This is a genomic window from Metabacillus rhizolycopersici (assembly GCF_020075705.1).
This window is the reverse complement of sequence record NZ_JAIQUM010000002.1, coordinates 1-174,683: the sequence shown is the minus strand read 5'-3', so window position 1 is coordinate 174,683 and position 174,683 is coordinate 1. Positions and strand designations below refer to the sequence as shown.

Here is a 174,683-nt window from a genome sequence, read left to right as displayed (position 1 = left end):
CCTCGAGATGAGATTTCCCATAGCGTAAGCTAGTAAGATCCCTGAAAGATGATCAGGTTGATAGGTCAGAGGTGGAAGCGCGGTGACGTGTGGAGCTGACTGATACTAATCGATCGAGGACTTAACCTAATAGAAAAGCGGAAGAAGCTTAGCTTTTATCTGTAGGGAATTGGAGCACTCGAGAAGAAGTCGTTCTTTGACTTCGCAGGAGAGTGTCAAATTACCGTAAGATTTGGCTTCTGTAGCTGGACAGAGTAAAAAGCGTAAACTTCAGTGAATTGAATTGTGAATCGTTATCTAGTTTTGAAGGAATATAAAAGCTTTTATAAAAAAAGCTTGAAATATTTTCGTGATATAGTATAATAATCTATGTCGCAAATGTCTGGTGGCGATGGCGAAGAGGTCACACCCGTTCCCATGCCGAACACGGAAGTTAAGCTCTTCAGCGCCGATGGTAGTTGGGGGTTTCCCCCTGTGAGAGTAGGACGTCGCCAGGCTGTTATATTGTTCCGCAGTAGCTCAGTGGTAGAGCTATCGGCTGTTAACCGATCGGTCGTAGGTTCGAGTCCTACCTGCGGAGCCATTTTGGAGAGCTGTCCGAGTGGCCGAAGGAGCACGATTGGAAATCGTGTAGGCGGTGAAAACTGTCTCAAGGGTTCAAATCCCTTGCTCTCCGCCACTATTTATATTTTTAAAATGGCCCGTTGGTCAAGCGGTTAAGACACCGCCCTTTCACGGCGGTAACACGGGTTCGAATCCCGTACGGGTCACCATATATTCGGAGGATTAGCTCAGCTGGGAGAGCATCTGCCTTACAAGCAGAGGGTCGGCGGTTCGATCCCGTCATCCTCCACCATGAAATTTACATGAATTATTATTATCGCGGGGTGGAGCAGTTCGGTAGCTCGTCGGGCTCATAACCCGAAGGTCGCAGGTTCAAATCCTGTCCCCGCAACCAAAAAATGGTCCGGTAGTTCAGTTGGTTAGAATGCCTGCCTGTCACGCAGGAGGTCGCGGGTTCGAGTCCCGTCCGGACCGCCATTCTTATTACGATAAGTCTATTATTTACTTATCTCAAGGAAAAGGGTTTCAATAAACGAGAAGATCAAGGAAGCGATTGAGTGAACACCGGAGCGTATGTCAATACGTGAGGATGTGAACGAAAGAGCTGACGCAGAGATTCGAAGTTTAGTGGAAGCCGTAAACTAAATGGCTCAGTAGCTCAGTTGGTAGAGCAATGGACTGAAAATCCATGTGTCGGCGGTTCGATTCCGTCCTGAGCCACCTTTTATTATGGAAAATAATTATATTAATAAATACGCCGGTGTAGCTCAATTGGTAGAGCAACTGACTTGTAATCAGTAGGTTGGGGGTTCAAGTCCTCTCGCCGGCACTGTTTCACATATATGGAGGGGTAGCGAAGTGGCTAAACGCGGCGGACTGTAAATCCGCTCCTTCGGGTTCGGCAGTTCGAATCTGCCCCCCTCCACCATTTTAATAGGGGCATAGTTTAACGGTAGAATAGAGGTCTCCAAAACCTTTGATGTGGGTTCGATTCCTACTGCCCCTGCCAATTTAATGAATAATGGCGATTGTGGCGAAGTGGTTAACGCACCTGATTGTGGTTCAGGCATTCGTGGGTTCGATTCCCATCAGTCGCCCCATTTATTTTTCAAAAAAATTAATGGGCTATAGCCAAGCGGTAAGGCATCGCACTTTGACTGCGACATGCGTTGGTTCAAATCCAGCTAGCCCAGCCATATTTTATATCACATTTCCGTCTATCTTGCATAGGCTAGAGTATATAAGTTAGACGCGGAAGTAGTTCAGTGGTAGAACACCACCTTGCCAAGGTGGGGGTCGCGGGTTCGAATCCCGTCTTCCGCTCCAATTTAATGAATGGCGGCATAGCCAAGTGGTAAGGCAGAGGTCTGCAAAACCTTTATCACCGGTTCAAATCCGGTTGCCGCCTCCAATTAATTTTACACCCTTGCCGGGGTGGCGGAACTGGCAGACGCACAGGACTTAAAATCCTGCGGTAGGTGACTACCGTACCGGTTCGATTCCGGTCCTCGGCACCATTTTACTTATTTATTAGTGTGAGGGAATTGACAGATATATATGCTTTAAAAGAGTATAGAACGACTAAATTCACTAACACTAAACTTTATAGTTTTGCCTGAGTGGTGGAATGGCAGACACGGTGGACTCAAAATCCACTGCCTTTGCGGGCGTGCCGGTTCAAGTCCGGCCTCAGGTATCAAGCATAAGAGACTTCGTATTTAATTATACGAAGTCTTTTTCTATTTTCTGAAAAACTCCAGATTTACTACGAATAATGGTTGAAGATCATGTACGATGAGTTCAAAAAGGTGAATGTCATAAAGAGAGGATGAACTAAAAATAAAACAACGTTATTTGCTTCGGCTTTTATTAATCTATATGGGAGTTATAGGCACATTAGATTTAAATTCTGATTCACTTGCTGTGTCAATAAGAATTCTTTCAACATCTATATTTTCAGATGTTGAAAGAATTGATTTAAGCCGTATGTAAAGGAGTTGTGATAATAACTACGAAATTGTCATAGATATAAATTATGGGCATGGTTTACTAAAAATTAATGTTTTGATCAATTTTATAATACATATAAAACTAACAAAGGTGGAGGTTTCATGGCAAACCAATTTGTTGCGAGGTCCTTAGATGAAATTCAGTTTTGGTCAAGGATTATGAAAGAGCATGCATTATTCCTAAGTTTAGGCTTTACACATGATCAGAAACAATTGATTGAGGAAGCACAGCAGTTTATAACCGTTTTTGAGAGAATAGAGGAACAATTGAGTAAGTTTACAGTTAATTCTGACCCTCAACAAATCCAATCGTTTAATAATCAAGTTTATCAAGCAGCTGCATCCATTTGGAGTTATAAAAGGAAAGTATTAGGATTAACTCTACGTTGCGAAATTCGATCAAATAATTACCCTTTGTTGGTTGATCATATTAGCAGAGAAGCAGCTTACTTCGCTAATCGATTAAAAGAACTTAATGAAGGGAAATTAACACCCCTTCCCGAAGCTATTATTGGAGAAAATGTTTTCTTCCTTAAAATCATGGCAGATCATGCAAAGTTTATTGGGCACCTTTTGGATCCATCGGAACGTAAATTAGTAGAACAGGCTAGAGAGTTTAGTCATGACTTTGACCAGCTTGTATTCCAGGCAATCGACCTAGACTCAATGCGACCGCAGTCTGAAACTCGGCCTTTACTAGACCAATTTTTAGATCAAAATAAAGTTTCCGTTGTTTCGTTAAGGGACTTTAAGAAAACAGCTAGAGAGTTAATAGAAGCATGCCGTATTAAGAGCAATATTCATCCTCTTCTAGCTGATCATACATTTAGAGAAGCAGAAAGATTTATTGAAATCATAGATTTGTTTGAAGCAAAGCTAAAAAATAATTAATAAAGTCTGTAGTATCAACATCATGTTTGTGAGGAGTGTCGGTTCGCCCTCGAATACTAGTATCGAAAAGGGAGGAACTAAATAAAAAATCAAGGGAACTTACAATTTGTGAGTCCCTTTTTTTATGTAAAATATAAAAATTTAAAATGTAAAACACTTCGAGCTCAATAGATAGATTATTAATGTAAAATCGTGTACTCTGTAAAAGGATGTGTTGCAACGATATTTATATTGACAGAATCCTATATGTAATAAGGGTTACTGTATGAAAATATTACCTTGTTGGGATCATATTCTGAGACTGATATAGAAAAGAAATGAGGAATAGGTAGAATGGAAACACCAGGCTATAAGAAGTCTACAATTGTAGGACTTCTACTTGCAGGAGCTTTTATTGCTATATTGAATCAAACACTTATGATTACAGCCATACCGCCGATTATGAAGGAAATGAATGTTACGGCGAACAGTGCACAGTGGCTAACGACTGTTTTTATGCTTGTGAATGGGATTATGATTCCTATCAGTGCCTTTTTATTGGAGCGCTTTTCAACGAGGCAGCTCTTTATATCTGCGATGAGTATTTTTGCCTTCGGAACTTTAGTCGCGGGTTTTGCTCCTAACTTTGAAATGCTATTACTCGGTAGAGTGATCCAATCAAGTGGAGCTGGAGTTATGCTTCCTCTCATGCAAACAGTATTTTTGATGATTTTTCCTGTTAATAAGCGCGGTGCAGCAATGGGATTAGTTGGTCTAGTTATGTCCTTTGCGCCAGCGATTGGTCCAGCCTTATCAGGATGGGTAACCTCTCATTATTCTTGGAGGCTCTTATTTTTTATCATTTTGCCAATTGCCCTTATTGATATCGTGATTGCATTTTTTGCGATGAAAAATGTGACAGAGGTAACTAAACCGAAAGTCGATGTCCTGTCGATTATTTTATCTTCAACTGGATTTGGAGGATTACTTTATGGATTTACTAGCGCTGGCAATTCCGGCTGGTTAGCCTTAAGTACGCTCATCTGGCTCGGAGTAGGAGCGCTAGCACTTGTGTTGTTTATTACAAGGCAATTGCGCTTGGAACATCCAATGCTTGAGTTCAGAGTATTTAAGAATTCGGTTTTTCCATTAACCGTGATCATTGGAATGATTACCTTTATGGGGTTAATCGGATCGGAAACAATCATTCCTCTATTTATGCAAAATATGAGGGAATTTACAGCGTTTGAAGCAGGTTTGGCTCTATTACCTGGAGCGCTTATTACTGGCTTGATGTCACCTATTACAGGAAGGATTTTCGATAAAGTCGGTGCAAGGTGGTTAGCGTTAATTGGCCTATCTATTATAACAGTGTCTTCGTTAGCGTTATCAAATCTGGGCCCCTCTACATCCTTTACCTTCATCACAATTATGTATGGGATTCGGATGTTTGGTCTTTCGATGGTGATGATGCCAGTTGCGACGGCAGGGTTAAACAAGCTACCAAAACGATTGATTGCTCATGGAGCAGCCATGGACAATACGATGAAAATGATCGCAGCTTCGGTTGGTACTGCTATTCTTGTCACTGTGATGACTACTTCAGCAGAAACCGCCCAACAACGGCCTGAAATCGCCAATCCGGATATGTATGGGGCTAATGTTGCTTTTATTGTAATCACGATTCTTTCGTTAGTAGGCGTAATTATTTCCTTTTTCATTAAAAATAAAAAGTCGCCGGAAGATGAATTGAAGGAAAAACGGGTTGGAAATGTAAGTGTTGATGAATAGTAAATGACTATGATTGACTTAAATATATGGATATTCATTTTTTAAGAGTTTTGACACTGTTTTTAAAGTACTGAATTATCAAGGTATTGAAAGGTGTCATAACTTAGCGTCAAAAATAAAACTATAATGGGTGATATTAATAGAAGTTTTGTACTTTTCAACAAATGGTCCATTTCATGGGAAAAGTCTTTCTAGCCAACAACTAGGTAAAAACTGTTGCTGAAGCAACCACAAAAGTAGCATCTCATTTTTAAAAAACAATGTGGTGAAATATTCTTATTAACAATCGTCATGACTACGTCCTATGCGGAACGATAAGCATATCGAGAGTGTCTTTTTAGGCTTGTAGAACAAAGTGCCTTGCTATACGCAATACGTCCGTTCATGTTCTAAGAGAACGTACACTAGTGTTTCAGTAGAAACTCTTTCCATGTAGAAGATAAGGATACTGTTAAGAAGTGTACTATTATCCTAGAACCTCATTGCTTTAGCTATGGGAGTTATCAGCATCGTTTTAAAAAAAGAAATAGAAAAATTAAGCCCAAAGATTTTATTGTTCTATGTATTTTTTATTAAAGAAGAGTAACTAAAAAGGACTGGAGATTCCAGTCCTTTTTATATTTATCTAAACATATGATATTGTTACCTAAGTTTAATAGGGAATTCAATTAATCAAAAGAGCCATAAATACCATTAATTATAAGTAATCTCACTAATTCCCGCCTCTAATAGTTGAATAAAGTCTTCTGGATTGAGGTTTGCTCCTTCTACAAGAGCACTATCAATATCAGGGTTCAGCCATGAATTCCGCTATATTTTCAGGTTTGACGCTTCCACCATATTGAATACGTACAGAAGCTGCTGCCTCTTTTGACAATTGTGAAGCAATTACAGAGAATATGAGCACACACTAGATTGGCCTTTTTTGCAGAAGAAGACTTTCCTGTTCCAATAGCCCAAATAGGTTCATAGGCAATAACGGTTTGTTTCGCTTGCTCTTCAGACAGACTATTTAGCGCTTGTTTAATTTGATTATCAACAATGTTATAAGTTTGTTCGTGTTCGCGCTGCTCTAATGTTTCCCCGCAACAAATAATTGGAATTAAATTGTATTCAAACGCGGCACTGACTTTTTTATTGACGCTTTCATCTGTTTCGTTAAACATTTGACTGAATATGCATTCAATCAAAATAAAAAACTCCTTAATCTCCCTTTATTTACAAGTTCATAAAAGAGATTAGTTATATATGTTATAAATGATGAACTAGGATGGTTGTATACGTAAGAAGCGGTAGAACAGTTCTATAAGGACATACAAAATCTGCTGACAAGCAGAAATGTTCTTACTACTTGATCTATTGACAGTAACTAAGAATAATATTATGATAGATCCATAGTTAATCAAGATATAATCAAAATGTAATCAAAATGACATTATTATGATTAGCAGATTAGTACAATACTAAGTATAGGGGGAGTTAAAATGCCATTAATCAGATTCGACCTTATTGAAGGAAGAGATGAAAAGACTTTACGAAATTTATTAGATGCTGCACATCGAGCGGTTGTTCAAGCGTTTGGTGTTCCTGAGAGAGATCGTTATCAAATAGTTACCCAGCATCCTGCACATGAATTAATAATAGAAGATACTGGATTAGGGTTTGAGCGTAGCAAAAATGTTGTCATCATCAGTGTAACGAGTACTCAACGAAGTGATCAACAAAAGAAAGACTTCTACAGATTACTAGTAAAAGAGTTAGGAGAAAGCTGCGGGATCGAACCAAATGATATTATGGTTTCCATCGTAACAAATGGGGCCTCTGACTGGAGTTTTGGTTTTGGTGAAGCTCAATTTTTACTAGGAAAATTATGATATCAGAAATCTATTTTCTAGGAGTAAACTAGCTTTACTGACTTGTGATTAAGTTGGAATGTAATAGAAAGCCGACTTCAGTAAAGGAGGTTAGATTAATGAGATGAAAATGAGGGATGTTGCTAAATTAGCGAATGTGTCCCCAGCGACCGTATCCAGAGTTATTCGGCACCCTAATCTCGTGAGTAAGGAAACGCGTGAAAAAGTTTTAGTTGTGATTAAAGAATTAAATTATCAACCCCATATGATTGCTAGTCAGTTCAGAACACGGAAAACGAAAACCATACTCGTCGTCATTCCTGATATTCGAGATCCCTTTTTTTCGCAAGTCCTAAGAGGGATTGAATATACGGCATCATATTACGGGTATAAAGTTCTTCTCGGAGACACGGGGAATAATCTCGATAAGGAGCGGCAATTTATCGATTTCTTATTTCAGAAACAAGTGGATGGCATTATTCTACTTACTGCTCGATTAGACATTTCCAACTTGCAGCAAATTTCTGCGCAATTTCCGATGGTGCTCGCCTGCGAATATTTGGACGGGTTAGAGGTGCCAACGGTATCGATTGACAATGTCAGCAGTGCTAGGAAAATGACCGAACATCTCATACAACTTGGTCATATTAGAATTGCCCATATTACAGGCCCGATGGATGTGGTTCTAAGTCGGGACCGGTTACGTGGCTTTCAACAGGCCATGATGATTCATGAATTAACGATACCCCCTGCTTATATCCAAGAAGGAAATTATGGATTAAAGTCCGGTTATAACCAAATGATTAAATTACTAGCTTTAGAAGAGCTACCAACGGCTGTTTTTACGTTTAATGATGAAATGGCGATGGGTGCCATTAAGGCGATTAAGGATTATGGCATGAAAGTACCTGATGATATCGCAGTGGTTGGATTTGATAACCTGGAGATCTCCGCTGTTTTTGAACCAGGCATCACCACAATTCAACAACCAAAGTATGAAATCGGGGAACAAGCTATGGATCTACTAATCAAATTAATCAATGGTGTACTGTTGAGTAAGAAAAAGTTTGTTCTTCAGGATGAACTGATTGTAAGAGAATCATGTGGGGGTAAGGTTACTTGTGTTACATACAAATGAAATCGTTTTCAATAGTTTTTCAATGATATCACCGAATTTTATACAATTTACATTTTTTGAATAAATATTTTTTGAAAAGTGGTTGACTGAAAGCGTTTTTAGTATTAAGATGTAATCAAAGATAACCAAAAGTTAATCAAAATATGATAAAGAATTCAAGTTCCGATCAAAATGAAGGTTTGAATCTAATAGGTTATCAGAATGATAGTATACCGAAAACGATTTCAATCGATTTTTATCAAAACATTATGATGGAATACCAATAAGGAGGAAGAAATCTGATGGCAGAAACATTAGTAGGCGTAAGAAAAATTAAAAACTACATAAATGGTGAATGGGTAGAAAGTAAAACAACACAATATGAAGATGTGTACAACCCTGCAACGAAAGAAGTAATTGCTCAAGTTCCAATTTCAACAAAAGAAGATCTTGATTATGCAGTAGAAGTAGCAGCAAAAGCATTTGAAGATTGGAAACAAGTTCCTGTTCAAAAACGCGCAAGAATTTTATTCAAATTTCAGCAATTATTACAAAAAAATAGCAGTGAGTTAGCTCGTATTATAACAATTGAAAATGGTAAAAACCTTCCTGAAGCATTAGGTGAAGTTGGTCGAGGTATTGAGAATGTTGAATTTGCTGCAGGTGCACCTACTTTAATGATGGGGGATTCATTATCAACTATCGCGAAAGATGTAGAAGTGACAAATTATCGTTATCCAATCGGGGTTATTGGAGGAATTACACCATTTAACTTCCCGATGATGGTACCTTGCTGGATGTTCCCGATGGCTATTGCAGTAGGTAATACATTTGTTCTTAAGCCATCTGAAAGAACACCTCTATTAGCTGAAAAATTAGCCCAACTATTAGAGGAAGCTGGTTTACCTGCAGGTGTGTTTAACGTAGTACATGGTGCACATGACGTTGTTAATGGGATCTTAGATCACCCAGCAGTAAAAGCCATTTCCTTCGTTGGATCACAACCAGTTGGTGAATATGTCTACAAACGTGGAAGTGAAAACTTAAAACGTGTTCAAGCATTAACAGGGGCTAAAAACCATTCAATCGTATTAAATGATGCCGACCTAGAACTTGCTACAACGAATGTAATTGCTTCAGCATTCGGATCTGCGGGTGAACGTTGTATGGCATGTTCGGTTGTAGCAGTTGAAGAAGGAATTGCAGATGAGTTTTTAGAATCATTAATTGCTAAGGCAAAGGACTTGAAAATTGGTAACGGACTTGAAGAAGGTGTATTTTTAGGTCCTGTGATTCGAGAACAAAACCAACAGCGTATTTTAGGCTACATTCAAAAAGGAATTGAAGAAGGCGCTAAATTAGTATGTGATGGTCGTGAAACGGCACCAGAAGATGGATACTTTGTTGGACCAACTATTTTTGATGAAGTAACAACTGATATGGTCATTTGGAAAGATGAAATTTTTGCTCCAGTATTATCAATCATTCGTGTTAAAAACTTAAAAGAGGCCGTTGAAACAACTAATAAATCAGAATTTGCAAATGGTGCATGCATCTATACACCGAATGCTTCTTCTATCCGTTACTTCCGCGAGAATATCGATGCAGGTATGTTAGGAGTTAACTTAGGTGTTCCAGCACCAATGGCATTCTTCCCATTCTCTGGATGGAAATCTTCATTCTACGGTACATTACCTGCTAACGGTAAAGATGGAGTTGAATTCTATACTCGTAAAAAAGTAGTTACAGCTAACTATAAAGCACCAACTTTTGAATAAGATTGTAAATTTCTGCTATTATCCTACGGGTTTAGTAGGATAATAGCGATTCTCATACTAAACTGATTTTTAATAATAGGAGGAGATTACACGGTGAGTAAATTACTCTGTAAACCAAATACAACTGAAATATCATCAGGCGTCACGCTCGTTCACGACGTAACTTCTGAAAATTCACCGTTGGAATATGTTGGATTTAAAGTAGTTGATTTAACTCCTGGTGCTACATATACAGAAGAACTAGGAAAGGTAGAATGCTGCATTGTTGCCTTAACTGGTAAAATCACGGTTTCAGATCAAGAAGTAACATTTGAAAACATTGGTACAAGAGAAAGTGTGTTTGAAAAGATACCAACAGACAGTGTGTATGTATCCAATGAGCGGAAATTTGTAGTAGAGGCAGTAAGTCAAGCGCGTGTCGCACTTTGTTACTCTCAATCGTATCAACAATTACCTACCAAATTAATCAAAGCAGAAGATAACGGCATCGAAAATCGCGGTAAATATAGCAACAAACGTCTCGTACACAACATTTTACCGGATTCTGATCCATCTGCAAATAGTTTACTAGTAGTTGAAGTGTTTACAGAAAGCGGAAACTGGTCTAGTTATCCTCCACATAAACATGATCAAGATAACTTACCACATGAATCATTCTTAGAAGAATCGTATTACCATGAAATGAACCCAAGACAAGGCTTTGTATTCCAACGTGTGTACACAGATGATCGTTCCATTGATGAAACGATGACAGTTGAAAATGGAGATGTTGTGTTAGTACCTGCAGGATATCACCCAGTAGCTGTTCCAGACGGATATGAATCTTATTACTTAAATGTCATGGCTGGACCAACACGTATTTGGAAATTCCACAATGAACCTGCTCATGAATGGATTTTAGAGCGTAAATAACAAAAGTGAAGCTCGACCATTCTTTAAGTTAAAACATACTATTTTCTTTGATTATTAAACAATAAGGAGTGTTTTCCATGAAACTGGAATTTGATACAGACAGAGAACTTGATATCATTGCGATCGGTAGAGCATGTATCGACTTAAATGCAGTCGAATACAACCGCCCGATGGAAGAAACGATGACATTTAAAAAATATGTGGGTGGATCTCCAGCGAATATTGCAATTGGAACTTCTAAATTAGGCTTAAAAGCAGGATTCATTGGAAAATTAGCGGATGACCAACACGGCCGTTTTATTGAACAATACATGACAGGTGTTGGTGTGGATACATCACATATGGTAGTGGACAAAGAAGGGCACAAAACAGGCTTAACTTTTACAGAAATCAAAAGCCCTGAAGAATGCAGCATTTTAATGTACCGTGATGAAGTAGCGGATCTTTACTTAGACGCATCTGAAGTAAGTGAAGAGTATATTAAAAAAGCTAAAATTCTTCTTGTATCAGGCACAGCATTAGCAAAAAGCCCATCTCGTGAAGCGGTATTAAAAGCTGTTCAATTAGCGAAGAAAAATGATGTTCAAGTATTCTTTGAATTAGATTATCGCGGATATACTTGGGCTTCACCTGAAGAAACTTCTATTTATTATACACTAGTTGCTCAAAATGCAGATGTTGTCATTGGAACTCGTGATGAATTTGATGTGATGGAAAATATCGAAAACGGAAATAATGACGAAACCGTAAACGCATTGTTCCAGCATTCTCCAAAATTAATCGTCATTAAGCATGGTGTTGAAGGATCTTACGCATATGCGAAATCTGGCGACGTATTCCGTGGCAACGCATACTTAACGAAGGTATTAAAAACATTTGGTGCCGGCGACTCTTATGCATCTGCTTTCCTTTATGCATTATTAAATGGTAAAGATATTGAAACAGCACTAAAATATGGCAGTGCTTCTGCCGCGATCGTTGTTAGCAAACACAGCTCTTCTGAAGCGATGCCAACTGTAAAAGAAATTGAACAGTTGATTGCAGAAAGAGAAGCCGTTACAAATCAGTAAGAGGTGAATTTTCATGGGGAAAATTAGATTAACGACAGCACAAGCATTAATTAAATTTTTAAATCAACAATATATCCATGTAGATGGAGAGGAATTCCCATTTGTTGAAGGAATCTTCAATGTCTTCGGTCATGGGAATGTCTTAGGAATCGGGCAGGCGCTTGAACAATATTCAGGTCATTTAAAAGTTATTCAAGGTAAAAATGAGCAAGGGATGGCACATGCCGCAATTGCTTACAGCAAGCAAATGCTACGTCAAAAAATCTATGCTGTGACCACTTCGGTTGGACCTGGTTCAGCCAATCTGGCAGCGGCTGCAGGAACAGCGTTAGCGAATAACATTCCGGTATTATTATTGCCAGGTGATACATTTGCAACAAGACAGCCTGATCCTGTTTTACAACAAGTAGAACAGGAGCATAGCTTAGCTGTGACAACAAATGATGCGTTAAAGCCGGTATCTCGTTACTGGGATCGTATTACACGACCTGAACAATTAATGTCCAGCTTAATTCGTGCATTCGAAGTATTAACAAACCCAGCCATTGCCGGTCCTGCAACAATTTGTATTGCACAGGATGTAGAAGGAGAAGCTTACGATTATGATGAAAAATTCTTTGAAAAGAGAGTTCATTATTTAGATCGTAAAGCACCAGTAGAGCGTGAACTAAAAGGGGCAGCAGAGATCATTCGCAACAGCAAAAAACCAATGATTCTTGTTGGAGGCGGAGCGAAATATTCACAAGCGTATGATATTTTAGTTCAACTATCTGAAAAGCATAATATTCCATTAGTTGAAACGCAAGCAGGAAAAGCAACGGTTGAAAGTACATTTAAAAACAATTTAGGCGGTATGGGAATCACAGGTACATTAGCAGCCAATAAAGCAGCCCGTCAAGCGGACCTAGTTATTGGAATTGGTACAAGGTATACAGATTTTGCGACGTCTTCCAAAACAGCGTTTAATTTTGAACAAACAAAGTTTTTAAATATTAACGTAAGTCGTTTCCAAGCTTACAAGCTGGATGCATTCCAAGTGGTAGCCGATGCGAAAACAACATTAGAGCAATTAGCACCATTATTAGAGGGCTATGAAACGGAGTTCGGCACAACGATTTCTGAGTTAAAAGCAGAATGGAATGCTGAAAGAGACCGCTTAAGCAAAGTGGAATTCTCACGTGAAGGGTTCGATCCTGAAGTTAAAAACCACTTCACACAAGAAATATTAAATGAATATGCTGACGAATTAAATACAGAATTGGCGCAAACAACAGCCTTAATTGCTGTGAATGATACGATTGCTCCAGACAGCACAATCATTACTGCAGCAGGCTCTCTTCCAGGAGATGTTCAACGTATTTGGAATCCAACGGTGCAAAATACGTACAATGTTGAGTACGGCTATTCTTGCATGGGCTATGAAGTATCAGGTGCATTAGGTGTTAAATTAGCTAACCCTGACAAGGAAGTATACTCTCTTGTTGGAGATGGTAGTTTCTTAATGCTTCACTCTGAACTGATTACAGCGATTCAATATGGCCAAAAAATCAATATTGTTCTATTCGATAACTCTGGTTTTGGTTGTATCAATAACTTGCAAATGGATCACGGTAGTGGCAGCTACTTCTGTGAATTTAGAACACATGACAATAAGATTTTAAATATTGATTATGCAAAAGTTGCGGAAGGCTATGGTGCGAAGACATACCGCGTAAATACCATCGAGCAATTGAAAGAAGCTTTAGAGGATGCGAAGAAACAAGATGTTTCTACTTTAATTGATATTAAAGTACTGCCAAAAACAATGACAGACGGCTATGACAGCTGGTGGAATGTCGGTGTAGCGGAAGTATCTAATAAAGAAAGCATTCAAAAAGCGCATGAATTTAGAATGCAAAAATTAGAAAGTGCAAAACAATATTAAGTTTTAAAAATGATTCCTGGCAGGAAACATCTCTTGTTTTCCTGCCAGATTTAAGCAGATTATTCATAGTTAACGACCAATTTAAAAAAAGGGGGGGATATGGTCATGTTAACAACGTCATCGAAGTTAGTTACGATGAAAGAAATGTTGGTCAGAGCGAAAGAGGAAAAGTATGCTGTTGGTCAATTTAATATTAACAGCTTCCAATGGGCGGAAGCGATTTTAGAAGCGGCGCAAGAAGAAAACTCACCTGTTATTGTGGCTTCATCTGATCGTCTTGTTGACTATTTAGGGGGCTTTAAATTAATTTCAACTGTCATTAACCGCCTTGTTGAAGACAAAAACATCACTGTGCCTGTTGCGCTTCACTTAGATCACGGGAGTAGCGTAGAAAGATGTATAGAGGCAATTGATGCTGGATATACATCTGTTATGATTGACGGTTCACACCATCCAATTGATGAAAATATTGAGATGACAAAAGAAGTCGTGAATTATGCAAAGCTTCACGGTGTTTCTGTTGAGGCAGAGGTAGGTACTGTTGGAGGTAATGAAGACGGCTTGATCGGTGGAATTCAATACGCAGATCCAAGTGAGTGTGTTCGAATCGTTAAGGAAGCTGACATTGATGCGTTAGCGGCGGCTCTTGGCTCTGTTCATGGTCCATACCAAGGTGAGCCAAAATTAGGTTTCGATGAGATGAAAGAAATCTCCGAGTTAACAGACGTTCCATTGGTATTGCATGGTGGTTCAGGTATCCCATTATACCAACTTCATAAAGCGATTGATCTCGGCCATGCAAAAATAAACGTGAATACAGAATGCTTGCAGGCATGGGCAGCAGCTGTACGTAATACGTTAGAAAACGATAGGGACGTTTATGATGCTCGTACCATCCTTACTCCTGGTAAGGAAGCTGTAAAAGAAACTGTTAAAGCGAAAATACGTGAATTTAAATCGAATAATAAAGTGTAACAATATGAGGATGTCAGCAGTTTTGAGGGCATCCTCTCTCTATTTTGTCTTATAGCGTACGAGGAGGTTATTTTCATGAAATATACGACATTGAAAAAAACGGATATTAAGATTTCGAAAATGGGCTTAGGTACGAATGCGGTAGGCGGTCATAACTTATATGAAGGTTTAAACGAAGAAGACGGCAAGAACTTTGTTCGTGCAGCAATTGAAGAAGGTATTAACTTCATTGATACGGCAAATATATATGGAAAAGGCCGTTCAGAGGAATTAGTGGGGGAAGTATTACGCGAAGTGCCTCGTGATCAAATCATTCTTGCCACAAAAGGGGCTAATCAGTGGTTCTCGGATGGTTCTGTTGTGTTAAACAATGAGCCAGCTTTTTTACGTCAATCACTTGAAGACAGTTTGAAAAGACTGCAAACCGATTATATTGATTTGTACTATATTCATAATCCTGATGGTAAAACACCGATTGGCGATGCCGTTACGGAATTAGCTAAAATGAAGGAAGAAGGAAAAATCCGTTCAATTGGAATTTCCAACATGACCATCGATCAAGTGAAGGAAGCGAACGCGCATGGTGATATTAATGCATTGCAGTTAGAGTATAGTATGCTAAACCGTTCTGTTGAAAAAGAGTTGCTTCCATATTGTGTAGAAAATCAAATTTCCTTTATTCCATTTGGTCCGCTTGCTTTCGGTTTATTGGGCGGTAAATATACTCAAGATTTTACGTTAGCAGCGAACGACTGGCGGAATTCTGTGCCTCTATTTGCAGAGGGGGAATTTGAGAAAAATCTTGCGAAGGTAGAAAAATTAGAGGCCTTTGCTTCTTCTAAACAAACGAGTATCAGCCATTTAGCCCTTGCTTGGTTATTAGCGCGAGATGGTGTGGATGCCGTGATTCCAGGCGGAAAACATCCTGGACAAATTCGTGACACAGTTAGAGCCGTCGATGTGGAGCTAGGTGGACAAGACTTAGACGCGATCAAAGGAATTTTAGGCTAAGAAAAGCTGATGTCAAGCCGCTTGATCTACGGGATTAAGCGGCTTCTACTCAGTGAACGACCCCTCCTTACTTCGTTGAAGAAGGGGCTTCCTGATTCAATGACCATTGCTATCAGAATGATCTAACAAGTCTTACATGGTCTCCACAGGCGTAAATTCGGGCACGACCTTGCCCTACAAAGATTAGCGCGTTGGCTAGTTCTTTGATGGCTTGAAGATTTTACACGACAGAGCGTTCTTCCTGTCGAAACCTCATATCTTCAGTCTTCAAAGAGCATGTTTGACTTCAGTATAGCACAAGTGTTCTGGAAAATAAACATTTTGGCTAACACCAACCGACATTCATCCCCTCCCTACTCATTGGGCTACGCCCTTCACATTCCTTGAGGAAGAGGACTTCTGTCGGAATACGTTAAAATATCGAGAAACAGCATTCAATTGGGAATATCGTTTGAAATGGATGTGATTACTTGGAAAGAAAACAGTCATCGAAATATTTATTTATCCTGGTCTCTTTTTTATTATGGTTTCCGCATTTTATTTATGTCCCTATTTTATCGCCCTATATGGAATCAATCGGCGGGCGCTATACCTTCATTGGGATTGTGTTAAGTAGTTATGGGCTGGTACAGCTTTTATGTCGACTGCCGATTGGGATTTTTTCTGATCTAATGAAGTTTAGGAAGCCATTTATTATTTTTGGGATGTTTGCTAGTTTCCTTAGCTGTATGATTTATCTCATGACAGATCATTTATGGATGATCCTGTTAGCTCGTTCTTTAGCGGGTATTGCAGCTTCTTCTTGGGTGGCTTTTAGTGTCTTGTATCCGACCTATTACAATGATAAGGAAGTTCATAAGGCGATGGGGAGCATTTCCTTCGTCGTCGTGCTTGCGCAGTTTTTAGGAATGAGTTTTAGCGGTTATATCGTTGATGAGTGGGGCTGGAAGGCGCCTTTTGTGATCGGGGTTGTGTTTAGTCTCATCGGTTTGATACTTTCATTTTTTATTACAGAGCGTAAAGATGCAATTGCGAAGGAGCCGCTAAAGGTAAAGGACTTAGTAGTTGTTATTAAAGAACCTTCGTTATTGAAAATTTCCTTATTATCCATATTGGCTCATAGTATTATTTTTTCAACGATGTTTGGCTTTACATCGAACTATGCGTTGGAAATTGGATTCAGTCCTAGCCAATTAACATGGATCGTATTTGCGTTTATGATTCCACACGCCATTGCAACGCTTTTCATGGGGAGTGTTCTAGTGCCTCGATTAGGAGAATGGAGGTCCTTGAAGCTAGCCTTCCTTTTTTCTTCTCTTTCGACGATTTTGATTCCGTTTGTTGGGTCGAAAAGTATGTTTTTAGTCGTCCAAGGGTTGAATGGATTTTTTCTTGGGCTCATTTTTCCGTTATTATTAGGACTCTCAATTGAAAAAATTGCAAAAGATAAAAGAGCAACTGCAATGGGTGCCTATCAAGCACTATATGCCATTGGCATCTTTGTCGGTCCATTTTTTACGGGAATCTTTAATTCTTCTTTTGGTATTCAGGCCGGATTCTACTTTGTTGGGTTCCTAGGATTAGTGGCGACTCTATTGGTTGTAGTTTGGAGTCGGAGTAAAGAAAAACGATATTCTTCAAAGGAAGCTCTTTGGAAGAAGGAACAGAATCGTAAAATGCATGGATAATGCTATGGTAAATTAAAAAACCTATTCTCTTATTTTACCCTTTGAGAATAGGTTTTTTGATTCATAATGAATACGTTCAAACTTCAATTTAAATCATCCTAACGTAGGTTCATTTCATAGATTTTAGCTTATTTTTTGAATGATGAAAGACGGGTAGATCCATAGTTATCCATAGATTTATCAAATTCTACTAGCATTTTCGTCAATAATTTCGTCATTTTTTTCATTTGTGATTTCTCCTTTTTTAATCGAATGATTATTTTACAAGTGTTAAAATGCGTTTTGATCCATAGATTTCCATGGATTGATCAAAATCAACTAACAGATTTGAAAAGAATGCCATAGCTTTTTTCATTTGATTGACCTCCTTGTTATGTTTGATAAACTTATTATAAAGTATTGGTTATATTTTGACGATATTGATGAAAACGGCAACAAAGACTATGTAAGCGGATAACATATAACATTCTCTTCTATTACCTCGTTATTTCTTTTATTTTCGCTATTATTTTACTTTTCATTTGTAGGAGCTTTTTAGAGAGTAAAGTTAACCGTTCGACTATATATTGAGTTATTTTTGTTATTATCTGGGTACTTTTTGATATTTTTTTTGTAAGAATGATAAAAAAATATTGACTGTAAGCGTTATTAATATTATTATTGATTTACAAGTAATCAAAAGTTAATCAAAAAATAATGAACTGTTGATTATTGTGTGTAACCATTTTTAATTATGTTTGCTATAAAAGGAGGGACAAACTCAGCGTATTACCAGATAAAGTTACAAATATATTTCTTTTTTACATAATGAATCTACACCATAGAAAAAATGGGTTTCTCCTTTTTATCCACCTCTATTGAAAGCGTTCCCATATTAGAAAGAGAAGATTTGTTATGGGAGGCCGAGGAATTCCTTGGAGAATTGTTCCGAATGTCTGGCTAAAAGATGACATTCCAGAGATTGGTGGCGGGTGTATCGATTTTACCGAAGTATATGAGGATTTATCCCACCTTAACGGGCAGTAAAACTCCCACTGATGGAAGTCTCACTTTATGTAAATCGAATTATTCTGGTTGGATTGTTGTTGAAGCAGAACAAGACCAATATGTTGCACATCCTCTACTATGCTTTAATGATGAAAAACGATATTGATGAAAATTTATTTAGCAAGAATCTAGCTTTCATTCATTCTTAAAATTAATCCCTAGGGAGGGGAACGTATGAGTAATCAAGGAGTAGCAAAGCGAAGAAGTCCGAAGAGCTTTTTACAATTAATCATGATTTCTGCGACATTCGGGGGACTTTTATTTGGTTATGACACTGGTGTTTTAAATGGTGCGTTACCGTTTATGTCTGCAGAGGATCAGCTTAATTTAACACCCGTAACAGAAGGTTTAGTGACAAGTTCATTACTAATTGGAGCAGCGATTGGAGCATTCTTTGGAGGAAGATTAGCAGATAAATATGGTCGTCGTAAAACGATTTTAAATCTAGCTTTATTGTTTCTCCTTGCAGCTATAGGTACAGCATTAGCTCCGAATGTAACCGTCATGGTTATTTTCCGTTTATTCTTAGGTTTAGCAGTTGGTGGTGCTTCATCAATGGTACCCCCCTTCTTAGCTGAAATGGCTCCAGCAGAGAAAAGGGGTCGAATGGTTACCCAGAACGAACTTATGATTGTTGGTGGTCAATTTTTAGCGTATGTGTTTAATGCAATTCTTGGTGTAACAATGGCTGATACGGGTCATGTTTGGCGTTACATGTTAATCATTTGTGCGATTCCAGCGATTGCGTTATTTATCGGTATGTTAGTGGTTCCGGAAAGTCCACGTTGGTTAGCTGCAAAAGGAAGACAAGCTGAAGCGTTAGAAGTACTTAAGAGAATTCGTGATCCAAAAAGAGCAGAAAGTGAATTTAAGGAAATTCAAGAGGCAGTAAAAAAAGATGTAAATGCAGAAAAAAGTTCCTTGAAAGACTTTGCTGCACCTTGGCTAAAACGTATCCTATTAATTGGAATTGGGGTTGCGGTTGTTAACCAAATTACAGGTGTAAACTCCATCATGTATTATGGTACTCAAATTCTTGTAGAATCAGGATTTGGCACTCAAGCAGCTTTAGTTGCTAATATTGCAAACGGTGCCATTTCAGTCATTGCTTGTTGTGTCGGTATTTATTTTGTTGGAAAAGTGAATCGTCGTCCAATGTTGATTGTTGGTTTAGTTGGAACGACAACATCGCTCTTACTGATTGCCATCTTTTCAAATGTACTGGCAGGGACTGACGCATTACCATATGTAGTACTTTCCTTAACCGTTACTTTCCTTGCCTTCATGCAAGGATCTGTTGGACCAGTTACTTGGTTAGTTATCGCAGAACTCTTCCCACAAAAAGTTAGAGGAATTGGTGCGGGTATCAGTGTATTCTTCTTATGGATTGTCAATGCTATTATTGGTTTCTCGTTCCCGATATTACTAGGAACAATCGGATTATCAGCTACATTCTTTGTATTCGTTGGTCTTGGAGTTGCAGGTATTTGGTTCGTATACAAATGCATGCCTGAAACAAACGGAAAATCACTGGAAGAATTGGAAGTAGAATTCCGTGCAAAATACGATTCAGTTGAAGTGGCTTCTGAAGTTAAAAATGCTCAATAAGAGTCAGAATAGAATAGAATGAAATAGGAGAGATCTGAGGTCCAGGAGGACACAGGTCTCTTTTTTTGTATAATAAAGGTAATCTAAGCATCTGGTGGGAGCTTGGAACAGTTAGTTTTATTTCGTAAAAAACTGTAAAAAATTATATCAAATCAAGAGGATTAGGTTTTATATGATCTGTTCTATGCTTTCAAGCCTAAGTGAGTGTAGTCTTTTGAAAAGAAGATAGCACGATGAACTACGTTGTCAGGGAGCGGTAAAGTCGTACCCTTGGATGTTTTTCCAGTTTGAGGCTCTATGAGTGCCGAGTAAGACCGTTTCCTACCTCTTGGAAACCAACAACGAACGCACATATCCCGTCTGATGACTTTGGCAAGGAGAATAATACCCTTTAGGGGAGGTTGACCAGAAATGGTTTCGTATTGCTTTGTGCTAGATGTTTGAGGGAAAAATCTTTCTCCTACAAATGAAAATAAAGGATGGTATCTCATCCGAAAGAGAAAAGCGAAATTAATTCATAAGTTCCCAATGGTTATTCAGCTTTTTAAAGAAGTGCCAGAAGGAAAAATCGATCAAACACTAATCCATTTTAATATAGATGATGGTTCGAAATATACAGGTGTGGCGCTTGTTCAAGAAGGGGAAACGAAAAACAAACCCTTATTTAAAGGAACCATCGAGCATCGTACGGATGTAAAAGAGAAAATGGATGTAAGAAGAGGGTATAGACAATATAAACGTTCTCATAAAAAATATCGCCCAGCACGTTTTTCGAACCGTTCTTCTTCTAAAAGAAAAGGAAGAATCGCTCCTAGTATCAAACAGAAAAAAGAGGCCACGCTTCGAGTAGTGAATCAATTGAAAAAATGGATTCGAGTCGATTCCATCCATTTGGAAAATGTTTTAATCGATATTCGAAAATTAGAAAAAGGGAGTCAGCCTTATCGCTTTGAATATCAACAATCCAATCGTTTAGATGAAAACCTAAGAAAAGCCACTTTAATGCGGGATACTTTTACTTGTCAAGATTGTGGGAAAAGGGATGGAAGACTCGAAGCTCATCATATTATTCCTAGAAGAGTAAAGGGTTCAGACTCCATTCACAACTTAATCACCTTATGCCCTTCCTGCCATGAACAAGTAACGGGGGAAGAAATGACACACGTTGAAAGGTTCTTACGTAAGATTGATGGGAAAGTGATCTATTTTCAAGACGCTATGCATGTCATGCAAGGGAAAACCTATTTACAAGAGGAATTACAGAAATTAGCACCTGTTACTCTTACTTCAGGAGGAGATACGGCGAATAGACGAATCGATTGGTGCATTGAAAAATCACATTCCAATGATGCGATTGTCCTTTCTCAGTTAAAGGTTTCACCCGAACAATGCCAACTAAAAGATTGGTTGATAAAACCAATGAGAAGACGTTCAAAGAAGAAAGTAGAAGACGTGCAAGGTTTTCACCATAGAGATTTTGTTCGCTATACGAAAAGAAATGGAGAAACTTATGAAGGGTACATTACCGCCCTTTATCCGCAAAAGAAACAATGTAATCTCACAACAACAGAAGGAAAGGTATTGAAACGTTATGGTGTCAATAGAATGAAAGTACTTTGGCGTTTTACCCATATCTATTTCTTTGAAAATAAACGGAAAAGGGAGGTGAATCCTGGTTTCAATCAATGTGAAATATAAAACAAATAGTTTATATTTTTATACGAAATAGTACTGTTTGGTATAGTTGATTTTAACCGGGGATAATAAATGACCCAGTATTTTCTCAAAAAAGACTTTCAATTTAGCTTTGAAAATGGTAAGTTTCCTAAACTTCTATATGTATGTGATGTTGATCAGACATATACCCAGCTACCGCGGATCATGCATAGCCATAGGGATATTATGGAAATTGTATATATCAAAGAGGGCAGCGGTTATCATGTAATTGGTGATAAAAAGTATAAGACGAAGAAAGGGGACGTTTTAATCTATAACAGCAGCGTGATTCATGATGAAACAGCCAATCCCAATACGTCAATGAGTGTTTATTGCTGTGGGATGACTAATTTAAAGCTAAAAGGATTACCAGAGAACCATTTGGTGGCTGATGATGTCTCCTATGTTCTACATAGTGGTGAGAAAGCGAATGAGATCGAAGTGTTGTTGAATTTAATGTGCTCCCATATCAAGGAAGATAAACTAGGCGCTGAGGAAATTAGTACTTATTTACTTTGTGCGCTGATTTCGCTTATTCTGCAAATTCCACAGGAAAATACAGGATTATCTACATCAGAAAAATCACTCCTAGCTGATCGGATCAAACACTATATCGATGAACATTATCAAGAAGATATTACGTTGGATACGATTGCACAATCTCTGAATATCAGCTCTTTCTATATCGTGCATACATTTAAAGAAAACACTGGTTTTTCGCCGATTCAATACATTATCCGACGTCGTATTGGTGAGGCGCAGTCCTTGTTGATTAATACCGACTACAGTGTAACGCAAATCGCCGGGATGGTTGGTTATGATAATATCAGTTACTTCACAACACTTTTTTCAAAAACAGTTGGAATGACACCGAAAAAGTATCGGCAGTTTTGGACAAAAATGGCAAAGTGACACTTACTATGTTGCTTTGCCTTTTAATATGGTTTTGCAAAAGATGATGGTTGCCTGTTGCATGAATCGGCAGAATCTTTGAACGGATTTCTGAAAAAACCACATTCTTAAGGAATACGCAGAGAGCTTTAGTAACAATTTGCATGAGTGAAAATATGCCATAGACTCCAGGTTCATTGTCTTCTAAATGAAGAAATAACAAGATAGTGAAAGTTTTGATTTTTTTATGAATGAAAACCATGGGTTTCTATTCTTATAAAAAACAATAATCTGAAAGCGTTTTAGAGACAGTGGATTTATACTAAGTATATAGGATTTGGAGGTGCAAACAATGAGTATTAAAATATCAGGTGCTCCATGTTGCTGGGGCGTAGACGATCCAAAGAATCCGTACCTGCCGCCGTGGGAACGGGTATTAAGTGAAGCATCACAAGCGGGATATAAAGGAATTGAATTAGGACCATATGGTTATATTCCGATGGATATAGAGAAGGTACAGGCCGAGCTTGAGAAAAATGATTTAACGATTATTGCAGGAACGATTTTTGATGATTTGTTATCGGAATCGAATTTAGATAATTTATTAAAACAAGTTGATGATATTTGTTCTTTAGTTACAAAGCTTCCGCAAACTCCTCAGGAAGAAGGGCAGAAGTTCCCAACCCCTTATTTAGTGATTATGGATTGGGGACATGATGAGAGAGATTATTATGCGGGACACCCGGAAAAAGCCGTTCGATTGGGTGAAGAGGATTGGAATACGATGATGAATCATATTCGCTTATTGTCTGAACGAGCTAAGCAATATGGTGTACGTCCAGTGATTCATCCTCATGCAGGCGGTTATATTGAGTTTGAAGATGAAATTAAAAAATTAGTAGAAGATATTCCATATGAAGTAGCAGGGCTATGCTTGGACACAGGACATTTATATTATTCGAAAATGGATCCAATTGAATGGCTGCGTAACTACGCTAATCGCGTGGATTATATTCATTTCAAAGATATTGATTTGGACGTCTATCATCAAGTAATGAATGAACGCATTCGTTTCTTTGATGCATGCGCCAAAAATGTGATGTGCCCAATTGGTCAAGGTGTAATCGATTACGTTCAAATCCGTCAATTATTAGATGAAATCAATTACCATGGCTATATCACGATTGAGCAAGAACGTGATCCGCGTAATTCTGATACAAGCTTACGCGATGTAAAGCAAAGTGTTGATTATTTAAAGAGTGTTGGATATTAATAGATAACATGAACAAAAGCGCAAGCGTCTTGATCAGCCTCAGGCATAGCATAAGACGCTTTTGAATAGAAGGTGTACTTTGCCTTCAATTCAAAAGTGGCTTAGACCCAAGAGGGGCTAGGCGCTGGAGCTGGATACCATGCGCTTATCCAGAGTCCAAGAAATTTGTACTTTCTTATCTTTAAAAAAGTGAGGAGAATTTGAAATGATTTATGGAGAAAAAAATGTAGAGCAACCGATTCGTTGGGGAATGGTAGGTGGAGGACGCGGAGCACAAATCGGTTATATTCACCGTTCCGCAGCACTGCGTGATAACAATTTTCAATTAATAGCTGGAGCATTTGATATTGATCCAGAACGCGGCAGAGACTTTGGGAAGAACTTACATGTAGATCCTGAGCGCTGCTACCCTGACTACAAAACAATGTTTGAAGAAGAAGCAAAACGTGAAGATGGAATTCAAGCGGTGTCTGTTGCCACACCAAACCGTACACACTATGAAATTACAAAAGCAGCTTTAGAGGCTGGTCTTCATGTAGTATGTGAAAAGCCGCTATGTTTTACAACAGAGGAAGCGGAAGAATTAGTGGCTCTTGCAGAAGAAAAAAACCGTGTCGTTGGGATCACGTACGGTTATGCAGGACATCAAATGATTGAACAAGCTCGTCAAATGATTGCAAATGGAGATCTAGGTGAAATCCGTATGGTGAAAATGCAATTTGCACATGGATTCCATTCAGCTCCAGTAGAAAACGCAAATGCAAGTACAAAGTGGCGTGTTGATCCAAAAGTAGCTGGACCAAGCTATGTATTAGGTGATTTAGGTACACATCCACTTTATTTATCTGAAGTGATGCTGCCTGAGTTAAAGATTAAACGATTAATGTGTTCTCGTCAAAGTTTTGTTGCAAGCCGTGCTCCGCTAGAAGATAATGCTTTTACGATTATGGAATATGAGAACGGTGTAATGGGAACAGTGTGGTCTTCTTGTGTGAATGCTGGTTCGATGCATGGACAGACAATTCGTGTCATCGGTTCAAAGGCTAGTATTGAATGGTGGGATGAACACCCTAACCAATTAAGATATGAAGTTCAAGATCAGCCAGCACAAATTTTAGATCGCGGCATGGGATACTTATATCAGGAAGCATTGGCAGATGACCGTATCGGTGGTGGCCATCCTGAAGGATTATTTGAAAGTTGGTCTAATCTTTATACGCGTTTTGCGATTGCGATGGAAAAAGCAGATCGTGGTGAAAAGGTATTTGATATGTGGTATCCAGACGTAAAAGCAGGTCTAGAAGGTGTTCGCTGGGTAGAAAACTGCGTACGTTCTGCAGATAATGGTGCCGTTTGGGTTGATTATAAATAATAATGGAAATAAGGTCTTAGGAGTTCATCCTCCGAAGGCCTATTTTGTGTTAAAAAAAGATTGACTTTGGTAACTTGTGAGATTATTATGATAATAGATAACCAAAAGATAACCAAGAATTGATAACTAATAAATCAATTAACTGGTTGTTTGCAACTTATTTATTTTACGATTGAAAGCGCTTAAAACTATTACATAAACTGGAGGCTGAACCATATGAATCACATTCGCGTTGGTATTGTTGGATTAGGACGACTAGGTAAAATACATGCGACCAATATTGCTAGAAATATACCAGGAGCAACACTGCAGGCAGCATGCAGTATCGTAGAAGCAGAATTAGAGTTTGCTAGAAATGAATTAGGTGTAGAAGAAACTTATCAAACATTCGAGGAAATGGTCGATAGTCCAAATGTTGATGCGGTATGTATTGTGTCGCCGTCAGGTTTCCATCCCGAGCAAATACAATTAGCGATGGAAAAAGGATTACATGTATTTTGTGAAAAGCCAATCGGCTTAGAAATAGAAGATATTGAAAAAACAATCGAAGTGATCGATAATCATCCTGATCAAGTGTTTCAACTAGGCTTTATGAGACGATATGATGAGTCATATCAATATGCAAAAAAATTGGTGGATGATGGTGAATTAGGTGAGCTAACGGTTATTCGTTGCTATGGCATTGACCCAAGTTCAGGCTTAGAAAGCTTTGTTAAATTTGCTGGAGCCAGCAACAGTGGCGGTTTGTTCGCTGACATGTCCATCCATGATATCGATTTAGTGAGATGGTTTTCAAAGAAAGAAGTAAGTCGTGTCTGGGCTATGGGGAAAAATGCGGCATACCCTGAATTAGATCAAGTCAATGAACTCGAAACAGGTGCAGCGATGATGCAATTAGAAGATCAGACGATGGCCATTTTGGTTGCCGGCCGTAATGCTGCCCATGGCTATCACGTTGAAACAGAATTGATCGGAACAAAAGGTATGATACGCATCGCAGCGGTCCCAGAGAAGAATTTAGTATCTGTTTTTAATGAGAATGGTGCGGTAAGACCAACATCACAAAATTTCCCTGAACGTTTTCAACAGGCCTTCCAAAATGAGATGAAGGAGTTTATTTCTTGTATTCGTGAAAAACGTCAACCAGAAGTAAGTGCTTATGATGGGCTTCAAAGTACAATCGTGGCAAAAGCTTGTCAACAATCTGTTGATACAAAAGGGTTAATCGAGATCGAGTCGGCCAAAATTTTTAGCTAAAAGAGTCCTTGCTTTATTTCGTCGTCAAAAGCTTCGGATTAGGAGTGTGCTTTTTTTCAAAGTCAATCTTTGTATCTAACAGGCTATTGTGGACTGTTAGACGAGCATTTCCATAAGAATCCATTGATTCATCAAAATCTTTCATCAGCTTTTTAAGTTTCGATAGGAATGTTTTCATTTTACGGTTCTCCTTACATGATTCTACCGCTTATTATCGTACATGGGCTTCTCTGCTTGCAACTGTCGTGAAAACGGAGCCATTTGTCAAGAAACCGGAAACATTTGTGATGAAAGCGAACAGCAATGAACCTTTTTGCTATTTTTCATGCTCTTTCTCGATTTATCTCGCATTAACGGGCAGTAAGACCCCCACTCTCTAAAGAATCCATTTAGGGAGTGGGAGCCTATTAATAGATATGGTTTATAAATCCCGGAAACACATGACGGCATTTCATTAAAAACAAGTTTTTCTGAACTTCCCGGGCGTCATACCAGTAGATTTAGAGAATGCATTAATAAAGTGCCCGGTGCTATAAAATCCACACTCTATACTAATTTGCTCGATGGAGAGCTGACTATCCACTAATAAATTTTTGGCTTGAATCAACCGGTAATTTAATAGGTATTGATGTGGACTCGTGCCGACATGTTTTTTGAACAAACGACTAAAGTGATAAGTGCTTAAATTAGAAATATGACTAAGCTTTTCCACCGTAATTTTGGAAGAAAAGTTTTTTTGGATATATGATAGTGCTGCTTCAATTTCTGGTGTTTTTTTGGCTATGGCCGAATCCCTGTATTCAAAGGAAGGACTATTGCTTTCAAGTATATTCCCTAGTAGTTCATAAATTTTTAAAGATATTTTAAAATCTACCTTTTGTTGGGATTCTATAAGGGACAAGACATCAGGAATCGTATTTTGTTGAGCAGGGATGGAATAGACACTCCCTTTGCTATTGTAAATTTCGGTATAAAGTTCTTGAATATGCTTCCCGTTAAAATGAAAGAATTGGAAGACTGTTTCTTCTGTTGCATAATAGTTATTTTCTTTCTTGCAATCTAATAGAACGATCTCGTCTTTTGAAGCCGTAAAAGATTGATTTTGATAATGGAAGTGCAGTGATCCCTTTTTAATCAGAAAAAAGATAAAGGAATTCATGTAATCACGCCTAATGCTATAGGGGGCATTTACTACATACTCGCCGCCCCAAAGGACGTAATAAAAGACTTCTTTTGCTAATTGGGTTGGTTCATAAAAATATAAACCATTTTTTGAAATAATACCTGGTTCTACCTTTGGAATATAGTAATTCATTAGGATGTCCATCTCTTTCTATTTCAGTCAATACCTTGATTTTATCACATGATAAGAAAGTATAAAATTTTTTACTTAGTTTTCGTGTCCAGCGCAAGCGTCCTAGCCCCTGGAGGTCATAAGCCACTTTTGAATTGAAGACAAAGTACGCTTTCTATTCAAAAGCGTCTTATGCTATGCCTGATGCTGAACAAGGCGCTTGCGCTTTTCTTTGATTTTTAATTTATTCATCATTAGTAATTTTTGAAAAATAGCATTTACTTGTAATTTTAGAGCACGTTTTTATAACGAAGAATAGGAATCAATCGATTAAAATGAGAGCGTATCCAAAAAAGTAGCGCTTACCTAATATCATGCGGAGGTACAGAAAATGACAGCTATGTTAAAAAATATTCAGATTGGTATTGCCCCTATTGGTTGGAGAAATGATGATATTCCAGAAATAGGGAAGGAAAACACATATAAACAAATCTTAAGTGATGCCGCTTTAGCTGGTTATGAAGGAACAGAAGTAGGCGGCTGCTATCCAACAGATCCTAAAGAATTGAACAACGAAGTGAACCTTCGAAATTTAAGGATTATAGGTCAATGGTTCAGTGGGTATATTGTGCGCGATGGAATCGAGCAAGCCAAACTAGACTTTACGAAACATTGTGAATTCCTGAAATCTGTTCAGGCAGATGTGGCCGTGTATTCTGAGCAATCTTATAGTATCCAGGGAACTGATCAATGTGTTTATACAGATAAACCATATTTGACAGATGAAGAATGGGAGCTTTTTGGAACGGGTTTAAATGAATTAGGTGAAGTAGCAAATAGCTTTGGGATTAAGCTTGTTTACCACCATCATATGGGAACTGTCGTGCAAACAAAGGAAGAAGTGGATCGTTTAATGGAAATAACTAATCCAACGAAGGTTCATCTATTATATGATACAGGGCATATTTTTGTATCTGACAATGACTATCTTTCCTTATTAAAAGCACATATAGACCGTATTGCACATGTCCATTTTAAAGATGTTCGTCCTGATAAATTAAAAGAAGCTAAAGCAGAACATAAATCATTTTTAGGCTCTTTCTTACATGGAATGTTTACTGTTCCTGGAGATGGATGCATCGACTATAAAGAGATTTACAATCTACTAATCCAACATGACTATACAGGCTGGATTGTTGTCGAGGCTGAACAAGATCCTGCTATAGCTAATCCTCTAGAATATGCGCAAATGGGTAGAAAGTATATTGATCGTTTGATTGATTCAGTCAAATTATCTGTTTAAGAATTCATGTTAAAAATGGAGGAATAACGAGTGAAATTAGCATTTAATGAAGGAACAACATGGGAAAGTGCTTCTCTACAGCAAAATTTAGAGTACTGTGAAAAACATGGCTATGATTATATTGAAATTCGCACGATTGATCAATTAAAGGATTATTTAAAGGAATATACATTAGATGATTTAAAAGAGTATTTTGATACACATCAGATTAAACCGCTTTCTTTAAACGCATTATGTTTTTTTAATAATCGTACAAAAGAGGATGAAGAAAAAGTTATTGAAGAGTTTAAAGAGTACCTCGAGATTTGTAAAAAACTTGATTGTGAATACATTTGTGTCGTCCCTTCTAATATAGATGTAACAGAAAAAGGAAAGACCTTAACCGAAGAAATTAATGCAAGTTGTATTCGCGTGTTATCTCATTTATCTGATTTAGCTAAGCCTTATGGGGTTAAAATTGCTTTGGAATTTATCGGAATTCAAGAGAATACCGTCAATACATTCTCACAAGCATACAACATTGTGAAAGAGGTTAATAGAGATAATGTCGGGCTTGTCTATGATACTTTCCAATTCACAGGAATGGGATCTAGATTTGAAGATGTAACAGACGAAACAGCTGAGAAAATCTTTATTTTCCATATCAATGATGTCGATGGTTATCCAGTTGGACAAATGCGTGATACGGATCGAGTATGGCCTGGTCATGGCGTGATTGATTTGGAAGCTCATTTAAAAAGATTAAAAGAATTAAAGTATGATTTTGTTGCATCTGTTGAGTTATTCCGACCTGAATATTATCAAATGGATCCAGAAGAAGTGATTAAAAAGGCAAAAGAAACGACGTTGGAAGTATTAGAAAAGTATTATAAATAAAACAAAATAGTAAAAATTATAGGAGGAATATGTTATGACATTACGTTTTGGAGTAGTAGGAACAGGAGCTATTGGGAGAGAGCATATCAATCGTATTACTAATAAATTATCTGGCGGTAAAATTGTCGCTGTAACGGACGTTAATCATGAATCTGCGACACAAACTGTTGAAGCATATCAATTAGATGCAGTTGTTTATCCAGATGATAAGGCGTTAATCGCAGATCCAAATGTAGATGCTGTTCTCGTCACAAGCTGGGGCCCTGCCCATGAAGAAACAGTGGTGGCTGCTGTGGAAGCAGGAAAATATGTATTTTGCGAAAAACCATTAGCGACAACGGGAGAAGGTTGTTTGCGTATTGTCGAAGCAGAAATGAAACAAGGGAAAAAATTAGTACAAGTTGGTTTCATGCGCCGCTATGACACTGGCTATGTTCAATTGAAACAAGCCATTGACAATCATGTGATTGGCCAGCCATTAATGATCCACGCGGCACACCGTAATCCGCAAGTGGGTGAAAATTATACAACGGATATGGCTGTCGTAGATACATTGGTTCACGAAATTGATGTACTTCACTGGTTAGTTGGAGATGATTACAAATCAGTTCAAGTGGTTTTCCCAAGAAAGACCCAATTTGCACACGATAAACTTCATGATCCACAATTGTTTATCATTGAAACTCAGAGTGGGATTGTCATTGATGTAGAAGTATTTGTTAATTGTAAATATGGATATGACATTCAATGTGAAGTGATTGGAGAAGAGGGCATTGCCAAACTACCTGAATTTCCGAGCATTGTTTTACGGAAGGACGAAAAATTAAGCGCTGGAATCTTAAACGATTGGAAATACCGTTTCATGGATGCTTACAACATTGAAATTCAAGATTTCATTGATTCTGTTACGAAGAAGGGTGAGCCACAAGGACCAACTTCATGGGATGGATATATTGCAGCGGTGACTTCTGATGCATGCGTGAAAGCCCAACAAACAGGTGAAAAAGAGTTGATCGAACTACAAGAAAGACCAGATTTTTATAGTGAAAAGAAAACTCAAACAGTTTAATAAGGAGTAGTTTTAGCGGTCAAGTATGATAGGTTTTGCGATCATACTTGACTGTTCTATTTGTAGCTTTAAGAGAGTGTTAAGGATAGAGAGAAGAATTTGGAAGTAAAACAAGTAGTTTAAAGAAAAAACGATTTTTATTTTTAGAAAAGTAGAAATATATTGACTGTAAGCGTTTTTAATATTATGATTTAATCATAAATATTATCAAAAGTTAATCAAAACATAATAACTTTTGGTGAAACAGGCTTTAAAAAGTAGGGAGACATTTGGTTTTTAAATAAGAAAGGGGAAATATACTGTGCGTTTAGCTTATGATCCGTCACATTATCGTGATAATACTAATTTAAAAGATACTATTGATACTGTTGCTCGATTAGGATATGAATGGGTTGAATTATCACCACGTAAAGATTTTATTTGGTTTTATGAATATCCAAAAGTTGATAAGCAACTAATCAAAGATTTAAAAAGATACTGCTCTGATGCAGGAGTTAAAATTTCTTCTGTTCTTCCTGTTCAACAATGGTCTTCACCAGATGAAGAAGAACGCCAAGCTGCCGTTAAAAACTGGAAGAGATGCATTGAAATTACATCTGAACTAGGTGTAGATTTAATGAACACTGAATTTAGTGGAGATATTAGTCGTCCATTAGAAAGTGAAGCAGCTTTTGTAAAATCAATGGATGAGTTAATGCCGATTTTCGAAAAAGAAGGCATTAAACTAAATATCCAATCTCATCCAAATGACTTTATTGAGTTAAACATTGAAGCGATTCGTATGATTCGTGCGCTTGATAAAGATTGGATTAAGCTTGTATATTCTGTACCACATGCATTCTTTTATGATGATGGTATTGGTGATGTTGCCAAACATATTGATGAAGCAGGAGATTTACTTGCACATGTTCTAATCGCAGATACACTGAATCATAAAGCAGCATTTGGATTACGTTACATCATTAATCCTCCTACTGCGAAAGTAACGATCCACCAGCACTTAAATCCGGGTGAAGGCGAAATTAATTTCGATGCTTTATATAGTAAATTACGAGAAATCAATTTTGATGGCATTGTAACAAACGCTGTTTTCGCTTATCCAGATAAACCTGAATGGTCAAATGATTTAACATTGAAATCAATTAGAGAAGGCTTACGTCTTTAATATAGTATGAAACTGATGGATCTGTCATAGGTGGAAATCAGGTTATGTACAAAGAGGAGAGAAACGATTTGGTTTCTCTCCTCTTTTATTTTATGGGACTGAATAGATACAGAGTAGATTTTTCGAAGTAGTGCAAAATTAAACAACTTCAAGAGGAAAGATAGAACAAAAGATGTCCTTAAATTATAAAAACAGGTCCAAATAATGTAAATACGAATGATAGAGTAAGTCCTATAATTATACATGTAAATAACAAATCCAAAAGAAGCTAATAGCAATTAGGTAAGCGGATACACCTTAGGCATTTCAGTACATGTACGTGCTATTTTAAAAAGAATGAAAATGATTGATGGATTGTTAAGAATTAAAGCTGTTCTTTATTTTACAAGCTGCTATATGTTTACATGTCCTGAAATTATATGATTCTAGTCCTTTTTTTAGAAAAGAATTCAGGAACTGTAGCGAAAGCTGAATGTAATAGAAAGAAATAAAACAAACATTGGAATTTGTTATTTAAATAAAATGAAACAGATTAGTTAAGGGAGGATTTACAAATGTTAAATGGAGAAAAAAAGATTGCAAGACCTTTTCGATGGGCTATGGTTGGAGGAGGAAGAACTGCTGGGGTTGGTTATAAACACCGTACTGGTGCCTTAAGAGATAACACAGCTTTTCAATTAGTAGCTGGAGCATTTGATATAGATCCTGTTAGAGGGGAAGATTTTGGTGTCAATGTTGGTGTGGACGAAAGTCGTTGCTATCCTGATTATAAAACGATGTTTACAGAAGAAGTGAAAAGAGAGGATGGTATTGAAGCTGTGTCCATCGCAACACCTAATGGCACACACTATGAAATTACAAAGGCAGCTCTCGAAGCAGGTCTGCATGTAGTTTGTGAAAAGCCTCTATTTTTCACTGTTGCCGAAGCTCAGGAAATTAAAGAGTTGGCAGAGGAAAAAGGAAAAATTGTAGGAGTCACTTATGGTTTCTCTGGTAATCAAATGATGCTTCAAATGCGTGCGATGGTCGAGCAAGGAAAAATCGGAGATATTCGCATAGTAGAATTGCAATATACTCATGGTTTCAACGCAACAGATAAAGCAGATGCAATAAGTGAAGCACAAAAGTGGCGGGTTGACCCTAAAATTGCAGGACCAAGCTTTGTTTTAGGAGATCTTTCTACTCATACTTATTATATGTCTCAATTGATTATGCCGAATATGAAGATCAGCAAGCTTTTATGTGACCGCCAAAGTATTGTAGGAAGCCGTGCTCCACTAGAAGATAACGCCTTTGTTCTTATGCATTATGAAAATGGAGCAGTTGGTAGACTTTGGACTTCATCGGTTGATGCTGGTTGTATGGATGGCCATCGTATTCGTATTGTTGGATCTAAAGCAAGCTTAGAGTGGTGGGATAGTAAGCCAAATGAATTACGATATGAAGTTCAAGGCGAACCTGCCCAAACGTTAATTCGTGCTATGCCTTATTTAGATGAAAGCTGCCTTGCAGACGAACGGTTAGGTGCCCTTCACCAAGAAGGATTATCTGATGCGTGGGCTAACATCTACCTAAAATTTGCGGTTGCGATGGATGCGAAAAATCGTGGCGATGAAGAAACATTGAAAAACCTTGTCTATCCTGACATTAACGCTGGATTAGAAGGTATTCGTTGGATTGAAAATTGCGTTCGTTCTGCCGATGCTGGAGCTGCTTGGGTAGAATTTGAATAAAAACAACGGAAAATAAGAAAAGCGCAAGCGCCTTGTTCAGCCTCAGGCATAGCACAAGACGAGCCTCACGGAAAGGTGTTCTTTACCTTTCTGGGAGGATTGGCTTGTGACCTCGAGGGGCTAGGACGCTTGCGCTAGACACCAAACTACGTACAAAAAACTTATACTTTCTTATCTTTTAAAAATAGAGGGGAAACCTCCCCTCTGGACATACTTTTATAAATGGAGGAAATGAAACATGAAATTATCGTATGTAACCGACAGCTTAGGCCATTTACCCTTTGAAGAAATGTTAGATTATGTTGCTGAAATGGGTATTGATACGATCGAAATGACAACGGGAGGGTGGTCACCAGCCCCGCATTTATGTTTAGACGAACTTTTAGAAAGTGAAGCATCAAGAACGGAATTTGTACAAGCATTAGAAAAACGGAATATTAAGCTTTGTGCCTTGAATTGTTCTGGAAACCCATTGGATCCGGGCGAAATTGGTAAAGAACATCGTGAAGTAACGGAAAAAACGATGGAATTAGCTGGATTACTAGGTGTTAAAAAAATCATCATGATGAGTGGATTACCTGCTGGAAGCCCAGAGGATAAAATTCCAAACTGGATTACCTACACAGTAAGCTGGCCACCAGTTTTAAAAGACATTTTAGACTATCAATGGAATGAAGTAGCGATTCCTTATTGGAAGGAATTAGTGAGAAAGGCTGAATCATGTGGAGTTGAAAAAATTGCACTTGAAAACTTCAGCTCTCAATTAGTTTGGAATCCTGAAACTTTATTTAAATTGAGAAATGCAGTCGGACCAATGGTTGGATTGAACTTAGACCCAAGTCATTTAATCTGGATGGGGGCTGATCCAATCGTTGCTGCAAGAGAGCTTGGAGCTGCTATTCACCACGTCCACGGAAAAGATGTACGATTAGAAAGACATTTGTCAGCTGTAAATGGTGTTTTGGAAACAAAAGAAGTAACAGATGTTGCAAATCGTGCTTGGAATTATGTGGCAGTCGGATGCGGGCAAGATTTACAATGGTGGAAAGAGTTTTTCTCTGTTGTCAGAATGACTGGATATAACGATGAGGTTAGCCTTGAAATGGAAGACTTGACAATGTCAGTCGAAGCGGGAATTCGAACATCAATCGAATCGTTAAAAGCGACTCTTAGCTTTTAAGCTGGATTTATTATTCTCTTCTTCGTTAAAATTTTAATAGAAAAGAAAGTTTTGGTCAGATCTATTTCATTTCTACGATATAATGAATCTATCCCGCATTAACGGGCAGTAAACCTCCCACCTCAAGATGACAAGTTTAAACGAGCAAATCTAGGTGGGGGATAACTGTACGTAAAAGCTAAGATAAGTCTCGCTTTATAAGTCTAGAATTGATCATCAAAGAAGGTGTTCTTATGAATGTAAATAAGTATTTATCAGCTAAAGTTTCTTTAAATAAGTACATTGATCGGATTGTAGTAAATGGAGCGATTTTTCATATTCATTATTGGGGCGTTATGCCGTACCACTATGACACTCTCCTACATAAACATTCCTTTTTTGAAATATGTTATGTAGTTGAAGGGAAAGGTAGCTATATAGATGATGATTATACTTATCCGCTTCAGCAGAACACCTTATTTTTATCGAAGCCAGATGTCCTGCATCAAATTAAAAGTGAAGAAGGCTTATTTCTTATATATGTGGCCTTTGAATTAGTAGAGTCTGAATCAAGTGAAGAGTGGATGCAGAGGATGGAGGAAGCCAAACATTGTTCTAAAGTGATTTCTGAAGAAAAAGAGGAGAAAGAAATCTTGTTATTGTGGGATTTCCTGTTAACTCAAGCAACAAAGCATGAACAAGCTTTTTCTGCGGAGATCATCAAGAACTTATCTTCCTCCCTTATCCTTTCGTTACTAAGAGCTTTTGTCTCTTTTTCAATGAACGACAAAGACAAAGTTCATCATGAAGCCTCTTCTACTCTTTATCATCAAGCAACTCTTTATATTAAAGATAATCTTTCAAATTCTTTAAAATTGACCGAAGTAGCAAAGTATTTGCATATATCAGGACGTCATTTATCAAGGATTTTTGTAGCAGAAGCGGGAATCAGTTATTCTGAATTTGTTCAAAATGAAAGAATGCAAAAAGCGGCTACTCTTCTTAAAACAACCGATATGCCGATTAAAGATATTGCGGAAGAAACGGGATTTACAACGGTTAATTATTTTACCCAGGTATTTACTTCGAAGTTTAGAAGTTCACCGGGAAAATTTCGATCTCTTTATTCGAATGTTAAGACGAATACATATAATAATGAATTTCTTTCCTCTACTTAATCTTTACTGTAAAGTAGAGTTTTTTTAGGTTCACGTAGATGCTTTCCCATGCATAGAAAAAGACCCAAAAACCAGAATAGGGTTTTTGGGTCTTTTTTGAATTTAATGAAAATACTCGGTTTATCCTATCCCACCTTAACGAGCAGTAAAACTCCCACTTCAAGATTCAAGAGAAGCAAAGAAGATAAGTGGGAGAGGAAGAAAACCCCCGCTGATGGAAGTCTCACTGTATAAAAATTATACATCTTCTGCAAGAACCAATTTAATGTCATTCGCTTCAATATATTCCTTGTAAGTTTGGCTTGGCATTTGATCGGTTATAAGATAGTCGATATTATCCAGCGTACAGTATGTCATTAATCCATATTTATCGAATTTGTTATGATCAATTAATAAATAGGATTCAATACTTCGGTTGACAACAGCAGTTTTCAGTTCGCTTTCTAAAGGAGATGCATTTGTCACACCATTTGTTAACGAAACACCTGTTGAAGCCATAAAGGCTTTTTTGATGTTATAAGCATTTAAAAAGTCGATATATTTTATACTGCCAAATGAATTCGTTTTACGTTCGAGGAGCCCGCCTGTTGAAATAACGCTTAGATTTTCGAACGGTAGAGCACGTAGAATAAAGTCGAGATTATTCGTTAAAACGGTTACATTTTTTCCCTTTAAGTATTCTATCAGTTCAATGGTGGTCGTTCCTGAGTCAATAAAAATAATGTCGCCGTCATTAATAAACTGTGCAGCCGCTTTGGCAATGATTTTCTTCTCTTTTTGATGACGAACTTGGCGGTCTTGGAAAGGTTCTAATTTAGCCGTTTGATCTTCATCTTTTACCGCTACTCCTCCATAGACCTTTTTGAACTCGTCTCTCTCAACAAGTTCTTGAACATCCCGGCGAATCGTGTTTTTAGATACTTTAAATACTTCCATTAATTCATCCAAAGAAACCGATTTATGTTCTTTTATATATTCCTCGATCTTATTGATTCGTTTATCCTTAATCATTTCTTTCACCACCCCTGTAAATGATATCTACACTCTATTTTTGATTTGAATATATATACTTATATATTACCAACAATTCATCAAAATTTCATTATAATTTTACCTTAACCACAGTATAAACGACTGAAAAATGTCAAGAGCCTATAGCAGGTGAGATTTCCGTCGAGTAAGAAATAACCACTCACTTATAGCGAGTCTAGAAGGGGATGGGTAACTATTGCCTTTAAGGATAGACAGTTAGGTGACAGGCTATAAACCAATAGGCTGAAGGGGTTGAACTCTAAATCACCCTTGAAAGGGCTGATGCGTTTCTCTGCGCAGAACGGGGGAGCACCATCATTTCGGAGATTTACAACGAATAAATATTTGTGTCAAAAAGTACACTTTTACGAACGGGTATTTAATTTATAAAATCCATCAATTTTAACGTTCGTAAAACTTTATTTAAACCGATATTTTACATTGTATACATGAAAATGATGTGAGAACCATTTATATTCCAATAGTTTCCACATCGAAGTTAAGATAACCGTATATTTACAAAGTTAAGGAAATAATTTTACTTTTATTAACCTTTACAATGTAAGCGTTATCATTTATAATAATAATGGGTTGGATGGCATGTGTGGCTGTCACAGTATTTGGCGTAGGTGGGGCCGATACGATAAATTTTTTAGTTATCTTTAGTGTAGACGATAGGCTTCTTGAGATAATAAAAGTTTGTGAGTGATTTGACTGGAAATATGCATGAATAAATTTTGATTTCTTATAAAAATATATCAATAGTTTACTATTTTTATTGAGTTAGATAAAAAATAAGGAGGAGATTTCCTTATGGAAAGGTTTGTACTTCATGCACCAGAACAACCAGAATTGAAAATTCTTCATTCTATATATGCTAAAATGGCATTGGACAAAGCGCTTCGTGATTTCCGAACTGAACAAATTCTTAAGGAAATTGACAGAGCTTTACAGTACAGAAATAAGGAGAAATTTCTACAATTAACGGGAGAATTAAAGAGTATTCTTGAGTAATCCCAAGGAACATGAGTATTTGATGAAATAGCACATGAGGCTCCAGTAACAAAAGAGCAATTCAGATTGTGAATACAATCTGAATTGCTCTTTTGTTACTTTGTTGGGATGACAAACTTCTTAGTTTATTCCTTTTTTCATAGATGCTTCAGTGCATGATATTCGGTAACAGAAATCGCAATCGGTTTCAATGAAATGAACATAGTAAAGTTTCATTAATTACATTCAACAATCACGTTTGGAAACCCCTACATTTATAGTCTTGAAATCGGATCTCGTGTTGACCAAACAACTAGTTAGGGGGTGTAGATAAAATGAATGTAAAAAACCTTGATAAATGAATGAACAGAGTATATACTAATAAAATAAACATTCGACTTGATTCGACACTATATTTGTAAATGTTAAAAATAATGTTGATTAATGATGAGAAAATTGTTATAATTTAAAACATATTCTTTGCGGGTGTAGTTTAGTGGTAAAACCTCAGCCTTCCAAGCTGATGATGAGGGTTCGATTCCCTTCACCCGCTCCATACATAATTACCGTGTACAACGCAGTGTTTCGTTTCTTAGATAAACGAAGTATTGCGTTTTTTAATGTTTAAGAATTTATAAGTTTTGGCTTCGAGAATTGTCCAGCGCAAGCGCCTAGCCCCTCGGGGTCATAAGGCGCGTATAAATTGAAGGTAAAATAGGCGCCTTCAATTTATACGCGTCTTATGCCTGCCTTTTGGTCTAGTCACTTTTGGGGTGAGGGCGAAGAGCAGCTTTGATTCATGTTTAGGAAATTATAAAATTTTTGTACTGTGGATAAGTGCACGACATACAGCTCCAGCGCCTAGCCCCTCGAGGTCATAAGCCAATCAGGAATTGAAGGTAAAAAACACCTTCTATTCCTGATTGGCTTATGCTATGCCTGAGGCTGATCAAGGCGCTTGCGCTTTTGTTCATGCATGTCCGATGCTGAGGAATGTACTTAGCATTTACTTAAATTACAGTGTAATCAGCATCGCCACCGTGTATTTGTGTGAACATTTTTGATAATGCTTGTACTAACTGCATAGATTTGTCAATGCTAAGAGAAGGTTGTAAATAAATAAGATGTAGTGCTTCGGTTGTATTCGTTGTTACTGCTGTTCTCTTAGAATCAACATAAGGACTTCCAAATGGGCCTTTTTGATCACATGAGTGTAACTTATTTGTTAAAGAAATCTCGCGCTCATTAATCGCAATATATGAGTCTTGGTCTGTTCCTAGTTTTATTGAAATCGATCCATCTAAATGGTTAACATCATAAATACCTAAAGGAGTTTGATATTGAAGGGATAAAAAATTATTCATATCAACTGCAGAGTTGACAGTAGGAAGAAATTGTTGTTTTTGCACGCGACGATATAATGCTTCATTAGATGGGCGATAACGATTTGGGTCGGTGCCAACCGTTTTAAAGAGTTTTCTCCACTCATTTATAGCAGGAATATCAGTGATCTTTTTATCTTCATAGTCAAAGTAAAGGGATTCTTGAAATAATCGTAATCGTCCTTTTAGCATTTGAGGAGAATCAGATACTTGAATATCACGATAATGAACAACACCGATTTTAAACTCTGGTATTAATTGTTTTAATTCTTCATGTATTTGAATTTCCATATTTTTAACCTCCACATGGTAGTGCTGTTATTTTACCATATTGAGAGGGATGCATTGTGAGATCAGCTTACCAGGTAGACGGAGGGAGGGAAATGAAATGAACATTGTACAATTTAAAAAAGAAGTTATTGAGTATAGTAAAGAAATTGGTATAGACAAGATTGGATTTACAAGTGCAAATATGTTTGAGGAGTTAAAACAACGACTTATTACTCAACAGGAACTTGGTTACCAATCCGGTTTTGAAGAACCAGACATTGAAAAGAGGGTTACACCAGTAAAGCTCTTGCCGCAAGCAAGCTCCATTATTTCCATCGCACTTGCGTATCCTTCTAAGATGAAAAATGCTCCGAAAAGTACACGGGAAGATAGACGAGGTATTTTTTGTCGAGCATCCTGGGGCCAGGATTATCACACCGTCTTGCGCGATCGCTTAAGTAAATTAGAGGCATTTTTGAGAGAAAAGGTGCCTGATATTCAGGTTAAATCAATGGTTGATACAGGTGAGCTTTCAGATCGAGCTGTTGCAGAGCGTGCAGGAATTGGTTGGAGCGGAAAAAACTGTTCGATTATTACACCTGAGTTCGGTTCATATATTTATTTGGGAGAAATGATTACGAATTTTCCCTTTCCGCCTGATACACCGATGGAGGACCAGTGTGGAAGCTGTACAAAATGTTTAGATATTTGTCCAACAGGAGCGTTGGTTCAAGGTGGTCAGCTTGATTCGTCAAAATGTATTGCTTTTTTAACACAAACAAAGGGCTTTTTACCTGATGAATATCGAACGAAAATTGGTAACCGTATTTATGGATGTGATACATGCCAAACTATATGTCCAGTAAATAAGGGAAAGGACTTTCATTTTCATACAGAAATGGAACCAGACCCAGAAATCGCAAAGCCAAAGCTAAAACCACTGCTTACAATTAGTAACCGCGAATTTAAAGAAAAATTCGGCCAAATTTCTGGTTCTTGGCGAGGGAAAAAGCCATTGCAGCGTAATGCTATTTTAGCGCTAGCTCACTTTAAAGACACGACTGCAATACCAGACTTAATTGAGCTGATGCATCATGATCCAAGACCGGTTATTCGTGGGACCGCTGCTTGGGCAATTGGGAAAATTGGTGGAATTGAAGTAGCGGAAGAGTTGCATAAGGCTTACAAACAAGAACAGGATGAAGAAGTGAAAGAAGAGATTAACAAAGGATTAGCCTTTTTAGAAATAACATAACAAACTTGAATGAATTCCTACAGAAAGCGCGGATAATCTATCGAATTTAAGAAATAATCTATCAACTTTATCGGAAAATCTATCATTCGACAATAATCGCAAAATCACAAGTATAATGACACTAGCTAACATCTGACATGTAGCAAACCATACTAAAAAAGCTCATTTCACTTAGCTGTGTTCAAAGTGAAATGAGCTTTTTAAATTGCAACTACTTCGTTTCTTTTAACAAGTCTCTGATTTCTTTTAAAAGTTCTTCCTTATTGTCAACCTGAGGAGCTACTGCAGCTTCCTTCTTTTTGAAGCGATTAAAGAATCGCACAACGAAAAAGATGGAGATGGCAATGATGAGAAAGTCAACAATCGTTTGCACAAATACACCATATTTGATTACAGCATCCCCTACTGTAATAGCAAGCTTACTAAAGCTTATTCCTCCCATTAGTAACCCAACGAGTGGCATGATGATATCTTCAACAAGGGAAGTAACAATTTTACCGAAAGCAGCACCAATGATTACAGCGACAGCTAAGTCTAAAACATTGCCCTTTAATGCAAATTTTTTAAATTCTTGAAACATGTCGTTCACCTCTTAGAAATTTGAATGTGTGTCCTTCAATAGTATAATGATAAAAATTCATCAGGACAATAAGACTGATGGTCCAGACTTTTTCGTTATTAGGAAGCAAGTAAAGTGTAAAAAATTCGAGCTCAAGAGGTGGCCTAAATTTTAACGACATTTCTACCTGTCGCCTACATACCATGTAGTAGATAGGATGGTGATGAAAAGGGTGAAACGATTATTATCAGAGTTACATGAAGAAAGGCTTCAACTGCTCATTAATAAAAAGGTAGTAAAGCATGAACGAGATGATCATGTTTTACAAGCAATTGAACGTAAACTCATGTCGAGCGAAAATAGAAAAACTGAAGTTGTTAAAGGAAGTGTCCAAGTAAAAATTACGAACGTGGAGAAACTTTCTCATGATCTGCAGGATGCATTATATCTATGTCATTATAAATGGTTAAATAAACAGCAGGATTCTTTTTATCTTGAAGAGAGAGTGGAGCAGCACAAAGCTCGTTTTTATCGTAATGAGCTTGTCGAGGACGTTCTTATAGAACAGAAAGAAAGTGAAGGTCATCCAGTTCTTCAAAATAGTGAACCTCGCAACAAGGATTCTTTTAGCTACGATCGATTTGCGGCAGTTCAATATGCTGAACGGTGGTGGAATAGTCACAATTCTGCTTATCAAAATTTTGAAGTGAATTGCACTAATTTTATCTCCCAATGCCTTCATGCAGGTGGTGCTTCAATGCGAGGGTATCCAAATCGTTCCTCAGGCTGGTGGATGCAGCAAAAAAATTGGAGTTATAGCTGGTCTGTAGCTAATGCGATGAAAAGCTTTTTAACCAATTCAACTGTTGGTCTACAGGCGGAAATTGTTAATTCTCCAGAGCAACTCATGCCAGGGGATGTCATTTGCTACGATTTTCAGGGAGATGGTCGTTATGATCATACAACCTTTGTAGTTGCGAAGGATCAGGAGAATATGCCACTTGTAAATGCGCAAACTTATAATAGTCGCATGCGTTATTGGGCATATGAGGATTCAACAGCATATACACCAAACATTAAGTACACTTTTTTTCACATTGTTGATGAAACAAGTTCTAAATAACAATGGTATACTATTTTGTAGTACAATGGGTGTGCAAAAGATTTACACATATTGCGTTTTGGTGTCTAGCACAAGCACCTAGCCTATCAGGTCATAAGCCATGTATGAATGAAAAAGGAAAAGAATTCCTTCTATCCATCCGTCTTATTCGTCTGAGGCTGAACAAGGTGCTTGTGCTTTTCTTAAAAAGTAGATGAGGTGAAAATATTGGCTTTACACGTAGTATTATATCAACCAGAGATTCCTGCTAATACAGGGAATATTGCACGTTCATGTGCAGCTACTAACACAACTCTCCATTTAATCAGGCCATTAGGATTTTCAACAGATGATAAAATGTTAAAACGCGCTGGTTTAGATTATTGGGAATATGTTAATGTCGTTTATCATGATTCGTTAGACGAATTATTCGAAAAATATTCAGAAGCGGATTTTTTCTACTTAACAAAATATGGTAAGCAGCCACATACAACGTTTGATTACAGCGAGACAGGAAAAGATTATTTCTTTGTGTTTGGACGCGAAACAACAGGTCTTCCAAAGGATTTGATCGAGGCTAATCTAGAAAAATGTTTACGACTCCCAATGACTGAGAATGTACGCTCGTTAAATCTGTCTAATACAGCTGCTATTTTAATATATGAAGCATTGAGACAACAAAACTATCCTGGATTATTATAAAAGCAGAAGAGCTGCTCAGAAAATGTGGCTTATCACTTGAATGGTTAGGTCTAGAGTTAGGACATGAACAAAATATCGGTAAACAGATACTTTCCTACATTAAATAGTAGTAATCTCCCAACTCTAAATTTAAATGAATTAAAGAAGAGAAAGTGAAGGATAACTTTCCTACAAAAGGAAAGCCTCGCTTTCATTCCTTAAATGAAAGAAATCCCCATGGACATTAATTTGTACATGGGGATTTCTTTTTAAAAGATAAGAAAGTATAAAATTTTTTGACTTAGTTTTCGTGTCCAGTCCCTCTTGGGTCTACAGACGCTCAGGAATTGAAGGCGAAGAACATCTTCTATTCCTGAGCGTCTTATTTGTGCGAGACTGAACAAGGCGCTTGCGCTTCTCTTAGGATGGAAACTATTATGGCAATGTGTTTGTGTCAGAGATCCGAGGTACGGTGCATGCACGGATAATCAGCGGCCGGGCGTCGAATGATTGAAAGAGAAGCTAATTTTAATCATTCGTGAATATCTCGTTAAGTAAAGCGCTTCCGTTTTTAAGATTATTTTTTTGCGCCTGGCTTGCTATCATATCCTGAAGTGAAAATCGCTACTAAGAATGCTAAACTCACGCCAATGATTAATAAAAAGTTCATCGTTGCACCTCCCGAAATAGTCACTAATTCAAGTATAGAAAAATGAAGGGCATATGTATAGCTTTCCCTTACAAAGCTAGTTTCATTATAACGCAATCGAGATGTGATGTGAATGTGTAACGGTTTTTTAGTTAAATAATTCCTTAAAAATGGTAGATATTGTGGTTTGAACAAAAACTTACGAGAATGTTAAAGGACATCCTTGCATAAAGTGTATTAATCTAATCTTCACGAGATCTTAATACTTTTCTCGATAGTATTAGAAAAATGTAGGCTTTGCCATTTGAAACGTGGCGACAATCAACGTTTTTCTAACAAGTACGACCAAAGATGAAGGAGGTCCTTATGGATATCTTAAAGAAAATTGAAAAGTTTAGAGAAGATGAGCAGCGCTTAAAGTGGGAAGGAACCTTCGTAGAGTATTTAGATATAGTCAAGGAAAAGCCTTGGGTTGCACAATCAGCTCATTCCAGGGTTTACAATATGATCAAAGATGGTGGTATTGAAGAAGTAGATGGAAAGCGAACGTATAAGTTCTTTGATCACCAGCTTTATGGGTTAGAAAATGCGCTTGAACGATTGGTCGAGGAGTATTTCCATCCTGCTGCAAAAAGATTGGATGTTAGAAAGCGGATTTTATTATTAATGGGTCCAGTCAGCGGTGGGAAATCCACATTAGTTACAATGCTGAAAAGGGGTTTAGAGTCTTACTCATTAACGGATAGAGGAGCAGTTTATGCAATCAAAGGGTGCCCGATGCATGAGGACCCTCTCCATCTTATTCCACATCACCTAAGAGAAGACTTTTATGATGAATATGGAATTCGGATCGAAGGAAATCTTTCACCCCTAAATGTCATGAGACTAGAAGAAGAATACGGCGGCCGAATTGAAGATGTTAGAGTTGAGAGAGTATTTTTATCAGAGGATAAACGGACGGGGATTGGTACATTTAGTCCGTCGGATCCTAAGTCACAGGATATTGCTGACTTAACTGGAAGCATCGACTTTTCAACAATAGCTGAATATGGATCAGAGTCAGATCCTCGTGCGTACCGCTTTGACGGCGAATTAAACAAAGCAAACCGTGGGATGATGGAGTTCCAAGAGATGCTAAAATGTGATGAGAAATTTTTATGGCATTTGCTTTCTTTAACCCAAGAAGGTAATTTCAAGGCAGGTCGTTTTGCGCTAATCTCGGCAGATGAATTAATCGTCGCACATACAAATGAAACGGAATATCGTTCATTTATTTCAAATAAAAAGAATGAGGCCCTTCACTCACGGATCATTGTGATGCCTGTGCCGTATAATTTAAAAGTAACAGAGGAAGAGCGAATTTATGAAAAAATGATTAACGAAAGTGATGTGGCAGATGTTCATATTGCGCCGCACACTTTAAAGGTAGCCGCGATGTTTACGATCTTAACTCGCATGAAAGAACCGAAGCGGGGAGATATTGATCTTGTGAAGAAAATGAGATTGTATGATGGTGAAAGCGTTGAAGGCTTTAACTCAGTCGATGTTGTAGAGCTTCAAAAAGAATATAATGATGAAGGTATGAGCGGTATAGATCCACGTTACGTCATTAACCGTATCTCATCAACGATTATTCGTAAGGAAGTTCCTTCGATTAATGCACTTGATGTATTACGAGCGCTTAAAGAAGGACTTGATCAACATGCATCAATTTCAAATGAAGATCGTGAGAAATACTTAAACTTTATTTCCGTTGCACGTCAACTTTATGATGAAATGGCGAAAAAGGAAGTTCAAAAAGCGTTTGTTTACTCTTATGAGGAATCTGCTAAAACGTTGATGGATAATTACCTTGATAATGTTGAAGCATACTGCAATAAAAATAAGATCCGTGATCCATTAACAGGGGAAGAAATGAACCCGGATGAAAAATTAATGCGTTCAATTGAAGAGCAAATTGGTATTTCTGAAAATGCAAAAAAGGCATTCCGTGAAGAAATACTTATTCGAATCTCTGCTTATGCACGCAAAGGAAAACGATTTGATTATAATTCACACGAGCGTTTACGTGAAGCAATCCAGAAAAAACTTTTTGCTGACTTAAAAGATGTCGTTAAAATTACAACATCCTCTAAGACCCCAGATGAACAACAGCTTAAGAAAATCAATGAAGTTGTAGCTCGACTAATCGACGAGCATGGCTACAATTCAACATCTGCAAATGATTTACTACGTTATGTAGGGAGTTTATTAAATAGATAAAAGTAGTGATCATTGGCTGACAATTAATTGATTGTCAGCTTTGTTTATTTATGAATGATAGTCGGTTTGTTCAAAATAATGGTGGTTAAGGAGTAGGGGAATCGTGTCAACCAAAGGTATAAACTTGTCAAAAAAAGAGAGCTATTACTATCGTTTAAAAGGCTTGTCTTATTTTTCAAAATTCCACTTTTATTTTCAATATTTTTAGTCAATAAATTAAAGCTATCGCATAGGATAGAGTAATCCACAAAATTAGGAGAAAGAATAGGCTCTAAAATGTTCCATCCACGTTAATGTATGCTAAATATCCATGATTTGTGACACATTTTAATTAAAATAAATATTGGAGGGGGAATTGTTTATATGTCAGGTCAAGAAGAACAAAATTTTGTTATTTCACAAGAAGATTGGACCCTCCATCGAAAAGGCCACGATGATCAAATGCGCCATCAAGAAAAAGTACAAGAAGCCATTCGCAACAACCTTCCAGATCTAATTACCGAAGAAAGCATCGTAATGTCTAATGGGAAGGACGTTGTGAAAATCCCCATTCGTTCATTGGACGAATATAAAATTCGTTATAACTATGATAAGAATAAGCATGTTGGCCAAGGAGATGGAGAAAGTAAGGTTGGTGATGTAGTGGCGCGGGACGGTTCACCGGCAGATGCACAGGGTCCTGGGAAAGGTCAGGGGGCAGGAGACCAAGCAGGGGAAGATTATTATGAAGCGGAAGTATCTATTTTAGAGCTTGAAGCTGCACTGTTTAAAGAATTAGAGCTTCCAAATCTAAAGCAAAAGGAACGCGACAACATTGTAATTGAAGATATTGAATTTAATGATATTAGACGTACAGGATTAATGGGGAACATCGATAAAAAGCGGACAATGTTAGCTGCATACAAACGTAATGCGATGGCGGGAAAATCCAACTTTCATCCAATATTTCCTGAAGATTTAAAATATAAAACATGGAATGAAGTTGTTAAGCCTGAATCAAAAGCTGTTGTTATCGCTATGATGGACACGAGTGGCTCGATGGGGCTTTGGGAAAAATATATGGCACGTAGCTTTTTCTTTTGGATGACGAGATTTCTTCGCACGAAATACGAGAAGGTTGATATTGAATTTATTGCACACCACACAGAAGCGAAAATTGTGACAGAGGAGGATTTCTTTTCCAAGGGCGAAAGTGGTGGTACAATCTGTTCATCGGCCTATCGAAAGGCACTTGAAGTCATCGAAGAAAAATATAATCCATCACGATTTAACATCTATCCATTCCATTTTTCAGACGGCGATAATTTAACATCAGACAATGCAAGATGCGTTAAACTTGTTGGTGAACTTATGAAAGTCTCTAATATTTTTGGTTATGGTGAAGTGAACCAGTACAATCGTCATTCTACATTAATGTCTGCCTATAAAAATATAAATGATGAGAATTTCCGTCACTATATCCTCAAGCAAAAAGCAGATGTTTTCCAAGCGATGAAAAGTTTCTTTAAAAAGGATGAAGAGGATAAATTATATGCATAAAAATCTCTCACTCTTTGCTTAAGTGCAATGGGAAAGTTCTCTAACATAAAAAAGGCATGATCACTTCATTATGAAGTGGTTATGCCTTTTTTCTTACATTATCAGAATTTATAAGTTTAGGCTTCGAGAATTGTCCAGCGCAAGTGTCCTAGCCCCTCTTGGGTCTAAGCCTGAGGCTGACCAAGGTGCTTGCGCTTTTACTTACATTTCCGGAATACGTCTAATTTAGTAAAACAGCAATATCTTCCTAACAAAGAGTTTTATTTTTGGGCATAATAATAAAACTAAGTATGTTAATTAAACGAATTTCGTAAAGTACATAACTCCGGAGGTTGGTGTTATTGGTAACAGAATTATTAATACTTGTGGTACTTCTCATAGTGAATGCTTTCTTTGCAGCATCTGAGATTGCATTAATTTCTCTAAATGATAACAAAGTAAAACTAATGGCAGATAGCGGAGATAAAAAGGCAAAAATGTTAAATAGTTTATTATCAGAACCTAGTCGATTTTTGGCTACGATCCAAATTGGTATTACATTGGCAGGATTTTTAGCAAGTGCGTTTGCAGCAGAAAACTTTGCTAGTAGGTTAACTGTTATGTTGTCCGCAAGGAATCTTCCTATATCAGAGGAGTTATTAGGTACAATTTCAGTTATAGTAATTACATTGATTTTATCTTATTTTACGTTGGTTTTTGGTGAGCTTGTACCAAAGCGGCTTGCATTACAAAAGGCAGAGGAGATTTCAATGTTTGCTGTTGCTCCGCTTACATTTTTATCGAAAATATCAGCCCCGTTTGTTAAATTATTGACATTATCAATGAACTTTATCGTTCGTCTATTCGGGGTAGATCCGAACGCTGAGGATGAAAATGTAACAGAAGAAGAAATTAGAATGATGGTTGATGTTGGGAAAGAAAGAGGGACAATCCAAGAACGAGAAAAAGTAATGATTAATAATATTTTTGAATTTGATAATAAAACAGTATCCGATATCATGACGCATCGGACAAATATTGTTGCAATCCCTTATAACTATGGCTTAAAAGAGACAGTTCATTTAGTAAACGCCGAAAAATATACGAGATTTCCTGTATACAAAGGGAATATTGATCACATCTTAGGAGTCCTCCATGTAAAGGATTTAATCCAGTTTGTTGAAAATTGTGATGAAGCAGCTTTTCATATGAAAGAATTGATTCGAGAACCACACTTTGTTCTTGAGTCAAAACCAATAGATGAATTGCTAAAAGAAATGCAAATGGGGAATATCCATATGACTATAGCGATTGATGAATACGGAGGAACAGATGGGGTTGTAACAATTGAAGATGTTATTGAAGAAATTGTAGGGAATATTTTTGATGAATATGATGATCCTGGTATGGATGAAGAAGAGATAATAGAATTGAATAATAATGAGTATTTAATTCCTGGCACAACAAATCTTTATGTCGTTGAAGAGCTCTTATCTATTGATTTACAAACGGAGGAATTTGATACATTGAGTGGATTTGTGATCGGACAGCTAGGTTATATTCCAAATGAAGATGAAAAACCTGAGGTTCAGTTTGAAAATATACGATTTAAAGTCGAAAAAATGGATGATAAGCGAATTTTGCAATTAAGAGTAATCGTATTAGAAGACATAGAAGTAATAGAATAAATTCGTTTTCTTTGATGATGAAAACAAAGAAGAAAGGTAACCAACTTCTTGCTTAAATAGGAGTTGGTTTTTTCATTTAGAATATCAGAATTTATAAGTTTAGGCTTCGAGAACTGTCCAGCTCCAGCGCCTAGCCCCTCTAAGGTCTAGCCACGCATGAATTGAAGGCAAAGTACGCCCCTTCTATTCATGCGCGTCTTATGCCTGCCTTAGGCTGAACAAGGCGCTTGCGCTTTTCTTAATTGTAGGCATATATAACATCCTTTTGAACTATATAAAGGGAGAGGAAGCAACTGCCCTTAGAATTGCTGCGATGAATTCTATATGATGTGATAAAGTGTGAAAACGACGTAACAAACAAAGAAAAGACTTGATAGATCTTCAGAAAGACGGAATAAGTCCATGAACCGACGTGGCAGAATTGCAGAAAAGGTAATGAAACATAAAAAACGCGATGAAGCCCTCATGAAACGATATAATGAATCAAAAACAAAGTGATAATGGATAACTAATTATTATAAAAGTTTAAAGGTTGTGATTTTCCAGAAAAAGGATTACCATTTTTTATAGAATAAATAAGAATGTGAGGACAATTTATGAATATCGAACAGAAACAAAACGTTAAACAGCAAAGAAAGGCGTTTATTGCACTAATTCTAGGTACACTTGCCGCTTTTGGACCTTTATCAATCGATATGTATTTACCATCCTTCCCCATTTTAGCGGCAGAGTTTAGTACGTCAGCATCAATGGTACAGTTGAGCCTTACCTTTTTTCTATTAGGTGCTTGCTTAGGCCAACTCGTTACAGGACCATTAAGTGACGTACTTGGGCGGAGGAAGCCGTTGTTATATGGAATGATCTTATATGTGTTTACTTCTATTATTATTTCATTTACTCAAACAATGGAAATGTTTATTTTTCTTAGATTTATCCAAGGGTTAGCTGGGGCTGCTGGCATGGTTATTTCGCGAGCAGTTGTGCGTGATCTTTATTCAGGTTCAGAAATGACGAAGTTTTTTTCACTATTAGCGCTTGTAAATGGGATGGCGCCGATCTTAGCACCGATAGTAGGAGCACAGTTATTGAAATGGTTTCCATGGCAATCAATCTTTTTTGGGTTGGCAATTATAGGAATCATTGCATTTCTACTGGTATTTTTTGGATTGAGTGAAACCTTACATCAAAGGGATCGCTCTACAGGTGGCTTAACAAATACAATTAAAACGTTTGGTCAGCTCGTAACGAATCACCAATTTATGGGGTATGTTCTTTCAAATGGATTTATTTTTGCAACGATGTTTGCCTATATCTCTGGATCTTCGTTTGTCATTCAACATGTATATGGTGCATCAACAGATACATATAGTATGATTTTTGCTATGAATGGAATTGGGATTATGATTGCAAGTCAGTTAACAGGTAGACTTGCAGGACGAATAAATGAAAAAACCTTATTATTTGCGGGAATCTTAATGTCTTTAATTGGGGGATCAACTTTATTACTATTAATTTACTTAAATGTAAAACTTGCTTTTATTATTCCACCTTTATTTTTAACTGTTTCAAGTGTGGGGATAGTAGGTACGACGAGTAATTCTCTTGCGTTACAAAATAATAGGAACGTCGCAGGAAGTGCTTCAGCATTATTAGGCGTAACGAATTTTATAGTAGGTGCAATTGCTGCTCCAATTGTAGGAATTGCAGGAGAAGATACTGCTGTTCCAATGGGGATTGTTATGGTAGTCTCAAGTATAGGTGCAATTCTTTCTTATAAGATTTTAGTTAGAAAAGTGACTATAATAGAACACAATTAACAAAATTGGTGATATCTAATAAAGAACTAAATTGATTTTTAAAAATTGGAGTTTTCGTTTATCTAAATGGCTTATCAGGAGAGGGAATATGAAAGAATTAACATTTACATCATTTGACCAATTTCAACAATTTATTGAGCATAAAGCTATGGAAAAGGCAGTAATGAAACAATTAAAAGATGAAGAGCTAGCCACATTTAAAAGGGAATTTAAGGATGGAGCAATTAAAATGTGGAAGGAAAATAATTGTGATAATTGGATCGTTAAGCATGGGTATGTGATAATAAATGTTTGGAAGGATGGGATAGACAGGAGGAAATTGACCAGAGGAAGGCCTAAGAAGCTAGATTCTGAAAAGTATAATCACTCTATTCATGTAAGACTTGACGAAGATTCATATGGCCGACTTAAGAATTACTGTATAGAAAAAAACATCGATATCTCTGAAGCGATTAGACAATTAATAAAAAAACTTTGAGTAGCATGAAAAACGTAAATAGGTAAAATGAAACGCTTAATATATTAACCGGTTCCGTTTAGCGGAGCAAATAATTCAAATAACAGTACATTTAGAGGATGAAATCATAAGGGTTTCATCCTTTAATTTTCATTACTATTTCAAGGGGTTTATCCTATGAATACTTACCTTATCAATCTGATTTTAATAAGAAAAAGTGAGCTGAAATGTGAATGCAATCTATTAAAATGTAATTTCTAAAAAAGACCTTTTCACAAACTATTTTTTGTGTTACATTAAATAATGAAGTTGATAATCAATATCAATAAAATGGAGTTTACTAGTTATTAATTAACTATAAACAAGCCTATTTTTTTTGTTTTTTACTGATAATGATTATCACAATTGTTTCGTAACCATTTCTGAGGGATGGTAGCAGAGATATAACAAAAGTTTATCTATTTATTGCACTAATTATTTATCTTGCTGCTCGGGGGAGTATTTATGGTAGTGTACGATATCAGTGACCGCGTAATGATCTTCCCTTATAAAGCCGTTGTTAGTGTTATAGATGCTGGAAATGTGATTGATAGTAGGAGAGAAGGGCATATGTCTCCAAAACTTGCTTCATCCCTTTTCAAAAGTGATACATATGTCATTGGAAAAACATCTAATATTTTAGATTGTTATTAGTTTTTTTGTTTTATACAATTGAATTCGCACTCGGGATGATAACGCTTTTAATGATCATACTGAGAATAAACACATTATGAGGATTACAAATGAGACTATGGATGTTAATGATTTTAGCTGTAGTCCTGTCGTGTGTATCGCTCTTTATAGGTGCGATTGATATCAAGATAAGTGACTTGTTCAATTTGGACTCGGACAAGTCACAACTTTTCTTAATCAGTCGAGTGCCTCGTTTAATAGCGATTATATTGGCAGGAGCAGGAATGAGTATTGCGGGCTTAATTATGCAGTCTTTAAGTCGAAATAAATTTGTATCGCCAACGACTGCTGGTACATTAGACGCTGCAAAACTAGGAATTTTAATTTCAATGTTATTTTTCACGAGTGCAACGTATACGCAGCAAATTATTTTTAGCTTCGCATTTGCGTTAGTAGGAACATTTATTTTTATGCAAATTCTAGATCGTATTAAATTTAAAGATGTCATTTTCGTTCCGTTAATCGGGATTATGTACGGAAATATTTTGTCATCTATTACGACGTTTTTCGCATATGAAGCAGATCTTATTCAGAATATTTCTTCTTGGTTAATGGGGAGTTTTACATTAATTATTGCTGGTCGCTATGAGCTGCTATATGTAAGTATTCCAGCGGTCATTTTAGCATATCTTTATGCGAATAAATTTACAGTCGCAGGTATGGGGGAAGATTTTGCGAAAAACTTAGGCTTAAGTTATAAGCTTGTGTTAAATATAGGTCTTATCCTTGTTGCAATTATTGCTACAACTGTCGTACTAACTGTCGGAGTTATTCCGTTTTTAGGTTTAATTGTACCTAATATTGTCTCTCTTTATATAGGTGATAATTTACGCAAAACAATTCCACATACAGCAGTATTAGGAATTGTCTTCCTGTTAATCTGTGACATTATTGGGCGTATTGTTATTCACCCTTATGAGATTCCCGTTAACGTAACTGTGGCAGTAATCGGTAGTGTGATCTTCTTAATTATGTTATTTAGGGGGAGAGCATATGCGAAAAAATAGTACGAAGTTGATTTTTTTAGCTGTATTAGCCATTATTTGTATTTTGCTTTATGCATTTTATGATATAAAAGGCGGTTTTGATTACGCCTTTCCAAAACGTATGATTCGTGTTGAGGCAATGGTTATAACAGCGATTGCGATTGCGTATTCGACAGTCGTGTTCCAGACAATTACACATAATCGTATTTTAACACCTTCTGTTATGGGCCTTGACTCTATGTACCAAGTAGTACAAACGTTAATTTACTTCTTTGCAGGATCAATGTCGATTTGGGTATTAAATAAATATTTAAATTTCGGTGCAGTGATTATCGCAATGGTATTATTTGCGATAATCTTATATCGTTTCTTATTCCGAGCAGATAAGCATCCTATTTATTTACTCCTTTTAATCGGGATGATTTTAGGAACGCTTTTAGGAAGCCTTGTGACATTTTTACAAGTACTGATTGATCCAGTGGAATATTTAAGTCTGCAATCTCGGTTATTCGCGAGCTTTACAACCGTAAAGGCTGACCTATTATATATTGCAATGGGGATTTTATTCATTGCATTTATTTATGGTTATCGCATGATGGATAAGCTAGATGTTATGTCACTTGGTCGTGAAAATGCGATTAATCTTGGTGTTAACTATGACCGTATTCTAATGAATAGTTTAATTTTATCGTCGGTTTTAATTGCGACATCAACAGCTTTAGTTGGTCCGATTACGTTCTTTGGCTTAATCGTGGCTAATCTTTCATATCAATACTTAGCTACCTATAAGCATTCTGTTTTAATTTTAGGTGCAAGTTTAATGGGGATTATTGCATTAGTCGGTGGTCAGTTCCTTGTTGAACACATCTTTGAATTACGTACAACGCTAAGTGTTATTATTAACTTTGTCGGTGGTATTTATTTCATTTACTTATTACTAAAGGAAAGTAGGGCAGCAGGATGATTGAAATCAAGGGGTTAACGAAGCGATTTGGTAAAAAGCCTGTTGTAGAAGACGTATCTGTAACAATCGAGCCGGGGACGATTACGTCGTTTATCGGGCCGAATGGTGCTGGTAAATCTACACTTCTTTCTATGGTGAGTCGATTATTAGCTGCAGATACAGGGGAAGTATTACTTGATAAAAATCATGTGGAAAAATGGAAGTCAGCTGAGTTTGCGCAGCGTGTTTCGATTTTGAAGCAAGCAAATTACATTAATGTTCGATTAACGGTACGTGAGCTTGTTGCATTTGGTCGCTATCCGTATTCGAAAGGACGTCTTACAGCAGAAGATCAAAAATTTGTTGATCAAGCGATTGAATATATGAACTTAACAGAGATGCAAGATAAGTATTTAGATGAATTATCGGGCGGTCAAAGACAACGAGCGTTTATTGCGATGGTTATTGCGCAAGATACGGACTATGTATTACTTGATGAGCCTTTAAATAACTTAGATATGAAGCACTCTGTTCAAATCATGAAGATTTTGCGTAAGCTTGTAGATGAGCTTGGTAAAACAGTTGTCATTGTCTTACACGATATTAACTTTGCATCTGTTTATTCAGATCGTATCGTGGCGTTGAAAAACGGTAAACTTGTGAAAGACGGGCCAACGCATGAGATTATTAATTCAGATGCACTGCGCGACATTTACGATATGGATATTCCAATTCAAGAACAAAATGGATGTCGCATTTGTGTGTACTTTAATTCACATACGTAAGCCATTTGAATAGTCAAAAGGAATAGACGAGAAAACAGTTTTACAGCATAACTGTTTTCTCGAGGTGTTGTTTTAAAAGTAAGGTTTTTAATGTTATTAATTGCTTTGAAAATTTTCTGAATATTTTTCCAGAAACGTATTGACAGCAATGATTAATAACTTTACAATGAAAAAAGTCGTAAATGATAATGATTATCATAATCATTTAAATAAAAATTCGTAAAAGGGGAGTAATACATATGAAAAAATGGAGTTTAGTTAGTGTACTAATAGCTATGTTTTTAGTACTTGCTGCTTGTGGTTCTAACGGAGATTCTTCAAAAGAAGAACCAAAAGAAGAGACTACAACTGGAGATCAAACTGCAAAAACTGATGAAGCAGCAGAGGAAAAGGGTCCTGTTTATCCAATGACTGTATCTTCAACAATTGCTTCAACTGAAAGTGAAGAAGCAGGTACAATTAGTTTTGAAGATGTTACATTTGAAACAATGCCAGAAAAAATCGTAGTATTTGACTACGGTATGTTAGATACATTAGATGCACTTGGTGTTGAAGGAATCGTAGGGCTTCCTAAAGATACTGCTTTACCAGCTCACCTTGAAAAATATGCAAGTGATGAGTACACAAGCGTTGGTTCTTTAAAAGAGCCATTACTTGAAGATATTGCAGAACTTAATCCAGACGTAATCTTTATCTCTGGTCGCCAAGCTCCATTCTATGAAGAATTAAAAGAAATTGCTCCTGTAGTATTCGTTGGAACTAAAGAAGACGATTATTGGAACACATTCTTAGCTTCTGTAGATACCGCAGCTAAAATGTTCGGTAAAGAAGCTGAAGCTAAAGAAGAACTTGCTAAATTTGATTCAGCTTTAGAAGAAATCAAGGCTTTAGCTGGTAACTATGAAACTTCTTTAGTTACAATGTACAATGAAGGAAACTTATCTGGTTTCGCAACAAAATCTCGTTTCGGTTATATTTATGAAACATATGGTTTCAAGCCAGTAACAGATGATATTGAAGCTTCTTCTCACGGATCTAACTTTGGTTTCGAAGCACTTTTAGAGTTTGATCCACAAGTATTATTTGTAATCGACCGTACAGCAGCAACTACTGGTGCCGAATCTAACATTGAAGCTGATATGGAAAATGATATTGTTAAACAAACAACAGCTTACAAAAATAATCAGATCGTATACTTAGATGGTCCGCTTTGGTACATAGGCGGTGGCGGGTTACAATCTGAGCTTGCAAAAATCGATGAAATCTTAGCTGAATTAGGTAAATAATTTCTGTAAGGGGCTGTCCAGAACGTCAGTGAAAACTGACTCTCTGGCATTCCTGTTTTTGTTTTCATTTTATTCCATTCTTACTGTCCGTAAAGGTCTAATAAGTGCGAACGAACCATCAGTGGGGGATGATGGTAAAAGAAGTAGAAGCAGGATTGAAATAATATGTAATAAAATGATAAAGGAAACTCTCTAGATAGGCAGTGGATACCATAAAAGGTCCACTGCTTTTCTTTTTTTGTATGAATATTCCATAATGACAAATAATAATTCAAACATCTTATTATTTGTAAAGGGGAAAAAATATGCTTAAGTATAATAAACAATCTAAAACCCTTGATCGAATCGAAACTTTCACTCTCCCAACTACGGACGAAATTATTTGGTTTCATATTGAAAATAAATCGTTTAAAAAATCGTTTGATACAATCATCGAACAGTTAACTATTCATCCATTAGCTCAAAGGTTTATGGAGGAATTTAATGATCTTCCTAAGGTAAATGTCTACAAAAATGAGGCTGTAATCTCTTTATTTTCAATAGAAGAGAACTTTCAACCAGTAAAATTAAATATCCTTGTCGGTACAAACTTCATCATTACACGTGAACAAGATAGTAACCTTCACTTACTTTCTGAAATCATAAAACACTTTGAAGAAAATCCTGAGGATATGTCTCATACTGGTTATGTTTTGTATCAAATTATTCATAAAGTTTCGATCGAGTTTCTTCATGCTGTCGATGAAATTGCTGACGAAATTCAAGCTTTAGAAAAAAGTGTTTTTAAAGATCCATTTGAAAATAAGATTGGAAAAGATGTATACCGCTGGAAAGCAAGATTACATGATTTAAGGCAAATTATCGAACCTCAAGAACAAGTGATTAAATCAATTGGTCAATCCGAATTTCCATATATAAACGAAGATTCAGGATTCTATTTTCAGGACTTACAGCATAATTATTCACGTATCGTTAATGCCTTTGACACCTTTATTGAAAACATGACAAGCATATTTAATTTGCAAATTTCTTTAAAGTCAGATCATACAAACACGATTATGAAAACATTAACCCTTGTAAGCGTCATTTTTATTCCTATGACTTTTATAGCAGGCTTGTACGGTATGAATTTTGAGTATATGCCTGAATTGAAATGGGATTATGGCTATTTATATGTTCTTATCGTTATCTTTGGATTAGGTTGTGGGATTGCCTTGTATTTTAGAAAAAAAGGGTGGTGGGGAAAAAAGGGTAAATCTGCGCAATCTAAATAACGTATTTCTATAATAAATGACAATTGATCACTTAACTTAACGTTTGTTTAATAGTATAGAGAGCTATTTTGGGCACTAATATTTTTTTCATAAATAAAAATAGCCCAATCAATATTCGTGTTTATTGGGCTATCTGATACTATATTATTTATCCTCTAAGGATTTCGCTTTAAGAAAATGGCGATAATCCTTAGTTTTTTTAATCGTTTAGGAAACAATAAAATTCTTGTACTGTGGATAAGCGCACGACATCCAGCAGCGCTTTTGTTATTTCACTGTTTGTTCAATTGCAGTTTGAGCTAATTTAGAAATCGTCATATCGTCCATTGGTGGATTATGAAGACCTGCTCTTACATCGCGGTAATATCTTTGCAAAGGATTTGATAATTGAAGACTTTTTGCGCCAACTAATCTCATTGCTTTATCGACAATTGCTATACTTGAATTTGTTACAATATGCTTCGCTGCTCCAAGTTCATTCGTAATATGGTGACGACGTGACTCATCATCGTAAGCTTCCGCAACACTATAAAGGAAATGTCTTGCTTTCATTAATTCTAAGTCGATTTGACCGATTAAACTTTGGACATTTGGTAATTGACTGATCGGCCCATTTAAACTATTTGGGGCATGTTCCGTCGCAAATTTCACGGCATAATCGCGAGCTGCTTGTGCAATCCCTAAATAGCAAGCAGGAATATGGAGAATCCAGCCGTTCACATTATTGCCTCTTGGACCTTGATTGAACTCAACAAAGTTTTCTTCCGCTACTTCAACATTGTCTAGCACTAAATCATGGCTTTCTGTGCCTCTCATGGCAATAACGTCCCAAGTTTCTTTAATTGATAAGCCTCTAGTCTCTCTCTCTATTAAGAAGAAACCAATCCCCTCTTTTTCTTCGACCCATGCAGATACTAGGAAATGAGTTAATGCTGGAGACATCGTTGTAAAGGTTTTTTGACCAGAAATAACCCATTTCCCATCTCTTTTTACCGCATTCGTTCCAGGACGACCACCACGGGTAGGACTACCAGTTTGTGCTTCGGTTACTGCTCTGTTCACTAACGCACCGTTCATTATTTCTTTAGCAAATGAATTAAGCTTGTCCTCTTCCCAAAGCTTATTCTCGTACAATTCACCAACAACACCTTGATGCCAACCGATAGCCAACCCTGTGGCACCATCAAAACTAGCAATCGTTTCTTGGAAAAGGATCATGTCTGTCACACTAATCCCCTCACCACCGTATTCTTGCGGTAATATCAGTTTCGTGTATCCCATATCAACGAGTGTTTTAACATTCTCTTTTGGAAACGTAGATTGTTCATCGACTTTCTGTGAATGACGTTTAAAAGTCTCTTCATGTTTTAACAGCTCCTTTAGCCATTCTTTCTGGGTATTGGATCTAACAAATAGTTTTTTTGACAATATCCACACGTCCTTAATAAATTCTGTTAAAAAGAATGATTACTATTAAAATAATTGATTTAATCGTATTTAGATGAAATAAGTACATCAAACTATTAATGCTACTTATTATTATATAGAATTTACAGATAATTATAAAACTTAAGATCCAGATGTTAATGAATGATTATTATTCTAGTAAGAAAGAATATGGCATTTATCATTGTTATTGCACTTGGTGTAGCTTTAATAGGCACAGGTTCATATTCATTAGATACATTATTCTTTTAAGGGTATGCCAACCTTTACAATGATTTAACAAATATTTAAGTAATTCTGGATACTCTGTTAATATTGGTGAATTTTTCTATGATATAATGTACCTATTAACTCAGGAAAGAGTGGAAACTAGATGAAGAAACTATCCTATTTGTTGATTGTTGTTGGTCTTTGTATCGTCGGTTATGCTGGTTGGCAAATAGTTGACACAAAGATGCAAACTTCGACTTCTTTAGTTGAAGCTAAGGAGATAGTCGAATCGCCTCCTAATAAAGAAATATATAAAGAAGAGGATGGAACATATAAACCACCAATTGGAGAAGCTGTTGGTATTTTACAAATTCCAAAGCTGAATGCTGATTTACCTATAGTTGAAGGAACTGACCCTGACGATCTTGAAAAGGGTGTAGGACACTACAAAGGTAGCTATTATCCAACTGAAAATGGTCAAATTGTTTTGTCTGGTCATAGGGATACTGTGTTCCGTAGGGCGGGAGAACTTGAAATTGGAGATTCCCTTGAAATTGCTCTTCCATACGGCAACTTTGAATATGAGATTACTGAAACGAAAATTGTGGAGCCTGATGATTTAAGTATTATTACTTTGCAAAATGAAAAAGAAGAGCTAATTCTTACAACTTGTTATCCATTTAGCTATGTTGGGAACGCTCCTCAACGTTATATTATTTATGCAAAAGTGAAGAATGTTTAGACGTTACGACTAAATGAAAGCAGCCTAAATCCAGATAATAAGGATTTAGGCTTTTTTGTCTTAATGTTTAAGAAATTGGTTAATATATGAAAGGCTTGTTGAAATAGAAAATTGCCATAATGATTAACAATACACGGTTGAAAGGAATGGACTAAAATAATAAGAATCTCTTACTAATTTTTTGGCAATAAAGAAAGCATATCTGTTGGAAAATCCGCCTCAACTTCAATTTTTTCCGCTGTAAATGGATGAATGAGAGCAACTTTCAAAGCATGAAGGGCTTGTCTGCCTATGAATCCTTTCTTCCCACCATAAAGCACATCTCCAATAATGGGGTGGCCAATTGAGCTTAAATGAACGCGGATTTGATGTGTTCTTCCAGTGTCTAGTTGAAGAGAAACAATGGAAATATGATTAGTTGCTACATACTGTTCTACTTGATAATGGGTAATTGCCCTTTGTCCCTGTGGAGAGACTCTTCTCCGTGTTGCGTGGTGGCGATCTCTTCCAATTGGTTGATCAATTTTTCCTTTTGGGTGAGGAAGTTTCCCTTCAATAATGGCGATATACGTACGTTTTATTTTTCTTAGTTCAAGAGCATGATTTAGCAGTGAGTGGGCTAAATCATGTTTAGCAAAAATGATTGCCCCAGACGTATCCTTATCAAGACGGTGAATATGGCGGACTCTGATTTGTAATCCGTTCGATTGATAATAGTAGGCAATTCCATTTGCTAATGTTCCTTTTTGATGTGCTTCATTTGGGTGTGTGTCAATTCCTGCCCTTTTATTGACAATTAATAAATGATCATCTTCATATAAGACGTCAATCGTTTGATACTCAGGGAGTACTCCATAATCCTCGTCACCAAATATATGTAAAAATAACCGATCACCAGTTTGAAGTTGATGATTGACGTCTGCTTTACTATTATTTCTTTTTATCGCTGAAGAAGAATTCCATTTTTGGATAAGTGATTTAGAAGCACCTAGTTCTTTTGATAGAACATGAAACACTGTGTTTTGAGCCCATTCTTTAGGAATCTTGATTTCCAGCCATTCGCCGAATCGTTGCATGATGATCACCAATCCTTTTATGTTCATACTATTATTTTTTAGAGATAAAAAAGTATAAATTTTTTGACTTAGTTTTTGTGTCCAGCGCCTAGCCCCTCTTGGGTCTAAGCCACTCAGGAATTGAAGGCAAAGAACACCATCTATTCCTCTGAGCGTCTTATTTGCCCGAGGCTGAACAAGGCGCTTGCGCTTTTCTTAGAGAGCTGACAGTAAACGCTACTGAAAAAAGTATACAGAACAAAGATTGGATGTTCAATCTAGTTCCGGAAACACTTACCTCTCCAATGTCGAAATAGACTGTGGTATGCTAACAAGAGTTAAAGAGAAAGAAGAAAAGGACGATAAAAAAAGGGTGATATAATTGAAGATTGTTGTTGCGTCAACGGAAGAACAAGAACGTCATATAGAAGAACTTGTAGAACAAATTTATAAGGAAGTCCTACCAAGGTTTTTTCCAGACCATAAGATTGTGGAGTGGAAAAAACAAAGGGTGCTACAACCAAAGGCTACAGATCAAATGTATAATGGGACATTAAAGGATGCGTTTCAAATTATTTCTAGCCTTCAAACATTAATTGCTTTGTTAGACCATATCGATGGTTGCAAACATGAACAAGAATATCAAGAAATGTTTGAGCGTAATAGTCAGAATTTAAACGAATATGGATACTTTTTCCCGTTGGCCTTTTCGCAATTTAAAGAAGCAGAGAGCCAAGTAGGGGAATTTAGTCAGTTTATTAAGCCGGCAAATAGTTGGATTATTTAAATCAAAAAAAGCGGTTCTGATACATAATGTATCAGAACCGCTTTTTTCTTACTGCTTAGGAAATTATAAAATTCTTGTACTGTGGATAAGCGCACGACATCCAGCTCCTAGCCCTCTTGGGTCTAAGCCGATCAGGAATTGACGGTAAAAAACACCTTCTATTCCTGATCGGCTTATTTGCCCGAGGCTGCTGAACAAGGCGCTTGCGCTTTTGTTCCTTACTCAGCTTTCCACTCAGTCAATAACGAACGGAAATTTTCTTCTGAATTTGATCCTACTACTCGAGCAACTTCTACTCCATCTTTGTAATGGATCAGAGTTGGAGTAGACGTAATTCCGTATTGATTCCAAGCTTCCTCATATTCTAACAAGTTAAATTGATTAATATCAACACCAACTTCATCAGCAACAGGCATTAGAATCGGTGTTGTTGCTTGACAGTGTACACAAGTTGGGCTAAAGAAATAAACAATAGTATCTTCTTTGTTGTCTAATTTTGCTTCTAGTTGATCAGGAAGAATGATATTCTGATAATTTGGATCATCTAATTGATCGATTGTTGCTTTATCAAGGTCATTTTTACCGTAAACATTGCCTTCTGCAGCTTGATTTTTTTGATAAGTTGTTACAAACGCTAATCCACCGAATAAAACAACGATGATTACACCAAAAATAAGGATTTTCTTCATCTTATTTACCTGCCTTTTTTAAAATAAGTAAGCTTGTTACGAAAATGATGGTAAAGGCGATTAGAGCTAAGAAAGGAATTGTGATAAATCCAAACCAGTTTATGTATTGTCCAGTACAAGGAACAATTCCGCACGAAATTGAATGATCACCTAAAAAGTCAATTTTTTGGATGCTGTAATGGTAAATTGAAATACATCCACCTATACCTGAAAGAATAAGTGAATAAAGTGCGATTGAAGCATCTTTTTTAATTGCACCAATACCTAGGATGATGACTAAAGGATACATAAAGATTCGTTGATACCAGCAAAGTTCACAAGGTATATAATCTAAAATTTCTGAGAAATAGAGACTTCCTAATGTTGCTATAAATGAAGCGATCCATCCAATTGATAATAAATTTTCAATTTTCTTTTCATTAGTATTCGACATGACATCCCCCCTAAAATTAAATATATCCGAATAAATTATAATCGTTTTAGATTAGACTGTAAAATAGTATGATTGTGGGTAAAGTGTAAAAAAAATTATCATGTAAAAAGAAAATATGAAATGTGATAAATTGTAAAATTTTTGTTTAATTATTAATTTTTCCTTGTTATTTCTTATTTATCCTTGATAAAATCTTCTACTAGTAAAGTTCAATTAGTTGTCCATACTATGCTTCGAAAGGAGTGAAGTATCTTGAACACAATTCGAGATTGTATGACAACAAATATTGCAACTGTCTCTCCTAATCAAACGGTTAAGGAAGCGGCAGCAATAATGAATCAACAAAATGTTGGCTCAATTCCAGTTGTCGATAGTGGTCAGCTTAAAGGTATCATTACAGACCGTGACATCACTACTCGAACAACTGCTGAAGGTCGTGATGGTAACACACCTATTTCGCAGGTAATGTCGACAAACCTTGTATCGGGTCATACATCAATGTCCGCATCAGAAGCAGCAAAGGTAATGGCACAACATCAGATTCGTCGATTACCGATTGTTGAAAACAATCAACTTGTCGGTATTGTGGCATTAGGCGATTTAGCAACAGACCAAATGTCAAACGAAGCAGCAGGAGAAGCGTTAACGAATATTTCAGAGCAGCATAAAACAACGTAAGCATGAGTAAAGGGATCTGGCTGAAGTCAGGTCTCTTTTGGCTTCATAAATTACGTGTTTATCAGTAAAGAATTTGGCAAAGTGGTTCAATTCTCAAGCGAGATGGTTCAATCAAGAGCAAAAGTGGTTCAATCCTCAAAACAAATGGTTCAATAGCTCTCTATAAATCAGACATGAATTCTCAATGTGGTCTACTGTTAGGTGAAATAGAAATCTAAACTTTGTATAATAGTGAAAAGGGGATTATTTTAGTAATAAAAGCAATGATTGAATTTATTTACACATCTGTTGATTAGATACTAAGTGGACTGTGTTACGGTACTAACTTTTGTTACTAAGAATTTAGATTTTGACGAAGTGGATTACAGCCTAGAAGCAATGGCACCTATGAAAATTAAGGAGTTAATTTTAGTTTTTAACTAAATAGTAATGGGAAGTATAAGGAAAATATAATTTTCTAAGGAGAACCATTATGTCTGAGAAACTAGATTTATCTAAATTTGAGAAAAAATTGATTATTCGTAATATTGAAGAGAAAGACATTGACGAGCTATTAAAGCTGCAATTGAAGTGCTTTCCAGGGATGACACCATGGAAGCGTGAACATTTAGAAAGTCATCTTGAACTGTTTCAAGAGGGTCAGTTTTGTGCAGAGTTTGAGGGGAAAATCATTGGTTCTTGCTCAAGTCTGATTATTAACTTTGAAGAATACGATGATCGGCATACGTGGGACGATATTACGGAAAATGGTTATATTACAAACCATGATCCAGATGGTTACAATTTGTATGGAATAGAAGTTATGGTTCATCCAAAATACCGTCGAATGAAAATCGGTCATCGATTATATCAAGCAAGGAAAAATTTAGCTAGAAGGTTAAATTTAAAAAGCATCATTATAGGTGGAAGAATTCCTAACTATTATAAACATGCCAATGAATTAACGCCAAGAGAATATGTGCAGCAAGTGACATTACATAAAATTTATGATCCGGTTCTTTCTTTTCAACTGTTAAATGGGTTTACTTTAATGAGAATAAATCCTAATTATTTATCAGACGATTTAGCATCCTTTCAATATGCGACACTGATGGAATGGAATAATGTTGATTATCAGCCAAATACAAAGCGATATTATAAAACATCGAATCCAGTTCGTATATGTGTTGTGCAATATATGATGAAACAAATTAACTCATTTGAGGAATTTGCGAAACAAGTTGAGTATTATACAGACGTTGCATCAGATGCAGGATCTGATTTTGCTGTATTCCCTGAAATTTTCACCACCCAACTCATGTCCTTCCTAGATGAAAGATCACCGAGTAAAGCTATCCAAAGATTAACGGAATTTACAGAGGAATATATTGAACTTTTTACTAAGTTGGCAGTACGTTATAATGTGAACATTATTGGAGGATCTCATGTCGTTGAGGAAGAGGGAAGGATTTATAATATTGCCTACTTATTCCGCCGTGATGGAACAATTGAAAAGCAGTACAAATTGCATATTACTCCAAATGAAAGAAAGTGGTGGGGGATTAGTCGTGGCGATCAAGTAAGAGTGTTTGATACAGATTGCGGTAAAATTGCTATTCAAATTTGCTATGATATTGAATTTCCTGAACTGGCGAGAATTGTGACAGATAGAGGGGCTAAGATCATCTTCACACCGTTCTGTACAGAGGATCGCCAAGGTTATTTAAGAGTCCGTTACTGTGCACAAGCGCGTGCAGTTGAAAATCAAATATATACGGTTATTGCCGGAACAGTCGGTAATCTTCCTCAAACAGAGAATATGGATATCCAATATGCTCAATCTGCCATTTTTGCGCCGTCTGATTTCGAATTTGCTAGAGACGGAATCGTGGGTGAATGTAATCCGAATATTGAAATGGTGATTATCGGTGATGTAGATTTAGAAATTTTAAGACGTCAACGTCAATCAGGAACCGTTAACCAATTAAAGGATCGCAGAAAAGATATCTATACAATCAACTATAAAAAGAATGGTCAATGATCAATAGAGCTGACTCATGAGAAATTACTAGTGAGTCGGCTTTTTTTCATGTTCAATACTTGGCACAATGATGGTTAGCCACGTTTTTGCGGAAAAAAGAGGGAAATGTAAGTGAGATGGAAATATGCCCCTCAGCGGTTGAAATAGTATCGTCGATTGTTGTCGAAGGAATTCTATTTTAATAAAATAAAAACATAATTTTATTTAACTGTCCCACCATACTCACAACACATAACACTGTTTTAAAATAACATATAAAAACTAACGATAATAAATCACCATTATTTCCGCGGAAATTGTAGAATTTCAATTCATGTAAATAGTCCTAGAATATGTTAAAATAGGAATGTTATTTCAAAAAAATACAATGAAAAAACAAATCCAGGAGGTCAAGATGAGCTGGGAAAAAAGCTATCAACGTTGGAAAAATAAGCAAGATTTAGATCAAGAATTACAACAATTATTAGTTAACATTGAAGGAAATGAGAAAGCACTAGAAGATTGCTTTTACAAGGATTTAGAATTTGGTACAGGTGGAATGCGTGGCGAAATTGGACCAGGTACAAATCGTATGAACACTTATACTGTTCGTAAAGCATCTGAAGGCTTAGCATCATACATAGATTCATTCGGTGAAGAAGCGAAAAAACGTGGTGTAGCCATTGCGTATGATTCTCGTCATAAGTCACCTGAATTTGCAATGGAAGCTGCAAAAACACTTGCTTCACATGGAATTCAAACATACGTTTTTGAAGAGTTACGTCCGACACCCGAGCTTTCATTTGCAGTACGTTTCTTGAATGCATTTTCAGGCATTGTGATTACAGCTAGTCATAACCCTCCGGAGTATAATGGATACAAAGTATATGGTGAAGATGGTGGACAATTGCCACCAGCTGCAGCTGACACAGTGATTTCTTATGTGAATCAAGTGGAAGATGAACTGTTAGTAGAGGTAAAAGATGAAGCAGAGTTGAAAGAGCAAGGGCTTATCAAGATGATTGGTGAAGAAATTGACCAAGCATACACAGAAAAACTTACAACAATTTCTGTTAACCCTACACTTTCAAAAGAAGTTGATGTAAAAGTTGTTTTCACACCTTTACATGGGACGGCAAACAAACCTGTACGTCTGGGCCTACAAGCATTAGGTTATGAAAATGTAACAGTTGTGAAGGAGCAGGAACTACCAGATCCAAATTTCTCTACTGTTAAATCTCCTAACCCCGAAGAGCATGATGCATTTACATTGGCGATTCGTGATGGGGTAGAAAACGATGCAGACTTACTTATTGGTACAGATCCAGATGCTGACCGCCTTGGTATAGCAGTGAAGAATAACGAAGGTCAATATGTGGTGCTAACAGGTAACCAAACAGGTGCACTTCTTCTTCATTATTTGCTTTCAGAGAAAAAAGCAAACGGAACATTACCTAGCAATGGTGTCGTGTTAAAAACAATTGTGACGTCTGAAATTGGACGTGATATTGCGAAATCATTTGGCTTAGATACAATCGATACTTTGACAGGATTTAAATTTATCGGTGAAAAAATTAACGAGTACGAGCGAACTGGTCAATATGAATTCCAGTTTGGTTATGAAGAAAGCTACGGCTACTTAATCGGTGATTTTGCACGTGATAAAGATGCGGTTCAAGCAGCATTATTAGCTGTTGAAGTTGCTGCTTTTTATAAAAAGAAAGGTCTAACCTTGTATCAAGGTCTACTTGAAATCTTTAAAGAGTACGGCTTTTACAAGGAAGGCTTGCAATCACTTACGTTAAAGGGAAAAGAAGGAGCAGAGCAAATCCAAAGCATTCTTCAATCCTTTAGAACAAATCCTCCTACAGAAATAGCTGGTAAGCAGATCGTAACAATTGAGGATTATAAAACAAGTGAACGTCAAGATGTACAAGCTAGTACGACGGAAAAAATTGATTTGCCAGGTTCTAACGTCTTAAAATATATCCTTGAAGATAACTCATGGTTCTGTGTTCGACCATCTGGAACAGAGCCAAAAGCTAAGTTTTACTTTGGCGTGAAAAGTGAAACTCTTGAGCAAAGTGAGCTACAATTAGCTGCTTTAGAAGCAGGTGTGATGGAAAAGGTAAATGAATTGATTGCTGAATTAAGTAAATAACATGAAAAAGCGGACAATAGCTGTTGTCCGCTTTTTTTAAGTGTATCCCTATAAATCCGCCTTATTGTATATTTTTACAGACGCTTGATATGAAATCGTGGTGATTATTATCGCTACTAAAGCTAGAATTCCTGCAATCATCCATTGATTTTGACTAAGTGTTGCTAAAAAATCGTTAACGGAAGGAAATCTTGGATTCTCTGCTAAATTGAGGATGATTTGGAAAGCCATCAAAACACTGACTAATATAGCTCCTGTTAGAAATAATGCACTTGTATATCCTATTGCATATATAAGTGGATAAAAGATAGAAAGCAATATATACATGATGGATAGTGAAATTACATATTCTTCAAGATAAATCATTCGAGATGGAAATGGTGCAAATAGGTGGAATAATAAAACATAAAATGTGACAAAGACAGCAGAAATACCGTACCAAATAAGTCCTGTAAAATATTTTGCCAGAACAACCTGTCTCCTTGTAACAGGTAGGCTATTAATAAAAATTGCTTGCCTTTCTTCCGTTGTTTTCGTGTTGAAATTTGAAGAAAAAACCAGTGAAAATGCCAAAAATGTCATTAATAAAACGTGCTTAAAGGGCATTCCATCTGTGAAAAAATTTGTTAGTGGAATAAACCAGATTAAACAACTTAGATAAACTATTTTTTGTTGCGTTAATAAATCTTTCTTAATAAGAGCTTGCATGTTCTCTCCCCCTAACGGTTAAGTACATAATGTCTTCTAAAGATGGTTTTTCGAAGATAAGGTTATCATGTGATACCAAATCTTTACGTTGAAGTAAACCTTCAAACCCAACAGATGTTTCTTTTATGCCGATCATTTTCGACGAATTCATTTCATTCAATGTCTTTTTAGATCCCTTTACGATGACATAGTGATCAAAGATATTTTCCTTTTCATCGCTGAACACAAGCTCACCATTATGCATAAATGCGATATAATCAGCGATTTGTTCTAAATCTTTCGTCATATGTGTGGAAAAGAAGATTGCCTTTCTCTCATCCTGAACAACATCCAATAGAATATCGAGAAATTCTCTACGGAATATGGGGTCAAGTCCAGATGTTGGTTCATCCATAATGATAAGCTGTGGATGATGGGATAGCGCAATTGCGAGAGAAAACTTCATTTTCATCCCCTTAGATAATTGCTTAATCTTTTTATCTTTTGGAACTTGGAATCTTTCTAAATAGGAGTAAAAAACACTGTCTTCCCATTGATTGTAAAACATGCTAACAATTTTTTTGTTTTGTTCAACAGAAAGGTCTTCATAAAAACAGTTTTCGTCGTAAACAAATCCAATTTTCTGCTTTATCTCATTTGTTGCTTCAAAATGAGTCTTCCCAAACAATGTAATTTCTCCTGAATCTATATGCATTAAATTCATCATACAACGAATTAAAGATGTTTTACCGGCACCATTAGGGCCAATTAAACCAGTGATAAACCCGCTCTTAATGTCTAAATTAATGTTGTTTAGCGTAAAGTTGCTTCTATTTTTCATTACATTTCGCATTTTTACAAGATTTTCCATTCTAGCTCACTCCTCATATAGTAATGTTAATATTTCAATTAACTCATCTAAACGAATATCGAAAGCTTTGCTATCATTAATCACCTTTGCTAATTGATCCTCTATGACTTTTAACTGCTTTTCCTTTAAAAGTTCTTTGTTTTGCGCAGCTACAAATGAACCTTTTCCTGGGAATGTTTCAATAAAACCTTCACGCTCGAGTTCTTCATATGCCTTTTTAATTGTGATGACACTAATTTGTAATTCTTTTGCGAGCTTTCGAATTGAAGGTAAACTCTCTTTTTCAATAAGCTCACCGTGCAAAATTTGTTCTTTGATTTGAGTTTTGATTTGAAAATAAATTGGTTGATCGTTTGAGTTGGTAATGATGATATTCAAATTATTCACCTTCTTTGTTCATACTGTATATGTATAGTATATACAGTATGAACAGTTGTGTCAACAAATGGAGAATATTTAGAGGTTTTTATTTCTTAGGATAAAAGGGGAAAATCGGAAATTTAGTAAGTAATTTCTTTTGTACATTGTAAATAGATTGTAGAAGGTGTATAGAAATGCAAAAAAAAGCTGACATTCGATAGTAAGATACATACTATCCAAGTGCCAGCTTCTTTTTCAATGTTTGACCTTAGTTTTCGGATTAAACTGAATTGTAGTCTCGCACGAATAAATAAGCTTATGTTTGAGTACAATCAAACTGCATCCGTTAATTTATACCTGTTGAAGATATTCCATCTCCTGTGGTTCACCAGCGTGATCAATATATCTAAGCAATGAATATAACTGTTTTTCGACTTCCTTGTAGTCGTTTTCGTAGTTATATGCATGTAAAAAAAGTTCAATTTTCTTAGAAAGAAAATCGTCTTTTGTTCGGACCATTAATATGAGTAGGTTATCCCATTGTGAACGATGTGTGTAATACAGTGCCTTATCGTAATCAACATTGTTCAATTGTATCCCTCCATCTTAAGGAGATATGATTATTGTATGTGTTTTTCCTTTTTTCTTACTGTGAAAAACTTGGTGATTTTGTTAAAACGGGTTTGGAAGTCATTTCCCTTATAAAAAGAAAATGGAATGGAAAAATAAAAAGAAAAAGGGTGTTGTACATAAAAATGCTGAGAACGTTTTTTTTATTGTTTTTCTTTTTCTTTGTAGTTATTACTCATGGTCATGCTGCCACAACAGAAAAGTATACATATGAGCGAATGAAGGATCACTTACAAGAATTTGCTAAAACATACCAGTTAGAGATGAAATCAATCGGCAAATCCGAATTTGGAAGAGATCTTTTAGCCGTTAAGGTTGGAAATGGCGCACAATCGATTTTTATAACAGGTAGTCATCATGGACGAGAGTGGCTCTCAACACATGTCATCATGAAGATGATTGAAGAATATGCATTGGCATTTGAGGAAGGTAACTCGTTATATGGACATGATTCTAATGTATTGGATAGTATATCAATTTGGTTTGTCCCCATGGTCAATCCTGACGGTGTGACAATCCAACAAGAAGGCATAAAAAAGCTGCCACTTCTATTACAAGATGTATATGTAGGGATGAATGAAGGGAAAGAAGACTTTTCAAGATGGAAGGCAAATGGGTTAGGTGTGGATCTTAATCGTCAATATCCAGCTGGTTGGGAAAGAATAGAGGGGAACCGGACAAATGCATCTTATTCACATTACAAAGGACAAATGTCTCTTGAAGCAAAAGAAACAAAAGCACTTTTGTCCTTCACTAAACAAATCAATCCTTTGATATCAGCCTCTTACCATACATCCGGTCGTGTCATTTATTGGTACTATTTTAATGAAATTTGGAATCTTCAACGGGATTATCGATTAGTTGAAAAGATTGCAGACGTAACGGGATATACAATTGAATATCCACCAAGTAATGCAATTGGAGGGGGGTTCACTGATTGGTTTATTCAAACATATAAAAGACCAGCGGTAACAATCGAGCTTAGTTTTCCCGTTGAAGAAACAAATCCTCCTATTTCAGTTTTTGATGAAGAGTGGGACCGAAATAAAGAAGTAGGGCTCGTTATGGCAAAGTATGCAGTACGTGAATTTTTGCAGTGATGCGAAAAAGGATTGTCACACTCTGTATTTTTAGATAAGAATATGATTTTAAAAATTGGGGTAAATTAATGGCAGTATTAAAGGAGGATGGAGGAAATGATGAAAAAGAATGCCGTATCAAAAATACTTTTCACATTAGTAGCACTAACGCTTATTTTAACAGCCGGCATAAAAGCATATGGAGAACAGAATGTTGAGGAAGTTGATTATGAAAAGTGGAGTCGGATTGCACTTTCATCTGTAAAGGAAAAGTATCCTGATTCACAACTTATTGATTACAAATATGTAAAACGTGAAGCCGTTAATGAAGAAGAAGCAAAGGATATATTCCATGTTAAGGTAAAGCAAAGGAATGAAGTATTTATTGTAAATGTCGATGTGGTGTTTAATCCGAAAACAGCCAAACTTATAACAGTGAATGTAGTAAAAATAAAAGGCGCTCCTAGTTTATAGGAGCGTTTTTTGGTCTTTAAGGGAATAGAGAAGTGATTGATATCCACTCCAACGCTTTTTTTACTGGCTTTTGCGAAAATCGTTCGTTAGAATAAATGTAATAAATGGGTAGTATAAGTGTAGCAATTTGTCAGTAGCAAGAGGGATGGCTAAACTGATAGTAAGGGGTTTATGCTATTGCAGGAGAATATGGTTTAAATAAATATTCAACTCGTAAATGCTACAGCTTCTCTTACAGTTGAGAAATTAGGGCCCAACAAGGAATGCCAACTTTTCATGAAGTTAAAAATCGTTTAGAAGGTTAAAGTAAATAACAATTAGCAAGGTGGTAGAGTTATTTGTAGATAACTTATCCGCCTTCTTTTTATAAACGGAGGATGGGTATGATGAATTTAATTTCAGACTTAATTGAAAAAGCTAAAAATATTCAAACAGTAGATCTTATTTTAAAGAACGGTGAGATTGTCGATGTGTTTTCTTTAGAAATCTTTAAAGCTGATGTTGCTATATATCGAGGGTATATTGTTGGAATTGGTCATTTTGAATCAAATGAAAAAGCAATTGATGTATCAAATCAATACATAATTCCTGGATTAATTGATGGACATATTCATATTGAATCAACAATGGTGAGACCAGCCGAATTCTCTCGAGCAATCATAAAGCATGGAATCACAACAGTTGTCACAGATCCACATGAAATTGCAAATGTATCAGGGGTAGAAGGAATTAAATTCATGATAGATGATGCTTCAAATTCTATTGTGGATATCTTAATGAAACTTCCATCTAGTGTTCCTGCAACAAGATTTGAGAACAACGGGGCAACAGTCTCCGCTCAAGATTTGAAAGGATTTTTGGCATATGATGAGGTCATTGGTTTAGCTGAGGTAATGGATTATCCTTCAGTTGTGAATGTAGAACAATCTTTGATGGAAAAAATTGAAATGGTTAGAAAAAAGCAAGGAATCATTGATGGCCATGCCGCGGGTTTAAGTGATGAAGTACTAGATATATATAGTATAGCTTCGATAAGAAATGACCATGAGGCTGTCAATGTGCATGAGGCAATAACTCGAGTGAGGAAAGGTTTTAACGTCTTAGTAAGAGAAGGTTCTGCTGCCAAAGATTTATTAGCAATTTTACTTGCTATTACAGAAAAAAATAGTACGAGATTTTCCTTTTGCACAGATGATAAACATCTTGATGAATTAATTGCTGAAGGGACAATAAATCACGCAATAAAACTTGCTGTTAAAAACGGGCTTAATCCTCTCATTGCAATCCAAATGGCAACCATTAATAATGCAGTATGCCATGGAATTGAAAACAAAGGTGCTGTAGCGCCAGGATATATTGCAGATTTATTAATAGTCGATAATCTTCATGATTTAACCATTCATAAAGTAATCAAAAATGGCAAAATTATTAACGTAAATAGCACGTTAAATTATGAACAAGTAGCTATTCCGATATCAATTATGCAATCGGTAAACATCCAACCAATCACAAAAAAAATGTTGCAAATACCACTTGAAGAAGGTCAAAAGGCAAATATTATCGAGATTTTACCAGGGAAAATAATCACAAGAAAAAGAGTTGACCATGTAGATATTGAAGCGGGCTGTTTTAAAAGCAATTTAGAAAAGGATTATGTAAAAATGCTTGTATGTGAACGACATCATCATACTGGTAATGTTGGTTTAGGGATTGTTCACGGGACAAAAATAAAATCTGGAGCAATTGCATCAACAATAGCTCACGATTCACATAATATTGTAGCAGCTGGTACGAATGACGAGGATATGATCGTCGCAATCGAAGCATTACGTAACATGCAAGGTGGTTTAGCGATCGTTGATAAAGGTGAAATTTTGGCGCAAGTTCAACTTCCAATCGCAGGGTTAATGTCTGATCAACCGTATGAAATGGTAGTGGATCAACTATTAAGCTTACATGAAAATCTTGAAAAAGTTGTGGGTAACCAATCACAAAATCTTTTTATGATTTTATCCTTTTTATGTTTACCTGTCATCCCAGAAATAAAATTAACGGATAAAGGATTATTTGATGTTACTGCATTTGAGCATATTAACGTTGGGATATAGAATTATGAAAAACGTCAAACAACGATTAAAATAGAAATACTTGCTGGTATTGTCAGTACTGGGTATTGGTATTAATGCAATGTTCACTTTTACTTTTGTAAAGGCAATGGAGTGGCGGCCTACCTAACTATATCAAGGCTTATTTGCTGGCTTCCCCCTGCGAAGTTTGAGTTATAAGTTTATGTTCTTGATATAAATTACCGCTTGCTAAAATAGCATTTAATGGCACTTATACTATATAAATATGGCGAACGAAAAGAGCCAATCTCTTCACTATGAAAGGAAATTGGCCTTTTTCGTTCGTATTTTTTAATTTGACAGCTATTTGAGCAAATCAGTTTTTTAATATTTAAATTCATCGTTTAGAGCGTTTTAGATTTGTCTGCACTAGGGATATGAAGGCTGAAGAAAAGTTACTGGAGTATGAAAAGAGATAGGCCCTTGAGAATCATGATAAACAGAGAAAAAAGCTGGACTTTTAGATAATGGGATATCATTTACCGTTCTCCGACGCATTCTCTTAAGTATCTACTCTTTTTTCATCGAGAAATAAGCCAATAACGAATCTTGATTCGTAACCAAATCAGCTAAGGTATACTGATCAAGTACATCTAAGTATGCAAGTAATGCTTTATTTAGAACATGCTTTAGACCACAGACGGGAGAGATGATACATTGGTTACGATCATCGTCAAAGCATTCAACAATATGGAAATCTTCTTCTGTTTTGCGGACGACTTCTCCGATATTAATGTCAGCTGGGGAGTGAGCTAAGCGTATTCCGCCATTCCGTCCACGAATCGTTTCAATTATATTCATTTTGCCTAGTTCATAGGTAACCTTCATCAAATGGTTCTTTGAAATATTATAAATGTCCGCAATTTCTTTTATATTAGAAAGTTCATTTTCGGGTTTTGTTGCTAAATAAATTAATATCCTAAGCGAGTAATCAGTGTAATTTGTTAATCTCATGAAAAATACCTCACATATTAAAATAAACGAATTTATCCGACATGAAAGAGAATAGATATCAATTTCATAGGAAGCCTCATTCAATCTTACCACATTTCATTCCCAATTCTTCAATCAATGAACTTAATTTTACAGATTGCTACATTGGATCGTCAGTTTTTGGTGTTCTATAACAAGGGTGTTGGTAAGTATGAATCTAGTATCTTTGTTTCTCGAATGGATTTTCAATAGACAACAGCTAAGTGAAATGCAAGTGTTCGCGTTAAAACTATGGCTTTATCTAGGCATCTTCCTCTTTTAACATTCGTAAGATAAAGGAGTGGAAAAGGGAGGTTAACATATGTATTATTACGATAACTCAAATAGACAAACAAATAAGTTGATATCTAATATCGAAAAGGCGATTAATGGGGAGTATAGTGCGATTCATTGTTACACGAAGTTGGCAGAACTGGCTTCAAGTGAAGGGGTAAGAAAACAAATTCTTGAAATTCGTCAAGATGAAGTGAAACATTTTCAACAGTTTGTTCAAATTTATGGCAGTTTAACTGGACGTCAGCCAGAACCAAAAGTTAGTGAAAAATGTCCCAACACCTATTTGAATGGCTTGGAATTCGCCTTAAAAGATGAGCAACAGACAGTGGATTTTTATTTAGAGATTTCAGATGAGGCAACAAACCAGTTTGTGAAAGAAGCTTTTCAAAGAGCAGCAGCAGATGAACAAAATCATGCAGTATGGTTTTTATACTATTTTGTGAAAGCGAAATAGTTTCTAACGCTTTATCCCGCATTAACGGGCAGTAATACCCCCACCTCTAAGCTTGAGTGGATCACAAAGAGGCGAAGGTGGAGGATAACTAACTGCCCGTAAAAGCCCGATAAGTCTCGCTATCCATCAGTGGGGTATAAGGAAAACCCCACTGATGGAAGTCTCGCTTTATCGCATTCGTAACGGACAGTAAAATCCTAACCTCAAGATTTAGTGAGAAAGAAGAGGGGGGTCTTTTAATTGTAATCAATCGTTTTTTTCGTCCAACCATGAACGAGAGAAGATCTTCTACTATGATTTTGCTTTTAAAGGCACCACTACATCATTGGTCATTAGCATCTTTTCTCCTTTAGGCTCATACATTATGTTAAGAATAGGCTTAGGGGGGAGACCATGAAAGATTCTGATCAAAAGGCCCTTGAATATGCAATTGGGGAAATAACAGAGATCGCAAAAGGGTTTGGGCTAGATTTTTACCCAATGAGATACGAAATTTGTCCTGCTGATATTATTTATACATTTGGCGCTTATGGTATGCCAACACGATTTTCACATTGGAGCTTTGGAAAACAATTTCATAAAATGAAGCTTCAATATGATTTAGGATTAAGCAAAATATATGAGCTAGTTATAAATTCAGACCCTTGCTATGCATTTTTATTAGATACAAACTCTCTTATCCAAAATAAATTGATTGTAGCCCACGTTTTAGCTCATTGTGATTTCTTTAAGAATAATGCACGTTTCGGTAATACGAAGCGTGAGATGGTTGAAAGTATGTCAGCAACGGCAGAGAGAATTAAGCAGTATGAAATTCAATACGGAAGACAGGAAGTAGAAACGTTTTTAGATGCGGTCCTTTCGATTGAAGAGCATATTGATCCGTCACTTGTTCGTCCAAAACTAGCGTGGTCTATTAATGATATAGATGTAGAAGAAGAGGAAAAAACAATTACCCCATATGATGACCTTTGGAAGCTTGATCATAAACAAGAGCCAGTTCGTTCAGTGAAAAAGAAAAAGCGGAAGATTCCACCAGCTCCAGAAAAGGATATCCTATTATTTATTGAAGAATACAGTCGGGAGCTTGAAGATTGGCAACGTGACATTTTAACGATGATGCGTGAGGAAATGCTATACTTTTGGCCACAGCTTGAAACGAAAATCATGAACGAAGGCTGGGCATCTTACTGGCATCAACGAATCATCCGTGAATTAGATTTATCATCTGCTGAATCAATTGAATTTGCTAAGCTAAATGCGGGTGTTGTCCAACCGTCTAAAACGAGTATTAATCCTTATTATTTAGGTTTGAAAATCTTTGAGGATATTGAGGAACGCTATAACAATCCAACGGAAGAGATGAAAAAATTCGGTGCAAAACCTGGATCAGGTCGGGAAAAAATGTTTGAGGTACGCGAAGTTGAATCAGATATATCATTTATTCGTAATTATTTAACGAAGGACCTTGTCATGCGCGAGGATATGTATCTGTTTCAAAAACAAGGCCGAGATTACAAGGTTGTAGATAAGCAGTGGGAAGCGGTTCGTGATCAACTTATTAGTATGCGAGTAAATGGCGGATTTCCTTATATCACTGTTAATGATGGAGACTACTTGAAAAACAATGAACTTTATTTAAAACATTGGTTTGAGGATATTGAGCTAGATCTAAAGTATTTAGAAAAAGTTATGCCGTATGTGTACCAACTTTGGGGGCGTCCGGTTCATTTGGAAAGTGTGTTAGAGAGTAAGCCAGTGCTGTTTACGTATGATGGGAAGAGTGTTTCGCGGAAATATTTATAAGGGATATTGTGTGTTCAGTAGCCTTTTAAATTGAAACAACAAAGATAGTGTTTACTTTTAACTGTCATTGGCTAAAGACTCCTGCTAGTATTATTAGCAGGAGTCTTTTTTATTATCTAATCGGGAGAGATCATAATGGTTTATTTATATGTAGGCATCGCGGGTTTTTTAGGTGCAATTTTACGATATTTGATTGGAATCTCTTTTTTTATGAATAGTTCGTTTCCTTATGCGACATTAAGCATTAATCTATTCGGAAGCTTCTTATTGTCATGGCTCACGACCAATTTCTTTAAGAGATTTTCCCTTTCCTCTTCGCTGAAAACTGCTATCGGAACAGGGTTTGTTGGCTCATTTACAACATTCTCAACATTAAGTGTTGAAACGGTCGAGTTGTTTGAAAGTGGGAGGTTTCTAATAGGAATTCTCTATATTTTTGTCAGTATTGCTGGAGGTTTACTGATGAGTCGATTAGGTTTTAAAGTTAGTATGGAGGAACAACAGTCGTGATGCTAATTCATCTATTATTGGTAGGGGTTGGAGGCTTTTTTGGAGCAATAGCCCGTTTTTATCTTAGTCAAATGTTAAATAATAAATCCTCATTCCGAATCCCGATCGGTACTCTTACTGTAAATTTAGTGGGCGCCTTTATATTGGGCATTATCACAGGGATAGAAGCTAATACAATGATTGCCCTTTTCTTTGGGACAGGTTTTATGGGTGCTTTTACTACCTTTTCTACCCTCAAATTAGAAATGATACAGTTGTATGTAAAGAAATATAAAAGGGAATTTTTAATTTATACAGGAATCACCTATGGTGGTGGACTTATCGTCGCTTATCTTGGATACATAATTGGTGCTTTATTTGCTTCATAAAGCTTGTTGCTTGGAAAGTATTTTGTAGAAATATCCATAAGGAATGGAAAGTCATTGCATGTTCAATGGCTTTTTTGAGTTTAACATTTACAGAATTATGTAATTAAATTAAAATACATTTATATATGATTATATATTCATATATAAATGTATGGTGAAGGACAGAAAATTTTCACGAAAAAAAGTGTGTTTTAGGGAGGAGAAAAATTTGAATAATAGTTGGAATAAGTTTATTTACAAAATATGGTCTCCGTTTTATGACCGTTTTTTTAATTCAGAAATGTTTGTAAAGGCACGAAAGAAAGTATTTAAAGATGTCCAACTTGAAGCAGGTAGTAAAATCCTCTTTGTTGGAGTAGGGACGGGAGCAGATCTTCCTTTTTTCTTGAACAAAGGATATGAAATAGTTGCGATTGATTATTCTATTGATATGCTAAGAATCGCAAAAGCGAAATATGGCCATTGTTCAGTTGAATTTTTAGAAATGGACGCACAAAAGCTTGAATTTAAAGACGAATCTTTTGATTTTATTGTAGCTAATCTCATCCTAAGTGTTGTACCAGATCCACACAAAACCTTAAACGAGATGCTAAGAGTATTGAAAAATGAAGGGGAGTTTTTGGTGTTAGATAAGTTTGTACCGCAGGAGAAAAAGCTAACGGTTGCTCAAAGATTCATACGTCCTTTTATAAAATTATTAGGTACGGATATAGGTTTAGATTTTTATCATGTTTTACAAAGTGTCGAGAATAAGTGCTTAGTTTATCAAGATGAAAAGGTTATGATGAATGGTTTCTATAGAAAGATAATGGGGATGAGGAAGGATGTTCAGAGAGAAGGAGATGTCAGCATTTGATAATTGAAAAATAGATATTTAACTACTGCAGAAAGTTAAAATGTATAGTTGTCCTCATACATAATGAAGATATATAGTAGAGTAGGTAGCTTTTTAGAGTGGAGGGTTTTATTTTGATTACTTTAGGTCCTCGAGCATTAAAGACGGGGGTTGCTGTGACAATTGCTTTATACATCTGTTACTACTTTGGACTAGAGCCTGCTGTTTTTTCAGGAATTGCCGCAGCTGTTTCTTTACAGCCCTCTATCTATCGAACGTGGAAACAAATGCTCGATCAGCTTATGACCAATACATTAGGTGCCATTATTGCGTTATTCGCTGTATCCTTTTTAGGAGATAATCCCGTCATTATAGGTGTTGTCTTAATTATTGTTATATTAATAAGTCTAAAATTAAAAATGGAGAGCAATATCATTTCGCTTACATTAGTTACAGTTTTAGCAATCATGAGTGCACCGGGAAATGAAGATTGGTTATTTACATTAAACCGTTTTGTCATCATTATGATCGGAATATTTTCAGCTTTTCTTATCAATGTCTTACTTTTTCCACCAAAGTTCAAACAAAGTTATTATAAAAAGGTACAGGGAGCTTTTCAAACTTTGTCTCTACTTCTTAGAACAGCCATTTCTAATGAGCTGACAGAAAAAACCTTTAAAGAAAATTGGGAGATATTAAAAAAAGATATTGAAAAACTTGAAGAGCTTTATCGGATATTTGATGAAGAAAGAGAGAAAATGTCTAAAATAAATCCCTTAGATGTTAGACAAATTGTCGTGTTTAAACAAATGCTAAGGACCATTAAGCAAGGAGAAGGTGTTTTAGAACTAATAGATGAACATTACTTCCAAAGTAAAACAAAGGTGGAAGAGAATAAGCTATTTGATCAGTATCTTGAACATTTGATAAAGTGCCACGAGTATTATTTTTTAAAGTATGAAGGAAAAGTGAAAATTGAAGATTCCGATACCATTTCAATAAATGAGGAAGAGTTGAAGTTATTTTTTGAGCAGCTACTTATCAATTATAAAGAGGATCCTGATCATAAAATGAGAATCATAACAGTTGGAGTTTCTGTCATTGAATATGCGTTTCAATTACAAAGGTTTAATAAAGTATTGGATGGTTATATAAAGAGGGCTACTGATTAACTAAGAGAGTGTAGAGATTGGCTAGGATAACTTGCTAATGATTATCTACACTTGCCTGTTTTGTTGTTTGAAAATATGAATTTCCTATTGAATATATAAGTGTATTATTATATATTAATATTTGGTTTAGGAGGTGTACGATGTTGGAAATGTCAATTGAAATTGAAAAGGCAGCAACCATCCTCAAGTTGCTTGGGGATAAAACAAGGCTAACAATGGTGAAAATGTTGGAATCCCATGATTATTGTGTATGTGAGTTTGTAGCGATTTTTCAAATGAGTCAACCTGCCATTAGTCAACACCTTCGTAAATTAAAGGATGCAGGGGTTGTGAAAGAGATGCGAAGAGGGCAATGGATTATTTACTCTGTAAATAAAAACAGTGATTATTATCCACTTGTTGAAAATGTCCTTCAACACCTTCCAAATCAGGATAACAAACTAAAGGAATTAGAAGAACAAGGTTTACGAATTTCGTGTGAATAACTGGAGGATGTAGCATGACATCAGTAGTATTAGCGTCGATGATCTTTTTACTCACTCTCACACTTGTCATATGGCAACCAAAAGGCTTATCCATTGGTTGGTCTGCTTGTGGTGGAGCGATTTTAGCTCTTTTAGTAGGTGTTGTTGATTTTAAAGATGTCATTGATGTGACCTCAATTGTATGGAACGCAACGTTAACTTTTGTTGCAATTATTATTATTTCTCTTATCTTAGATGAGATTGGCTTTTTCGAATGGGCCGCTTTACATATGGCAAGAGCGGCGAAAGGGAATGGCATTAAAATGTTTGTTTATGTAAGTATTCTCGGTGCCATTGTCGCTGCCTTTTTCGCGAACGATGGAGCTGCACTAATACTTACGCCGATTGTTCTTGCGATGGTAAGGAATTTGAACTTTAGTGAGAAAATGGTGTTTCCATTCATTATGGCTAGTGGATTCATTGCAGATACGACTTCACTTCCATTAGTGGTAAGTAACTTAGTTAATATCGTTTCTGCTGACTTTTTTGGGATTGGCTTTGTTGAATATGCTTCAAGGATGATTATTCCGAACTTTTTCTCTCTTGGAGCAAGCATAGTGGTATTATATATCTTTTTCCGTAAAAGCATTCCCAAAAATTACGAATTAACCCAATTGAAACAACCTGTTGAAGTAATCCGTGATCAAAAGATGTTCCAATTGTCTTGGATTGTTTTAGGAATCTTATTAATTGGGTATTTCTCTAGTGAATTTATCGGAATCCCAGTTTCAATTATTGCGGGAATAGTTGCGATTTTCTTTCTAATCATGGCGAAAAGAAGTCCGGTGGTCAATACGAGAACTGTTATAAAAGGTGCACCATGGGCAATCGTATTTTTCTCAATTGGGATGTATGTCGTTGTTTACAGCTTGAGAAATGTTGGATTAACTGATGTTTTAGTAGACGTCATTCAAATGACAGCTGATCAGGGGCTGTTTGTTGCAACAATTGGAATGGGCTTTATCGCAGCCATCCTATCTTCAGTTATGAATAACTTGCCAACTGTCATGATTGACGCACTTGCGATTTCGGAGACGAATACGAGCGGTTTGATTAGAGAAGCTCTCATTTATGCAAATGTGATTGGTTCTGACTTAGGTCCAAAAATTACACCAATAGGCTCACTTGCCACATTGCTTTGGTTACATGTTTTGACTTTTAAAGGTGTAAAAATTTCCTGGGGTACTTACTTTAAAACAGGAATCATCTTAACAATTCCGACGTTGTTAATTACACTCGCTGGATTATATATTTGGTTACTTATTATTCATTAATCTAACTAAAAAGGAGTAACGAACATGTCAAAAAAAACAATTTATTTCTTATGTACAGGAAATTCTTGCAGAAGCCAAATGGCAGAAGGCTGGGCAAAGAAACACTTAGGTAATGAGTGGGAAGTGAAAAGTGCAGGTATTGAAGCACATGGCCTAAACCCTAATGCAGTAAAAGCGATGAAAGAAGCTAATATTGATATATCAGATCAAACATCTGATATTATTGACTCTGAAATCTTAAATAATGCTCATCTTATTGTTACGTTATGTGGTGATGCGGCTGATAAATGTCCAATGACACCACCACATGCGAAACGCGAACACTGGGGCTTTGATGACCCAGCAAAGGCAAAAGGAACAGAAGAAGAAAAATGGGCGTTTTTTGAGCGTGTACGTGATGAAATTGGCGAAAGAATTGAACGCTTTGCAAAAACAGGAGAATAAAAGTGAGTTTCTTACAGAATTAAGGGGTAAGTAATTATTGTTGAGAATACTAGAAAAAGGCAGTCATTGACTACCTTTTTTAAGAGATAAGAAGAGTATAAATGTTTTTGACTTAGTTTTCGTGTCCAGTGCAAGCGTCTGCCCCCACTTGGGGCTAAGCCACTCAGGAATTGAAGGTAAAGAACACCTTCTATTCCTGAGTGGCTTATTTGCCCGAGGCTGAACAAGACGCTTGCGATATTCTTATTGTCTAGACGGCAATAACATAATAGAGACGCCAATTAAACAGACGATTGCACCAATCCAATCATAGATATCTGGTGTTTTCTTATCAACACCCCAACCCCAAAGTACGGATAGGATGATAAAAACCCCACCATAAGCTGCGTAAACTCGACCAAAAGAAGGAAATGATTGAAAGGTAGCAACCACTCCGTATATAGCTAAAGCTACACCACCAGTTATCCCGAAATAGAGTGGTTTACCTTCACGCAACCACAACCAAATAAGATAGCCTCCGCCAATTTCAGCTAATCCAGCTAGCAAAAATAAAAAAATAGTAACAAACATTTCATCAGCTCCAACAATCTACCTATTTTATATGAACATATCATAGGTTGAGTAGTTTTTGAAAATCTAAGGTACATAAACAATGTAATATTCTAGTGTCAAAGTAAGATACGTGATCAGGAAAATGTAAACAAAATAAGTAATTATGATAAAAAATAGGAAATCACTGTATTATGGGAGAAAAATAGATTGATTTTGTATATTATATTTGTATTAATTATTGGGGGATGTGGTTTATCCTTTCTAGCCAGAAGACCCCCATCTTTAAGACGAGCTAGCGGATAAGTGGGGGATGAATGGCTTTTTCTGTTGAAAAATTTTTGTTCAAATATGGTAAATCTGATCAACTTTTTGGTATAATAACCTTATCGAACATATATTCTAGGAGTGAGAGAAATGAAAAAGGCTTACTATTCAAAAAGAATCTATAAAAATATGTTGCCTAAAGTCTATGTAGATGCCATTTCTCACTCCCTTCTTTTGTTTAATCGTGCGAAACATTTTGCCTTTCAAACACAAGTGGTAGAAAAGCGTTCAGGGAAAAATAAGCTAGATAAATCCCTTCACTTAACGGTAAAAAAACGTTTTGATATGAATGATTATTACACCAATTCAGTTGTTCAGGAAGCAAATGCTTTGATGACATCTCAAAGTGAACTGAAAAAAATGTACATTTCTACGAAGGAAGAACAAATCAAATCCGTTAAAAAGAAAATCAAAACGACAAAAAGTAGAGTCACCACGCTAACCAAAATCAAACGCTCATTCATCAAAGGAAAACCATCTTTCAATAAAACCTCTCGGGAACAACAAAAAGGAAATTTTTTTGTCGTGCATTTCAAAAAGAAAACGGATATTTACTATCATGCTTATCAATTTGAACACCACTACTTAGATATCCAACTAAAAGCCCTTAAGAACCGATTAGGTCGATTTAGCTAGTAAACTTACTAAACCGCTTGTGATTGAAAAGTTGAACATAACGAAATCGAAAGGTCCAAATCCATACGGCAATAAAAAGGCGAATAAAAAAATGTCGATGTTCGCTTATCGTAAGCTGATTTCAGCTATCAAAAACCGTGCAGACAAAATGAATGTGGCTGTATTCGAAATAAATCCGGCCTATACAAGTCAAATTGGTAAAATCAAATATATGAAGCGATTGGGGATAAGTATTCACCAAGCAGCTTCTTATGTCATTGCGAGAAGAGCAATGGGATTCCAAGAAAAGCTTCCACCAGTGTTGCATTCCCTACTACCGGAGAAGATCGTAGGTCTACATCACTGGACGCAATGGAAGTGGATGTCAAGCTGCCTATCTGACGTACATACTCATTGTTTGTATCAGATAGAACTTTCGATTCCTAGCAAGCATTACTCGATGAGTGATCTTTTTCCTCCAGGGGCTCTTCCAAACTTGGTGGCAAAGGGTTTGTCTAAGAAAGAAAGTAGAAAAACCATTGCCTAGTTGAACGGGCAATGGTTTACTAAGTCACTTGGTATGTCCTTTTAGGAATCCCCTACCTCAAAAATTAGGTAGAATTTTAGGTGGGGGTAGTTCAATGGTCAGGAATGGCTCTAGCAGATAAAAACAAAAAGAATGAATTGTATTGCGGGGACCGATAGAAATCTAAATGGTAGAAAAATATGATGAGGTGCTAAACATGAAACAATGGACGAAAGAAATAGAGATTAATGCTCCGATAGAATCTGTTTGGAAATTATTTAATAGTCTAGAAGATATGCAAAAAATTATGCCGCAAGTTATCGATAACAAGCCAATAAAAGTGACGGATGAAAAGGTTGGTAGTGTGTACAGACAAAAATATAAAGAGGGAAAACGTATTGAGGAATATGATGTAGAGACGTTAGAATATGTAGACGAGCCTGATAGAAAGAGGCTCAAGATTGGTTTTACGCTTGCGAAAATGTTCGAAATCACTGCTTTTTATGAATTAAAGAAACTTGATGATCAAAAAACGCATTTTACCTACACAGCGACGAACAATGCATTGAAATGGTTTGTGAAACTATTTATGTTATTGGCGAATGATAAAATAGTGGTTGAATTCGTTGAACGGGTAAAACGAGTGGCGGAATCTGAGAGCAACCTTTGATTAACAAATGATGAAGCCTTATTTTAAAAGGGTCTGCCCCCTCCCAACATCACTACTATATAGTGTAATTGGAGGAGGCAGACCCTTTAGTTTAGCTATTTGCTAATACATACTTTTCAATCGCATGAGCAACTCCATGCTCATTATTTGTTAATGTTACGACATCAGCTATTTCTTTTACTGCTGGATCACCATTTTCCATTGCAATTGAAAGCCCTGCTGTTTTTAGCATTGGGACATCATTGAAATTATCTCCAATCGCTACAGTATTTTCAATTGGAATATTAAAGTACTCTGCCATAACTCGAATACCATTTCCTTTATGACCGTTTGTGTCCATAATTTCAATATTAAATGGACCTGATGTTGTGACAGAAATACCGTCGATTTCTTCAATCGTGGAAGTAAGCTCAGTTTTTCCTGAAATAGTTGGGATGAAGAACTTTTGAATAGCAATTCCCTCAAGTTTTAGAACATGATCGATGTGGTCAAATAATTTAAGGGTATCTGTTTCTTTAGGCTGCTCGGTTACCATTTTGTATTCTTTTGATGTTAAGTGCTTGCTTACTTCGGGATTTTCATCTAAGAAGACATTCATTCTATCTGTCCAAGATGAAGCAACAAAGATTCCTTGGTTCGTATAAAGCTTGAATGGGTATTTTTTTTCATCAAGGATTGATGCTATGCTTTTCACCGTATCTTTATTTATCGAGATTTGACTTAATAATTTTCCATCAGCAACAACCATTGTGCCATTGCTTCCTGCTAGTGGACATTGAAGTGGTGTTTGACCAATCACTACTTTAATATCTTCTGGTGCGCGTCCTGAGCAAATCATGACGATATGACCAGCCTTTTGAGCATGTTGAATGGCTTGAATGTTTTCTGCTGAAATGTCGAGGTTAGATGATAATAATGTTCCGTCGAGGTCAATTGCGATTAATTTTTTCATAATTCGTATCTCCCTTATTATTAGTTTAGTGTTAGATATGTACATAGTAACTCAATTATTTATTATGACATATTTTTAGGCAAATAATTAGAAAAACCTACTAATAGCATAAATTTATCAGCATCCCTTTCAAAATGGATTGGAGACTTCTTCTTTGGGTGAAAAATGATATAATTTCCAATAGGACAGAATTTATTTGGAGGGATAAAGATGGTGCGATTTGGTTTAATTGGAACAAATTGGATTACAGAAGAATTTATTAGGGCTGCAAGTAAGGTTGAGGGTTTTTCACTCACAGCTGTTTACTCAAGAACGAGCGAAAAAGCTGAGGAATTTGCAAATAAATTTAACATAAAGCATACTTTTACAGATTTAAAGGAATTTGCAAGTAGTGCTGAATTTGATGCTGTTTACCTTGCAAGTCCAAATTCGCTGCATGCATCACAAGCGATTGTATGTATGGAAAATGGAAAGCATGTTCTTTGTGAAAAGCCAATGGCGTCTAATACGAAAGAAATTAGTGAGATGATTAAGGTAGCAAATGAGCATTCAGTCGTCTTGATGGAAGCGTTGAAAACAACTTTAGTACCAAATTTTCTTGCGATAAAAGAAAATCTACATAAAATTGGTCAGGTGCGTCGTTATTTTTCGAGCTATTGCCAATACTCGTCCCGCTACGATAAATATAAAGAAGGAATTGTCTTAAATGCTTTCAATCCGGCTTTCTCAAATGGGGCACTAATGGATATCGGTATTTATTGTGTGTATCCAGCTGCTATATTGTTTGGTGAACCGAAGCAAGTTCAAGCAACAAGCTATATGCTTGAGTCAGGTGTCGATGGAGAAGGAAGCATTTTGCTAACGTATGATGAGATGGATGCTGTCATCATGTATTCTAAAATTTCAAACTCATATGTACCTTCTGAAATACAAGGGGAAAACGGTAGTATTATCATTGATAAAATGAATACACCAGAAAGTGTAAAAATCCACTATAAAGATGGAACAATCGAGGATATTACGAGATCACAAGATTCAGATGATATGTATTATGAAGCAAAGGAATTTGTTGATTTAGTAACAAGTAAGAAGCAGCAATCAGAGTTGAACTCTCACCAAAATACTTTAATTACAGCTAAAATTATTGAGGATGCCAGAAACCAAATTGGTTTAGTATACCCGGCAGATAAGTAAATAGTTTTTTGTGAAAATGCTTGGATATGAGATATCCAAGCATTTTTTTGTCGTTAAGGAAACTATAAAATTTTGAACTGTGGATAAGCGCACGACAGCAAGCGTAAGCGCCTAGCCCCTCGAGGTCATAAGACGATTAGGAATTGAAGGTAAAAAACACCTTCAATTCCTAATCGTCTTATTTGCCCGAGGCTGACCAAGGCGCTGCCGCTTTTGTTCCGCAAGATATAGATTTGAGATAGGTTCATCAAAAGAATAATAAATAATAATTGGAATGTTTTTCTAAAATTTGGAGAAAGTAAGCAAGGGAATAATTGGTCTTGGGAATCCAAAATTCTATAGTTAGATAAGGAGAGCAAAATATGACGAAGAATCATTCCAATAATGAAGATCAGAATACTGAAAACGAAGACACCTTAACCAACAGGCAGGGGCATCCGGTTACAAATAATCAAAATTTGAGAACAGTAGGGAATCGTGGTCCTGCTACTTTGGAAAACTATGATTTTATTGAAAAAATCAGTCACTTTGATCGTGAGCGAGTTCCTGAACGTGTCGTCCATGCACGTGGCGCAGGGGCACACGGTTATTTCGAAGCATATGGAACAGCAGGAGACGAGCCTGTTTCGAAATATACACGAGCTAAGTTATTCCAGGAAAAAGGGAAGCAGACTCCGGTTTTTGTCCGCTTTTCATCTGTTATTCATGGTGGTCATTCTCCAGAAACGCTTCGTGACCCACGCGGATTTGCCGTTAAATTTTATACAGAAGACGGAAATTGGGATTTGGTCGGAAATAATTTGAAAATTTTCTTTATCCGTGATGCGATAAAATTCCCAGATATGATTCATGCGTTCAAACCAGACCCAATTACAAATATTCAGGATGGTGAAAGATTTTTTGACTTTTGTGCGAGTTCTCCTGAAACATTCCATATGGTGACTTTTGTCTATTCACCTTGGGGCATTCCTGCAAACTATCGGATGATGCAGGGGTCAGGGGTTAATACATATAAGTGGGTAAATAATAAAGGTGAAGCAGTACTTGTAAAATATCACTGGGAACCAAAGCAGGGGATTAAAAATTTAACACAAAAGGAAGCCGAAGAAATTCAAGCAAAAAACTTTAACCATGCGACCCAGGATTTATATGATGCGATTGAGCATGGAGATTATCCAGAATGGGAGCTACTTGTTCAAGTTATGAGCGATGATGAGCATCCAGAATTAGACTTCGACCCCCTCGATGATACAAAATTGTGGCCTGAAGATCAGTTTCCTTGGCTACCAGTAGGAAAAATGGTATTGAATAGAAATCCTGAAGATTATTTTTCAGAAGTAGAGCAAGCCGCATTCGGTACAGGTGTTCTTGTCGATGGACTAGATTTCTCTGATGATAAAATGCTTCAGGGTCGAACGTTTTCATATTCAGATACACAACGGCATCGCGTAGGGGCGAATTATTTGCAGCTGCCGATCAACGCTCCGAAAAAACGGGTTGCGACAAATCAAAGCGGTGGACAAATGCAATATAAGGTAGATCGTGCCCCTGGGCAAAATCCTCATATTAACTATGAGCCATCAATTTTGGGAGGGTTAAAAGAAGCTAAGCAAAACGGAAAAGAATATACACCATTAATTGAAGGAAACCTAGTTCGAGAGTCGATTGATCGCCAGAGTAATACTAAGCAAGCGGGAGAAACATATCGGAGATTTGAGCAATGGGAAAAAGATGAATTGATTTCAAACTTGGTAGGAGATCTTTCTACTTGTGATCAAAGAATTCAAGATAAAATGATTGCTTTAGCTGAAGAAGCAGACGAGGAGTATGGCCGCCGATTAAGAGAAGGCTTGGCTAATGCTCCAAAAGGCGAATCAAGTCAAAAGCCACTCGGTAACAAAGACGGGGATCATGTACCTGAGGTAGCTGTGGAAAAGGGTCACGAAGCAGAGCCATATTAAAGGCGGCCTAAATTTGTAACGTAAAGAAGGCTTTTTATAAAGTCAAAGAGTTAAAGAAGCTTGGGGTTTGTTCACAATTGAACGAATCCAAGCTTTTTTTATTCAAGGAAAACATTGACTATTATTTGTGAGTTATAATAGAAAGATAAAATTAGGATTAAGTCAATTCCAGTTTTTAAGACAAATAGACTTGAAAAAGAGGGGGACCTTTATGTCAGAACCAACATTGGATATACAAGAAGAACTAAAAAAACATCAAGGTTTATCAAAAGTACAAATCCTAAAACGAGCACTATTTATCATAATCGGTGCAGTGATTATGGCTGTTGGTTTAGAAATCTTTTTAGTTCCGAATAATGTGATTGATGGAGGAATCGTTGGGATCTCGATTATCCTCTCACATTTATCTGGTTGGAAACTTGGTGTGTTTATCTTTCTTTTAAATATTCCATTTTTCTTTATAGGATATAAACAAATTGGAAAAACCTTTGCACTTTCTACATTATTTGGTATTACTGTGCTATCAACTGCTACAACTTTATTACATCCTGTTCCTGCATTTACAGAGGATATCCTTCTAGCAACTATTTTTGGAGGTGTTGCTCTAGGAGTTGGTGTAGGAATTGTTATTCGCTATGGTGGATCGTTGGATGGAACCGAAATTTTAGCGATACTTGCGAATAAGAAATTACCCTTTTCTGTAGGCGAAATTATTATGTTTTTTAATATTTTTATACTTGGAAGCGCTGGCTTTGTCTTCGGGTGGAACAGGGCGATGTATTCTTTAATTGCTTATTTCGTTGCATTCAAAACAATAGATATTGTCATTGAGGGACTTGATGAATCAAAATCAGCATGGATTATTAGTGATCAGTCTCGTGAAATAGGAGAGGCAATTTTAGCACGACTTGGACGAGGTGTAACATACCTCAATGGAGAAGGAGCCTATACAGGAGAGGATAAGAAGGTTATTTTCTGCATTATTACTAGATTAGAGGAAGCAAAATTAAAATCAATCGTAGAGGATTTAGATCCGTCGGCCTTTTTAGCAGTTGCAAACATTGCAGAGGTTCGAGGTGGAAGGTTTAAGAAAAAAGATATTCATTAATAAAAGTGGGGCTCTGTGGAGAAGGCATTGCCACAGAGTTTTTTATTGTTTAGGATTTGTATTGTAGATAAGAACTTGTGTTTTTGGTGAAACGGCTCGTATCTGCGCTAACAGGATAATGCTCAACATATTCCTTCAGGCTTGCTACGTCCCGTGGTTAGTTCAAAGAAAATAGGGTTAATTCTTTTCTTTTATTCATACCTATATAAGGACAAGAAATGCTTGGACGTAAAAAATGAGTGAGGGTGTGAATAAATGGAGGAAGCGATTCTGAATTTATTAGAATGGCTGACAAGTCTCGGGTATTTAGGAATTGCGCTTGGGTTAATGCTTGAGGTGATTCCAAGTGAAATTGTGCTAGGCTATGGTGGGTATATGATTATACTTGGAAAGATTGGGTTTTGGGAGGCATTTGCTGCAGGTGTCATCGGTGGGACAATTGCACAGCTGATCTTATATTGGATAGGTAGTTATGGAGGCAGACCGTTTCTAGAAAAATACGGGAAGTTTTTATTACTAAAAAAGCATCATTTAGACTTATCAGAATCTTGGTTTGAAAAATATGGTTCAGGTGTCATTTTTGGAGCGAGGTTTATACCGGTTGTAAGACATGCGATTAGTATACCTGCAGGGATTGCTAAAATGTCATTATGGAAATTCACATTATATACCGTTGCTGCAATGATCCCTTGGACTATTTTCTTTTTATATTTAGGAATTGAGTTAGGTAGTAATTGGATGTATATAAAGGAGGCAGCTCGACCTTATCTTATTCCGATGATAAGCCTTGCTTTTTTAATGGCAGCTACCTATTATTTAGTGAAAAAGTTTAAAGGCCCACGGACTACTTAATGATAAAAAGATAAATGAAAAGCAGTGAATTTCGCAAACGTGAAATCTCACTGCTTTTCATATTTTATTTGTCAAAACGCGATTCTGAGTAAATGGATACTCATTAGAAATAATAGGATCATTCCAACAAGCTCCTATTTTTATGAATTAAACTGTGAGTGGATATACTACTACAATATAAACGTATCAAGGGTATTAACATGAAAAAAGGTTTTGATCCCTTAAGATATGAATAACATTATGAATTATTGTTAAATTAACTTTAAATGAGTTGTAAACGGTGCTTTGCGGAGGGAGGTTAGGATGAAAAAAGAAACATCTTCAAATTCGAACTTGTTAATGGTGCTAAAAGATGCCTTTGCCATTAAAAAGGCTCCCTATCCTTGGACAAGAGCTATTCTAGCAGGAATCTGTTTATCCTTTCCTGTTATGATTGGATTGTTAGCAGGTAACTTTCAGTATGGTTTGCTCGCAGGTATAGGTGGATTTACTTATCTTTACACCTTTAATGAACCTTATCCGCAAAGAGCTAAGAAGCTTTTTATTGTTGCTCTTGGACTTTCGGCTTCTATCGCTTTAGGTATACTTACCATTTCTTCACCACTTGCTTTTACTATTATGATTGGTTTGATTGGAGCGGTCTGCACGTTTATTTTTGGGGCATTAAAGATCCCAGGGCCAGCATCAATATTTTTTGTTATGGTTTTCGCCATGACTTCGGCTATGCCGATTGATCCAACGCTTGCACCATCGCGCGCCGGTCTTGTTTTTCTGGGAGGATCTTTTTCATGGTTGATAGCAATGATAGGTTGGTTTTTCAATCCTTATGGTCCGGAAACAAAGGCTGTTAAAACGGTTTATTTAGAATTAGCTACACTTATTTGTTCTGTTGGGACAGAACAGTTTAACGACTCCCGGGAGAGGACTATTGTATCGTTGAAACATGCAGATAATCTACTTTTAGCTGGATATGTCTCGTGGAAAACTTCACCTATTTTTAAACGGTTGTACTTATTAAAAGAACAGTCTAATTCTATTTTGGCAGATGTTCTTGAAATGTCTGCAGCAGGAAGAACGAATCTACCAGTTGAATTAGGGAAATCAGTTCAAGCGCTCGCTCAATCGATTGATCATAAAAGGAAAAGTAAACCATTGCAAATTCTACAGCCAACAGATTGTGACGAGGAAATGAATAAATTATTTTCGAAAATTTATCATGCTGATGCAATATTGAATCAATCGATTTCGAGAATTAATCAAGAAATAAAAGTGATAAGGACACCTTTAAAAAGGGTTTTATTAGATGCATTTGATAAAAATTCAATTGTTTTTCTTTCTTCAATAAAATACGGCATTGTTTTGATGGTCGCGACGATGATTGCCTTCTCATATGAATTTGATCGATCCTATTGGATCCCAATATCATGTGGTTCAGTCATGCTTGGATCAACCGTAATAAGTACGTTCCATCGAGCTATACAGCGATCCATCGGGACCATTGTTGGTATATTGGTAGCAAGTCTGATTCTTTCTACAAAGCCGGAGGGCCTGACGATTGCTCTATTTATTTTGCTTTTATCATTTCTTACAGAGCTTTTTATCGTACGAAATTATGCATTTGCCGTCACATTCATAACGCCAAGTGCTTTGTTGATGGCTGAAAGTACGAGCCAGATTCATAATATTCCCTACTTTGCGACTGCAAGAGTTACCGATACCCTAATTGGTTGTGCAATTGGTCTTATCGGAGTGCTGATGGTAGGAAGACAGTCTGCTTCAAGTCGGCTCTCGCATCTAATAGCAAAAACAATTCGGAGTCAGTCGCAATTGCTATTTCAGTTGTTTTCTAAACAAAAAAGTAGTAGTAATTTTGAGGGAAATAGTACGCGAAACAAAATGCGGACGAATTTGATGAATTTAAAAACGGTTTACTCTACGGCATTAGGGGAAATTCCGATTAATAAAAAAGCGTTAGAGTTCCTCTGGCCTGCTATCTTTTCCATCGAACAATTGGGATATTTACTTGATTCAATCATAAAGGATTCTAAACGACCTGTACTTTCAGACGAAAAACTTGCTCAATTACTCTTCATTTTCGAAACAATGGCAAATGCAGTTGAACAGCTTCAGATTGTGACGAATAAAAATGTACCTGAGATCGAAGGGTTTTCTAAAATTCAAAAAGAGATCATTGCACTACAGGATGCAATAACATTTATCGGGATCCGTTAGTCTACCAATATCTTGAAGCTAGTTTTCATTATGAAGCGCTAGGATTTCATCAAATACCTAGCGCTTTTATCTTTGCTTAAATAAATGGGGTTTGTTCCCCATTGTCATTGTTAAATTACTACTTAATTCCAAACTTATCTGTTACACTGCCATAGTACTTACTCCAGAATGTTTCTTGAAGTTCCATTTTAACCATGGAACTGCTCACGACTTAATTTTCTAACGAAAATTAAGTCGGAGATTCTAAAAAATAAGACCATACCCGTTCAATTAGGTGATGGATTTTCTGCTTTCCCTTTCAGACAAGTTCTACACTTGTAGAACTTGTCTGAAAGCAAAAAGCTCTGACACATTTCGTTCAGGCACGTTCTTTCCTACTGCATCCGACAAGCTAGACCGATTATCTTCTCTGGTAATCATGAATAACTGCCGGTAGAAAAAGAAGAGGAAACACGCATAGAATTTTCAAAGAACGATTTATTTAACCGTTTTGGCTAACGCCAACCAATATTCATCCTCTACCTACTCATTGGGCTACGCCCTATACATTTCTTGAGGAAGGGGTCTTCTGTCGGGAAATGATAAATGTAAAATAATTAAGTAACGATGAAATTATTTTACATCCAAAAAATTTGCATTGGTGGAATAAATAGAAGTGGTTCTTTTTAATCCCAATTTAGTATAAAAATAGGTAAAGATTGTTAAGAATATTAAATACAGTTGGCGTAAAAGTGGATGATTAATCAATCTATCTTTCTATTTTTGCCTTTTGTGTGAACATAAGGAGAGAAAACGGAGCGGAGAGATTTACATTGTGGTTAGATTTAAAGGAAATAGCAAAAAATAACTGCTCGTAAAGATTAAGATAAGTTTCACCTTATGTAATTGTCATCTTGTAACTATTAATAGTTACTTAATTTTTTGGCCGCTTTTTTCTTCAAGCCACGTTTTTTCATTTCCCATTTTATGCATGATAAATACTCTTTCATTTCCATATACTTATTTAGGTTATAAAATGATGTCCTTTTTTTAAAGATTTTTTGTTTTTGTTTATAATTAACGTACAAATCTGCTAGTTCCTCATTTGATAAGTCTGTTAGATTCATTACTAATCACCTCTTAGCATAAATTCTAGGGCAGTAAATCCTAATTTCAAAGCTTTCGAGGAAAGACGGATAACTGCTTGAAAAAGCTAATCTCGCTATATTCAATGAAATTGAGCCTGATCATAGATCAGGCTCTGTAGATACATTAATGATTCGTTACATTCGTATTTGCTTTATCGTAGATGGCTAGTTTCTTCACGAGATTGGAACTAGCTTGATTCAATCCGACGATCCTTACCTTTGTTCCGTTCTGATTAAATTTAAGAACAATTTTATCAATTGCACCTACCGCGGAATCATCCCATAAATGCGCATGACTAAAATCAATGACAACAGTTGCAATATCTTCCTTAAAGTTAAAGCTTGATACTAAATCTGTAACTGAAGCGAAGAATAATTGCCCTTTTACAAGATATGTTTTCGTTAGATCTTTTTCATTTATTGCCGACTCAACATTTACTTTTGAAATCTTAGCAGCGAAGAAAATAGCGCTAAGTAAAACACCAATAAGAACACCTTTTGATAAATCATGTGTAAGGACCACAGTCACGACAGTTGCAACCATAACGATGGTATCTGAAATCGGCATAATATGGAGCTTTCTAAGTGAGGACCAGTCGAATGTGCCAATTGAAACCATAATCATAACGGCCACTAGTACAGCCATTGGGATCTGAACTAAAATATCATTTAGTATGATTATTAAGATCATGAGGAAGGCACCAGCAACAAATGACGATAATCTACCGCGTCCACCAGACCTGATGTTAATGCCGGATTGACCAATCATTGCACAACCTGCCATGCCTCCAAAAAATCCAGCAACGATATTGGCAATTCCTTGACCTCGTGCCTCTTTGTTTTTATCACTTACCGTATCTGTCAAATCATCAACAATTTGAGCAGTTAATAAAGATTCTAATAAGCCGACAAGAGCTAAAGCGAAAGAGTAAGGTAAAATAATTTGCAATGTTTCAAGATTAAATGGAATCTGCGGGATTAAGAATAACGGTAAAGCTTGTGTTAGCTCCCCCATATCTCCTACAGTACGAACAGATACACCTGACATAATAGCGAAGATTGTCATCACAATAATTGCAACCAGTGGAGCAGGAATGACCTTCGTAAATCTTGGTAAGATGTAAATGATTGCTAATGAGACTGCCACCATTGCATACATTACCCATGTTTCACCAATGAAGTGGGGTAATTGTGCAGCAAAAATTAATATAGCCAAGGAGTTAACAAAGCCGGTCATAACAGAGCGAGGGATAAACTTCATAAGTCTTCCCACCTTTAGAACGCCAAGAATGATTTGGAAAATTCCTGTTAAAATCGTTGCAGCAAGTAAATATTGGAGCCCATGTTCGGCAACCAATGTCACCATAACTAATGCCATAGCCCCTGTAGCTGCCGAAATCATTCCTGGTCTTCCACCTACAAAGGCAATAACGATGGCAATACAAAATGAAGCGTACAATCCAACCATAGGATCAACACCCGCAATAATGGAAAAAGAAATGGCTTCGGGAACTAATGCTAATGCAACAACGATACCTGAGAGGATATCTCCGCGTATGTTCCCAAACCATTGTTCTTTTAATGTTAGTGAGTTCAAAAAATTTGCACCTCTTTCTATATAGTTGTGTGAAAAATAAGTGACTTTCAACTCTCATGAAAGTCGGGTCCGATAGTAACGGTGATGATTATATCATTTAATAAAAAAAATATATAGTCCTATGAAAACGGATAAAGCATCTGTTTTCTATTAATATCTCTAGATTTCGATGATTCTTGTGGAAAAGTGTACTAATAATTAAATGTGCATAACATATAGAGCCATTCATGAAGTTTTACCTCATGGGAGTATACGAAAATAGATGGAAGTTTTACTTATGCAGATTTAAGTAGAGTGAGTCATAAGATTCCGTTTAATAAATAATAAGGTGATAGTTGACTGCATATAATGGTGGCGGATAGTAAGTTTTAGATTTTATATGGAATTTTGGTTCAAGGATTTGAAATAAAGACTTGCTTTCAGGAGGAGGGGCTCGAATGGGAAAAGGTCGAATCCGAGTGGAAGAACGTATTAAGGTAGAAACAGACGAAGAAATTTTTGAAGCAAAGCTTTTAGACGAGAAGAACATACGTAAAGACCAGAGGAAAGTTAAAGAAAAAAACAAGTAGTAAGGAAAAGGAGAACGCTGTGCAATGTGCATAGATGTGTTCTCCTTTTTTAAAGGATAAGAAAGTATAAAATTTTTGACTTAGTTTTCGTGTCCAGCTCCAGCGCTTTTCTTATTATACTTTTTACGAATTATAAATCATCAAAGCCATTATCTACATGGTTTACCTTTGTATATTGTCTTGATTTTTGCTCAAAGAAATCGGACTTACCTAGGTCTACTTCTTCATATGCTTTAATCCATTTTAGAGGATTTGTTCGATATCCTTCAAATGGGCGATCATATCCTAGTTGATTGCAACGAACGTTTGCATAAAACTTAATATAATCTTCTAGGTCTTGCATATTAATGCCGTCCATTTTATTGCCAATAATAAATCGTCCCCATTCAATCTCAAGCTCAGCTGCTTGCATGAACGTATCTTTAACAAATGTAGCTAACTCTTCAGTATCATATTCAGGATATTGATTTAAAACTTCTTTATAGATTTGCACGAACAAATCGACGTGAATTTGTTCATCGCGGTTTATATAATTAATCATCGTGCTCGTTGCTACCATTTTTTGATTACGTGCCAGGTTGTAAAAGAAGGCAAAGCCAGAATAAAAGAAGAGTCCTTCTAAGATGACATCATAAACAAGTGATTTTAATAGATGCTCTATTGTTGGATCTTCTGCAAAGGATTGATAACCATTGGTGACGAATTCATTGCGTTTTCGTAAGATTGGTTCATTTCTCCAATAATCAAATACCTCATCTTGAACTTGTTTTGGTACCAGGCTTGAGAGAACGTATGAATAGGAATGATTGTGAATAACTTCTTGTTGAGCGAGAATAATCATCAATGCATTGATACTCGAATCAGTAATGTAATCAGCCACTTTTCCAGCATAATCGGTTTGAATACTATCTAGGAGTGCGAGCAGTCCTATGGTTTTTAAAAAGGCATCCTTTTCATCATCTGATAAATTTGGATATTGTTTAATATCTTGAGCCATATTGATTTCGAAAGGCGTCCAGAAATTACCTAGCATTTTTTTATAGCGGGAAAATGCCCAAGGATATGCAACATCATCCCAATTTAAAACATTTGAGCTTTCTCCATTGATGATTGCAGTTGAGCGATTTGGTGCAGAAGCGTCCATAATTTTACGTTTAATTAAAATTGTGTTTTCCATATTTAGGACTCCTTTTTTAAAAGAATTTATGTTGATACCATAATTGAACTCCTAGCCTATAGAGGGGCTAGGAGTTTAGAATTTCCCAGTTTTTGAGCCATGGCTCTTCCACTTTAACGATTAGCTAGCGCAAGAATCGCATTCTTCAATTGCGCTAGAAGTTGAGCGCACATAATAGGTAGTTTTTAATCCTTCGTTCCAAGCGGTCATGTGCAAATGTAATAAATCTTTTGCTTTGATTGAGTTTTGCACGTAAATGTTAAACGAAATAGCTTGGTCGATATGACGTTGTCTTGCTGCATTTTGCTTGATGCTCCAGTTTTGATCAATCAAGTAAGCTGACTTGTAAAACCAAGTTGTTGTTGGATTTAAGTCAGGAACTGTCACTGGGATTTTGTAATCTTTCTTTTCTTCCGAATACACCTTTTGGAAGATTGGATCGATACTTGCTGTACTTCCAGCAATGATTGATGTAGACGCGTTTGGCGCTACTGCCATTAAATAACCGTTGCGCATACCGTTATTTTTAACATCTTCTTTTAATGAATCCCAATCTAAATTGCTTTCTTGCGACTGATAACCTCTCTTTTCAAAGTACTTACCAGTATCCCAATCTGAGCCTGCAAACACTGAATATGCGCCTTTTTCTTTTGAAAGTTCCATACTTGCTTGAATTGTCAAATATGAGATTTTTTCATAAAGCTCATCCGCATACTGAACTGCTTCATCATGTTCCCATTTTAATTGCTTAAGAGCTAAAAGATGATGCCATCCGAATGTACCGAGGCCAATCGCGCGGTATTTCTGATTTGTTAGCTTTGCTTGCAGAACTGGAATTGTATTTAAATCAATAACATTGTCTAACATTCTGACTTGGATAGGAATGAGTTTCTCTAACACATCATCTGTTACAGCTTTTGCAAGGTTAATAGAGGAGAGGTTACATACAACAAAGTCACCAGGTGTTTTGACTGTAATGATTTTCCCGTCTTCTGTGAATTGCTCTTCAACTGTTGTCGCACTTTGGTTTTGGGTAATTTCTGTACAAAGATTGCTGCAGTAAATCATCCCTTGATGTGAATTAGTATTTTTTCTGTTTACTTCATCGCGATAGAACATGTAAGGTGTACCAGCTTCTAATTGGCTGATCATAATTCGTTTCATAATTTCAATCGCTGGTATTTTTTCTTTAGATAGTTGTTCGTTCTCAACGCACTCCCAGTACTTTTGACGGAAGCTTCCATTTCCTTTTTCTTCGTCGTAATAATCTTCAATGCTATAGCCCATTACTTGACGAACCTCATGTGGATCAAACAAATACCAGTCACCACGAGCTTCTACTTGTTCCATGAAGACATCTGGAATGCAGACACCTGTGAATAGGTCATGTGTACGCATACGTTCGTCACCATTGTTTAGTTTAGAATCTAGAAATGAGAAAATATCTTTGTGCCAAACGTCTAAGTAGACAGCAATTGCACCTTTTCGTTGTCCTAGTTGGTCTACGCTAACGGCTGTATTGTTGAGTTGTTTCATCCATGGAATTATTCCCGAAGACACACCTTTAAATCCTTTTATATCACTGCCACGGCTGCGGATTTTTCCAAAATATGCACCTATGCCACCGCCCGATTTTGAAAGGTTGGCAATATCTGTATTGCTATCGAAAATCCCTTGTAAGCTATCATCAATCGTATCAATAAAGCAACTAGACAATTGCCCAATAGGCTTTCCTGCATTTGATAACGTAGGTGTTGCAACTGTCATATAAAGATTACTCATTGCCCAATATGCCTGTTTAACAAGCTCAAGGCGATTTTCTTTCTTTTCTTCCGCCATAAGTGTCATGGCGATGATTAAAAAGCGCTCTTGAGGAAGCTCAAATGTTTGCTTTGAAAAATCACGTGTTAAATAGCGGTCCGCTAATGTACGAAGACCGATATAAGTAAATAGATTATCTCTTTCTGGTTGAATAAATGAGCCAGCTTGGTCAATTTCTTCTTTTGTGTAGTAATCAAGAAGCTTAGAGTGATAAAGACCTTTTGAAACTAATGTTTCGATTAATTGATAGAAGCTACCATATTTTTGCTCTTTGTCATATCCACGGCTAGTGGCCGCTTCTTTATATAGCTTTTTTAAATAAATTTGAGCGCAAAAGTAAGTCCATTCAGGCTCCTGCTCATTAATATTAGATAATCCTTCTAAAATCAGTAAATTTGTGAGTTGTTCAGACGTATACGAATCCCTTTGTAGAATAGTGTTTTGGATTCTGTTTAAATAATCGTCTATAAAAAGTGAAGGGAAATGCTGATGTATGTTTTTGATAAATGATGTAAGTTTGTTTGTGTCAAATGCTTCTTGTTCATTGATAATGGTTGTAGTTGTCGTATTCATAATAATTCCTCCATCTGTTCATTTTTCTAAAGAGATGAGCAGATAAAACGACAGATAAGAAGAAAAAGGGTATACTAATCCTTTGTGGCTTTCTATCGTTCCATCTTCTCAGTCCCCGAAGAAATTGAAACTTTGGCAAGTTCTAGGCTAGTATCCTGACTTATGCTTGTTCTACTATGAGACCTTCCCATACATGATGTACAGTAGTTACCTCAGGTTCGTCACACATACAGTTGCGGGGACAGTTCCGGATTTATACCAAATTCCCTTTTTCGTCTAATAGGTACCTTACGCTTGCTTTAATACAATATATAGTGTTTGTTTCTGTTTAGTTGTCAATATCTAGTTGAATTGAGTTCTATCTAAATGATATAGCACACGTGCAAATTAATCAACCAATACTTTTTAATTGTTGAAAATTATTGTTAGGAATGAGGATGATGCAAAGATGAAAGCAGAAAAAGATAAAATGTTAAATGGAGAACCGTATAATGCTTGCTGATCCTGATCTAGTAAAAGATCGCAATCATGCTCGAAAAATGACTAGATTATTCAATCAATCATAGAGACTGAAGTTGACAATCGAACGAAGCTCTTAAAGGAGCTTTTCGGTTCAACCGGAGAGAATCTATTCGCAGAGCCGACATTTCGTTTTGACTATGGTTACAACATACATGTTGGGGGAAATTTCTATGCGAATTTTGATTGTGTTATCCTAGATGTTTGTGAAGTGAAAATAGGTGATAATTGTTTTATTGCCCCCGGAGTACACATCTACACTGCAACACATCCATTAGACCCTATTGAACGCATTTCAAGAATAGAATTTGGTAAACCAGTTACGATAGGTAACAACGTATGGATTGGCGGACGTGCTGTAATAAATCCTGGCGTTAAGATAGGTAACAATGTAGTTATTGCTTCAGGAGCAGTTGTAACAAAAGATATACCTGATCATGTAGTTGTAGGTGGAAATCCTGCAAAAGTAATAAAGTATATTTAAAACGATTTAAACTCGTATGTACATCAAATATGGACAGCACACTGTTTATATATCGTTTAATCCCGTATTAACGGTAATCCCCCGCTTCCAAGCTTTTAGTGAAACAAAGAAGGGGGAACTTTCTGTTAAAGTTAAGATAATACTTCCTTTATGCTGTTGTTTTTCTTTTACTAATAAATCCAAAAAGAATTGAAAATAAGGGTGATAGATACAAAAAGAAGACAAAAGGTAAATAAGCAATTACTGGGACTCCGAGTGTTTGAGTAAAGAATGCACCACTTACGCCCCATGGGATTAGTGGATTAACTAATGTACCTGCATCTTCAAGCGTACGGGACATGTATTTGCGTTCGATTTTCATTTTGTCATATAAGCCTTTAAACGATTGCCCTGGTATTAGAATCGATAAGTATTGCTCTCCAGTTAAGACATTCACTCCAAACGAGGATGCAGCTGTCGAAAGGATAAGTTGGCCTTTCGTTTGGACACGTTCAATCATTCCGTTTAAGAGAGTTGGAATAACTTTTAACGTGTCTAGTAATCCACCGAAGGCAAAAGCAATTAGGATAAGCGAAATAGACCACATCATTGATTGCAATCCGCCACGATTCATCAGATTTAAAACTTGTTCATTTTCAATCTGGTAGGATGTTCCATATTGTAAAGTAGTAAGAAACTCACCGATCGTTATTCCTTGGAAGCCTACTGCGGTTACCCCCGCTGTGCTAATTCCAATGATTAACGCTGGGATAACGGGTACTTGTCGAATGGCCAATATAATGACCAATAGCGGTGATAGTAAAGTTAGACTGCTTATTTGTACATACTTTTCTATGATTGTAATCATGTTTGACATTTCAGAAAGCGATGCTGTTTCGATAGGTGCCAATCGACCAAGTATGAAAAAGATAATTGTTGTAATCACAATGCTAGGTATTGTTGTTTTTGTCATATGACGAATGTGGGTGAAAATTTCGACAGATGAGACACCAGATGCAAAATTCGTCGTATCTGACATGGGAGACATTTTATCACCAAAGCAAGCACCAGAAATAATCGCACCAGCAACCCATTCAACTGGTAAGCCGACAGCAATACCAGCCCCCATTAGAGCTACCCCAACTGTACTTACTGTAGTAAATGAGCTTCCAACAAGGCTAGAGATGAGCATACAAGAAAATAGAGAAGTAATTAGTAAGTAGGTTGGATTAACCATTGACAGTGCATAAACCATGACAGTTGGAATCGTTCCACTGCTCATCCATGCTCCAATTAATACCCCGATTAAGGCGAGGATAATAATCGCCTGGATTCCACTTTGTATGCCTTTGACCATTCCAGATTCTAACTCTTTCCATGAATGGCGTTTGATTAGCCCAAGAAAACAGACAATAACTATACAATTAAGTAAAGCGAGATGTGGTTCAGTTTTTAAAACAAATAAACTAGTAAAGATAATGGCCAATATTAAAAGTAAAATAAAAACGGCCTCTTTAAAGTGTAAGCTACCTTTGTTGGTATTCATGTATAATACTCCTTTTTTGCAGTACAGTACTGGCAGTATACGCGATTGAAGAAAACAGTTAAAAAGGTTCAATTTGTTCATCTAACTCAAAATAAGGAATGAAAGAAAGGTTATTCTCGTGGAAGTTGAACTTTGTAACTTGAACGCTTTTATGCTTTTTCGTATGAAAGTATTATATCAATATAATTATTTATGTCAATTGTTAAAGGGGTATAAGAGGGAGGAAAGGTAGTTGTAGTAGTCAAACAACATGATAAAAAAGCAGTCTAAACTATTTAGAACTGCTTTTTGGATGGTTATATTAATAGAATAACGTTTTGAATTTGAACTACATTAGCAGCAAGGCAAAATGTCATTCATCCTTTTTGTATCCAATTCAATCTTTTGAAAATAGGATTACATTGTTTTAGCCATTTCTTTTAAACTATCTGATGTTTCAGCAATTTGAGCAATTGACTTTGACACATCATTAATAACATTTGTGAAATTTATCAATTCTGTTTTTGCTTTTTCACTTTGTTGTTTGTTGTTATTCATGATGTGTAAAATTGTATCGAAGAACGAATTCATATCACTCATTTGTGTTGTACCCTTTGTTGTCAGTGAGGCAACATTATTTATTGAGCTAGACATACTTTCAATTTGTGTATGTATATTCGTAATTAAGTTTGAAACTCCTTGGACAGATTTTTTCGTTTCTTCAGCTAACTTACGAACTTCGCTAGCAACAACGGCAAAGCCTTTACCATACTCACCAGCACGTGCTGATTCAATGGCAGCGTTTAGTGCTAATAAGTTTGTTTGTTCGGCAATTGATGTAACGATGGAAACAACATGATTAATTTGTTCAGACGTTTGTTCCAACGATTTCATTTGATTTAAAATTTCTACTGTACTAGCTTCAATAAATGTCATTAATTCACTTTGCTTTACTAAATCAACTTTCCCATTATAAGCTTGTTCTTCTGCTGAAGAAGCTACTTCTAGGTGATCAAGAGAGTAGGAGGCAATTTCTTTTGATTGCGCAAGAATTTCTTGTATAAACGCATTTGTTTCTTCACTTGCTGTAGCTAGTTTAATCGCTAGTTGATTTACTTCGTCACGAATTTCTTCCTTTTCTCTCTCACTTTTGGCCCGTACTGCTGCATATTCATTGTCATAAGCCTCTAACACAATTTGCTGTTCTAGGTTAAAAATCTTTGTTACGCTTTGAACTGCTTCTACGATCTCTTCTTTTGTTGTAAGATGTGGCTCAACTGTTTTGATGACCGACACTAATAACGGTTGAAAAGCTGCCATATACCATTTTGCTTCCAGTCCGATTTTTACATGAATGTGCGCAATCCTTCTGATGCGACTCACATCTTCATCTGTAAAGCGTCCGTTAAATGATTCTAAAATATGCTTTTTTAAGGTTAATTTTAATCGATCAATTGAGCTGTACGAATTAATGATATCAATAAGTCCTTGTTCCAATGCAAAAGAAGCATAAAAGGTATTTACAATTTCTTCAATGTTAGCTTGAATATATGGTCGGAGTTTCAATGTAAGAACTAGGTCATTTGTTGTAAGCCCAATCATATTTATTTGCTTTTGTAGAGCGGGTTCATGAACTTTTAATGAAATTTCCTTTAAAATATCATGATCTGGCTGTGTTGTAAGTATGGAAGTTGTTGGTTTTTTATTCTTTTTAAATGAAAAGATACCCATGAATGATTCCCCTTAGTTCGTTTTCTACTATTAAGTCTACTAGGTATATCGACGGATTTTTAGGAATATTAATATTAAAAATGTAAAAAAATGAATAAATATGTTTCAGTCATAAGCAAGACTTCCTTCCACTTCTTTGCGATTCACTAAAAGCTGTAAGGTGGGGGATGAGACTACCTGTTATTGGAGGAAAAAAATCATTTATCTTTTTTCTAAAAATAGATATAGTAAAAGTAATGAAAGTGAAGCGAAGTTGCAGTAGGGTAAAAGAAAGTACATTGACTACTGCAATCTTCACTCAAATTTTCGGTATCATTTTTTTGTACATAAATCCTACGATTGCTTTTGCTTTATTTTTTGCTTACTTCTTATCTTTGCTTGTGTTGCTCATTGCGTTAATAAAATCTAGAATAAATGAGAAAAAGAGGGATGATGACAATGATTATCGTAACTACTGAATCCGTACCAGGTAAAGAAACAAAGGAATATAAAGGGTTTGTAAAAGGGAGTACCGTGCAATCGAAGCATATAGGAAAAGATATTATGGCGGGCTTAAAAACAATTGTCGGTGGAGAGCTAACAGAATACACAGAAATGTTGGATGAAGCTAGACAGAAAGCAATTGGAAGAATGGTTGAAGATGCGAAGTCGAAAGGTGCTAACGCTATTGTTTGTATGAGGCTAGAGTCCTCAGCAGTGATGCAGAATGCTTCAGAAATTATTGCTTATGGTACGGCTGTAACTGTTGAGGAATAAAGAAAACATACAAAACATTTTATAGGAAATAATGTTCGATAAATTGGTCTCCACATATGATCCAAAGTATGAAAGCAGTGTGATTTCTAAATCCCACTGCTTTTTGAATCGAATCCGAAATTGAAGAAATGTTATTAGAAGATAAGATCGATAAAAGAGGCTGACACAAAATGCCAGCCTCTAGCCAATATATTAAATTGTTAATGTTGTGAATAACCGCCCATTGATTGTTGAGCAAGTGATACTAATCGTTTTGTGATTTCTCCACCTACAGAACCGTTAGCGCGTGAAGTAGTTTCTCCACCTAAGTTAACGCCGAATTCGGAAGCGATTTCGTATTTCATTTGATCAATCGCTTGTTGTGCACCTGGTACTACAAGTTGGTTAGACGAATTGCTGTTTGGCATCTGTCATTCATCTCCTCAAAATAGTTTGATTGGTTGGGTTAGTTGGAATTGCACCAACGTATGAAACCATTTTGGTTACATAGCCTAACTTGGCGTCACCCATTCATGAGAATTTGTTTGTTGCTGATGCGTTGTTGCACCGTTGTTACTAAGTATTATGGATAATTTCATTGTTTATATTCGCGTTTTCTTTATGGTAAATGTTTCTAATTATTTTTCTGTATTACATAAAAAGGGCGGATTGAGAGATTCTAAACATACGTAGTTAATAAAGGAGATGAAGCGATGGATATGTGTCCTTTATGTAATGGACTAGAAATGCGAGTGATACAATGTCCGAATTGCCAAACGATAATGGAGGATAGAGGGAAAATCACTGATTATCTTGATGATTATAGTGCTTATATGGATATTGATATTATGAAGCTTTTTGACGGTACGACCAATTCTTTAGAGAATCATCGATGCATACACTATTTTTATTGTCGAGGTTGTCAGCATGAAGACACGAGAGCGATTAAAGAGTGATTTTGTTTAAAATAAAAAATGTTCTTTTGTCGGGTACCCGTATAGAAAAGATTAGAGCAGTGGATTTGGAATTTGAATCACACTGCTTATCATAAAGTAAGAAGGCAAAAATGATAAACGAAAAAAATCTAGATTGTTTTTCTTTGTTTAAGTCTTGAAGGAGGTTTTTGTATTATCCCGTTGATGAGAAATAAAAGAGTTACCTCACCTATTATTTAATTATTCACAGACTGTTTCTCTTGCTTCTTTTCAGCAGCCGTTAATTGAGTTTTTTTCCCTTCCTCGTTATTATCATCATATACTAATCCCTTGGTAGCACTTTTGAATTCAGTCAAAGTACGTCCAAAGGCACGCCCGATTTCTGGCAATTTAGAAGGTCCGAAAATCATGAGTGCTATGATTAGAATTAAAACCAAGCCTGGAACACCTATATTTTGAAGCAATACATGAATCCTCCAATCTACATAATTTTGCTGCAAATGAGCTATAATTCCTTACTAGTCAAAGTAATTGTTTCAGCTCTGAAAGTAATTTTTACGCAAATAACGCCTTCGCTTAATGAAAGGAATCTAGTACAGATAATGAATTACTTATTCTTACTTTATATATTCTCAAAACTGTTCATTTTCATACTAATTTCCTGAAAAATCCATTTGTGTATAACGGCGCTAATGAAGGTGAAACTTGGTATTGCTTCAAGCCTCACTATTGAGCAAAAAAAAGCCAATGGCAATCCATTAGCTTTTTTCTTTGAGGCTGTACCCCTAGGCGCTCTTCACTTGTGATAATGGTACTTTCGGTAGTTCAATCTGCACCTCTATCTTTATCAAATTCGAGATCATTGCCCTTTTCCATTCTTTCATCTGTTTGGTCAGGGCTTTCATTATGAGGAAATGATCTGTTTGTTCGATTCAATTCATTATCATTAGTCATATCATCATTTAGGAATGTGTCATTTTCATAACGGACCGGACGATAATCTACTTCATTTTGGTCATTAAATTTGTTATTGCTCATATTACATGCTGATAAAAAACTTACTGTAAGCAAAGTGGACAAAATAGAAATTTTCCATTTGACTTTCATATTAATAGCCCCTCATCTTTAATAGTGATATTAATCTTAATATGTACCCCAAAAGATTACTTAGTCTTAAAATAGATTTACAATTTTTGTTACTTAAAAAAGACTATCTAAAGTCACTATCGATAAAGATGAAAATACCTGTCCCCATTCATGCTAGGAAACAGGTAGTATTTTTTTCTGAATCGAAAGAAATGCTAAGGTAAGTGTCTCACATTATACGAGAGAACCGCCTTGCTGAAGGTATTTAACTATTCCTTCAGCAGCTCTATATGAAAAGGCCCCTAGTGTACCAGTCGGGTTAAAACAACTGTTATGAGGAAATGCTGAAGCACCAGCAACAAATACGTTTTCTGCATCCCACATTTGCAAGTAAGTGTTGACTGCTGAAGTTTCAGGCTCAGCACCCATAATGACCCCGCCTGTGTTATGCGTATTCGTATCTACATTTACGTTAAATGGTGATTGTTCACCAACGGTATCAATATGATCTGGTCCCATTTCTTCTGCAATTTTCCTTGTAACCTTTGCCATGTATTTTACTAACTCACGATCCTGTTCTGTATAATCATAAGTCATACGTAATAAAGGCATACCGTAAACATCTTTATAAGTAGGATCCAGATCAAGATAATTTTGTTTGTGAGGCATGCTTGCACCTTGTGATTTAACTTGCAATATGCTATTTGCATATTTGATCGATTGTTTCTTGAAATCCGCTCCCCACGAAGGTGTTCCGATTGGAGCATTATTATTCGCAATTGGGCGGTTACCATATTGGGTCGTACGGATACCTGAACCGTGGATAAAGTTTTCATTTGTATGGTCAAAATTATCGCCTGTGAATTCAGCAATCTCAATACCTAATGCACCTGCACCTCCATATAGATTGAACTCTCGGTCATTATAGTATAAAGAGGAATATCCTGAACTTACTTGGTAACAATAATTTTTACCGATTACACCTGTTCCAGTAGTTGGATCATAAGGTTTTCCAAGACCTGAATTAAGCAAGAGTCTTGCATTATTAAATACATAACTTGCTACGACAACTATTTCTGCGGGTTGTTCAAACTCTTCACCAGTGAATGTATTGACATAAACAACACCTGTTGCTTTCGTGCCATCATTTAAAATGCGTGTTACGTTTGAATATGTACGAAGATCAAGGTTGCCAGTTTCTTTTGCTACAGGAATAACTGTCACAACTGGATCAGCTTTCGCACCGTACTCACATCCGAAGTTTTCACAGTAAGCACAATATTGACATGCTGCACGTGAAATACCATCCGGATTTTCGTAATTTTCGGATAAGTTAGCCGAAGGTATCATATATGGTTTATAGCCGAGCTTTTTCGTCGCTTTTTCAAATTCTTCTAAAACAGGTGTTTTTATCATCGGACCAGTTGGATATGGATTTGAGCGGTGACCATAAAGTTCAACTGTTTCACCTGAAATACCTGCCATTTTTTCAAATGTATCGTAATATGGTTCCATTTCTTCGTATGTAATGCCCCAATCCTGAAGCAGATAATCTGGTTTTATTTTATTTGCGCCATATTTCTTTTCAGTTAGAGATTTAATTTCAAAATCATAAGGTAGAAAGCGGTACGTCTGTCCATTCCAGTGGCTTCCAGCACCCCCAAGACCATCACCAACAATAAATGTCCCATAATGGCGCATTGGCAGTGCTCTCATCTTTCCATTAATACGAGAAGTAATGGTTTCTTTTGATAAGTCTTGCATTAACTCTGTTCGATGCTGGAAACGGAGTTCGTCATGTACCATTAAATAATCGCTCATCTTTCTTTCTTTACCACGTTCAAGCCCAACAACTTTAATTCCTGCTTTTGTTAATTCTGCTGCAATAATACTTCCAGCCCAACCCATTCCGACAACAACAACCGGTACCTTTGGCAATTTTTTAGCCATGTATGTCACTCCTCTCTATTATGATCAATGTCCCATATGACTTTGAAGGTTATTTGGCTCCAGTTGTACAAATTTATCACTTTGGATTTCTTTTGTATAACTCATTCGAGTTCCAGGATACTTTCGCATTTTCCATCCAAGCATTTCCTTATTTCCGCCATACATTGGGTCAGAATAGACACCTTCCATGGTTAAATTTCTGAGCATTTTGAAAAATACCGATGTTGGAACACCTGAAAGTGAATTTGCTTCACCTTTCTCAAATGCAATTAACACTTCATCTTGTTCTTTTGCTTCTAATTCTGTAAATTTCTTTTGATATTTTTTATTGCTGTAATCATCTAGTGCTTTTATGCCTAATCTGAACAAATCTTTACGTAATATGCGGATTTGTTGGCCTTGGGTCGGATCCGGATCATAAAATGGCCCTAATCGATAATCCTTTGCATTTACGCCCCATTGACTCGCAAGTTGATGATCAATATAAATAGCTGCATTTAATTCCATAGCCCCTGGACCAAGTTCATCCTTTGGGAAAATACGTTCAGCCGCGGCCATTGTCGTCTGATATTCATCAGGATAAAAAAACATTAAGGCCTCATTCGGATTAGCGGCTTGCGCATGAGTTGTTTGTTCTGTTTTCACATCACTTTCAGGGCTCCTTCCAAACAGGCTGCCAACTGCTCCGCCTATAATGAGACCTCCGACTGTTAAACCGGAATTCTTTAGAAAGGTACGTCTAGTACTAACTTGTTTTTCGATTTGACTTTTTTCTTTGTCCGACAAAAAAAAACCTCCTAATTCGTAATGAAGAAAAGTGATTATCCTGCAAATTAAGCAAATCACCTTTGTTTGTGGTCATTACAGAATTCTGATAATTAATTAACTAGATTATTACCACTCATAATCTCTTATTTATCGAATAAATCGGTAAGATTGATAAAAAGGGAGATACTTATTTTTCCATAAGTATCTCCTGAATTTTTTGAAAATAAACGTAGTAGAAAACGATGGAGAAGGGTGCATTGTCAGTTTTATTTTTTGTCTAGACTTTAAAGGGGAATAAAAAACGAAACAAAAGTAAAAATGAAGGTCTGTTTTATCAGAAAAAATCAGAATGATACATCAAAAATGATGTGTAAAACACATTTCCTGATTAACAACGTCAAACTCTGGTAATTCTAGTAACATTTAAAAAAATACTAAAACGTCCAGCACGTAAAATATTGTATGGTAAATATGAATTTCCCCTTAGACTTCATTCCTCTTTGAAAAAATCAATCAGGGCTGGATGACAAACACACTATGGAGAATTAGTGGCTAAATACACAATGTTTACATACGTACGTCCGATGTGTCGAAAAAGCCTCACTTTATATGATAAATTAGGTGGTTAGAAACATGGAACAAGAATACACTCTTGTCGAACATTTAACGGAGTTAAGAAAACGGATAATTATTACAGCGGTTATATTTATTTTGTCCCTTGGAATAGGGTTCAGCGTTGCATCTAAGCTACTAACATTAATTAAATCACAACCTACTGCTGTAAATGTGGATTGGAATGTATTTGGTTTTACAGATGGAATCATAATTTACTTTAAGTGTGCCGTTATCATTGCCATACTGCTTACTTTACCAATAGCATTGCACCAAATCTGGTTATTTGTAAAACCAGGATTATCAGAGGAAGAAGCGAGAGGTACTGTTAAATATATTCCGATTTCCTTTTTCTTGTTTCTTTCTGGTGTAAGTTTCAGTTATTTTATTTTATTTCCTTTAATGTTGGATTTTATGTCAACGATCAATCAATCGGTAGGCGCAACAGAAACCTATGGAATGAACCAATACTTCACGTTTATGTTTAACTTGATCATCCCAGTTGGTATTGTTTTTGAAATGCCTGTTGTCATACTGTTTCTAACAAAGCTAGGAATAGTAGAGCCAAACTCATTAAGGAAAATGAGAAAAATCTCATATTTTATATTAGTGATAGTGGGTGTTTTAATATCACCGCCGGATTTTATTTCTGATTTCCTGATTGTTATCCCCTTATTAGTCTTATTTGAAATTAGTATCTTAGTTTCTAGTTGGTCTTTTAATAGAAAATAGCAATGTAAAAATGTTTTCGCTCCTGGAGCTTCTTCACATCCAACGAGACTCTGTCGAAAACCACCAACGGCTAAAAGTCTCACTTAATAGCAAATTAACGGGAGTAAAATCTCGACTTTAAGGTGCGGTGGGAAGGATAAGTTAGGAATAAACTTCTTAAGTCTAGCTAATCATCAGCAGAGATGGACAAAACCCGATAGATGGTAGTTTCACTTTAAACTTTATTATAAGAGGAGGATACAACATGCCGAATATCGGTGTACCGGGATTAATTTTAATTCTGATTATTGCTTTAATCATTTTCGGACCGGCCAAGCTGCCTCAGTTAGGACGAGCTGTCGGCCAGACCTTAAAAGAGTTCAAAAACTCTACAAAAGGAGTGGTCGATGAAGTAACAGAGGAATTTGTATTAGAAGAAAAGCAAACAGAACTAAAAAGGAAAAATTAAAGATAATAATGTGCAAAATAGTTCTACCAGTTATTTAATCAATAGCTGGTAGAACCATGTAAAATTGAACTCCAACATTAATAATGGTTGTTGTACAGGGAAAAAGGATTATCTATTTCTGATTAAGACCATAAAACCATCTGTTTTTAGAGGTCTATTAAATGCTGCATAATTTGAAGGAGATAAGAGATGATAAATAATATCAAATTCCTTATTCTTTGGTAGTGTTTTTATAAGATTAGAATCCGTTTAACCCTTTCTTTAAGTAGCCATAAATACGGATACAATCATTGATACAAACCAAGGTTACTGCGATATAGCCATTCCACTTTATCTTGCCTTAACGGTCAGTAAAACTCCCGCCGATGGAATCATTCTTCATCACTTATTAATATTCGAAAAGTACGTAACACTAAATGCTTTAATTCAGGAGGGTATAAGATGAAAAAAACATTGATTACTTCTGGATTCAATCTTATTCTTTTAGGATGTCTTGTATTTTTATTATTTTTTTACGAAGGTTCGCAATCTTCACAAGCAAAAAGTGCGGGTGGGGAAGAAACAGCTCCTTCTGGTGGTAATTCAGAGGAGATTGTAAGTAAAAGTTGCATTTCTTGTCACGGAGATAATTTACAAGGAGGAATGGGACCAGCTTTAGATAAAATTGGTTCAAAATATAATCAAAATGAAATAGAAGATATTATTAATAATGGTAAAAATGGTATGCCAGCAGGGGTTATTTCAAAGGAAGAAGCTACAGTTGTTGCTGAGTGGTTATCACAGAAAAAGTAATGAATATGACTTATCGTCAATGACATAACCCTAAGTAAACAAAAAATATAATACAAACAGCCTAAGTCCAATGAATATGACTCAGGCTGTTTGTATTATATTTGAAAAAAGTAGTGGTTTGCAATAATGATTTGTAGCAAAGTGTATGATAGGAATAAATTTAGAAAAAAGATGACCAGTTAAAAACGATAGACCATACAACCATATTAAATAATAGGCCTATAATAAAAAAAGTCCATTGATTTTTTTTCTGTCCCCAACAAGCAACCAAAATGGCAAGACCTATTGGAAGCCCAATAAAGGAAAGCCACGGAAAAGGGGTATAGGATTTATAAAGATAAATACCGAAGCATGCTGTTAGTAATAAAGATAGAAACCCCTCACTTAATAATGATAATTCAGATTTAACGTGAGTACTCATTTTCTCCCTCCTTGATAAACATATAATTCCAATATTAGATGACAGTTATTCAAAGGTTCCGTTTTTCACTCATGTTTCATTTGAAATGCAAAATACCGTTTGTTATTTTGTTTTACGCTTTTTTACTTAAAAGAGCATAACTAAAGCGGTAAGTTTCTTGATTGTAGTATATGTAATTGAAAAAAATATATAAATGGCCTTTTAAAACTGGTGCTTTTCATTTAATGTGTTCCTAGTGTTGAAAATCGTAGTTATTAACAACAATAAAAAAACAGTGCAATTTCTTGTGAAATTTGCACTGCTCTAAAGTTGGTTAACCGTCCGTAAAGACCAATAAGTCTCGCTTTATTATTTTTCACCATCAGGGCGGATTCTTTGATCTGTTTCGACATCGAAGAAATGAGCTTTGTTCATGTCTAGCGCTAATTCAAGTGATTGACCAGGCTTGACGTCTATACGAGAATCAACACGGGCGACGAACGTTTGACCATCAATTTCTGAGTAGAGCATGGTTTCTGCGCCCATTAACTCAGCAACTTCAACTTTTGCTGTAACTTTTGTATTCTGTGATGCATCAAGGAAAACTGGCTCATCGTGAATATCTTCAGGACGGAGGCCTAAAAGGATTTCTTTGTTTACATAACCTTGGTCGCGGAGGTATTTCATTTTACCTTCAGGAATCGTTACAGACGTTGTTCCAAAAGAGAATTTACCATCTGACAATGTCCCTTGGAAGAAGTTCATTGCCGGTGATCCAATGAATCCAGCAACGAAGGCATTTTCCGGCTTATCATAGACTTCTTTAGGTGACCCAACCTGTTGGATAAAACCATCCTTAAGGACAACGAGTCGAGTAGCCATTGTCATCGCTTCTGTTTGGTCATGTGTCACGTAGATTGTTGTTGTTTGTAAGCGTTGATGTAATTTTGTAATTTCTGCACGCATTTGAACTCGCAGCTTTGCATCAAGGTTTGATAAAGGCTCGTCCATTAAAAATACTTTTGCATCACGAACGATTGCACGCCCCAGTGCAACGCGCTGACGTTGACCACCTGATAAGGCCTTTGGCTTACGTTGTAAATATTGTTCTAGGCCAAGAATTTTCGCAGCATCTGTCACACGTTTTTCAATTTCGGCTTTTGGTACTTTTCTTAACTTTAAACCGAATGCCATGTTATCGTATACGCTCATATGAGGATAAAGAGCATAGTTTTGGAAAACCATCGCGATGTCACGATCCTTAGGTGCCACATCGTTCATCCGTTTTCCATCGATAAAGAAATCACCTTTTGAAATTTCCTCTAATCCGGCTACCATACGTAATGTTGTTGATTTCCCGCAACCAGATGGACCTACGAATACGATAAATTCTTTGTCTTGGATGTGAAGGTTAAAGTCCTCTACCGCTGTTACTTTATCGTCATAAATTTTATAAATATTTTCTAATTTTAACTCTGCCATCTTTCGTTCCCCCTCATTTATGTAAACGTTTTAATATATACTTATTGTAAGGGACTTTAAGGGGAGGTGTATACGGACAAGTTGCACGAAAAAATTGTGGGTTCTTTTGTGCATAGTGTAAACGCTCTCCTAATTTTCGTGACGAACGAGCATAATTGCAAGAAACATAAATGTGGCATTAGAAAACGTACGAATGTCCACCCCAGTCTTTTCTAGCAACCTTTCTAATCGATAGTGCAGGCTATTTCGGTGAATAAACAGCCTTTTTGCGGTCGATGAAGCATTTAAGTTTGATTGTAAAAAAGTCTCAATCGTATGAAGAGTCTCTCTGTCCTCAAGTGTTTCTACTAAATGATTTGACAAAATGTCTTTTTTGAAGCTAGAGGGTGCTTTTATAATGAGTAATGGTAACGCCTCATAAAAATTTAGTGCCTTTTCTTGATTAGCGGAACGGTCCATCGCTTGAAAACAGCTATGTTCTAAGGAAAATTTCCTATTTAAATCAGCGTCATTTTTCTGTATCTGACCAATATAGAAAGTGGACTCTATGTAAAAATCAGTTGTTAATGAGGCGCTTAAAGCTTTAAAAGACTCAACTTCAGAAGTGGTTGTAGGTTTGTCCTCAATAATAATACCATGTGAAAAATCGAGCCAAATGATTAAATCTGAGTGAATAATACCTCGAATCGCTTCTTCAAAACTTTGTTTATCATCCATAATCTGTTTTAAATAAAAATAGTAAAAACGGACTGTAGAATGTTCGGCTGGCAGAGGGGACTGTCCATCGTTATTTTCTGAGTATAGGTAATCAATCCACTTACGTTGGATAAGTGTTAAGGAATCTTGATTCAATGTTTCTACTGGTTGAAATAATACGGAGAGTAGCTCTCTCTCTTTATCGGCTAATGAAGTTTTCTGAATACCAAATGTTTGTCCAAGCTCAGTTTGAAACCAATCGAACGTTGAATCATTTGGGTGATAAGTTGTGGTCATGGCTTCTTTAAAGTGTAGCATTAGGTTTTTTATCATCGAGATGCTCCTTAAATACATAATTCTTTTTATCAACTATGCCGAGAGTACCCCTTCTTCAAAAACGAATGTTTTAAGGAGGGGGTGAATTGGAGGTTTTGAATTGTTTTGTAATTTAAAATGTTATGACTAGATTTTAATATGAAAACTTGGTAAAACATAGTTCCAAACAAGTGTTCTAGAGGTGAGATCATAACAAAAGAAAAACAATATAAAGCTCAACAAATTTGGATTAAAAAAGGGCACCGAATGTATTCATATTTCAAGAATTTGTGTAAGAATGCGAAAAATATGTACAATACCACTAATTTTTATTACAGACAGGTTTATACCGGTTTAACGCAGGATAAGGAACTACAACCTTTACAAAAGGAAGTTCTAGCAACGATTGAGAGCAATATTGAAAAAATGAATGAGATTCAAAAAGCTGCATACCAACAGAAAGTAGCGAAAGAGAAATTAAAGCCACAAGAAAATCAAAAGAAGATTAAGTGCAATTTGTTTGAAGTTCCTACAAAGGAAAATCCTTATGTCGATTATAATTTTCTAGATTCACTGTTTAAGGTGATCACTCAAAATGATTATCGCTCTCTACCTGCACAATCAAGCCAAGTAATTATGAAGACAGTCTTTCAAAATTGGAAGTCTTTTTTTGCTAGTTTAAAAGAATATAAGACAAACCCGTCAAAATACAAAGCAAGACCGAGAATTCCTAGATATAGTCGTGTTTCTGAAAAAGAAGTGTTATTTACGAACCAAGATTGTGTCATAAAGGAAAATAAATTTTTAAAGTTTCCGAAAACAAAAGAACAATTAAATATTGGTAAATTAGGTGTTTCTGAAGGGAAATTAAAACAAGTTCGAGTCATTCCGAAATACGGTCAGTATGTCGTCGAATTAGTTGTAGATGTGCCAAATCCAAGAGGAGAATTAAAAATGAACGGAAGATATATGTCGATTGATCTTGGGATTGATAATCTTGCAACCATCGTGACAAATACAGGTCGAGCACCTGTTTTAGTCAAGGGCAAAAACGTTAAATCCATTAATCAATACTATAATAAGATAAAAGCTCATTACCTTGGTATTTTACGTCAGGGAAAGAAAACAAACGAAGGTCCTTTTACTTCTAAGAGGTTGGAAAAACTACATCAAAAAAGGAATCTCAAATTAAAAGACATCTTTCATAAAGCTAGTTATCATATTGTCAAAACAGCCGTAGAGGAAGATGTATCTCTTATCATTATTGGGCAAAATAAAGAGTGGAAACAAGAAGTGAACATTGGAAAGAAAAACAATCAATCATTCGTCAACATTCCACACAAGATGCTTATAAATATGATTACATACAAGGCTGCTGAACACGGAATTAGAGTGGAAGTAACCGAAGAGTCTTATACATCTAAAGCTAGTTTCCTAGATCAGGATGGGATTCCAGTTTATGAAAAAGGAAAGAAGCATTCCTTTTCTGGTAGACGAATAAAACGTGGGTTATATAAAACTAAAAATAACATACTTATTAATGCAGATGTTAATGGAGCTGCAAATATCATGAAAAAGGCCATCTTACAATTATTTGGAGAAAAAGAATTTCATACAGAGTCTGTTCAGATCTTTCATCCACAAACGTTAGTCGTGTGATAAAAAGAAGTGTCAAATGCATGACAAATGGCATAGAGGGGCTGGGCGTAAACCGTTCGCTAATGTGACAGCTCCACTAGTGTTAATCGTACAGTAAGTAGGTTCGATACATTAGAAACCCCTTCCTCAAAGCTTGCTTAGGTGGGGGAATATTCATTATTATAGAAAAGATACACATGGTAAGAAAGCATTTTGTGTTTTGGTCACTATCAATCTACGTTATTCCGTTCTTAATGGGCAGAAGAAACTAGTTCAAGATTCAGGGAAAGGTGGGGGATAAGTGCCCGTAAAGATAAGGGCAAGTCACGTCCTATGAATGAGCGTTAACAGGAGGATTTCAGTTAGAGGTATGGGCATAAAAAAAGCTGCAATGATAATCGCAGCTTTTTCCGTTACAATGGTCGTTCTTCTTGTTCAAGATCTCTTGCTTCTTCAATATTTGTTGCATCTTCTCTCATATGTACAGAGCCGCCTGATAAGCCTTCATTTATCATACGATCAATATCCAAAAAGGCCTCGGCTTTTCCTTCATGATCCAAATCTTGCTTTACAGTGTCATCATTCTTTTTCATTGTTTAGAATCACCTCCGACATTAGTTTGTACTTGAGGTGCTCTTATCATTCATTTTCATTCGTAAACGTGGAAAAGCATTAATTCATGAATTTGGGAATGAATGTTCTTTTCATCTTCCTTAGTAGGTGATGTAGATCCCCATTCAATTTGCCCATTCTTATGGTAAATACCATCGAAATGAGTTCCTCTAAAATAAAAGGAAATTCGCCAACCGGGTAAACTTGTTTGTTTAAATAATGGTTTGTATTGAAAATGTGTAATCAATGTTATCGCTCCTTTCCTCATCTCTATGGAATAATACGGCAATTAGAGTGAAAATCCTTCTTATTTTTTAGTTTGTATTATTCAAAACACTAAACAACTGGACTAAATGAGTTATTCTCCTTTTCTGGATATCCCTTTCATCAAAGATCATCGGTTTAGAATTAACCTCAAAGATGATTGGTTTTCCTTCAGGTGTTAACCCAACATCCAATGAAAATTCTCCGATAAAACCGTATTGCTTTGTTAACAGAGCACCAACTGTTTCGGATAGCCAGTTTAATTCTTCAACAGGACATATATGTTTCATTTTTTCAAATGAAACAATTTCTCCCCCATTTGGAACATGTGTGATAATTGAGTTTTTAACGGCTTTACGTATACCGATTCCGCAAATTTTATGGAATCCATTATGGTTGTATAAGCAGAGAATTCTTAAATCATATTTGCAATTGTCGATCAGATCTGTTTGAATGTCTTTTTGAAGAAGATAGTGTCTTTGGTTAATGAGCTTTTCTACATCGTGCACAAAATCTGATTCGTCATATTTGATTCGGTTATTTTTCTTATGAATGTAGTAGGATGATTGATCGTAGACGATGTTATATATACCTTGTCCTTTATGACCATTTTTCGGTTTTAAATAAAGGGAATGATAGGTGTGTAGCTTATTTAGTAAATCGGTCATATTTGTATAAATCCAAGTTTCAGGTAAGTAGGATGTAAGCTGTTTTGACGTGGACAAGGTTTGGTGGATTTCCCATTTATCAAAAAAGCTAGGATTAAAAAAGTATTTATGCTCTTGTTTATATAAATGATAAAGTGATTGAAAACTAGTCGTTTCTTCATCCTTCCTAAAAGATACTTTATTATAGATGATATCTGGAAAGGGGAAAGAGATCGGCCCCCATTTTTCTTGTGATTCATAGTAGATATATCCCAAGACATGATCTTCGCAGACACCATCGGTTGTGAAAATAAAGGATAAACCACCAATCTTCATTATTTCCTTTTGGATGGACTTAAAAACGGATAAATCTCCACGAAAAGAATCCTTCTTTTGTCCTTTACTCGTTAAAATCCCAACTAGTGGGGAGTAATTAACGTTCTTCATAGATCAATTTCTCAGGAGTGAATATTGACTTCATTGATAAAAATAATCCGTATTCAAGTGAAGACTTCCGCGAAAGGAGATCTGCGTCCTTTAGTTCAGGATGACAAAAGATTGATCTACCAGGTTTGGAGTTTGCTTCAAACATCCAAATTTGTCCATTTGTATCAATGCCCAAATCAAAACCAATTTCACCGATAAACCCTTCGAGATTGTTATCAATGCTCATACTTAAAATAATTGCTGCCTCAGTTAAATCATGAAAAGCTTTCACTCTTTCCATGGGGTCATCATAAATTTCTTCCAGTGTTTTTACAACACCGCCATAATTTAAGTGTGTCGTGACACTACCTTTCCCAGCCACCTTTGCTGCAAGGGCGGTTACCTTCCAAACTCCGTGTTCATCTTTATTTGTATGGACCCGAAAATCAATCGCTTTCCCATCTAAACGAATTAGCTTAATCCCTTGCTGGGCTAAATAATTAGACAGTAGCTTGTCTTTAAAGGACACTTTTAAGAAATGTTCAATCGAAGGGTATTTTCTTAATCGGTTGATTTCATTTTCATCTCGATATCTAGAGTAGTAATGATTATCTTCTCGTGAATACATTAGCTGATAGACACCAAGACCTAAGCTACCGTTTATAGGCTTTAAATAGATATTTTGATACGATGCAAGCATTTCTTCCATTTTGCTAATCGAAGGAGTGCGGAAAGTTGCCGGTAAATATTTGGCTACTTGAGTATCATGGATTAAGAGTTGATGGATAGACCATTTATTAAAAAATCCTGGATTATACCACGGGATTGAGTATTCATCTGTTAAACGCTTTTTAACAAGTTTCAGTGCTTGGTGATTTTCGATACGTCGATTAGGTAACCGATCGTAAACCACGTTTGGAAATGGGAAGATTCCTTGTTCCCAGCCGTTTTTACCATAAGTAAAGCCTTGTATTACTCCTTCCTCCCAATTAATATGATGAGCACCAAACACGAATGTAAAGAGCCCAAGTGATTGATCAAGAGATAAAAATTTAGCGAAAAATAAAGAGCGTTCACCAATTGGGCGTAAATTGGATTCTGTAAATCCAGCGGTGAAAATTCCGATTAAGGGGCCTAAATTTAATATGCCTTCATGGATGAGGAGATGTGTTTTCCCTTCATTAGGAAGCATTAATTGATTTGCCAACTCTTGTGACAAAAGAATGCTTTGATCTAGCTCATCGCTGTAATTAATTTCACATGGAAGCAAAAGAGTCCCAAATGAAACGGTATGAATAAATCCGTATTCTTTCGTAGACATCGGTAAGTAGATTGTATGATCAATTGGGTCTGTTGTTGTCTTGATGGTATAAGTTTTATTCATTGATTTCGACTCCTTTAAGGGATGCTTGTTTTTGTAAAAAATTGCAATAGGCTAATGGTGCTTGAAAAATTCTTTCTGAGGAATTTGGATTTGTTTTAGTAACAGTTTTCCTGCCAGGTTTAGAATTCATATCTAAAATCCATACTGAACCATCATTTGCATAGCCAATATCAACACCGATTTCAAAAAGCCTGTTACATTTTTTCTCCAAAGAGGATGGCAGGTGCTCAGCGATTGTCTGAAGCTCATCTTCAAGTAGGATTTTTTGTCTAGATGTTAAGGCTGACGACCAATCTTCATAAGAGTGTGTTTCACCGCCGCTATTTAAATTGGAGAGGAAGGAGCCTTGATACCCTTTACGAACACCTTTGCCAACTAAGTCCCATTTTCCCTCTTGATCTTTTTGAAAAAACATTCGAATATCAAATGGATAACGTTGTTTGTCAAGAAGTGGAAGAAGTGGCTGAAGTAAATATGTTTGCTGTTGTATTAATTTTTCACACCATTCAGTAAATGCCTTGAGTGTGTGAAAATCTTTTGTTTTTTTTATTTTGCCCCTATGATAAGTGATTGTAATTGATTGACCGAGATAGCTGACGGCTACAATTCCAATTCCTCTGGAGCCATTCACTGGTTTTAATAAACAAGAAGATGCTTCCTTCAATTGATGGAGAATTTGAGAAGGATTTTGTATGAGTTCGGTGTATGGAAGATAACTACTAATAACAGAATTGCTTTGTAATGAAGTATAAATTTTCCACTTATCTGGTAAGCCAAAACCTAAAAATGTTGTTTGAGGATACTTTTTAAGCCAGTCGACGATTGGTTTGCTTTTTTGAGCTAGCTGTTTTTGATGATAAAAGCATCTGTCATAGATAAAGGAAGGGATAGGAAACAAATCTCTTTTCCAAATTTGAGAATGATGATCAAATTTCTCACCGTCAATCATTAATGTAGAAGGGTTAATCGATGTGGGTTCAAATCTAACACATTGAATGTTAAATTGTGAACTACGTTTGGCAATCTCAGTAGCATAACCATTCTCATGCTTTTTACTTAAAACTAAAAAGCCTAAAGTTACTTGTTCCAATACGGTCACCCCATTCACTCATTCCTACACAACCTTATATCGTAGATTGAACTTATACATAATCAAACTTGGATGTCTTCCTATTCGTTAAAGTGGGACAAAAATACACAATAATGGATGATAGCTCGTGCTGAGGGGCGAATCCTTCCCTTCTTTTGATTCTCTTCCGATTTCGATGGTTTCGTATTTACTTCAATGATCCAAGGATGACCAGCTTGATCAAAGGCGAGGTCAATCCCGAATTCAGCAAATTCACCACCGGCATGAAGATAAATAATATTGACAATTTCCAACGAAAGCTCAGCTAGCATCTTTCGTAAATGTAGCCCTTCTTTGTCACCATAAAGTTCAAATAAAACATCTTTTATTGGGAGTAGGTTACCACCTCTTGCTAGGTTCGCAACAAATTGGTTTTCACCAGAAATTCTAGCCACAGCCGAGGAAACCTTCCATTGATAACCATCCTTTTTGTGACATAAAATACGGAAATCAAGTGTATGATTTTTATAATTTTGAAGCTGAATGGTTTCTTGTAACATAAAGCCTTCTCTTTTTAAACGAGGGTAGAGTGTTAAATAGAGTTGCTGAAATGTATCATATTCTTTTTTGATTTCTCCAGAAAATGTCGTGAAATCAAGAAGGTATGAACCATCTTCTTTTTCCACTACTCTAAAAATTCTCTTCCCCTGACTGCCATTAATCGGTTTTATGAAGAGATCCTTTGTATCTTTGAGCATATTCTCTAGCGTGGATTTTGATTCTAATAACTGACCTTTAGGTAAATAGGGGGTAAGGTGTTCACTCGCAGATAAAATTTGATGTACCTCCCATTTATTTAAAAACCGATGATTAAAATAAGGTACTTTATTTTCAATCAAATCAGATTTGACTTGCAAAAAACGAGTAGATTGCTCAAGATTTCTGGAATGAATACGATTATGAACTACATCTGGATAGGGAACGATTGCCTGAATCCATTCATTTTGATTGAAGATATAACCGCTTAATTGATCCTTGTTGTAAGTAGATAAGGAAAAAATATAAAAAAATATGCCGTTTGTTGCACAAAATGTGGCAAGCTCTTCACAAAACTCATGAATCGATCCAAAGCTTACACCACTATCTGTCTTTCTTATCTCTGTTAACAACCCAACGATTGGACCGAGTTGAAGCTGCTGTTGGTTTACTAACTTTCCTTGGATGAAACAAGATTCTATTGGTAAATGGAGTTCATCCAAAATTTGTTCAGAAAGAGACAAACAGAGATGGTCCTTATTAATAAATACGATTGGACATGATACAGTATGCATTCCACAACCAATTTTCAATGAATGTAGCGATTTAGGAAGACCTAAATGTGCCCTTAATCCTTCGCTTATTTCACAAAAGTATGGTCTTGAAGTTGTTACTAAAGGTGTAATTTCTATCATCTTCTGTTTCATGACAAACCCCTCATTTGGTAGTCGTAAGGACATGTTCTAAGCTGCTCATAGGTAGGTGTTTTATCCCACCTTAACGGGCAGTAAAACTCCGGCTTCAAGATTCGAGAGAAGCAAAGAAGATAAGTGGGAGATAACTGCCCGTAAAGATCCGACGAACGATTGAGTCCAAGTCAGGCGAAGCCACAGGATGTGGCGTTCCTGAGCGTGATAAGTCTAGCTAACCATCAGTGGGGGATGCAGAAAACCCCCACTGATGGAAGTCTCACTTTATAAATATCGTATGATTTATGCACAAAATCGGTGAAGTTGTGGTTGTTAATGGTTATGAGCGATTAAATAACGGTAGGGGATGGAGCGGAACAATGAGCACCAGAAATCTATAGACAGTAAATCGATGCAGATGATAGTGGATTTCATGTAATCCTTAAGAAGGGGAATTTAAGGCATAAAGTGAAATTTTCAACATAGTTTGTTATAGTGTAGGAAGAGCCTGCAAGGGTCAATAATAGAAGGGAGGCTCATCATATGTCAGAAAATTTATATGATGTTGCATACAAATTAGAGAAAGCATTACGTGAAAGTGATGATTTTAAATCACTTAAGCGTCTATACGATGAAGTCAATGCAGACGAACAAGCAAGCAAAATGTTTGAAAACTTCCGTAATATACAATTAAATCTTCAACAAAAGCAAATGTCTGGGGAAGAAATTACAGAAGAGGAAATTAATCACGCGCAAAAATCTGTTCAGCTTGTCCAACAACATGAAAAAATTTCTCAACTCATGGCAGCAGAGCAACGTTTAAGCATGGTTGTAGCAGAATTAAACAAGATTATCATGAAGCCACTCGAAGAAATGTACGGAAGTCTTTAAGTCGCGGAACATACATAAAATTTCATCGTCCTTTAGAAACAGAATGGTAAATTTACTATTCTGTTTTTTATTTTTTCAGTTGTAGTGATGAATTCTATTTGATTGGTGGAAAAACCCCCACAATGGAGAGGAATATTCATGGTGGGCGTCACGCCGACTGTATTAGTCAGCTCATTGGTGCTCTTAGCACAGTAAAGATTAGATAAAGTATCCGACAACCTTCTACAGTTGTTCTATTTTTAATGAAAAGGACATAATCTCATAATAGGTTTTGACATCAGTAGAAGGGGGAACCACAGTGACTCATTATCGGTTACTTGCACTAAATATCGATGGAACCTTGCTTCGTTCGAACGGTCGCCTCCAGCCGTCAACGAAAGAAGCAATTGAATATGTAAAAGATAAAGGGATTTATGTGACGTTTGTGACAAATAGACATTTTCAATCAGCGAAAAAGATTGCTAAGGCGTTAAAGGTGGATTCTTTATTAGTTACACACGGGGGAGCATTTATTTCTGAGAAACTTGATGAGCCTTTATATGAAAAAAGAATTCCTGAAGAATTAACATTCAATCTAGTTCAAGTGCTTGAGAATTTCAAATGTAATATCCGACTCACACATGAACGTTTTTCGATAGGGAATAAAAAAAGAATTGCGTCTAATTTACTTAGTAAATCGATACTTAACACATCTGATTCGATGTTTTATCCAGTGCAATTTGTAGATTCTTTAGGTGATTCGCTTCGTGATGAACCGGTATCTGCTACAAAGATTGACGTGCATTTTTCAAAGGAAGAAGAAAAGGAAGAAGCAGCACAATTAGTAATGGATGCTTTTAATACGGTTGATGTAAAAGTGAATCAACCGAAAAAAATTGAAATAATAAGCAAGGGTGCTTCTAAAGAAAATGGATTACGCGCACTAGCTAACCATCTAAAAATTCCGTTAGAAGAAACAGTCGCAATTGGTGATGCAGACGATGATGCTGGTATGATTGCTTCAGTAGGTTTAGGAGTTGCCATGTGGAATGCACCATTTGAAGTAAAACATGCAGCTGATTGGGTGACGCGCTCTAACAATCAACAAGGCGTTGCTTACATGGTTAAGGAGCATTTTAGAAAGCAACAAAGAGCAGAATTTTTGCGAAAAATAAAAATAGATCAATAACAATGAAGAAGGGGAGAAGCTATTATGGCTTCCCCCCTTCTTGTGTTTCAATTAATTAAGTCTTTCTTAAATGCCCATAATCAAATAATTTTCCTTCGTATACGAACACTAACTGCTCATTTTGTCGAAAATCATCAGGAGTAATTAAGGCCGGTAATTTGTCCCATAGTTTTATTCCAGATCGATGAAGTACTTCTGCGACAAATTGTGAGCAAAAGTAAGAATTGCTAAATTCAACTGGCTCATTTAACGAAACGCCCAGTACACCGATAAGATTGTATAGAAACTTTTTTTGGTTCTTTTTAAAAATATTTAAAACTCTCTTCATTTTTTCAATATCCCGTTTAGATACTTCAAGTTTATAGATGACACAAGTTGTTTCAGGATATTTACTATACGTACCTGTAAAAATATCTTCCTTTACAAAACCGCCGTTAATCGGATTATTCGGATTTTTCCTTCCAAAGCTATATAGTTCTGTTAATTCAGCATCAAAAGAGATCGAGGCATGGTTATAAGGTGCCTTCGTATATTTTTTGATTGATTTTGTAAAAAGTGTCCCTGTATCTGTTAGTAATATATAAACATAGCTTTTCAATCTCATTGAATTTCCCTCTTTAATATTTTTCCAATTTCATCTATCCTTAATTATACAATATGCAACTTAGAGCAGGTGAAAAATTTGGTTACGACACTTTGGACACTTATAACGATTTTTTTAGGAGTGTCCTTCGTTACGATTATGTTTTCTGTAGTGAAAAGGAAAGAGCCTACCAAAGATTTCTCTACTGTGTTCGTACGGGTGAAAACATGGTGGGGAATGTTTGCTGTGTTTTGTTTAGCAACACTATTTAATCCGGTTGTTTCATTGTTATCTCTAATGGTTCTTTGTTTTTTTGGGTTAAAAGAGTATTTTTCGATGATGAAAAAAACAAGGAAAGCGGATCGACGATTATTTTTATGGGCGTACCTTGCAATTCCTTTACAGTTTTATTGGATTTTTATCGGTTGGTATGGCATGTTTATTGTCTTTATTCCGGTTTATGTATTTTTATTTTTGCCATTACCTAGATTAATCGGAAAAGGAACGAGTGGTTTTTTACGTTCGGTGAGTTCAACGCAATGGGGCTTAATGCTAATGGTATTTGGTTTAAGTCACTTAGCCTATTATCAAATTGCGTCACCGGAATATGGGGCAAACTTAGTATTATTTCTTGTGATCTTAACACAGGTCAACGATATTGTTCATTACTTCCTATCAATGTATGGTGGAAAAAGAAAGGTGATCCCTTCAGCAAACTCTAGTATTACATGGGAAGGATTTATCGGAGCTACTTTCGTCACAACAGTCGTATCATATCTCATTTACCCTTATTTAACACCGCTTGATTTAACATTTGGAATTTTGTCAGGAGTGCTTATCAGCTTTAGCGGTTTTTTTGGAAGTTTAACGATATCAGTCTTAAGGCGTGATTTATTGATAGGGAATAAGAAATTCGACTTGTTGAAAGAAAGCTATTTAATGAGAGTTGATAGCCTAACGTATACAGCACCGGTGTTTTTTCATGTGATTCGTTATTATTTTGATTTTATGTAGGGAAGACCGTGCAATCAGCTGAGCGAATCAAAAAGCTGAAATCATAATAGAAAGTGGGTGCTTGCACAATGGAAACTTGTAAAGTTGGAGAACTGAAGAATTTTTCAATAGGCTTACCGAAAAAAATGACGTATGGGGATGACAAAGAAATCGAGACAGGAATATGTAAACAAACAATCGAGGAGGCATTCTTAACGAAAGAAGGCTTTCGGGGAGATGGAGTTGCAGACTTACGATATCATGGTGGTCCTGACCGTGCTGTATGTGTCTATCCATATGAACACTATCGGCTTTGGGAAAAAGAATTCAACAACGCATTGCCGCCCTCAACATTTGGCGAGAATATAACCGTCACAAATATGCTCGAAAAGGATGTATGTATCGGAGACATTTTTAGGCTTGGAGATGCTGTTATTCAAGTAACTCAAGGTAGAATTCCATGTAGCACGATTACGAAGAGAACGAGTAATCCATTGCTTTTAAAAAGAATGGTTCAAACGGGGTTTACAGGTTATTTATGCCGTGTTTTAGAAGAAGGTAGTGTCCGAATAGATTCAAACATTACCTTATTAGAGTCCCATGCAAAACAAGTATCGATTCTTTATGGAAATGAGATTTATTTTCATAAGCAAAAGGATGTTGAAGGGATCAAAAGGGTATTGGGCGTGCAAGAATTGGCTTCTGAGTGGCAGCAGTTATTAGTGAATCGTTTGGATAAACTTATAACCTAAGCTTAAATTCGATTAATATATTTAAATGAAGTTATGATATTTATTCAAAAAGGTCGCCTTTCATTCATGCTGAAGGCGTCATTTGTAGTTGAAAAGGGATAGGGAAAGCTAATCTAGATTTTGCTTTCCCTATCCTTTCATGTAATGAATATGTGACACTCGTGCTTACTTCCTATTCCTTATATCTCAAATACTGATAATTTTCAGTAGGTTTACTTTCAATGATGTTGCCTTCATGATCCTTATAAACCTCATATTCACGATATACTTCAACGAAATATCCATCATCTTCTGTTATTTCAACTAGTTTACTTTCTAATAGAGGTATTTGCTGGGATTCTTGGTTGCTCTGATCATTTGAAGCATTTGCCGAGGCTGTTTCCTCAGTTGGTACAGGCAAACTTGTAATCGCATCTTCCCTTTCTGCAAATAGAGGGGAATCCAGGTATCCAATGATGGCAATTGCTGCAACAAGAATAAGGAGAGGAGCAATTTTTTTCAATGGTGTCACCTCCTAAATTAATTTGGTTTATCACTATTGTATGTTTGTCCTAGCAAAAGATATGACAGGAGTTTGCGCTTTTGTTCTTGGAAGATTACCTTCAGCAATGGATGTGGAAATTTGCTGAATGATAGATAAGTCCAAAAAGTTGATAGATTTTCAATTAAAGTCGATAGATTATGGACTTCTGTCAAGGAAATCTCCATAGTCACCAAAATTCTTGTACTGTGGATAAGCGCACGACATCTAGTTTGTTCTTCTAACATCTAACATTGACCTGTAGGGGAATTGTTTTGTACACTAAAAGAAGTGTTTTAAAAAGAGTAAAGGTGATTTTAAATGAAAATTTATATTAAAGGTATAGATGATGAACGTTTCCATAGACCATTAAGATTAATTGGTAATTTATTTTTTGAAGAAACTGAACTCTGCTTTACAAAAGGTGATGCAACCCTTGAAGCAGAGTTTTCCTTTGAAGAGAGCAATGAGAGGATTCAAATTAAAGGATATTTACGTACGGAAGATGGGAAGGAATTTGAAGCAACTAGAGAAAAGGATATTCCATCGTACTTAGAAGGCAAGGATCGTTTAAGACAAGTGAAAAATACCCTTTCTTACGTGTATTTAACCATCCTTCAAGACTACACGGGAATGATTCAAAAGTGGGGAATTCTCACAGGTATCCGACCGACAAAGCTTTATCACAAAAAAAGACAAGAGGGTATGTCAGAGCTTGAGATTCACCGTATGTTTAAAGAGGAATATTTGCTTTCTGATGAAAAAATTCAGTTGATGAAGGAAATAGTTGATCGACAATTACAGGTTATTCCTGATCTTGACACTCTTTCAAATGAAGTCAGTATTTATATTGGTATTCCATTTTGTCCAACAAAATGTGCGTACTGCACATTTCCAGCGTATGCAATCAATGGACGTCAAGGGTCTGTTACTTCATTTCTAGGTGGATTGCATTATGAAATGAAGGAAATTGGTCGTTGGCTAAAGGAAAAAGGAATAAAGATTACAACTGTTTACTATGGCGGGGGAACGCCTACTAGTATTACGGCAGAAGAAATGGATATGCTCTACGAGGAAATGGTTGAGTCTTTTCCTGGTGTTGAAAATATTAGGGAAATTACTGTTGAAGCTGGTAGACCTGATACGATTACGACAGAGAAGCTTGATATTTTAAACAAATGGAAAATTGATCGAATTAGTATAAATCCGCAATCGTATATTCAACAAACATTAAAGGCAATTGGCCGTCACCATACAGTGGAAGAAACAATTGAAAAGTTTCATTTGGCTAGAAGTAGGGGCATGAACAATATTAATATGGATCTAATTATTGGTTTACCTGGTGAGGGTGTAGAAGAATTTGATTATTCGCTTTCAGAATCAGCTAAGCTTATGCCAGAATCATTGACGGTTCATACATTATCGTTTAAACGAGCTTCTGAAATGACGAAAAATAAACATAAGTATAAAGTAGCGAGTCGTGAGGAAATAGGTACGATGATGGATCATGCTGTCCAATGGACGCGAGAGCATGGCTATGCACCTTACTATTTATATCGCCAAAAAAATATTCTCGGCAACTTAGAAAACGTAGGCTATTCATTAAAAGGACAGGATAGCATCTACAATATTATGATTATGGAAGAGCAGCAAACGATTATTGGAATCGGCTGTGGGGCGGCAAGCAAATTTGTTCATCCTTCAACAAGGAAGATCACTCATTTTGCAAACCCTAAGGATCCTAAATCTTATAATGATGGATTTCAGCATTATACAGAAGAGAAGATTAAAATTATGGAAGAGCTGTTTGCTGAGTAAGGCGATAGGGAGATGTGTTAATTAAGATGAAACTTAATTGGCATGTCTCCTTTTTTATTTTTTAGGAAATTATAAAAATTTTGTACTGTGGATAAGCGCACGTCATCCAGCGCAAGCGTCCGGACCCTCTATGGTCTAGCCACTTTTGAATTGAAGGCAAAAAACACCTTTTATTCAAAAGCGTCTTATGCTATGCCTGAGGCTGTTCAAGGCGCTTGCGCTTTTGTTCTTTTGCGCTTCAGGACATTTTATCTAGATGAGTTCAAGTAGCTCATGTTTTTCTTTGCTTTGCATACTATAAATCGTACTTTTCTGACGCTACACCTTTTAAAAACAAACAGCACATTTGCTACTCTATTATTCAACTGCTATATTTCTTATAAAAGGAAAAATGAGGGGCGATTCATGGTTAAAGAAATAGTATTAAATGATACTTTAATTAAAGTGTACGATTTTAAACAAGGAAAAGTGAATGATTTATATGAAATTTCAGTTTGCTTTGAAGTTACGAGTGAGGAGTATCATGATATAGCAACATTGCTCTATCAAGGGACATTTGATGTGAAAATTCCTGAGAGAGAACTATCGTTTAGGGGGAGAATTCAGCAATATTCTACTTCGATGACAAATTTATATGAAAAAGGGCAAGTTGGAAACTATTCATTAAGTTTGCTTGAAGTGAAGGAGTAAGAGAGGAGGAGTGAAGTGATGAAATTAAGCATTTTGGATCAATCACCAATTTCTTCAAGCCAAACAGCTAAAGAGGCATTAAATGAATCTATGAAATTAGCTCAAGCCGGAGAAGATCTAGGATATTCTCGTTACTGGATCGCTGAGCACCATGATTTTCCAGGACTTGCTTGTTCAGCACCAGAAGTGTTGTTAAGCTACATTGGAGCGAACACGAATAGAATCCGTATCGGTTCTGGGGCTGTTTTATTGCCCTATTATAAACCTTATAAAGTGGCAGAAGTTTATAATATGTTAGCTACATTGTTTTCTAATCGAATTGACATCGGGATTGGACGAGCTCCAGGTGGATCAGCTGAAGCTTCTAATGCGTTATCTGATAACTTTTTAGAGCAGGTGTGGGGCATGCCAAATACAGTGAATGATCTCCTTCATTTTTTAGACGGTCATTTTCCTGAAGATCACAGGTATGCGAAAGTCACAGCCTCTCCATTGCCAGAAATCTCACCAGAACCTTGGATTCTAGGTACAAGTAAAAAAAGTGCATTATTGGCAGCAGAAAAAGGGCTGTCTTATGCATTCGGAAAGTTTATGAGTGACAATGATGGAGTAGCTATTATCCAAGAATACATTGAGTTATTTACACCAAGAAAATTGGGGCAACGTCCTAACGTGATTTTAACTGTTTCAGCTATATGTGCAGAAACGAATGAACGAGCAAAAGAGATTGCTTTAAGTTCTCTTATATGGTCATTGCAAAAAGAAAAGGGAGAAGGCCACCTTGGCGTCCCTTCTATTCAAGAAGCAAAAAAATACGTGTTAAATCAAACAGAAAAAAACACTTTATCTAAAGCAAAACAAAATATGATAATCGGAAATCCTCATGTCGTGAAACAAAAATTGAACGAGCTACAAGCTTTATATAAAGCGAACGAAATCATGATTGTGACGATAACATACTCTCCGAAAGACCGAATTCGGTCCTATCAATTGATTGCAGAAGAAATACTAAAAAATAAATACGGCTCTAATTAAAGTAAACTTCCGCAATCGAGTACTCGTCCGGATTCACGAAATAAGTCCAATTTCTCAGCATTGAAATTGGACTTATTTACTCCTAAAACACATAAATTCATCTCAATACATTTTTCGCCAAAAAATCGATTCTTGATTTGGCATTGCTTGTTGTAACAATGTCAACGCCACTATCGATTTTTTGTTCTACATGTTCTCCCTTACTTGCCTTTAATGCTTTTTCCACGCTCAAATACCCCATATCAAAAGGATTCTGCGACAAGGTTATACTTAACGTCTCTTTTTCAACAGCCTGAAGCATTCCCATAGTACCGTCCGTTCCGATGACAGGAATATGTAAACCTTTTTCCTCTATTACTTTCAATGCATCTAAAGCTATGATGTCATTTGTAGCAAACAATCCTTTAATAGTAGGATGAGTTTGTATCATGTTACTCATTTCAGACGACATATGCGCAGTTTTATCAGATTCTAGCTGTTCTATCATAACTTCAATGTCAACGCTTTCTAGAACCTCTTTTGCGCCCTTAATCCGGTCATTCACAGCTGAATCAGTTTTTGAATCAACCATAAAAACTACTTGGTCTCCTGGGTACAGAAGTGACGATAATATTGCTCCTGCCATTTTCCCTAATTCAAGGTGATCCGTCCCAATAAAGAGAGTTTGATCTTTCCATTGAGCGTCTTTATTCAACATTAGTACTGGGATTTTTCTTTTTTCATATTCTGTTAAGACAGGAATCGTAACAGATGGTTCAATTGGCGTAATGATGAGTGCATCTGGTTTTTGTTTTAAAACATCTTCTAAGATAGCATTCTGTTTTGAGGCTGAATATGAGTCAGGAGCAATTACCTTTCCATCCATATTAAAATCAGCAACCCCTTTTTCTATTCCTGCTTTGACCGTTTTCGAGTATTCAGTTTCTAATCCATCTAAAACAACAACAATTTTAGGGTTTGTATCACTTAAAAGAAACTTCGCTATAAATGCTATTAAAACAGTAAGAAGAATGATAAAAACGAATGGAACCATTCTTTTTTTCATGATTCACCATCCTCTCATGATGCTATAAATGAATTGTTCCTAAGTCTCCTGAAAGATGAGCAATTAACTACATCCATAACTTTCATATTCTATTTTTTATTTACACTGGGGGAAATGAATTATTTTCAGTATAATCTAAAAATTAAGTGTGAGTAAAATGAGTATTTATCATGTTATGTATGAAAAAAGCTCATGGCAAAGGAAATAAGATGACACTAAGTAGATTTGAGATGTCTGACAAAAGCTGAAGTCTATAAAAAACGTTATCTTTTCAATTATTTTACTGAAAGAATAACGTTTTTTTGTTTCGGATGAATTTCAATTCTTTAGCTTGATGGATATGTAGTAGGGACCCTAAAAGAGGATATTCATTATTGTATCAACCAGAATGTAGAAAAAAGCTTGAAAAAGACTTACACACCGTCTAATGAAAGTGTTTTTTTGAAAAAATATAATTAGCTCATAAGATCGTTGAATTTTATAAAATACTAGTTTGAAAGGAGATACATGTATGATTTTGAAAGAATTAACAAAAATCCATTTCATTACGATTACTTATTATAAGGACGGAGTGTTACAAACATGCAAGGGTCGTGTTCACAAACTTGATTTATACGAACAGACCGTTTCTTTAAAAGATGAGAATCATCAGGTATGTTCTATTCGTTTATCTGGTATTAAGGAAATTCTATAATTGTATTCTTTAGCTATGAGATAACATTGATATATCCATGAATAGTGGAAAAACATCAATAATAAGGTGATTTTAAAGCGAAAAGCACCTTATTAACGATTTTTGTATCCAAAAGTTTGAGTCGGTAAAAAACGTTTATACTGTTAAACATCTAGTAATTTTTGCTCCTTTAACCAGGAGTGAACACAATCAATAAATTTTTTAGTGGCAGGAGACATATTAGGCTTTGTAGCGACACCTATAAAACGATAAGACTCTTTTTCTAAATTAAGAATCCGAACGTTATCAGGGATAGAAGATAACGTCATTTCAGGGCGTATGGCGATGCCTAAATTGGCTTGTACCATGGAAATAATTGTTTGATCATCTGATACTTCGAATTTAATCGTAGGTTTTATATTGTTGTCTTTAAAAATTTGATTGATTTCATTGCCCCATCCTTCTTTGGGCATAATTAACGATTCTGCTTCGATTTGTTTGAAGGAAATTTTATCTAGTTTATGAAGAGGGTGCTGCTCTGATAGAATGCACATCATTTTATCCTTTTTTAAAGGGAAAAATTCAAGCGACTTTGGTGTAGGTAACGTGAGAAAGCCACAATCAATGACTCCGTTTGAAACCCATTGTTCTAAGGTGGAATAATCACCTTCAAACAATTTTAACGTGATTCCTGGATGATGATCTTGAAACTGTTTAATAATCTGGGGTAACCACTGTGTAGCGACACTTGTAAATGTGCCTATTCTCACTACACCAAGCTCTAAACCATTGATTGCTGCAGCCTCTTGCTTCATTCTATCATTTAAGACTAAGATATCATGAATATACGCTAGCATCCGTTCGCCATTACTTGTTAAAGAAATGCCTGATTTCCCCCTAGTTAGCAGAGTAAAGCCTAATTCGTTTTCAAGACTATTAATGGCATGGCTAATACCTGATTGTGTTAATTTTAACATTTCCCCGGCTTTGGTTAGACTCCCTGACTCGACTACTGTATGAAAGACTTCAAATCGACTAAGTGTCATCTTATTCTCCTTTCGCATGAGGATAACTCATATATTTCATTATATACATTCATTTTACTAATGTGAAGAATTCGAGTTATACTAATAATACATACGATTAGTGATTACGTGTTAATGAGAATGTAACGATGATTCGTAATAAAGCTACTGAAGTATGACATAACACAATGATTTCCATTACTCCCCTTCTTAATAAAGAGTTATTTCCTATTAAGGAATAGGAAGGAGTTTCTAATGTTACTCAGAATGAAAGCGCTTCAAATTTAAAGCTAGCTCATGATGCTTATTTTTGTTAAATGATTTCATTTTGGTTTTTATTGGAAAAGTTGATTTATAAAGTTTCTATCAATGGTTTTCAGTTTATCCCACCTTAACGGGCGGTAAAACTCTCCAAGAGAAGTAGGAGATAACTATCCGTAAAGATCCGATAAGTCTCACTTTATACGATGCAAATTTCAAGAAAATATTGAAGCAATTTATAAGTAAAAAAAGGGGGAATTTTCTAATGAACTTAGAAGTTAAATTATCGGTACATGAAATCTTACAAAATAAACATTTCGTATCAGCAAAAGTAGTAGCAGGGAAAGCTGGTCTTAGTCGGCTCGTCCGATGGGTTCATGTTCTGGAGGTAACGTCTATTGAAAACTTATTAAATGGAAATGAACTTATCCTTTCGACAGGGATTGGATGGAAAGAGAATAAAGAAGGTTTTGTTTCATTTATTCAACAGGCCATTGATTCTAACGCAGCTGGAATTTGTATTGAATTAGGAACTTATATATCCGCCATCCCAGAAGAAGTAATAAAATTGGCTGATGCTCATCATTTTCCATTAATTGTTTTCTTTAAGGGAGTTCGGTTTATTGATATTACACAAGAGATACATAGTCTATTAATAAAAAAGCATTATCAAATTCTTTCTGATTTAGAAGAATACTCAAATAGGTTAAACCAATTACTTTTATCCTCAAACCCACAACAGAAAATCTTGCAACTTTTACACGAACATTTAAAAATGACCGTTTTTTATGTTTCAAACGAAGGCAAAGTTCAAGTCATCTCAAAACAAACACAACGAGAGCAAGAAAAAATATCACAACTTCTGAAAGATAACCAGATACCAAGACATATGAATATCGCCCATCAATCTGTACAGGCTTTGAATCAGACTTTTGCGGATCTTTTCATCATTTCTGAAGCAGAGGCCATTACGGAATTTGAATCTCTCATTTTAGATCGGAGCTCTATCGCCTTAGCTCAAAGTCTATTACGTGAATTATATATCGAAGAGCAAAGGAAAGCTAAAGAATCCGAATGGGTTCGATGTTGGCTTGAAGGAGAGCATAGTGATGAACAAATCCATAGATATCTTTCAGATCTTGAACCTAATCTAAAACCGAATGGATGTACTGTTTTCCTTTGTAAAACTGATAACTTAGACAAAGTAATTTCCGAATTCACCTACTTAAAAGTATACTTCCGCTCTATTTTTGAACAACGAGGCATTTTTCTTTTATCTTATATCGAGAAAAATCAGATAACCTTTATCCTTTTGAATAATTTGAAAACTGATGATTTTAAACGTAGAGTGCAAGAAGGAATTGATTGTTTGAAAACGTCTGAGTTTATAAAAAAACAGAATTTTTTTCAACTTGAATTTAGTGTCGGAAAAATTATTAAAAATTTAAGTCATGTTAAACATAGCTATCATACAGCAAAAGAGACCTTGAACATTAAGGAAAAAATGCCGAATGAATTAAAAGAATATTTTTATGAAGACTTATATATTTTTAGACTAGTGTTAGCAGCTAATGAACAGGGCGTTCTTCGGGATTTCATTTCTGATTATTTAGGACCTGTATTATTGCATGATCAACAGAAAAATGGAGAGTTGCTAAAAACATTAAAAATCTATTTGCAATGCAAAGGGGCAAAAAAGGAAACGGCTGAACAACTTCATATTGTCAGGCAAACACTTTATCATCGATTAGACAAATTGTATGAACTAATTGGAGAGGACTTCATGGAGCCTTATAAACGTCAAGCGATTGAAGTAGCGATTTCTGCCTATGAATATGCATCTGCGTCTAGGTCATCATTGGAATATGCTTCAATATCCTAAGTCATCATAACTTGTAAAGAAACCCTTAATTTGGGTTTCTTTTTTTACACAACTTATTACTAGTTTCTTATGATAACCACGCTAATGTAGAAAAAATGCGCAAAATACTTTACACATTGTCTAATGATAGAGTTATTTTCGCCTAATATAATGAGACCAATGAGATTCATATATTTACAAAAATAGGAGGTTTTATAATGGAATTAACACAAACTGTTCAAACATTAAAGAACTATATCGGTGGAAAATGGGTTGAATCTACAAGTGAACAAATGGAAGAAGTACCTAACCCAGCAACTGGAGAGATAATTGCTCGTGTACCACTTTCCACACGAGAAGATTTAAATCACGCTGTGTCAACTGCAAAAGAAGCATTCAAAACATGGAGAAAGGTTGCAGTACCAAGGCGTGCTAGAATTCTTTTTCGCTATCAACAGCTATTAGTTGATAACTGGGAGGAGCTAGCAAAACTCGTTACCTTAGAAAATGGAAAAAGCTATAACGAAGCATATGGAGAAGTTCTACGTGGGATAGAGTGTGTTGAATTTGCTGCAGGTGCACCAACTTTAATGATGGGAGATCAGCTTCCAGATATCGCTACTGGGGTTGAATCAGGAATGTATCGCTATCCAATTGGAGTAATTGGGGGAATAACACCGTTTAATTTTCCAATGATGGTTCCATGCTGGATGTTCCCACTTGCTATTGCATGCGGCAATACTTTTATCTTAAAACCATCAGAAAGAACACCATTGCTGGCTAATCGCTTAGCTGAACTATTTAAAGAAGCTGGTCTACCAGATGGCGTATTAAATATTGTTCACGGTGCACATGATGTTGTGAATGGCATTTTAGACAATGAAGATGTTAAAGCTGTATCCTTTGTTGGTTCTCAACCTGTGGCTGAGTACATCTACAAAACAGCAGCAGCGAACGGTAAGCGTGTACAAGCTCTTGCAGGAGCAAAAAATCATTCGATCGTCATGCCAGATGCTGATTTAGATAATACTGTCACAAATATCATTGGCGCTGCATTTGGATCTGCAGGTGAACGTTGTATGGCGGCGTCAGTTGTAGTCGCTGTTGGGGATGTTGCAGATGAATTAGTAAATCGACTTAAAATAGCAGCAGATGAAATCAAAATAGGTAATGGGATGGATGAAGGTGTATTCCTTGGACCAGTCATTCGTGATTCACATAAAAAACGTACTCTTCATTATATTGAACTTGGAGAAAGTGAGGGTGCTTCCCTTGTTCGTGACGGAAGACAGGACGCGGCAGACGAGCAAGGATACTTTGTAGGTCCTACACTTTTTGATAATGTCCAAACTGATATGAAAATTTGGCAAGATGAAATTTTCGCTCCTGTGTTATCGATTGTTCGAGTGGAGAGCTTAGAGGAAGCAATTGAACTTACAAATAAGTCAGAATTTGCGAATGGTGCATGCTTATATACTGACAGTGCGAAAGCGATTCGTGAATTCCGTGAAGAAATTGATGCAGGTATGCTTGGGGTCAATCTGGGAGTTCCTGCTCCGATGGTATTCTTCCCATTCTCAGGTTATAAGAAATCCTTCTACGGTGATCTTCATACGAATGGAAAAGATGGAGTTGAGTTCTATACTCGTAAAAAAATGCTTACTGCTCGTTATTAAAAAGTCTTGTAAAACCATAAAAAAGATAGAATGGGGTTGAATAGGATGCACGTGACAGAACAAACGCAAAATTTACAAAAAACAGATGAAAAGTACCTTTGGCATGCGATGAGAGGAGCAAATCCTAATCCATCCAATTTAATTATTACCAAAGCAGAAGGTGCATGGGTAACAGATATCGATGGTAATCGCTATTTAGACGGTATGTCTGGTCTGTGGTGTGTAAATGTTGGCTATGGTCGTAAAGAGCTTGCTCAAGCGGCTTTTGAACAACTAGAGGAAATGCCTTATTTTCCTTTATCACAAAGTCATGTTCCAGCCATTAAATTAGCTGAAAAATTAAATGAATGGCTTGGCGATGAATATGTGATTTTCTTCTCGAACAGTGGATCTGAAGCAAATGAAACGGCATTTAAAATTGCTCGTCAATATCATCAGCAAAAAGGGGATACGAATCGCTATAAGTTTATTTCTCGCTATCGCGCATATCATGGGAATTCAATGGGAGCTCTTGCCGCAACAGGCCAAGCACAACGTAAGTATAAATATGAGCCTCTAGGAAATGGTTTTTTACATGTAGCACCACCTGATACGTATCGTAATCCGGATGATGTTCATACACTTGCAAGTGCTGAGGAAATTGATCGTGTCATGACATGGGAGTTAAGTGAAACCGTTGCTGGAGTCATTATGGAACCAATTATTACTGGTGGGGGAATTTTAATGCCTCCAGATGGATATATGGCAAAGGTAAAAGAAATTTGTGAGCAACATGGTGCACTACTGATTTGTGATGAAGTGATCTGCGGATTTGGTCGAACAGGAAAACCGTTTGGATTTATGAACTATGATGTGAAACCAGATATCATCACAATGGCTAAAGGGATTACGAGTGCTTATCTTCCTTTATCAGCAACTGCAGTGAAAAGAGAAATTTATGAGGCTTTTTCAGGAAGTGAAGATTATGACCGCTTGCGCCATGTTAATACATTTGGTGGCAACCCTGCTGCTTGCGCTCTGGCGTTGAAGAATTTAGAAATTATTGAAAACGAACATTTAATTGAACGCTCAAAGGAATTAGGTGAACGTCTGTTACGTGAATTAGAGGAAATTAAAGAACATCCAAATGTAGGGGATGTTCGCGGAAAAGGTCTTCTTTTGGGTATTGAACTAGTAGAAGATAAACAAACAAAAGCACCAGCTGAGGTGGCAAAGGTCAATAAAGTCATTGGGCTTTGCAAAGAAAAGGGTCTGATTATTGGGAAAAATGGTGATACCGTTGCTGGATATAATAATATTTTGCAGCTTTCACCTCCATTAAGCATTACAGAAGATGACTTTACTTTTATTGTGAAAACATTAAAGGAAAGTATCTGTCAATTGTAGTTACTTGGCTATGAAAGCTATGTTAGCTAGATAAAAAAGCGAATAGTTCCTTTTACACCAAAAAACGATGGGGTTCCGCCCCATCGTTTTATATATTGAGACTAGGGATTATAACTGTGCCTTTCGGTTGTCTTGTTGGTGGAATTGTTGCTGGTCTAAGTTTGAAAATAGTACTGCTGAATCTTATTCCAACTGTCATCTTTTCTATATTTATTTCTATCATCAATGCCAAGAGTACCCCTTCTTCAAAAATGAATGTTTTAAGGAGGGGGTGAATTGGCGGTTTTGAATTGTTTGTATTTTAAAATGTTACGACTAGATTTTAAAATTCAAACTTGGTAAAATACAATTAGGAACAAACGTTTGGTTGGTGAAGATCATGACAAAGGAAAAGGAAAAACATTATAAAACGCAACAAATTTGGATTAAAAAAGGACATCGAATGTATTCCTATTTCAAGAATTCATGTGAGAATGCGAAAAATATGTACAATACGACTAATTTTTATTACAGGCAGGTTTATACCGGTTTAACGCAGGATAAGGAACTACAACCTTTACAAAAAGAAGTTCTGGCAACGATCGAGAACAATATTGAAAAAATGAATGAGATTCAAAAAGCTGCATACCAAAAGAAGAGAGCGAAAGAGAAATTAAAGCCGCAAGAAATTCAAAAGAAGATTAAGTGTCATTGGTTTGAAGCTCCTACAAAGGAAAACCCTTATGTCGATTACAATTTTTTAGATTCACTTTTTAAGATAATTATCCAACATGATTATCGCTCTCTGCCTACACAAACAAGCCAAGGAATTATGAAGACAGTCTTTCAAAATTGGAAGTCCTTTTTTGCTAGTTTAAAAGAATATAAGATAAATCCGTCAAAATACAAAGCAAGACCGAGAATTCCCAGATATAGCCGTGCTTCTGAAAAAGAAGTGTTATTTACGAATCAAGATTGCATCATAAAGGAAAATAATTTTTTAAAGTTTCCGAAAACGAAAGAACAATTAAATATTGGTAAATTAGGTGTTTCTGAAGGGGATTTAAAACAAGTTCGAGTCATTCCGAAATATGGTCAGTATGTTGTCGAATTAGTCGTAGATGTGCCAAATTCAAAAGAAGAATTAAAAACGAACAGAAGATATATGTCGATTGATCTTGGAATTGATAATCTTGCAACCATCGTGACAAATACAGGTCGAGTACCTATTTTAGTCAAGGGCAAAAACGTTAAATCCATTAATCAATACTCCAACAAAATAAAAGCTCATTACCTTGGTATTTTACGTCAAGGAAAGAAAACAAACGAAGGTCCTTTTACTTCTAAGAGGTTGGATAAATTACATCAAAAAAGGAATCTCAAATTAAAGGACATTTTCCATAAAGCGAGTTATCAGATTGTCAAAACAGCTGTAGAAGAAGATGTATCTCTTATCATTATTGGACAAAATAAAGAGTGGAAACAAGAAGTGAACATTGGAAAGGAAAACAATCAATCATTCGTCAATATTCCACATAAGATGCTGATAAATATGATTACATATAAGGCTGCTGAACATGGAATAAAAGTGGAAGTAACCGAAGAATCTTATACATCTAAAGCGAGTTTTCTAGATCATGATGAGATTCCAGTGTATGAGAAGGGAAAGAAGCATTCCTTTTCTGGTAGACGAATGAAACGAGGATTATATAAAGCGAACAATAATCTACTTATTAATGCAGATGTGAATGGAGCTGCAAATATCATGAAAAAAGCCATCTTACAATTGTTTGGAGAAAAAGAATTCAATACAGAATCTGTTCAGATCTTTCATCCACAAACGTTAGTCGTTCGATGAAAAGAAGTGCCAAATGCATGACAAATGGCATAGAGGGGCTGGGCGTAAATCGTTCGCTAATGTGACAGCTCCACTGGTGTTAATCGTACAGTAATTGGGTTCGATACATTAGAAATCCCTTCCTCAAAGCTTGTTTAGGTGGGGGAATATTCATAGGTCTTTATAAAGCAACAAGTAAGATGATTAAAGGATTTCAGCTTTTTGGCAAATGCATTGAGGTCATTGCTATTGTAGGTCTTACAGCGATTAGCATTGAAACGTTAACCGGGTTTATTATTATTCCAAATATGGCACCGATAACTGAAGGGATAAAAACTGTCGGTATGATTGTCATTATGCTTGCTGGAGCATTTCCGATGGTTGCTTTCATCACAAAAGTGTTTAAAAATCATTTAGAGAAAGTAGGGAGTTTTTTAGGAATAAGTGAGACTTCAACAGTCGGTCTTATTGCATCTCTTGCACATAATATACCTATGCTCACAATACTAAAGAATATGGATCCAAGAGGAAAAGTAATAAATGTTGCTTTTGCTGTCAGTGGTGCTTTTGTTTTTGGAGGGCACCTAGGTTTTGTGGCAGGTGTCAATAAAGAAATGGTGTTTGCTATGATTGTTGGAAAGCTTGCAGGGGGTCTTTCGGCGATGGGCTTAGCTATTATCACTACTCCTAAATCTACAATTTAAATATTAGCTTTACTTTCTTCATGGTGAGGGTGATATTGAATGTCTGGATAGTCCCTTCAAAAGAGAATAAAAAGAACATAAAAGGAAGTGGAGAAAACGACTCATGTTTCTCCACTTCCTTTATTTTAGGGGCTTATCGGACAACCTCGCTTAGTATTCTCATTCAGCGAATTGTACCTTCTCTCTTGCTGTGAGTTGCTCGGTAACCTGAAACTTTGATTCAGCTTTTGTATGTCTTATTATGCCATTATTATTAATGATTTCATCTAAGGGTGTGCGTCGTTTTATATCTGAGCTTGAAAATTCTTTACGCCCTGTTTCTGTTCATTTTTAATAGTAGCCTGAGCAGCTGCAAGACGTGCAAGAGGAACCCGGTATGGTGAACAGCTTACGTAATCCAATCCTACATCATGACAGAATTGAATTGAATTTTTTTCTCCTCCATGCTCTCCACAAATTCCTGTTTTTAACCCTGGCTTTGTTTGCCTGCCAAGCTTTACACCCGTTTCTACAAGTTTGCCTACACCTTCTTGGTCAAGAGTAGCAAATGGATTTTCCGGCAAAACCTTGTTTTGAATATAGTTTTGAAGGAACTTGCCCTCTGCATCATCACGACTATATCCAAAAGTAGTTTGGGTTAAGTCATTTGTTCCAAAGGAGAAAAAGTCTGCCTCTTGCGCAATTTGATCAGCAGTCAAAGCCGCTCGCGGAATTTCAATCATTGTTCCAATAGAGTAATCGTATTGCTGGCGGGTTTCCTCCGCAACTTGCAACCCAGCTTTTGTTACCAATGCACGCATTTCTTTTAACTCATTTACATGCCCAACCAAAGGAATCATAATCTCTGGCTTCACATCTATTCCTTTTTCTTTTACGTTTGCAATTGCATAAAAGATAGCTTTTGCCTGCATGATATAAATTTCAGGGTGAATCATTCCTAATCGGCAGCCTCTATGACCTAGCATTGGATTAAATTCATGCAACTGACGAACTTTTCTTAAAAGCTGTTCTTTTTCCTTTAGTTCATAGGGATTTGAGCCTGACATCCGAAGTTTTGTTACTTCAACAAGCAGTTCCTCTTTATCCGGTAAAAACTCGTGCAGAGGAGGGTCTAGTAGACGAATTGTCACAGGGTTCCCTTGCATCGCTTCAAAGATTCCTTCGAAATCCCCTTGTTGCATTGGCAACAACTTTTTGAGTGCATCCTCTCGCTCCTCATATGTTTCGGCAAGTATCATATCTTGCACAATAGGAATCCGAGTTGCATCCATAAACATATGCTCTGTACGGCATAAGCCAATTCCAGCCGCCCCAAACTCTAGCGCTTTTTTCGCATCTTCTGGATTATCAGCATTGGCTCTTACATCAAGTGTCTTCTCTTGATCTGCCCAAGCAAGTAACAGTTGAAACTCATCCGAAAGCTGAGGCTCGATCATTGGCACTTCATCTAGCATGATTTCACCTGTTGAACCGTCAACTGTAATTATATCACCTTGATTTACAATTGTGTCTCCTACTTTAAACTGCTTTAATTTCAAATCAATGTTTAATGTTTCACAGCCGCATATGCAAGCTTTTCCCATCCCCCTTGCAACAACTGCTGCGTGACTTGTCATACCTCCGCGGCTTGTAAGAGTTGCCTCGGCAGCAACAATGCCATGGATATCATCAGGTGTTGTCTCCGGGCGCACAAGAATCACCTTTTTCCCGTCTTTCGCTAGTGCCTCTGCTGTATCCGCATCAAATACCACTAGTCCTGTTGCCGCGCCTGGAGAGGCAGGTAATCCCTTCGTTAATGGGTTACGTTTATAGGAATCATCAATTCTACGATGAAGTAGCTGATTCAATTGATCCGGGTCTACACGTAGAATTGCTTCCTTCTTACTAATCGTTTGTTCTTCTACTAATTCAACTGCAATTCGAATTGCAGCTTGGGCTGTTCTTTTCCCATTTCGTGTTTGAAGAATAAATAGTTTACCACGTTCGACAGTGAACTCGATGTCCTGCATATCTTGATAATGTCTTTCAAGAAGCTGACAAGTCTCAACAAACTGCTGGTATACTTCTGGCATTTCATCCTGAAGGGTAGAAATCGGTTGAGGAGTACGAATGCCTGCCACAACATCCTCTCCTTGAGCATTGATTAAATATTCACCATACAGCCTACGTTCTCCTGACGATGGATTACGTGTAAAGGCAACTCCAGTACCGGAATCATTACCCATATTTCCAAAAACCATGCTTTGAATGTTTACCGCTGTACCAAGGTGCCCTGGGATTTTTTGAAGGCGGCGGTATACAATCGCACGTTGATTATTCCACGAATCGAAAACAGCATTGACGGAAAGAAATAATTGCTCTATTGGATTCTGAGGAAAATCCTTTCTAGTATGTTTTTTTACAATCTCTTTGTACCCTTGAATCACTTCCTGCCAATCATCTGAAGTCATTTCAGGGTCTGAAGAGTATCCCTTTTGTTCCCTTGCTTCTTCTAAAGCCTGCTCGAAATAAAAGCCATCCACACCAAGTACAACATCACTAAACATTTGAATAAATCTGCGGTAAGAGTCATATGCAAAACGCGGATTGTTTGTAAGCTCAGCCAACCCTTTCACAGTTTCATCATTCATTCCAAGATTTAATACTGTATCCATCATTCCCGGCATCGAAAATACAGCACCTGATCGTACAGAAACAAGCAGTGGATTTGTCGTGTCTCCGAGCTTCTTACCTGTTTTTTCTTCAAGTTTACTAAGGGCATCTACTATTTGAGATTTGATTTCTACAGGGATAGATTTCCCTGCTTGGTAATAGGAGCTACAGACTTCTGTTGAAATGGTAAAACCATAAGGAACAGGCAAGCCGATTCGAATCATTTCTGCCAAATTAGCCCCTTTTCCTCCTAAAAGCTCCTTCATTTCGCTGTTTCCCTCGTCAAACATATATACAAACTTACTCATACACTCCATCTCCCCTCTTTTTTAAGATTGCTAATATAAGATCAGCAGTTTCTTCCACTGCTTTATTGGAAACATCAATAACCGGACAACCTAGACGTTTCATAATTTTCTCAGCATAGTCTAGTTCTGCAAGAATCCGATCTAAATTTGCATAATTCGCTTGAGTTGTTAACCCTAAACTTTTTAAACGCTCCATGCGTATTTCATGCAGTTTATCCGGTGATATCACTAAGCCAACGCATACATTTCTTGGAAGTTCAAACAATTCATCAGAAGGTGCTACTTCTGGTACTAAAGGTATATTTGCCACATTCAGTCCTTTATGGGCCAAATAGATAGAAAGCGGTGTCTTTGATGTTCTAGAAATTCCAATTAATACAATGTCTGCACGTTTTAACCCCTGAGGCTCCCGTCCATCATCGTATTTTACTGCGAATTCAATGGCTTTCACTCTTCGGAAATAGTTAGCATCTAATTTCCTCATTAAGCGAGGCTCACACTTGGGATCCATTTTAAATTGTTGAACAAATGCTTCCATAAGCGGGTTTATTAAATCAATTGCAGTAATTCCTTCTTCTCGTGCCCTTTCGTCAAGATACTTTTTTAAAAAGGGGATGACGATCGTATAGGCAATAATAGAATTACCTTGCTTTGCGTCAGTAATAACCTCATCAATATCTTCTGTCTTCTGCACATAGGATTTATGATGGATTTCAATATAGCTGCTATTAAATTGGGCTGCTACTGCTTTTACAGTCAACTCAGCCGTTTCGCCAACCGAGTCGGAAACTACATAAACAACTTTTCTCTTATTCACATCCAGTCCATACTCCTTTGCGTTTTTTTTTACAACAATTAGTATTTTCCTACGTGATGTTTAAAAAACGTTTAGGTTATACTAATATGTTGTTTTGGTATATATGTGACATACTAATATATAACCGATATAGTATCATGACCTTTTCCTATAATCAATACTATTGTTCTAAATTTTTTGTAAAATGAGTAACTATTAATTTTTAACACTATGTCTAATTCGGATGGCTGTAATATGGATTATCATTATGGAAGTTAGATGATTGTGAAAATTTAGGTAGAAATCTAGCAAATCAAGATACTAAAAGAATTAGTCTAATGCTAGAATGAAAAAATAGGTGGAAAATTGGGAGAAAAGGAAGGGGGAATTTACATGGATGTTAATGTCGTTGTTATTACAGGAGCCGGAAGTGGATTAGGGGCTTCGTTGGCAAAAAAATATTCTGATCTAGGTTGCCATGTATGTTTGCTCGGACGAACTCAAACAAAACTTATTCGAACAGCTGAAACATTAAGCCACAGTCATTCTATTTATGAAGTAGACGTCTCGTCTAAAAATAATGTAGCAAACGTTATGCAATTAATTAAAGAAGAAGTTGGACAAATTGATCTATTAATTAATAATGCAGGAGTTGGGGTCTTTGATTTGACGGAAAATTTAAGCGAAGAATCTATCCATCAAATGATTGATATTAACTTAAAAGGTACCATCTTTTGTACTCAAGAAGTATTAAACGACATGAAAAAGAGAAATCGAGGTTATATTGTCAACATTGTATCTCTATCAGGTAAAAGAGGAAAAGTTACCGAGTCGGTTTATAGTGCAAGTAAATTTGGTGCAAGAGGATTTACTGAAAATTTAGCGCTTGAACTTGAGGATACTGGCATTAGGGTGTTTGGAGTTTATATGGGGAATATGAAAACTGAATTATGGGAAGGCGCTATTACAGAAGAAGCGTATATGGAGCCGGATGATGTTGCAGATATCATTATAGAAAGTATTAAACCACGAAAAAATATGTTAGTTCAAGAAATTGTTATTAAAGATAGTAAAAATAAAAAGCTAATATAAGAACCGGATTATTCAGTTTTCCCATTAATAATAACGCTTTCTTTTTTAAGAATTACAAAGATATTTATTCATTTAATGTCTAGTTAATGAAGGATGGATACATAACTACATTTTAGAGTGGTGAAAATGAGACTTAAAGATAAAGTGGCGTTAGTAACAGAGGCTGGATCTGGCATGGGTGCCGCGATTGCACAAGGATATCTTAAAGAAGGTGCACGGGTTGTTTTTGCGGACATTAATGTAGAAGCAGCACAAAAAGCTGCTCAAAAATCAGGGGCATCAGAGGATATGTGGCTCGCTACATATATCAATGTTGGTAACCAAGCAGATGTAACAGATTGCGTAGAGCAGACAGTTCAGAAATTTGGCCGGTTAGATATTGCTCGTAGCAAACGCGGGAATTACGATAAGGAAACCTTTTCTTGAATTAACGGAAGAGGATTACGACCGTGTTATGCAGGTCAATGCTAAGGGAGTATTTCTATGTAGCCAAGAAGCAGCTCGCGCTATGTACAAACAAGGAGGAGGTGCTATTATTCATATCTCTTCTACTACTTCTATTCTTGCAGAACCGAATACTGTAGAATACGGTGCTTCCAAAGGAGCAGTTGCTGCTATGACACGTCATATGGCGGCAGATCTTGGAGGGATGAAAATCAGAGTAAACGCGATTGCACTAGGAACTATTCGGACCAATCTGACTGGGGCACGACTCGCGGATCAAGGGGTAATGGAGCGTGAAAGCAGCTTAACCATGCTTAATCGGGTTGGTAAGACGGAAGATATTGTAGGACCTGCTGTTTTTCTAGCCTCGGACGAATCGTCCTTCATCACTGGGACCCATATTTTCGTGGATGGAGGTTACTCAGTTAAATAATTATGTAATTAAATCATGCAAAAGTGATGATTGTGCTAGTGGAAAGAACCTCTATCTGTGAGAGGGCACTGAAAAAGTCCAACAAAAAAAGGTAGAACTCCCATAATATTGGGGGCTTCTGCCTTTTTTGTTCTACTATCAGAATTTACATGTTTTGTACTTAGTTTTGGTGTCTAGCGCAAGCGGCCTAGTCCCTCGAGGTCATAAGATGATCAGGAATTGAAGATAAAGAACACCTTCAATTCCTGATCATCTTATTTGCTCGAGGCTGAACAAGGCTCTTGTGCTTTTCTTAACAATTTTTCTATTTCTATGAATTCTTTGTCTCATTAGAAGTTCCTAATTAAATATAGAATCAATATAAATGTAAAAATAATGGATCAAATTACTTAACACAATGTCTAGTGTTAAAGTTTTGTGAATGAATTATTTTAGAGTTAACAATATTTTTGAAAAACATAAACGAAAGAATCAAAAAAATCAAATGGAAGTGGGTGAAAGCTGGATAGGAACATTGATAAAAAAGAAAGCGTTATTAAACTTTAGTGTTGATAAAACTATTTTCTTAATTAAAAGTATCGGTACGCATGAACAGAATATTTTTGGGATTCTAATATTTAGCCAAACACGCTAATTACATTAACTGACGATCATCAAAAGAGAGATACCTAAAAGGAAATTGTAATTGATGAGGGGGAAAGTTTTTATGGAGGGAATAGTAAATTGGTTGAATGGATATGTTTGGAGTCCAGTATTAGTGTATTTATTTCTAGGCATAGGATTATTATACACAATTCTCACGCGGTTCGTACAAGTAAGATTTTTAAAAGACATGATAAAGCTATCGCTTAGAGGAGGCGGTTCTAAAGCAGGGGTATCTTCTTTTCAAGCATTAACGATGTCATTAGGGAGTAGAGTTGGTACAGGTAATATAGCGGGTGTCGCCACTGCGATTGCATTTGGGGGGCCAGGTGCTGTTTTCTGGATGTGGGTTACAGCATTTTTAGGAAGTGCCACTTCATTCATCGAAATAACTCTTACTCAAGTATATAAAAGTAAAATAGATGGTCAATACAGAGGAGGTACTCCTTTTTACATTGAAAAAGGATTAAAATTAAAGTGGTTTGCTGTTATATCTGCAATCCTAACATTGATTGTTATGGGCGCGTTATGGCCAGGTGTACAAGCTAACACAGTTGCATTAGCAATGAATAACGCATTTGGATTATCTCCATCTATTACCGGGATCATCATAGCTATATTACTAGGATTTATTATTTTTGGTGGTGTTAAAAGGATAGCAAGATCTGCTGAAATCATGGTTCCATTTATGGCTCTTGGTTACATCATAGTTTGCATTATCATTCTCACCTTAAATTATTCTCAAATACCTGCAGTTTTTTCTCTTATTTTTACTAGTGCATTCGATTTAAATGCGACTTTTGGAGGATTAATAGGTTCAGCAATTGCTTGGGGTGTTCAAAGAGGGGTTTATTCAAACGCAGCTGGATTAGGGAGTGAAACTTTTGAATCTGGTGCTGCAGAAGTATCTCATCCAGCAAAACAAGGATTAGTTCAATCTTTCTCTGTGTACATAGATACTCTTCTTATTTGTTCGGCAACGGCATTTATGATTCTTGTTACAGGAATGTATGATGTGAAACCAGAAGGGATGGCGCCTATTGTTAACAAGCTTGGAAATGTAGAACCATCGCTTTATACACAGCTTGCAGTTCAATCTGTTTTCCCTAAATTTGGTGCAGCCTTTCTAGCACTTTCCTTATTTTTCTTCTGTTTTACAACACTTGTGTCTTATTATTATAAAGCGGAAACAAACCTTGTTTTTCTTAAACATAATCGTGGAATGAAGTCAATTTGGCCAAATCATGTATTAAAAGTTTTGTTATTGGTCGCTGTATTCTATGGTAGTGTTAAATCAGCAGGTGCTGCATGGGCAATGGGAGATCTAGGTATGGGAGCTATGGCTTGGATTAACCTTACTGTTATTTTCCTACTTACAAAGACAGCATTAAAAGTATTAAAAGATTATGAAAGACAGAAGAAAGAAGGAAAAGACCCTGTATTTGATCCTGTAAAGCTTGGTATTGCAGATGCTGACTTTTGGGAGAAAGAATATCAGGAGCAAGACTTTACTGAACAAGAAGAGAGAAAAAGGGTTTCCTCTTAATACTACATTTGCACAACCATCAGCAACCATACCTTAAGTTCAATAGGTAATGGTTGCTTTTTTTATTCTTACTAGCTTAGTTGAAATATGTAAAGTTAGACATGAAGTTAAATAATGTTAATAAAAAATAAATAGATAGATGCTACCTAAAAAGTAGTGTAGAAGCTTCAATGGAGCCAAATAAGTGTCTAATCATTGAAGGGTTATTTTTTACACAGTGTCCAATGAAAGCGTAAGCAATATGTTTTATCCTTAGATTAATCACAAATTATAAGTTCTATGAACTTAAAAAATAGTTAGTGAATTTCTCATAATAAGACGATGAAGAGGTGACTGTAATGAATTTAGTAGAAAATGATGTTCAATCTGCTTTAGTGAACAATGATATTACTCAAAAAATGTATATCAACGGTGAATGGGTATTAAGTGAATCAAATCGAACAAGAGAAATAATTAATCCTGCAAATGGAGAGATAATTGGAACAGTTACTGAGGGATCTGAAGAGGATGTCAAAAAGGCGATCGAAGCTGCCAAAAGAGCTTTTTATGATAATGGATGGATGAATAGTAAGGCTAGACATCGTGCAGAACTTCTTCTTCAAGTGTCAAATAAATTAGAAGAAAGAAAAGAAGAATTTGCTTATTTAGATACATTGAATAATGGAAAAACATTAAGAGAGTCATTGGGTGACGTTGAAGATGCTGTAAACCAATTACGTTATTATGCAGGGTTAGCAACAAAACCACATGGTCAGACCTATGATGTTCCGGATGACATCCAAGCAATGGTTGTCCGTGAACCAATAGGTGTTGTGGGATTAATCGTTCCATGGAACTACCCGTTAGTCATGGCAAACCAAAAAATTGCTGCTGCCCTTGCTGCAGGTTGTACGGTGATCGTGAAACCAGCACAACAGACACCACTTTCTGTCATACGCTTGTTTGACATTATTGATGAAGTAGGATTTCCACCTGGTGTCGTTAACCTAGTGTTAGGTCCTGGAAGTAAGGTTGGAGCTGAATTAGTTTCTAATCCTGATGTCGATAAAATCTCCTTTACCGGGGGTACTGATACAGGAATTAGGTTAATGAAATCAGCAGCGGATACAGTGAAAAAGATTAGTTTAGAATTAGGCGGAAAATCTCCTAATATCGTGTTTGCGGATGCAGATTTTGAAACAGCAGTTGATTATGCCTTATATGCTATTTTTGCAAATCAAGGCCAAGTGTGTTCTGCGGGTTCACGTTTAATATTGGAAGAAAGTTTATATGAAAGATTTGTGCCTGAGTTAGTCAAACGTGCCAAGATGATTAAAATAGGTCCAGGTTGGGTTGAAGGAATTGAAATGGGACCACTGGTGTCAGAAGATCATATGAATACTGTACTTGATTATATCGAGATCGGAAAAAATGAAGGCGCTACCTTACTTTGTGGAGGCAACCGAGTTGTCGAAGGAGATTTTGGGAAAGGTTATTTTGTTGAACCAACGATCTTTGGAGATACGACACCTAATATGAGAATTGTTCAGGAAGAGATCTTTGGTCCAGTTTTAGTCATTCAAACCTTCAAAACAGAAGAGGAAGCCATTGAATTAGCAAATGGTACAGTTTTTGGCTTAGCGGGTGCTGTGTTCTCGACTGACGGTGCTAAAGCTCAGCGTGTGATTCGCAGGTTACGTGCAGGGATTACATGGATCAACACGTATCACCCAACGTTTAACGAAGCACCATGGGGCGGATACAAGCAAAGTGGAATCGGTAGAGATCTAGGAACATATGGATTTGAAGAATATCTAGAAACAAAGCAAATTAATATCAATCTTAATGTAGAACCATCAGGTTTTTTTGAAGGCAAATAGTAATAGAGTAACTATATTTTCTTAGAGGGGATTACAAATGGGAAATTTTGACGTAATTGTCATTGGGGCGGGTGTAATCGGATCTAGTGTAGCATATCATTTGGTGAAAAAGGGCCTTGAAGTTGCCTTAATTGAAAAAGGCGGTGTAGCATCAGGTACTTCTAGCAGATGTGATGCAGTAGCCTTAATTTGTGATAAAAAACCAGGTATTGATACTGAAATAGGTTATGAAAGTATTCAGCTTTTTAAAAAGTTGGCAAAGGAATTTTCAGTCGATTTCGAATTTGCTTCACGAGGAAGTCTTTATGTTTGTGAAACAGAGAAAGAGTTGGAAATTGCCAGAGGGTATGTTTCTCAGCAAGCTAAAGATGGCTATGATATGCGAATGGTTGACAAGCATGAATTGCATGAAATTGAGCCATATTTAGCTGATGATTTAGCCGGAGGGGTATGGACAGAAGTAGACTCGTCCATGAACCCATATAAATTATGTTATGCATTTGTTGAAGAAGGAAAAAAGCTAGGTTTGAAGGTTTATGACCATCACGCTGTGCAGAATATTTCACTGGATAACAAAGGAAGAGTTCAGAGTGTAGTAACAGACCGAGGCACCTTTAAAACAAAGAGGATTGTTAATTGTGCCGGTGTATGGTCACCTAAAATAGCAGAAATGGTAGGCATTCATATACCCATTAAACCGAGAAAAGGCATGGTATTAATATCTGAGAAAACACCGTTTAAGGTCGCAAGTCAAAAGGTTCATGAATTCGGTTATATGCTATCAAAATTCGAAGATATTAATTTTAAAAGAAATGTCAGTGAATTAGTAGAAAAACATAATGTAGCTTTTACGATTGAGCCGACTGATGCAAATAACTTTTTAGTTGGAGGACATCGTGCCTTTAAAGGGTTTGATATTCGCTCTGAAATCGAGGTTATGCATGCAATTGCCGAGAGAGCCATTCGCTTTTTACCAAAATTAAAGGAAATTAACTGTATAAGAGCTTATGCGGGGGTAAGACCTTGGGTTGAAGATCATCTTCCGATTGTGTCTGAAGTGGAAGAAGTACCTGGGTTCTTTATTGCCAGTGGACATGAAGGAGATGGCATTAGTATGTCGCCTATCACTGGAAGGATGGTTGCCCAGCTTATTACAGGTGAGCCAACAGACTTTAACATTGATAAATTAAATTATTCTAGATACAAGAAAAGACAAGCTGTTAATATCTAAAACTAATGAATGAGAATTAAAATAATAGGTTAATAATAGGAGGAATACATGATGACTATTGCACCAAAAGGAATTTTTGTACCATTAATTACCCCATTCAATGATGACGAAACGATTGATTTTCAGTCCTATAAGAAAGTAATCGACTTTCAAATCGAAAATGGCGTCCATGGCCTTTTAGTTGGGGGCACAACAGGTGAATATCATGTTATGTCATTGGAGGAACGAAAAAGTTTAATTAAGGCTGGTTGTGAATATGCTGCAGGAAGAGTACCTGTTATGGCAGGTGTTGGATGCTCTACTGCCGAGGAAACAATTGAACTTGCCAATTTTGCTGCAGAATGTGGCGCTAAATGGGGACTGGCTCTGCCTCCTTATTATCATCAGACAAGTGAAGAAGGAATTCGTGAATTTTTCAAAGAAATAGCTGCAAAATCAAATGTCGGAATCGTCATTTACAATTATCCAGGGGCAACCAATGTTACGATTTCTCCTGAAATGATTTATGAGTTGAGTCAGGAAGAAAACATTGTAAGCGTGAAAGAATCTGCAGATTTTGGACACCTATGTAATGTTGTGGCTTTGACGAAGGATGTTGAAAACTTTACTGTATTTACCGGTGAAGAACACTTTATCCTCCCTACTTTCTCTGTTGGAGGACAGGGTGCTTTTGGAATCCTCGTGAATTTACTTCCTAAGGAACTTGTAGAGCTTTACGAGCTGGTAGTTGAGAAGAGCGATCTAAATGCTGCACGTGATTTGAATCGAAAATTATCAGGTATTTATGGCTTAATGGAAGCGGAAGGTAATCCATATCCAGGGCCGGTAAAAGCAGGTATGGACTTGATTGGAATAAAAGGTGGAAAAGTGAGAAAGCCTTTGACACAACCTACTGACGAAATAAAAATACAGATTAAAGAGGAACTGATCAAGTTAGGATATGAAGTTAATTCACCGGAAAAAACGAGTGTTTCCGGAGTGTAAAGAATAAAATGAAATTGTAATTACCACCCATGTATTGAAAAATTAGGGGATTCAGTCAACTTAGTGTGACAGAAGCTAAAATGAGATTAATAGTTTCAGAGGATACAAATGTATTCTCTGAAACTATAAGGAGGAGCCTTAATTGAACTCTAAAGCATTGATTGATGAACGGGAATATGGGTATTTAGGGAAGGAAAAAGAAAGTACGATTATTACGATGAAAAAGGGCCAGTATGTCGCGGGATATTCAGTTGGGATACTGTATTTAGATGAGTGCTGGTACCCTGTTTTACCCGGAAATGTTGCGAATCTAAGTACTTATGATTTTCCTGTCAGGTTAAAAGTAGTGCCAAATTGCAACCAAGAACGAATCCATGCAGGTGATCCAACGTTATTGGAAGAGATTATAAAAGCGGCAAAAGAATTTGAAGCCGAAGGAGCGCGTGCAATATGTGCGGCATGTGGTTTTTTTGGTAATTTCCAAGATAAAGTAGCGGCAGCTGTTGATATACCCGTTTATCTATCAAGTGTTGTTCAAGTACCTTGGATTAAAACAGGCTTAAAGCCTACTCAAAAAATTGGTATGTTGACAGCCGATGCACATGGCATTACCCCAAACTTATTTAAAAGTTGTGGTATAGATGATCCGAGTATTTGTGTTGTTAGAGACTTAGGGAGATTACCTGAATTTTCAGCTATCATTCAGAGCAGAGGGTCTTTTGATAACGAAAAGGTGAGAAAAGAAGTAGTAGAAGCAGCTATTAATATGGTTAATGAAAATCCGGAAATTGGCGCAATACTATTAGAATGCAGTGATTTACCGCCATATGCAGCTGATATTCAAAGGGCTGTTAAACTGCCGGTATTTGATTTTATTACTATGATCAAGTGGGCGCATTTTGCTACGAGTCAAAAGCCGTATTACGGTTTTATCTAAAAATAAGCACAGAATAAGCTAAATATAGGATAGACAAGCACTGCAGTATTTTAATTAAATTCTTTGATGTGCTACTCAGTACGTATGAGACATCTAACGTTCTCTTCTGCGTAAAAATAGTTGGTTGCACATCTATTTTACGCAGGATAAATGTTTGATGTCTTTTTATCTTATATAGCATTAATTGAAATACCCATATTTTTAAATAAAGGATCGTTTGTTTCCTTTGCCCCTGAAAAAAGATATAGATGAAATTGGATGTGGCATTCAATCAAGTTATTCTAAAAAGTACTGGAGGAGAAATTCCATGGACGAAAATCAAACCGTAATATGCAGATGTGAAGAAATCACGTTGAAAGAAATTAAAGAAACGGTTGAGCGTTTTCAATGTTCCGCGCGAGAGGTAAAGTTACGAACACGTGCAGGAATGGGGCCTTGTGGGGGACGTACTTGCCGCTGTACGATTGACCGAATAGTGGAGCAATTAGGCGGACGACCGATTTCAAACGAAGTGTCACTTAGCTATCGTCCTCCTGTTCGCCCAGTTACATTTGGCGTATTAGGAGGGGAGTTAAAATGAATTCAATGAGAGTTAGTCATCATTCGGTTTTAGGAAATCTGGAAAATAAAAAGCAAGTGAAGATACATTTTAACGGGCAGCAATATGTAGCATATGAAGGAGATACAATCGCATCTGCTTTACTTGCATCTGGTATGAGGACTTTGCGTTTTCATGAGGACAAGGAGACTCCACGAGGGATTTATTGTAATATTGGTCATTGCTTTGAGTGTAGAGTAAGAGTAAATGATCAAAGTACAGTTCGTGCTTGTTTAACTCCAGTAGAAAACAATATGAAAATTGAATCGGATGTTTCTTTTCCTACAACTTCGCTAAATGGAGGTAAGTTATGATTGATCTTGTGATTGTAGGTGCGGGCCCAGCTGGGTTAGGAGCGGCTATTTCGGCAGCCGAAAATGGATTAAAGGTATGCATACTAGATGAGTTCGTAAAACCTGGAGGGCGTTTATTGGGGCAGTTGCACGAGGAACCTGATGGTAAGTGGGTCAATGGTATTGCAGAAGCAGAAAAACTTTATGAACGAGCGATTCAACTTGGTGTAAATATCCAATGTGGAGTATCTGTATACGATTTAATAAAATTAGACAATGGATGGTGTGTGTATACTACTGATAAAATAATCGAGTCTAAATGTCTTTTGCTTGCTACAGGAGCATCAGAAACTCCTATTCCTATCCCAGGATGGACTCTTCCAGGCGTAATGTCGATTGGAGCTGCTCAGGTAATGGGGAATGTGCATCGTGTGAAGCCAGGTGAGCAAGGAATTATTATTGGTGTAAATGTACTCTCAGTAGCGATTGCGAGGGAGTTACAATTATGTGGCGTTCATATTAAGAGTATATTGCTTCCACAACCGAGTCTACTATCCGGTGATGCAGCCAAACCAGAGAAAATGATGGAATCTCTTTTAAGATTAACACATTTGGCCCCTTCGCCTTTAATACGATTTGGTGGGAAATGGGTAAACGCGAAACTTGGTGCACGTTTGTACCCGAAAAATGGATTTAAAATGTGGGGAATTTCTATTCAATTGCGCAAAACAGCTCTTGAAATAGTTGGAGAAAATCAAGTGGAAGGTGTTCGTATTGCTGATATTTCTGCAACTGGCGAGGTTATACATGGGACGGAAAAAGTGGTACCTGCTGATTTTGTCTGTATTGCAGGTGGGCTCACACCAATGTCAGAACTGGCCGCTGTTGCTGGTTGCTCTTTCTGCTATGTTCCAGAACTAGGTGGACATGTTCCTTTGCACAATGAATTTATGCAAACCAATCTCAATGGTTTATATGTTGCAGGTAATATTACAGGGGTTGAGAGCGCTAAAGTAGCTAGGGCTCAAGGAACAGTTGCTGGACTTGCAATTGCCCATGAACTTAATGCTTTAGGAAATCGTGCTAATGAAAAGCTTGATGAGGCTATTGTGGAGGTTGTGGAAACACGACGCAAAGCACTCATCCAATTCCAGCCAGGCATTGAAGAAGCACGTATGGAACTTCATCATAAATTTCATGAATCTCGTGGAGAGGCAATCTTAATGTAATCTTAGTTTATAAGTATGGTGGTCTTTTATTGAATCGATTATAACTCGTGTAAGAAGAGAATTAAAACAGTTTTTTGAGATTTACTTATTGCGGCATTTCTTTCTTTATTCATATTTTTATTAAGTGTAATAGAAAATGTTCAAATCTATGCTTGGAGGATAAATTAATGAAGGTATTAGTCATCGTAGCTCATCCTAATATTGAAAAATCAGTTGTGAATAGAGCATGGTTAGGAGAATTGGAGAAGCACCCAGATATTACAATTCATGAACTTTACAAGCAATATCCAGATGAAAAAATTGATGTTGAAAGGGAACAACGATTATGTGAAGAGCATAATCGGATTGTTTGGCAGTTCCCGTTTTATTGGTATAGCTCTCCGCCGCTTCTTAAAAAGTGGCAAGATGAAGTACTGACTCATGGCTGGGCATATGGTTCAAACGGAACTAAATTGCATCAGAAGGAGTTTCTTTTAGCAGTATCAACTGGTAGTGCGAAAGAAAGATATCAAGCTGGTGGGCGTAATCAGTTTTCTATGAGTGAGCTCCTAAAACCATTCCAAGCAACTAGTAATTTAATAGGTACTAGATTTTTACCAGCTTTTGTGTTCAATGGAGCATATACTTCTATTGATGTAGAGATAGAAGAAAGTGCAAAAGAATATGCAAATTACATTCTTGCTAGGGATATTTTTGAGTGAGTCGATTGATGTTCATAAAATGGAATAGATTAATGAATAAACGGAGAAGTGATTACAGCAGATCAAAACAATTCAGCAGTTGAAGCTGTAGAAGTAAAAGATAATCGTATTTTGAAAAAGAATGAGCATCACCTCACGTTTCTCTTTTTACCACCCTACTCTCCCAACTTAAATACTGTTGAGCGTATTATTTTGGGGTGGTTAAAAGGAAGTGTCATCGTCAATCGATTTCATGCCACAAGACAAGAGATTCGAAAATCAGTGTTCTCCTTTATGGAATATCTAGATACTTGTCCAGAGAAAGTACTTCAACGTATTGGATTGCTAGCCATGTCGAAAAATTAATCGCTACTTATATAATATAATAGTATATAGCAATGAAAAAAACGGATCTCTCTTTAAGACTTAGAAACGTCCGCTGTTTTACACATCATATTAATTATCAGCTAACATAGACTCATGCCTTTTAAAATTATTTTAGTAAACATCCTGACAATTTAATTCAACCTTCTTTTGGATGCGCTTTCATTATGTCGTAAAATACTTTGCAGGATTTTACGACATAATGAAAAATGGTGCTGTTTTCATGACAATTTTTCTCCTTTAAAAAAGGTTTGTTCATTCTTGTTGAGGTATTTATAGGCGGATACTGCGAATTCAATTGCCTGACGTTTAGGTGTTATCATAAAATCTTCTCCTAAAAGCTCGTTCAATTTTTTTAAGCGGTGATATAGAGATTGTCTTACAATATAAAGACGTTGCGCAGTTTCTTTTTTTGATCCATTACATTCTAAATAAACATTTAAAGTATCGATTAGATTTGCAGCATACAATTTGTCATAATTAAGTACAGGTTTTAAATAATCATTAATAAATTCAGAGAGAATTCCTTGTTCTTGAGCAGCATATATCAATCTATAAATATGTAAGTCGTCATAGAAGAAAATAGATAGGTTATTTGAGGCTTGATCTCTAACAATCGCTGTTTCTTTAGCTTTTTCGTAACTAATTTTTACTTCTGTCAAATGATTCACTATTTTACCGACACTGAATTGAATATGTGAAAGAAAATCATCTTTAAAGTAATCTGATTTCAACGCATGCTCAATTCCAGCTTCTATTCTTTTTCGACAATCATTGCCCTCGCGGTTATCAAGAAGAATGAAAACGATCGTCTTTTTAAGGTCAGCTGATAAAAGAAAAAAACCTTGCTCTTGAAAAATATGACGCAACAGCATTTTTAGATAAGTAGTTGTTGAACTTGCTATGTTCAGTTGTTTTGCATTTAGAAGGAGTACAACTGCCTTTTTTGGATTGATGTCCAGTTTATGCTCTGCAAGGTATTTAACTACCTGTTCTTTCGTATGTTCTCCATTTAGCCAATCCTGAATCCAGTCTGATTCTTTTGCCATTCTGCGCTCTTCTGTCCACAATTCACGTAATATGACTTGAGCGAGCGCTGTTACAGTTCGGTCTAATACTAATGTTTCGAACTCATGGATCGATCCTTTTTCTGAGATAATCATAAGTTCAGCAAAAGTTTGGTTCCATACATGGATTTTTTGACGGATGATGCTGTCATTTTGCTCGATTTTTTGATCATTGACCATTTGGAGAAGATATTGATTTTCCTTTTTCGTTTTTTTTGAAACTATTTCTACAAGACCTTCATTTGTTTGGTAAATGACTGGGGCCTTTATTTGTTCGTACAGCATTCTTAGAATTTTCTCCATTGGGTCTGTTTCAAGAAGCACCTCATTTAGTCTGCGAGAATAATCCTCTAATTCTGTAATCATTTGGTATTGCTTTTTGATAATTAAAGTGTGTACGCTTTCAGTAATATCTATGAATCTCACTTCATGATCGAATACGATAATTGGAAAATCGTATTGGTTTGCAAGTTGAATGGTTTCTTCAGGAACATCAGTCATAGTCATATACTTTCTTAATTCTATACAAAGTCCAGCAGCCTTGCAGTCAATTAATTGCTGAACGAGGGAGAGTAAGGTTGCTTTTCCTTCCTTCCAACCAACGCCTGTTGATAAGATTAATTCATTTCCATTCAATAGATTACTTACTTCAGAAACCTCAATTATATGTACCCATTTTACTGTTCGATGTAATCCATTTTTTCCAGCTACGATTTTTGCCTGTTGAAATTGCTCTTGTAGGATGACTTCCTGCACAGATAACTTAATTTCATTTTTCATATGGAAACACCTCACCTTAATAAAAAATAAGTCCTTACTAATCAGTTTATATCCAAAACAGATATGAGACAACAAATTATGCGATGATTCAATTAATTTTATTTTGGCGGGGGGAACGTGTAAAGATGGGAGAGCAGATTTTCCTCTGGGTATCTATAATGTCGCATAAAAACTTACATGTATTTTACATTATGTCTAATGATGTTCAACAAATTGATGTTTATACTTAAGTTATAAATTTAATCCGCCCAAATTTAATTTGGAAAGATTTGAAAAGCATATTCCATAATGGTAGATACCTATTTTAGGAGGATGATGAAAATGATTATTGGAGTACCAAAAGAGGTTAAAAATAATGAAAACCGTGTAGCTCTCACACCAGCTGGCGTAATATCTTTTATTAATGCAGGTCATAGAGTATTGATTGAAAAGGATGCTGGTATTGGAAGCGGTTTCACTAACGAGGATTACGCCAATAGTGGTGCAGAGATTATTGAAAATGCTGCAAATGTATGGTCTCAAGCTGAAATGATTATGAAAGTGAAAGAACCTATTCGTGATGAGTATGGTTACTTCCGTGAAGGGTTAATTTTATTCACCTACTTACACTTAGCTGCTGAGCCAGACCTAGCTAAAGCGCTTAAGGATAAGGGAGTTATTGCGATTGCCTATGAAACAGTTGCTGTAAATCGCACTCTTCCTCTTCTTACTCCAATGAGTGAGGTAGCAGGTCGTATGGCTTCTCAAATTGGTTCTCAATTTTTGCAAAAATCAAATGGCGGTAAAGGTATCCTACTTGCAGGTGTTCCTGGGGTTAGTCGCGGTAAAGTAACCATCATTGGTGGTGGTGTTGTAGGCACAAATGCAGCGAAAATGGCCATCGGTTTAGGGGCTGATGTCACGATCATTGACGTAAGTGCGGATCGATTACGTCAATTAGATGATGTTTTCGGTAATCAAATTAAAACATTAATGTCCAATCCATTCAATATTGCAGAAGCTGTAGCAGAAGCTGATCTTTTAATTGGTGCTGTTTTAATACCTGGTGCAAAAGCTCCTAAACTGGTAACGGAAGAAATGGTAAAAGCAATGAAACCAGGTTCTGTTGTCGTAGATGTGGCTGTTGACCAAGGTGGTATTGTAGAGACAATTGATCATATTACAACACATGACAATCCAACATATGAAAAATACGGTGCTGTTCATTACGCAGTGGCAAACATGCCTGGAGCGGTACCGAGAACATCAACAATTGCTTTAACAAATGTTACGGTTCCTTACGCATTACAGATTGCAAACAAAGGTGTATTCAAAGCAATAAAGGAAAATGAATCCTTAAAGCTTGGATTAAACGTAGCAAACGGAGAAATCACATATGAAGCTGTTGCAAACGATCTTGGCTACCATTATGTATCACCAGAAAAGGTTTTTGAAAAGGAATTAACGTCTGTTTAAGAAAAGTTAATAAATCAAAATATGATAAATAGTAAGTAGGAATCGTCTATGCGATATTGAAGAGAGGACTGTAAAAATAAAAAGAGGATGGCTATATCTTATAGTGTGTGGTTGACGAGGAAGAACGATGAAATAGGCTTTTATCTTGTTAAAGAGAGTGATAAACGACAGCCAGGCGGCGTGCCTTGGCTGTTTATTTGGTGCGCTCAGCATGATGTAGTCTATATATAGGGTGCAAGTCCCGAACTGTGAAGGCAGAAGTAGCTGTAGCTTAACGTAAGATGTCTGTAGCGACGTAGAATCTGAAGGAAGAGAGCGGTAAATCTCTGGTCTGAGGGACACCAACTTCATATTCTATTTGAGAAACTAGATAGGTTGGCAAAAAAGTGAATAAACAACAAGATAATGTTCATTATATATAAGAGAATGATAAAAAGGAGATTAGAACGTGGATCCTTATGAAATAAAACATATGATTATTGATGATCAGTTTGATGGGGAAGAATTTGTGACAGCCGATTTTACTCATAATCATCGTGATTATAGCATTACGTTTAAAAAAGCTGACCTTGAAATAATCAATGCTTGGCTCTTTGTAGAGCATACATCGATTCCAGCGAACTTATCTAGCACACTTATTGAATCAATTAGACAAGATATAAAAAATCAGATTTAGTAATATGGACTAGCCTTTTAACGTATTGTAAAGTTTAGGAGTGGGGAAAGGAAAGTGTTAGCATGTAATTCAGCACTTTCCTTTGCTTCTAAGATAAGAAAGTATAAGTTTTTGTACCTAGTTTGGGTGTCTAGCTCCAGCGCCTAGCCCCTCGAGGTCATAAGCCAATCAGGAATTGAAGGTAAAAAACACCTTCTATTCCTGATTGGCTTATGCTTGTCGGGGCTGATCAAGGCGCTTGCGCTTTTCTTAGTTGTTTTGTTTGAGCTTCATACAGGAATGGTTATCGTAAATAAGGTACCTTTTCCTTTTTTACTGTCGACTTTAATATGGCCTCTAAGTTTATGAATTGTACTGTAAACCATAAGCATGCCAAGTCCAGTTCCCTGTTTTTTCGTAGAATAGTAGGGTTTACCTAATAGTGAAGCCTCTTCATCTGTCATACCAATCCCCGTGTCTTTAATTGTGATCATGATGCAATTCTTTTGTTGGGAAACATCAATGGAAAGAATACCCCCATCCTCTTCCATTGATTCAATTCCATTTTTATACAAGTTGATTAAACATTGTTGCATTTGATTCTTATCATATTTTTTATTCAGTGAGTTATTAAACGTAAGTTGTATTTCTACTTGGTGCATGTGAGCGTATGGTAATAAAATATTTTTTGCGTACTCTGTCTCTTCTTTTAAGTTGGAATATACCATGTTTTCACTTTGAGGTTTGGAGAAAGTAAGAAAATCACTTACAATTTTTTCAGCTCGTTTTAATTCTTGTAATGAATACTCAATATAGTTCTTTTCTGTAGCTGGTATAGAATCTGATTTATTTAATAGCTGCAAAAAACCGTTCGTGACGGTAAGTGGATTTCTTATTTCATGAGCAACACTAGCCGTTAGTTCACTGAGCACATGTAATCTTTCTGAATGTAAAAAAGCTTCACGAGCTTTCATATTCGAGATCGTTTGCTCGATTAAAATCATTAGGATCAACATCATCACAACGTGGGTTGCTAAGCCGTAGAATGATAGGGACCAGAATTCTCGATTTAAAGGTATTTGCAAGCCTAGTGTTAAAAAGTATAGAGACATTGTTAAAAAAGTGAAAATTACTGCATATGAAATTCTATTCTTAGGACTTAATCGAACGAACTTTCTGCTGAATAAAGATACAAGCGCAAAAATAATGGTTGAAAACAGAAAAGATTGAACGATACCATCTCCACCAATTAAAAATCGGCATATGTTGAGAATTAAATATAGAATTAAGGCATTTTTGTATCCCATGAAAAGGATAATAATGATAAAAGGAATATATCGTAAATCAAAAATAAACCCGCTTGCTAAATTAATGGGAAATATCATACATAGAATCATTGAAACAGATGTAAGGGAAATAATAATGGGTTTATTATAATAATGCATTTTACTTTCTAAGAAAATAAGAAATGTTAAAACAGGAATAAGTAAAAAAAGGAAATTTAATAATAAGGTTTCTATCAAGAGAAAGCTTCCTTCCGTAGCTATTTTGCAATTCTATTCAACATAGTACTATATTTATTGAAAGAGGGATACTTTTTTATAAGATGGATTTGGAGGAGGAGTGATCAGAACAGAAAACGGACACTCATGAACACCTGCTATTTATGAGTGTCTTTGACCTAAGGCAGTCTAAAGCGCTAGCATATTACCTTCCAAATAAAATAAGTTTTCCTAAAGCAGATGTACAGCGATATGTTTTATCAGACCAATGATTCTCTTCAAGTTTACGTTGCCCTATTTCCTTTGCCTCTTGCTCTGTTTGTGCTTCGAAATGTTCATCGAAAAGCTTTTCTCCTGTTTTCTCGAAAACGGTTAAATAGTACATACTCATCTTACATTCCTCCCTAGTAATTGATTACGATCTTTATATACAAATTCTTACTAAACTACTTTTTTCCTGCATGAATATGAAACCTTCTATTAAGCTATTCGTAATACTATTGTAAAGGAGGATGAGCATGAGTCTAAAAATAGAAGGTGTAACAAAGCGTTTTGGTTCACATACTGCTGTAGATCATCTATCGATCGCCATTCCTGAGCAAGAAATTTTTGGCTTCCTTGGTGCAAATGGTGCTGGGAAAACGACAACATTTCGAATGATTTTAGGGTTGTTAAATCCATCTGATGGATTGATAACATGGAATGGAGAAAAAATTTCTTATGAACAAAGTGATTTAATTGGTTATCTCCCAGAGGAACGGGGGCTTTATCCAAAGCTAAGGGTAAAGGATCAGCTTATTTATTTAGGTCGATTAAAAGGGATGTCAAAGAAAGAAGTTTTAGTTGAAATGAATCATTGGCTTGAAAAGTTTAAAGTGCCAGAGTATGCCAATAAAAAGGTAGAGGATCTTTCAAAGGGGAATCAGCAAAAAATTCAATTTATCGCAGCAGTTATACATAAACCAAAGCTTCTGATTTTAGATGAGCCATTTAGTGGACTGGATCCAATCAATGTAGAGCTTTTAAAGAAAGCGGTTGTTGATTTAAAAGAGTCTGGCACATCAATCGTATTTGCAAGCCATCGAATGGAGCATGTAGAGGAGCTTTGTCAGAATTTATGTATTATGCATCACGGAAAGCCTGTCTTACACGGTTCACTTCGAGAAATAAAAAGATCATTTGGCAAGAAGAATGTGTTTGTTCAAGGCGATTTTGATATGGGCTTTCTCGAAGATGTTCGCGGTGTTACAAAATTCAAGAAAACCTCTGAAGGAGTAGAACTCCAAATTGAAAGTGAAGATGTGTCAAAGGTTATATTCCATGAACTTCAAAATAAAGGGTTTGTTCGTAAATTCGCATTAGAAGAACCTTCTTTAAATGATATTTTTATTGAGAAGGTAGGTGCATCCTATGAATAAGTTCTGGATCATGGTAGTGCATACGTACTTAAGTAAAATAAAATCGAAATCATTTATTATTACAACGTTAGTAATGGCATTGGTTCTTTTCGGAATTTCAAATATATCTACGATTATAGAAGCTTTTAATAAAGATGAGGAAGCAAAATCTTTTGCTGTACTTGATGAAACAAATGAATACTATACGATGTTCGAAAATAATCTTGTGGCAAGTGGAGTACCTATTGAGGTTGAAAAATCAACTTTATCTGAATCAGAGCTTGATGAACAAGTGTTGGCTGAAGAAATAGATGGCGTGATTATTTTACAAGTTGATCAAAATCAACAACCAACAGCAACAGTAAAAACATTATCAATGACAGATAGTCAGATTTTCACGCAAATCGAGCAGGTTCTCCAGCAGACAAAACTGGAACTAGGAAGAGTGCAATTGGGGTTAGATTCAAATGAATTAAACGAATTGTTTACACCAGTTGAACTAAACAAAGTAGCTCTAGAAGATAATGCGAAGTCAGAAGAAGAGTTAAATCAAGCACGAGGGCTTGTGTATGTACTATTATTTGTCATTTATATTTCTGTTATTATGTACGCAAGTATGATTGCAACAGAGGTAGCAATAGAAAAATCTTCGCGCGTCATGGAAATTTTAATTTCTAGTGTATCCCCGGTCAAGCAAATGTTTGCTAAATTAATCGGAATAGGGCTTGTAAGTTTAACGCAAATGATTGTTATTCTTGTTGTTGGGTATGCAGCGATTAAATCACAAATCAATGATATAAATACGATGACAGGGGGAGCATTAGGATTTAGTGAGATTCCAACATTAACATTTGTCTATGCAGGAATTTACTTTATTTTAGGTTATTTCTTATATGCGACGCTAGCTGCTTTTCTCGGCTCACTTGTAAGTAGAATAGAAGATGTTCAACAATTAATTGCACCAATGATTTTCTTGATTATTGCTGCTTTTATGATTGCGATGTTCGGGCTAACGAATCCGGAAACTTCGTTTATCACCATAAGCTCCTACATTCCGTTCTTCACCCCGATGATCATGTTCTTACGAGTTGGCATGCTTAATATTCCACCATGGGAAATTGGATTATCTATTGCGATTCTACTTGTTTCGATTACCGTATTGGCTATTTTTGGTGCCCGTGTTTATAAGGGGGGCGTTTTAATATACGGAAAATCTTCATCCTTTAAGGATTTGAAAAGAGCGTTGATGATGTCAAAGGATAAGTAACAGGAAATGTAGTGGCAACAGTTAGAAGAGGGGAACAAGAAAGAATTCTTCACCTTAGTCCTTTTGATAGCAGGAGTATAAAAGAAAATTACCCCCAAGGTTTTATCCCTTGGGGGTAATTGATGCTTACTGGCTGACTTTTTCTAATTCTGGAACTTTATATCCGTACAGCCAATTAACCATTTCAAAAGCTTCAGCTGGCGTTTTTTCAAGAAGTGTATTTCTTAATAAAATAGAAGTTGGGTCTACTGCGTGAATAATTTCTCCCCAAGCACGTGCATTTGTTTGTACTTTTGCTGTACGTGGAATTCGTTCCTCTTGGTAAGCTTGGAACGCTTGTTCAAAGTTTTCACCATGAAGGTGTAACATATTAGCTAAGTAAGAAGCGTCTTCTAGTGCTTGACAACCACCTTGTGCTAAGTATTGAAGCATTGGATGTGCAGCATCTCCTAGTAATGTGAAATTGCCTTTTGTCCAGTTATTGATTGGTAAGCGATCATACATTGGCCAGCGAATTTGACGTGAAATAAATGAAAGTGCATTTTCCACAATTGGGTGGCAGCCTTCAAATACTTTATCCATTTCTTCTGGAGTTCCCCAGTCATCTGAATCAGGCTTGTAATTCAAGCTTTTGAATACAACAACTTGGTTATATAATTTACCTTTACGAACAGGGTATTGAACAACGTGAAGGTTAGGACCAATCCACATAATTACATCATCCATATTCGCATCAGAACTAATCTCTTCAATAGGAACTGTTCCACGATATGCCACATACTCAGAGCAGATTGGTTCATCATCAGCAAAGTATTTACGAGCATTTGATTTAAGACCATCTGCACCAATAACGGCTTTACCAGTAAACGTTTCGCCTCTTTGATTTGTTACTGTTAGGCCGTCTTCATTTTCTTCCACAGTTTGGATGATTTGATCATTAACAAGCTCAACAAGTGGATTTTTTTGTACAGCTTCTACTAAGATACGGTGTAAATCTGAGCGGTGCATAACCATATATGGGAAGCCATATTTAGCTTTGAATTCATCACCTAAATCTAAAGAAGCTAATTCTTTTGCAGTATAAACATCCTTCAAAACGAGTCTTTTAGGGAAAACAGCAAGCTTAGCAATTTCATCTGCAACACCGAAGCGGTCTAGAACAGCATAAGCGTTTGGTCCCATTTGAATTCCTGCTCCAATTTCCCCAAATTGTGGAGCTTGTTCTAATACTTGTGTTTTGTGACCTGCTTCAGCTGTTGCAAGTGCTGCTGCAACTCCACCGATACCGCCACCAATTATTAATACTGGATTTTCTGATTTACTCATTTATTTCATCCCCCTTAACATTTTAATGTATACGCTTTCTAAACTAAAACTGGTTTAAATTCATTTTTTGTTTCTTGATATCCGTTGTTGCTTTCATATGGAACTTCTTGTTCAAGATCGAATTTTTCCATGATTGGTAAGTCATTAACAGAGAAGAAGTATGTTTCTTCTAGAGCAACATGTTCATGAACTGCCCAGTTAGGAATAATGAAGTAATCACCTTGAGACCAGTCAAAACGAACACCATTAATGATACTGTAGCCTGAACCTTTGAATACTTGGTAAATAGCTGAGTGTGTATGACGATGAGCCTTTGAATGGAATCCTTTTGGAAGCATCTGCATCCATGCCCCAATATTCGGGTTGGCTGTTTTTCCGTTTGAAGGGTTAATAAACTCTACTGCATAACCATCATATGGATCTGGCTCAAATCGAGATAATCCTTCAATTGCTTTGAATGTTTGATTCCATTTGTATGCGCCAAGTGGTGCTACCTTAGGATGGCGGTCAGAAATCGGACGAACCATTCCACCTTGATAACGTTGTGCGCTATAGTTATCAGGAACTTTCGGCTGTTCAATTCTTTCAGGGTATGGCTCGAAGAACGTACCACCCATCATATAAATTGTTGGGATATCAAGAACATCCATCCAAATCATTGGCTCTGTACCTTCATGACCATGACCATGCCATAGGTTTTTAGGAGTAATGACGAAATCGCCTTCTTCCATAAAAATACGCTCACCTTCAACGATAGAATAAGCTCCCTCACCATGCGTAATAAAGCGAAGTGCATTTTGTGTATGACGATGAGATGGTGCTGTTTCACCAGGCTGAAGAAGTTGAACTGCCGCATAAAGTGTTTGAGAAGTAGAAGCCCATCCCCATGGCTGGCGATAATCTAAGCCGGGATTTTGAAGGTAAATCGCTCTTCGTTCACCACCACGGTCTGGAGTGAAGATTTGAGCTGCTTCCATTAACTTTTTCTCTAAAAGATCCCAATTCCAAAGATAAGCTTGTGCATGTGGTTCAGGTTGGTGATGCATCAATTCTGGAATCGCTTCCCAAAGTGGACCAAGATTATATTGGCGAATATCTCTTGTGAAATCTTGCACTAGTTTACTTTTAAAAAAGTCATTTTTTTCAGCCATTCTTTATTCCTCCTATATCTCTAATCTTTAAAAGCCTTTTACGCCCCTGTTGGAAAGCTCAAGAACAACAAGACAGGGACATCATCAATGCCGGGTACGGTATTTTCATAAGTAAAGAGTGAAGGGAGAAGCAATCAGTCATTAGCTGATTGCTTGCCTCTTTAAACTGAAACCGTAAGAAAAGAGTTAGTTAGCTATTTTAGATAAATTACGTTTGATTTGGCCACAATGCTTAGCAGCGTGCTCGACAAGCAAGTGATCCACAATAAATGAAATTGGTTTTGTTCCAAAACGTGGATTCCTGCTTGGTGATTCGATTGCAAGCTGCTCTTCAGTCAAGCTACTAAGTACTTCTTCTACTTGTGGTTTTAAGGCTTCTAAATCCTTTAATACATTAGAAACTGTCAATTGATCAGTATTACTTACTGCTGCTAAACGTGCTTTATCAGTTAAACCACGGCCCCATTCTTTACCTGGAGCTTCTAAAATCTGCTTTATTTCGTTCAACCAATAAGGAAGCGCCTCCACAAGGTGGTTAAGAATTTGCATAATAGACCATTCATCTTCCGTTGGATTCCAACGAATCGTATCTTCTGAAAGTTCATTCACTATTTGAAGAATCTCATCAAGCGATGTGTGAACAGATTGAATCGAGTCAGTTACAATTACATTAGCCATGCTTATTTAACCTTCGCAACTTCTTTAACAGATTGAACACGGTTTTCTAGAGTACCGATACGATCGATTTCGATTTTGACAACATCTCCATCTTTTAAGAATACTTGTGGGTCGCGAGCAACACCTACGCCACCTGGAGTACCTGTAAGGACGATATCACCTGGCTCAAGCGTCATTAAGTTTGATAAGAATTCAACAAGATATTTTACATCGAAAACAAAGTTTGCAGTATTTGTTTTTTGGCGTTCTTCACCGTTTACTGTTAGACGAACATCTAAACCAGATGGATCAACTAACTCGTCAGATGTCACTAACCATGGACCCATTGGAGCACTGCCTTCAACTGTTTTACCTTGTAACCACTCAAGCGTACGACGTTGAATGTCACGGTAAGTTACATCATTTGCAATTGTATAACCAGCTACATAATCAAGAGCATTTTCTTGAGAGATGTTACGAGCACGCTTACCTACAACAAAAGCAAATTCTGCTTCATAATCTAGCTGCTCAGAAATTGGATAGAATGGGATATCATCTTGCGGTCCGATTACTGTATTAGCAAATTTTGCGAACACGACAGGAAACGGTGGAAGTTCACGTCCCATTTCAGCGATATGCTCGCGGTAATTGTGGCCAACACAGATGATTTTCCCTGGTTGTGGAACAGGTGCTTCTACTTTTACTTCATTTATGTCAAATACAAGCTTATAGCCGTTAGCTTCTTTCGTATTTAATGCGAAGTCAATTGCCTGTTTTGCAAGCTCTAAGCTTTCTTTTCCACCTTGTAAAAATCCATTCATATCTGCTGGAACAAAAGCTTCTGCAATTTGTTCAGCACGAAGTTTTCCTTCTGATGCAAGTAATTCTTTATAGGCAACATGTAAATCAACTACGTTTTCTTCAATAATAGCTCCGATGCGTGAGACACCTTCGCGTTTAAATGTAATAAGTTTCATTCGTAAACTTCCTTTCTGTAAAAAAGATTTGTAGTTAGTTAATATTCCACTGCTTAATTGTGTAAACGGATTTATTCTCTTGATACATAGGATCATTTTTTAGCATATTGCTAGCTTCTTCTAAAGAATTTGCTTGGAGAACATAAGCTCCGCCAGAGGCATCTTCAAAACCGCCAGCTAAAAATAAATTGTCCGTTTCTTTTTGGCTTTTCAGAAATTCTCGATGACCTTGAATGGACTCTCCTGTGAAAGAGGGTTTTCTTTGAATCATAACTAGGAATTTTTTCATATTATCACCTCATAATCAAATAGATCTTAAGTGATTCTCTTTTTAGATAACACTGTTCTCTATTTATAAACTAAGTTTAATTTATGAAATTTAAAATGTCAACGGTTACAGATAGATGATTCTGAATATTTTTTAAATCTTCACTTTGCTTCCTATTCCTACTTGTCATATTGTTATTTTCATACTATGGTATCTAGTAATATTATAAAAAACCTAAAGGTTAAGAAGCATTCTAACTATTAGGATAGGAGGCCAAAATGGAAACTACAAAGAAGGGAACAACCATTCAATCACTACAGATAGGCCTAGGCATCGTGGATCTTCTCGCTAAAGAAGGGAGACCACTGAAATTTACCGACATACAGAATTTAACTCAAATCACTAAGAGTAATCTTTATAAATATCTTAATACTCTTACTCAAATAGGGATTCTCTATCGTAACAAAGAATCTGGCACATATATACTAGGAAGTAAACTAATAGAATACGGTATGGCTGCTGCAGATCAAGAAAATGTCGTTGATCGAATTGCGCCTTATTTACAAGAAATAAACGTATACAGTTTGAACACTGTTCTATATTCTAGCTGGACAAATAATGGACCAATGATTGTCAAAGAAGTTAAAACAAATCAAGGATTTAATATAGGAGCTCAAATGGGAACACTGCTTCCGATTCTTTCCGCAACAGGGAAGGTATTTGCTGCTTTTATTGATGAACACTTCATTCACGAATGGAGAGAAAAGGAATTCTTGCATACTGATCCAGAAAAATTGAACCTACTAGATGAAGAATGTAAGTTAATTCGGAAGAATGGCATTTCCTTTGCAAGGGAGCCGTTAGTTTCATCTGTTTCGTCGGTTGCATTCCCAGTATTTAATTATAAAAAGAAACTTCTAGGAGTCATTACTGTAGTAGGATTCTCTGATTTAATACCAAATAATGAAGATCATGAGCTTAGTAAGTATTTAATAAATGTTAGTAAAGAAATATCTGCTAGTTTTGGCTATGAACAACATAGTTAAAAGTTAATTTGAGGCAATATCGTAAAAAACGGGAATATTCCCGTTTTTTTTTTATGGGCACAAACCAAGTTAATACAATTCCTACTTAAGAGTAGATTTTTTTTTTTTAGAAAATTAACAAAATTATAAATTGTTGTTGTAAATGTAAAACTTTGCACTTATAATCACCATTAGAGAACTTTGTTTACTATATGGGGTAGTTGTTGTTTTTTCAACAAGAAAGATCTTCTTGCTACGGCATTAAGTAAGCGCTAACAATTATTATCGAGGGGGAAATAATTTGGCTCAAATTAATACTAACGAGGTTATTGCAAACAGTAAATTTAATCGCTTTCATTTAGGGTTACTCTTATGGAGTTTCTTCATTATTGCATTTGATGGATATGACCTAGTCGTATATGGAACTGTTGTACCAGTTTTGATTGAACAATGGAATCTTACTTCGGTTGAAGCAGGGGCAATGGGGAGCTATGGATTATTCGGGATGATGTTTGGTGCGATCTTTTTTGGAACATTGGCTGACCGTATTGGTAGGAAAAATGTTATTGCAATAACATTGATATTATTTAGCCTCTTTACATTCTTATGTGGCTTTGCCGAAACCCCTACGCTGTTCTCTACTTTCCGCTTTTTAGCAGGCTTAGGTCTTGGAGGCATTATGCCAAACGTCATTGCTTTGTTGACGGATTATTCACCTAAATCAATGAGAAGCATGGTTGTATCCATCGTTTTATGTGGTTATTCAGTTGGAGGGATCCTTGCACCATTATTAGGGATCTTGTTAATGCCGACATTAGGCTGGGAATCGATTTTTTGGATTGCTGGGTTGCCGTTATTAGCTCTTCCATTGCTGTATAAGCAGCTACCAGAAACTGCAAGTCATCTAATTAGAAGAGGCAAAAAGGAAGAATTATTCGCTACACTTTCCAAAGTAAGTCCTGGAATTACCTTTAATAAAAATGATGAGCTTCTGGAATTAAATACACCTGCTACGAAGGTTCCGATTGTCGGCTTATTTAACAATAATCGAGCTTTAAGTACTGTCATGTTCTGGATTGCCTTTTTCAGTTGCTTACTTATGGTGTATGGTTTGAATACTTGGTTGCCTAATTTGATGATTGAAGCAGGATATGCATTGAATTCAAGCTTAGGCTTCCTTATTGCCTTACAAGGTGGAGCAATAATTGGGACCCTTATTATCGCTAAACTTTGTGATAAATACGGTTCTAAAAAAATGCTTGTTCCGATGTATGCTTCAGGCGCAGTTGCTCTGACACTATTAGGGTTTGGCGGGAATTCACTCCTGATTTATGTATTAGTAGCAATTGCAGGTGCAGCTACAGTTGGAGCGCAAAATATCGTTCAAGCTTACGTATCACAGTACTATCCAGCTTCTATTAGATCTACTGCTCTAGGTACAGCTTCGGGCATCGGTAGAATTGGTGGAATGCTTGGACCAATTTTAGGAGGATTTCTTTTATCGATTTCATTGCCGATTCACTTAAATTTTATTGCATTCGCGATTCCAGGCTTGATCGCGGCGATTGCCTTAGCGATAGTACCAGAGAAACAGGCCCATTATAATAAAGTTGCAAATGAAATGAATTCAGGTTCAGAGCAACAAAAGGTAATGTGAATGAATTCAAAATAAACTACCGTTAGTAATAACAAGATGGTATTGCTCTAACTGTCTAAAATGTACATGTTAATGGATAACCCACAAGGAAAATAGGGTTATCCATTTTTTATTCAAAGCGAATCCCATTTGCTGCTTTTCTAAATAGGACCAGTTTACTATGTGGATGGAATTTTTATCGAATACCCAAAAGAAATCCCCTTCCTCAAGCGTGTGAAGGGCGTAGACCCAACGGTAGGGAGGTGATGAATTTTGGTCAGGCGACAGCCTGAAAGGTTGTATGACAGGAACTTATGTTCTATTCTAAAGATAGAATATAAGGGTGGTGACGACAATGTTATTGAATCAAAAATACGAAATCTTTCCAAACGAAGAACAGAAGGAAATGCTAGAGCGCTGGCTACAATATTGTCGTCAAACCTATAATTCAGCTCTTTTGGATAAACAACATAAATATCGCGAGTCAAAAGAATCTTATCATCGTAAAGATATGCAAAAACAACTAAAAATGGATAAACAGAAATATCCCTTCCTAAAAGAAATACCATCTCAGCCGTTGCAGGAAGTCTTTCTACGTCTAGAAAAAGCATTTGATGGTTTCTTTCGTAAGGATAAAAACTATCCAAAACAGAAAAAATACAAAGATTACACCAGTATGACATTTCCCCAATTTGGATTCAATGCAAAAGGCAATCGAATGGCTATGTCCTTTT

Annotated in this window: 154 protein-coding genes, 17 tRNA genes, 2 rRNA genes, 5 pseudogenes and 1 riboswitch; of the genes and pseudogenes, 127 read left to right on the top strand and 51 right to left on the bottom strand. The window is 36.4% G+C overall.

Translation table 11 applies throughout. The features are described from left to right. The 20 genes from K9V48_RS01940 to K9V48_RS01845 form a co-directional block, all read left to right on the top strand. A 23S ribosomal RNA gene (locus K9V48_RS01940) occupies positions 1-129 on the top strand; the annotation flags it as partial. A gap of 252 nt (positions 130-381) precedes the next feature. Further along, positions 382-497 (top strand): 5S ribosomal RNA (gene rrf / locus K9V48_RS01935). An 11-nt stretch (positions 498-508) separates the two neighbouring features. Continuing rightward, positions 509-583: transfer RNA gene (locus K9V48_RS01930), tRNA-Asn, on the top strand. Between the two features lie 4 nt (positions 584-587). Then, a tRNA-Ser gene (locus tag K9V48_RS01925) sits at positions 588-679 on the top strand. A gap of 19 nt (positions 680-698) precedes the next feature. Continuing rightward, positions 699-773, top strand: a tRNA-Glu gene (locus K9V48_RS01920). 7 nt (positions 774-780) lie between these two features. Continuing rightward, a tRNA-Val gene (locus tag K9V48_RS01915) sits at positions 781-856 on the top strand. Between the two features lie 25 nt (positions 857-881). After that, positions 882-958 (top strand) — tRNA-Met (locus K9V48_RS01910). Positions 959-964: 6 nt separating this feature from the next. Continuing rightward, positions 965-1,041 (top strand) — tRNA-Asp (locus K9V48_RS01905). A 170-nt stretch (positions 1,042-1,211) separates the two neighbouring features. Then, positions 1,212-1,284: transfer RNA gene (locus K9V48_RS01900), tRNA-Phe, on the top strand. Positions 1,285-1,320: 36 nt separating this feature from the next. After that, positions 1,321-1,393 (top strand) — tRNA-Thr (locus tag K9V48_RS01895). A gap of 15 nt (positions 1,394-1,408) precedes the next feature. Further along, a tRNA-Tyr gene (locus K9V48_RS01890) sits at positions 1,409-1,492 on the top strand. A gap of 7 nt (positions 1,493-1,499) precedes the next feature. Further along, positions 1,500-1,573, top strand: a tRNA-Trp gene (locus tag K9V48_RS01885). Between the two features lie 15 nt (positions 1,574-1,588). Then, positions 1,589-1,664, top strand: a tRNA-His gene (locus tag K9V48_RS01880). Between the two features lie 21 nt (positions 1,665-1,685). Beyond that, positions 1,686-1,760: transfer RNA gene (locus tag K9V48_RS01875), tRNA-Gln, on the top strand. A 55-nt stretch (positions 1,761-1,815) separates the two neighbouring features. Then, positions 1,816-1,890: transfer RNA gene (locus K9V48_RS01870), tRNA-Gly, on the top strand. Between the two features lie 11 nt (positions 1,891-1,901). Continuing rightward, positions 1,902-1,975 (top strand) — tRNA-Cys (locus tag K9V48_RS01865). Between the two features lie 17 nt (positions 1,976-1,992). After that, positions 1,993-2,081 (top strand) — tRNA-Leu (locus tag K9V48_RS01860). Between the two features lie 96 nt (positions 2,082-2,177). Then, positions 2,178-2,260: transfer RNA gene (locus tag K9V48_RS01855), tRNA-Leu, on the top strand. 415 nt (positions 2,261-2,675) lie between these two features. Continuing rightward, positions 2,676-3,464, top strand: coding sequence for a DUF2935 domain-containing protein (locus K9V48_RS01850; protein WP_224136419.1), 789 nt, complete (start codon positions 2,676-2,678; stop codon positions 3,462-3,464). 333 nt (positions 3,465-3,797) lie between these two features. Then, positions 3,798-5,234, top strand: coding sequence for a DHA2 family efflux MFS transporter permease subunit (locus tag K9V48_RS01845; protein WP_224136417.1), 1,437 nt, complete (start codon positions 3,798-3,800; stop codon positions 5,232-5,234). Between the two features lie 693 nt (positions 5,235-5,927). Here the strand turns inward: K9V48_RS01845 and K9V48_RS01840 are convergent. Further along, positions 5,928-6,403 (bottom strand): annotated as a pseudogene (locus K9V48_RS01840) (triose-phosphate isomerase family protein); the annotation flags it as partial. Positions 6,404-6,718: 315 nt separating this feature from the next. On the opposite strand from K9V48_RS01840, the gene K9V48_RS01835 reads away from it, so the two are divergent. The 16 genes and pseudogenes from K9V48_RS01835 (at position 6,719) to iolG (K9V48_RS01760) (ending at position 26,726) form a co-directional block, all read left to right on the top strand. Next, entirely contained in the window at positions 6,719-7,108 is a 390-nt protein-coding gene (locus K9V48_RS01835) for a tautomerase family protein (protein WP_224136415.1), read from the top strand. 103 nt (positions 7,109-7,211) lie between these two features. Continuing rightward, positions 7,212-8,225, top strand: coding sequence for a LacI family DNA-binding transcriptional regulator (locus tag K9V48_RS01830; protein WP_224136413.1), 1,014 nt, complete (start codon positions 7,212-7,214; stop codon positions 8,223-8,225). Positions 8,226-8,506: 281 nt separating this feature from the next. Then, positions 8,507-9,982, top strand: a complete 1,476-nt coding sequence (locus K9V48_RS01825) for a CoA-acylating methylmalonate-semialdehyde dehydrogenase (RefSeq protein ID WP_224136411.1) — start codon at positions 8,507-8,509, stop codon at positions 9,980-9,982. 93 nt (positions 9,983-10,075) lie between these two features. Then, complete coding sequence (iolB, locus tag K9V48_RS01820; RefSeq protein ID WP_224136409.1) at positions 10,076-10,894, top strand: 5-deoxy-glucuronate isomerase; 819 nt, start codon at positions 10,076-10,078, stop codon at positions 10,892-10,894. A gap of 77 nt (positions 10,895-10,971) precedes the next feature. Beyond that, positions 10,972-11,964, top strand: a complete 993-nt coding sequence (gene iolC / locus K9V48_RS01815; RefSeq protein ID WP_224136407.1) for a 5-dehydro-2-deoxygluconokinase — start codon at positions 10,972-10,974, stop codon at positions 11,962-11,964. Between the two features lie 13 nt (positions 11,965-11,977). After that, positions 11,978-13,888: a 3D-(3,5/4)-trihydroxycyclohexane-1,2-dione acylhydrolase (decyclizing) gene (gene iolD / locus K9V48_RS01810; RefSeq protein WP_224136405.1), complete on the top strand. Its 1,911-nt coding sequence runs from the start codon at positions 11,978-11,980 to the stop codon at positions 13,886-13,888. Between the two features lie 105 nt (positions 13,889-13,993). Then, entirely contained in the window at positions 13,994-14,863 is an 870-nt protein-coding gene (gene fba / locus K9V48_RS01805) for a class II fructose-1,6-bisphosphate aldolase (RefSeq protein WP_224136403.1), read from the top strand. 75 nt (positions 14,864-14,938) lie between these two features. Beyond that, positions 14,939-15,874 (top strand): aldo/keto reductase, encoded by a 936-nt coding sequence (locus tag K9V48_RS01800; RefSeq protein WP_224136401.1) that lies wholly within the window; start codon positions 14,939-14,941, stop codon positions 15,872-15,874. A 470-nt stretch (positions 15,875-16,344) separates the two neighbouring features. Then, positions 16,345-17,562, top strand: coding sequence for an MFS transporter (locus tag K9V48_RS01795; RefSeq protein ID WP_224136399.1), 1,218 nt, complete (start codon positions 16,345-16,347; stop codon positions 17,560-17,562). A 963-nt stretch (positions 17,563-18,525) separates the two neighbouring features. Then, a pseudogene (locus K9V48_RS29955) lies at positions 18,526-18,758 on the top strand (hypothetical protein); the annotation flags it as partial. Positions 18,759-18,783: 25 nt separating this feature from the next. Further along, a complete protein-coding gene (locus K9V48_RS01785) occupies positions 18,784-20,217 on the top strand; it encodes a sugar porter family MFS transporter (RefSeq protein ID WP_224136397.1) in 1,434 nt (477 codons plus the stop codon). Between the two features lie 456 nt (positions 20,218-20,673). After that, positions 20,674-21,915: pseudogene (iscB, locus tag K9V48_RS01780) on the top strand (RNA-guided endonuclease IscB); the annotation flags it as partial. Between the two features lie 69 nt (positions 21,916-21,984). Further along, positions 21,985-22,845, top strand: a complete 861-nt coding sequence (locus K9V48_RS01775) for an AraC family transcriptional regulator (protein WP_224136395.1) — start codon at positions 21,985-21,987, stop codon at positions 22,843-22,845. Positions 22,846-23,176: 331 nt separating this feature from the next. After that, positions 23,177-24,097, top strand: a complete 921-nt coding sequence (locus tag K9V48_RS01770; RefSeq protein WP_224136393.1) for a sugar phosphate isomerase/epimerase family protein — start codon at positions 23,177-23,179, stop codon at positions 24,095-24,097. Positions 24,098-24,302: 205 nt separating this feature from the next. Then, on the top strand, positions 24,303-25,469 hold the full coding sequence (locus K9V48_RS01765) for a Gfo/Idh/MocA family protein (protein ID WP_224136391.1): 1,167 nt from the start codon (positions 24,303-24,305) through the stop codon (positions 25,467-25,469). A gap of 216 nt (positions 25,470-25,685) precedes the next feature. Then, positions 25,686-26,726, top strand: coding sequence for an inositol 2-dehydrogenase (gene iolG / locus K9V48_RS01760; RefSeq protein ID WP_224136389.1), 1,041 nt, complete (start codon positions 25,686-25,688; stop codon positions 26,724-26,726). A 13-nt stretch (positions 26,727-26,739) separates the two neighbouring features. Here the strand turns inward: iolG (K9V48_RS01760) and K9V48_RS01755 are convergent, their stop codons facing one another. Continuing rightward, a complete protein-coding gene (locus K9V48_RS01755; protein WP_224136387.1) occupies positions 26,740-26,904 on the bottom strand; it encodes a hypothetical protein in 165 nt (54 codons plus the stop codon). A 276-nt stretch (positions 26,905-27,180) separates the two neighbouring features. Then, positions 27,181-28,041 (bottom strand): helix-turn-helix domain-containing protein, encoded by an 861-nt coding sequence (locus K9V48_RS01750; protein ID WP_224136385.1) that lies wholly within the window; start codon positions 28,039-28,041, stop codon positions 27,181-27,183. Between the two features lie 370 nt (positions 28,042-28,411). On the opposite strand from K9V48_RS01750, the gene iolE reads away from it, so the two are divergent. From iolE to K9V48_RS01715, 7 genes are all read left to right on the top strand, one after another. Then, complete coding sequence (gene iolE, locus K9V48_RS01745; RefSeq protein ID WP_438803855.1) at positions 28,412-29,323, top strand: myo-inosose-2 dehydratase; 912 nt, start codon at positions 28,412-28,414, stop codon at positions 29,321-29,323. Positions 29,324-29,353: 30 nt separating this feature from the next. Beyond that, complete coding sequence (locus tag K9V48_RS01740) at positions 29,354-30,199, top strand: sugar phosphate isomerase/epimerase family protein (RefSeq protein WP_224136383.1); 846 nt, start codon at positions 29,354-29,356, stop codon at positions 30,197-30,199. Between the two features lie 34 nt (positions 30,200-30,233). Next, the gene (gene iolG, locus K9V48_RS01735; RefSeq protein WP_224136381.1) at positions 30,234-31,268 is read left to right on the top strand and encodes a bifunctional inositol 2-dehydrogenase/D-chiro-inositol 1-dehydrogenase; all 1,035 of its coding nucleotides are present in this window, start codon (positions 30,234-30,236) and stop codon (positions 31,266-31,268) included. A 301-nt stretch (positions 31,269-31,569) separates the two neighbouring features. Continuing rightward, entirely contained in the window at positions 31,570-32,433 is an 864-nt protein-coding gene (locus K9V48_RS01730; RefSeq protein WP_224136380.1) for a sugar phosphate isomerase/epimerase family protein, read from the top strand. 554 nt (positions 32,434-32,987) lie between these two features. Then, positions 32,988-34,166 (top strand): Gfo/Idh/MocA family protein, encoded by a 1,179-nt coding sequence (locus K9V48_RS01725; protein ID WP_224136378.1) that lies wholly within the window; start codon positions 32,988-32,990, stop codon positions 34,164-34,166. A gap of 238 nt (positions 34,167-34,404) precedes the next feature. Continuing rightward, positions 34,405-35,346 (top strand): sugar phosphate isomerase/epimerase family protein, encoded by a 942-nt coding sequence (locus K9V48_RS01720; protein ID WP_224136376.1) that lies wholly within the window; start codon positions 34,405-34,407, stop codon positions 35,344-35,346. Positions 35,347-35,579: 233 nt separating this feature from the next. Continuing rightward, complete coding sequence (locus tag K9V48_RS01715; protein ID WP_224136374.1) at positions 35,580-36,503, top strand: AraC family transcriptional regulator; 924 nt, start codon at positions 35,580-35,582, stop codon at positions 36,501-36,503. A 237-nt stretch (positions 36,504-36,740) separates the two neighbouring features. On the opposite strand, the gene K9V48_RS01710 is transcribed toward K9V48_RS01715, so the two are convergent. After that, positions 36,741-37,514 (bottom strand): DeoR/GlpR family DNA-binding transcription regulator, encoded by a 774-nt coding sequence (locus tag K9V48_RS01710; RefSeq protein ID WP_224136372.1) that lies wholly within the window; start codon positions 37,512-37,514, stop codon positions 36,741-36,743. A gap of 834 nt (positions 37,515-38,348) precedes the next feature. Between K9V48_RS01710 and K9V48_RS01705 the strand changes: the two genes are divergently transcribed. After that, entirely contained in the window at positions 38,349-38,549 is a 201-nt protein-coding gene (locus tag K9V48_RS01705; RefSeq protein ID WP_224136370.1) for an IDEAL domain-containing protein, read from the top strand. 461 nt (positions 38,550-39,010) lie between these two features. Beyond that, positions 39,011-39,084, top strand: a tRNA-Gly gene (locus tag K9V48_RS01700). 454 nt (positions 39,085-39,538) lie between these two features. On the opposite strand, the gene K9V48_RS01695 is transcribed toward K9V48_RS01700, so the two are convergent. Beyond that, positions 39,539-40,201: a B3/B4 domain-containing protein gene (locus tag K9V48_RS01695; protein ID WP_224136368.1), complete on the bottom strand. Its 663-nt coding sequence runs from the start codon at positions 40,199-40,201 to the stop codon at positions 39,539-39,541. Positions 40,202-40,298: 97 nt separating this feature from the next. Here K9V48_RS01695 and queG point away from each other — a divergent pair, with 97 nt between their 5' ends. Then, positions 40,299-41,435: a tRNA epoxyqueuosine(34) reductase QueG gene (queG, locus tag K9V48_RS01690; protein ID WP_224136366.1), complete on the top strand. Its 1,137-nt coding sequence runs from the start codon at positions 40,299-40,301 to the stop codon at positions 41,433-41,435. Positions 41,436-41,646: 211 nt separating this feature from the next. Here queG and mscL read toward each other — a convergent pair whose 3' ends face one another. Further along, complete coding sequence (gene mscL / locus K9V48_RS01685) at positions 41,647-42,015, bottom strand: large-conductance mechanosensitive channel protein MscL (RefSeq protein WP_224136364.1); 369 nt, start codon at positions 42,013-42,015, stop codon at positions 41,647-41,649. A gap of 211 nt (positions 42,016-42,226) precedes the next feature. On the opposite strand from mscL, the gene K9V48_RS01680 reads away from it, so the two are divergent. The 13 genes from K9V48_RS01680 to K9V48_RS01620 all read left to right on the top strand — a co-directional run bounded on the left by K9V48_RS01680 (position 42,227) and on the right by K9V48_RS01620 (position 58,174). After that, entirely contained in the window at positions 42,227-43,117 is an 891-nt protein-coding gene (locus K9V48_RS01680) for an amidase domain-containing protein (protein ID WP_224136362.1), read from the top strand. A gap of 198 nt (positions 43,118-43,315) precedes the next feature. Continuing rightward, positions 43,316-43,798 (top strand): tRNA (uridine(34)/cytosine(34)/5-carboxymethylaminomethyluridine(34)-2'-O)-methyltransferase TrmL, encoded by a 483-nt coding sequence (gene trmL / locus K9V48_RS01675; protein ID WP_224136360.1) that lies wholly within the window; start codon positions 43,316-43,318, stop codon positions 43,796-43,798. 994 nt (positions 43,799-44,792) lie between these two features. Beyond that, entirely contained in the window at positions 44,793-46,688 is a 1,896-nt protein-coding gene (locus K9V48_RS01670) for a PrkA family serine protein kinase (protein WP_224136358.1), read from the top strand. Positions 46,689-47,051: 363 nt separating this feature from the next. Further along, positions 47,052-48,227, top strand: coding sequence for a sporulation protein YhbH (gene yhbH, locus K9V48_RS01665; RefSeq protein ID WP_224136356.1), 1,176 nt, complete (start codon positions 47,052-47,054; stop codon positions 48,225-48,227). A 341-nt stretch (positions 48,228-48,568) separates the two neighbouring features. Further along, positions 48,569-49,894 carry a hemolysin family protein gene (locus tag K9V48_RS01660; protein ID WP_224136354.1) on the top strand — a complete coding sequence of 442 codons (1,326 nt, stop codon included), beginning with the start codon at positions 48,569-48,571 and terminating at the stop codon, positions 49,892-49,894. Positions 49,895-50,490: 596 nt separating this feature from the next. Further along, positions 50,491-51,711 carry a Bcr/CflA family multidrug efflux MFS transporter gene (locus K9V48_RS01655; RefSeq protein WP_224136352.1) on the top strand — a complete coding sequence of 407 codons (1,221 nt, stop codon included), beginning with the start codon at positions 50,491-50,493 and terminating at the stop codon, positions 51,709-51,711. Positions 51,712-51,799: 88 nt separating this feature from the next. Next, positions 51,800-52,189 (top strand): hypothetical protein, encoded by a 390-nt coding sequence (locus K9V48_RS01650; RefSeq protein ID WP_224136351.1) that lies wholly within the window; start codon positions 51,800-51,802, stop codon positions 52,187-52,189. 483 nt (positions 52,190-52,672) lie between these two features. Beyond that, positions 52,673-52,861 carry a hypothetical protein gene (locus tag K9V48_RS01645; protein WP_224136349.1) on the top strand — a complete coding sequence of 63 codons (189 nt, stop codon included), beginning with the start codon at positions 52,673-52,675 and terminating at the stop codon, positions 52,859-52,861. Between the two features lie 89 nt (positions 52,862-52,950). Then, entirely contained in the window at positions 52,951-53,907 is a 957-nt protein-coding gene (locus tag K9V48_RS01640; protein ID WP_224136347.1) for an ABC transporter permease, read from the top strand. Beyond that, positions 53,894-54,850: an iron chelate uptake ABC transporter family permease subunit gene (locus tag K9V48_RS01635; RefSeq protein ID WP_224136345.1), complete on the top strand. Its 957-nt coding sequence runs from the start codon at positions 53,894-53,896 to the stop codon at positions 54,848-54,850. Before K9V48_RS01640 ends, K9V48_RS01635 begins: the two co-directional genes overlap by 14 nt. Then, a complete protein-coding gene (locus tag K9V48_RS01630; protein WP_224136343.1) occupies positions 54,847-55,614 on the top strand; it encodes an iron ABC transporter ATP-binding protein in 768 nt (255 codons plus the stop codon). The genes K9V48_RS01635 and K9V48_RS01630 overlap by 4 nt, the downstream gene beginning before the upstream one ends. Before the next feature lie 239 nt (positions 55,615-55,853). Continuing rightward, a complete protein-coding gene (locus tag K9V48_RS01625) occupies positions 55,854-56,900 on the top strand; it encodes a siderophore ABC transporter substrate-binding protein (protein ID WP_224136341.1) in 1,047 nt (348 codons plus the stop codon). Between the two features lie 305 nt (positions 56,901-57,205). Beyond that, positions 57,206-58,174 carry a magnesium transporter CorA family protein gene (locus K9V48_RS01620; protein WP_224136339.1) on the top strand — a complete coding sequence of 323 codons (969 nt, stop codon included), beginning with the start codon at positions 57,206-57,208 and terminating at the stop codon, positions 58,172-58,174. Between the two features lie 267 nt (positions 58,175-58,441). Here the strand turns inward: K9V48_RS01620 and K9V48_RS01615 are convergent, their stop codons facing one another. Continuing rightward, on the bottom strand, positions 58,442-59,602 hold the full coding sequence (locus K9V48_RS01615; RefSeq protein WP_224136337.1) for an acyl-CoA dehydrogenase family protein: 1,161 nt from the start codon (positions 59,600-59,602) through the stop codon (positions 58,442-58,444). 391 nt (positions 59,603-59,993) lie between these two features. On the opposite strand from K9V48_RS01615, the gene srtD reads away from it, so the two are divergent. Further along, positions 59,994-60,572 (top strand): class D sortase, LPxTATN-specific, encoded by a 579-nt coding sequence (gene srtD, locus K9V48_RS01610; RefSeq protein WP_111615519.1) that lies wholly within the window; start codon positions 59,994-59,996, stop codon positions 60,570-60,572. A 173-nt stretch (positions 60,573-60,745) separates the two neighbouring features. Here the strand turns inward: srtD and K9V48_RS01605 are convergent, their stop codons facing one another. Continuing rightward, the gene (locus K9V48_RS01605) at positions 60,746-61,648 is read right to left on the bottom strand and encodes an RluA family pseudouridine synthase (RefSeq protein ID WP_224136335.1); all 903 of its coding nucleotides are present in this window, start codon (positions 61,646-61,648) and stop codon (positions 60,746-60,748) included. 361 nt (positions 61,649-62,009) lie between these two features. On the opposite strand from K9V48_RS01605, the gene K9V48_RS01600 reads away from it, so the two are divergent. Then, entirely contained in the window at positions 62,010-62,414 is a 405-nt protein-coding gene (locus K9V48_RS01600; RefSeq protein ID WP_224136333.1) for a DUF5365 family protein, read from the top strand. A gap of 218 nt (positions 62,415-62,632) precedes the next feature. Here the strand turns inward: K9V48_RS01600 and K9V48_RS01595 are convergent, their stop codons facing one another. Both K9V48_RS01595 and K9V48_RS01590 read right to left on the bottom strand, forming a co-directional pair. Next, complete coding sequence (locus tag K9V48_RS01595; RefSeq protein WP_224136331.1) at positions 62,633-63,103, bottom strand: thioredoxin family protein; 471 nt, start codon at positions 63,101-63,103, stop codon at positions 62,633-62,635. A gap of 1 nt (position 63,104) precedes the next feature. Then, entirely contained in the window at positions 63,105-63,536 is a 432-nt protein-coding gene (locus K9V48_RS01590) for a disulfide oxidoreductase (RefSeq protein WP_224136329.1), read from the bottom strand. Positions 63,537-63,788: 252 nt separating this feature from the next. Here K9V48_RS01590 and K9V48_RS01585 point away from each other — a divergent pair, with 252 nt between their 5' ends. The 3 genes from K9V48_RS01585 to K9V48_RS01575 all read left to right on the top strand — a co-directional run bounded on the left by K9V48_RS01585 (position 63,789) and on the right by K9V48_RS01575 (position 68,374). After that, positions 63,789-64,214, top strand: a complete 426-nt coding sequence (locus K9V48_RS01585) for a CBS domain-containing protein (protein WP_224136327.1) — start codon at positions 63,789-63,791, stop codon at positions 64,212-64,214. Positions 64,215-64,686: 472 nt separating this feature from the next. Continuing rightward, on the top strand, positions 64,687-66,234 hold the full coding sequence (locus K9V48_RS01580; protein ID WP_224136312.1) for a bifunctional GNAT family N-acetyltransferase/carbon-nitrogen hydrolase family protein: 1,548 nt from the start codon (positions 64,687-64,689) through the stop codon (positions 66,232-66,234). Positions 66,235-66,628: 394 nt separating this feature from the next. After that, positions 66,629-68,374, top strand: a complete 1,746-nt coding sequence (locus K9V48_RS01575; RefSeq protein ID WP_224136310.1) for a phospho-sugar mutase — start codon at positions 66,629-66,631, stop codon at positions 68,372-68,374. 48 nt (positions 68,375-68,422) lie between these two features. On the opposite strand, the gene K9V48_RS01570 is transcribed toward K9V48_RS01575, so the two are convergent. From K9V48_RS01570 to K9V48_RS01555, 4 genes are all read right to left on the bottom strand, one after another. Next, positions 68,423-69,082, bottom strand: coding sequence for an ABC-2 transporter permease (locus tag K9V48_RS01570; RefSeq protein ID WP_224136308.1), 660 nt, complete (start codon positions 69,080-69,082; stop codon positions 68,423-68,425). After that, the gene (locus K9V48_RS01565; RefSeq protein ID WP_224136306.1) at positions 69,066-69,932 is read right to left on the bottom strand and encodes an ABC transporter ATP-binding protein; all 867 of its coding nucleotides are present in this window, start codon (positions 69,930-69,932) and stop codon (positions 69,066-69,068) included. The genes K9V48_RS01570 and K9V48_RS01565 overlap by 17 nt, the downstream gene beginning before the upstream one ends. A 6-nt stretch (positions 69,933-69,938) precedes the next feature. After that, complete coding sequence (locus K9V48_RS01560) at positions 69,939-70,310, bottom strand: GntR family transcriptional regulator (RefSeq protein WP_224136304.1); 372 nt, start codon at positions 70,308-70,310, stop codon at positions 69,939-69,941. 333 nt (positions 70,311-70,643) lie between these two features. After that, the gene (locus K9V48_RS01555) at positions 70,644-70,883 is read right to left on the bottom strand and encodes a YhdB family protein (protein WP_111615527.1); all 240 of its coding nucleotides are present in this window, start codon (positions 70,881-70,883) and stop codon (positions 70,644-70,646) included. A 164-nt stretch (positions 70,884-71,047) separates the two neighbouring features. On the opposite strand from K9V48_RS01555, the gene K9V48_RS01550 reads away from it, so the two are divergent. The 3 genes from K9V48_RS01550 to ade all read left to right on the top strand — a co-directional run bounded on the left by K9V48_RS01550 (position 71,048) and on the right by ade (position 74,583). Further along, positions 71,048-72,022 carry a M14 family metallopeptidase gene (locus tag K9V48_RS01550; RefSeq protein ID WP_224136302.1) on the top strand — a complete coding sequence of 325 codons (975 nt, stop codon included), beginning with the start codon at positions 71,048-71,050 and terminating at the stop codon, positions 72,020-72,022. Between the two features lie 96 nt (positions 72,023-72,118). Continuing rightward, entirely contained in the window at positions 72,119-72,475 is a 357-nt protein-coding gene (locus tag K9V48_RS01545; RefSeq protein ID WP_224136300.1) for a DUF3889 domain-containing protein, read from the top strand. A gap of 383 nt (positions 72,476-72,858) precedes the next feature. Beyond that, positions 72,859-74,583, top strand: a complete 1,725-nt coding sequence (gene ade, locus K9V48_RS01540; protein WP_224136298.1) for an adenine deaminase — start codon at positions 72,859-72,861, stop codon at positions 74,581-74,583. Positions 74,584-75,111: 528 nt separating this feature from the next. On the opposite strand, the gene K9V48_RS01535 is transcribed toward ade, so the two are convergent. After that, complete coding sequence (locus K9V48_RS01535; RefSeq protein ID WP_224136296.1) at positions 75,112-75,555, bottom strand: RrF2 family transcriptional regulator; 444 nt, start codon at positions 75,553-75,555, stop codon at positions 75,112-75,114. Between the two features lie 340 nt (positions 75,556-75,895). Between K9V48_RS01535 and K9V48_RS01530 the strand changes: the two genes are divergently transcribed. The 9 genes from K9V48_RS01530 (at position 75,896) to arsC (ending at position 83,257) form a co-directional block, all read left to right on the top strand. Next, the gene (locus K9V48_RS01530; protein WP_224136294.1) at positions 75,896-76,324 is read left to right on the top strand and encodes a ferritin-like domain-containing protein; all 429 of its coding nucleotides are present in this window, start codon (positions 75,896-75,898) and stop codon (positions 76,322-76,324) included. A gap of 393 nt (positions 76,325-76,717) precedes the next feature. Beyond that, entirely contained in the window at positions 76,718-78,130 is a 1,413-nt protein-coding gene (locus K9V48_RS01525; RefSeq protein WP_224136292.1) for a SpoVR family protein, read from the top strand. A 135-nt stretch (positions 78,131-78,265) separates the two neighbouring features. Then, entirely contained in the window at positions 78,266-78,640 is a 375-nt protein-coding gene (gene crcB / locus K9V48_RS01520; protein ID WP_224136290.1) for a fluoride efflux transporter CrcB, read from the top strand. Then, a complete protein-coding gene (gene crcB / locus K9V48_RS01515) occupies positions 78,640-79,008 on the top strand; it encodes a fluoride efflux transporter CrcB (RefSeq protein ID WP_224136423.1) in 369 nt (122 codons plus the stop codon). Before crcB (K9V48_RS01520) ends, crcB (K9V48_RS01515) begins: the two co-directional genes overlap by 1 nt. A 208-nt stretch (positions 79,009-79,216) precedes the next feature. Beyond that, positions 79,217-79,864: a class I SAM-dependent methyltransferase gene (locus K9V48_RS01510; protein WP_224136281.1), complete on the top strand. Its 648-nt coding sequence runs from the start codon at positions 79,217-79,219 to the stop codon at positions 79,862-79,864. Between the two features lie 113 nt (positions 79,865-79,977). Continuing rightward, entirely contained in the window at positions 79,978-81,015 is a 1,038-nt protein-coding gene (locus K9V48_RS01505) for an FUSC family protein (RefSeq protein ID WP_224136280.1), read from the top strand. 140 nt (positions 81,016-81,155) lie between these two features. Continuing rightward, positions 81,156-81,500 carry an ArsR/SmtB family transcription factor gene (locus K9V48_RS01500; RefSeq protein WP_224136278.1) on the top strand — a complete coding sequence of 115 codons (345 nt, stop codon included), beginning with the start codon at positions 81,156-81,158 and terminating at the stop codon, positions 81,498-81,500. A gap of 14 nt (positions 81,501-81,514) precedes the next feature. Continuing rightward, positions 81,515-82,813 (top strand): arsenic transporter, encoded by a 1,299-nt coding sequence (locus K9V48_RS01495; protein WP_224136276.1) that lies wholly within the window; start codon positions 81,515-81,517, stop codon positions 82,811-82,813. Positions 82,814-82,837: 24 nt separating this feature from the next. Next, the gene (gene arsC / locus K9V48_RS01490) at positions 82,838-83,257 is read left to right on the top strand and encodes an arsenate reductase (thioredoxin) (RefSeq protein WP_224136274.1); all 420 of its coding nucleotides are present in this window, start codon (positions 82,838-82,840) and stop codon (positions 83,255-83,257) included. A 243-nt stretch (positions 83,258-83,500) separates the two neighbouring features. Here the strand turns inward: arsC and K9V48_RS01485 are convergent, their stop codons facing one another. Continuing rightward, positions 83,501-83,827, bottom strand: a complete 327-nt coding sequence (locus K9V48_RS01485; protein ID WP_224136272.1) for a YnfA family protein — start codon at positions 83,825-83,827, stop codon at positions 83,501-83,503. 396 nt (positions 83,828-84,223) lie between these two features. On the opposite strand from K9V48_RS01485, the gene K9V48_RS01480 reads away from it, so the two are divergent. The 3 genes from K9V48_RS01480 (at position 84,224) to K9V48_RS01470 (ending at position 85,944) form a co-directional block, all read left to right on the top strand. Further along, complete coding sequence (locus K9V48_RS01480) at positions 84,224-84,769, top strand: hypothetical protein (RefSeq protein WP_224136271.1); 546 nt, start codon at positions 84,224-84,226, stop codon at positions 84,767-84,769. Positions 84,770-84,800: 31 nt separating this feature from the next. Further along, positions 84,801-85,295: a hypothetical protein gene (locus K9V48_RS01475; RefSeq protein ID WP_263432691.1), complete on the top strand. Its 495-nt coding sequence runs from the start codon at positions 84,801-84,803 to the stop codon at positions 85,293-85,295. Positions 85,296-85,491: 196 nt separating this feature from the next. Next, positions 85,492-85,944: an SRPBCC family protein gene (locus K9V48_RS01470; RefSeq protein ID WP_224136267.1), complete on the top strand. Its 453-nt coding sequence runs from the start codon at positions 85,492-85,494 to the stop codon at positions 85,942-85,944. A 91-nt stretch (positions 85,945-86,035) separates the two neighbouring features. Here the strand turns inward: K9V48_RS01470 and K9V48_RS01465 are convergent, their stop codons facing one another. Then, entirely contained in the window at positions 86,036-86,941 is a 906-nt protein-coding gene (locus K9V48_RS01465; RefSeq protein WP_224136265.1) for a Cof-type HAD-IIB family hydrolase, read from the bottom strand. A 165-nt stretch (positions 86,942-87,106) separates the two neighbouring features. On the opposite strand from K9V48_RS01465, the gene K9V48_RS01460 reads away from it, so the two are divergent. The 5 genes from K9V48_RS01460 (at position 87,107) to K9V48_RS01440 (ending at position 94,243) form a co-directional block, all read left to right on the top strand. Then, the gene (locus tag K9V48_RS01460) at positions 87,107-88,090 is read left to right on the top strand and encodes a Gfo/Idh/MocA family protein (protein WP_224136263.1); all 984 of its coding nucleotides are present in this window, start codon (positions 87,107-87,109) and stop codon (positions 88,088-88,090) included. Positions 88,091-88,452: 362 nt separating this feature from the next. Beyond that, complete coding sequence (locus tag K9V48_RS01455) at positions 88,453-90,051, top strand: catalase (RefSeq protein WP_224136261.1); 1,599 nt, start codon at positions 88,453-88,455, stop codon at positions 90,049-90,051. A gap of 211 nt (positions 90,052-90,262) precedes the next feature. Further along, positions 90,263-91,159 (top strand): YitT family protein, encoded by an 897-nt coding sequence (locus tag K9V48_RS01450; protein WP_224136259.1) that lies wholly within the window; start codon positions 90,263-90,265, stop codon positions 91,157-91,159. 255 nt (positions 91,160-91,414) lie between these two features. Further along, a complete protein-coding gene (gene uptA, locus K9V48_RS01445; protein WP_224136257.1) occupies positions 91,415-92,011 on the top strand; it encodes an undecaprenyl phosphate transporter UptA in 597 nt (198 codons plus the stop codon). A 303-nt stretch (positions 92,012-92,314) separates the two neighbouring features. Beyond that, on the top strand, positions 92,315-94,243 hold the full coding sequence (locus K9V48_RS01440; protein WP_224136255.1) for an FUSC family protein: 1,929 nt from the start codon (positions 92,315-92,317) through the stop codon (positions 94,241-94,243). Between the two features lie 902 nt (positions 94,244-95,145). Here the strand turns inward: K9V48_RS01440 and K9V48_RS01430 are convergent. Both K9V48_RS01430 and K9V48_RS01425 read right to left on the bottom strand, forming a co-directional pair. Continuing rightward, a complete protein-coding gene (locus tag K9V48_RS01430; protein WP_224136253.1) occupies positions 95,146-95,349 on the bottom strand; it encodes a hypothetical protein in 204 nt (67 codons plus the stop codon). A 145-nt stretch (positions 95,350-95,494) separates the two neighbouring features. Next, a complete protein-coding gene (locus K9V48_RS01425; protein WP_224136251.1) occupies positions 95,495-96,967 on the bottom strand; it encodes a SulP family inorganic anion transporter in 1,473 nt (490 codons plus the stop codon). A gap of 437 nt (positions 96,968-97,404) precedes the next feature. Here K9V48_RS01425 and K9V48_RS01420 point away from each other — a divergent pair, with 437 nt between their 5' ends. After that, positions 97,405-97,536, top strand: a complete 132-nt coding sequence (locus tag K9V48_RS01420) for a YhdX family protein (protein ID WP_224136249.1) — start codon at positions 97,405-97,407, stop codon at positions 97,534-97,536. A gap of 130 nt (positions 97,537-97,666) precedes the next feature. Here the strand turns inward: K9V48_RS01420 and K9V48_RS01415 are convergent, their stop codons facing one another. Both K9V48_RS01415 and K9V48_RS01410 read right to left on the bottom strand, forming a co-directional pair. Next, complete coding sequence (locus K9V48_RS01415; protein WP_224136247.1) at positions 97,667-98,713, bottom strand: ribonucleotide-diphosphate reductase subunit beta; 1,047 nt, start codon at positions 98,711-98,713, stop codon at positions 97,667-97,669. A gap of 120 nt (positions 98,714-98,833) precedes the next feature. Further along, on the bottom strand, positions 98,834-101,113 hold the full coding sequence (locus K9V48_RS01410) for a ribonucleoside-diphosphate reductase subunit alpha (RefSeq protein ID WP_410429596.1): 2,280 nt from the start codon (positions 101,111-101,113) through the stop codon (positions 98,834-98,836). A gap of 122 nt (positions 101,114-101,235) precedes the next feature. Further along, a riboswitch (cobalamin riboswitch) is annotated at positions 101,236-101,413 on the bottom strand. A 142-nt stretch (positions 101,414-101,555) separates the two neighbouring features. Between K9V48_RS01410 and K9V48_RS01405 the strand changes: the two are divergent. Further along, positions 101,556-102,110: pseudogene (locus tag K9V48_RS01405) on the top strand (sugar O-acetyltransferase). 148 nt (positions 102,111-102,258) lie between these two features. Here the strand turns inward: K9V48_RS01405 and nhaC are convergent. After that, complete coding sequence (gene nhaC, locus K9V48_RS01400; RefSeq protein WP_224136243.1) at positions 102,259-103,635, bottom strand: Na+/H+ antiporter NhaC; 1,377 nt, start codon at positions 103,633-103,635, stop codon at positions 102,259-102,261. Between the two features lie 396 nt (positions 103,636-104,031). Beyond that, positions 104,032-105,345 carry a globin-coupled sensor protein gene (locus K9V48_RS01395; protein ID WP_224136241.1) on the bottom strand — a complete coding sequence of 438 codons (1,314 nt, stop codon included), beginning with the start codon at positions 105,343-105,345 and terminating at the stop codon, positions 104,032-104,034. A 438-nt stretch (positions 105,346-105,783) separates the two neighbouring features. Between K9V48_RS01395 and K9V48_RS01390 the strand changes: the two genes are divergently transcribed. Then, on the top strand, positions 105,784-106,101 hold the full coding sequence (locus K9V48_RS01390; RefSeq protein ID WP_224136239.1) for a YbjQ family protein: 318 nt from the start codon (positions 105,784-105,786) through the stop codon (positions 106,099-106,101). Between the two features lie 200 nt (positions 106,102-106,301). Here the strand turns inward: K9V48_RS01390 and K9V48_RS01385 are convergent, their stop codons facing one another. Then, the gene (locus tag K9V48_RS01385; protein WP_111615554.1) at positions 106,302-106,508 is read right to left on the bottom strand and encodes an alpha/beta-type small acid-soluble spore protein; all 207 of its coding nucleotides are present in this window, start codon (positions 106,506-106,508) and stop codon (positions 106,302-106,304) included. A 285-nt stretch (positions 106,509-106,793) separates the two neighbouring features. On the opposite strand from K9V48_RS01385, the gene K9V48_RS01380 reads away from it, so the two are divergent. Beyond that, positions 106,794-107,036 carry a hypothetical protein gene (locus K9V48_RS01380; RefSeq protein ID WP_224136238.1) on the top strand — a complete coding sequence of 81 codons (243 nt, stop codon included), beginning with the start codon at positions 106,794-106,796 and terminating at the stop codon, positions 107,034-107,036. 215 nt (positions 107,037-107,251) lie between these two features. Here the strand turns inward: K9V48_RS01380 and K9V48_RS01375 are convergent, their stop codons facing one another. From K9V48_RS01375 to K9V48_RS01360, 4 genes are all read right to left on the bottom strand, one after another. Further along, entirely contained in the window at positions 107,252-107,479 is a 228-nt protein-coding gene (locus tag K9V48_RS01375) for a twin-arginine translocase TatA/TatE family subunit (protein WP_224136236.1), read from the bottom strand. Between the two features lie 361 nt (positions 107,480-107,840). Beyond that, the gene (locus K9V48_RS01370) at positions 107,841-108,122 is read right to left on the bottom strand and encodes a hypothetical protein (RefSeq protein ID WP_224136234.1); all 282 of its coding nucleotides are present in this window, start codon (positions 108,120-108,122) and stop codon (positions 107,841-107,843) included. Positions 108,123-108,335: 213 nt separating this feature from the next. After that, complete coding sequence (locus K9V48_RS01365) at positions 108,336-110,051, bottom strand: GMC family oxidoreductase (protein WP_224136232.1); 1,716 nt, start codon at positions 110,049-110,051, stop codon at positions 108,336-108,338. Between the two features lie 24 nt (positions 110,052-110,075). Next, positions 110,076-110,837 carry a gluconate 2-dehydrogenase subunit 3 family protein gene (locus tag K9V48_RS01360; RefSeq protein WP_224136230.1) on the bottom strand — a complete coding sequence of 254 codons (762 nt, stop codon included), beginning with the start codon at positions 110,835-110,837 and terminating at the stop codon, positions 110,076-110,078. A 615-nt stretch (positions 110,838-111,452) separates the two neighbouring features. Between K9V48_RS01360 and tatC the strand changes: the two genes are divergently transcribed. The 3 genes from tatC to K9V48_RS01345 all read left to right on the top strand — a co-directional run bounded on the left by tatC (position 111,453) and on the right by K9V48_RS01345 (position 113,403). Next, positions 111,453-112,163, top strand: a complete 711-nt coding sequence (tatC, locus tag K9V48_RS01355; RefSeq protein WP_224136228.1) for a twin-arginine translocase subunit TatC — start codon at positions 111,453-111,455, stop codon at positions 112,161-112,163. Between the two features lie 244 nt (positions 112,164-112,407). Then, positions 112,408-112,611, top strand: a complete 204-nt coding sequence (gene tatA / locus K9V48_RS01350) for a twin-arginine translocase TatA/TatE family subunit (RefSeq protein WP_224136226.1) — start codon at positions 112,408-112,410, stop codon at positions 112,609-112,611. Between the two features lie 441 nt (positions 112,612-113,052). Beyond that, positions 113,053-113,403: a c-type cytochrome gene (locus tag K9V48_RS01345; protein ID WP_224136224.1), complete on the top strand. Its 351-nt coding sequence runs from the start codon at positions 113,053-113,055 to the stop codon at positions 113,401-113,403. Between the two features lie 160 nt (positions 113,404-113,563). On the opposite strand, the gene K9V48_RS01340 is transcribed toward K9V48_RS01345, so the two are convergent. From K9V48_RS01340 to K9V48_RS01330, 3 genes are all read right to left on the bottom strand, one after another. After that, positions 113,564-113,824, bottom strand: a complete 261-nt coding sequence (locus tag K9V48_RS01340) for a hypothetical protein (RefSeq protein WP_224136222.1) — start codon at positions 113,822-113,824, stop codon at positions 113,564-113,566. A gap of 348 nt (positions 113,825-114,172) precedes the next feature. After that, the gene (locus K9V48_RS01335) at positions 114,173-115,285 is read right to left on the bottom strand and encodes an ABC transporter ATP-binding protein (protein ID WP_224136220.1); all 1,113 of its coding nucleotides are present in this window, start codon (positions 115,283-115,285) and stop codon (positions 114,173-114,175) included. Positions 115,286-115,414: 129 nt separating this feature from the next. Beyond that, on the bottom strand, positions 115,415-116,314 hold the full coding sequence (locus tag K9V48_RS01330) for a PucR family transcriptional regulator (protein WP_224136218.1): 900 nt from the start codon (positions 116,312-116,314) through the stop codon (positions 115,415-115,417). A gap of 192 nt (positions 116,315-116,506) precedes the next feature. Here K9V48_RS01330 and K9V48_RS01325 point away from each other — a divergent pair. After that, positions 116,507-118,052: pseudogene (locus K9V48_RS01325) on the top strand (RNA-guided endonuclease InsQ/TnpB family protein). 295 nt (positions 118,053-118,347) lie between these two features. Here K9V48_RS01325 and K9V48_RS01320 read toward each other — a convergent pair. The 6 genes from K9V48_RS01320 to K9V48_RS01295 all read right to left on the bottom strand — a co-directional run bounded on the left by K9V48_RS01320 (position 118,348) and on the right by K9V48_RS01295 (position 123,799). Then, on the bottom strand, positions 118,348-118,527 hold the full coding sequence (locus K9V48_RS01320) for a hypothetical protein (RefSeq protein WP_224136216.1): 180 nt from the start codon (positions 118,525-118,527) through the stop codon (positions 118,348-118,350). Between the two features lie 56 nt (positions 118,528-118,583). Further along, the gene (locus K9V48_RS01315; RefSeq protein ID WP_224136214.1) at positions 118,584-118,793 is read right to left on the bottom strand and encodes a YheE family protein; all 210 of its coding nucleotides are present in this window, start codon (positions 118,791-118,793) and stop codon (positions 118,584-118,586) included. A 67-nt stretch (positions 118,794-118,860) separates the two neighbouring features. Then, positions 118,861-119,904: a YheC/YheD family endospore coat-associated protein gene (locus K9V48_RS01310; RefSeq protein WP_224136212.1), complete on the bottom strand. Its 1,044-nt coding sequence runs from the start codon at positions 119,902-119,904 to the stop codon at positions 118,861-118,863. Continuing rightward, complete coding sequence (locus tag K9V48_RS01305; protein ID WP_224136210.1) at positions 119,891-121,267, bottom strand: YheC/YheD family endospore coat-associated protein; 1,377 nt, start codon at positions 121,265-121,267, stop codon at positions 119,891-119,893. The genes K9V48_RS01310 and K9V48_RS01305 overlap by 14 nt, the downstream gene beginning before the upstream one ends. Continuing rightward, positions 121,260-122,357, bottom strand: a complete 1,098-nt coding sequence (locus K9V48_RS01300; RefSeq protein ID WP_224136208.1) for a YheC/YheD family endospore coat-associated protein — start codon at positions 122,355-122,357, stop codon at positions 121,260-121,262. The genes K9V48_RS01305 and K9V48_RS01300 overlap by 8 nt, the downstream gene beginning before the upstream one ends. Positions 122,358-122,437: 80 nt before the next feature. Beyond that, entirely contained in the window at positions 122,438-123,799 is a 1,362-nt protein-coding gene (locus tag K9V48_RS01295; protein ID WP_224136206.1) for a YheC/YheD family endospore coat-associated protein, read from the bottom strand. Positions 123,800-124,324: 525 nt separating this feature from the next. On the opposite strand from K9V48_RS01295, the gene K9V48_RS01290 reads away from it, so the two are divergent. Next, complete coding sequence (locus K9V48_RS01290; protein ID WP_111615565.1) at positions 124,325-124,672, top strand: YlbF/YmcA family competence regulator; 348 nt, start codon at positions 124,325-124,327, stop codon at positions 124,670-124,672. 298 nt (positions 124,673-124,970) lie between these two features. Next, positions 124,971-125,840, top strand: coding sequence for a Cof-type HAD-IIB family hydrolase (locus tag K9V48_RS01285; RefSeq protein ID WP_224136204.1), 870 nt, complete (start codon positions 124,971-124,973; stop codon positions 125,838-125,840). A gap of 55 nt (positions 125,841-125,895) precedes the next feature. Here K9V48_RS01285 and K9V48_RS01280 read toward each other — a convergent pair whose 3' ends face one another. Continuing rightward, positions 125,896-126,444 (bottom strand): hypothetical protein, encoded by a 549-nt coding sequence (locus tag K9V48_RS01280; RefSeq protein WP_224136202.1) that lies wholly within the window; start codon positions 126,442-126,444, stop codon positions 125,896-125,898. 138 nt (positions 126,445-126,582) lie between these two features. Here K9V48_RS01280 and K9V48_RS01275 point away from each other — a divergent pair, with 138 nt between their 5' ends. Both K9V48_RS01275 and K9V48_RS01270 read left to right on the top strand, forming a co-directional pair. Continuing rightward, entirely contained in the window at positions 126,583-127,437 is an 855-nt protein-coding gene (locus tag K9V48_RS01275; RefSeq protein WP_438803858.1) for a phosphatidate cytidylyltransferase, read from the top strand. A 68-nt stretch (positions 127,438-127,505) separates the two neighbouring features. Next, positions 127,506-128,168, top strand: coding sequence for an MOSC domain-containing protein (locus K9V48_RS01270; RefSeq protein WP_224136198.1), 663 nt, complete (start codon positions 127,506-127,508; stop codon positions 128,166-128,168). A 172-nt stretch (positions 128,169-128,340) separates the two neighbouring features. On the opposite strand, the gene K9V48_RS01265 is transcribed toward K9V48_RS01270, so the two are convergent. Beyond that, positions 128,341-128,670: a hypothetical protein gene (locus K9V48_RS01265; protein ID WP_224136196.1), complete on the bottom strand. Its 330-nt coding sequence runs from the start codon at positions 128,668-128,670 to the stop codon at positions 128,341-128,343. Between the two features lie 339 nt (positions 128,671-129,009). Between K9V48_RS01265 and K9V48_RS01260 the strand changes: the two genes are divergently transcribed. The 3 genes from K9V48_RS01260 (at position 129,010) to K9V48_RS01250 (ending at position 132,231) form a co-directional block, all read left to right on the top strand. Continuing rightward, the gene (locus K9V48_RS01260) at positions 129,010-130,506 is read left to right on the top strand and encodes a coproporphyrinogen III oxidase (protein WP_224136194.1); all 1,497 of its coding nucleotides are present in this window, start codon (positions 129,010-129,012) and stop codon (positions 130,504-130,506) included. Positions 130,507-130,911: 405 nt separating this feature from the next. Next, positions 130,912-131,196, top strand: coding sequence for a DUF3219 family protein (locus K9V48_RS01255; RefSeq protein WP_224136193.1), 285 nt, complete (start codon positions 130,912-130,914; stop codon positions 131,194-131,196). 18 nt (positions 131,197-131,214) lie between these two features. After that, positions 131,215-132,231, top strand: coding sequence for an LLM class flavin-dependent oxidoreductase (locus K9V48_RS01250; RefSeq protein ID WP_224136191.1), 1,017 nt, complete (start codon positions 131,215-131,217; stop codon positions 132,229-132,231). Between the two features lie 97 nt (positions 132,232-132,328). Here K9V48_RS01250 and K9V48_RS01245 read toward each other — a convergent pair whose 3' ends face one another. After that, the gene (locus K9V48_RS01245; protein WP_224136189.1) at positions 132,329-133,276 is read right to left on the bottom strand and encodes a sugar ABC transporter substrate-binding protein; all 948 of its coding nucleotides are present in this window, start codon (positions 133,274-133,276) and stop codon (positions 132,329-132,331) included. A 511-nt stretch (positions 133,277-133,787) separates the two neighbouring features. Between K9V48_RS01245 and K9V48_RS01240 the strand changes: the two genes are divergently transcribed. Then, positions 133,788-133,970: a YolD-like family protein gene (locus K9V48_RS01240; RefSeq protein WP_224136188.1), complete on the top strand. Its 183-nt coding sequence runs from the start codon at positions 133,788-133,790 to the stop codon at positions 133,968-133,970. Positions 133,971-134,113: 143 nt separating this feature from the next. On the opposite strand, the gene K9V48_RS01235 is transcribed toward K9V48_RS01240, so the two are convergent. Next, positions 134,114-134,995, bottom strand: a complete 882-nt coding sequence (locus K9V48_RS01235) for a LysR family transcriptional regulator (RefSeq protein ID WP_224136186.1) — start codon at positions 134,993-134,995, stop codon at positions 134,114-134,116. Positions 134,996-135,500: 505 nt separating this feature from the next. Between K9V48_RS01235 and K9V48_RS01230 the strand changes: the two genes are divergently transcribed. From K9V48_RS01230 to eutH (K9V48_RS01205), 6 genes are all read left to right on the top strand, one after another. After that, on the top strand, positions 135,501-137,117 hold the full coding sequence (locus K9V48_RS01230; RefSeq protein ID WP_224136184.1) for a PucR family transcriptional regulator: 1,617 nt from the start codon (positions 135,501-135,503) through the stop codon (positions 137,115-137,117). 197 nt (positions 137,118-137,314) lie between these two features. Continuing rightward, positions 137,315-138,772, top strand: a complete 1,458-nt coding sequence (locus K9V48_RS01225) for a CoA-acylating methylmalonate-semialdehyde dehydrogenase (protein ID WP_224136182.1) — start codon at positions 137,315-137,317, stop codon at positions 138,770-138,772. A 45-nt stretch (positions 138,773-138,817) separates the two neighbouring features. After that, a complete protein-coding gene (locus K9V48_RS01220) occupies positions 138,818-140,158 on the top strand; it encodes an aspartate aminotransferase family protein (RefSeq protein ID WP_224136180.1) in 1,341 nt (446 codons plus the stop codon). A 95-nt stretch (positions 140,159-140,253) separates the two neighbouring features. Beyond that, entirely contained in the window at positions 140,254-140,433 is a 180-nt protein-coding gene (eutH, locus tag K9V48_RS01215; protein WP_263432689.1) for an ethanolamine utilization protein EutH, read from the top strand. Between the two features lie 104 nt (positions 140,434-140,537). Continuing rightward, positions 140,538-141,995 carry an RNA-guided endonuclease InsQ/TnpB family protein gene (locus K9V48_RS01210; RefSeq protein ID WP_224136176.1) on the top strand — a complete coding sequence of 486 codons (1,458 nt, stop codon included), beginning with the start codon at positions 140,538-140,540 and terminating at the stop codon, positions 141,993-141,995. A gap of 107 nt (positions 141,996-142,102) precedes the next feature. Continuing rightward, entirely contained in the window at positions 142,103-142,678 is a 576-nt protein-coding gene (eutH, locus tag K9V48_RS01205) for an ethanolamine utilization protein EutH (protein WP_438803857.1), read from the top strand. Between the two features lie 284 nt (positions 142,679-142,962). On the opposite strand, the gene ppdK is transcribed toward eutH (K9V48_RS01205), so the two are convergent. Both ppdK and K9V48_RS01195 read right to left on the bottom strand, forming a co-directional pair. Continuing rightward, complete coding sequence (ppdK, locus tag K9V48_RS01200; protein ID WP_224136174.1) at positions 142,963-145,638, bottom strand: pyruvate, phosphate dikinase; 2,676 nt, start codon at positions 145,636-145,638, stop codon at positions 142,963-142,965. Continuing rightward, positions 145,631-146,455, bottom strand: coding sequence for a pyruvate, water dikinase regulatory protein (locus K9V48_RS01195; RefSeq protein WP_224136172.1), 825 nt, complete (start codon positions 146,453-146,455; stop codon positions 145,631-145,633). Before K9V48_RS01195 ends, ppdK begins: the two co-directional genes overlap by 8 nt. A gap of 372 nt (positions 146,456-146,827) precedes the next feature. On the opposite strand from K9V48_RS01195, the gene K9V48_RS01190 reads away from it, so the two are divergent. From K9V48_RS01190 to K9V48_RS01130, 14 genes are all read left to right on the top strand, one after another. Next, positions 146,828-147,526, top strand: coding sequence for an SDR family oxidoreductase (locus tag K9V48_RS01190; RefSeq protein WP_224136170.1), 699 nt, complete (start codon positions 146,828-146,830; stop codon positions 147,524-147,526). A gap of 126 nt (positions 147,527-147,652) precedes the next feature. Continuing rightward, the gene (locus K9V48_RS28945) at positions 147,653-147,952 is read left to right on the top strand and encodes an SDR family NAD(P)-dependent oxidoreductase (protein WP_263432688.1); all 300 of its coding nucleotides are present in this window, start codon (positions 147,653-147,655) and stop codon (positions 147,950-147,952) included. Next, positions 147,906-148,403, top strand: a complete 498-nt coding sequence (locus K9V48_RS01185) for an SDR family NAD(P)-dependent oxidoreductase (protein WP_263432687.1) — start codon at positions 147,906-147,908, stop codon at positions 148,401-148,403. Before K9V48_RS28945 ends, K9V48_RS01185 begins: the two co-directional genes overlap by 47 nt. Before the next feature lie 421 nt (positions 148,404-148,824). Beyond that, positions 148,825-149,037 carry a hypothetical protein gene (locus tag K9V48_RS01180; RefSeq protein ID WP_224136168.1) on the top strand — a complete coding sequence of 71 codons (213 nt, stop codon included), beginning with the start codon at positions 148,825-148,827 and terminating at the stop codon, positions 149,035-149,037. A gap of 72 nt (positions 149,038-149,109) precedes the next feature. Beyond that, positions 149,110-150,591, top strand: coding sequence for an alanine/glycine:cation symporter family protein (locus K9V48_RS01175; RefSeq protein WP_224136167.1), 1,482 nt, complete (start codon positions 149,110-149,112; stop codon positions 150,589-150,591). Positions 150,592-150,929: 338 nt separating this feature from the next. Further along, positions 150,930-152,450: an aldehyde dehydrogenase family protein gene (locus K9V48_RS01170; protein ID WP_224136165.1), complete on the top strand. Its 1,521-nt coding sequence runs from the start codon at positions 150,930-150,932 to the stop codon at positions 152,448-152,450. A 37-nt stretch (positions 152,451-152,487) separates the two neighbouring features. Then, positions 152,488-153,681: an NAD(P)/FAD-dependent oxidoreductase gene (locus K9V48_RS01165; protein WP_224136163.1), complete on the top strand. Its 1,194-nt coding sequence runs from the start codon at positions 152,488-152,490 to the stop codon at positions 153,679-153,681. Between the two features lie 51 nt (positions 153,682-153,732). After that, positions 153,733-154,665, top strand: coding sequence for a 4-hydroxy-tetrahydrodipicolinate synthase (gene dapA, locus K9V48_RS01160; RefSeq protein ID WP_224136161.1), 933 nt, complete (start codon positions 153,733-153,735; stop codon positions 154,663-154,665). A 142-nt stretch (positions 154,666-154,807) separates the two neighbouring features. Continuing rightward, positions 154,808-155,602: an aspartate/glutamate racemase family protein gene (locus tag K9V48_RS01155; RefSeq protein WP_224136159.1), complete on the top strand. Its 795-nt coding sequence runs from the start codon at positions 154,808-154,810 to the stop codon at positions 155,600-155,602. Positions 155,603-155,909: 307 nt separating this feature from the next. Continuing rightward, entirely contained in the window at positions 155,910-156,182 is a 273-nt protein-coding gene (locus K9V48_RS01150; RefSeq protein ID WP_224136157.1) for a (2Fe-2S)-binding protein, read from the top strand. Between the two features lie 5 nt (positions 156,183-156,187). Beyond that, positions 156,188-156,514 (top strand): (2Fe-2S)-binding protein, encoded by a 327-nt coding sequence (locus K9V48_RS01145; RefSeq protein WP_438803856.1) that lies wholly within the window; start codon positions 156,188-156,190, stop codon positions 156,512-156,514. Beyond that, entirely contained in the window at positions 156,511-157,722 is a 1,212-nt protein-coding gene (locus tag K9V48_RS01140; protein ID WP_224136153.1) for an NAD(P)/FAD-dependent oxidoreductase, read from the top strand. The genes K9V48_RS01145 and K9V48_RS01140 overlap by 4 nt, the downstream gene beginning before the upstream one ends. 167 nt (positions 157,723-157,889) lie before the next feature. Further along, entirely contained in the window at positions 157,890-158,423 is a 534-nt protein-coding gene (locus tag K9V48_RS01135; protein ID WP_224136151.1) for an NAD(P)H-dependent oxidoreductase, read from the top strand. Positions 158,424-158,471: 48 nt separating this feature from the next. Next, positions 158,472-158,768, top strand: coding sequence for a transposase (locus tag K9V48_RS01130; RefSeq protein WP_224136149.1), 297 nt, complete (start codon positions 158,472-158,474; stop codon positions 158,766-158,768). A gap of 239 nt (positions 158,769-159,007) precedes the next feature. Here K9V48_RS01130 and K9V48_RS01125 read toward each other — a convergent pair whose 3' ends face one another. Continuing rightward, positions 159,008-160,633, bottom strand: coding sequence for a PucR family transcriptional regulator (locus K9V48_RS01125; RefSeq protein ID WP_224136148.1), 1,626 nt, complete (start codon positions 160,631-160,633; stop codon positions 159,008-159,010). Between the two features lie 321 nt (positions 160,634-160,954). Between K9V48_RS01125 and ald the strand changes: the two genes are divergently transcribed. Further along, a complete protein-coding gene (ald, locus tag K9V48_RS01120) occupies positions 160,955-162,088 on the top strand; it encodes an alanine dehydrogenase (protein ID WP_224136145.1) in 1,134 nt (377 codons plus the stop codon). A gap of 448 nt (positions 162,089-162,536) precedes the next feature. After that, positions 162,537-162,764, top strand: a complete 228-nt coding sequence (locus K9V48_RS01115) for a hypothetical protein (RefSeq protein ID WP_224136143.1) — start codon at positions 162,537-162,539, stop codon at positions 162,762-162,764. A 269-nt stretch (positions 162,765-163,033) separates the two neighbouring features. Here K9V48_RS01115 and K9V48_RS01110 read toward each other — a convergent pair whose 3' ends face one another. Then, a complete protein-coding gene (locus K9V48_RS01110) occupies positions 163,034-164,266 on the bottom strand; it encodes an ATP-binding protein (protein ID WP_224136142.1) in 1,233 nt (410 codons plus the stop codon). A 184-nt stretch (positions 164,267-164,450) separates the two neighbouring features. Then, positions 164,451-164,636 carry a YhzD family protein gene (locus K9V48_RS01105; RefSeq protein ID WP_111615575.1) on the bottom strand — a complete coding sequence of 62 codons (186 nt, stop codon included), beginning with the start codon at positions 164,634-164,636 and terminating at the stop codon, positions 164,451-164,453. A gap of 127 nt (positions 164,637-164,763) precedes the next feature. Here K9V48_RS01105 and K9V48_RS01100 point away from each other — a divergent pair, with 127 nt between their 5' ends. Together K9V48_RS01100 and K9V48_RS01095 are read left to right on the top strand one after the other, a co-directional pair. Next, positions 164,764-165,663, top strand: a complete 900-nt coding sequence (locus K9V48_RS01100) for an ABC transporter ATP-binding protein (RefSeq protein ID WP_224136139.1) — start codon at positions 164,764-164,766, stop codon at positions 165,661-165,663. Further along, positions 165,656-166,909, top strand: a complete 1,254-nt coding sequence (locus tag K9V48_RS01095) for an ABC transporter permease (protein WP_224136137.1) — start codon at positions 165,656-165,658, stop codon at positions 166,907-166,909. The genes K9V48_RS01100 and K9V48_RS01095 overlap by 8 nt, the downstream gene beginning before the upstream one ends. Before the next feature lie 126 nt (positions 166,910-167,035). Here K9V48_RS01095 and K9V48_RS01090 read toward each other — a convergent pair whose 3' ends face one another. The 5 genes from K9V48_RS01090 to K9V48_RS01070 form a co-directional block, all read right to left on the bottom strand. Then, a complete protein-coding gene (locus K9V48_RS01090) occupies positions 167,036-168,235 on the bottom strand; it encodes an FAD-dependent monooxygenase (protein ID WP_224136135.1) in 1,200 nt (399 codons plus the stop codon). Positions 168,236-168,273: 38 nt separating this feature from the next. Further along, positions 168,274-169,386 carry a cupin domain-containing protein gene (locus tag K9V48_RS01085; RefSeq protein WP_224136133.1) on the bottom strand — a complete coding sequence of 371 codons (1,113 nt, stop codon included), beginning with the start codon at positions 169,384-169,386 and terminating at the stop codon, positions 168,274-168,276. A 186-nt stretch (positions 169,387-169,572) separates the two neighbouring features. Continuing rightward, positions 169,573-170,064: a DinB family protein gene (locus K9V48_RS01080; protein ID WP_224136132.1), complete on the bottom strand. Its 492-nt coding sequence runs from the start codon at positions 170,062-170,064 to the stop codon at positions 169,573-169,575. Positions 170,065-170,066: 2 nt separating this feature from the next. Next, positions 170,067-171,020 (bottom strand): fumarylacetoacetate hydrolase family protein, encoded by a 954-nt coding sequence (locus K9V48_RS01075; RefSeq protein WP_224136130.1) that lies wholly within the window; start codon positions 171,018-171,020, stop codon positions 170,067-170,069. 34 nt (positions 171,021-171,054) lie between these two features. Next, positions 171,055-171,309 carry a YciI family protein gene (locus tag K9V48_RS01070; RefSeq protein WP_224136128.1) on the bottom strand — a complete coding sequence of 85 codons (255 nt, stop codon included), beginning with the start codon at positions 171,307-171,309 and terminating at the stop codon, positions 171,055-171,057. A gap of 257 nt (positions 171,310-171,566) precedes the next feature. On the opposite strand from K9V48_RS01070, the gene K9V48_RS01065 reads away from it, so the two are divergent. From K9V48_RS01065 to K9V48_RS01055, 3 genes are all read left to right on the top strand, one after another. Beyond that, positions 171,567-172,334 (top strand): IclR family transcriptional regulator, encoded by a 768-nt coding sequence (locus tag K9V48_RS01065; protein ID WP_224136120.1) that lies wholly within the window; start codon positions 171,567-171,569, stop codon positions 172,332-172,334. 280 nt (positions 172,335-172,614) lie between these two features. Further along, a complete protein-coding gene (locus tag K9V48_RS01060) occupies positions 172,615-173,970 on the top strand; it encodes an MFS transporter (protein ID WP_224136118.1) in 1,356 nt (451 codons plus the stop codon). Between the two features lie 334 nt (positions 173,971-174,304). Then, on the top strand, positions 174,305-174,683 hold a 379-nt coding region (locus tag K9V48_RS01055), incomplete at its 3' end, for a helix-turn-helix domain-containing protein (RefSeq protein ID WP_224136116.1).

Excerpts from the sequence above, each read along its gene's own strand:
- K9V48_RS01070 (WP_224136128.1), bottom strand. The coding sequence starts at position 171,309 with ATGAAAAAATTCCTAGTTATGATTCAAAGAAAACCCTCTTTCACAGGA.
- K9V48_RS01565 (WP_224136306.1), bottom strand. The coding sequence starts at position 69,932 with ATGGAAAATCTTGTAAAAATGCGAAATGTAATGAAAAATAGAAGCAAC.
- K9V48_RS01830 (WP_224136413.1), top strand. The coding sequence starts at position 7,212 with ATGAAAATGAGGGATGTTGCTAAATTAGCGAATGTGTCCCCAGCGACC.
- iolG (WP_224136389.1), top strand. The coding sequence starts at position 25,686 with ATGAATCACATTCGCGTTGGTATTGTTGGATTAGGACGACTAGGTAAA.
- K9V48_RS01655 (WP_224136352.1), top strand. The coding sequence starts at position 50,491 with ATGAATATCGAACAGAAACAAAACGTTAAACAGCAAAGAAAGGCGTTT.
- K9V48_RS01165 (WP_224136163.1), top strand. The coding sequence starts at position 152,488 with ATGGGAAATTTTGACGTAATTGTCATTGGGGCGGGTGTAATCGGATCT.
- K9V48_RS01220 (WP_224136180.1), top strand. The coding sequence starts at position 138,818 with ATGCACGTGACAGAACAAACGCAAAATTTACAAAAAACAGATGAAAAG.
- K9V48_RS01295 (WP_224136206.1), bottom strand. The coding sequence starts at position 123,799 with ATGAAACAGAAGATGATAGAAATTACACCTTTAGTAACAACTTCAAGA.
- K9V48_RS01335 (WP_224136220.1), bottom strand. The coding sequence starts at position 115,285 with ATGGCAGAGTTAAAATTAGAAAATATTTATAAAATTTATGACGATAAA.
- K9V48_RS01455 (WP_224136261.1), top strand. The coding sequence starts at position 88,453 with ATGACGAAGAATCATTCCAATAATGAAGATCAGAATACTGAAAACGAA.
- arsC (WP_224136274.1), top strand. The coding sequence starts at position 82,838 with ATGTCAAAAAAAACAATTTATTTCTTATGTACAGGAAATTCTTGCAGA.
- K9V48_RS01450 (WP_224136259.1), top strand. The coding sequence starts at position 90,263 with ATGTCAGAACCAACATTGGATATACAAGAAGAACTAAAAAAACATCAA.
- K9V48_RS01645 (WP_224136349.1), top strand. The coding sequence starts at position 52,673 with ATGGTAGTGTACGATATCAGTGACCGCGTAATGATCTTCCCTTATAAA.
- K9V48_RS01415 (WP_224136247.1), bottom strand. The coding sequence starts at position 98,713 with ATGGAAAACACAATTTTAATTAAACGTAAAATTATGGACGCTTCTGCA.
- K9V48_RS01755 (WP_224136387.1), bottom strand. The coding sequence starts at position 26,904 with ATGAAAACATTCCTATCGAAACTTAAAAAGCTGATGAAAGATTTTGAT.
- K9V48_RS01390 (WP_224136239.1), top strand. The coding sequence starts at position 105,784 with ATGATTATCGTAACTACTGAATCCGTACCAGGTAAAGAAACAAAGGAA.
- K9V48_RS01725 (WP_224136378.1), top strand. The coding sequence starts at position 32,988 with ATGTTAAATGGAGAAAAAAAGATTGCAAGACCTTTTCGATGGGCTATG.
- K9V48_RS01785 (WP_224136397.1), top strand. The coding sequence starts at position 18,784 with ATGAGTAATCAAGGAGTAGCAAAGCGAAGAAGTCCGAAGAGCTTTTTA.
- K9V48_RS01650 (WP_224136351.1), top strand. The coding sequence starts at position 51,800 with ATGAAAGAATTAACATTTACATCATTTGACCAATTTCAACAATTTATT.
- crcB (WP_224136290.1), top strand. The coding sequence starts at position 78,266 with ATGGTTTATTTATATGTAGGCATCGCGGGTTTTTTAGGTGCAATTTTA.
- K9V48_RS01275 (WP_438803858.1), top strand. The coding sequence starts at position 126,583 with ATGTTTTCTGTAGTGAAAAGGAAAGAGCCTACCAAAGATTTCTCTACT.
- K9V48_RS01250 (WP_224136191.1), top strand. The coding sequence starts at position 131,215 with ATGAAATTAAGCATTTTGGATCAATCACCAATTTCTTCAAGCCAAACA.
- iolC (WP_224136407.1), top strand. The coding sequence starts at position 10,972 with ATGAAACTGGAATTTGATACAGACAGAGAACTTGATATCATTGCGATC.
- K9V48_RS01090 (WP_224136135.1), bottom strand. The coding sequence starts at position 168,235 with ATGAGTAAATCAGAAAATCCAGTATTAATAATTGGTGGCGGTATCGGT.
- K9V48_RS01145 (WP_438803856.1), top strand. The coding sequence starts at position 156,188 with ATGAGAGTTAGTCATCATTCGGTTTTAGGAAATCTGGAAAATAAAAAG.
- K9V48_RS01570 (WP_224136308.1), bottom strand. The coding sequence starts at position 69,082 with ATGCAAGCTCTTATTAAGAAAGATTTATTAACGCAACAAAAAATAGTT.
- K9V48_RS01465 (WP_224136265.1), bottom strand. The coding sequence starts at position 86,941 with ATGTACATATCTAACACTAAACTAATAATAAGGGAGATACGAATTATG.
- K9V48_RS01575 (WP_224136310.1), top strand. The coding sequence starts at position 66,629 with ATGAGCTGGGAAAAAAGCTATCAACGTTGGAAAAATAAGCAAGATTTA.
- K9V48_RS01630 (WP_224136343.1), top strand. The coding sequence starts at position 54,847 with ATGATTGAAATCAAGGGGTTAACGAAGCGATTTGGTAAAAAGCCTGTT.
- K9V48_RS01550 (WP_224136302.1), top strand. The coding sequence starts at position 71,048 with ATGCTGAGAACGTTTTTTTTATTGTTTTTCTTTTTCTTTGTAGTTATT.
- K9V48_RS01345 (WP_224136224.1), top strand. The coding sequence starts at position 113,053 with ATGAAAAAAACATTGATTACTTCTGGATTCAATCTTATTCTTTTAGGA.
- K9V48_RS01175 (WP_224136167.1), top strand. The coding sequence starts at position 149,110 with ATGGAGGGAATAGTAAATTGGTTGAATGGATATGTTTGGAGTCCAGTA.
- yhbH (WP_224136356.1), top strand. The coding sequence starts at position 47,052 with ATGTCAGGTCAAGAAGAACAAAATTTTGTTATTTCACAAGAAGATTGG.
- K9V48_RS01720 (WP_224136376.1), top strand. The coding sequence starts at position 34,405 with ATGAAATTATCGTATGTAACCGACAGCTTAGGCCATTTACCCTTTGAA.
- K9V48_RS01085 (WP_224136133.1), bottom strand. The coding sequence starts at position 169,386 with ATGGCTGAAAAAAATGACTTTTTTAAAAGTAAACTAGTGCAAGATTTC.
- K9V48_RS01370 (WP_224136234.1), bottom strand. The coding sequence starts at position 108,122 with ATGAAAGTCAAATGGAAAATTTCTATTTTGTCCACTTTGCTTACAGTA.
- K9V48_RS01420 (WP_224136249.1), top strand. The coding sequence starts at position 97,405 with ATGGGAAAAGGTCGAATCCGAGTGGAAGAACGTATTAAGGTAGAAACA.
- K9V48_RS01095 (WP_224136137.1), top strand. The coding sequence starts at position 165,656 with ATGAATAAGTTCTGGATCATGGTAGTGCATACGTACTTAAGTAAAATA.
- K9V48_RS01240 (WP_224136188.1), top strand. The coding sequence starts at position 133,788 with ATGATTTTGAAAGAATTAACAAAAATCCATTTCATTACGATTACTTAT.
- K9V48_RS01260 (WP_224136194.1), top strand. The coding sequence starts at position 129,010 with ATGAAAATTTATATTAAAGGTATAGATGATGAACGTTTCCATAGACCA.
- K9V48_RS01385 (WP_111615554.1), bottom strand. The coding sequence starts at position 106,508 with ATGCCAAACAGCAATTCGTCTAACCAACTTGTAGTACCAGGTGCACAA.
- K9V48_RS01245 (WP_224136189.1), bottom strand. The coding sequence starts at position 133,276 with ATGAAAAAAAGAATGGTTCCATTCGTTTTTATCATTCTTCTTACTGTT.
- K9V48_RS01395 (WP_224136241.1), bottom strand. The coding sequence starts at position 105,345 with ATGGGTATCTTTTCATTTAAAAAGAATAAAAAACCAACAACTTCCATA.
- K9V48_RS01140 (WP_224136153.1), top strand. The coding sequence starts at position 156,511 with ATGATTGATCTTGTGATTGTAGGTGCGGGCCCAGCTGGGTTAGGAGCG.
- K9V48_RS01290 (WP_111615565.1), top strand. The coding sequence starts at position 124,325 with ATGTCAGAAAATTTATATGATGTTGCATACAAATTAGAGAAAGCATTA.
- K9V48_RS01715 (WP_224136374.1), top strand. The coding sequence starts at position 35,580 with ATGAATGTAAATAAGTATTTATCAGCTAAAGTTTCTTTAAATAAGTAC.
- K9V48_RS01270 (WP_224136198.1), top strand. The coding sequence starts at position 127,506 with ATGGAAACTTGTAAAGTTGGAGAACTGAAGAATTTTTCAATAGGCTTA.
- K9V48_RS01580 (WP_224136312.1), top strand. The coding sequence starts at position 64,687 with ATGTCTGAGAAACTAGATTTATCTAAATTTGAGAAAAAATTGATTATT.
- K9V48_RS01845 (WP_224136417.1), top strand. The coding sequence starts at position 3,798 with ATGGAAACACCAGGCTATAAGAAGTCTACAATTGTAGGACTTCTACTT.
- iolD (WP_224136405.1), top strand. The coding sequence starts at position 11,978 with ATGGGGAAAATTAGATTAACGACAGCACAAGCATTAATTAAATTTTTA.
- K9V48_RS01125 (WP_224136148.1), bottom strand. The coding sequence starts at position 160,633 with ATGAAAAATGAAATTAAGTTATCTGTGCAGGAAGTCATCCTACAAGAG.
- ppdK (WP_224136174.1), bottom strand. The coding sequence starts at position 145,638 with ATGAGTAAGTTTGTATATATGTTTGACGAGGGAAACAGCGAAATGAAG.
- K9V48_RS01605 (WP_224136335.1), bottom strand. The coding sequence starts at position 61,648 with ATGCAACGATTCGGCGAATGGCTGGAAATCAAGATTCCTAAAGAATGG.
- K9V48_RS01835 (WP_224136415.1), top strand. The coding sequence starts at position 6,719 with ATGCCATTAATCAGATTCGACCTTATTGAAGGAAGAGATGAAAAGACT.
- K9V48_RS01800 (WP_224136401.1), top strand. The coding sequence starts at position 14,939 with ATGAAATATACGACATTGAAAAAAACGGATATTAAGATTTCGAAAATG.
- K9V48_RS01230 (WP_224136184.1), top strand. The coding sequence starts at position 135,501 with ATGAACTTAGAAGTTAAATTATCGGTACATGAAATCTTACAAAATAAA.
- K9V48_RS01075 (WP_224136130.1), bottom strand. The coding sequence starts at position 171,020 with ATGAAACTTATTACATTTAAACGCGAAGGTGTCTCACGCATCGGAGCT.
- K9V48_RS01710 (WP_224136372.1), bottom strand. The coding sequence starts at position 37,514 with ATGATTAAGGATAAACGAATCAATAAGATCGAGGAATATATAAAAGAA.
- nhaC (WP_224136243.1), bottom strand. The coding sequence starts at position 103,635 with ATGAATACCAACAAAGGTAGCTTACACTTTAAAGAGGCCGTTTTTATT.
- K9V48_RS01495 (WP_224136276.1), top strand. The coding sequence starts at position 81,515 with ATGACATCAGTAGTATTAGCGTCGATGATCTTTTTACTCACTCTCACA.
- iolE (WP_438803855.1), top strand. The coding sequence starts at position 28,412 with ATGACAGCTATGTTAAAAAATATTCAGATTGGTATTGCCCCTATTGGT.
- K9V48_RS01225 (WP_224136182.1), top strand. The coding sequence starts at position 137,315 with ATGGAATTAACACAAACTGTTCAAACATTAAAGAACTATATCGGTGGA.
- K9V48_RS01310 (WP_224136212.1), bottom strand. The coding sequence starts at position 119,904 with ATGAAGAACGTTAATTACTCCCCACTAGTTGGGATTTTAACGAGTAAA.
- K9V48_RS01485 (WP_224136272.1), bottom strand. The coding sequence starts at position 83,827 with ATGTTTGTTACTATTTTTTTATTTTTGCTAGCTGGATTAGCTGAAATT.
- K9V48_RS01775 (WP_224136395.1), top strand. The coding sequence starts at position 21,985 with ATGACCCAGTATTTTCTCAAAAAAGACTTTCAATTTAGCTTTGAAAAT.
- mscL (WP_224136364.1), bottom strand. The coding sequence starts at position 42,015 with ATGTTTCAAGAATTTAAAAAATTTGCATTAAAGGGCAATGTTTTAGAC.
- K9V48_RS01430 (WP_224136253.1), bottom strand. The coding sequence starts at position 95,349 with ATGAATCTAACAGACTTATCAAATGAGGAACTAGCAGATTTGTACGTT.
- K9V48_RS01850 (WP_224136419.1), top strand. The coding sequence starts at position 2,676 with ATGGCAAACCAATTTGTTGCGAGGTCCTTAGATGAAATTCAGTTTTGG.
- K9V48_RS01825 (WP_224136411.1), top strand. The coding sequence starts at position 8,507 with ATGGCAGAAACATTAGTAGGCGTAAGAAAAATTAAAAACTACATAAAT.
- K9V48_RS01255 (WP_224136193.1), top strand. The coding sequence starts at position 130,912 with ATGGTTAAAGAAATAGTATTAAATGATACTTTAATTAAAGTGTACGAT.
- uptA (WP_224136257.1), top strand. The coding sequence starts at position 91,415 with ATGGAGGAAGCGATTCTGAATTTATTAGAATGGCTGACAAGTCTCGGG.
- ade (WP_224136298.1), top strand. The coding sequence starts at position 72,859 with ATGATGAATTTAATTTCAGACTTAATTGAAAAAGCTAAAAATATTCAA.
- K9V48_RS01380 (WP_224136238.1), top strand. The coding sequence starts at position 106,794 with ATGGATATGTGTCCTTTATGTAATGGACTAGAAATGCGAGTGATACAA.
- queG (WP_224136366.1), top strand. The coding sequence starts at position 40,299 with ATGAACATTGTACAATTTAAAAAAGAAGTTATTGAGTATAGTAAAGAA.
- K9V48_RS01695 (WP_224136368.1), bottom strand. The coding sequence starts at position 40,201 with ATGGAAATTCAAATACATGAAGAATTAAAACAATTAATACCAGAGTTT.
- K9V48_RS01100 (WP_224136139.1), top strand. The coding sequence starts at position 164,764 with ATGAGTCTAAAAATAGAAGGTGTAACAAAGCGTTTTGGTTCACATACT.
- K9V48_RS01535 (WP_224136296.1), bottom strand. The coding sequence starts at position 75,555 with ATGAGATTAACAAATTACACTGATTACTCGCTTAGGATATTAATTTAT.
- K9V48_RS01235 (WP_224136186.1), bottom strand. The coding sequence starts at position 134,995 with ATGACACTTAGTCGATTTGAAGTCTTTCATACAGTAGTCGAGTCAGGG.
- K9V48_RS01320 (WP_224136216.1), bottom strand. The coding sequence starts at position 118,527 with ATGAAAAAGAATGATGACACTGTAAAGCAAGATTTGGATCATGAAGGA.
- K9V48_RS01530 (WP_224136294.1), top strand. The coding sequence starts at position 75,896 with ATGTATTATTACGATAACTCAAATAGACAAACAAATAAGTTGATATCT.
- srtD (WP_111615519.1), top strand. The coding sequence starts at position 59,994 with ATGAAGAAACTATCCTATTTGTTGATTGTTGTTGGTCTTTGTATCGTC.
- K9V48_RS01365 (WP_224136232.1), bottom strand. The coding sequence starts at position 110,051 with ATGGCTAAAAAATTGCCAAAGGTACCGGTTGTTGTTGTCGGAATGGGT.
- K9V48_RS01635 (WP_224136345.1), top strand. The coding sequence starts at position 53,894 with ATGCGAAAAAATAGTACGAAGTTGATTTTTTTAGCTGTATTAGCCATT.
- ald (WP_224136145.1), top strand. The coding sequence starts at position 160,955 with ATGATTATTGGAGTACCAAAAGAGGTTAAAAATAATGAAAACCGTGTA.
- K9V48_RS01590 (WP_224136329.1), bottom strand. The coding sequence starts at position 63,536 with ATGTCGAATACTAATGAAAAGAAAATTGAAAATTTATTATCAATTGGA.
- K9V48_RS01595 (WP_224136331.1), bottom strand. The coding sequence starts at position 63,103 with ATGAAGAAAATCCTTATTTTTGGTGTAATCATCGTTGTTTTATTCGGT.
- tatA (WP_224136226.1), top strand. The coding sequence starts at position 112,408 with ATGCCGAATATCGGTGTACCGGGATTAATTTTAATTCTGATTATTGCT.
- K9V48_RS01280 (WP_224136202.1), bottom strand. The coding sequence starts at position 126,444 with ATGAGATTGAAAAGCTATGTTTATATATTACTAACAGATACAGGGACA.
- K9V48_RS01470 (WP_224136267.1), top strand. The coding sequence starts at position 85,492 with ATGAAACAATGGACGAAAGAAATAGAGATTAATGCTCCGATAGAATCT.
- K9V48_RS01135 (WP_224136151.1), top strand. The coding sequence starts at position 157,890 with ATGAAGGTATTAGTCATCGTAGCTCATCCTAATATTGAAAAATCAGTT.
- crcB (WP_224136423.1), top strand. The coding sequence starts at position 78,640 with ATGCTAATTCATCTATTATTGGTAGGGGTTGGAGGCTTTTTTGGAGCA.
- K9V48_RS01340 (WP_224136222.1), bottom strand. The coding sequence starts at position 113,824 with ATGAGTACTCACGTTAAATCTGAATTATCATTATTAAGTGAGGGGTTT.
- K9V48_RS01330 (WP_224136218.1), bottom strand. The coding sequence starts at position 116,314 with ATGATAAAAAACCTAATGCTACACTTTAAAGAAGCCATGACCACAACT.
- K9V48_RS01770 (WP_224136393.1), top strand. The coding sequence starts at position 23,177 with ATGAGTATTAAAATATCAGGTGCTCCATGTTGCTGGGGCGTAGACGAT.
- K9V48_RS01480 (WP_224136271.1), top strand. The coding sequence starts at position 84,224 with ATGAAAAAGGCTTACTATTCAAAAAGAATCTATAAAAATATGTTGCCT.
- K9V48_RS01210 (WP_224136176.1), top strand. The coding sequence starts at position 140,538 with ATGACAAAGGAAAAGGAAAAACATTATAAAACGCAACAAATTTGGATT.
- K9V48_RS01065 (WP_224136120.1), top strand. The coding sequence starts at position 171,567 with ATGGAAACTACAAAGAAGGGAACAACCATTCAATCACTACAGATAGGC.
- K9V48_RS01620 (WP_224136339.1), top strand. The coding sequence starts at position 57,206 with ATGCTTAAGTATAATAAACAATCTAAAACCCTTGATCGAATCGAAACT.
- dapA (WP_224136161.1), top strand. The coding sequence starts at position 153,733 with ATGACTATTGCACCAAAAGGAATTTTTGTACCATTAATTACCCCATTC.
- K9V48_RS01525 (WP_224136292.1), top strand. The coding sequence starts at position 76,718 with ATGAAAGATTCTGATCAAAAGGCCCTTGAATATGCAATTGGGGAAATA.
- K9V48_RS01545 (WP_224136300.1), top strand. The coding sequence starts at position 72,119 with ATGATGAAAAAGAATGCCGTATCAAAAATACTTTTCACATTAGTAGCA.
- iolG (WP_224136381.1), top strand. The coding sequence starts at position 30,234 with ATGACATTACGTTTTGGAGTAGTAGGAACAGGAGCTATTGGGAGAGAG.
- K9V48_RS28945 (WP_263432688.1), top strand. The coding sequence starts at position 147,653 with ATGAGACTTAAAGATAAAGTGGCGTTAGTAACAGAGGCTGGATCTGGC.
- K9V48_RS01670 (WP_224136358.1), top strand. The coding sequence starts at position 44,793 with ATGGATATCTTAAAGAAAATTGAAAAGTTTAGAGAAGATGAGCAGCGC.
- fba (WP_224136403.1), top strand. The coding sequence starts at position 13,994 with ATGTTAACAACGTCATCGAAGTTAGTTACGATGAAAGAAATGTTGGTC.
- K9V48_RS01080 (WP_224136132.1), bottom strand. The coding sequence starts at position 170,064 with ATGGCTAATGTAATTGTAACTGACTCGATTCAATCTGTTCACACATCG.
- K9V48_RS01500 (WP_224136278.1), top strand. The coding sequence starts at position 81,156 with ATGTTGGAAATGTCAATTGAAATTGAAAAGGCAGCAACCATCCTCAAG.
- K9V48_RS01625 (WP_224136341.1), top strand. The coding sequence starts at position 55,854 with ATGAAAAAATGGAGTTTAGTTAGTGTACTAATAGCTATGTTTTTAGTA.
- K9V48_RS01705 (WP_224136370.1), top strand. The coding sequence starts at position 38,349 with ATGGAAAGGTTTGTACTTCATGCACCAGAACAACCAGAATTGAAAATT.
- K9V48_RS01180 (WP_224136168.1), top strand. The coding sequence starts at position 148,825 with ATGAATTATTTTAGAGTTAACAATATTTTTGAAAAACATAAACGAAAG.
- K9V48_RS01460 (WP_224136263.1), top strand. The coding sequence starts at position 87,107 with ATGGTGCGATTTGGTTTAATTGGAACAAATTGGATTACAGAAGAATTT.
- K9V48_RS01305 (WP_224136210.1), bottom strand. The coding sequence starts at position 121,267 with ATGAATAAAACTTATACCATCAAGACAACAACAGACCCAATTGATCAT.
- K9V48_RS01150 (WP_224136157.1), top strand. The coding sequence starts at position 155,910 with ATGGACGAAAATCAAACCGTAATATGCAGATGTGAAGAAATCACGTTG.
- K9V48_RS01750 (WP_224136385.1), bottom strand. The coding sequence starts at position 28,041 with ATGAATTACTATATTCCAAAGGTAGAACCAGGTATTATTTCAAAAAAT.
- K9V48_RS01440 (WP_224136255.1), top strand. The coding sequence starts at position 92,315 with ATGAAAAAAGAAACATCTTCAAATTCGAACTTGTTAATGGTGCTAAAA.
- K9V48_RS01190 (WP_224136170.1), top strand. The coding sequence starts at position 146,828 with ATGGATGTTAATGTCGTTGTTATTACAGGAGCCGGAAGTGGATTAGGG.
- K9V48_RS01105 (WP_111615575.1), bottom strand. The coding sequence starts at position 164,636 with ATGAGTATGTACTATTTAACCGTTTTCGAGAAAACAGGAGAAAAGCTT.
- tatC (WP_224136228.1), top strand. The coding sequence starts at position 111,453 with ATGGAACAAGAATACACTCTTGTCGAACATTTAACGGAGTTAAGAAAA.
- K9V48_RS01640 (WP_224136347.1), top strand. The coding sequence starts at position 52,951 with ATGAGACTATGGATGTTAATGATTTTAGCTGTAGTCCTGTCGTGTGTA.
- K9V48_RS01170 (WP_224136165.1), top strand. The coding sequence starts at position 150,930 with ATGAATTTAGTAGAAAATGATGTTCAATCTGCTTTAGTGAACAATGAT.
- K9V48_RS01765 (WP_224136391.1), top strand. The coding sequence starts at position 24,303 with ATGATTTATGGAGAAAAAAATGTAGAGCAACCGATTCGTTGGGGAATG.